The organism is Methylocystis sp. NC52PC (assembly GCF_055698645.1).
Genome location: NZ_CP170127.1, coordinates 1,343,268 through 1,566,834, shown reverse-complemented (window position 1 = coordinate 1,566,834; position 223,567 = coordinate 1,343,268). Strand labels below are relative to the sequence as shown.

Genomic DNA, 223,567 nt, shown 5'->3' with positions numbered 1-223,567 from the left:
GCCTTCGAACTCGCCCGCAAGCGCCGCAACAAGGTGACCTCGTCCGAGAAGGCGAACGTCATGAAATCGGGCTATCTGTGGCGCGAGGTCATTACCGCGCTGCACAAGCGCGAATATGCGGACGTGCAGCTCGAGCACATGCTCGCCGACGCGCTCGCCATGCAGCTCGTGCGCTGGCCCAAGCAGTTCGACGTCGTCGTCACCGACAATCTGTTCGGCGACATGCTGTCGGACGAAGCCGCCATGCTCACCGGCTCGCTCGGCATGCTGCCCTCGGCCTCGCTCGGCGCGGCCGACGCCAATGGCAAGCGCAAGGCGATGTACGAGCCCTGCCACGGCTCGGCGCCCGATATCGCCGGCAAGGGCGTCGCCAATCCGATCGCCATGATCGGCTCGCTCGGCATGGCGATGCGCTATTCCTTCGACAGTCCCAAGGCCGCCGACGCCATCGACGCGGCCATCTCCGGCGTGCTGGGCAAGGGCCTGCGCACCGCCGACATCAAGGGCGACGCGCCCGCCTCCATCTCGACGCGCGAGATGGGCGACGCCATCGTCGCGGAATTGAAGACGATTCTGGCGTAAGCGGCTCCCGCTCACGTCATGTCGGGCTCGTCCCGGCCATCCGCCAATTCAGGCGCTCGCGGCGAGACCGGCGAGCGCCTGTTCTATTTTCGGCCCCCAGGTCTTCTCGCGAAAGCCGAAAAAATCGCGCGCCTTGTCGATAAGGCCATTGCGCCCGGCGACGACGCAGTCGACGCGCGTTTGCGCCCCTTCCGGGGCGAGCGCGATGGTCGCATGGCTTTCCGCGCCGCCGCCGTTCACGAGCCTCAGAACCACGCGCGCATTCGGCTCCGTCTCAACGACGGAGACGGCGCCGAGCGGCGCCCAGGAGGCCGGATCGGCGGCCAGCGCGAAAACCCGGCTGGCCTTGCCGGCGATAGCGGCCGTGCGCCTCACGGCGTAGCGGTCCGATTGCATGATGAGCGCCGCAGCGAGCAGCGCCAGCAGGAAATAGAGAAGAACGAGCGCGACGCCGACCATGAACGCCTCCTCTGAAACGCCTTCAGGCGTCAACGTAGCGCGCTCGTGGCCGCTGGCCACCGCCGCGCCGAGGAACCCCTGTCCGCGAGCGTCGAACACGCTAGGATGAGGGCATGACCAAAGCGGCCAAAAGCGTCGATCTCAACGCCGATCTCGGCGAAGGCTATGGCCCCTGGCGCATGGGCGACGACGACGCCATGCTCGGCATTGTCACGAGCGCCAATGTCGCCTGCGGCTTTCATGCCGGCGATCCCGACATCATGGCGAGGACGTTCGCGCGCGCGCGGGAGAAGGGCGTCGCCGTGGGCGCCCATGTCGCGTTTCCCGATCTCATCGGCTTCGGACGCCGGCCCCTGCCCCTGACGGCGATCGAAATCGAGCGCGCGGTCGCCTATCAGATCGGCGCAGCGCAGGGGCTCGCGGCGCTCGCCGGCCATCGCGTCGCCTATGTGAAGGCGCACGGGGCGCTCGCCAATCTCGCCGAGAAGGATGTGGAGGTCGCCGACGCGCTGGCGCGGGCGACGCGCGCCGTCGACGCGTCGCTGACATTGCTCGCCATTGCGCGTTCGGAACAGGTTCGGGCCGGCGAACGCGCCGAGCTGAAGGTGGCGCATGAGATTTTCGCCGACCGCGCCTATGTCGACGACGGACGGCTGCAGCCGCGTGGCCAGCCGGGCGCGGTTTTGGTCGACGCCGACGCAGCGCTGGCCCGGGTCCGCGCGATGCTCGCCGAGGGCGCGCTCGTGACCATTTCCGGGAAGCGCCTGCCGACGCCGATCGACTCGATCTGCGTGCATGGCGACTCCGCCCACGCCGTCGAGATGGCGCGGCGCTTGCGCGCGGGCCTCGAGGCGGAGGGCTTTGCGCTGCGGGCCTTCGTCGAGGCGTGACATGTACGACGCCGGACCGCGCTTTCTCGATCAGGGCGAAACGGCGCTCACGGTCGAATTCGGCGACGTCGTCGATCCCCGCGTCAACGCGCGCGTGCTGGCCCTCGACGAGGCCTTTCGCGCCGCCCCGCCCCCCGGCGTGAAAGAGACGACGCCGACCTATCGCTCGCTGCTTGTTCATTACGAGCCGCTGGCGATCTCCCGCGCTGCGCTGATCGCGTGGATCAATGACCGCCTCGCGCGCCCTGCGGCCGGAGAGAAACCGTCCAACCCGAGCGCCGCTCACGCCGACGGCGCAAACTGGGCCGTCCCTTGCTGCTACGATCCGGCGCTCGCCGAAGACATCGTCGAGGCGGGGGCTCTGCTGGGCCTGTCGCCGGCGGCGCTCGCCGCGCAACATGCTGGCGCCCTCTATCGCGTCTATATGTATGGCTTCGCGCCGGGGTGGTGCTATCTCGGCGGCCTGCCGGAGGCGCTCGCATTGCCGCGACGCCTGGCCCCGCGCGGGCCGACCCCGCAAGGCGCCGTGCTGATCGGCGGCGGCCTGTCCCTCATCGGCGCCAATCCCATGCCGACCGGCTGGTATGTCATCGGCCGCACGCCGGAGCGGCTCTTCTCCCCGCAGCGGAACCCGCCCTTTTTCGTCGCGCCCGGCGACGCATTACGCTTCGAGCCCGTTGACGCCGCGACGTTCGCGGCGCTGGAATCCCGTGCGGCGGCGGGCGAGACGGTCGCCCGGCGCGAGACGGGGGCATGAGCGCGCGGCTCCTCGTCCATGCCGCCGGGCCGGGCGTCACATTGCAGGACGTCGGCCGCTTCGGCTATTCGCGCGTCGGCGTGACGCCCGCGGGGCCGATGGACTGGCCGGCCTTTCTGACAGCGACGCGGGCCGTGGGCGCGACCGTGGCGCTGGAAGTCTCGCTCGGCGGCGTCGAGCTTGCGGCGGAGGGCGCGACCCTCGCCGTCGCCATCGCAGGCGGAGCCTTCGATATCCGGCTCGACGCGACGTCGCTCCCCCACGCCGCCGTTGCGCCACTTGCGCCCGGCGCAAGGCTCGCCATCCGCGCCGGGCCGACGGGAGCCTGGTGCTACGTCGCGGTCGGCGGCCGCATCGACGTCGCGCCGACGCTCGGATCGCTTGCGACCCATTCGCGCTCCGGGATCGGTCCCCCGCCGCTTCGCTCCGGCGACGCCCTGCCCGTCGTCGACGTCGCCCCCGCGCCAGCCGAGCCGCAGAAATTGGATGCGCCCTGGCTCGTGGACGACGACGCGCCCATCCGCGTCATGCTCGGGCCGCAGGACGATTATTTTGCGCCCGAGTCGATCGCGGCGCTGCTCGCGGCCGAATGGCGGGTCGGGGCGCGCAGCGACCGCATGGCCTATGCGCTGGAGGGGCCGCGGCTGACCCATGCGCGCGGCCATGACGTCGTCTCGGACGGCGCCGCCATGGGAGCCATCCAGATTCCCGGCTCCGGCGCGCCCTTCGTGCTGATGGCCGATCGCCAGCCGACCGGCGGCTACCCCAAGATCGCGACCGTCATCGGCGCCGACCTCGGCCGCATGGCCCAGCGTCGCCCCGGCGCGGCGCTGCGGTTCACGGCGGTCGATTGGGACGCGGCGGTCGCGGCGCGCGCCGCGCTGAAAGCGCAAGTCGCGGCCGGCCCTGTTTTGAGGCCCCTCGCCGCCGAACTCTCCACTGAGGCGCTGTTGGCGGTCAATCTCATCGGCGGCGTGGTGAACGCGCGAGATTAGCAGCTCGCCCGCCGTCATGGCCCGGCCAGGACAGCGGGAGCGGCGGCGATCGGATAAAGCGCCGAGACGCCGAGGCGGCGGCCCTTTACTCCGCCGGCTCCTCGATCTTCACCAGCACTGGCGTCTCGTCGACCGGCGCGGGCGCCTCGACGGCGCGGCGGCGTTTCCACCACTTCCAGACCATCATCCACCAAGGATCACCGACATGCAGGTGATAGCGCAGCGGCGTCTTGATGATGGCGAGCACCAGGCCGATTGAGAACAGGCACCAGACGGCCGGCCATTCATTGATGTTGCTGGTCGTCAGCCCCGCGAGGAACGGGCCGGCCAACCAGGAGAAAAGAATGAAGCGCCAGCTGCCGTAGAGCGTCGGGATGAAGAAGGACATCAGCGGATAGCCGAGATAGCCGCGCCCGAGCCAGGCGTTGTCCGCCATGCTGTTGCCGATGCCGTTGGTCGGCAGCAGCCAGGCGATGTGCCATTCGCCGCGCACCGTGCACAAAACGTCGCCGCAGAGCGGCCGGCCGATGGCGCAGTGGCCCGCCCAGCTGAACGGATAAAGCTGGATCAGCATGGCGATGGCCGCGACGAAACAGCCGAAATAGGCCCAGGGCGCGACGATGCGCGCGCTGTCCTTGGGCATGAAGTAAAGCGCAACGGCGTTGATGAAGAAGGGCTGAAACGTAATGTGAAGATAACCGAACATGGTCATCATCTGATTTAAGGGCGAGTCGCATTGGTTGAGGACCGAATAGGCGACCGCCTGAAGCGACTCCATGCTGGCGAAATACAGAAGGCAGATCCAGAGCGCCATCGGCTCCGGGTTCTTTTTCAGAGCGGAATAGGCCGCGCCGGCAATGCCCGTGGCCGCCAATACAGTCGAAGCTTCCCCGCTCCAGCACATGGGTGTCGTTTCCTCTGATTTTCTTTTACGCGCCCCGATACACCATCCCGGGAAAAGCAAAAAGCCCCCGCTCTTGAAAACGGGAGCGCTCGCTCCAGGCGGTTTTCGGGTCCTAGGGAATTTCCCCCGGCGCGGCGAGCTCGAAATGGGCGAATTCGAAGCCCGGCGCGACCGTACAGCCGACGAGCGTCCAGGCGCCGAGGCTTTTCGCCGATTGCCAGACCCCCGCCGGCACGATCCCCTGGGGTCGCTCGCCGCCCAAGAGATCAGCGCCAAGCCGCAAGACTGTGCGGCGACCCTCGTCGTATAGCGACAGTTCCAGCGGCGCGCCAGCGTGCCAGTGCCAGATTTCCGCGGCGTCGACCCGGTGCCAGGCGGAGATCTGGCCGGCCGGCAGGAGGTAGTAGATCGCGGTCGAGGCCGCGCGCCCGCCGCCGCCCTCGGGGTCGCGGAAGGTCTCGCGATAATAGCCGCCCTCGGGATGGGGCGCGAGGTCGAGGAGGCGCGCAACCTCCTGCGCAGAGAGACCGGACAGAGCGCTCATCCGGCGAAGCGGTTCTTGCGTTCGCGCATTTCGGCGAAGACGGCGAAGGGGTTGGCGTCCGCCATGCCCATCGCCTTCTTCACCTCCGGGTCCTCCACGCGCAGGAAGGGGTTGGTGGCGTTTTCGAGCGCAATCGTGGTGGGGAGGGTGAACTTGCCGGCGGCGCGCAGTTCGGCGACGCGTTGCACCCGGTCGCGCAGCACGGGGTTTTCCGGGTCGACCGTGAGGGCGAAGCGGCCGTTCGCCTGCGTATATTCGTGGCCGCAATAGATCAGCGTCTCGCGCGGCAGATTGGCGAGCGTTTCGAGCGACAGCCGCATCTCGTCGGTCGTCCCCTCGAAGACGCGGCCGCAGCCGAGCGAGAACAGCGTGTCGCCGACAAAGACGGCCTCGTCCTCGGGAAAATAATAGGCGACGTGGCCGGTCGTGTGGCCCGGCGTGGCGATGACCCTGGCGCGGGCGGCGCCGATCGCCACCTCGTCGCCGTCGGACACCGCCTGATCGAGCGGCGGCAGGCGGTGGGCGTCCGCCGCGGCTCCGACGATCTTCATCTGAGGAAAGCGCTTCTTGAGCGTTTCCGCTCCCTCGATGTGGTCGAGATGATGATGGGTGATGAGGAGATGCGTGACCGGCCAGCCCCGCCGCTCCGCCTCGGCGGCGATCGCCGCGCCGTCGGGGGCGTCCACGGTCGCCGTCGCGCCCGTCCGCGCATCGTGAACCAACAGCCCGAAATTATCGTTCAGGCAAATAAACTGCGCCACCTCTATGGACATGCCGATCTCCGCATTATTGATCCGCATCATAGCGGAGGCGCGCAAAAATGCGACCAGGTCAAGCCTTGCCACGCTGAGAGAATAAGAAGATGATCCGGCCCATGGCCCCCGACGTGGTGGAACTGAGAGCCTTTTACGAAACCGCCCTGGGCGAGGTGGCGCGCCGCGTGGTCGGGCGCCTGCTGCGGACCCGCTGGGATGACCATGCCGGCATGCGGGTGCTCGGGCTCGGCTATCCGACGCCCTATCTGGACGGGTTTCGCGAGAAGGCTCAGCGGGTTCTGGCCTTTATGCCGGCGACGCAGGGGGTCGTGCACTGGCCGCTCGACGGCCGCTCGGCCACGGCGCTGGTCGAAGCCTCGATGATGCCCTTGCCCGACGCCAGCATCGACCGCCTGCTGCTGGTGCATGCGCTCGAGGTCGAGGAGCATCCGCAGGATTTGCTCGAGGAGGTCTGGCGCATCCTCGCCCCGGGCGGGCGGGTGGTGATCATTGCGCCGAGCCGCACCGGCCTTTGGGCGCGCCTCGACACCACGCCTTTCGGCCATGGCCACCCCTATTCGCGCGGCCAGCTGCAGACGCTGCTCCAGGAAGCGCAGTTCCTGCCGGTTTTCTGGGGCGAGGCGCTGTACGTGCCGCCCTTCCAGCGCGTGACGCTGCTGCGCTCGGCGCCCGCCTTCGAGCGCATCGCCGGGCGCTTTTCACTGCCCGGCGGCGGCGTCCATGTCGTCGAGGCGATGAAGCAGCTCTACCGGCCGGCGCTGCGCCGGGCCGTGCGGCGCGCGCCCGTCATCGCCGAGCCGGAGCTCGAGCCGGCGCTCGAGCCCGAGGGCGCCGAGCCGGCGTGAGGCGCGCGGCCTTAGCGCCGACCATAGTCGACCTTGATCCCGAACGACTGCGCCAGAAACAGCGCCCCATGGATCAGCCCCGCGTTGTCGATGCCATGGCCGAGGCCGGCTGACATGTGCCACTGCGTCGGCACGCCGATGTCGGCGAGCGAACCGGCGGAGAGCAGCAGGGCCTCGGCGGGGATCAGTTCATCCTCCTCGCCATGAACGAGCAGCACCGCGGGCGGGGGATTTTGCGGCGCCGGTTCGGAGCCGGGCGTCGCCGCGCCGAGCACATGGATGCCGGAATAGCCGAGAATGGCGCGGGGCGGGATGCGACGGCGCAGGCCGGCGTGCAGGGCCATCATCGTGCCCTGGCTGAAGCCGACGAGCGCGAGCGCACGCTCGTCGAAGCCGCGCTTGGCGAGCTCCTTGTCGAGAAAAGCGTCGAGCGTGGGGCGGGCGGCGTTGACCCCGCGCCAGCGCTCGTCCGGATCGCGGGTGAACAGCGGGAACCACTGCCGCCCCATGGGCGACATGGCGCACCGCTCGGGCGCATGCGGCGCGACGAAATCGGCGTCGGGGAGAAAGCCGCGCCATTGGCGGCCGATCTCGATGAGATCCTGGCCGTCCGCGCCGAATCCATGGAGAAAAACGACGAGTTGCCGGGCCTTGCCGGATTTGGCCGCGACCCTCGGACCGTCGATCTCAACCGTCATGACATGCTCCCCTTACGCCGGTCCGGGACGGGCCGCGGACCCGGGCGTTTTCTGTCTTGAAGCATCCCCGGCGCGACGAGAGTCGCGACGTCTAGGAACGCTAAAGCTCTCGGGGGTTGTCGCTCGAAGGTCAAGAGGGCTCGTCAGGAGCCGGGCATGCGGCGTCTCAACGGCCGCAGCTTCAAAACGACGTGTTCACAACGAAGCGAAGAATTTTGAAGGCGAAGATGAAGGCGCCAGCCAGCGTGCCGTGCTTCACCATGGTCATTGCGAGAAAAATATGGTCCGGCCTCATCATGTTTCGTAACCCTTCCAAATACGCTCACGGCGCCGCGCGCGGCTTCCTGCATTCCCGCGGAGGAGAAGAGACGTTTTAAGGTTCGGGGCGTCTGCGTCTCGATCAGGCCCTTGCGAAAGGCGCGCCATTACGCCTTCTTTCGACTGAGCAATTTCGTCGCACCCTTGGCGACGCGCTCCATCTCGAAAACCTTGCGTCGAGGTAGCTTTCGACAGGCGCTTTTGCAAGCGATAGCCTTCGTAATCGGGCGTTTCGCGACAATATGTCACTTCGGGAACGCAGCGTGCGTGGAAGCTCCAATGACAGGCGTTTCGATATGCCGAGACTGTTGATCTTCGTGGGCGTTGCGCTGATCGCGCTCGGCCTCCTGTGGTCGCTCGGGGAGCGGTTCGGACTGGGCCGACTGCCCGGCGACATCGTTTTCGAGCGCGGCAATATCCGGGTTTATTTCCCGCTCGCGACGTCGCTCTTCCTCAGCCTCGCATTGAGCGTCGTCTTCTGGCTCCTCAACCGCTGAGATGGGCGCGCGGCATGGCCGTGGCGCTTCGTCTTTTGACGCGGGCGTCAGGAACAACCCTTGGCGCCTCTGGTTGATCGATTACGCAAAACGATGGGGGCGGCAAAGGCCGAGGGTGTCGACATGCAGATCTTCAAACGAAATCGTGAACGTGACGCCCGCGACATCGGCGGCGTCGTAGCCCGGCAGGCCTCGGCCGCGGCCGATCAGGCGCAGCGCATGATGGAAGAGGGCGTCGACCAGGCCAATCGCGCGATCGCGACTGCGCGGGAGCAAGGCGCGCAGGTTGCAGAAAACGCGGGCGAAGCCATGGAGGAATGGCGCTCGAGTCTCGAGACGGCGGTGCGCGCTCAACCGATTGCGGCGCTGGCGATCGCAGCCGTCGCAGGCCTCGCCATCGGCGCGCTGTGGCGCAGCGGCGAAAGATGAGTTGACAGGCGAGGCGTCGCACCCGCCTCGCCTCTCACGCAACTGGCCTGTGGGCGGCGGCTCTGCTATGAGCCCCGCCATGGAGCCGCAACAGACACTCGAGGCGCTTCGGCGCGGCGACCTCGCGGGCGCGCGCGAATTGCGCCTCCCGGGCCTCGCCGAGTTCCCACGCGAAGTTTTCGGATTAGCCGAGACGCTGGAAGCGCTCGATCTCGGCGGCGGGGAATTGCGCGAACTGCCCGACGACATGGGCCGCCTGCGCAAATTGCAGGTGCTGTTTTGCTCCAATAACAACTTCGCGATTTTGCCGCCGTCGCTCGGCGACTGCGCCGCGCTGCGCATGATCGGCTTTCGCCGCACGGGACTGCGCGAAGTTCCGGGCGAAGCGCTGCCGCCGCTCCTGCGCTGGCTCACGCTGACCGACAACCACATCGAACGCCTCCCGGACGCGCTCGGCGAAAGGCCGCATTTGCAGAAGCTGATGCTTGCCGGCAACCGGCTCGATTCCCTGCCCGCCACATTGCGTTACGCGGAAAGGCTCGAACTGGTTCGGCTGAGCTCGAACCGTTTCGACGCGCTGCCGTCGTGGCTTCGGACGCTGCCGGTCCTCGCCTGGATTTCATGGGGCGGCAATCCTTTCGAGCGCGAGATCGAGACGGCGGCGGCCGCGCCCGCCGCCTGGGCGCATCTCGAGGTCGACGCGCTGTTGGGCGAAGGCGCCTCGGGACGCGTGCACCGCGCCACCTGGCGCCGGAACGGCGACGCAGGGCGACCCGTCGCGCTGAAGATTTTCAAGGCGGCGATGACGAGCGACGGCCTGCCCGCGCGCGAAATGGCCGCTTGTCTCGCCGCCGGAGACCACCCCAATCTGACGGCCGCGCTCGGCCGGCTGACCGATCATCCCGACGGCGCGCAGGCGCTGCTCATGCCGCTGCTGCCGCCGCACTGGCGCCGGCTCGCCGATCCGCCGAGCTTCGAAACCTGCAGCCGCGACGTTTACGACGCCGGAATGCGCATGTCGGCCGACGCCGGGCGCGCCCTTGTGCGCGGCGTCGCGGCGGCGGTCGCGCATCTGCACGCGCGCGGCCTGATGCATGGCGATCTCTACGCCCATAACATTCTGTGGGACGAGGCGAGCGGAGAGGCGACTCTGGGCGATTTCGGCGCCGCCTGCGCCCTGCCCTCGGGCGATGAAGGCGACGCCTGGCGCCAAATCGAGGTCCGCGCGTTCGGATTGCTGCTCGACGAAATTTTGGATCGTTGCGCGCCCGCACCCGACGGCGGCGAAAAACTGCGCGGTCTGGCGCGCGCCTGTGTCCAGAAGAATGTGCGCGCCCGACCGCTTATGGCGGAAGCGCTGAAGGAAATCTGACCGCCTCGCGAAGCAATGGCGAGCGCCTCTCCGCCTCGCATCTGCGGCAAAATGCGGAATTGCCCTGCTTTGCTTTTGTTCTAAGCTTTGCGGGTCGCCGTCGCATGTAGAGGCGGCGACCCTTGAAAAAGGGGGAGAGCCATGACGAGGCAAGACTTCATCGTCACGGACCAGTCGAGCGTATGGTTGTTCGAGCCCCTGACCGAAGCTGCGCAACGCTTCGTCCGCGAGAGTGTGAACGTGGACGAGTGGCTGTGGCAGGGCCAGCGCTTCGTCGTCGACTATCTGTCCGCGGGGGCGCTCGCCGAAGACCTTCAGGACGAGGGCTTCTCCGTCGTTACAAAGCACTGACGAAACACCCTCACCCGGCGCCTTCTTGGCCTCTCCCGCGAGGGAAAGGCGCATGACGGCGCCGCTTTTTGGGTTCCCCTTTCTCCCCTTGCGGGAAAAGGCGTTCCGCCGAAGCAAGACGGGGCGCGCTCCCTCAGAGCGGAAGCCGGCCCTGCGCCTCGGTCTCCGAGCCGCCGGGCGTCGGGGCCATCTCCGGACCTTTCAGAAAAGACGCGGCGTCTCGTACGATTTCCGCCTTGCGCTCGGCGCTCATGGCGTCGAGCGCCTTCAGCGGCATGGCGAGGCGCGGGGTCTTGGCGAGACGTTCGCGGTTTTCTAGAAAGAAATTCCAGTAAAGATAATTAAAGGGACAGGCTCTCGCGCCGCTTTTCGCCTGCGGCTCGTAGAAACAGCTTTTGCAATAGTTGGACATGCGGTCGATATAGGCGCCCGAGGCCGCATAAGGCTTGGAGGCGAGGAGGCCGCCGTCGGCGAAAATCGCCATGCCATGCACATTGGGGAGTTCCACCCATTCGAAGGCGTCGGCGTAAACGATGAGAAACCATTCTTCGATCGCTTCCGGCGCGACGCCGGCGAGCAGCGCGAAATTGCCGGCGACCATCAGTCGCTGAATATGATGCGCATAGGCGTTTTGGCGCGTGTCGGCGACCGTCTGCGCGAGACAGTTCATCCGCGTTTCGCCGGACCAGTAGAACCATGGCAAGGGGCGCGCGGCGCGCAAGGCGTTGCTCTCGCGATAGTCGGGCATGCACAGCCAATAGACTCCGCGCACATATTCGCGCCAGCCGAGGATCTGACGGATGAAGCCCTCGACCGCATTGAGCGGCGCGCGCCCCGCCAGGAAGGCGCGCTCGGCCGCGACGCAGACCTCATGCGGCGTCAACAGGCCAATGTTGAGCGACGTCGACAGCAGCCCATGGTAAAGGAAAGGCGCGCCCGTGCGCATGGCGTCCTGATAATCGCCGAAGGAAGGCAGGGACGTCGCGAGAAAATCGTCGAGCGCGGCCAGCGCCTGCGCCCGCGTGACCGGCCAGCCGAAAGAGTCGAGATCGCCAAAATGATCGGCGCAGCGCGTCTCGACGAGCGCCATGACCTCCTGCGTGAGCGCGTCTGGCGCGAAGCGCCGCCGCGTCGGCGCGCGAAACTTGTCCGGCAGCGACCGGCGATTTTCCACATCGAAATTCCAGCGCCCGCCGACCGGCGCGTCGTCCCTCATCAGAAAGCCGGTGCGCCGCCGCATGTCGCGGTAGAAAAACTCCATGCGCAGCGCCGCGCGCCCCTCGGCCCAGCGCGCGAAATCGGCGCGGGAGCAGAAAAAGCGGTCATCGTCGCGAATCTCGACGGGAACTCCGAGCGCCGCGGACCACTCGCTCATCATCTCCCGCACCCGCCACTCGCCGGGCTCGGTGACGACGACGCGCGACGGCCGATGGCGGGCGACGGCGCGCGCGAGTTCTCCGGTGAAGGAGCCCGTATTGGCGGGATCGTCAAGGCGCACATAGTCGACCGCGACACCCTCGGCGGCGAGCTCCAGCGCGAAATGGCGCATGGCCGAGAGGATGAGGACGATTTTCTGCTTGTGATGGCGAACGTAGCGGGTCTCGTCGGCGACCTCGGCCATCAGCGCCACGTCGCCGGGCGCGAGCCCGTCGAGGGCCGAGATGGCGCGCGTGAGCTGGTCGCCGAGGAGGAAGCGCAGCGTTTTGGTCATGCGGCTTTGAGTTAGCGCCGCGCCCGCCGATTGCAACGAGCAACGACTGCCGCGTTCCGCTTAGTGCTCGCCGATGAAGTGACGATGGTTGTGGATCGGAGCGACGCGGCGCGGCTCGCGATGGGGGCGAGGTCGCGCAAAGCGATCCAGGCGCCGGCCGGTTATTGGAGGCTCGACGATCACCCCGCCCTGCGGCAAGGCGCGACGCGCCGAGGGGGCGAGAACAGTGGGATTGATGACCTGCTGCGCCGAGGCGGCCTGCGCCCAGATCAGGCAGCAAGCCGCGCAAAATGCTGATATCCGCATTGGAGAACCTTGGTGTTTTTTTGAAGCGTAGCCCGTCGCTAGCAGATGGCGCCCCGCCTCGTAAAGCGGCGCCGTCGCAAAGCCGTTGGACTCCCTTACGGCTCGAGCTTTCGCGGCGCGCCAAAGAACGTCCGCACCTCGGGCGGCACGCGCGCCAGCTTTTCGTTCACCATCGTCACGGCGAGCGAGACGCCGCCCTTGATGCTGAGCCCGGCGAGCTCCGCCCAGCCGGGGCCGAGGCAGGCGGACAGAGCGTCGAGCTCGTCGCGCTCGGCGCGATGATTGGCCAGGGCCGCCAGGATCTCCTCGCGCGGAAGGTCGAGTGCGCGCGCGAGCGCGTCGAGGGGCGACTCGCCCACCCGCCAGGCGCCGACGTGATAGGCAAGGATGGCGTGTTTCGCCGCGCGCCATTGCCGATCGATCCGTGCGCAATTGCCTGCATGTTCTGTTGTGAGTGCCGCATCCATCGTTGTCGAACTTTTTTTATTTGTTAACGCTCGAAGCTGAAAAAATCTCCTCATCTAGCGCCCAGAATCCATTTCCCTCGCGCGCCAGGAGGAGGACGGCATTGTGATTTTGCCGCCAGGAACGATTTTGATGATTGTCCCGTGTCGATTATATGGCGTCGCGACGGGAACGCCGTTGACGGTCGCGCGCACGACGCCGTTGACGTCGGTGACGCTAATCGATTGCGCGCCAGTCGTCGTGGCGATCAGCACGTCGCCAAAGGCGATGTTCGGCCCCGCGAGCAGAATCAAAAGAAAAAGGGCGACGCCGCGCTTTTGATTTTGCATCGAAACCTCCTGAAGCCTTCGAAAATCCCTTGCGGCCGGCGCGCAAACGCCAGCCGCGGCGTTTTCAAAGGACGTTCGCGTCAGCTTTCATCAGGGATGACCCGCCGGCAGAAGCGGCAAGGTCTCGATGGCCTGACCAAGGCCCGTATAACTTTGAGCTCCTGTTTGGCCGACTGTCGCCGTATTGGAAAGCGAGCTTCCCGGCTTGCCGACGGCGACCTGCTGAACGGCGAAATAATTGGCGAGGCTGTTCTGCTGGGTCGCGATCGTATTGTTATGTCCAAATTGCGCGCCGGCGGTGGCGCTCACCAGTGGATTGCTGAATTGGACGCCGACGAAGCTCGGATTGACGCTCAGGAAATTTTGCGCCTGCGCTCCACCGGCCCCGATCGAGACGAGAACCGCAATGATGAAATATCGCATTTCTTGTGCTCCTCGTTTTTCGGCCGATGCGCCGATGGCGACTGGCAGGGGCGCCGCGCCCGAAGAGAAGATCGCGGCCTCGGGCCGCGATCCGATCTAATCAGGAGGGTCTCAAGACGGCTCTCACCAATTGCCGAAGTTCAGCGGAACCTGCGCCTGAATCACGGTCGCTTTGTTGATGGCGGCGCCGCCCTTCGAGGTGTTGCCGATTGACTGATTGACGGTCGCCGATTGCGACAGATCGCCATGCCACTGGTTGACCGGGACCTGGGCCTGCACCACCCACGCCTTGTTGAGCGCGAAGCCGCCCTTCGAGGTGTTGCCGATCGCCTGGGTGACGTTCGCGGTCTGGCTGAGATCAAGAGCAAATGCGAAGCTGGTCGAAAGAGCCAGAACGACAGGAATCAAAAGAAGCTTCTTCATGATGAGTCCTTCCACTTTTGCAACGCGAAGCTGTCTTCAGGAGCTTCGATGAAGGACGTAACGCGCGCCAGACAGGCCGACAGGCGCCCATTCGGATAGGCGCCCGAACGGATTAGGTAGTTTCACCGAAACAAGCGTTTCCTTGATCGTTGCGACCCGTGCTAATGCAATTATGAGCGAGCGGCGGCGTTGCGCCCCTCTCCCGACTCTAGACGCGAGGGCGACCGCAGCGGCATGGCGTTCACGCGCCGTCCTGCGGCGGGCGCGCAATCCAGTAGAGCAGGCAGAAGGCCGCTGTGATGAGCCCGCTGCCGTAAAGCGTCCCGGCGAGATCTTCACTGGGGATCCAATAGCTCGCAACGGAGAGCGTGAGGCCCGCCGCCGCGACATAGATCGGGCGCGGATCGCGCTCGTGCGGCTCTTTTTCGAGCCTCTTGCGCCAGCCCATATTCATCCTCCCGCCGCGGCGAAACCCTCACCAGGCGACGATCTTGCCAGGGTTCATGATATTGTCCGGATCGAGCGCATGTTTGATCGTGCGCATCGTCTCGATGGCGCCGGCGCCCGCCTCGCTGATCAGAAAGCCCATCTTATGCAGGCCGACGCCATGCTCGCCGGTGCAGGTGCCGCCCATGCTGAGCGCGCGCGCGACGAGCCGCTGATTGAGTCCCTCGGCGGTCGCGCGCTCCTGCGCGTCGTGGGGATCGATGAGATAGCCGAAGTGAAAATTGCCGTCGCCGACATGGCCGAGGAGAAAATAGGGAATGCCGCTGGCGTCGGCTTCGGCCTTCGACTCGAGGAGGCAATCGGCGAGCCGGCTGATCGGCACGCAAGCGTCGGTGACGATCGCGCGGCAACCCGGCCGGCTCTGCACGGCGGCGAAATAGGCGTGATGCCGTGCGGTCCACAATCGCGTGCGCGCCTCGGGGGTCGCGGCCCATTCGAAAGCGCGGCCCCGATGCGCGCACGCGATCTCCTGCACGGTCTCGGCCTGCTCCTTCACGCCGGCGGGAGACCCATGAAACTCCATCAGCAGCATCGGCTCCTCGATGAGCGCGAGCTTTGAGTGTCGGTTGACCATGGCGACGGACGGGCCGTCGAGCAGTTCGACGCGCGCAATGGGAACGCCGAGCTGAATGATCTCGATCACCGTCTGCACGGCGTCGGCGATGTCGGCGAAAGAGCAGATCGCCGCCGAGATCGCCTCCGGCAGCGGATAGACGCGCAGTGTGATTTTCGTCATCACGCCGAGCGTGCCCTCGCTGCCGATGAAGAGGCGCGTCAGGTCGTAGCCGGCGCTCGATTTGCGCGCCTGGGTTCCGGTGCGAATGAGGTCGCCCTTCGCGGTCACCACGTCGAGCGCCAGCACATTTTCACGCATCGTGCCATAGCGTACGGCGTTGGTGCCGCTGGCGCGGGTCGCACACATGCCGCCGATGCTAGCGTCGGCGCCGGGATCGATTGGAAAGAACAGGCCGTAGGACTTCAGCGCGCGATTGAGCGCTTCGCGCGTGACGCCGGGCTCGACGGCGACGGTGAGGTCTTCGGGCTGAACGGCGAGCACGCGGTTCATGCGCGACACGTCGAGACTGACGCCGCCCTCGACCGCGAGCAGATGGCCTTCGAGCGACGAGCCGACGCCAAAGGGGATGATCGGCGTCTTATGTTGCGCGCAGAGCCGCACCGCGTCAGCGACATCCTCCGCGCTTTCGGCAAAGACGACCGCCGCCGGCGGCGGCACATGAGTATAGGCGGATTCGTCGCGGCCATGCTGTTCGCGCAGCGCCGGCGCCGTGGAGAAGGCGGCGCCGAAGCGCGCGGCGAGCGCGCGCGAGAGTTCAGGCGGCGTCGGCCGCTGTGCGACTTTCGGCGCGGGCGCCGGGGTCACGGTCTCGTCGTCGGGCAGGCGCGGGTTTGCGAGAGAGGACATGAGGGCTCCTGACATTCGACGAAACGACTCACGGCGCGACGGGGCCGATCTGGGCGAGCGCCATTTGCAAGGGCGCGCTCGACATCTGGATAAGCCCGCGATTGGGCGTATCGAGATCGAGCGTTAAATGGATCGCCATGGCCATGGACAGAGCGACGATCGTCAGGGTCGCAACCGACATGGCGTTATGGGGCGCGACCACGCCATAGCTCGCAAAGACGCCGCAAAGCCAAAAAATAAGAATGGCCAGGAACGGCCATTGGATGGAGCCGTCCGAGCCGGCGTATTTGAGCCATCTGAAGGCGCCGAGTTCATTCGTCAGCGTCAGCGCATTGGCGCGCAGCCAGCTTTCACGCTCGTTCTGCGGCGCGAGCTCCAGCAGCTTCAATTGCAGCTTGTTGACGCCGATGCCCCTGCGCGTCTTCTCCGTGTTGAAGCCGTCATGGGCGGCGATCTCGATCCGCTCGACGCCGCGCAGGACGATGCCGCGCAGCATTTCGCGGCTCTCGTGCGCCTGCGGCCCATATTTTGAGAGCGCCGCGTCGAGCGCAATGATCTTGGCGGCGCTCGCCTCGACTTCCGTGTTGCGCTGCTCGAAGGAGGTCGAGGCCGAGGCGATGATGAGGCCGAGCGTCAGGGACGCCAGCGCCACGAGCATGCGCCGCGCCTCCTTGACGAGATCGCGGTTGCGGTCCGTGAGCTGCGTTTCGGGAAGCGCGCGGCCAAGCCACAGTCCGACAAGCGACGCGGCCATGAAAGTAGCGAAGGACAGAACGCTAATGAGCAGCGGGTTCACGACAAAGCTTCCGGATGTCTCGGCGGCGGGACGATAACGCAGGCCCGGTCGCTTCTCAACGCGTCACACATATTGCAAGCTTGCGAACATTCCCGCCTGCGCGTGATAGAGCAAATGACAATGAAAGGCCCAGCGCCCGGGGTTATCGGCGTCGAAGGCGATGACGACGCGTTTGCCGGGCGGAACGAGCACAGTGTCGCGCAACGCTCCCGCAAACCGCGTTCCGTCGATCTCGATCACCTGAAATCTGTGGCCGTGCAGATGCATCGGGTGGGACATCATCGTCTTGTTGGTCAAAGCGAGCTCGACGCGCTCCCCGGCCTTGACATCGTAGGGCGGGGTCCTGTCGTTCCAGACGCGATTGTCGATCGACCAGACATAGCGCGCCATGTCTCCGGTAAGATCAATCGGGATCGTGCGATCGGCTTTTCGCGCGGCTAGCGGAGAGGCGGCCCGCAATTGTGACTCCAAAGCGAGATCGAGCGCCGCCGCGGGCGTGGCGGCCGCCTGCGGCAACTTCTCGATGGGCGCGCCCGGCGCCGAGAGGATGACGGCCGCCTGCCTCCTCTCTCCCTCGAGCACGAAGCAGATTGGAAAAGCGCGGGCGCCTTTGGGGAGATCGACGAGAATATCGAGCCGCTGCGCCACGGCGATGGGGAAGCTCCGCCCGGTTACCGGAACGACGTCCTGACCGTCCACCGCGACGAGGCTGCCGTCGAGGGCGCCAAGATCCACCCTGAAATTGCTCATCGAGGCGCTGTTGACGAGGCGCAGAAGAATCCGCCCGCCGGCTTCGACCGGGATGACGTCGGGCGCGTCGATCGTGCGCTCATTGGCGAGGAAGGCGTCATAGGCGACGTCATTGAGGTCGGGCGCGGCGGTTTTGCGCGCCGCCGCTTCCTTGCCCATGCGCATTTTCATGCGGCTCGCGCCGTGGCGCGATCCCGTCGCGACGAGCCCCGCATAGATTTCCTGCGGCGAGGCGAAACTGAAGTCGGCGAGCATGACGACGATCTCTTGCCGCTGCGCAAACCGCCTTGGATCTTTAACGATCAGCGGCGCGGCGAAGAGCAGTTGCTCCTGCAAGCCGAAATGCGAATGCATGTAATAGGTGCCGCCGAAGCCGAGCGGAAAATCATAATCCGCCGCGCCGCCGGGCGGGATGGCGGGGCCGGAAATCTCTGGCACGCCGTCCTGGCGCCAGGGCGGCGCGAGTCCGTGCCAATGCACGAGGCTCGGCTCATCGAGCGCATTTTCGACCCGAACGCGAAAGCGGTCGCCGACGTTTGCCGTGAAACCCTGTTCGCCATCCGCCCCGGCGATCGCATAGACCGAGGCGGGGCGACCCGCGACCTCGATCGTCCTGCGCCGCAGCTTCAAGACGCGAACGGGCGCCTCCGCCCGCGCGGGACATGCATTTGCAGCGGCGAGCGCCGCTGCGTTCCTCAGCAAGGCGCGTCTCGACAGCATGGGCTCCGGTCCTTCTTATCAGAGAGAACGCAGTGCGGCCTTCAAGAGCGCGCCTGATCCGCGCGTCTAAAGGCGGACCCGAGCGCCGGCGCAACAGGCGTCTCGACGCGAGAGGCGCGTCAGCGCAATTTCACCGTCAGATCGGTTCCATCCGCGCCGGTCTCGCTGCTCGGCGGCTGATCCGAAACAATGATCGACGCGCCGGTCCACAGGCGCTCGCCGATGCGGGCGCGAATCTCGGGCGCCATGTCGATGCGGTCGAGCGCTTCCGAGGCGTCAAAAACGCCGGGCACGGAGAGGACCGACCATTTCAGCCCCGTGGCGTCCTCATTGGCGGCGCTTGCAATGAAGAGATGGGAGCCGAGCGGCCTCTCCGGGTCTCGCACGCTGATCGGCGCGTCGAACAAAGGCGTGAGCCCCTGCCGCACATAGAGGCGCTGATCCTTTTTGCTGATCAGCACCGAGAGCGGGGCGAGACGTCGCCTCGCCTCCGCATCGGCTTTCGAGGCGGCCGCCGACGCGGCCGTCGCCTGGGTTAATCGCCCCGCCGCGTCCGAGAGCGCCGCCTCTTTGGCGGCGAGCGACGCTCTTGCCGCCGAAAGCGCCGTCTTCGCCTCGATCGAGGCCGTCGCGAAGGCGACCTTTGCGGCGGCCGCGGCGGCGCGCGCCGTCGCCGCCGCCTCCATGGAGCTCGCATATTTGGTTCTGCGCAGGCTGTCGTCCGTATCGCCGAGCGAGGCCTCCTTCTGCAGCGCATGGGCCTTTGCCGTCGTAGCGAGATAGGCCTCGTCAGCGGCGTCGGCCTTCCCCTGCGCCGTCGACGAGGCGGCCTCCGCCGCGGCGAGCGCGCGGGCGGCCGACGCGGCCTCGTCCTGCGCCGCGCGCTCGAGCGCTGCGGCGGCCTTCAAGGCCTTGGACGCCGAAATCGCCTCGCCGGCGGCGCGCGCCTTGAGCCGCTCGGCGTATTGCCGCGGGTTCAGCCGCGGGCTGGGTCCGGGCTCGTCGCCGGACTCGGGCGGGCCGTAGACGAAAGCCTCGCGGCCCGGCTCCGCCGCCACATAGATTTTCGGCTCCGGCAACGCGGCATGCGAAATGACCGCCGGAGGGACGTCGTCCGGCGCAATGACGATGCGCTCGCCGATCTTGGTCATGCCCCAGAGCTTCTCGGCAAAGTCGGCCGGCAGCCGCACGCAGCCATGCGAGGCCGGATGGCCCGGGACCACGCCGACATGCATGGCGATCCCCGACCAGGTGATGCGCTGCATGAAGGGCATGGGCGCGCCCGAATAGATATTCGACTTATGGAAGCGCTCGCGGCCGATGATAGTGAAAATGCCTTTCGGCGTCGTATGCCCCTCCATTCCCGTCGAGACGGGCGAGCGCGTCACCAGGCCGTTGTGATTGTAGATCGAGATCTGCTGGTCGGCGATCGACACCACGCCGAAGAGCGGCAGGCCGGGAGCCGCCTCGGGATACGGCTTCGCGTCTCGCTGGGGGGCGGCGACCACAGGGCGCGCGGGCTTCGGCGGCTCGCGGCGGACGGCCTTCGCCGGCGGCGGCGCGGGGGTCGCTTTCTGCAGATGAGTCGGCGCGGCGGGCGCCGACTCGCCGCGCGGCGGTTCGCGGTCGAATAAAGCGAAGAAATCCAGGGCCAAAGCCGGATGGGTCAAAAGTACAAAGGACGAAACGCTCGCTGCGAGCAGCGAGCCGACGATGCGGCGTGGGGGAGGGCGCATTGGTTTTCGTCCGAGAATGAAAGAATCAATCAAGCAGCCACTGTGACGCAGCTTCGCAAGGCGGGCTATTGCGGCGGCGCAACACCCGGTTGAAAATCGTGCAGCTTTTCGCCCGGCCGCCGCTGTGGCATGAGCGCATGGTTATCGGAGGGTGAACAGTGATACGACTTTGCGACGGCGGGCCGCGCGCGCGCCTGAGAATTCTCTACAAGGTGCTGGCCGGCGTCGCCGTGATCGTCGCTCTGATCTCGCTCGCGCCCGAGCTCGGGCGGCTCGGATAAGCGCCGCGCTGGTCGCGGGCGAGAAAACTTGTCAATTGAAAATCAGGATCGATCAGGTCTAGAGTCTGGCGCGGCGAAAAAATGTACACGGTGGAACGCCACTCATGCAGACGGCATACGATGCGGTGCTTCTTTTCGGCGTCACGGCGTTCGTCGCCTCGGGCCTGCTTCTCGGCCGCTCGACCTACAAGGTCGCCAAGGACCAAGACTGGACGGCTGCGGCCATTGGCTTGCTCCTGACCGGCGTCTGCGCGCTTGCGGCGGGTCTTATTTGCCTTCTCTTGTTTTATGCGCCGAGGGCGCGGGCGTCCGCGGCCCCGCCCCGGACGCCCGTCCTTCGGATCGTCGCCTATCAGGCGCGGTAGGCGCTACGCAACGCCGTCCCGCGCGGGGGCCTGGACGAAGCGCGCGCGGTCAGCGTCGCTGCATCGCGCCGAAGAGCGTCGCCGTCAACGCGCCCCCGGTGACGACGAGCGTCACGCCCAACTGCAACAGCGCCACGAGAATGAGGGTCGGTTGATTGAGGCCGGCGAGCGCGAGAATCCCGAGCACGATCGCCGCGAGGCCGGCGAGCGATTGAGCCACGGACGAGCCGGACGCGATCTGCGAGACGAGAACCTCGCGCGCGGCGAAGCGGCTCTCGGCGAGGCCGGGGTGCGCGGCATGGCGCATCGCATGGAGTTGCGGAACCAGGCTGCTGCCCAAAACCATGGCGACGCCGAAGGCGATCACCGCCGACGGAACGAGAAGGCCCGCGTTGAATCCCACGAGGGCGAGAACGCCGAGCACGATCCCGGCCGCCCCGATAAGCAGAACGGCGGCGACATTGCCACCCGGCTCCATCTCGATGGCGTCGCGATCCGATCTTGCGATCTGCGCGAATTCGGCGACGCAGGCGCTCCCTTCCAGGAGCAAAGCCACGCCGAAAATGATGGTCGCCGCCGCGATCATGACCGGCGGATTGATGTCCGCCAGGCCGCAAATCGCAAGAACGGCCGTGGCGACGCCGCCGATGGCGTCGACCAGGCCGCCGAAGGCGGCCGGCGCATTCTGGCGCATAGGGCTTTCAGGTGCGACTGACATGGCTTTGTCCTTCTACTTGGCCACGATCCGAAGCGCAGCTTTGGTCGATGAGAGAAACTCAGCCCGCCTTGCGCGGCTCGCGCACGGCATGGCGCGTCAGAGAGAACGGACGAACGATCCGCGCCGTCACGGCCGTGGCGCTGGCGCTCGACAGGACAAGGGCGGACGCCGCAACGATCAGGGCGGCAAGATTGAGCGTAAGATCATTTGGCCCCCCTGCGGCGGCAATGGCCCCGAGAGCGCCCGACGTAAAACCGGCGAGAGACAGGAACGCCGGGCTGCCCCCCGTCGCGGCGCCTTCGCTTTGACCCGCGCCGATCTCATGGACAGACTGAAGTTCCCACAGAACGTTGCTTTTGAGCACGAGGCCGGCGCCGAAAACCATGCTTGCGACAGGCGTCAGCACCGCGGGATCGGCCCCCGCCAGCGCGATGACCGCAAGCGCTGCGCCGGCCATCCCGGCGACGACGATCGAATAACGCAGCGGGCCGCTCGCGTCGCGACGCGCGTAACAGCGCAAGAGACGCGCGCCGTTCGCGGCCAAAGCGACACCGAACACAATTGTCGCCGCTACGGCCATGATGGGCGCAACGACGCCGGCGAGGCCACACGCCGCAAGCGCGATTGCGCTTAAGCTCGCGACCACGTCAAAGGCTTCATAGGTCCAGCCGGCGCGGGTTTCCGCCGCAGTCGCCATGGCGCGTCTCCCGTTCAGGCGCGACGCAGCGTCACCGCCTGCATCATCAGGGCGAGGCCGCCGCCGGAGATCAGGACCCCGGCGCCGAGAATGAGCAGCGCCGACAGCACGAGCGGGAAGCCCCCGGTCTGCGCCAGCGCCAGAACGCCGAGCACGAGCGCGACGAGACCCGCGATCGCGGGCGCGATTTCCGAAGCCTGCGCTCCATCCGGGACGTTGCGCATGAGCGCGCCGGCGCCATTGCTCAATAGAAGCGCTCCCCCGAAGCCGATCACGGCCACGGCCGTCAAGGCGAGCGGCGCGACGTCGAGAAGCGCGAGAATCCCAAGCGCAAGCCCGCCGACTCCGGCCAGGAACAGCGCCGTGAGCGCGCCGCCGAAATCCCCGATCATTGCAAGACCGGCCGAGGCGTCCGCGGCGGACAGGGCGGAAGCGATCATTCCAGCGCGGGCGAGCAGCGCGCCGCTCACGACGAGCGCCGCGATCGCCGCCAACATCGGCGGCTCGACGCCCGCGAGGCCGCAGATCGCGAGGATGATCGCGGCGGCGCCTCCCGCCGCATCGACGACGCCGGCGCCGACGACGCCGCCCACTGGCCTGGCTTCCTTTCGAAAGGCGACAGACATGAGCTTCACTCCCTGCATGAATGAAGGCGCGAGGGCGAGGACGTCCGACCCAACGCTCGAGGAAAAGGTCTGGAGCCCGCGAGCTTGCCGACTGTCTAGAGTGGGATCGGGACGGGCGCTGACAAGCGCGGCTGGCCGCAGGAACGATCATTGTCGACGCCTGACCCGAACCTGCAGGCAGGCGAGCGCAAGCCCCTCGACGCGCAGGGTTTTCTGGGAGGAACGGCCAGGGCGCCGACGCGTTGAGGGCGGGGGGATTCAAAGGAGTCTCACATGAAACTGGCTCTCGCATCCAGCGCCGTCCTCGCGATCGCTCTCATGACGCCGCTGCAGGCCCAGACGATGCGCCAGCAGACCCAGCAAAATCCCGCAACGAACGCGCCGCTCACACAGGCCGAGCGGCTCACGACCGACCAGTTCCTCACCAAGGCCTGGAACATCAACCAGTTCGAGATCCAGGCGGGACAGGAGGCCGAGAACAAGGCGATGGGATCGGAGTTCAAGAACTTCGCCCGGATGATCGTCGACGATCACACCCAGATGAACGACCAGCTGCGATCGCTCGTTCAGCGCGGGCGCGGCATGCAGCTCCCCACCGCGCTCGACAATGAGCATCAAACCAACCTCAGCCAGCTGAAGTCCGCTTCCGAGCGCAATTTCGACCGGCAGTTCAGAACGCAGCAGATCAAGGGCCATCAGGAGGCGCTGCGAATCTTCCAGGCCTACGCCTCGAACGGCGACAATGCGCAGCTGAGAGACTGGGCGCAGAATTCGGTCGCCATGCTGCAACGTCATCTCGACCGGGCCGAAAAACTGCAGGAGCCCTCGGGCGTCATGTAACGGTTGCGCATCGCGCGCAATGGCGGGCATGCTCCCCGTCATTGGGGGCGCGGCCGACGCCAGGCCCCTGGGCTGTCACCGCTTTTCCCCTGCACCCTCTCTCCGCACGCGGGGAGAGGGATTCCTCACGCGAGGAGAACTACGATGGCCCGCACGGACGTTCTCATCGCGGGCGCTGGACCGACGGGCCTGGTTTTGGCCCTGTGGCTCGCGAAATTCGGCGTCTCCGTCAGGATCGTCGACAAGAGCGAAGGACCAGGCGAAACCTCGCGGGCGCTCGCGATCCACGCGCGCACATTGGAGCTCTATCGCCAGCTCGATCTCGCCGACGCCGTAATCGCGCGAGGCCGCCGCGTCGCGGCGGCCAATCTCTGGGCGCGCGGCGAGAAGGTTGCGCGCATCCCGTTCGAATTCGTCGGCGAGCGGCTGACGGCCTATCCGTTTCTGGAAGTCTTTCCGCAGGACGCGCATGAGCGCCTGCTGATCGAGCGCCTCGAAAAATCCGGCCTCGCCGTTGCGCGCCGGACAGAGCTCGTGCAGGTCGCCGACGCGGACGGCCATATTCGGGCGACGTTGTGCGGCCCCGACGGACGCGAGGAGGTCTGCGAGGCGGCGTTTCTCGCCGGCTGCGACGGCGCGCATTCGACGGTGCGGAGTCTCATGCGCGCCGGCTTTCCGGGCGGCGCCTACCAGCGGGTCTTCTACGTCGCCGATGTCGCGGCGTCGGGGCCGGCGCTTAACGGCGAATTGCACGTCGATCTCGACGAGGCCGACTTTCTGGCCGTTTTTCCCATGCCGGGCGAAGGACGGGCGCGGCTTGTCGGCACGGTGCGCGACGCGCGAGCCGATCGGGCTCGGACGCTGACATTCGACGACGTCGGCGCGCGCGCAATCGACCATATGAAGGTCAAGGTCGAGAGGCTCAACTGGTTCTCGACCTATCATGTGCATCATCGGGTCGCGGCGCGCTTCCGCTTCGGGCGCGTCTTTCTCCTGGGCGACGCCGGGCATATTCACAGCCCCGCCGGCGGACAGGGGATGAACACCGGCATCGGCGACGCCGTCAATCTCGCCTGGAAACTCGCCGCGGTCGTCGGCGGCTTCGCGCCGGAGGGCCTGCTCGACAGTTACGAGGCCGAGCGCATCGGCTTCGCGCGGCGGCTGGTGGCGACGACGGACCGCGTCTTCAGCTTCGCGACGGCGGAGGGACGCCTCGCAGATTTTCTGCGCACGCGCGCAACCCCTTTGCTGCTGCCGAGGCTCATGCGCCTTGCGCCGGTGCGCGACTATATTTTCCGCAACGTCTCGCAAATCGCGCTGAACTACCGCGGCGGTCCGCTCAGCGCGGGCGAGGCCGGGGCGGTCGCCGGCGGCGACCGCCTGCCATGGGCGCCGATGGAAGCCTCCGACAATTTCGCGCCGCTTTCCGAACTCAGTTGGCAGGCGCATGTCTATGGCGCGGCCGGACCGGCGCTTGCGGCCTGGTGCGCCGATCACGGCTTGCCCCTCCATGTCTTCGACTGGGGGCCGACGCATGTCGCGGCGGGCCTGAAACGCGACGCGCTGTATCTGGTCCGGCCAGACGGCTATGTCGGGCTCGCCGATCCCGCGGCGGCGCCTGCCGCGCTCGAGCGCTATTTCGCGCAGCGCGGGATTCGTCTGGCGGCGCGGCAAGACAGGCGGTCGGCGGCGGAATAGCGACGTCGGCGAAAACCGCGCGACACCGCTTCAGACCGCGCCGCCCTATATGCCCTTCCTGCCCGATCGTCGCCGGGACGGCGCCCAAAGGAGACGTGGCATGGTTGCAGCCGCACTGGCCCCTGGCAGGCCGCTCGCAGACGCGCGTCCCCTCGGCGCGCGCCTCTTCGAAACGCGCAGGCTCTCCTTGAACATCGCCGCCCCGCTCAGCGCCGAAGATATGACGGTTCAGGCGATGGACGACGCGAGCCCGACGAAATGGCATCTCGCCCACACGAGCTGGTTCTTCGAGACCTTCATCCTCGCCGCGCACGACCCGCGCTATACGCCGTTCGACGAGGCCTTTGCCTATTGCTTCAACTCCTATTACGAGCGGCTGGGCGCCCGCCAGCCGCGGCCCAAGCGCGGCTTGCTGACGCGGCCGCCGCTCGATCGCGTCCTCGCCTATCGCGACCATGTCGACCGCGCGCTCGATAAGCTCCTCGCCGAGCAAGACCCGACGCCCTGGCGCCGTCTGATCGAGGTCGGGATCAACCACGAGCAGCAGCACCAGGAGCTGATGCTTACCGACATCCTCGCCCTCTTCGCCGCGAACCCTTTGCGGCCGGCCTATCGCGAGGCGCCGCCCCGCGCGCGTCGGGAGGCGCGCGAGCCGATGCGCTGGATCGATTTTCCCGGCGGCGTCTTTCCAGTCGGCCATGCCGGCGATGGGTTTGCCTTCGACAACGAGGGGCCGCGCCACGACGCGCTCATTCACCCCTTCCGGCTCGCTGATCGCTTGGTCACGAACGGGGAGTGGTTGGCGTTCGTGGCCGACGGCGGCTATGAGACGCCGACGCTGTGGCTCTCGGACGGCTGGGCGACCGTCGAGCGCGAAAACTGGCGCGCGCCGCTCTATTGGGAGCGGCGCGACGGCGCTTGGCTCCAAATGTCGCTTCACGGGCTGCAGCCGCTCGACGACGACGCGCCGGTCGCGCATGTCAGCTATTACGAAGCCGACGCCTTCGCGCGCTGGGCCGGCAAGCGCCTGCCGACGGAGTTCGAATGGGAGGTCGCGGCGGCGACGGCGCCGCAGGAGGGCAATTCGCTCGCGACGGGCGCCTTGCGTCCGCTGCCGGCCGGACCCTCGAACGGCGCGCCGCGCCAGATGTTCGGCGACGTCTGGGAATGGACCCAGAGCGCCTATCTGCCCTACCCCGGCTATCGTCCGCCCAAGGGCGCGCTCGGCGAATATAACGGCAAGTTCATGGTCTCTCAGCATGTGCTGCGCGGCGGCTCCTGCGCGACGCCGCGCGGCCATGCGCGCGCGACGTATCGTAACTTCTTCTACCCGCATCAGCGCTGGCAGTTCCTCGGCCTGCGCCTCGCCTCGGAGGCGGCGTAATGGCGGAAGCAAGGGAACGCGCCGCGCCGTTTCAGGCTCCAGGCGACGACTTCGCCGCCGCCGTGCTGAGCGGCCTGTCGCGGCCGCACAAGAGCCTTCCCTGTCGCTTTCTCTATGACGCGGTCGGCAGCGCGCTCTTCGAAGAGATCACCGGCCTGCCGGAATATTATCCAACGCGAACCGAAATCGGCATTCTCGAAGCTCACGCCCCTGAGATGCTGCAAGGCGTCGGCGAGGAGACCGTCCTCGTGGAATTCGGCTCCGGCTCCAGCGTCAAGACCGAGATTCTGCTCGGAGCGGTCGGCGGGCTTGGCGCCTATATCCCGATCGACATTTCTCAAAGCGCGCTCGCCGACGCGCAGGCGCGGCTGCGCGTGAGATTTCCCAAGCTCGACGTGCGGCTGATCGCGGCGGATTTCTCGGCGCCGATCGCGCTTCCCGCCGATGTGGCGCAACGCAGGAAGCTCGGATTTTTCCCCGGCTCGACGATCGGCAATTTCCCGCCCATGGAGGCGACGCGCTTGCTCGCCGCGATGCGCGAGACGCTCTCGCCCGACGCAAGGCTCGTCATTGGCGTCGATCTGAAGAAAGACCCCCGCCGGCTTGTTCGCGCCTATGACGACGCAGCGGGGGTGACCGCAGCCTTCAATCTCAACCTGCTGGCGCGCATCAACCGCGAACTCGCCGGCGGCTTCGATCTCGACGCCTTCCGCCACGCCGCGATCTACAACCCCCTCGACGGGCGCGTCGAGATGCACCTCGTCAGCCTGAGAGATCAGCTTGTCAGCGTCGGAAAGGCGCAGTTTCGCTTCCGCGCCGGCGAAACGATCCACACGGAAAACGCCTATAAATATTCCATCCCGCAGTTTCGTGAGATGGCGCAATCGGCCGGCTGGACGTCGCGCCGCGTGTGGAGCGACGCGTCGGGCTTGTTCAGCGTCCATGAACTGGTTGCGCCCTGATGGCCCCGGCGCACAACGATCGCGATCTCTGGCCCGCGCTGCCCTATGACGACTGGCGGGACACCTGCGCGACGCTGCATCTTTGGACTCAGATCGTCGGCAAGATCCGCCTGTCGCTGACGCCCTGGCTCAACCACTCCTGGCATGTGGCGCTTTATGTGACGGCCCGCGGGCTCACCACCTCTCCCATGGCGGTTGGGGGCGGTCTGTTGCAGATCGATTTCGATTTCGTTGACCACATGCTGCGCCTCGAGGCAAGCAACGGTCGTCGAGAGACGCCTCTCGAAGCCCAGTCCGTCGCGGCGTTTCATTCCAGGGTTTTCGTAAAACTCGCGGAGCTCGGCGTTTCGGTGCGCATCGATGAGCGCCCCAACGAAGTCGCCGATCCGATCGCGTTCAGCGCGGATCGCGTTCATTGCGCCTATGATCCGCACTCGGCGCACCGGTTCTGGAGAGCGCTGGCTCAGGCCGACCGCGTGCTCAAGCTGTTTCGCACCGGCTTCATCGGCAAGGCGAGCCCGGTGCATTTCTTCTGGGGGAGCTTCGATCTGGCCGCCACACGATTTTCAGGCCGGCGCGCGCCGCGCCATCCGGGCGGCGCTCCCCACCTCCCCGACGCGGTCGTGCGCGAAGCCTATTCGCATGAAGTCAGCAGCGCGGGCTTTTGGCCCGGCGGCGCCGGCGTCGATTTCCCGGCTTTCTATTCCTACGCCTATCCCGCGCCGGCGGGCTTCGCGAGCGCAGCGATAAAGCCGCCGGGCGTCTTCTTCCACGAGGCGCTGCAGGAATTCATCCTGCCTTACGATATCGTGCGCAAAGCTGACGATCCGGACGCGACGCTGCTCGCCTTTCTGCAAAGCGCCTATGCTGCCGCCGCGAACGCCGCCGGCTGGGACCGCGCCGCGCTCGAGCGTCCGCTCGGACAGATCGGCGTCCCGCCCGCGTCCGCGTGACAGGGGTCACAGCAAACGAGGCCTTCGGCGCACGCCAAAGACCTCGTTTCACCACTCGCGCCCTTCAGTAACCGCCGCGTCCGTAGCCGCCGCCGTCACGCCCGGGCCCGCAATAGACCCGATATCCCCGCCGTTGCATCCCCCGGTGTCAAAATCGCGTGGCGGCTGCACATCTAAGGTTGTGCAACGTGCATTTTTCAGAACGCGCAGACGATGCGAGCAGACCCGAAAGTTCCGGTTTTGACTAATCGAAGCCAATTCAACGCTTACGCTTTGCAGCGGCGTGGCGGCTGAATTACCCTCCGAACTCGCGCCGAGGACGCCGGATCTCATTGGATGGAAAAGCAGAAGCATTGGGCGGCCAGTTTCGAGGCGGACGACATAGGACAGTTCAGCCATGTCGACGCCGCCTGGGGCCGCGTCACGGGACAAACGGTCGGCGCGACGCTCGGTTTCGGCTGGCTCGACGTCGTACACGACGACGATCGCGCGTCGCTGCGCGCCGCTTTCGATTCCGCTTTGCGTCAAGGGGCGCCTTTTCAGGCGGAATGTCGGCTGCGCCATAGCGACGGGGCTTATCGCTGGGTCCTCTTGATCGGCGCGCCGCGTTTCGATGAAGGCGGCGCATTTCGCCAGTTCACCGGCTTTATCCTCGACATCGACGCCCGCCGCGCCGCCGAAGCCGCGCTGCGCAAAACCGAGGAGCGTGAAGCCTTTCTGCTGCGGCTTGCCGACGCTTTGCGGCCGCTCGGCGATCCCGTTCAAATTCAGGACGAGGCGGCCCGCCTCCTAGGCGAACAGCTCGGCGCGGACCGGACCTATTACGCCGAAATCGACGAGACGCGCGGGAAGATCATCATCGAGCGCGCCTATGCCCGCAACGCCGCGCCGAGCGTCATCGGCGAGCACGACTTCGCCCCATTCCAGATTGTCCTCGACGTCCTGCGCGCCGGACGCGCCTTCGTCGCGGACGACGTTGCGGGCGATCCATCGATAACCCCCGCAGATGTCGCGGCCTACCACGCCTTCTCGATTCGCGGCGTCTTTTGTGCGCCGCTCCTAAAGGACGGCAGGCTGCGCGCCACGATGACGGCGCTGAGCGCCGCCCCCCGTCATTGGACCAGCGACGACGTCTTCCTGATCACGGAAACCGCCGAGCGCACCTGGGCCGCGGTCGAACGCGCGCAGGCCGAAGCGAATCTGCGCAAAAGCCAACGCCAGATGGCCCGCGACCTGGCCGACGCGAAGCGACTGCAGGCGATCAGCAGCGCCTTGGTCAAGCAAGACGACGCCGCGTTGCTTCATCAGGAGATCATGCAGGCGGCGATGACGTTGATGCAGTCCGACGCAGCCAGTCTGCAAATGTACGATTCTGAACAGGACGAATTGCATCTCCTGGCCTGGAAAGGCTTTCATCCGGACTCGGCGGCCTTCTGGGAGCGAACTTCTTTGTCGAGCGGCTCGAGTTGCAGCCATGCGCTGAGACAAGGTCGGCGCCTGATCACGACGGACGTCGAAGAGGCGGAATTCGCCAAGGGGACGCAATCACTGGGGCATTGGCGGCTGAGCGGGATCAGATCCGTCCAGTCGACGCCCCTCTTCGCGCGCGACGGCCGTCTCATTGGCGCCATTTCCACGCACTGGCGCGCGCCTCATGAACCGAGCGAGCATGAATTGGCGCTCTTCGACGCGCTCGCCCGCCAGGCCGCGGACATGCTCGAACGCCAGTTCGCGCTCGACGCCCAGCGCGAAAGCGCGCTGCGCTATCAGGCGCTGTTCGAGCGGACACCGGACGGCGTCGTCACGGTCGATATGGCCGGCCGCATCATCGACGCCAATCCGGCCTATCAGGCGATGCTCGGCTACTCACTGGAGGAGCTGAAGCAACTCACCTATCGCGATCTCACGCCTGAGCGCTGGCACGCGATGGAGGACGCGATCGTGCGGGAACAAATCCTGCCCTATGGACGGTCGGCGGAATACGACAAGGAATACCGGCGCGAGAATGGCGTCGTCTTTCCAGTGAGCATGCGGACGTGGACTGTCCTCGATGCGAGGGGAAACGTCTGCGGCATGCAGGCCTTCGTGCGCGACATCACCGAACGCAAGGCGGCGGAATTGGCGCTCAAGGAGGCGGATCGCCGCAAGGACGACTTTCTCGCGACGCTCGCCCACGAATTGCGCAATCCGCTGGCGCCGATCCGCAACGCCGTGCACGTCATGCGGATGAAGCATGGGCCGAACGACGCCGACGCCGCGACGCTCGATATGGTTCAGCGTCAGGTCGACCATCTCGTGCGTCTCGTCGACGAGCTTCTCGAAATCTCGCGCATCAACCAGGGCAAGATCGATTTGCGCCAGGAAAGCGTTCCCTTGTCGACCTTCTTGCGCGACGCCTTGGAGAGCTGTCAGCCGCTCATCGACAAGAAGGGCCATCGCGTCACGACGAAAATCGTCGATGAGCTGTGGGTGTCGGGCGATTCTTTGCGGCTCGCGCAGATTGCGACGAACCTCGTCAACAACGCCGCGAAATATACGCCGCCGGGCGGCGTCATCGTCGTCGAAGGCGCGCGCGACGGCGACGAAGCCGTCTTGCGCATTCGCGACAATGGCGTCGGCATCGCGGCCGATATGCTGCCGCGGGTCTTCGATCTCTTCGCGCAGATCGACCGTCACGCGCGCCTTTCGGAAGGCGGGCTCGGCATCGGCCTGGCGCTGGTTCGCAAGCTCGTCGAATTGCATGGCGGCCGCATCGCGGCGCGAAGCGATGGGCCTGGAAGCGGCAGCGAATTCATCGTCTGGCTGCCGCTTGCCCCGGCGCCCGCGCCGGCGGAGCCTGGATCGGACCGGCTGGTCGCCGACGGCGCGTCCTCGCCACGGGCGCTCGTTATCGACGACGATCGCGATGTCGGCGACAGCGTCGGCCTGCTTCTCGAAAGCCTGGGCGCGACGGTCCGCGTCGTTTACGACGGCCTCTCCGGCGTCGACCTCGTCAACGAGTTCGACCCCGACCTGATCTTCCTCGACGTCGGCATGCCCCGCCTCGATGGTTATGAGACCGCGCGCCGCATTCGCAAGACGTCTGCCGGCAAACGTCCTCTTCTCGTCGCATTGACCGGCTGGGGCCAGGTGGAAGACAGGCGCCGCACACAGGAAGCCGGCTTCGACGCACATCTGACCAAGCCGGCGTCTGTCGAGGCGATTCAGGCGCTGCTACGCAGCGTTCGCTGAGCCAAGTGGCGCGACAACACATCCCCGGACTCTGGGGCTCTCGACCTCAGACTCCCGCAAGGCCGACGAAAGTCGTCGAAGCAGGAGCGGCTTTCCGCATGGCCTGCCGACCACGCAGGCGCAAACGACGAAAGCGGACATTCCAACATTCCTGAAGGCTCGATCGACAGGCGGCGCGAATGCGCTCGCTCATGCTCGGCCGATCAGGAAATAGGTTTCCATCAGGCCCTTGCCCTTGACTTCGAGGCCGCCGCGCGCTTCGCATAAATAGCGCCCGCGCAAGCGCTCATGCGTCGATCTGGAAATCTGAATGCGGCTCGGCAGGCTGTGCGACTCGAGCCGGCTCGCCACATTCACCGTATCGCCCCAGATATCGTAAACGAATTTGTGCGTGCCGATCACGCCCGCGACCACGTCGCCGGAGTTGACGCCGATCCTGATCTCGAGCGGCGCCGGCAAATCCGCATTGAGGCGGTTCAGCGCGTCCATCATCGCCATGGCCATGTCGGCGACGGCCTCCGCGTGATCCTCTCTCGTTCCGAAGAGCCCACAGGCGGCCATATAAGCGTCGCCGATCGTCTTGATTTTCTCGACCCCGAAGTCGAGCGCGAGCGCGTCGAAGCTCGAGAAAACGCGGCTCAGAACCCCGACCAGTTCCGGCGCCGGCAGTTTCGACGACAACTCGGTGAAGCCGACGAAATCAGCGAAGAGAATGGTGACATTCGCAAGATGATCGGCGATGACCGTCTCGCCGCCCTTCAGACGCGAGACGATCGGCGCGGGGAGAATATTGAGGAGGAGCTGTTCCGAGCGCTCTTTTTCCACATGCAGCGCCGCCAAGGCCTCACGCTCGCGGTCGCGCAGGCGTTTCTTTTCCAGCGACGAGCCCACACGTGCGCGCAGCAACACCGGATCGAAGGGCTTCGTCAAATAATCTTCCGCGCCGGCCTCGATACATCTCACGATCGAGTCGATCTCCTGCAAGGCGGAGATCATGATCACCGGAATATCACGCAGCGACAGGCTCGATTTGAGCGCAACGAGGACGTCGAAGCCGTTGACGTCCGGCATCAGCAGATCGAGCAGCACGAGATCGAAGTTCTGGCTCTCGACGATCGCCAAAGCGGCGGATCCACCCTCCGCGAGAACAACGGAGTGGCCCTGGCGTTCGAGGCGCCTTTTGAGAAGGTCGCGGTTCGACGCATTGTCGTCGACGACAAGGATTTTGCTCGGCAGCAGCGCAGCGGAGTCGGCCTCTCCCGCGGCGATCGGCTGCACTGATTTCAAAAACCGATCCACGACCTTGGCCGAGACCGGCCCCTCGCCGGCGTTCGCGGCTTCGCTTTGGGGCAGCGAGAAATCCACGAGGCCGTCGATGCGAATGAGCAGGCGGGACGCCTCCGCGAGGAGCTGGTCCAGATCCGCGACGAATGCGCCGGCGTCCTCCAGCTCCGTTGCGTCTTCGCGCAGCATCTCGCCGTAGCCTTTGATGGCGTTGATCGGCGTGCGCAAATCATGCCGCAGCCGACGCCGATATTCTTCCGCGTCGTGAGCGTCCGGCCCATGCCGGGACCGCGCGGGATCGACGAGCGAGGCGATCAGCCCGTTGAGCGCACGGCTGGCGCTTTGAATGCGCGCCAGATCGTCGCGAAAATCGTCGCTGCCGCTCCTTTCGGCTTCCTCGAGCAGCATTTCGGCATAGCCCGCGATGGCTTGCGCCGGCGCGCTCAGCTCCTGCCGAATATAGGTGATCAGCGCCCGATCGGTCCTCCCCGAGGGGACGTCGCCCTGCGTCGTCATCTGGGCTTACTGTAAATAAGCGCGCATCAGGCGGCTCCAGGGGTGAGCAGAGCCGTGATCTTCCCCAACAGCCGCGTGATTTCAACGGGCTTGGTGTCATAGTCCTCACAGCCCGCTTCAATGGCTTTCTCGCGATCCCCCGCCATGGCGTGCGCCGTCAGGGCGATCACCGGAATGGCGCGCGTCGCCTCATTGGCCTTTACGCGCCGCGTCGCTTCCCATCCGTCGATCACCGGCAGGCTCATATCCATCAGGATGAGGTCCGGCGATTCAGACGCGGCCATCTCGACGCCCTGCTGTCCGTCGACGGCGATCACCACCGCGTAACCGTTCCGCTTGAGACGCCGCGACAGCATGTCCCGGTTCATTTCATTGTCTTCGACAAGCAGAATCTTCACCACGTCTTCGGTCTCCGCAATCAATGAAAATGCACGCCGCCGCTCGACTCGAGCGATTGACGCATAATGGAAACGAGCTCTCCAAGATAGTCGTGATCCTTGGTGACGATGTCGGCGTGCAGCGCCGCCAGGTCGCGCATGTCTTCGGGGCTCAGCTCTTTCGCAGTGACGATGACGACCGGGAGGCGGTCGTAGGCCGGACGTTTGCGCAATTCCCGCAGAAAGCCGAAGCCGTCCAGTTTCGGCATCATCAGATCGAGCAGGATAAGGTCGGGCGCGGGGTTTCTGGCGATCCAGTCGAGTCCGTCCTGGCCATTGACGGCGGCTGCGGCCTGATAGCCGGCGCCCGATACGGACCGGCACAAAAGCTCGCGCGTCGCCGCATCGTCTTCGATGATCAACACCCGGTTTTCAGCGGGCGCGCTGCAATATTGCGCCAGCAGAGTGGTCAGACGCTGCCGGTCGATCGGCTTTGTCAAAAGCTCCGCCGCGCCAAGTGGGATCGCCAATCCGCGCTCGTTGAGGATTGTCACCATGATGACGGGAATGGCTCGAAGCTCTGGATCTTCCTTCAATTGCTTCAGAACGCTCCAGCCGTCGAGTTGCGGCAGCATGACGTCGAGCGTAATGGCTTGCGGCTTGTGCTGTCGCGCCAAGGCGAGCGCCTCGAGCCCGTTGCGCGCAGCGATGACCCGATAACCCTTGCTCTCCAGCGTCCGCGTCAGCAGGTCACGCGCCGTCGCGTCGTCGTCGACGACAAGGATCGTCGCATGAGACGCCTCGGCCTGCGGCTCGACCTTTTCCTTCTCGGGGCTTTTCTGCTGATCGGGAAGCGTCATCGTAAAAGTCGATCCGGCGCCGAGCGCGCTTTCGACGAAGATGTCGCCGCCCAGGGCGGTGCAGAAATGCTTGGTGATCGCGAGGCCCAGACCCGTTCCGCCAAAGCGCTTGGTGGTCGAGGCGTCGGCTTGCGTAAAGGCCTGGAAGAGCCGGCCGAGTTGTTCGTCGGTCATGCCGAGGCCCGTGTCGGAAACGCGAAACAGCACGACCGCGTTTTCGTCCCGCTCCACGCTCAGCGTCACTTTGCCGTTGCTCGTGAACTTATTGGCGTTGCTCATCAGATTGAGCAGGCATTGCTTGACTTTCGTCTCATCCGACGAGAAGCCGCCGATGTCGTGCGGACAGTGGAGCTCGAGCGCATTGCCGTTCTTCTCCGCCAGGGGCGCGACGATCGACATCACTTCCTTCACGAGCCGGCCGATCTCGACGCGCTCGACAAAGACCTCCATTTTTCCGGCCTCGATCTTCGAGAGATCGAGAATGTCGTTGATGAGGCCGAGCAGATGGCGGCCGGCGCTCTCGATTTTCTTCAAATCTTCGACAGGCTCGTCGTCGCCTTTGTCGAGCGCGTCTTCCTGAAGCATTTCGCTGTAGCCGATGATGGCGTTAAGCGGCGTGCGCAGCTCGTGGCTCATATTGGCGAGAAAGGCGCTTTTCGTCTTGCTGGCCTCCTCGGCCGCCACTCGCGCGACCAGCAGCTCCTCATTGGCGCGCTGGAGCTCGCGCGTGCGCGCTTTGATCTTGTCCTCCATCGAACTGTAAAGCTCGCGCAATTCGCCGGTCATCGATTGGATGGCGGCGAGAAGATGGCCGGTTTCGTCGCGGCTGGTGATTTCGAACTTGGCGTCGAGATTGCCGCCCGCGACCTGCTCGGCGACGCGAACCGCCGTCTTGATCGGCCGGGTGATGGTGCGCGCAACCGCGAGCGCCAGGACGATGATCGGCGGCATCATGAACAGCAGCAGCGTCAGCGTCGCGCTTCGCTCGGCCCGCGTGAGGGCGAAGGCCTCCTCGGCCCGCTGCTGCACGACCATGCCCCAGCGAAACGACGGGACATAGGTCCATGAAGCGACGACGGGCTTCTCCTCGACATCGTCGAAGAGGCCCGAGCCGTGAACGCCGGCCAGCGCCCGCGCCAGCGCCGGATAAGCGCCCCCCGTCAGCGGCGCGCGAATGCTGAAGGCCTTGGAGGCGTCGCGACGCAGCGGATTGACGATGACCATCTGGTCCCGATCGAGATGGGCGGCGACGAGCACCTCTCCCGTCTCGCCAAGGCCGGTGTAATCGTTGACCGCGCTGTAGAGCTCGCGATTGTCGAGCTGAAAGACGACGACGGCGATGACGACGCCATCGTCGAGAATGGGCCCCGCGATAAAGGCGGCCGGTTCGGTCATCCCCGGATAGATCTGAAAGGCCGAGATCTCGGCTTGCAGCAAGGTTCGCGCGCGATCGATCGCGTCGGCGAGTTCCGTGTCGCCGCGCAGATTTCCCTTGAAGACGTCGGCGCCGGATTGGTTGAACAGAATGTCGCCGGCGGGCGAAAGAAGCGCGCAATCCACATAGTTGAATCGATCTGCGAGGCGGCTGAGCGGCGGGCCATGCTTCGCCACGGCCTGCCGATAGGCCTCCGAGTCCGCGCCGCCCGCCTGCAACGCCTGGGAAAATTCGCGCGCCGCTTCACTGATCGAGGGCGTATGCATCAACGCTTCGACGCTTCGGATTTTTTCGAGCGTCAGATTCTCGAGTTGTTCGACTTTCTTCTTGGCGACGACCTGCAGCGAGGTTTGCACGGCCTGCTCGAGCGACTCGCGCGAGATGTCGTAGGTGCGCCAGGCGAGCAATCCGCAGGACACGAGATTGATGACGAGAAACCAGAAAATGATTTTGGCGCCGATCGAGCTGCGCAGCAGGCTGAGAGGCTTCATCGATCAGTTCGCCTCTATGGGATTGGCCCAGCGGCCCCCCCATCGGTTGTACATGGCCGTTAGAAATGCGTCCCACTCCGCCTTTGTGCGCGAGGGCGGATAGGGCACGGGACGGATCGGGCGGTTCACCGTCCAGACAACCTCGATCCGGCCGTCGGGCCTGATTTTGCCGACGGAAAAAGATCGCCAGCTGTGCTGGGTGTAAGGGTCGACGGAAACCAGGCCCTCGGGGGCGTCGAGCGTCTCTGTCAGCATGGTGCGTCGCACGCGTTCGACGTCGAGCGACTGCTCCTCCTGAACCGCCTTGGCCCAGAGTCTGACGCTGAAATAAGAGGTCGCAATCACGTCGCTGGTGACGCGGTTCTCACCGTATTTCTTGCGGAAATTCGCAAGAAAGCGTTCGTTTTCGGGCGTCTTGATCGCTTCGAAATAATTCCAGGCGCTGTAATGGCCCTGGAGGCTTGCAATCGGCAGGCTGCGCAGCTCCTCCTCGCCGATGCTAACGGACACGACGGGCAACCTGTCGGCGGAAAGTCCGGCGTCGGTGAGCGCTTGATAAAAGGCCTTATTGGAATCGCCGACGACCGAGCTCAACACCACGTCCGGCTGCGCCGCCTTTATTCTATCGACCGCCTTGGCGACATTGGAGCTTCCGAAAAAGATATAATCCTCGCCGACGAGATCCGCCCCCAGCGCGCGGATTGTGTCTTTCATGATCTCGTTGATGCTGCGCGGCCAGACATAGTCGGAGCCGATCAGATAGAATTTCTTGCCCAGATGATCGAGGCTCCATTTGATGGCGGGAATGACCTGCTGATTGGGCGCGGCGCCGGTGTAAATAATATTCGGAGACTGTTCGAGGCCTTCATAGGCCATGGGATAGACCATCAGCTGACCGTATTTTTCGATCACCGGCGCAACGGTTTTTCGGCTCGCCGAGGTCCAGCATCCAAAAATAATCGAGACATTTTCTTCAACGATCAGGCGTTCGGCCTCTTTCGCGAAAGTCGGCCAGTCGGATTTTCCGTCGGCGATGACGGGCAAAATCTTGCGGCCCAGAAGTCCGCCCTTGGCGTTGATCTCTTCAATCGCCAGCAGTTCCGCATCGACCATGGAATTTTCGCTGATCGCCATGGGGCCGGAGCGCGAATGTAAGACGCCGACCTTGATGGGCGCGGCCTTATTGAATTGCGCAAGCCCCCAAAAAGACGCCGCGCCGACAACGGCGAGCGCCGCAGCCAAAGGCAGGAACGCTGTCGGCGCGCGAAAAGAACCCTTGAGGGCCATGCGGGAATTCCTGTTATTTCGAGAACGCAATCGGCGGGACGTTAATATAGCTTGATTGTCCTGCATGCTAGGCGATCGCACCGCCGCAGGCCAGACGAGAGGCGCGTCGTCGCAGCGGGAAATTTTCGTATCGTTATTATCGGCGCGGTCGGCGCGCGCGTGCGCCAGACATTGCGCTGCCCCGGCCCGCGCCCCAAACTATCCACGTTGATTTTTCATGAGGAGCGTGAGCGTGACAGAGCAACCGCAGGGGCGTTATCGGACGCCGGGCGAAGCGGGAAAACCCAACATGGCGTTCGTCGAGGTGGGTCGCATTGGATTGGAAATTTCCGAGCAGGACTACCGCGACCGCGGCTACGAGCCGGCCTTCGAGGCGCTTCCCTGGAAAAAGGATTATTGCCCGGTCGATGAAAAAGGCGACGAAGGCTAGGGGGCTCGCCTTTAACGGCGTCCACGCATCCGGCGGGCGTGACCCCGCGCGCGACAAGGGCCTTCGAATTGTTGCCGCGCCGGCGGAACGAAAGCGACGCAGCGTGCGGCGCCCGGCACGTAGATTCCACAACTGGCGTCCCTCGGGCCGGCGCGTATCGTGCCGTCTGCGCGGGAAAAAGGCCGGCAAGAGCCTGCATGCGCGGTCTGCGGGTGGGCAGACGGGGCTGACGGCCCGTCTTCGCGTGAGAGACGGGCCGTCAATCCAAAGTCCGGACCGCGGCGGCGGTCGCGGAAGGCTCGCGGCTCCGCCGCCTTCAGTGCAAACGACCCGTCCGACGCATCCGCCCGGGGCGCGCATGACGGTGAGGCCGACAGTCTCGGCGCGGGAGACCAAATTCTCGTGGCGGTCCCGACAGGATTCGAACCTGTGACCTTCGGTTTAGGAAACCGCTGCTCTATCCTGCTGAGCTACGGGACCCGCGACTCAAACATCTACCACAGCGGGCCTGTTTGAAAAGTTAGATTGCAGGAAGCCGCCATGTTCGAATCCGCCTCCTTGCCGCATGTCATGACCAAGACCGAGTTCGAGGACGCGGAAGCGCGGCTGCGGGAAAAGCTGCTCGATGCGCAATTCGAGGTCGCGGATCGGAAAAACGCCGCCGTCATGGTGCTCGTGAACGGCGCCGACGGCGTCGGCAAGGGCGAGATCGTCAACAGGCTGTATGACTGGCTCGACGACCATTTCGTCGAGACCCTCTCCTACGGGCGGCCGACCGACGAGGAGCGGGCGCGGCCCGGCGCCTGGCGCTACTGGCGCGACGTCCCCGCCAAGGGACGCATCGGCCTCGTGCTGGGCTCCTGGCACCACCGCCTTTTGCGCAACCGCGCCCTCGGCCGGCTCGGCAGGAGCGCCTATGAAAAGGCGCTGGAGGAATCGATCCGGGCGGAGGAGATGTTGCGCCACGAGGGCGTGCATCTCTTGAAGATCTGGCTGCATATGGATTTCGCCGAATCACGGCGGCGCCTGAAGAAGCTGCGGCAGGGGAATGGCGCGCTGCGCCGGCCGGCGGTCGTCGAGTGGGACGAATTCGACAGCGCGAGAGACATCGCCAAGCTTGCCGAGGCGGCGCTCGAGATGATCGAACGCACCTCGACCGGCGACGCGCCCTGGGCCGTCGTGCCGGCCGCCGATCCGCTCTATCGCGACGCCGCCGTCGGCGATCTGCTGCTTCAAACCTTGAGCCGCGCGGCGACCGACGCGCCGCCCTCGCCCCGCACGCTGGCGATCGCCGCGCCGGCCAACGATCTGCCCAAGCCCAGCCTCGTCGGGGCGCTCGACCTGACGCAAGCCGCTGACCCGGCGAGCTATTCACAGGAGCTGCGGGCGCTGCAGCAGCGCCTCACCGAGGCGACGACCGCGAAGAGCTTCGACAGTCGCGGCCTCGTCATCGTCTTCGAGGGCAATGACGCCGCCGGAAAGGGCGGCGCCATCCGGCGCGTGCGGGAGGCGCTCGACCCGCGCCGCTTCCGCGTGCATGGCGTCTCCGCCCCGACAGACGAGGAGCGCGCGCGCCCCTATCTGTGGCGGTTCTGGCGCAACGTCCCGCGGCGCGGCGACGTCGCGATTTTCGACCGCAGCTGGTATGGGCGCGTGCTCGTCGAACGCGTCGAGGGCTTCGCCGCGACGGAAGACTGGATGCGCGCCTATCAGGAGATCAACGACTTCGAGCGCGAGCTCCATGACAACGCTTATGTCGTCATCAAATTCTGGCTCGCCATCTCCGCCGACGAACAGCTGCGCCGGTTCCAGGACCGCGAGGCCAAGCCCTTCAAGCGCTACAAGCTGACGCCGGAGGATTGGCGCAACCGCGAGAAATGGGCGCTGTACGAAGCGGCGATGACCGACATGGTCGACCGCACCAGCTCGCGCCACGCGCCCTGGACGCTGGTCGAAGCCAATGACAAGAAATTCGCCCGGCTGAAGACTTTGAAAACCATCGTCGACAGGCTGGAGACGAATGGCAAAGCATAAGCTTCGCGCCAGAGCTGCGCCGTAATCTTCGATTCGTGCGTCATGTTCATGATGGCCCTCCCATTTGGGAAGGAGAGACGCCATGCGAGGATTGTCATGCGGGCAAAAGACATTTTGTCCCAGTTGGGATTCGCCGACCGCGAATTTCTCGAGGCCGCCGGGCCGGCGGTGCTCCGTCTCAAGCTGCTCGAAGCGAGCTATCTGTCGGAAAACCGGCGGCTTCCCGAGGAGATGCGCGAGGCTGCGCGGCAGGTGGCCGAGGAGCTGAGGCGGCTGATCCTGGAGCGCCCCTCGGTGTCGCTGATCGACCGCGCCGCCAAGGAAGAGGTCGACGCGCGGCGCGCGGCGAGGCCTGTCCCAATCCTCAGACGCGCCTGAGGCTCACGCGGACGTTCCGCTCAGCCGCTTCTCCCAGTCGAGCGCCTGCCGGACGATCTCGTCGAGATTGTCGTGTTGGGGCGTCCAGCCGAGGATGTCGCGGGCGCGGGCGTTGGAGGCGACAATGGCCGCCGGATCGCCGGGGCGGCGCGGCGCGTAGTCGACCGTAAAATCCACGCCCGACACGCGCTTGACCGCCTCGATGACTTCGAGCACCGAGAAGCCGTGCGCATAGCCGCAATTGGCGATGAGGCTTTCGCCGCCGCCGCGCAGATGCCTGAGCGCGTCGAGATGCGCGCGGGCGAGGTCGGTGACCTGAATATAATCGCGAACGCAGGTGCCGTCGGGCGTCGGATAATCCGTCCCGAACACCTGCATTCGGTCGCGCTTGCCGAGCGCGGTCTGCGCCGCGACCTTGATGAGATGGGTGGCGTTCGGCGTCGACTGGCCGGAGCGGCCCTTCGGATCGGCGCCCGCGACGTTGAAATAGCGCAGCACGACATAAGCGAGGTCATGGGCGCGCGCCACGTCCTCCAGCATCCACTCGACCATGAGCTTGGAGCGGCCATAGGGCGAGACGGGCTTGAGCGTGGCGTCCTCCGTCACCGGCAATTCGTCGGGATCGCCATAGACCGCCGCGGTCGAGGAGAAGATGAAATGCTTGACCTTGGAGGCGACCGCCGTCGCAATGAGATTGCGCGCCTTGGCGGTATTGTTGAGATAATAGCCTAAGGGGTCGGCGACCGATTCCGGCACCACGATCTTCGCCGCGAAATGGATGATGGCTTTAATGTCGTGGCGGGCGATGATGTCGGCGATGAGCGCCTCGTCGCCGTCGTCGCCGATGAAGATCGGCACGCCCTCCGGCACGGCCCAGCGGAAGCCGGTCGAGAGATCGTCGAGAACGACCGGCTGTTCGCCCGCATCGATGAGTTCGAGCACCGTGTGGCTGCCGATATAGCCGGCGCCGCCGGTCACCAAAATCGCCATTTGAACCCTTTCCCGCCCGAAGGCGCGCCAAATTAACGCCGCACTCGCCAAATTTAGGTCTAAAGTCGCGCCCGCCGGCCCAGGCCGGGTAAGGCTCGTTGAAACGTCACTTGAAACGGACCCTCATGACCAAGCGCATTCGCAAGGCTGTCTTTCCTGTCGCCGGACTCGGCACGCGATTCCTTCCGGCGACCAAGGCTGTGCCCAAGGAGATGCTCACGGTCGTGGACCGCCCCGTCGTGCAGCATGTCGTCGACGAAGCGCGCGAGGCCGGCATCGAGCATTTTGTCTTTGTGACCGGGCGTGGCAAGGGGATGATCGAAGATCATTTCGACATGGCCTATGAGCTCGAGGACACGCTCAAGCGCCGCAACAAGACCAAGGAATATGAAGCGCTGATGGCGGACCTGCCGAAGGCCGGCGCCACGAGCTTCACCCGCCAGCAGGCGCCGCTCGGCCTCGGCCACGCCGTCTGGTGCGCGCGCGAGATCATCGGCGACGAGCCTTTCGCCGTGCTGCTCCCCGACATGATCACCCTCCCCGCCCCTGGTCAGACGGCGCGCTGCCTCGCCCAGGCCGTCGAGGCCTATGAAAAGCATGGCGGCAACATCATCGCCGTCGAGGAAGTGAAGCCCGAGGAGACGCATCAATACGGCATCGTCGCCAAGGGCAAGGACTATGGCGCGACCTTTGAAATCACCGGCATGGTCGAGAAGCCCCCGCAGGGGACGGCGCCGAGCAATTTCATCATTTCGGGGCGCTATATTCTGGAGCCCGAGATTTTCGCGCTGCTCGAAAAGGGCGAGAAGGGCGCGGGCGGCGAAATCCAATTGACCGACGCCATGATCCACCTCGCCAAAGAGCGCCCCTTCCATGGCGTGCGCTTCGACGGCCGCACCTATGACACGGGCTCCAAGCTCGGCTTCCTCGCCGCCAACGTCGCCTTCGGGCTGGCGCGGCCGGATGTGGCCGAGGGCCTCAAGGCGGAATTGAAGAAGCTTCTGGCGTGAGGGGGAAAGGGCGGAGCGTTCGCCGCCGCCGCCCTCAGCTTGTTGACACGCCTGCGAGGCGGCCTCGTCCTTCGAGACGCCGCCTTCGGCGGCTCCTCAGGATGAGGCCTTCGAGACGCCGCCTTCGGCGGCTCCTCACGATGAGGCCTTCGAGACGCGCCTTCGGCGGCTCCTCACGATGAGGCCTGAGTTTTTGGCCCGTCGTAAAGGAGACCCCCATGCTAGAGGAGCTTGCGCAGCAGGCGTCTCGAAGCGTGACGCAGACCGGGCGTCTTCCATCAGGAGGTCGGCCGAGTTTCCGGACGCTGCCGCCAACGCCGCCCGATCGCCAACCGCAGCAAGACGATCTGCGCCGCCAGCGCCACGAACAGCGTCTGCCAGATGACGAAAATTGCGCAGGGCTCGTTGTCGTCGCCGCAGCCAAAGGCGCCGCTGAGCGGGCCCGCCGCCAGCGCGCCCGCGGGCAGTGAAATCGGAAAGGACAGAATCAGCATGGCGCGGCGCGTGAAACGCCCGAGGCCGCGAAGTCGCTCGCCCACATCGTAGTCGTCATAGGCGTTGACGTAGATGGCCAGCAAAACGAGCGCGGCCGTGATTGTCGCGATGGCGTAGAGAAGCCAGATCTTCCGGGCGAGGCGCTCCGCCTTGCCGCTGGCCTCCGCGTCGCCGCTCACCCCTTCTTCGGGCGGATGCGGATGATCACGTCGCAGCCGACGATTTCCATGCCCTCGGGCGGGGCCGGGAGGCGGGCGAATTCGACCGAGCCGTCGGCGGCGTCGAACATGCGGCCCGTCGCTTCGTCCATGAAGTGATGGTGCGGCGAGGTGCGGGTGTGAAAATAGGTGCGCGGGCCCTGCACCGCGATCTCGCGCAGAAGTCCCGCCTCGGCGAACTGGTTCAGCGTATTATAGACGGTCGAGAGCGACATGGTGAGGCCGGCTTCGCGCGCCTCGGCGTGCAGCGCCTCGGCGCTGACATGGCGGTCGCCCTTGCCGAACAGCAGCTTGCTGAGCGCCAGCCGCTGCACCGTCGGACGCAGGCCGGCGTTGCGCAGCCGCGTCTTGGGATCGACCGGCACGCCTGCGGGCTGTTCGCGCAAACGACGGGAATGATCGAAGCTTCTGCCAGTGGGCTGATGCGTCATAGAAGGTCCAATGCGAGAGGTCTCGCCCCTTGAAAAACTCTTGAAGTTCAGTAGACGGCAGCGCAGCGGCGCTGTCAAATGCCGCAAAGTGAAAGATTTCCAAACAAGAGCGTCGTTAAGGCCATGACAAAAAACAGCTCTACGGGCCTTCTCACGGATCGACGCGCCGCCTTGCGGGGCCTCTCGCTGGCTCTCCTGACCGCCGCCTGGCCGGCGCGCGGCGCAGATTTCAGCGCATTCGTTGAAGGATTATGGCCGTCGGCGCAGGCGGCCGGCGTCTCGCGGGAGACCTTCGAGTCGGCGGTCTCGGGCCTCGCGCCGGAGCCCGGCGTCCTCGCCAAACCAAAGGCGCAGGCGGAATTCACGATTTCCATTCCCGCCTATCTCGCCGCCTCAGTGACAAATGGTCGCGTCGCGCGCGGCCAGTCGGTCGCCGCCGAACTTGCGGGCCCGCTGCGGCGAGCGACGGACCGCCACGGCGTCCCGGGCGAGATCATCGTCGCCATCCTCGGCGTCGAGAGCAATTTCGGCGTCGCGACGGGCGGGGCCGACGCGCTGAAGGTGCTGGCGACGCTCGCCTGGAAAGGCCACCGCGCCGAGACCTTCATCGAGGAATTCGTCGCCGCGCTCGTCATGCTCGAAAAGGGCTATGCGACGCGCAGCCAGTTGCGGGGCTCCTGGGCGGGCGCCATGGGCCAGCCGCAGTTCATGCCTTCGGCCTATCTCAAATACGCCGAGAGCGACGCGGGGACGGGCGCGCCGGACATTTGGCGCTCGCACGCGGATTCCGTCGCGAGCATCGCCAATTTCTTGGCCAAATCAGGCTGGGCCGCGGGGCTGCCGGCGGTGACGGAGGTGCGGCTGCCGGACGCCTTCGACTACGCCGCTTTCGATCTCGACTTCCCGCGCTGGCGCGCGCTCGGCGTCATGCGCGCCGACGGCGCCGCGCTGCCGGCGAGCGGCGCGGCGAGCCTCTATCTCCCCGCCGGGGCGCACGGGCCGGCCTTCTTGATTTCGGATAATTTCGAGGTCATCCGCCAGTACAACACCTCCGACGCCTACGCCATGTCGGTCGCGGTCCTCGCCGAGCGCATCGCGGGCCACGACATTCCGCTCGCCCCCTGGCCGCGGGTCGCCCCGCTCTCGACCGCAGACGTCAAGGCCATGCAACAATTGCTCACCGAGAAGGGCCATTACCACGGGACGATCGACGGGAAGCTCGGCCGAACCAGCCGCAACGCCGTGCACGCCTTTCAGCTTGCGGAAGGCATTCAGCCGGCAGACGGCTTTGCGACCAAGGAGATTCTCGTGCGGCTGCGCGGCGGCTAAGGCGGCCGGTTACCGCACGGGCGCCGAGACGAAGCCGAAGGCGACGCGGGTCAGCATGTCGGAGCCGAAGCGCTCCTCCGCCCGCCGCACGGTCTGGCCGCCGAGGCTGCGATAGAAGGCGAGCGCCTTCTCATTGTCGGCGAGCGCCCAGACGATGGTCGACAGATAACCGTGCTCGGCGAGTTCACGCCGCGCGGCGCCGAACAATCGGCGGCCCAGGCCGAGGCCCTGATATTCGGGCGCAAGATAAAGTTCGAAAATCTCGCCCGAATAGGGCATGGAGGGCACGCGATTGCGCCCATAGGTCGAATAGCCGCCGATCCGCTTGTCACAGTCGAGGACCAGCAGTCCCGTGCCGCGCACGATCGCCGAATGCCACCACCTCGGTCCCCGCCGCGCAATCATGCGCTCGAGTTCGACGCCCGGGATGACGCCACGATAGGCGTCGCGCCAGGAGGCGTCGTGGACGCGCGCGATTTCCTCGGCGTCGCCGGGTCGAGCGTGGCGAATGGAGAAAGCGGTTTTAACCATAGGGATGATGTTAGGGCTCATTCGGCGCTTTGGGCAAGAGCCCCAAACCGACGAAAATGTAAAAAAACGAATGCAAGTCCGGCTTAACTTTCGTTAACCTTGCGGCGCTCGGGGATGCACCCGTTGCGCCGCCGGCCTTGGCTTGCGCGCGGCCACGCGTTTGCTTATCCTGAAGCGATTTCGGCCATTGGCCGTTAAGCGAGGACTGTGAATCGTGGCTGTTGCTTACGCCACATATAGAGCCGTAGAGGCGCGTGGACAGCGCGGCGCTTGCGCCGCCGTGACGCCCGACCTGCGTCCGCTCGCCGGCCTGCTGCTGCTTCGTCGCCCCTGATCGCCCGCAGGGCTCTCGCCCAGGCCTTCAGGGGATTTAAAGACGAGAAACCATCAGGCCCTTCGAGGGCGAGCAGCTTTCAGAAAGTTTCCGACATGACCAATCCCGCACACGGCTCCACGGACAGCGCGCGCGTCGTCATTTTCGACACCACCTTGCGCGACGGCGAGCAATCGCCCGGCGCCTCGATGACGCTGGAAGAGAAACTGGAGGTCGCCGATCTCCTGGATCAGATGGGCGTCGACATTATCGAGGCGGGCTTTCCCATCGCCAGTCCCGGCGATTTCGAAAGCGTCGCCGAGGTCGCGCGCCGGGTGAAGAACGCCTCCGTGGCCGGCCTCGCCCGCGCCTCGGAGAAGGACATCGACCGTTGCGCCGAGGCCTTGCGCGAGGCCAAGCGTCCGCGCATCCACACCTTCATCTCCACTTCCCCGGTGCACATGAAATACAAGCTCCAGATGGAGCCCGAGCGGGTGCTGGAGCTGGTCGCGTCCTCGGTGAGCCGCGCCCGCAATCATGTCGCGGACGTGGAATGGTCGGCGGAAGACGGCACCCGCACGGAGATCGATTTCCTGTGCCGCTGCGTGGAGACCGCGATCAACGCGGGCGCGACGACGATCAATATTCCCGACACGGTCGGTTATACGACCCCGCAGGAATATGAGCAGCTGTTCCGCACGGTGCGCGAGCGCGTGCCCAACGCCGACAAGGCCATCTTCTCGGTGCATTGCCATGACGATCTGGGACTCGCCGTCGCCAATTCCCTGGCCGGCGTGCGCGGCGGCGCGCGTCAGGTCGAATGCACGGTCAACGGACTCGGCGAGCGCGCCGGCAACGCCGCGATGGAGGAAGTCGTGATGGCGCTGAAGACGCGCCACGACATTCTGCCCTATCACACCAATATCGACGCGAAGCTGCTGACGCGCGCCTCGAAGCTGGTGTCGGCCGTGACCTCCTTCCCGGTGCAATACAATAAGGCGATCGTCGGGCGGAACGCCTTTGCGCATGAGAGCGGCATCCATCAGGACGGCATGCTGAAGAATGCGCACACTTACGAGATCATGACGCCGGAAAGCGTCGGCGTCTCCAAGACGTCGCTCGTCATGGGCAAGCATTCCGGCCGCCACGCCTTCCGCGAGAAGCTCAAGGAGCTGGGCTATGATCTGGGCGAAAACCAGCTCAACGACGCCTTCAACCGCTTCAAGGATCTCGCCGACCGCAAGAAGTTCGTCTACGACGAAGATCTGATCGCGCTCGTCGACGACGAGATCGTCACCGCCCATGACCACATCAAGGTGCTGGCCTTGATGGTGATGGCCGGCACGCATGGGCCGCAGTCGGCGGCGCTGACGCTCGACATCGACGGCGACAAGGTCACCCATCAGGCGACCGGCAATGGTCCCGTGGACGCCATCTTCAACGCCATCAAGGCGCTGGCCCCGCATGAGGCGACGCTGGAGCTCTATCAGGTCCACGCCGTCACCGAAGGCACCGACGCGCAGGCGGAGGTCTCCGTGCGCCTCTCCGAGGACGGCAAGTCCGTCACCGGCCGCGGCGCCGACCCGGACACGCTCGTCGCCTCGGCGCGCGCCTATGTCTCGGCGCTCAACAAGCTGTTGGTGAAGCGCGGCCGCGCCAAGCCGGAGGCGATGCAGGCTGTTTGACGCGGCCCATTGTCATCTCTGCGTTCGAGCCCCTCCCCTCGCGGGGAGGGAGTCGGCGCGACGCGGCGACGGGGCGGGCACCGCGCCCTGGAACTAAAACCGCGTCTGCAGCCGCAGCGCCATAAAGGTTGCGCGCGGCCGTAGCGCATTCCACGGCTCCACCACTTGTAGATCGCCCGAAAGGCGCACCCACGGCGTGATCGCCCAGTTGTAGAAGGCCTCGATCCCGCCTTCGCTGCGCCGATAGATGCGCCGCTCGGCGAGGCCGGCGAGCAGTGGCGTCGTCAGCCCATAATGGAAGAAGCCGACGCCCCATTGATCGTCGGCTCGGCCCGGCAGCAGATTATTGCCGGCGAGCCCGGCGAGCGCGCTCCAGCGCACGGGGTTCGGATTGCCGTCCGAGAGAGTCGCCAGGCCGAAGAGGCCCCAGCCGACCGAGGGGTTGTCGGGGCTCGCCACGAGATATTGCTGGACCGCGTAGGACGCGAGCCAGAACCCTTTCTTGGTCACGGGCTGACGCGCGATCAGCCGCGCCCTGAGATCGTCCGTTTCCTCGAGGTCGAAGCCGCGCGCATTGCTGTAACCGCCGCGAATCGTATGAAAGCCGCGCAGCCCGCCGATCTCGATCGGCACGGTGACGCCCCCGACGACGCCGACGCCGCGCTCGAAGGGGCGCTGGAGGACGCGCGGATTCGCGGCGTTGCGCGGATCGGCGAAGACGAGCGTCGCGGTCGCAAAATCCGTCTTCAGCGTCGCGATTCCACCGAGAATGTAAGGTGGCGACACGATCAGCCGGTCGGCGACCGTGCCTGGCGACGCGACGCCGATGCCGGTCGACGGCAGGGCGAAGGCGCGGTTCATGAACGTGTCGAGACCGCCGCCGCCGATCAGCGGCGTCTGCGCGGCGAGGGTCATGGTGTTGAACTTGCCGACGCTGAGCGAGAGTTGCTGACTCAACTGCTGCGTCACGACGAGCGACAGCGCCGAATGGTAATTGTCGTTCGCGATGAATGCCTGCGCGGCGTTCACCGGGACGAGGGCGAAGTCCTTGTTGTTGATGTTGAGCCCGAAGTAATGCTCGTATTGCGCGCTGATCCGCAGACCCCGCCACAGGCCGAGCTTTTCCGCGTCGATCTTCAGGAAGCCGTCGACTTTGCCGCCGTAGCGCGAGACGCCGTTATTGCCTCCCGCCGCGATCCCCTGGAAAAATTGCGTGACCCAGACGTCGGCGTCGACCCCGTACCGGCGCAGCAGCGCCTTGGGACCGTCGGGCGCGTCGGCGAAGGATTTTCGCTTGAGCAGAGAGGCCGCCTCGGGCGCAGGACCGTCTTTGCCGGGCGCGCGGTCCTCGGCGTTCGCGGCGCCGGCGAGGAGTTGCCCCGCCATCACGAAGACGAAAATCTTTCGAGTCTGCTGCAAATCGCCGTTCCGCCTGCGCCGATGACCACAGGCGAGAGTGCATATTTTATGCGTGCGCGGCTATGACAGCCTCGCAACAGCCACGAATTGTTTAATGGTTTTGCGCGCCGGACGGCTCACCTTGCAGCGGCCGGATCCGCGCCTATCTCTTGGATGAGCCGGCGGCCCGTTCCGCCGGAGAAAAACGGCCCGAGCGCGGATGTACCGCCGGGCCGTTTTTCACATGGGGTCAGCGCCAATGATGGCCACGCCACCCCCAATGGCGGTGCGGCCGCCAGCCGTAGCGGCGCCAGCCGTGGCGATGACCAGCGGTCGTCAAGAAACAGCCGCGCGGGCCACACACCCGCACTGCGTGGACCGGCTCCGTCGCGGGCGTTGCGTCGACCCCGACCCTGGCGACGGGCAGCGCCGCCGCGGGTGCTGAAACGAGGACGGCGAAGCCGCAGGCAAAGGCGGCCGAGGCGATGACGTTGACAGAGTTATCCATGCGGATTGTCCCTTTTTCTCGGGTCCTGGGCGCAAGCGCGCAGCAAGTCAGAGGTCTCTCGAAGGAAAAGAAGCCGTCGCCTTGCCGCGCCGCGCCAGAGACGATGAAGGGAACCTGTCGCTGGTCGCCTCTGTGTCAACCCCGCGATTGCGCGCCTGCTATCGACGTGCGCGGCCGAGATTCTTCTCCAGTTCGACGAGGCGCGTCGTCGTGTGCAGCACCGTATCAGGGTTGAGGCTGATCGAATCGATCCCGAGTCGCACGAGGAACTCCGCCATTTCCGGATAATCCGACGGCGCTTGGCCGCAGATTCCAATATGGCGCCCGTTGCGCTTCGCGCCCTCGATCGCCAAGCGGATGATCGTCTTCACGCCCGCGTCGCGCTCGTCGAAATCGAAGGCGACGATTTCGGAATCGCGGTCGACCCCCAGGGTCAGCTGGGTGAGATCGTTCGAGCCGATCGAGAATCCGTCAAAATGCTTGGAGAATTCGTCGATCAGCAACACGTTGTTGGGGATCTCGCACATCACATAGATTTCGAGGCCGTTCTTGCCGCGTTCGAGGCCGAGTTCGCGCATCAGCGCGATCACGCGCTCCGCTTCCTCGACGCGTCGGCAGAAGGGGATCATCAGTTTGACGTTCGCAAGACCGAGTTCGTCGCGAACGCGCTTCATCGCCGCGCATTCGAGTGCGAAGCCTTCGCGGTAGTTGGGGTGCGCGTAACGAGAGGCCCCGCGAAAGCCGATCATCGGATTCTCTTCCCTGCCCTCGAAGGCGCGGCCGCCGAGCAGCGTAGCATATTCATTGCTCTTGAAGTCGGACATGCGCACGATGACGGGCTTGGGATAGAAGGCCGCCGCAATCGTTCCGACGCCCTCGGAGAGGCGCTCGACGAAGAAATCGCGCGGGCTCGGATAATGCGCCGTGAGTCGCGCGATCTCGGCGCGCTCCTTGTCGTCGAGCTTTTCCGGATGAATGAGCGCCATCGGATGCGCCTTGATCGACTCCGAAATGATGAACTCCATGCGCGCGAGGCCAACGCCGTCGTTCGGCAGCGCGGACAGGCCAAGGGCGACTTCCGGGTTGCCGACGTTCATCATGAGATGCGTCGCCGGCCGCTCGAGGCTCGTAAGGTCCGTCTTGACGACGTCGAAGTCGATCTCGCCCTCATAGACCTTGCCGACGTCGCCCTCGGCGCAGCTCACCGCGATGAGATCGCCGGTGCGAATGACATGCGTCGCCTGATCGGTTCCGACAATCGCCGGAATGCCGAGTTCGCGCGCGACGATGGCCGCATGGCACGTGCGTCCGCCGCGATTGGTGACAATGCCGGCGGCCGACTTCATCACCGTGCCCCAGTCGGGAGAGGTCGTGTCGGCGACGAGGATTTCACCGGGGACGAATTTCGAGAGCTCGCTTGCATGCTCGATGACGCGCGCCTTGCCGAAGGCGATCTTGGCGCCGACGGCGCGGCCCTCGACCTTCACCGGTCCATGCTTCTTGACGCGATATTCCTCGACGACGTTGCGATTTTTTCGCGAGGCGACGGTTTCGGGCCGCGCCTGGACGATATAGAGCTCGCCGTCGACGCCGTCCTTGGCCCATTCGATATCCATGGGACGACGCGCGCCGGCCTTGGCGCTGTAATGTTCTTCGATGGCGATCGCCTGCCCTGCGAGCGCCAGCGCCTCTGCGTCGGTGATGCAGAATTTCTCGCGCTCCTTGCGGTCGGTCGGAATGTTGCGCGTCGTTGCGCGGCCGCGGCTGGAGAAGATCATCTTGATCTTCTTCGGCCCGAGCGACCGCTTCAACACGGCGCGCTTGCCGGCCTTGTAGGTCGGCTTGAAGACATAGAACTCATCTGGGTCGACCGCGCCCTGCACGACGTTCTCGCCGAGCCCATAGGCGCCGGTGATGAAGACGACGTCCTCGAAGCCGGTTTCGGTGTCGATCGTGAAGATGACGCCCGAGGCCGCGAGGTCCGAGCGCACCATTTTCATGACGGCGACGGAATTGAACACTTTGAAGTGGTCGAAGCCATTGTCGATGCGGTAGCGGATGGCGCGATCGGTGAAGAGGCTGGCGAAACAATGGCGGACGGCGTCGAGCACGGCCGCCGGACCCTGCACGTTGAGATAGGTGTCGTGCTGTCCGGCGAAACTGGCGCTCGGCAGATCTTCAGCCGTCGCCGACGAGCGGACGGCGACCGAGAGGTCCGGCCCATATTCGTCGGTAAGCCGCGCGAGCCCGGCGCGGATGTCGGCCTCGACCTCTGGAGGGAGGCCCGCGCCATAGACGATGTCGCGCGCGCGGGCGGCGCGGCGGGCGAGGTCGTCCACATCGTCCGGATTGAGCCCCTCGAGCGCCGCTTTCAGCGCATCCCACGCGCCCGCGGCGTCCAATAGGCGACGATAGGCCTCGGCCGTGACCGCGAAGCCGTTCGGAACGCGAAGGCCCTTCGCCGTCAACTCGCGATACATTTCACCGAGGGAAGCGTTCTTGCCGCCCACGAGCGGAACGTCCTCTATGCCAACCTCGGAAAAGAAGCGGACATAGCGGCCGTCGCCACGGACGGAGGAAGGGGCCGGCTGGTTTTTGTCGTGCATGTATCGAACCACTTCTCGGTTGGGGCGTCGCGACCTTATCGAAAACCGATACGAAGGAAAATTAACAGGCTGACGGGCGCGCGGGGCCTTGAGGCATTTAGCCGCGCGCCGCGCCCGTCCCGTACTGATCGAGCAGCTCGATCACTTCGTCATCGGAGACCTGACGGAAATCGGCGTAATAGCCGCCGACGCCATAAAAATACTCATGCGCCTCGAGGCAGACGATCTCGTCCGCTTCGGCGCGCAGCGCGTCGAGGGCTTCGGTCGACGCCACCGGAACGGCGAGGATCAGCAGCTTCGGAGCCTGCGCCCGCACCGCCCGCAGCGCGGCGCGCGTCGTCGCGCCGGTGGCGACGCCGTCGTCAACGACGACGGCGACCCGGCCCCTTGCGTCGGCGCGGCGCCGGGCGCCGAAGTAGAGTTTGCGTCGCCGTTCGATCTCGGCGCATTCGTGCGCGCAGGCCTCGTTGAAACGAGCGTCGCTGACGCCGATGAGCTCGATCACGTCCTCGTTGCGCACCACGACAGGCGTTCCGCTGTCGGCGACGGCGCCCATGGCGAGTTCGGGCTGATAGGGCGAGCCGATCTTTCGCACCAGCGCCAGATCGAGCGGCGCCTTCAGCGCTCGGGCGATCGGCGCCGCCACTGGCGCGCCGCCGCGGGGCAGCGCGAAAACCACGACCTCCGCGCCCGAAAGGCGGGGAGCCAGTTCTTCGGCGAGCCGTCGGCCCGCTTCTTCACGGTCTAGAAACGGCACGTTCGTTCCCTTCATTCAGAAGTCCTGCGCCAGAAGGCGCTCTGCTATTGAAAGATAGCGGCGCGCGAGCGGCGTCCATTTCTGTGGATGGCGCGGCGCGGGCTCAAGAAGATGCGCGAAGGACAGCCGCGCGCGCAGCGCCGCCCGCCAGGCCCCGTAAAGCGCCACGAGATCGTAAGGCGGCGGCGCGCCAAGTCGTTCCGCAAGCGCCTCCGTGAAGCGCCGCAACAGCGCCGGCGCGCCGAGCTGCGCACATTCGACGCCGAGAAGCGCGATTTCGTCGAAAGGGTCGACCTGCCTGAGCGCCGCATTGAACTCGAGACAGTCGAATATGACCACGGGGTGATTGAGACAAATATGCTCGGGCCGCAAATCGCCGTGGCCGTCGACGACATGCCCCTCCAGCAGGCGCGCCTCCAACCGCCCCCGCGCCACGGCGAGGCGCGCGTCCAAGGCGTCGAGCAGGCGGGCCGCCTGGTCACGGCTGGCGAAGTCTGGCCGCGTCAAGACCGCGCGGTTGAGGCGCTGTTCGGCGACGAAGCGCGCGACATAGTCCGAGGCAGTGAGGAATGTGCGATCGGCGCCGCGGTAGAAGCGCGCCAGAGCGTCGCAGATTTCACCGAGCTGCGCGTCGCTCGGGCCGCCCTGCGCAATGAGCCTGTCGAGCATCAGGTCGCGCGGCAGCCGACGCATTTCGACGAGCCAGTCGACCACGGCGCCGCCGCCGCCAAGGGCCAGTCGTCCCTCTTCCGTCGTGAGCGCCACGACGCCGCGATAGACGTCCGGCGCCAGACGCCGGTTGAGCTGCGCCTCCGCGCGGCAATCCTCTTCGCGCGCCTCGAGCGTCGAGAAATCGAGGAAGGGATAGCGCACGGGCTTCTTGAGCTTATAGGCGCGCGCGCCGGCGAGAAAGACATAGGACATGTGCGTCTCGACCGTCTCGACCGACGCCGGGCCAAAGGCGTAGGACGCGGGCGCGCTCAGGAATCTGAGCTTCTCCGCCAAAGAAGGCTCAAGCATGTCGCCGCTTCCGATGAGGCTGCTCACGTCGGCTGTCTCGTTCACGCTTGCGCGCCGTCGCCATTCTCGTCTCCCCTCACATATGATAGCCCGCTCACGAGCAGGACGGAAAAGGCGATGGCCTGGGAAGACTGGACGCGACATCTCTGGGACTGGCCGCTGGCCTCGCTCGAGATGTGGCGTCGCGCGCTCGAGCCCGGCGATGAGGCGACGGCGGAGCGGCCGCCGCCGCCATGGACGACGCCCGCCCGTCTTACGCTCGAGCTCGCCTCCATGCGCCTGTGGGATTTCTCCACCGCAAGGAAGCAGCGGCCGGCTGTGATTCTCTCGCCCTTCGCCCTGCATGACGCGCAGATCGCCGATCTCGCGCCCGGCCACAGCATTGTGGCGACGCTGCTGCGCCATGGCTGCCGGCGTCTCTATCTGATCGAGTGGAAATCGGCGACGCCGGCGACGCGGCTCGAAACGATCGACGATCTCCTCGCCGCGCTCAATGTCGCAATCGACGATCTGGGCGCGCCGGTCGACCTCGTCGGCCTTTGCCAGGGCGGGTGGCTCTCGCTCCTTTATGCGGCGCGTTTTCCGGCGAAGGTCAGCCGCATCGTCCTCGCCGGCGCGCCGGTCGACGTGGCCGCCGAGGCCTCGGCGCTATCGGAGCCGGTGAAATCAACCTGCGACGACGAAATCCGACGACTCATCGACCTCGGCGGCGGATGCGTTAAGGGCGAGCGGATGGCGCCGCTCTGGCCGCGCGAAGACGACTCTGAAAAGCGCCTGATCGACGCGCTCGAGATCGAGCCGCCCTTCAGCGCGCCGCGCGCGGCGCGGGCGGCGGCGGCCTTTCGGGAATGGGACCGCCGCACGCTCGATCTGCCGGGCCCCTATTTCCATGAAGTCTTCCGACATCTCTTTCGTGACAATCTTCTCGCGAAAGGCGGCTTCCCGGCCCTCGGCCGCCCCGTCGATCTTGCCGTCCTTCGTCACCCTTTGTTCCTGCTCATCGGCGAGAAGGACGCCATTGCCCCGCCAGCGCAGGCGCTCGCCGTCACGCGCCTTACGCAAGGAGCGGCGGAGACGGCGCAGGCGCCTTGCGGTCACCTCGCGTTGTTCATGGGACGAAAGACGATTGCACGAGAATGGCCGCGCGTCGCGGCCTGGCTCACAAAGGCGGAGGCGCATCCATGACCACGGAGCCCATGATCTTCGCGCTCGGCGCCAGCCGCTCCTTCGGCGCGGCGGTCGCCGCCTCCGTCGGACTCGACCTTGCGCCGCTCGAAGAGCGCGCTTTCGAAGACGGCGAATATAAGCTGCGGCCGCTCACGAGCGTGCGCGGCCGCGACGTCTATGCGGTGTCGAGCCTTTACGCCGAAGCTGGCGCGAGCGGCGCCGACAAGCTCCTCAAGCTTCTTTTCTTCATTGGCGCGCTCAAGGACAACGGCGCCGCTCGCGTCACGGCGGTCGCGCCCTATCTCGCCTTTTCGCGCAAGGATCGCCGCACCAAGCCGCGCGACCCCATCGCCACGCGTTACGTCGCGCAGCTTTTCGACGCCATGCGCGCAGATGCGGTGATGACGGTGGACGTCCATAATATTGCGGCGTTCGAAAACGCCTTCCGCTGTGAAACCCTGCCGCTCGACGCTCATGCGCTGTTTGCAAAACATGTCGCGCCGCTCGTCGCCCAGGCCCCGGTCGCCGTCGTGTCGCCGGACCTCGGCGGCGAGAAACGCGCCGAACTTTTCCGCCAAAGGCTGGAGCGTCTGTTGCAGCGGCCGGCCGCCAAGGCCTTCATGGACAAGGTGCGCAGCGAAGGGCGCGTCAGCGGCGAGATTTTCGCCGGCGACGTCGCCGGCCGCACGGCGCTCATCCTCGACGATCTGATCGCCGGCGGCGGCACGGTCGCGCGCACGGCGGCCGCTTGTCGGGCGCAGGGGGCCGCACAGGTGTTCGCCCTCGCGACGCATGGCGTCTTCGCCAAGGCGGCGGGGCAAGTCCTGGGCGCCGCCCCGATCGACAGGCTGATCCTGACCGACTCCGTTCCTGTCCCCGAGGAGAGCCCGGTCGCCCAGGCGCTCGGCGCGCGGCTGTCCGTTCTCCCATTGGCGCCGCTCATCGGGCAAGCCATCAGGCGCCGCCACGAGAACGGCTCGATTGTCGATCTGCTGGCGGAAGGCCCATAGCGCCTTCACGGAAGCGCTACAATTGACCGCCATTGTTGCGATCCAGTTCATCCTCCAGGAGCCTCATGACCTCCCCGCCGACACGCCGCGACGCCGCGCCGCGCCCCCTCCATCGCGCCACGCCGCCGCTCATGCCGCTGCTCCGGCCGCAGTCCTTCGAGACGGTGGACCGCGTCGCTCAGGCGACCGCCGCCCGCTTTACGCAAGGCATCTCGCCGCATGCGCAAATGTCGGCCTGGATCGATTGGGCGTCGCATCTCGCGCAAGCGCCCGGCCGACAATTGGAGCTTGCCCTGGAGGGCTGGTCCTCCGCGGCGCGGCTCGCGCATTTCGGCCTGCACAATCTGTTCAGCGACAAGGCCGAGCGGCCGTTCCCGCCGGAACCCGACGACCGGCGCTTCGACGATCCGGCGTGGCGGACCTTCCCCTATCTCTTCATCGAACAGGCGCACCTCGCCCAGCGGCAATGGTGGCGAAAGGCCACGCGCGAGGTGCGCGGCATGCGCCCGAACAACGCTTCGCGCGTCTCCTTTCTGGCGCTCAAATATTTAGACGCCTTCTCGCCTTCCAATCTGCCTTGGCTCAATCCCGTCGTCGCCGATCGCACGCAACGCGAAGGCGGCGCCAATCTGTTGCGCGGCTTCGATTATTTCCTCGAAGATTTTCTCGACGTCGCGACGCAGAGCGAAAACGGCAATGGCTATGTCGTCGGCGAGGACGTCGCGGCGACGCCCGGCGAGGTGATCTATCGCAATCATCTGATGGAGCTGATCCAATACAAGCCCGCGACCGACAGCGTCCATGCCGAGCCGCTGCTCATCGTTCCGGCCTGGATAATGAAATATTACGTGCTCGATCTCGCCGCGCATCATTCGCTCGTGCGCTATCTGGTCGAGCGCGGCTTCACCGTGTTCATGATCTCCTGGCGCAACCCGACCGCCGAAGACCGCGACGTCACGCTCGACGATTACCGTACGCAGGGGATCATGGAGGCGCTCGACGTCGTCGAAGCGGTTCTGCCCGGACGCAGGATTCACGCGGCCGGCTATTGTCTCGGCGGCACGTTGCTGTCCATCGCCGCGGCGACCATGGCGCGCGACGGCGACAATCGTCTCGCGTCGGTGACCCTGCTCGCCTCGCAAACCGATTTCAGCGAGCCCGGCGACCTGATGCTCTTCGTCGACGCGGCGCAGGTCGCCTTTCTCGAAGACATGATGTGGGATCAGGGCTATCTCGACACCCATCAGATGGCGGGCGTGTTCATGGCGCTGCGCTCGAATGAATTATTCTGGGCGCGCGCGATCAAGGAATATCTGCTCGGGGACCGCGAACATGCAACCGACCTCATGGCCTGGAGCGCCGATCAGACGCGCATGCCCTATCTCATGCATTCGCAATATCTGCGCGGGCTCTTTCTGGAGAATCGGCTGACCGCCGGGCGCTTCGCGGTCAATGACGAAGTGATCGCGTTGAAGGACATCAGCGCGCCCATGTTCGTCGTCGGGACGGAGACGGACCATATCTCGCCCTGGCGCTCGGTCTACAAGGTCCATCTCTTCACCGACACTGACATGACCTTCGTACTCACCAATGGCGGGCACAACGCCGGCATTGTCTCGGAGCCCGGACATCCGGGCCGACGCCACCATATTGCCGTGCGGGCGCGAAACGACCGCTATGTCGGCCCCGATCATTGGCGCGAGCGCGCGAAACTCATCGAAGGCTCCTGGTGGCCGGCCTGGGCGGCGTGGCTCGAGCGCCATAGCGCGGCGGAGCCGGTCGCGCGGCCGCCGATTGGGGCGCCGCGAGAAGGCCGCGTTCCGCTCGAGCCCGCGCCGGGAAGCTATGTCCGCCAGCGCTGATGATCGGAAACTTCCCCGCTCGCGCGGGAAAGGGTTTAACCTTATGCCCGCGTTACGATTCGCGAGGGGAAAGACATGGCGACGTTCAGGCCTGACCAGGAAAATTCCGTCTACATTGGACAGGGCGCGCAGCTCGGCGGCGAGCTTCGGGCGGATGACATTATCGTCGTCGACGGCGCCTTCGACGGCGAGATTTTCTGTAATCACCTCATCGTCGGTCCGACGGGCGTGGTGAAGGGCAAAATCATCGTGTCGAGCGCCGAGATTTCCGGCCAGGTGAGCGCGGAGATCACCGCCAAGCAGTTGATGAGCGTGCGCGCCACTGGCCGCGTCGAGGGCAGCTGGGATTGCGGCGCGATCGAGGTCGCGCGCGGCGCCGTGTTGAACGGCTCGGCCAATGTGGCCGAAACCACTGGCGCCAAGCCGCGCGAGGTCCCGGCGCCGCGTCGCATCGAGCCCGCCCTGATCGAGGAGGAGCACGATGAGCGCGACGCGGTCGCCGCCATTGCGGCGCCTCTCGGCGCGCGGCGGCTGACCAAGTTGAACCTGCGCGTCCCCCGCCGTTCGGTGGGGTGACTGTAAGGGTTCATGGATTTGACGCCGTCATTGCGAGTGGAGCGAAGCAATCGGGGAGCAAATGAGGCTCTGGCGCTTGCGCGCTTCTCTCCTGCGATGATGGCGGTCAAACCTTCCAGATCTCCTGCGCATATTCGCGGATGGTGCGGTCGGACGAGAACCAGGCGACCCGCGCCGTATTGAGAATCGCCGCGCGCCGCCACGCCTTCTCATCGCGCCAGCGCGCGTCGACCTGCCGCTGCGCGGCGCAATAGGCGTCGAAATCCTTCGTCACCAAAAAGTGATCGTAATAGGTGAGCGTGTCGACGAGCTGCGCGTAGCGATGCTTATCATCGGGCGAGAACAGTCCGCTGGCGACGGCGTTGAGCGCCCCGGCGAGGCGCGGGCTTGCGGCGATGGCCTCGCGCGCGTCGATGCCCCGCGCCCGGCTCGCCTCGACCTCATGCGCGGTGAGCCCGAAAATGAAGATGTTCTCGTCGCCGACGCGCTCCCTGATTTCGACATTGGCGCCGTCGAGCGTGCCGATCGTCAACGCGCCGTTCAACGCGAATTTCATATTGCCTGTGCCTGACGCCTCCATGCCGGCGGTCGAAATCTGCTCCGAGAGGTCGGCCGCGGGAATGATCTTTTCGGCGAGGCTCACATTGTAATTGGGCAGGAAGACGATCTTTAGAAGTCCGCGCGCCGCCGGATCGGCGTTGACGATCTGCGCCACGTCGTTCGCGAGCTTGATGATGAGCTTCGCCTGATGATAGCTCGCCGCCGCCTTGCCCGCGAAAATCTTGACGCGAGGCGCGAAATCTCGGTTCGGCTGCGCGGCGATGTCGAGATAGAGCGCCGCCGCCTCCAGCACATTGAGCAGTTGCCGCTTATATTCGTGGATGCGCTTGATCTGCACGTCGAAGAGCGCCTGCGGATCGACCCGCACGCCGACGCGGTCCAAGATCGTCGACGCGAGCCGCTCCTTGTTCTCGCGCTTCGCCGCCGCGAAGCGCTCCTGAAACGCGGGATCGCCGGCGAAGGCTTCAAGGCCTGAAAGTTTCGTGGGGTCGTCGAAGACCGCCGGCCCGATCGTCTCGGCGAGCAGGCGCGAGAGCGGCGGATTGGCCTCCAGCAGCCAGCGCCGGAAGGTGACGCCATTCGTCTTGTTGACGACGCGGTCGGGATAGAGACGGTGGAATTCCTTGAACACCGTCTCTTTGACGAGCTCGCTGTGCAAGGCGGAGACGCCATTGATCTTGTGCGAGCCGAGAAAGGCCAGATGCCCCATGCGCACATGACGGCCATTATGCTCGTCGATGAGCGAAACAGACGCCAGCACGCCCGCATCGCTCACGCCCTCGGCGCGCAGCCCGTCGAGATGCATGGCGTTGATGAGGTAGATGATCTGCATGTGGCGCGGCAGCAGCTTCTCCATCAGCCACACCGGCCAGGTCTCCAACGCTTCGGGCAACAGCGTGTGATTGGTGTAGGAGAAGGTCGCCTGGGTGATGCGCCAGGCCTCGCTCCACTCGAGGCCATAGACGTCGACGAGCAGCCGCATCAGCTCGGCGACGCCGATCGCCGGATGGGTGTCGTTGAGCTGAATGGCGACCTTGTCGGCGAGCTTCCGGATGTCGCCCGTCTGCTTCAAGTGCCGGCGGACGAGGTCCTGCAACGAGGCGGAAGCGAAGAAATATTCCTGCCGCAGCCGCAGTTCCTGGCCGGCGGGCGTCGAGTCGCTCGGATAGAGCACCTTCGAGATCGCCTCGGCGCGCACCTGCTCCGAAAGCGCGCCGACATGGTCGCCCTGATTGAAGGCGTCGAGACGCAAGGGGTCGGGCGCGCGGGCCGACCAGAGGCGCAGCGTGTTGACGTGGCGGCCGCGCCAGCCGACGACCGGCGTGTCATAGGCGACGGCGACGATCGTCTCGGCCGGGCGCCAGACATGCGCGAGCAGATTGTCCGAAAGCCGCGTGCTTTCGACATGGCCGCCGAAGCCGATGTCATAGGTGATCTCCGGGCGGGGAAACTGCCAGGCGTTGCCGAAGGAGAGCCAGTCTTCCGGATATTCGTGCTGCCAGCCGTCCTTGATGGTCTGGCGGAAAAGCCCGTGATCATATCGGATGCCATAGCCCATGGCGGCGATTTCCAGCGTCGCCATGCTGTCCATGAAACAGGCGGCGAGCCGGCCAAGGCCGCCATTGCCGAGGGCGGCGTCGGGCTCCACCTCGCGCAGCCGATCGAGATCGACGCCGAGTTCGGAGAGCGCGTCGCGCATGGCGCCGGTGAGGCCGAGATTGGTGAGCGTGTCGACGAGCAGCCGGCCGACCAGAAACTCAAGCGAAAGGTAATAGACCCGGCGTCGATCCTCCCGGTAATTGCGCTTGGTCGAGGCGAGCCAGGATTCGACGAGACGATCGCGCGTTGCGAGCGCCGTCGCCACGAACCAGTCGCGCGGGCTCGCCGCCTCATTGTCCTTGCCGACCGTATAGGTGAGGCGGCGCTGCACTTCGCTCTTCAGGGCGGCGACGGTCTCGGCGTGGGAATGCTGATTCATCGCGACGACGTTCAACGGGATCTCTTTCTTACCTAGGGACGCAATTCCATGCGGGCGGGCGCGACTTTATGAGGCGCGGGCCTTTAGGCAATCCAAGCTTAAACAAGGGGATCGGCCAGGTAAACCAAGGCGCGGCGCGGCGACGCCGAATTGGTCAGAAGAAGAGCGGTCAGCGCAAAATATAGTCGACGGCGCCCGAGCCGCGGCGGGGCTCCTGCGCGCCGGCGCAGCAGCCGACCGCCACAAGCCGGCGGCCGGCCACGCCCTCGCGGCGCAGATAACGCTCGGCCGCGAGCGCGCGGCGGCGCGCCAGCCCCTCGTTCGACGCGCCCGCGTCGGCATGGCCCCTGACTTCGATCGTCGCCTGCGGACAGCGGCGGATCACCTCCACCGCCTTGTCGAGCGCGAGCGCCGCGCGGCGGTCGATGGTCGTGCGCGCCGGGCGGAAAGCGACGGGCTCCGACGCCGCGGTCTCGTCGAGGGCGCGCTGGCACGCCGTCGCGTCGAGTTCACCGGCGTGCAGAGCGGCGGGGGTGGGCTCGGGGTCGCTGTCGGGCGGCGGCGGCGCGATAGTCGCCGTCCGATCCGGCGTCGTCTCGGGCGCGGCGGGCGCAGCGGTTTGCGCGACGATCACCCGCCGCACGCCCGGCGTCGCGGCGATCTCGGCCATGAGCGCCGGCTTGTCGGCGGCGGCGCTGGGCGCGGTGACGTCCCGGCCAGAGACGCCAAAGCCTGCCGGATCGACCCCTGCGCCTTGCGCGAGGGCGGCGATACGCTTTTGCACATAAGCTTCATAGGCCGGCGCGCCGATTTCGACGGCGCCCCACCACACTAGCGCGACGGGAAGCAAGCCCACGGCCCAGCGTTCGTGATCGTCGAGCGTTTCGCGCTTCAGCGCCGCGAGCGCGGCCCCGAGCAGGAAGGCGGCGAAACAGGCGAGCGCGATTTCGATCGCCGTCGAAACCACGCCCTCGACGGCGCCGACGGCGACCGCCGTCACGCCCGCGACAAAGGCCGCGCCGAACCAGGAGAGCCAGCGCGCCGGCCGGGACCGAAGCGTCCCGCCGTGGAGGAACGTGGCCGCCGCCGCGCCGATCGCGAGACAGGCGACGAGCCAGGGCCATAGGTGAGCGAGAAAATCCAGCATGGCGGCCTTTGTCGCGGAAAAAAGCCGCGCAGTCGCGACAATGCGGCGCCCAAACAGGGATCGCAAGCCCAACCGTGCGCGCGTGAATCCGACCGCGTTGACTTTCGCGCTCGCGAGCGCGCATCCTCCCGGACGTCTTTTCCCGCCCGGTATCGGAATGGATTTTCAGACCATCCTCGCCGTCAATCTGATGGCGCTTTCGGCCCTTTCCCTCCTCCTCGACCTTATGCAGCGCCGGGGCGGGCCGCACAGCTTTGCGTTCGTCAACGCCCTGGTGCTTTTCATCGGCGCCTTCGCCCTGTGGTTCTTTCCGCAGGAGGCGGGCAAACTCGTTTCCCTGGCGTTCTTCCCGCTCGTCGCGGCGCCGATGACGCTCGCCGCGCTGCAGTCGCGCCACACCCGCGCCGGACGGCTCGAACAGGCGGCGCGCTGCGCCGATCTCGCCGCCTTGTTTCATCCCACCAGGGCGATGCGCCTTTCCGCCGCCTACGCCCGCGCCGCCGCCATCGACGACCCGCGCGAAAAGGCGCGCGCCTTCGCCGCCCTCGCCGCCGAGGCGCCGCCCGAACAGGCGGCCGCCATCGAGACGCGGCTTCTCGCCGAGCGCGGCGACTGGGCGAAGGCGTTGGCCCTCTCGCAAAATCCCGAAAACGCCCGCCAGCTTTCCGCCTATCGGTTCCGCGCGCTCGGCGAAACCGGCCGCATCGAGGAGCTCATGCGCGATTACGCGCGCTCGGCGGACTCGACCCCCTTGGAGCAGATCGCCTTTTCCTGGCTCTTCGTCCTCGCCTTCGGCGGGCGCCCGCGCGAGGTCGACGCGCTCGTCGCGCATCTTTTGCGCCTCGACCCGGACTCCGCCGCTTATTGGATCGCCGTGGCGCAGAAGCGCGCCGGGGAAGAAGCGCCGGCGCGGGCGACCTTCGAGCGGCTCGCCGTCAGCCTCAAGGAGACGCCGGCGGCGATCGCCGCGCGCCGCCAGCTCGCGGCGCCCTGGGGAGAGCCCGCGCCGCTCTCGCCGCGCGCGCAGGAGATCGTCGAGGGCGTCGCCGCGCGCGTCGATCTGGAATGCGCGCGGGCGACGCGGGGCTGGCGGCTGCCGCCGGTCACTTTGACGCTCCTCGTCGTCAATTCAGCCATGTTCGCGGCCGAGACGGCGTTCGGCGGGTCGCAGGATTTGCAGACGCTGATTAGGCTCGGCGCGCTCTGGGCGCCCCTGGCCCTGCATGGCGAAAGCTGGCGTCTCATCACCGCGACGCTGCTGCATTACGGCCCGCTGCATTTTGCCCTCAACATGGTCATGCTGGCCCTCATCGGGCGCGAACTCGAAGATGAAATCGGCGGCTGGCGCCTGCTCGCGGCCTATCTGGGCGCGGCGCTGATTTCATCGGTCGTCGTGCTGGCTGTGATGATCATGGGCGCCGGCTATGGGCTCTATGTCGGGGCCTCGGGCGCGATCTTCGGTCTTTTCGGCGTCGTCGGCGCGTTGCGAATGAAGGACTGGCTGCGCCATCGCGCCAGTCTCGACGCCTTCCGCGCCACGGCGCTCGGCCTCGCCATGCTGGTGCAGATCGCCGCCGATTTCATCCTGCCGATGTCGAGCCTCGCCGCGCATCTCTCGGGCTTCGGCTTCGGGCTGCTGGTCGGGATCATCGTCGAACCGAAGCGCCGATAGGGGCCGGCGCTACACCCGCATGGGCATCAGCACATAGAGCGCGTTGGCGCCGTCGCGGTCCTGGATCAGCGTCGGCGAGCCGGGGTCGGCGAGCTTGAAGAGCGCCGTGTCGCTGTCGAGCTGCTGGGTGATGTCGAGCAGATAGCGGGCGTTGAAGCCGACGTCGAGCGGCGCGCCGTCGTAGTCCGCCTCGATCTCCTCGACGGCCGATCCCTGGTCGGGATTGGTGACCGAGAGCACGAGCTTGCCCTCGGTCAAAGCGAGCTTCACCGCGCGGCCGCGCTCTGAGGAAATGGTCGAGACGCGGTCCACGGCCTTGGCGAAAACGTCGCGCTCGACCGTGAGGCGCTTGTCGTTGCCGGTCGGTATGACGCGGGCGTAATCGGGGAAGGTGCCGTCGATGAGCTTCGTCGTCAGCAGCGCGTCGCCGAAGGAAAAGCGCATCTTGTTGGTCGAGAGTTCGATGAGGACGTCGGCCTGCGCGTCCTCGATGAGGCGCAGCACTTCCTGCACCGCCTTGCGCGGCAAGATCACGCCCGGCATGCCCGCGCAACCCTCCGGCGCCGGCAGTTCGAGACGGGCGAGGCGATGGCCGTCGGTCGCGACCGCGCGCAGCATCAGCCGGCCCTCGACCTCCATGGCGTGGAAATAAATGCCGTTGAGGTAATAGCGCGTCTCCTCGCTCGAGATGGCGAACTGAGTCTTCTCGATCAAGCGCTTGAGGTCCGCCGGCGCGAGCGTGAAGCGATGGCTGAACTCCCCCGAGGTGACGTCCGGGAAATCGCTCTCCGGCAACGTCGACAGATTGAAGCGGGAGCGGCCGGAGCGCAAGGTGAGCTGGCCGGTCTCGCCGCTTTCGTCGAGCGACACCTGCGCGCCTTCTGGAAGCTTGCGCACGATGTCGTAGAGCGTATGCGCGGGCAGCGTCGTCGCGCCGGGCTGTCCCACCTCGGCGGGCGCCTTTTCGGTGATCTCGAGGTCGAGATCGGTCGCCTTGAGGGTGAGCGCGCCGTCGCGGGCCGCGATCAGGACATTGGCCAGAATCGGAATGGTCGTGCGGCGCTCCACCACCCTGTGAACGTGGCCGAGCGCCCGCAACAGCGCCGCTCTCTCGATCGTGACCTTCATCGCAGGAATACCAGCATTTCATCGGGCGCCGCGCGCCGGGGGCGCAGACTTTGGCAAGCCGGGCGTTGAAGCGCAAGTGCCGACCCCGCAGGGATTGTGGAGAAAATCCGCCCTCCCAGGCGGCGTTCCGGGCTTGGGCGCCGGAAGCCATCGCTTAACCTGCCCTTAAACGGCCTTTCTTAGGGTGAATCGACTACTTGGGGAGGCTGCGGCGGAGCCTCGGGGCGGGTGCAACATGGCGCGTAACGGCAGACGCCGGGAACCCAGGTTCGACGACGAGGCCGAAGACGACGAGCTTCGGGCGGAGCCGAGGCCTCGCGCGCGCAAGTCAGAACGTCCGAAACGGCGCCGCTCGGGCTCGCTCATCGGCGGCCTGATCTATTGGAGCCTGACCCTCTCCGTCTGGGGCGCGATCGGCGGCGGGGCGCTCGCGGTCTATTACGGTTCGCAACTCCCGCCCATCGATCAGCTCTCGGTCCCCAAACGGCCGCCCAATATCGCTATCCTGGGCGCCGACGGGGAGCTTCTCGCCAATCGCGGCGACACCGGCGGGGCGACGGTCAGGATCTCCGAACTGCCGCCTTATCTGCCCAAGGCTTTCGTCGCGATCGAGGACCGCCGCTTCTATTCGCATTGGGGCGTCGATCCGCAGGGCGTCGCCCGCGCGCTGGTGCGCAATGTCGCCGGTCGCGGCGGCATGCAGGGCGGCTCGACCTTGACCCAGCAGCTCGCCAAGAATCTGTTCCTGACGCAGGAGCGCACGATCTCCCGCAAGATTCAGGAGGCGATCCTCGCCGTCTGGCTGGAGCATAAATATACAAAGGACCAGATTCTCGAACTGTATCTCAACCGGGTCTATTTCGGCTCGGGCGCCTATGGCGTGGAAGCCGCGTGCCAGCGCTATTTCGGCCATGGCGCCAAGACGGCGACGCTCTCCGAGGCGGCGGTTCTCGCCGGGCTGATGAAGGCCCCGAGCAAGCTCGCGCCCGACCGCAACCCCGAAGGCGCGACGGAGCGCGCGGCGCAGGTCGTGACCGCCATGGCGCAGGAAGGGTTCATCAACGACAGCGCGGCCAAGGCGGCGCTCGCCAATCCTGCGCAGGTGCAGAAGGCCATCGGCGCCGGCTCGATCAACTACGCCGCCGATTATGTCATGGACATGCTCGACGACACCGTCGGCGCGATCGACCAGGACATTGTCGTCACCACCACCATCGATCCGCGGCTTCAGACCGTCGCCGAAGGCGCGCTGAAGGAAGAGCTCGACAAGAAGGGCGCGAAGTTCAACGTGTCGCAGGGCGCCGTCGTCTCGCTCGATCCAACGGGCGCGATCCGCGCATTGGTTGGCGGGCGCGACTATTCGGAGAGCCAGTTCAATCGCGCCGTTTCCGCCAGGCGCCAGCCGGGCTCCGCCTTCAAGCCGTTCGTCTATCTCGCCGGCCTGGAGCATGGCCTCACGCCCGATACGGTGCGCGAGGACGCCCCGCTCAATATCAAAGGCTGGACGCCCGAAAATTACAGCCACGAATATTTCGGCCCGGTCACGCTCACCAAGGCGCTGGCGCTGTCGCTCAATACGGTCGCGGTGCGCGTCGGCATGGAGGTCGGCCCGAAGACGGTGGTGAAGACGGCGCGCCGGCTCGGCGTGCAATCAGAGCTTCAAACCAACGCCTCGCTCGCGCTCGGCACGTCGGAGGTGACGCCGCTCGAACTCGTCGCAGCCTACGCGCCCTTCGCCAACGGCGGCTTCGGCGTGCAGCCCTATATCATCGCGCGCGTGAAAACCGCCGCCGGCAAGACCCTCTATCAGCGCAAGACGCCCGCGCCGTCCCGAGTGGTCGACGCCGACGATGTGGCGATGATGAACGTCATGATGCAGGAGACCCTGCTCACCGGCACGGCGCGCAAGGCGGAGCTGCCCGGCTGGCAGGCGGCGGGCAAGACCGGCACCAGCCAGGATTTTCGCGACGCCTGGTTCATCGGCTACACGAGCCGGCTGGTCACCGGCGTGTGGCTCGGCAATGACGACAGTTCGCCCACGAAAAAGGCCTCGGGCGGCAATCTTCCTGTCGAAATCTGGAGCCGCTACATGGGCATCGCCCATCGTGGGCTGCAGGTCGCCGGCCTGCCCGCGGGCAATTGGCGCTCCGACGGTTCGCTCGACGACGTCGTGGCGCGGCCGCTCGACGAGCTCATCGGGATGTTCACCGGCGGCGGGGGCGCGCCGGCTCCGGCGCCGCCGCCACACCCGCGGCAACCGGCGCCGCTTCCGCCGCCCGAGCCATCGGCCGGCCGACGCGCGCCAGACGACGCCACTGCGACCATCCCCATTGCGCCGGAGGCCACGCGCGCTACCCGCGCGGCGCCGCGCAGCGTCGACGAACTGCTGCCGCCGGAGGACATTCCCGACGCCGGCGCCCCCCCGCCAGCGCCCCGCGGACGACGGCCCGCCGCTCAGCGAAACATATTCGAGGAGCTGTTTGGCGGCGGCTAGAGCATCGGCGCGCGCTGTGGCGCGGGCTTCCCTCAGGGCGCCGCGCGCTCTTGCTCCTCGGGGGGAACTTGTCCGGAGCCCTCCGTTTCAGCCGCCATCTTCGCCTCCCCCACATAGCGTTGCACGGCGCCGAGCGCGCCTTGCGCCAGTCCGGCAAGGGCAAGCTCAGGGGAGCGGAGCGCGAGCCCGACCGCAAGCTTCGTCCGCCCTACCGCTTCATTCGCATAGCCGCGCAATTGGTCGCTTGGGCCCGACTGAACGACGCCGTCAAACGCCTGCGTCAGCGTCTGATTGAGCCGCTCGGCGGCGCTGCGCTCGCACTCCGGCTCCGGCTCCGCCGCCGCCGGCGCGACGACCGCGATGCGCGGCGGCGTCTCTTCCGGCTCGATTTCGCTTATCGGGTTAGACATTTTCCTGTCGCCTTGTGGTAAGTCTCGCTGAGCCGAAGGTTTAGGCGGCGCTCCCGACCGCGCGGCCGCGATCGCCGACGCCCTCGGCGACGTCTTTCCATTCGCGCATCCAGAAGTCGGCGACGCTGAAGCGCGCGATTTCAGCGCCACGCGGGTCGACGACGACGATAGCGTCGAAGTCAACTGTCTGAAGCGCCTTGGGGCTGCTCAATTCAATCTCGAAGAAACGTCTCACCTGTTCAATGACCTCTGCCTTGTCAGCCGAGGGTCGCTCATACTCGCGCAAAATTTTCGTCTCGGACGGAGCGTCGCCCCTCTGCGCTATGCTGATTTCCCTGACGCGATACGGTTCCATCTTGTCGCCACAACTTTCTCCAGCGCTATGAAGTGAAATTGGCGGCGCGTCGGATGCGTCAAGACCGCCGAACCAACCATGGCTGCAGGGACCGTCCAAGCAGCTCACACGCTCGCCTTCTCATCGTCGCGACCTAGTAATGATTCACGAGGCCAGGCGGTTCAGCTTGGATCGCCGGCGCCAAACTGCTGCGGAGAGTCGCATGACTGAGAACTGGCAATATCAGATCCGCTTCAGGCTGAGCGAGGAACAGGCGGAAGCGGCTCGAAGCCGCACCGACGGTCCGGCCTTCAAGCCGATCGCCGACGTCCTCGCACTACAGAATGCGATGGCGCGGAGCCAATACGACGCCTTTGCCGGCTATGTTTCCGAAGCGGAACGCAACGGCGTCGAGCAGTATCCGCTTTACAAATGGACGAAAGCGACGATCGAAGACCCAATCAAGAGAGCGAAGCACGCCTGCTCTTTCGCCGTTCTGGTCGGCGGCGCCGAAGTCTATGACAAACCCGTCGCGGACGCGCTCGAAGCGGCGTTGCGTCCGCTTCTCGAGCAGGGCGTGATCACGGGCCTATCCCGGCACGATACGAACCCCGCCAATAATCCGCAGCCGCCAGCAAAGTTTCGCTGACGATCGCGGGCCGTCAAAAGCGTAATCGTTGTTTTTTTGAGAGGCTTGATAGCGCCCGCACGGGCGCTAGCTCACGCCCTGTCGAGGGTGGCTGTTCGTAAAAATGTTTATGAGGGCTTAGCCATGAGACACAAATCATTCGTTGCAGTCGTTTGGGTTGGATTCCTTGTCGGAGCGTCGACCGCGCTTGCGTCGGACATCTGCGTGCAACTTGGCGGCGGCGGCGGCTACGCCGTTTTCAAATCGCCCAAAATCCAGCTCAATTGTTGCCCGCCAGACCCGGCTGAGTTGAACAATTGCGCGCCGCTCAATGGCGTCGAAGCGATCAGTCCGCCACCGCCGAATCCCCCATCTCCCGGTCTCGGCGGCGCGCTGACCGGCACGCTTTGCGTGGATCAACAAGGGAACGGGGTGATTTATCATTATGTTTACCATAACGCCGTCGGGTTGAGAGAAAGCTTGAAGGCGTATTTCGAGTCCGGCTATTGCCGCTTCAAGTTCGGCCCGGTTGGCAAGGACCCCAACTCCGGCATCACAGGAACATGCCGCGGCACCGTGATAACAAACCCGACGCCGCCAGGAGGCTCGGGGACTTTCTTCCAAAGCGCGACGCTTTGGAAATGCGACGTGCCGGTCTTCTCCGCAAATCCAAACTAACGCCGTAGACAGCCATCGGCGACAGGGGAAGGCCCGGTTCTCACCGCGGCCTTCCTGCATTCGTCGTCTTCACGACCGACGGCGTCCCTTTATTTTAAAAAAGATCATTTTGACGACTTGCTGGGTCTTATCCCGTTATTGTGATCCCCCCTCATGCGGCGGCGTCCGCTGCTCCCCGGGCGCGCGGCCCCTCGTCGCCCAAAGTGCGCGCTTGATGCGTCGACCGGCGCGTTATAACGCCGTGGGCTCAACGCGTCGGCGAATCCGCTTCTTGGCTTCGCCGGAATGGGTAAGACGCGATCGACCTCCGGAGCGTGCAATGGACACGAGATTTGAGCGCCCCGAAGGCGTCGCGGGCGAGGAGGAGCGAACGGGCGGCGAAGCGGCCAAGGACGGCGTCGGCACAGCTTTAATCGCCGTGGTTTTGGCGGCCGCGGGGGCGTCGCTCGCTGGTCTGGCGCTGTTCGCCGCGGGCGCAGCCCTGGACCTGCTTTTTGGCCCGGGATTTACGCTGAACTGGCGCAACGGGACGGCGCTTCTCGCCATCCTGGTCTTCGCCGGAACCTATTTCGTCATCGCGATCGGAAAGTTGCCGGGCTTCCAGCTCGATCGGGCCGGGGCGGCGCTGCTCGGGGCGAGCCTGATGGTCGGGCTCGGGGTCCTTTCCCTCGACGACGCCTACCGCGCCATCGACCTGGATACGATCACGCTCCTTCTCGGCATGATGATCGTGGTCGCGAACCTTCGCCTCTCCGGTTTCTTCCGGGTGACGAGCGATTTTGTCGTGGCGCGCGCGACGCGCCCCCTGCTGGTGCTGATCGCAATTGTGATGGTCTCTGGCCTGCTCTCCGCCTTCCTTGTCAATGACGCAGTCTGCCTCGTCCTGACGCCGCTCGTTCTCGATCTCGTGAGGCGTCTCCAGCGCGATCCCGTCCCCTATCTGATGGCGATTCCGCTGGCTTCGAACATCGGCGGCGCGGCGACGATCACCGGCAACCCGCAGAACATGATGATCGGCGCCTTTTCACGCATCCCCTATCGCGCCTTTGCGGGCGCTCTTTGGCCTGTCGCCCTTTTTGGGCTGCTCTCGACAATCCTGCTCATTGCGCTCGTCTATCGCCATGAATTCCTCACGCGAGAAAGGCTGCCTGAAATCACGCCGCCGCAGACGCGCTATCGCTCCGCTTTGATGCTCAAGTCTGTCGCCGTCACGGCGGTCATGATGGTCCTGTTTTTCGCGGGACAACCCGTCGCCAAGGTCGCGATCGTCGGCGGCGCGTTCCTGCTTTTGACGCGCAAGGTAAAGTCCGAAAAGGTTTATCGGGAGATCGACTGGCCCTTGCTGCTCATGTTCGTCGGACTCTTCGTGGTTGTGGCGGGTCTCGAGAAGGCGGTGATCACGCCGGACGTCGTCGCCGCCGTTGGGCGCCTCGATCTCGACGCGCCCGCGACCCTTTCGCTCATCACCGCCGGCTTGTCCAACGTCGTCAGCAATGTTCCGGCGGTTCTGGTGCTGAAGCCCTTCGTCTCGAGCGCGGCCGATCCGCAAAAGTCTTGGCTCGTCGTCGCCATGGCGTCCACGCTCGCCGGCAATTTCACCCTCGTCGGTTCGGTCGCCAATCTGATCGTCGCGCAGAAGGCGAAAGCGGGCGGCGTCGACCTCGGTTTCTGGCCTCATTTCAAGCTTGGCGCCCCATTGACGCTCGCGACGATTTGTTTCGGCGTCTGGTGGCTGTAAGGCTTGTGTGAGACTCTTCTGGGCGGATCGCTTGCGTCTCTCGCCGCAAGCGGGTCGATTATTGGAGGCCGATCTTTGACATTCTGTTTCGTGGTCGGCGCAGTCGCAGCGGCGTCGCTCTGCCTCGGGGTTTTTCTTCTCTCGGACGGCGCCGTTCGCAAAGCGGTGCAATTTTCCATGGCGCGTCGCGTCGGCGGCCTGTTTTCTCCAAGACTCATCGTCGTCGGCGACAGCCTCGCGGCGTCCTGCCCCTGGAGGAGATTGGCCGCGCATCCTTTCGGCGTTCTCAACCTGGCGACGGGAGGCGCGACGCTGAAGGAAATCGCCGGGCAAATCTACCAATCCCGCGACATTGCGGCGGACTTCCTCCTGGTGAACGGCGGTCTCAACGACCTCTTGTTCGACCAAGCGGAGGCGCGCCAGATCGAAGCGGATTTCCTTGCGCTTTCGCGTCGGATCGAGGGGAGGACGGTGATCGTGACCCTCATGCCCTTCACCAGCGATCCGGCCAGGACAGCGCATATCGTCAAAGCCAATGAGCTGTTGTCGCGACTGTGTCGCCAGCTCGGATATTGCACCGTGGACCTGAACGCGTCAGTTTCGGTCGATGGCGTGCGCCGACCGGACATGACGGAAGACGGGCTGCATTTTACCGGCGCCGCGGACCGCATATGGCTCGCCGCAATCCGCGATGCGCTTTCGCTTGCGCGAATCTAACCCGGCCGAAAATTCATTCAACTCCCGCCGCCCGCTTCAATTCGGCGATCAACGCAAACGCTTCGGGCAAAGCAAGAACAGCGGAAGGGGCGCCCTCGAGCGTCACGGCGAGATTGTCGCCGATCAGGCGCGCCTCCAGATCATAATCGCTCGCAACCGGGCTCATATAAATCTGCGGCTCCCGACTTGCCCCTGTCGCCAGCGCCTGGAGGCCGCGCGCGACAATCGCCGCCTCCTGCCGCGTGAAGCGGCGCTCGGGCTGGCCGGCCAGGCGCAATGTTATCAAGGCGCCAAAGGCGACATGTCTCTCGCTTGACAAGGTGAAGGCCGCAGCTCGGTCTGGAGACGACATCTATTTGATTCCTCGTGGCTTTCGCTGACCGTTGCGAAGGGCGCCGTTCTTGAATGGGCTTTGGGGCCCCTCATCGCATGAGAAAAAGCAATGCCTAACAATTTTTGTGCCCGGCGCCGCCGATCATGAACGACAGCGCAGACCGGTTTCCGTCTGACATCCGCGGCTATCATCAGCGCACCAAGCATGCGCCGCATCGTTATGCGCTGGGTCCCGCCTTCCTCGACTGGACGTCGCAGCCGTCGCCCTATCGCCGCTTCGCCGGCGCAGGGCTTATCGACTTGCCGCTGAGCGCAGAGGCGCCGGCCGTTTTTCCCGGCCCTGCCGAGGAGGCGCGGCCAATCGACCGCAATTCTCTGGGCCTCTTCTTCGAATTGGCTTTCGGTCTCAGCGCGTGGAAAAGCGTCGAGGGGTCGACATGGGCCGTGCGCAACAACCCCTCTTCCGGCAATCTCCATCCAACTGAAGCCTATGCGCTGCTCGACTCAGTCGAAGGCCTTGGCGACGCCGCCGCGCTCTATCATTACGCGCCGCTCGAGCACGCCCTCGAAGAACGCGCCCTCTACACAGCGGCGCGCCTGCTTCCCTCTGGCGGCTTTCTTGTCGCGCTGACCCAGATTCCGTGGCGCGAGGCCTGGAAATATGGCGAGCGCGCCTTTCGCTACTGCCAGCTCGACGCCGGCCATGCAATTGGCGCGGCGGCGCAGGCCGGCGCCGCGCTCGGCTGGCGCGCGCATGTTCTGGCGTCGCCCGCCGATACGGAGATCGCCGCGCTGATCGGGCTCGATCGACCGGACGCCTTCCACCGGCGCGAGGAAGAACATCCCGATACGCTGCTCTGGGTCGCCGTGGACGGCGGTCCGCCGCCAGCGCTCGATCTTGCGCGCCTCGCGGCGGCCGAGAGGCGTTTTATAGGGTCAGCCAATCGCCTGAGCGAGGATCACGACGCCTGGCCCGTCGTCGACCTCGCCGTGCGGTTTTGTCACAAGGAGGCGACCGCTCGGACGCCCGCCTTCGCGCCGAGGCCGACCCCGCAGGGAGACGGGCCGCCCATCGCGGACGTCGTGCGTGGCCGCCGCAGCGTCCAGCGCATGGACGGCGTTGCGACCCTCTCGCTCGACGCCTTCCAGCGCATGCTTGCGGCGACTCTGCCGGGCGCCGAGCCGATAATGAGCGCCTTCCCGTTCGAGCCGCGCCTCTCTCTCGTTCTCTATGTGCATCGCGTCGCCGGACTCGCGCCGGGCCTTTATCTCCTCGAGCGGGACGAGACCTGCGCGACCCGCCTTCGCGCGGCTTTCTCCGCCGACTTCGACTGGTCGCCTGTCGAGCTTTCCGGCGTCCGGCTGTTTCGTCTGAAGGACGGGCCGCAGGAGCGGGAAGCCACGCGCGCCGCCTGCCTGCAGCCGATCGCCGGCAAGGGCTGTTTCGCCGTCGCGATGATCGCCGATTTCGAGCGCACGCTCGCCGACGAGGGGCCTTTCGCCTATCGGCGCCTGCACTGGGAGGCCGGCCTCATCGGCCAGGTTCTCTATCTCTGGACGACGGCCATTGGACTCGCCGGCACGGGAATCGGGTGCTTCTTCGACGACGAGGTCCACGCCCTGCTCGGCCTCGCGGCCGGCGATATGCAGTTCCAGGACGTTTATCACTTTACGGTCGGCGGAGCCGTGGAGGATGCGCGCATCCTCACGCTTCCTCCCTATCCGCGCGAGCGGCGGCGTTAGCTCGGGTGGGGACCGCCGCGAGATCGGCCACCACTTCTTCGAGGCGATCCAGAGCGAAATCGAGATCCTCGCGCGAGATGACGAGCGGCGGGGCGAGACGGACCACGGTTTGATGCGTCGCCGTCGACAGCACGCCCTTCTCGAGCAGGCGCAGGCACGCCTCGCGCGCGCTTGCGTAGCGTGGCTCGATCTCGGCGCCCGCCCACAAGCCGCGTCCGCGCACCGCGCGCAGTGCGGGCGCGCGTATCTTTCGCAACCGCTCGAGCATATGTTCTCCAAGGACGCGGCTTTTCTCGACGAGGCCCTCGTCGCGGATCACCTGCAGCGTCTCCAGGCCAATGGCGGCGGCGAGCGGATTGCCGCCAAAGGTCGAGCCATGAGACCCAGGCGTCAGCACGTCCATCACCTCTCGGCGCGCGACAAAGGCTGAAACGGGCAAGACGCCGCCGCCCAGCGCCTTCCCGAGCATGACGCCGTCCGGGCGGATATTTTCGTGCTGGTAAGCGAACCAGGCGCCGGTGCGACCCAGGCCCGACTGAATTTCGTCGACGAGGAGAAGGATTCCGCGTTCGTCGCAGAGCTGGCGCAAGCCGGCGAGCCATCCCGCCGGCGGCACGATGATGCCGGCTTCGCCCTGAATGGGCTCGACCAGAATGGCGACCGTCTCGGACGTGACGGCGGCCTCCATCGCCGCCAGGTCTCCGAAGCGCGCCGCGCGAAAGCCAGGCGTGAACGGCCCGAAACCGTCACGATAGTCCGGCTCGGATGAGAAGCTGATGATGGTCGTCGTGCGGCCGTGAAAATTTCCCTCCGCCACAATGATTTCCGGATTGGTCGCACCTTTGACCCAATGCCCCCATCGTCGCGCGGCTTTGATCGCCGTCTCCACCGCTTCGGCGCCGCTGTTCATCGGCAGCGCCACATCGAGGCCGGTGAGCCTGCAGAGCTCCGCGAGAAACGGGGCGAGCCGATCGTTGAAATAGGCGCGGGAAGGAACCGCGAGGCGGCCCGCCTGTTCGGCAAGCGCTGCGACGATGCGCGGATGCGCGTGGCCGAGGCTGACCGCGGAATAGGCGCTCATCATGTCGATGTAGCGCCGGCCCTCGACGTCCCAGAGATAGGCGCCTTGACCGCGCGTCAGCACGACAGGAAGCGGATCATAGTTTTGCGCACAGTGCGGATTGTTGAAGCTTGGGCCCATGTTCTCAGGCGTTTCGCGGCGCCATCTGCACCAGCGAGAGGCGCGCCATAGATAGTTAGGCAAGGGACGCCGCGGCGCCAGCGGCGGCGGCTATGGAGACCTTGGATGGCGGCGCAGACGCTGGCCGGCGACATCGCGCGCGATACGCAAGACATCCTCGCAAGGCTCGGCGTTGCGCCGAACCGGCGTCTCGACGGCGCGCTCGAGGCGCGGTCGCCGATCACCGGCGAGGCCATCGGCAGGGTCGACGCAGGCGGCGCCGCCTCCACCAAGGCCGCCATCGCATGCGCCGACGCGGCTTTCCTTGTCTGGCGCAACGTCCCGGCGCCGCGGCGCGGCGAGCTGGTTCGTCTCTTTGGCGAAGAATTGCGGCGCGCGAAGAGCGAACTGGCTGCGCTCGTGACGATCGAAGCGGGCAAGATCCGCTCGGAAGGCCTCGGCGAAGTTCAGGAAATGATCGACATCTGCGATTTCGCCGTCGGCCTCTCTCGCCAGCTTTACGGTCTCACGCTGGCCACCGAGCGCCCAGGCCACCGGATGATGGAGACGTGGCATCCGCTCGGCGTCGCCGGCGTCATCACGAGCTTCAACTTCCCTGTCGCCGTCTGGGCCTGGAACGCCGCGATCGCGCTCGTCTGCGGCAATTCGCTTGTCTGGAAGCCCTCAGAAAAGACGCCGCTGACCGCCCTTGCGACGGAAACTCTGTTCGAGCGCGCGGTTGCGCGTTTTGGCTCCGCGCCTGACGGCCTTTCGATCGTCGTTCAGGGCGGCCGTGAGGTTGGCGGCGCGCTCGTCGAGGACCCGCGCGTAAGGCTCGTCTCCGCGACCGGATCGACGGCCATGGGCAGAGCGATCGCGCCGCGTCTCGCGCAGCGTTTTGCGCGCACGATCTTCGAGCTCGGCGGCAACAACGCCGCCGTCGTCTGTCCCTCGGCGTCGCTCGATCTCGCCGTGCGCGCGATTGCTTTCGCCGCTATGGGAACAGCGGGACAACGCTGCACGACGCTCAGACGCCTGTTCGTGCATGAGACGGTTTACGACGACCTCATGGCGCGCCTGCGCGCCGCCTTTACGTCGGTCTCAGTGGGCGACCCGCGGGAAGACGCGACGCTCGTCGGCCCGCTGATCGATGAAGACGCCTATGGGGCCATGCGCCGCGCGCTGGATGACGCGCGCATGGCTGGCGGCGTCGTTGTCGGCGGCGAGCGCGCGCTGGCGGATCGCTTTCCCGCGGCCTTTTATGCGCGGCCGGCGCTGGTCGCGATGCCCGAGCAAACGGCTATTGTAAAGCAGGAGACCTTCGCGCCGATCCTATATGTGATGAAATATCGGGACTTCGACGAAGCCATGCGGCTTCAAAACGAGGTCGCTCACGGCCTTTCGTCGTCGATTTTCACGAACGACATGCGGGAGGCGGAGCGCTTCCTGTCGGCGGAAGGCTCCGACTGCGGAATCGCCAACGTCAATATCGGCCCCTCCGGCGCGGAGATCGGCGGGGCCTTCGGCGGCGAAAAAGACAGTGGCGGCGGCCGCGAAGCGGGGTCCGACAGTTGGAAGGCCTATATGCGGCGCGCCACCAACACCATCAACTATTCGCAAGAGCTGCCGCTGGCGCAGGGCGTCGCCTTCGACGTGCCGCAAAACGGAACCTAGCATGAAACCGTTACAAGTCTCACCCGACGTCCTTCGCGCAAAATTCGCGCAGGCGCTCTCGACGATGTACAAGGCCGAGATGCCGCGCTATCGCGAGATGAGCGATCTCGTCGCCGCCGTGAACGCCGAGACGCGTCGCACGCATCCGGAACTCGGGCGCGAACGCGCCGACGCCGGAGAGCCAACCCGGCTCAATCTCGAACGGCATGGCGCAATCCGCGTCGGGACCGCGCAAGAGCTCGCCTGCGTCCGCCGCCTCTTTGCAGCCATGGGCATGTTTCCCGTCGGCTATTACAATCTCTCGACCGCCGGCATTCCGGTGCATTCGACGGCGTTTCGGCCGATCGACGACGACGCTTTGCGACGCAGTCCGTTTCGCGTCTTCACCTCGCTTCTGCGGCTCGACCTGATCAACGACGCGGACTTGCGCGAGCAGGCGGCGAAAATCATGAGCCGGCGCGATATATTGACGCCGCGCTGTCGCGCCCTGCTCGACATTCGCGATCGTGACGACGGCCTCGCCGAAACGCTTGCGGATGAATTTGTGTCGGAAGCGATCGAAACCTTCCGATGGCGTAGCGCGGCCGCCACATCCGCCGAAACCTATGCGCGGCTTCAGTCAGCGCATCCGCTTCTGGCCGACATCGTCTGCTTCAAGGGTCCTCATATCAACCATCTGACCCTGACGGCCCTCGACATCGACGCCGCCCAAGGCGCCATGGTCGCCCGGGACCTGGCGCCGAAGCCGATCATCGAGGGACCGCCGCGGCGGCGCTGTCCCATCCTGCTGCGGCAAACAAGCTTCAAGGCGCTCGCCGAACCGATTTCCTTTGCGGATGGGGCGAGCGGCCTGCACATGGCGCGGTTCGGCGAGATCGAACAGCGCGGCGCCGCGCTCACCCCATCCGGCCGCGCCTTGTACGATCGTCTTCTGCGCGACGTCTATGCGCGCGTCCCGCTCCCGGCCAGCGACCCGGTTGGCTTTCAACATGCGCTCGATCGCGCCTTCGAGGCGTTCCCCGACGACATGGACAGACTGCGCCGCGAAAAGCTCGCTTATTTTAGATTCGTTCCCGCCGGAGGAGACAGAGCGTCGACCCACGCGCCATCGCCGCCCTCCTCGCTCGAGGACCTCGTCGCCTGCGGTTTTCTCCGCGCGGAGCCCATTCTCTACGAAGACTTCCTGCCGGTCAGCGCGGCGGGGATCTTCCGTTCGAACCTCGCGGAGACGGAGCCGGGTCGGGCGGTGGAAGACGACGATCGGGCAGGCTTCGAAGCGGCGCTCGGGGCCCCGGTGATCGATGCGCAGGCGCTCTACCAGGAAGCCGAGCGCCGGTCGCGCGCGAGCGCGCTGCAAGCGCTCGGCGTCCACGAGATCGACCCTCCCGCAACCCAAATGTAAGTCTCGATCGCTGGCCTTGCGCCGCAGGCGCGAGTCGCGCATTTTTTGGTCATCAACCCCCGGCTCTCGGAGGCTTCGTGGCTCGACGGTCCGGCAGCGCCGATCTGCCTCTTCACACTGGTCGCGTGCCCGCCTGGCTCGGTCAGCGCATGTCGCGGCTCGGCGCAGTGATCGCCGAGGCCATCGTGCACCATTACGGGCGCGAGGAATTCCTGCGCCGCCTCGCGCATCCCTTCTGGTTCCAGTCCTTCGGCGCCGTCATGGGGATGGACTGGCATTCGTCCGGGATCACGACGAGCGTCGTCGGCGCGCTGAAGCGCGGTCTTGCGCCGCTCTCGGGGGAGCTCGGCCTTCACGTCTGCGGCGGCCGCGGCCGCCATTCCCGCCAGACGCCGCTGGAGCTCGCGGCGATCGGCGCGCGCGTCGGCTTCGACGGAGAAGCGCTGGCGCAGGCGAGCCGCCTCGTCGCCAAGGTCGACAGCGCCGCCGTACAGGATGGTTTCGACCTTTATCTGCATGGCTTCATCGTCGCGGATGACGGCCAGTGGGTCGTCGTTCAGCAGGGGATGAACGGCGACGCCCGGCTCGCCCGCCGCTATCACTGGCTTTCGGAGGGCTTGAAAAGCTTCGTCGAGGCGCCGCACGCCGCGATCGAGGGCGAAAACCAAGGCAATATCGTCAATCTCACGGACCGGCGCGCGGAGGCGTCAAGGCTGCGCCAGCTCGATCTCCTGCGCGATCTCGGTCCCGACGGCGTCGCCCGCGAGGCGGCCGCGATCGAGGGAAAAACGCAACCGCCGTCCACGCAGCCCTTGCTTCCACATCTGGTCATGCCCGCCCATCACGACGTCCGCCCCAAGGACGTCATGCTGCGCCGGCTGCATGGCGCGCTCGCCGCCGCGGCCGACAGCGGCCCCAAAGATTTTGCCGATCTCCTGCTCGTGCCGGGCGTGGGCGCCCGCACTGTGCGCTCTCTCGCCATGGTGGCCGAGGTCGTGCATGGCGCGCCCTGCCGCTTCGCCGATCCGGCTCGCTTCTCGCTCGCGCATGGCGGCAAGGACCGGCATCCCTATCCCGTCCCTCTCGCGGTTTACGACAAGACGATCGACGTGCTCAAAAGCGCGGTCACGCGCGCCAGGCTCGGCGACGACGACAGGCTGGAGGCCTTGCGCCGGCTCGATGCGCAAGCGCGGCGCCTCGAGCGAACCGCCGTCGGTCCCTCTCTGCCAGAGTTCATCGACGAGGAGAGAACCCGCTCGCCCGATTACGCGGGCCGCAGCGTCTTCGGCTGGGAGCCCGCGCCAGACGGCGATGCGGGGAAGGCCGCGGACAGGCGGACAGGCGGCGCCATGGCCAAGCGATAATCCACGCCAGACGGCGCTTTCGGCCTCGCCGCGATTGCGTTACCTTTGCCCCTTGTCGGCAGGAGCAACCGCGCGCGCGCATGACCATCGTCCCCATCCGCTATGTCGAACCCGTTTACCGGCCGCCGAGCGAAGCGGAGTCGCTGATCGTGCCTGTGACGAACGGCTGCTCCTGGAACAAATGCACCTTCTGCGAAATGTATACGGCGCCGCAGAAGCGGTTTCGTCCGCGCGACGAGGACGACATCCGCGAGAGCCTGCGGCGCTGCGGCGAGACTTTCGGCGATGGCGTCAAGCGCGTGTTTCTCGCGGACGGCGACGCCATGACGCTGTCCACGCGCCGCCTGGCGAATGTGCTCGAAACGATCCGCCGCGAGCTGCCCGGCGTCCGGCGCGTCTCGAGTTATTGTCTGCCGCGCAATCTGCGAAAGAAATCAGTCGCTGAGCTGCAAGAATTGGCGGCGCTGGGATTGTCGCTCGTCTATGTCGGAGCGGAATCCGGCGACGACGAAGTGCTGGCCCGCGTGAACAAGGGCGAGACCTTCGCGTCGTCCGCCGAGGCCCTCGACAAGCTGGGCGAAGCGGGAATCAAGCGCTCCGTCATGATCCTGAACGGCCTCGGCGGCGAGACGCTCACGCGTCAGCACGCGTTGAATTCCGCGGCGCTGATGAACGCCGCGCAACCAGAGTATCTCGCCACCCTCGTCGTGAGTTTTCCACTGGGCGAGACGCGTTTTCGCGAGAACTTTCCTGGCTGGGAGCCGTTGAGCGTCCTGGGCTTGATGCAGGAGATGGCGCTGTTTCTTTCCGCGCTGGAGCTCAAGCGCACCGTCTTTCGCAGCGACCATGCGTCGAACTGGCTGATCTTGAAAGGAACGCTCGGCGCGGACAAAGCGCGGCTCCTGCAACAGCTGCACGCCGCCATCGCCGCGCCGGAAGCCGCGCCGCTGCGGCCGGCCTGGGCGCGCGGCTTGTAACGCCGCTGTCTTAACTCGATTCCGGAGCCGTCATGGCCACGCTCTTCGATGCCGTTAAGCTCGGCGATCTCGAATTGCCCAATCGCATCGTCATGGCGCCGTTGACGCGTTGCCGCGCTAGCGAAGGCCGCACGCCCAATGCGCTCATGCGGGAGTACTATGCGCAGCGCGCCTCCGCCGGCCTCATTCTCTCGGAAGCGACCTCCATCACGCCAATGGGGGTGGGCTATCCCTCTACGCCCGGCGTCTGGTCGGAGGCGCAGGTCGAGGGCTGGCGCGAGATCACGCGGGCGGTTCACGCGGGGGGAGGCCTGATCATGCTGCAATTATGGCATGTCGGGCGCATCTCTCACCCGATCTACCTCGACGGCGCCAAGCCGGTCGCGCCGAGCGCGATCGCCGCGGCGGGTCATGTGAGCCTGCTGCGCCCGTTCCAGCCCTACCCCGAGCCCCGGTCGCTCAACATCGACGAAATTCCCGGCGTGATCGAGGCCTATCGCCGCGGAGCGGCCAACGCCAAGCGCGCGGGTTTCGACGGCGTCGAACTGCATGGCGCGAATGGCTATCTGCTCGACCAGTTCCTGCAGGACAACGCCAACAAGCGCGCCGATCGCTATGGCGGATCGATCGAGAATCGCGCGCGGCTCATGCTGGAGGCGACGGACGCCGTCATCGAGGTGTGGGGGCCGGGTCGCGTCGGCATGCATCTCGCGCCGCGCGGCGACGCGCACTCGATGGGCGACTCCGATCCAAAGGCGACCTTCAGTTATGTCGCGCGCGAACTTGGCCGGCGCGGCCTCGCCTTCATCTGCGCACGGGAGCATCAGGGCCCGGACGCCCTCGGCCCTCTTTTGAAAAAAGAATTCGGCGGGCCCTATATCGCCAACGAAGGCTTCACCTTCGAGACAGCGGAAGCGGCGGTTGCGGCGGGCGAGGCGGACGCCGTCGCCTTCGGCAAGTTATTCATCGCCAATCCGGACCTTCCGGACCGTTTTCGTCGCCGCGCCACATTGAATGCGCTCCGACCGGAAACCTTCTACACGCACGGACCGGAAGGATACGTTGATTATCCCGCGCTCCGCGGCGACTGAAACCACCCTGGCTTTGTGCGCGGCGCACCGCATACTCTCCCCGCGGCGCGGAATTAAAGGGTCGCCTGATTGGGAGGATTGCCTAGAGGGAACTACTTAGATCGTTCGGAAGTTGACTGTGTAGGCGCGTTGCACGGGAGGGACGGATGTCGAGGACCCGAGCAGAGCAACAAGAATTAATGCAGGATGAAGCGCGGGCCACGCTGGCGACGATGCAGCAGCTGGGCGCGTCAATGCGTCTTTCCCTGGAAGCGGTGACCTACGAGTCCCTTCCCGACGAAATTGGGTTGCTCCTTCTGCGTCTGGCCCTGGCCGAGCTGCTCAAGCGCGCCGCCGAGGAAGAGGCGCGGGAGGGAAATCCCCAGTCTGGCCCTGAGGAGTGGATCGGACTCGAACGCTGGGCCTGGGCCAACGCGACGATCGCTTGGAGCGGCCGGATGACCGGCCGCTGACCTCGAGCGCCTCTGGAGATCGCGCGCGCCGCGTCGAATTTGCCGTGCTTGCCCCATGAAGTCGACTTGCTAGCTAAGGGCGCGGGGCGTGAGGCGGAGTATGCGCGATGTCTCTCACCAGAGATGCCATAACGGCTGAAAATGCGGCGGCGTACGGCGGGCTCATCGACGCGGTTGGCGGCGTGGCCACCGTTGTCCTCGCGATTTGCGGGCTCGTCAACATTGCGCCCGGGCCTCTGAGCGCGGTCGCGACAATTGTCTTCGGGGTCGCGCTTCTCATTCAGGGCGGGGCGATGGTTTCCGAATACGCTCAGGTGACGTTTCCGGCGGAGATGGACGAGGCTTCCGCCGACTCCTTCGGCGGCAACAGCCTCGTCACGGTATTCCTGGTGGGCGCAGCGGGAATCGTTCTGGGTATCCTCGCCTTGCTCGGCATTCAGTCCGGCACGCTGACGCCCGTCGCCGTGATCGCCTACGGGACGGCCCTGCTCCTGAGCAGTAACGCCGTCTGGCGGCTCTATGCGATGCGCCGGGCGTCGAGACGGCAACCGGGCGCCGCCACCCACGGCGGCGGCGAGATCATCGCCAGCGAAATGGCCTCCGGATCCGCTGGGCTGCAGGCCGTCGCGGGTCTGACGGCGATTGTCCTGGGCGTCATCGCTCTCGCCGGCGCGCCGAATGACTTGACGCTCAACCTCGCCGCCCTGCTGGTTCTCGGCGCCACGATCATATTGACCGGCGGCACGCTGAGCGCCACGGTCATCAGCTTTATGCGCAAGTAGGCTGCCTCAGGTAACGTCGTCTTGGAGGCCGCCCGACAAGGCGGCCTCCTGCGCGTCAGTCGCGCTGTGAGCGATCGAGAGCCTGTTTGAGGACTGGCCGCAGCAGTTCGGCGAATTTTTCGGCGCCCTTCGGCGTGGGATGGATGGAATCGAAGAAATAAGAACCGCCCTGCGGCCCGTCGGCGACGGGAGCCATGGCCGAGGCGAGATCGAAGGTTTCCGCGCCCGCCATACGCGCTGCGTCGAGATAGAGACGGGCGCGCGCGCGTTCGGAGGCGGCCGCATCCTTCAGATCGATGGCCCGAACCCCTTCCGCGGTCTTACAGGTCAGAAAGACTCGCAGATCGCTTCCATAGAAGCTTTCGCTCGGCGCCGAGAATGCGCCCGGCTCGCTCACAACCAGCAAATCCGCGCCGAGGAGATCTTTGACCTCCTGCCGGAACTTCGGAAAAATTTCCTTCCATTCCTCGTATAGTCTGGCGGAAATCCGGTCCGGCGCATCGGCGCCGTCGCAGTCTTTCAAGGGAACGCGCGGGAGGAGCTGCGTGCCGTTCTGGCTGAGGCGCAGTCCGTCGACGACGATCGAATGCGGCGACAACGCGCCGGCGTCCTGCGCTGTCGACGCATTGCTGAGTCTTGCGACGCGGATCAAATGACGCAGCCACGCCACGGTGCGCAACGAGGTCGTCTCCGGTCTGAGCGCCTGTTCGAATTCCCGCTTGAAGATTTCAACGGAGCCCGCGGGGAACTGGGCCGGATCATATCGAAAACCAATTTCCGCCAAGCGCCGCGACCAGCTCGCGTCATTGTGATTTGTCGCCAGGACCACGAGGTCGAACCGATCGCCGCGCTCGGCGAGATATCTCACCGTCGGAAAATGCGACAGCACCCCGGCCTGCGACATGGACGCGTTATAGGTCGCGATTTGTCCGTCGTCGTTCAGGCGCGCCGGCCATCGTTGCTCGGGCGACAGAAAGATGCCTTCCGTGACGCTGCCTCCCAGGAACAGCACCTTATGCTTTGCGCCCTCGGCGGGATCTGGCGGGATGAAACGGCTCGGTCCGATCTTGAAATCGACCTTATTGGCGTCCGGGTACAGACCTCTGATGTCGAAAACGGCTGTGTAGCCCGCTGGAAACAGGCGCGGCGCACCGGGATTTCGCTGCGCGGTCGCAATATATTCGGCGACGGAACCCTCGCTGCCGGGGACCGGCGGCAAGATGTAGCGAAAAGCCGCCTCGGCGAGCGCGAGACCAACTGCCGTCGAGAGAAGGACGGCGAGAACAGCCATAAGCCTGTTTTTCATCGATGGGCACAAAATCCAGGGAAAGAGACCGGCAATCCGCGCGCGCGGCCAAAGCCTTGCCGGAATTTACAGATGCGGCGAGCGATTGCAAGCAACGCCCCGAGGCGTTCGCCGGGCGGTCGTCGCGGTCTCCCTTGCAAGAAGGCTACGCCTCTTGCGACCCCTTCTCCAGGCTGCGGCGCGTGAACAGGATCTCGGGCAGTTCCCCGATTTCCTGCGCCATCCGGCGGAAGGCGAGATAGGGAAGCAGCACCAGAAAAAGCAGCAGGCCGCTGGCGAAGAGCTGCCAGAGCGAGCCGCCGGCGATCTCGCTCATAGCCTCATGAACGCCGCGCCCGTGAAAATGGCCGACGACGATCTCCTCGACAAAGCTCAAGATCACCAACGCGACCGTAAAGATGAGCGCCTTGCTCACGATCTGGGTCAGCAGGATCGCGTGGCTTCCTTGCTTCTCCCCGAGTTTCACGGCCTCGAGAACCAAGATGAACTTGCCGAGAATCAGCGCCTTGACGACGGCGACCCCAACCGGCGCGAATTCAACGCCAACAGTGCGCAGGACCGCCGATTTGTAGAACAACAGCGCAAAAAACCAGACCATCAGATAGGTCGACACGGAGATATAGGCGACGAGTTCATGCCGCGCGCGCTGCATGAGCTTTCGTTTTCTGGAGCCAGGGGCGGTCGTAGAGGGGGCGTCGGCGCCCGCGCGCGCGGCGCTGGAGCGCGCGAGCAAGGCGGCGGCAGGCGGGGCGGGATCGGGCGCGAATTGCGGCAAGCTGCGGCCGTCGACCCATTCCGGCATGCCGGGCGCCCAGACGAAATGGGGCTCGTCCTGGGCCAGGGCAATCCGCCGCGCCAGCGCTTCCGCCGACACCGGCCCGACCGTTTCGCCGGCCTCCGCGTAAAACCATTGGTCCGTCATGGGCGACCCATCGTGTTAAATCGTCGTCTGCACAAGATAGCACAGCTCGGGCTCCGTACGCCGCCAGGCGACGTTCGACTAGCCCCCGCCCGCTGGCGCGACGGCAAAGTTGAGAATTTCATTCGTGTAGTGCTCATGCACTTCGGAAAACGGCTTCTGCTCGGCCGTGTAGAGCACCGCCTTGTGCTCGAAGAGCTCATGCGGGAGGGCGAGCGCGCCCGACATCTGGGTAGGCGCCGCCGGGGCCGCGAGCTCCCACCCTGCGGGCAAGGGCGACCAGCGCGTCGTCGCTTCGATCGTGCGCCGGAAGGGCTGGAGAGCCGCCACCGCCTTTCCGAAGGGCGTCTCGGTCGTCTCCAGCGTTCGGTTCATGTCCTCGGTGAGCCGGCCGGGCGCATACCAGTTCTCGGCCTCGGAAAGCACATGGTCGCCGCACATCAGCGCGACGCGCCGATATTTGACCGGCTCGCCGGCCTCCAAGCGCAGGCGCTGGCGAATTTCCGCGCTTGCAGACACTTCGGGACCGGCGACCCGCCGCGCCACAATCTTCGGCTCGGGCGCCATTTTGTGAGCCGCGCACCAGCTTTCGAGGGTTGCGGTTGCGCTGCGCGCCGTCAAAAGCTCAGCGTTCAGCGTCTGGATCAGCGCAAGAATTTCGACGCGCGACAGAAAGCTGTCCGGCCAGGACTGAGGCTGCGCCGTCGCGGCGGAAACGAACACAAGCGTCGATATCGTTATGACTGAAAAAAACGATCTTGAGCTCATCGCGCTCCCGCCCCATGGCTTCCGGGCGGGACTTTAACCTCAAAGGGTCACATCGACATCCAGGAATTATAGGAGGCCGCATGCTGCAGGGCCGTGAAGGTCACGACGACGTTCATCACCTCCGTCATCACCGCAATGGCGACAGCTCCAAAAAGGCCCGTGGCGAGGATCGCTTTCATCTGCTCTCTCCTTCTCGTTAACCTCTTATTAACGAGTCGGGCGCGCCCCCGATGTGAGCGGGCGCACGTCTCACAGCGACTGCGCGCGGCGGCGCACGCAAGTACAACTGTTTTTCCTCGGAGTGATTGCAAGCGGCGCCATGCGGTCAAAGCCGCCGCGGCGCTCGCCAGCCCGATCGTGTCAGGCGGCGGGCGCGTCCAGACCGAGCGTCTGAGTGATTTCCGCGAGCGTCGCCTTTTCCGTCTCGCTCATGCGTATGCCGCCGAAGCCCAGAAACGTGTCTTCGAGTCCGGCTTCGGCGACCTTGCGGGCGATGTCGAGAAGCCATGACTTGAACGGGGCGGCATGCTCGCCGGCCTTCGCGTCGAGGACGGCGGCGACTTGATGAAGGGCGTCGAGCGCACGAGGCTTGATCTCGTCGAGACCGGCGCCCTGAACGATCGTGCGCACGCCTTCCCGCGCATCGGCGCGGCCGCTCGACGTGAGCAGCTCTTCGGCCACGCTCTTGATCAGCGCGTCGCCCGCCCCGGCGCGCGCCTCAGCGAGCATGCGCGCGGCCGCGAAGGCCTCCTGCAGCAAGCCGATGAAGCCGCTCGGATCGGCGGCGCTCACCGCATAGCCCGCGAGCAAGGGCGACTGGACCAGCTTCTTCCATTCGGACGGGCTAAAATCTGACTTGCTCGACATGGCCTTGCTCCGCTGTGCGCCTCCTCCAGATAGATCGCCATGGTTGGCTCGGAAAGGCCAGCTCCGTGACCGAGGAAGGCGTACCGCCTCGCCTCGAAGGAGGCCGTCATGCACAAGATCATGATCATCGCCGCCGTCGCGCCTTTCCTTCTCGCCGCGCCGGTCCAGGCGGACGAAAGCGAAAGGCAGCTCGGCAACGTTCAGCGCTACGGCGGGCATTGGCGGCACATGCGCCGCGACTGGAGCGGCGTCTATGGCTACGCCACTCCGGGAATTTGCTGGCAATTCGACTATCCGCGGGCGCAGTGGGTGTGGACCTGCTGACAGGCGCCGCGTGCGTTCAAGGGACGCCGGACGTGCGCGGGGGCTGCGCCGGTCGGCGGCCGCCCGCTTTAGGAGAAACGCCCATGCTCTCGACGGTTCTGGTTGTTCTGCTGATCCTGCTGCTCATCGGCTCACTGCCGACCTGGCCTTATAGCGCCGAGTGGGGCTATGGCCCCGGCGGCGTCGTGGGCGCGGTTCTCGCCATCGTTCTCGTCCTCGCGCTGCTCGGCCGCCTGTAGCCTGCGGTCATCTCGGGATTACGCGACAGGCGCAGGCAGCCATGCGGCCGTTTGTCGCCGGCGCGTTTCGCCTGCGCGGCTATCGGCCGAAAACGGCTGCGCAATCTGGCACGAGATAAGCAAGGTTGTCGTGCGGCGCGACGTTGCGCCGGGAGAGGACGACGCAATGCTCGACAAGCCCAGGACGGCCGACTCCATCACGCGCACGTCGATCATGCGCCTCAGCGCCAATCCCTCCAGACCCAAGAAGACGTTGCAACCTCTTGCCCTTCCGCCCTTCGGCGACGGCGACCGGACGGCCTGGGGCGACGCGCGTCGCGCGCTGCGGCCGATCAATCTGGAGCGGCGGGCGCGTTTCGCGCGGATCGACGCGTGATCCAGGACGACAGGCGCGGCGGCGCGCCGCGCGGCGTTTCGCCAGCAAACTGTGCAGCCTATTTCTCATCGAGGCGCCAGGCGCCGTCCCAGGCGTCTGCGGGCGCCGCCGCCGACATCTGCTCGAGCCTGCGCAGAAAGAGATGCGACGGGCCGTCTGCTGGCGCGGCGCAGAGACCGGCTGTAAAGGCGGAGCGCGCCGCGTCCCAGTCTCCGGCGCGATAGGCGACGAGCCCCTCGGCAAAGCGCGTCCGCAGCGCCGATTGCTCCGCCGAGAGCGCGCCCTTGCGTCCCATGATTTCGAAGATGCGTTCCGGCTTCTCCTGACCGGCCAGGGCGACGAGGTCGATCTCCCGCGTTTCGACGACGGCGTCGGCCGCGCGCGCCGTTCTCTCGCAGACGAGCGCGCGCACGCCATAATGTTTGCAGGCGCCTTCCAGACGCGACGCGAAATTCACCGTGTCGCCGACGACGGTGTAATTCATCATGTGCTCGGAGCCGATGCTGCCGACGAGCGCCTCCCCCGTCGCGACGCCGATGCGTATGTCGAAGGAGATGGGGGCGCTGCGCATGCCGAGGAGCTCCGGAAAGCTCGCCCGCAGGCTTTCAAGCCGCTCGAGCATCGCGGCGGCGGCGACGCAGGCGAGCTGCGTCTGGTCGCCATCCGCATGGAAGGGCGGGCCCCAATAGGCCATGATCGCGTCGCCGATATATTTGTCGATGACGCCGTCGTTCTCGCGGATCGGCGCCGACATCGTCGAAAAATAGCTGTTGAGAATTTTGACGAGGCCCTGCGGCGTCATGCGTTCGCTCGTGCCGGTGAAGCCCGCGACGTCGCAGAACAGCACGGTCATGACGCGGCGCTGGCCGTCGGCGCCGAGCGCAGACCTGTCGATCAGCCCCTGCACCACGCGCGGATCGACGTAATGGCCGAAAGTGTCGAGAATGCGCGCCTTCTGGCGCAGCTGCTCGACCATCTGGTTGAAGGCGTGGGTAAGATGGCCGATCTCGTCATGGGTCGTGACCGCCACCTCGTGGTCGAGCCGCCCGGCTTCGACCGCGCGCGCGCCTTCCAGCAGACGCCGCACCGGGCCCGTGACGCCGTCGCTCACCAGCGTCGAGAAGACCACGCCGAGCGCCGCCGCGAGCAGGGTGACGACGGCCGCGACCCACATGACGTGCTGCTGCGTCTCCAGCGTCGCCCTGCCGTCGGCGCGCAGAAGCACGAGCATCTCGGCGCGAATGGCCTCGAACTGAGCGTTCACCTCGTCGCGCAGATGATCGACGCGCGCGAGGCCGTCGGCGACGGCGCGCTGGTCTTTGGCCTCTATCGCGGCGAGGAGCCGGGCGATTTCCTCGTTGAGAAAGCGACGCGGCCCAGTCATCAGCGCCTCGAGGCGGCTGTCGAGCCGCACGAAGGCCTTTTGATCTTCGAAGCTGCCGCCCTCGCCGATCAGAGCCGCCATTGACGCGCGGGCCGCAGCGACCTCGCGCTCGACCTCGAGTCCCTTGGCGAGGAAGGTCTTCTTCGTCTCCTCGAAATTGGTCGCGTCCAGCGTGGGCGCCAGCGTTTCGATGACTAAGCGACGCAGCGCCAGCGCCCGCTCCAGCGATCTGATATGCGCCCGCGCCAGACTGCCATAAGCCGGGACATGGACCGCCGTGAGCTCATCGAAGCGGTCGCCGACGCGGCGCACCATGACGAGAGACAGGACCGAGGTCAGCGCCATCAGCACGATCAACGCCAGGGCGATGCCCATGATTTTTCGTCTGATGGAATTTGTGAACATGTGGCCCCCGTTTTTCGAGGCGGCCAACTTAAACCAAGCTGAACGCTCGAGGGAACCCAGCCGAAAATAAACGGACGGCGCCGCGTTTCAGCGAGGTCAAATATCGAGGTCGCGGTAGACGGCGATTTCCCGCTCGCGCGCCAGCCGCGCGTCCTCGCCCGCGCGAACGCCGCGCCAAACGTCGAAGATCATCACGAGCGTCGTGAACAGGCCTGTGGTCTTGGCGATGAGGAAACCGAAGGGAAAAATGATGCGCTCCGGCGGCACGATGAACTGAGCGCCAATGAAGATGGATGCGGCGTTGAGAAAATAGGCGGGCCGATAAAGCGATTTCTCCTTCCAGGCGCTGCGCGCATAGTGGCGCGAGTTCTTTTTGACCGCCCGGTTATAGTCGGGATTGGGGAAGAGCCCGAAGAAGCGCCGCTTGGGCGGCAAGGCGTTGGGCCCGGCGATCAGCGCGCGCAAAAGCTGCTTGATCTCGAAATGGGCGACGAGCGCAAGCAGCGCATTGGCCGCGAAAAGGCCGAGCTTGAGCTGCGGCAGAGACACATAGAGCTGTGCGGCCACGTCCACGAAGAGGAGCTGCGTCGCCGCATTGAGCGCGAAGGCGGAACGGTGAAACGCCGCGCGGTTGATGCTTTGGATCTTTTCATCGAAGAAGGCGACGCCCGGCTTGTCGCGCACGAGGATATGCAGCGTCAGCCGCTCCTCTTCGTCAAGCGTCCATCGCCGCCCCAGTTCGTCGATCGTCTCGCCGGGCGTCGCGCCCTTCGGGATCTTGAAGGTGACGCGCGCGACGAAGGACGACAGGCGCGAGAGAAACCCGCGCGCCGCCGCATAATGAGACGTAACAGTGCCCAGAAGGTTTTCGGGTTCCGCCATTTTTCTCTTTCCGACGCCGCTTCGCCGCCACGAGGGGCGACAAAGCGACTCGGCGGAAACTTATGCGGCTTTGCAAGGCCTCCGCAAGTCGGCCTCAGTGCCCGCCAGCGTCGGCGGCGCGCGCCGCCTCGAAGAGGAACCAGGTGCGCTTTTCGGTTTCGTCGAGATATTGCTCGATCAGGCTCGCTGTTGCGATATCGTCCCAATCGTCGCAGATCCCGTGCGCCTCGCGCATCGACTTGGCGATGGCGATGTTGTCGTTCATCAGCTCGACCAGCATCTCATAAGGCGAGACGAAGTCTTTCTCGTTTTCGCTGAGCGACGCCAGCTGCAGGATCTGATTGAGCGAGCGCAGCGTCGGCTGGCCGAGCTTGCGCACCCGCTCGGCGAGAGGATCGATCGACTCCAGGATCTGCTCGCTCTGCTCGTCGAGCATCTCGTGGAAGTCCCGGAAATTCGGCCCGCTCACGTGCCAGTGGAAATTCTTTGTCTTGACGTAAAGCACGTAGGCGTCGGCGACCAGCCGGTTGATCCGTTCCGCGACCACGGCCGTCGCTTCCTCGGACAGATCGCTCGGCGTATTTAGCGACACGCGTTCGGTGTCGCTGCTCTCTGAGACATTCAAGGGCATCTCGCGCCTCCTCGGGGCTTGCCTCCAGCGTTACGGGAGAACGCGCGCTCGCCGACGATGTTCCAGCCCAAAAAAGCGTCAACGCCGCCGGCCCGCGTTCGGCCGCTCATTTCAGGCGACGCGCGTCGCCTTGCGTTCGAAAAACAGCGCCTGGCTGATCGTGGCCTTCACCGTATCGACCTTGTAAGGCTTGCTGATGAGAAAGGCCGGCTCGGGCCGCTCTCCGGTGAGCAGCCGCTCGGGGAAGGCCGTGATGAAGATGACCGGGCAGTCGAAGGTCTCGAGCATCTCATTGACCGCATTGAGGCCCGAGCTGCCGTCCGCGAGTTGAATGTCGGCGAGGATGAGGCCTGGACGATGGCCGCGGGCAAGGTCCACCGCCTCCCTGTGGGTGCGGGCGACGCCGATGACGTTGTGGCCGAGATCGCGGGCGATGAATTCGATGTCCTGGGCAATGAGCGCTTCGTCCTCGATGATGAGCACGTCGGTCGCGACGCGCTCGGCGATCTCGCGTCCCGCCTGCGCGATCAGAGTCTCCACCTCCTGAGGCGTGACGGAGAGAATGTCGGCGACGTCCTCGATTGAAAAGCCTTCGACGGTGCGCAGCAAGAACGCCTGACGCGAGCGCGGCGTCAGCAGGCTCACATTCCGCTCGGCGGGCGTCACCTCGTCGTCGGGCCTATCCTCGACATTGAGCGTGATGGACGACCAGCAGCGCATGAAAAGATGGTAGAGGCCGACCTTGGCCGACATATTCGGCGGGAAGGCGTCAATATCCGCGATGAGCGCCTCGAGCGTCGCGACGACATAAGCGTCGCCGCTCTTCTGCGAACCGCAGAGCGCGCGCGCGAAACGGCGAAGATAGGGGAGATGCGGAGCGATCTCTCGGGAGATATTCATGACGGCACCCTGCGATCTTGTGAGAGTCTGCTGGCGCGGTTGAGCAATACGCCGCGCCGGGTTAGAAATCCACTTTTTCGAACTGGAACGATCCAGCCTTCCCGGTGTTGCCTATTTAGGCGCCTGGAGCGAGGGCGCTTAGCTAGGACACCGTCAAATAAGGCGCGGGTTCTTGGGGCTGTAGATGACGCAGGAAAACGAGCAGGAAGAAAGAAAGGTTTCACCGCCGCGGGAAGCGGGCGACGCGCATGGCGACGATCAAGTCGACGGCGTCGATGTGGCCTTTCTGGAGCCCCACATTCAGGAGCAATTGGGGCGGGTTCTGCGCTCATTCTGCGACGACCTCATTCAACAGCCAATCCCGGACAAATTCGTCGTGCTGCTCGCCCAGCTCGAAGCCAAACAGCGTGAGAAGAAATGACTGACGCTGCATTCGGAGAGCAGATGGTGGCGCAGATTCCCTACCTGCGCGCCTTCGCCATCTCTCTTTCGGGGTCATATAGCGTGGCCGACGACCTCGTCCAAGATACGCTCGTGAAGGCGTGGTCGCACGCCGACAGCTTCGAGCCCGGCACGAATTTTCGCGCCTGGCTGGTCACCATCCTGCGCAACACCTATTTCTCTCAATATCGCAAGCGGTCGCGCGAGGTGCAGGACAGCGACAATGTCCTCGCCGAGCAGATCCCGGTGAAGGGGGGGCAGGAATCCAACGTCACGATGCAGGACGTCCAGAAGGCGCTCAATAAACTGGCGCCCGAGCACCGGGAAATCTTGCTGATGATCGGCATCACCGAATTGTCCTACGAGGAGGCGGCGCAGGTCTGCAACATCGCCGTGGGCACGGTGAAAAGCCGACTGAACCGCGCCCGGGCCAAGCTCGCCGAACATCTGGGGCTCAAGGGCGTGCATGAGATCGACTACGATCCGACGATGACGGGCCTTGCCGCTCGCAAGAGCACCAAGGCGCTTTAGAGCCGTTAAAAAAAAATTCTCCCACTTTCGCCTTGCTGTGGAACTTGGCGAAGGCGTGGCTGGTTTCAGCCTAAGATTTAGCCCCTGGGATTCGTGGCGGCGGCGATCCTGGCGTCTGTCGCGCGCGCGGAGGAAGTGAGTGGACACACAGGTCCTGCGGCGAATTTCTGGCGTCGCCGTTTTGCTGGACGCATTTTTCGTTTTTGGCGCGCGAGCGGCGCTCGCGGCGCAACTTTCGTCAGTTTCCGCAGATTCTTGGTTCTCCGACGCGGCGGCGCTCGGGCTGGCGATCGTCTTCGCCGGCTCCGTCTATGCGCTTTTTCGCCTCGACCAGGATCGCCGCCGTACCGCCGCCGCCACGCACAGGCTTGCGGAGATGGCGCACCGCCTCAAGGCGGGCGCCCAGCCCGGCTGGGTCGCGACGGGAGTCGCCGACGTCGACGACATCGCCCGCACGCTCGACGAGTTCGAGCAGCGGTTGCGCCGCAAGCGCGCGCTGCTGACGCAGCTCAACGCAGAGGTCATCCGCGGCGGCGGCGCGAACGGATTCAACAACCAGCTGCGGGCGATCATCGACGCGCTTCCGGTGGGCGTCCTTTTGGCGGAAGCGCCGAGCGGCCGCATTCTGGAAGGCAACAAGGCGCTCGAGGCGATCCGCCGCGGCCCGGTCATCTATTCTGAAACCGTCGGCCAATATCGGCATTGGGTCGCCGTGCATGAAAACGGCGAGCCGGTCACGCCGGATGAATATCCGCTCGCCCGCGCCCTCGCCGGCGAGGAAAAGCCCGTCCTCGAGTGCCGTCATCAGCGCGGCGACGGCAGCTGGGGCTGGATCAACATTGTCGGATCGCCGATCCGCAACGAACGCGGCGCCATCATCGCCGCGATCATCGCCGTCACCGACATCGACGAGATCAAGAGCGCCGAGGAGCATCGGCGCAGCATGAACATGGAGTTGCACCACCGCGTGAACAATTCGCTGGCGATGATCCAGGGCATCGCCAACATCACCGCGCGCACGGCGACCGACTTCTCCTGTTTCAGGAACAGTTTTTCAGACCGCATCCAGTGCCTGAGCCGCCTCTCCACGCTGCTCGTCAAGAAATCCTGGACCGAGACGCCGATGCGCGAATTGGTGACGACGGCGCTCGCCGCCGACAGCCCCGGTCTGCGCGACCGCGTCGCGCTCTCGGGCGACGACGTGGAGTTGCGTTCCGAGGTCGCGCTGGCGCTGGGCATGGCCCTGCACGAGCTTCTGTCCAACGCCGAACGCCACGGCGCGCTCTCCGCCGAGGCCGGACGAATTTCCGTCGACTGGCGCGTCGCGGACAGCGAAGGGCGTCGGCTCCGGGTCGAGTGGAAAGAGCGTGGCGGCCCTCCCGTCTCCGAGCCTCAGCGCACGGGCGTCGGACAGTATCTCATGAAGTCGGTGCTGGCGCGCCAGTTTGGCGGCGACATTGACTTCGCCTACGAGTCCGACGGCCTGCGCGCGACCCTCACAGCGGAAATCTGAGCGGGGTTCAGTCGTCGCCAGGCTCATGCGGGGTCACGCGCAGCGCGGTGACGCGGTTTCTGATCTTGCGCATCACTTCGAAGCGGAAGCCGTGGAAGGTGAACACCTGTCCCGCGTCCGGAATGGCGCCGGCTTCGTGGATGACGAGGCCGGCGATGGTCGTCGCCTCCTCGTCCGGCAGGCTCCAGGCCATGACGCGGTTGAGGTCCCTTACCGGCACCGCGCCGTCGACGAGCACCGAGCCGTCCGGCTGCGGGCGCACGCCCTGCACCGCGAGATCGTGCTCGTCACGGATGTCCCCGACGATCTCCTCGAGAATGTCCTCGAGCGTGACGAGGCCCATCACCTCGCCATATTCGTCGACGACGAGCGCGAAATGCGTCTTGCGCTTGAGGAAGGCCTCGAGCTGGTCCTCGAGCGTCGTCGCCTCGGGCACGAACCAGGGGGCGAACATCACCTCGTCGATCTTGATCTTGGAGGCGTCGCCGCCCGCGGCGTCGAGGGCGCGCAGCAGATCCTTCGAATGCAGCACGCCGACGAAATTATCCGGCCGCTCGCGCCACAAAGGCATGCGGGTGAAGGGCGAGGATAAGACTTCCCGCACGATCTGAACGGGCGGCAGATCGGCGTCGATCGTGCGCATCTTGGTGCGGTGAATCATCACGTCCGCGACATGCAGGACCTGCAGGTCGAGCACGCCGCCGAACATGTCGCGCGCCGCCCGCTCGACATTGCCCTCTTCATGCAGAATGTCGACCGCGCCCTTGAGCTCTTCATAGGGGGAGAGCATGGTGCGGCCGTGGCCGAGCTCGACGCCCGCAAGGCTCAAGACCCAGCGCACGATCCATTCGACCGCGGCCAGCAGCGGCCCGAAGATCGAGACGAAGGGCGTGATGAAGCGCACGACCTTGAGCGACATCGCGTCGGGGTAGTTGATCGCGAGGGTCTTTGGCAGCACTTCGGCGAAAACGAGCAGCAGCACGGTCATCAGGATCGTGGCGTAGACCGCGCCATTTTCCCCTGCGATGGCGGTGAGCACGCTCGTCGTGAAGGCGGAGCCGCCGATATTGACGAGCGTGCTGCCGAGCAGCAGCGCGGCGATCATGCGGTTTCGTTGGCGCAGCAGGCGGTTGACGGCGCCGGCCCGCCGGTCGCCCTCCTTCTCCAGCGTATGCATCCGGGCATGGGAGGCGGCCGTCAGCGCCGTCTCCGACCCCGAAAAAAAGGCGGAGAGCAAAACGCAGAGAATGACGATCAGCACATCGGACCACTCGAACGCCGCGCCGCCGGTTCCAAGCCCATGCATGTTCGTTACCGCGCGAGTTCGTCTTTCAGGAAGCCCAGCGCCTCTGCGGGCTCGACGGATTTGGCGATGAACGCCTCGCCGACGCCGCGCATCAGGATGAAGGTCAGCGCGCCGCCCTCGACTTTCTTGTCCTGATACATGGCGGCGAGAACGGCCTGCGCGTCGTCGCGCCAGCCGGGAATCTGGCGAATCTCCGTCGGCAGGCCGACGCTTGCGAGATGGCGCGCGACGCGCTCGGCGTCCTGCGGCGCGCACAGCCCGAGACGCGCCGAAAAACGTGCGGCGCAGGCCATGCCGATGGCGACGCCCTCGCCATGCACGAGGCGCTCGCTGTCATAGCCCGCAAGAAGCTCGAAGGCGTGGCCGAATGTGTGGCCGAGATTGAGCAGCGCGCGGTCGCCCTGCTCCGTCTCGTCGCGTCCGACGATGGCGGCCTTGGTCTCGCAGCTCACCGCGACGGCGCAAATCTGCTCGGCGCGGCTGTGGAACACCGCCTCGGCGTCCGCCTCGAGCCATTCGAAGAAGCGCTTGTCGCCGATCAGTCCGTATTTCACGACCTCGGCGTATCCGGCGCGAAATTCGCGCAGCGGCAGGGTGCGCAGCACGTCGACGTCGGCGAGCACCAGCGCGGGCTGGTGAAAGGCGCCGATGAGATTCTTGCCGTGAACGGAGTTGATCCCCGTCTTGCCGCCGACCGACGAATCGACCTGCGAAAGCAGCGTCGTCGGGATCTGCACGAAGCGCGAGCCACGCCTGACGCTCGCTGCGACAAAGCCCGCAAGGTCGCCGACGACGCCGCCCCCGAAGGCGACAATGAGATCGCGCCGCTCGATCTTCGCCGCCAGGACCTCGTCGCAGACGCGTCCGAAGGTTGCGAGCGACTTCGAGCCCTCGCCGGGCTTGACGATGATCGTCTTATGGCGAACGCCCGCCTTCGACAGGCTTTCTTCCAGCGTGGGCAAATGCAGCCGCGCGACGTTTTCGTCCGTCACGATCGCGCAGGCGGCCCCCGGCGCGACAGTGGAAATATGATCGCCCGCCTCCTCCAGAAGGCCCGCGCCGATGAGAATGTCGTAAGAGCGCCCGCCGAGCGCGACATGGACGCTCTCGCGATGGGTCGCGCCCTGGTCCGCCTGAATGCGCTCGAGATTGAGGTGGGTCATGGCCTTGGCGAAATCCTTCTTGTGGGCGGCGCGGCGCGTGGCGTTGAGACGCGGCAATTCGGCGATCAAGGCGTCGAGCGTCGCCTCCACCATGACGTCTTGCGGCTCGTCGTGCGATTCGACGCGAATGTCGGCGAGTTCATAAAGCGGCCGGCGGGTTTCGAGCAGGCGGCGCAAGGTCTCCTCGGGATCGTCCGTATGCAGGAGCGGCCTGTCGTTCTTGCGACGCACGCGCTTCATCAGCGTCTTCAAGTCGGCGTCGAGCCAGATCGAGACGCCGCGCTCGCCGATCCGCTCGCGGGTGCGGGGGTCCATGAAGGCGCCGCCGCCGGTGGCGAGCACGATCTGGCCGCTGTTGAGGAGGCGCATGATGACGCGGCGTTCGCCGTCGCGGAAATAGCGCTCGCCATATTTGGCGAAAATTTCGGGAATGGTCATGCCCGCGGCCGCCGCGACGATCTCGGCGTCGGCGTCGACGAAGGGGAGGCCGAGGCGGGCGGCGAGGCGCTGGCCGATGGCGCTCTTGCCCGAGCCCATCATGCCGACGAAGACGAGGGCGCGGCCAGCCAGAGCCGCCCGAACGGCGACAATGCGCTCGTCGGCGCCGCCGGGCGTCGGCGCCGGCGTCGGGCCAAGAGGTTGCGGTCGTGTCATGGACGGCAATTTACACTAAAGCGCGCGGAAAATTCAGCCCGTCTCGGCGGCGCGCGCGAGAAAGGCCGACATGAAGGTCGGCAGGCGGGGATCGTCGTAGCGCCCCGGCGCCAAAAGATGGGCGTCGCAAAGCTCCGGCGCGGCCTCGGCGGCGAGATGAGCGCGGACGCGGGCGCGGAGCGCTTCGGCCGGCTCCGGCCAGTCGATGCGCTTGATGCAGGCGACGCGCTGGCGATCGAAAATGACCGTCCAGCCCTCTGCGGCGACCCCCTCGGCGGCGGGCAGGCCGGTCTCCTCGGCAAGCTCGCGCCAGAGGCTCCCCGGCAGATCCACGACGCCGCCCGGGAGCACGTCGTCGAGATCGGGGGTGCCGGCGGGGAAGTAACGCTGTCCCGCGGCGGAATGGCCCGGGCCCATTTCGCCCAGAAGATAGGCGCCGTCGCTCGAGCGCACCGCCGGCATGGCGAAGCAATTATGCACGGTGGCGTCTGGCCAGCCGAAATCCCGCCAGGCGAGGAAATGCGAAAAGCGCGTCTCGAAGGCGTCGAGTTTCAACGCGCTCGAACCCGCCTCGGTCTCGACGGCGACGCGACAAGCGAGCAGCACCGGCCCGTCATAGAGCGTGGGGTTGACGGCGCATCGCGCGGCCCAGTGACGCGCAATCGGCTCCGCCGCCTCTCGGGCGAAGGCCCAGTCGTGCGAGACCAGGCGGCAATCCAGGCGGTCGATCGCCAGGAAGCTCGGCTCATCCGTCAAAGACGCAGCCTCCCCTCGCCGACGCGCATGACCTGGCCGCCGATCGCAACGCCCGCCAACGCGCCGTTTTCAACCCGCATGCGCAGGGTGATGCGCGAGGGCCGCCCCATGGCGTAGCCCTGTTCGATGAACACTTCATGCTCGCCATCCCTGGGGCGTTCGAAGGCGAGCGCCACGGCGGCGAAGGCGGCGGCGGCCGACCCCGTCGCCGGGTCTTCCTCGAAGCCGAGCCCCTGCGCCAGCATGCGCGCGTGCACGGCGGCGGCCGGATCGACGGTCTCCCGCGTGTAGAGGAAGACCCCGGCGGCGTCGCCGAGCGCGGCCGCAAAGGCGGCGGGCGCGCGGCGGGCGCGGTCGAGCGCGGCGCGGGAGCCTATGGGCGCGAAGACGAAGGCGGGCCCCGCCGCGAAGGCGCTCGGGACATGGGCGTCGAAGCCGATGTCAGCGGGCTGGAGCGATAAAGCGGCGGCGAGGGCCGCCGCCGTAGGGGCCGGCCCGGCCTGGCGGGGCGTCATGGGCAGCGCGCATTCGGCGTAAGCGACGCCGCTGCGCCCGCGCAAGGCCTCGCAGCGCAAGAGGCCGACGTCGGCCTCCAGCGCGACGACGACGCCATGGCGGGCCAGAGCGTCGCCGGCGCGGGTCTCGGCGAGCAGCGCAGCCGTCCCGATCGTCGGATGGCCCGCGAAGGGCAGCTCCCGCTCGGGCGTGAAAATGCGCAGGCGGGCGCTGTGGACGGGGTCGCGCGGTTCGCACAGGAACACCGTCTCGCTTAAATTGAACTCCCGCGCGACGGCGCGCATCGCTTCCGCCGACAGCCTGTCGGCGCCCTCGACGATCGCGAGCGGATTGCCGCTAAATCGGCGATCGGTGAAGACGTCGACGAGATGGTAGGCGAGGCCGGTCATGTCCCTGCGGTCAGCCCTGCAGCTGCAGGACGGCGACGCTGTCGCGGAATTCGACCAGTTCGACGATCCGCCCATTCTCGAAGCGCACGAAGTCGGCGAGTTCGACAATGCCGCGCCGGCCCGTGCCGCGATGACGCCATTCCACCGCGCGGCGCGCGGCGACGGCCCGGCCGTCGACGATCATGCGCGGCGTCGCCGCGCCCACCTGCTCGAAGTCGACGTTGATCGCGCCGATGATGCGCGTCAGCGCGTCGACGCCGCCGTGCCGACCCGCGTAGAAGATGGTCGCCGGATCGCCGACGAATTCGCACACGACGTCAGCGGCGCAATAGACGCGAAACAGATCGATGTCCGGCCCCTCGCGCGAGAAATTGCCGAGCTCCATCAGGCGGCGCGCCATTTCCTCGCGGCTGAGACAGGGCGGCGGGGGCTCGAGCATCTCCGCGAAGCTTCTCAACCGCGCGCCCGTCTCGCGTTCGGGCGCATGATCGTCGATGAACTCGTCCATCTCGGCGACGCGGCCGTTCCGCCAGCGCAGAAAATGCGCCAGATCCTTGCAAAGCACCCCGCCCGAGCCGCGGCGACGCCAGCTCCCCCGCCAGCGCACGGCCGTGCGGTCGCCCTCGACCAGCACGTCCAGAATCTCGGCGTCGAGCGGCTCGAATTCGATGTCCGCGCGCCTCATATCCTCCCGGAGCGCGTCGCGCCCCGACCACGCGCCGGCGGGATAAGGCGTGACCTTGGCGCAGTTATGCCGCAGCTCCACATCCTCGACAAAAAATTTCAGGAACGCCTCGGCGTCGCCCGACATGCGCGCGTGGATCAGCTCGTGAACGCGCCGGCGCGTCTCCTTCTCGACAGCACGATCAGCCGGCCCGCCCAAGTCATACATCGCCACTCTGCCCCCTCCTCACGCGCCGCCAGGCAGCGCTTCAGGATTGTTTTTGGGAGCATTAGAGCCCCTGCATCCCGGGTTGTCGACACTTTGTTTCCCAACCGGCGCGCGATCCGCGCGGCTGTCTGTCAGTCCTGCATCCGCACCAGCGAGACCGTATCGCGAAATTCGGTCAGTTCGGCGATCAGTCCGTTGTCGAACCGCACGAAATCCGCGAGCTCGCAGACGCCGGTCCGGCCGGTGCCGCGGTGACGCCACTCGACCTGTCGCCAACAGGCGGCGCGCGCGTCCTCGATCAGGATCTTCGACAGCCCAAGCGCCCGCTGCTCGAAATCCACATGAACCGCCCGTATGATTCCCAAAAGCGCGTCGAGGCCCTTATGGCTCCCGGCGTAAGGCAGTCGGGCTCGATCGCCTGCAAAAACGCAGGCAATATCGGGCGAGCACCATTTGCGGACGAGGTCCGGTTCGGGGCGCCCCGTCTCCAGTTGCAGCAGGCGGCGCGCGCAGCGCTCCATTTCCTCGCGCCGCACGCCGGGCTGCCGCGGCGTCAGCAGCGCTTCGAAAGAGGGGAGACCGACGGAGGCGGGCGCCGGCTGGCAATAAGCGTCGAAAAACTCGTGCATTTCGACGACGCGGCCGTTGCTCCACCGGAGAAAATGCGCGGCGTCATTGGTATAGACCCGCCCGTTTTCATGCCGACGCCAGTCGGCGCGCCAGCGCACCGCCGCCTGATCGCCATCCACCAGAATGTCGATGATCTCATGATCGCCGGGCAGGTAATTTTCGTCCGTGCGACGGAAAAGGTCGCGCAGACCCTCGACGCCGTTCCAAACGCCGGGACCGATCATGCCCTCGCGCCAGCTGTGGCAGGACAGCACGACGGCCGGGTCGACGAAGGAGACGAAACGGTCATAGTGCCGGCGCATCCGGCAATCGAGCATTTCCGCGATGATGAAGCGTATGTCGGTCGCGCTCAGCGCGACAGCTCGGTTCCCCTCAACCGGCATGTCGCCATCCCCCGCCCTGAAAACAATTCGCCAAATCGGCGGCGCGCGCGCCCTGCCCGCTGCGCGCCGCATAGTCTTATGATGGGATCAGTTACGCTCTTTGTCGACAAGCTTGTTCTTGCCGATCCAGGGCATCATCGCGCGCAGGCGCGCGCCGACGTCCTCGATCGGATGCGCGGCGTTGCGGGCGCGGGTCGCCTTGAAGGAGGTCTGGTTGACCTTGTTCTCGAGCATCCAGTCGCGGGTGAATTTGCCGGACTGAATGTCCTCGAGAACGCGCTTCATCTCGGCCTTGGTCTCGGGCGTGATGATGCGCGGGCCGGTGACGTACTCGCCATACTCAGCCGTGTTGGAGACCGAATAATTCATGTTGGCGATGCCGCCCTCATAGATGAGGTCGACGATGAGCTTCACCTCGTGCAGGCACTCGAAATAGGCCATCTCCGGCGCATAGCCGGCCTCGACCAGCGTCTCGAAGCCGTTGCGGATCAGTTCCACGAGGCCGCCGCAGAGCACGACCTGCTCGCCGAAGAGATCGGTCTCGCATTCCTCGCGGAAGGTCGTCTCGATGATGCCGGCCTTGCCGCCGCCGATGGCGGACGCATAGGAGAGCGCGATGTCCTTGGCGTTGCCGGAGGCGTCCTGATGCACGGCGACGAGGCAGGGCACGCCGCCGCCCTTCAAATATTCGCCGCGCACCGTATGGCCGGGGCCCTTGGGAGCGACCATCAGCACGTCGAGATCCTTGCGCGGCTCGATGAGATTGAAGTGGATGTTGAGGCCATGCGCGAAGAAGAGCGCCGCGCCCTGCTTGAGATTGGGGGCCAGCTCATTGGCGTAGATCTCGCCCTGCAGTTCGTCGGGCGTCAGCATCATGACGACGTCGGCCCATTTGGCGGCCTCCGGCACCGACATCACTTTGAGGCCGGCGGCTTCGGCCTTGGCGGCGGAGGCGGAGCCGGAACGCAGGCCGACCGCGACCTCGGGAACGCCGCTTTCCTTGAGATTGAGGGCGTGAGCGAAGCCCTGGCTGCCGTAGCCGATGATGGCGACCTTCTTGCCCTTGATCAAATTGATGTCGGCGTCCCGATCGTAGTAAACGCGCATTTCCTGTCGTTCCCCTGGGTCTCTGGTGGCGTGGCGGATGACGGGACCGCCCTTGCGTGACGTCATGAATATCGCGGCCCTTTTACGCGGGGGCGCCCCGAAGGTCAAAGCCCCCTGTCCCTCCTCCGCCTGCGCGCCAAAGGGAAAGCGCGCAACGCCGCACCCGCATTGGAGGGCGGCTTCGGCTCTTTCCGCCGCACGGCCGGGATGGGAAGGGCAAGCTTTAGATCGGCTCGGGCCCGCGCGAAATCGCCGCGACGCCCGTGCGCGAGACCTCCACGAGGCCGATAGGACGCATCAGATCGACGAATTCGTCGATCTTGTCGGGCCGGCCGGTCAATTCGAAAATGAAGCTCTCGGTCGTGGCGTCGACGACGCGGGCGCGGAAGGCTTCGGCGAGTTGCAGCGCATCGGTGCGATCCTCGCCGCGGCCGCGCACTTTGACCATCGCCAGTTCGCGCTCGAGCGAGCGCTTGGAGACGGTGAGATCGGTGACCTGCCGCACCGGGACGATGCGCTCGAGCTGGTGATGGATCTGGTCGATGGTTTCGGGCGCGCCGGAGGTCACGATGGTGATGCGCGAGCGATGCTCGGCATGGGCGACCTCGGCGACGGTAAGGCTCTCGATGTTGTAGCCCCGCCCCGAAAACAGGCCGACGACGCGCGCGAGCACGCCGGGCTCATTGTCGACGAGCACGGAAAGCGTATGCGACTCGACTTTCGAATTGCTCGTCGAGGCGGAATAGGGAGAAGGCGGCGTGGCGGGAGCGTTCATGATCGACCTGTCTTTACGCCGTCATGGCGGGCGGAGCGAAGCAATCCAGCGTTTCCGCCCGCGGCCCGCATGACGGCCAGAATTTCCACGTGACGCGGCCGCGTCACACCAGCATCTTGCCCTTTTCGTCGATGATCGCCCCGATGTCGACGCCGGCGTCGTCGGAGAGATCGGCGAGCAGCATGTCGTTGTGCGCCTTGCCGGAGGGGATCATCGGGAAGCAGTTTTCGACCTTGTCGACGAGGCAGTCGAAGATCACCGGCCCGTCGTAGTCGAGCATCTCCTGGATCGCCGCGTCGAGAAGCTTCGGGTCCGAGCAGCGAACGCCCTTGCCGCCGAAGGCTTCCGCGAGCTTCACGAAATCCGGCAGCGCCTCCGAATAGCTGTGCGAATAGCGGCCGCCGTGCAGAAGCTCCTGCCATTGGCGGACCATGCCCATATATTCGTTGTTCAAGATGAAGATCTTCACCGGCAGACGATACTGGATCGCCGTCGACATCTCCTGGATGTTCATCAGGATCGAGGCTTCGCCGGCGATGTCGATGACGAGCGCATTGGGATGCGCGAGCTGCGCGCCGATCGCCGCGGGCAGGCCGTAGCCCATCGTGCCGAGGCCGCCGGACGTCATCCAGCGGTTGGGCTCGTCGAAATGATAATGCTGGGCGGCCCACATCTGGTGCTGGCCGACCTCGGTCGTAATATAGACGTCGCGATCCCTGGTCAGCGCATAGAGGCGCTGCACGGCGTATTGCGGCTTGATCGTCGTATCGGAATTGCGGAAGGCGAGCGACTTCTTGCCGCGCCAGTCGTCGATCTGCGCCCACCAATGATCGAGCGGCTGCTTCTCGGCGTGCATCGCCTCGGCGCGCCAGGTGCGCACCAGCGCTTCCAGCACGTGGGCGCAATCGCCGACGATGGCGAGATCGACCTTGACGTTCTTGTTGATCGACGAGCGGTCGATGTCGATGTGGATCTTCTTCGAGCCCGGCGAGAAAGCGTCGAGGCGGCCGGTGATGCGGTCGTCGAAACGCGCGCCGACCGCGATCATCAGATCGCAGTCATGCATGGCGTTATTGGCTTCATAGGTGCCGTGCATGCCGAGCATGCCGAGCCAGTTCTGGCCCGAACCCGGATAGGCGCCGAGCCCCATCAGCGTCGAGGTGATCGGAAAGCCTGTGAGGCTCACGAGCTCGCGCAGCAGCGTCGAGGCCGAGGGGCCGGAATTGATGACGCCGCCGCCCGTATAGAAGATCGGACGCTTGGCGGCGGCCATCAGCTTCACGGCCTCGCGGATCTGCTCCATGTCGGCGTCGAGCTTGGGCTGATAGGTCTTGTGCTGCGCCCCGCGCGGCGGCGTATAGACCCCCCGGGCGAACTGCACGTCCTTGGGAATGTCGATCACCACCGGGCCGGGACGACCGGAACGCGCGACATAAAACGCCTCGTGCAGAATGCGCGGCAGATCCGCGACGTTCTTGACGAGATAATTGTGCTTGGTGCAGTGGCGCGTGATGCCGACCGTGTCGCATTCCTGGAATGCGTCGGAGCCGATGAGATGCGTCGGCACCTGTCCGGTGATGCAGACCACGGGGATCGAGTCCATCAACGCGTCGGTGAGGCCCGTCACCGTATTGGTGGCGCCGGGGCCGGAGGTGACGAGCAGCACGCCGACCTTGCCGGAAGAGCGCGCATAGCCTTCGGCCGCATGCGCCGCGCCCTGTTCGTGGCGCACGAGAATGTGCTTCACCCGCTCCTGATGGAAGAGCACGTCATAGATCGGAAGCACCGCGCCGCCCGGATAGCCGAAAATAATCTCGACGCCCTGATCCTTCAGGGCTTCGACAACCATTTCTGCGCCGGTCATTTCCTTCGACATTGCTTCGTTCCGATCTATTCATCTCACGGGGTCGAGACCCGCTGCGGGCAAGAAAAAAGGCCCTCTCGGGGCCTTGGGTCAAGCGCCGTCGACGGAAGGCGGGCCCTACCCCCGCTCCGACACCGGCGCCAATTCTACGACGAGAAGACCGCGCATCGCGCCCCACTATCTTGACGCGCAGACGTTACGGGAGGCGGGCGCCAGAATCAAGCGGCGAGTTGGCGCGCTTCCGCCGGTTCTATCGCGCGATCCAGCCGCCGTCGACGACGAGCAGGTGGCCGATAATGAAGCGCGCCTGTTCGGAGGAAAGGAACAGCGCCGCCTCCGTCAGCTCCTCGGCGCGGCCCATGCGGCCGATCGGGAAGAGCCTGCCGGCGGCTTCGGGCGTAATCCCCTCCTTCTCCATCCATTGGTGAAACACGTCGCCCGGCGCGTCGATGCCGCAGGCGCAGATGGCGTTGACGCTGATATTGTCCTTGGCGACCTCGAGCGCGACGGTCTTGGTGAGCCCGTCGACCCCGCCCTTGCTCGCCGCATAGGCGCCCTCGCCCGGATTGCCGGTGAGGCTTCCCGTGATCGACGACTGATTGACGATGGCGCCGCCGCCGTTTTTGCGCATCTGCCGGATCTCGTGCTTCATGCAGAAGAAGACGCCGCGCAGATTGACGTCGAGATGGAAGTCGAAGCCCTCCGCCGTCTCGTCGACGATCGGCTGAAAGCGCACCACGCCGGCGTTGTTCACGGCGCAGTCGAGGCGGCCGAAGGCGCGGGCCGTCTCCGCCACCATCGCCTCGACCTCCCGCTCGATGCGCACGTCGGCGCGGATGAAGACGCCCGCGCCGCCGACGGCGCGGATCATGGAAAGCGTCTCCGCCCCGCCGGCTTCGTCGATATCGGCCACCGCGACTTTGGCGCCCTCTCGCGCAAAAGCCAGCGCGGTGACGCGGCCGAGCCCCCGCGCCGCGCCCGTGACCAGCGCGACCTTATTGTCGAACCGCCCCACGTCCCCCTCCCCGAAAAGTTCGTCAGGGCGCGATGTTAACCGACCGCGCGGGGGCGCCAAACCGCTTTAGGCGCCTTCGGCGGCGAGAACCCGCTGCACCGCCGGGTCGGCCGCCATCATGTCGTGATGGGCGCGCACGGCCGGAAAGGCGGAAAGCCCGTCGTCGAGCAGCGTCTGCGCCCAGCGCTCCATCGGGAAGACATAGGCGTCGAGATAGCTGCGCTTGTCGCCCAGGAAAAAGCGCTTCCCGGTCAACTGCGCGTCGACGAGCAGGAATTTCTTGTGCGCAAGCGCCTTCGCCGCCTCGCGGATATCGTCGAAGGCCTCCTTCTCCCGCGCCCGCGTATAGCGATTCGGCACGAAGAGCGGGAAGAAGGCCGGGTGCAGGTCGCCGGTGATGAAAAAGCTCCAGCGGTCGGCTTCCGCCTGCTCCTTGTCGCCGCCCTCGACTGCAAGCCTTGCCTGGCGGTGGCGATGGGCGAGGTAACGCAGGATCGCGGCGTCCTGGGTCAGGATCCAGCCCGACCCGTCGTCGAGCGCGGGCACGGCCCCGGCGGGGTTGATCTTCAGATATTCCTTGTCGCCGAATTCGACTTCCTTCGTGGCGTAGGGCGCGCCGATCCATTCGAGGGCGATGTGGGCGGCGAGCGAGCAGGCGCCGGGGTGATAGTAGAGCGTGAGCATGGCGGAGGCTCCCAATGAGGAACCCTGCGACAAGTAGAGGGCGCCCGCAGCCGTTCCGCCGAAAGCGCCGCCTTGGCGCCCCGAAAGACAAGCTGATCGTCCTCTACTGCTGGGACGGCTGGCGCAGCCTCGACGCCACCGCTGCGCTGGCGCTTCTCCAGCATGGCTATCGCGTCAAGGAGCTCCATGGCGGCGTAGCGGCCTGGCAGAGCCCCGATCTGCCCCAACAGAGTGAACGCCTCTCGCCGGAGCGACGCGCCTCGGGGCATGGCCAATTTTCGACGAGAACTATCGCGTCCCCGCGGTTCTCCCGACCGCCGCCGCCATCACCCCCTCGACCGCGCCCTCCAGCACCATCATGGGGTCGGCCGTCTTCGCAGCATCGAAATGCCCGGAGATCGTCAACATGGCGACGCCATGGGCGAGCGCCCAGATCTGCAGCGCCACATGGCGCGCCCCCTGCGCCGGGGCGCCGGCCTGCTGCAGCCAGGCGACAACCGCGCGCCACAGGATTTCCAGCGCATGATCGGCGGCGCCGCCGGCCTGCGGATCGGCGAGCGTCGCCGCTTGGCCGAACATGGCGGCGTAAAGCCCGGTCTCCTCGCGGGCGAAGGCCAGATAGGCGGCGCACATGGCGCGCATCGCCGTTCGCGCGTCGGGACGGCCCTCGTTCCAGGCGGCCTCGATCTTGTCTCCGAAGGTTTCGAAGCCCTGCCGGGCGATTTCGGCGAGCAGCGCGTCGCGGCCGGAGAAATGGCGATAGGGGGCCGCGGGCGTGACGCCGGCGCGCCGCGCGGCTTCGGTGAGGGTCAAGGCCGCGGGGCCGCCTTCCGCGAGAAGCTCGACGCCCGCGTCGACCAGCGCCTGCTTGAGCGAACCGTGATGATAGCCGCGTTTCACCTGCATCGATTCGCTCGGGCCGTCGTCAGGCGAGGTCGGGCGAGGTCAAAGCCCCTGTCGCAACACAAGCGGCGCGGACCCCACCCCGCGGCCTGCGGCCGCCGACCTCCCCGTAAAGGGGAGGTATGGGACCCAGCCTCGTAAGACGGCGCCTGAAACCTCACCCCGCGAGCTTGGCCATCAGCGCGTCCGAGATTTCGAAATTGGCGTAGACGTTCTGCACGTCGTCATTGTCCTCGAGCGTGCCGACGAGCTTCAAGATCTTTTCGCCCGACTCGTCGTCGACCTTGATCGTGTTCTGCGGACGCCAGACCAGCGCCGCCTTCTTCGGCTCGCCGAATTTCTCCTCGAGCGCCTTGGCGACCTCGCGCAGCGTCTCCACCGAGGTGATGATCTCATGCGCCTCCTCCGTCGCCGAGACGTCGTCGGCGCCGGCGTCGATCGCGGCCTCCATCATGGCGTCCTCGGAGGCGACCTTCTTGTCGAACTCGATCATCCCGACACGGTCGAACATGAAGGAAACCGCGCCCGTCTCCGCGAGCGCGCCGCCCGCCTTGGTGAAATAGGAGCGCACCTCGCCGGCGGTGCGGTTGCGGTTGTCGGTCAAGGCCTCGATGATGACGGCGACGCCGCCCGGCGCATAGCCCTCGTAGCGCACTTCGTCGTAGGTCTCGGCGTCGGCGCCGGAGGCCTTCTTGATCGCGCGCTCGATATTGTCCTTGGGCATGTTCTCCGCCTTGGCCGCGAGAACCGCGGCGCGCAGGCGGGCGTTCATGTTGGGATCGGGCAGGCCCGTCTTGGCGGCGACGGTGATTTCGCGGGCGAGCTTGGAGAAGAGCTTGGAGCGGATCGCGTCCTGCTTGCCCTTCTTGTGCATAATGTTCTTGAACTGACTATGCCCGGCCATCGTCTTTTGCCCTTTGGTCCTCTTAAAAACCGCCGCGACTGGCGTTCAGGCCGTCTATAACCCTCGCGGCGCGGGAAATAAAGAAAGGCGCCTGGATGAGTCTCAAAGACGAAAAGAAGGGTCCTGCGAAGCGCCCGGCCGATCCGCTGCGCCGCCGCGAGCCTTTGCCCGATCAGCGCCCCAAGCCGGTTTACGAGGATCCTCAGGCCGCCGCGCGCGTGGCGACGCTGCTCGCCAGCCCCGCTTACCGCGTAGCGGATTCGGACATTGACTTCCTCACGAGCGACGACGCCCGCGGCCCGCGACTGGAGCTCGACTATCTCAAAGCCGAGCTGCTGTTGCGCCAGCACGGCGTCACCGACGCCATTGTCGTCTTCGGATCGACCCGGATCGTGGAGCCCAAGGCGGCGCAGGCCCGGCTCGACGCGGCGCGCAGCCTCGCGGCCGCCGCCCCCGACGATCCGGAAGCGGCGCGGCGCCTGAAGATCGCCGAGCGCATCGCCGGCAAGGCGCATTATTACGACGTCGCCCGCGAATTCGGGCGGATCGTCGGCGCCTCCGGCCAATTGCCGGACGGCGGCCGGCTCGCGGTGGTCACCGGCGGCGGGCCCGGCATCATGGAGGCGGCGAATCGGGGCGCCTACGACGTCGGCGCGGAGACGGCGGGCTTCAACATTACGCTGCCGCACGAGCAGTTCCCCAACCCCTATCTGACGCCGGAGCTTTGTTTTCGCTTTCACTACTTCGCCATGCGCAAGCTGCATTTCGTGCTGCGGGCGCGGGCGCTGGTCGCTTTTCCCGGCGGTTTCGGGACGCTCGACGAATTGTTCGAGACCCTCACCCTCGCCCAGACCCGGGTGATGAAGCCCCTGCCGATTATCCTCGTCGGCGAAGCCTATTGGCGCGCCGTCTTCGATCCCGACTTTCTCGTCGAGGAAGGCGTCATCGCGCCGGAAGACCGCGATCTGTTCTGGTACGCCGAGACGGCCCGGGAGATCTGGGAGGGAATTTTGCGCTGGCGGCAAGAGGCCGGCGATCCGCTTTTCTGAAAAGCCTGCGAAGCGAAAAAAGCGCCGCCGGGCTTATTGTAGGGGCACAGCCTGCCCCCTATCTGTGTTTCTGCGGCGGAGCGCCGTCTCTGTTAGAGTCTGGAGGATTTCGCATGAGCTGGTTCAAGGGAATCGTGGGCGGCGTCATTGGCGCAGAAGCGTTGAACCTCATCAAGGATTACGTCGAGAAGGAAGGCGGCCTCGACGCCGTCGTCAAGAAATTCAGGGACGGCGGCTACAAGCAGCAGGTTGAGTCGTGGATTTCGACCGGCCAGAACCAGGCCATCAGCAGCATCGAGGTCGGCCAGGCCGTCGGCGTCGAAAAGCTCAAGAAACTGGCCGAGGCGACCGGGATCGACTTCAACAAGGCCCGCGATCTTCTCGCCGAATATCTCCCCGTCGCCATCGACAAGGCGACGCCGGAGGGCAAGTTGCCCGCACCCGAGAAAGAAGTGAAGAAATCTCTTTACTGACTGTGCCTTAGTTATTAAGACGAGCAGCCGCCGGAGTTTCCGGCGGCTTTTCTTTTGCCGCTTGAGCTTGACCATGCCCCGCCCTGGCTTGCCTCGGGGGGACCTTTTCAGTAGAGCCTTCGATCACACCATTGGACAAGGACGATTGATGACCAAGCGCGCGCTTGTAACTGGCGTTACCGGGCAGGATGGCGCCTATCTTTCGCAATTTCTGCTCGAAAAGGGCTATGAAGTGCATGGCGTGGTCCGCCGCTCGTCGCATCGCGGCGTCGAGGACCACCGTCTGCGCTGGCTCGGGATCAGCGGCAAGCTGCATCTGCACGACGCCGACCTCATCGACCTGTCGAGTCTCCTGCGCACCATCGAGGACGTCCGTCCCGATGAAATCTACAATCTCGCCGCGCAGTCCTATGTCGCCTCCTCCTGGCGCCAGCCGATCCTGACCGCCAATGTCACCGCCGTGGGCGTGACCAACATGCTCGAGGCCATGCGGCTCGGCGCGCCGGGCGCGCGCTTCTATCAGGCCTCCTCTTCGGAGATGTATGGGCTCATTCAGGAGCCGATGCAGAACGAGAAGACGCCCTTCTATCCGCGCTCGCCCTACGCCGTCGCCAAGGTTTACGGCCACTGGATCACGGTGAATTATCGCGAGAGCTTCGGCCTGCACGCCTCTTCCGGCATTCTCTTCAATCATGAGAGCCCGCTGCGCGGCGTCGAATTCGTCACCCGCAAGGTCACGCGCGGCGTGGCGCAGATCAAGCTCGGCCAGGCGAGCGAGCTGCGGCTCGGCAACATCGACGCCAAGCGCGACTGGGGCCACGCCAAGGACTATGTCCGCGCCATGTGGATGATGTTGCAGCAGGAGAAGCCCGACGACTATGTGGTGGCGACGGGCGTGACGACGACGGTGCGCGACATGTGCCGCATCGCCTTCGATCACGCCGGCCTCGACATGGAAAAGCATCTCGTCATCGATCCCGCCTTCTTCCGCCCGGCGGAGGTCGACGTGCTGCTCGGCGACTCGAGCAAGGCGCGCAAGGTTCTGGGCTGGGCCCCGGAAATCACCCTCGATCAGATGATCCGCGAGATGGTGGACGCCGATCTCGAGCGGCTGCGGCGCGAATCCTAAATCTTGGGAGCGCCCGGCATGGCGGCCTATGAGCGCATTCTGCTGACGGGCGGCTCCGGCTTCGTCGGCGCGCATCTCGCCGCCCGACTGGCGGACGCCTATCCCGACGCCCGCCGCGTCATGCTGATGCGGCCGGGCGAAAGCGGCGCGCGTCCCGACTTTTCCGTCGCCGTCGCCGATCTTCTCGACGAGGACGCGATCGACCGCCTCATCGCCGATCTCGCGCCCGATCTCGTGCTCCATCTCGCCGGACAGGCCTCGATCGGACAGGCGGCCGGGGCCCCCGAACAGACCTGGCGGGTCAATTTCCATGGGGCCTTCGGCCTTGCGGCGGCCGTCGCCCGCCATGCGCCGCAGGCGGTCGTGCTGTTTTGCTCGACGGCCATGGCCTACGGTTCGAGCTTCCGCGACGGCGTTCTCAACGAAGACGCGCCGCTGCGCCCGATGGACGTCTACAGCCGCTCCAAGGCCGCGGCGGAAAGCGCCATGGCCGATGTGCTGGGGCCGCGGGCGCGGCTCGTGATCGCGCGCCCGGTCAATCATTCCGGACCCGGTCAGCGCAGCCGCAGTTTCGTCCTCGCTTCCTTCGCCGCGCAGATCGCCGCTATTGAAGCGGGGGTCGCGGAACCGCGCATGAAGGTCGGCGACCTTTCGAAGGCGCGCGACTTTCTCGACGTGCGCGACGTCGTGGACGCCTATATGCGGCTCGTCGCCGAGGCCCGCGAACTCCCCGACCGCGTGTCGGTGTTCAACATCGGCAGCGGCGAGGCGCGGACCATCGCCGCGCTTCTGGAGATGCTGCGCCTGATGGCGCGGCGGCCCTTCGAGGTCGAGGTCGATCCTGCGCTGCTGCGCCCCTCGTCGACGGATATCGCCCGCGTCGCCTGCGACGCCTCGCGCATCGCCGCGGCCACCGGCTGGCGGCCGACCTACTCCATCGAACAGACTTTGGGCGCCCTTCTCGACGAATGGCGCGCCGAATTCGCACGGCCGGGGACGCCTTCGTGAACGATCCCGGCGCTACGCCCGAAGACGACAGGCGCGCGCGCATCCGGCTGCTCGAATTCCAGCTCGAGCATTTGCGCCGCGAGGCCCTGCACCTCACCCATGAACGGCAGCGGCTGATCTACTCGGTCGCCGGTCGCCTCTATGATGTCCTGCTGCCGATCGAACGCAAGATCGCCCAAGCGGGCGCGCGGTTCCTCGCGCCGTTTCGAAAGAAGCAGCCGCAGGCCGCCGCCCCCGCAGCCCCGGCCCCGGCGTCGACCCCCGTCGCCGCAACGGCCCCGCTGCCGGCGCGCCGCCTGCTGCTCGACGTCACCACCACGGCGAAATTCGACGGCGGGACGGGAATTCAGCGCGTCGTCAAGGAAGTGGCCCGGGCCTGCCATAGCGGAGGCGGGTTCGACATTCCCGCCCGCGCCGTGCGCTGCGAGGGCGGCCGCCTCTATTCGGCGAACGCCTTCACGGCCAAGCTCGGCGGCGCCGAGACCGGACCCGACGTCGAAATCGCGATCGAACCCGGCGACCGTTTCCTCACCCTCGCCGACAGCTGGAACGCCTTCGACGAGCTTGCGCCCATCTTCGACCGAATACGGGGCGAGGGCGGCGAAATCGTCACCTGCATCTTCGACCTCATCCCGGAATTGCACCCTTACGCCTGTCACGAGGTGACGCCGCCGCGCTATCGAGCCTGGCTGCGCCGCGCGCTTGTCGAAAGCGACGCCTTCCTCGCGATTTCGCGCACCGTCGCGGAGGAGCTTGCGGCTTTCGTCGCCGAGAAGCGGCTGCCGCATCGCCCGGGGCTCAAGATCGGCTGGTTCCAGTGCGGCGCCGATCTCGCCGCGCCTTCAGCCGAGAACCCGCGTCCGAAGATCGCTCAGGCCGTCTGCGGCGAGACGCCGGTGTTTCTGATGGTCGGCACGATCGAGCCGCGCAAGGGCCACCGGGTCGCGCTCAAAGCTTTCGAGGCGCTGTGGGCGCGGGGCGTCGAGGCGCGGCTGGTCATCGTCGGCCGGCGCGGATGGCTGGAGGAGGCGGTCGTCGCCGAGATTCTGGGCCACCCCGAGCGGGGCGGCCGGCTGTTCTGGTTCGACGACGTCGGCGACGGAGAGCTCTCCTACCTCTACGACCACAGCCGCGCGCTGATCCTGCCCTCCTATGCGGAGGGCTTCGGCCTGCCGATCGTGGAGGCGGCGCTGCGCGGACGCGCGGTCATCTGCAGCGACATCCCGGTGTTTCGCGAGGTGGGGCGCGACGGCGCGCTGTATTTTCGGGTCAACGACCCGATGGCGCTCGCGGCGGCGATCGAAGACTTTCTCTCCGGCGCGCGGCGGGCCGATCCGGCGCAGGCGCTCAGGGTTTCCTGGGCGGAAGCGGCCCGCAAAATCGTCGAGACCATCGCCCGCGACGACTGGCTGACGCGGCTCGCCTGAGCGGCGGCCTTCCCCGCAGCCGACAACGAGCCGTTTCCGCCCCGCGCCAAAGCATGTTAGAGAGGCGACAATCGGTCGCGCTTTCCGGGCGCTCTATCCCGGAGGCTGCGGCTTTTCGCTTGTTTTGCGGCCGCCGACGGCGGGCCGGCACCAGAGGACGCTCTCGAAATGGCGCTCAATATCCCGCTCGTAAAAGATCAGACGGCCCAGACGGTCTTCAAGATGCTCAATCTCGAGGCGTCGCAACTATCGTTGCCGGAGTCGCAGCAACTCATGAAAGGGGCGCTCGCGGCCTATGTCGTGCTGCAGACGGGGGCGCAGTTTTTCTCGCACTCCCTTCTCGCCAGCATCTTCTACGGCGTCGCCACCGCGGCCGTTCTCTATGGCGCGACCTTCTATCTCCTGCGCTACCTCAAGCAGGAGGAAAAATTCGTCAAGACGCTCACCGCAATGGCGATCATGGGCGCCATCGCTGCGCTCGCCTACATCATCCTGCACGTCATCGTCGGCGTCGCCCTGCCGCCGCCGCTGCCGACCGATCGTCTGGCCCGCTTCCTGCTGTTTCCGATCATCGTCTGGATCGTGTTCATGTACGCCTTCCTGCTGCGCCATGTGTCGCTGCGGCCGATTCCGGCCTTCGTGACGGCGTCGCTCTATGTGCTGGCGATTGAGATCGTGCTCTCGGCGGTGAAGTTCTAAAGAACGAAATCACCCGATCGGACTTGAACTTAGCCGGCGTCCGAGAGCGGGCGTCGGCGACGAACGCTAACCATTTCAGCATGTTAAGCGCGCATTAAGCATAATCGCTCATTCTTCCTTCATCGCCGCGCCACGTGGCCGCGCGAGCCGGCGTCAGCAAGGAAGAGACCATGTTCCCCCAGTTTTTGCGCGCCCGCGCGACGCTCCTCGCCGCGCTCCTCAGCGTCTTCGCGCCCGAAAGCCAGGCCGCCGATCTCTTCGCCCTCCCCGAGGCGCCGGAGCTGCCGGAGGAGGCGGTCGAATGGGGCTCGAACTGGTATCTGCGCGGCGACGTCGGCATCCAGCAGGTTCATGTTCCCTCGCTTTCCGCCTATTTCGCGCCGCTCGCCAATCAGACCCTGGTCTCGGGCGGTCTCGGCGGCGGCTATCAATTCAACGACTGGCTGCGCGCCGACGTCACCATCGACCGCAGCGTCTTTCGCAAGGCCGCTGTGACCGGCCAATACTGGTGCCCCTATCAGATGGTTGGCCTCAACGACCCGGTGAGCGGAGCTCCCGTCGGCGTCCTTGCCAATCCAAACGACACCTGTTCGCAATACAGCCAGGCCACCCTCAGCCGCACGAGCGTTCTCGCCAACGCTTATCTGGACCTCGGCCATTTGTGGGGCTTCACGCCCTATGTCGGCGCCGGCGTCGGCATGACCTATGGCTCCGCCTCGTCGAGCGTGGGCTATTTCAGAAACGCCGACGGAGGTCTGTGGGGGCCAGACCTCACCCTCCCAGCGGGCTACCCTGCCGTTTGGCTCTACCCGAATGGCGCGTCCTACCCCATCCAGCTTCCCTTCAACCTGACGAACTGGAACACCTGGGAGACCAGAACCTCCTGGCAGTTCGCCTGGAACGTCATGGCCGGCGTGAGCTACGACGTCACCCAGAATTTCAAGGTCGACGTCGGCTACCGCTACCTCAACGCCGGGAAATATACGGGCCTTCCGGCCTATACGCCCCAGGGCGTCTATGTCCCCCCCATGACCAGGGACATCACGTCGCAGGAAGTGCGGGTCGGGTTCCGTGTGACGACGAACTGACGCCTGCAGCCCGGGAAGCGTTCGAGGAGGCGCGGCCAGCGGCGCCTCTGTTTATTTGTGGGGAGGGATGTTAGGAAGCCCGCGCTTCATTTTTTTGGCCGTTCGACCGATTGCGGCGCGGCTTCCAGCGCGGGTGTGTTTTCTCATGTCAGCTTCCCTCGACGTCCTCGGCATTGGCAACGCCATCGTCGACACGATTTCCCGCGCCGAGGACGACCTCCTTGTCTCCGCCGGGCTCATCAAGGGCTCCATGGCGCTCGTGGACGAGGCGCGCGCGGACCAGCTCTATGAACTGATGGGGCCGACGACGGTTATCTCCGGCGGCTCGGCGGCGAATACGATGGCGGGGATCGCCAGCCTCGGCGGGCGCGCCGGCTTTGTCGGCAAAGTCAAGGCGGACGCGGCCGGCCAGGAATTCACCCATGACATTCGCAAGGCGGGCGTCGCCTTCGACACGCCGCCGGCGACGGACGGCGCGGCGACGGCGCGCTGCCTGATCTTCGTGACGCCCGACGGCCAGCGCACCATGAACACCTTCCTCGGCGCCTGTCAGGCGCTGGGGCCCGACGACATCGACGAAAAGGCGGTCGCGGCGGCAAGCGTCCTCTACATGGAGGGCTATCTCTGGGATCCGCCGGGGGCCAAGGAAGCGTTTCTGCGCGCGGCGAAGGTCTCGCGGGCCAATGGGCGCAAGGTGGCGCTGACTCTTTCCGACTCATTCTGCGTCGGCCGCTATCGGGCCGAGTTTCTGTCGCTCGTCCGGGAGCGCGTGGTCGACATTCTCTTCGCCAATGAGAGCGAATTGCACGCGCTTTACGAAACCGCCGATTTCGACACGGCCGTCGCGGCGCTGCGCGCCGAACCGGGGCTGCTCGGCGTGGTGACGCGCTCCGAGAAAGGCTGCGTCGTCGCCAATGGCGACAGGCTCATCGCGGCGCCGGCCTTTCCGGTCGATGAAGTCGTCGACACGACCGGCGCCGGCGATCTTTTCGCCGCAGGGTTCCTCACCGGCTACGCGAGGGGACTGCCGCATCAGACGAGCGCCGCGCTCGGCGCGATGGCGGCGGCGGAAATCATCTCTCATGTCGGCGCGCGGCCGCAGAAAAATCTGCTGCAGCTCGCCCGCGACAACGGCATTTTCGCCTGAATGAACGGGAGGAAGAATATGCGCATGGTCAAAAAGACGTTCGCCGCCGCTTTTGTCGCCGCCGCCGCGGGCCTCGCCCTCGCGCCGACGGCGCTGCGCGCCGAGCCCGAAACGACGCTGACCGCAGACGGTCTGAAATATATCGACGTAAAGCCGGGCTCCGGCGCTTCGCCGAAAGTCGGCCAGACGGTCACCGTGCATTACACCGGCTGGCTCTATGTGAACGGCGCGAAGGGCAAGAAATTCGACAGTTCCCGCGACCGCGGCGAGCCCTTCGAATTCCCGCTCGGCATGGGCCAGGTCATCAAGGGCTGGGACGAAGGCGTCGAAACCATGAAAGTCGGCGGCAAGCGCACGCTCATCATTCCCCCCGAGCTCGGCTATGGCGCCCGCGCCATGGGCAACGCCATCCCCGCCAACTCCTGGCTCATTTTCGACGTCGAACTGCTCGGCGTGAAGTAAGCGCCGCCGCTGGTCGCGCGCCCTTCCCTCCCCCGCGCGGGAAGGGCCGGGGCGGGCGAAGGCCGCGGCGGACGACGTCCGCTAGACCCGGCAAGGAGCACACCCGCCATGACTTCGATCTGGGCGCAGGCGGCGTTTGTTTTCGGGCTCGCGCTCCTCGCGGGCCTGATCGCGCATCGCTTTCGCCTGTCGACGGCGCTCGTCGAGATTAGTGTCGGACTTTGCGCGCAGGCCCTTCTCGGCCTCATCGGCTATGAATGGATTTTCGCCGTTCAGGAGCCCTGGGTGAAGACGCTGGCGGGCGTCGGCGCGATTCTCCTGACCTTTCTCGCCGGCGCGGAGCTCGATCCAAACGTCTTCAGACGCAAATGGAAGGAGGCGGCCGCCATCGGCGGCGCGAGCTTCCTCGTCCCTTCCGTCGCCTGCTTCGCGGCGGCGCATTTTCTGCTCGGCTGGGACTCGTCGCCCGCTTTGCTCGCCGGGATCGCGCTCGCCGCCACGTCCGTCGCCGTCGTCTACACGGTGATGATGGAATATGGCTTCAACCGCACGGATTATGGCAAGACGATTCTCGCCGCCTGTTTCATCACCGATCTCGGCACGGTGGTGACGCTCGGCCTCGTCTTTGCGCCCTTCACCTGGAAGACGTTGCTGTTCGTCGCCGCTCTGGCGGGGGCCTTTATCTGTCTGCCGAAAATCACGCCCATCGCTTTCGCGCGATTCGGCGGCCGACCCTCCGAGTTCGAAGCAAAATTCCTGCTTTTCGCGCTGTTGGGCCTCGGGGCGCTGGCGAAATGGGCGGGGAGCGAAGCGGTGCTGCCGGCCTATCTCATCGGCATGGCGCTCGCCGGCAGCGTCGGCCGCGACAGCGCCCTCGTCCGACGCTTGCGGACCATCACGATCGGCCTGCTGACGCCTTTCTATTTCATTCGCGCCGGCTATTTCGTGTCGCTGCCCGCCGTGATCGCCGCGCCGGTCGGCGTGGTGATCTTTCTTGCCGTGGAGATCGGCGCCAAGGTCGCAAGCGTCTATCCGGTGGCGCGGCGCTTCGACGCGCCGCATAAGGATGCGATGTATACGACGCTGCTCATGGCGTCGGGCCTCACCTTCGGGACAATTTCGGCGCTGTTCGGGCTCTCCAACAACATCATCGACCAGGCGCAATATTCGACCCTCGTCGCCGCCATCATCGGCACCGCGGTCGTTCCCACGCTCATCGCCAACCGCTATTTCCTGCCCCGACACCTGCTGCCGCAAGACGACAGCGCCGTGGCGCGGGAAGAACAGGTCGAGAAAGCGCTCGAGACCTCCGACGTGCGGTCGTGACGCGCGCGCGCGCGGCGCGCGGCGAGACGGAAGCAGCGACGCGATTCACGGCTGCTCCATCAACTCCTCGGCTTCGAGCTCGGTGAGGGTGGGCTTTTTCGCAGGCTTGTCGAGATGCGTGGGCCGCGCGAACCAGATGATGGCGGCAAGGCAGACGAAAATGAAGGCGCCGAAATAGAAGGCGTCATCGAGGGCGAGCAGCAGCGACTGCTGCCGCATCAACCGCGAAACCTGCAGCCGCGACACCGCTTCGCTCATGCCGAGATCCTGCAGCTTGCTCATGAGCGCGCCCAGAACGTCGAGCGACGGGAAACGGCGGCCGCCCAACTGATCCGCCATGCCCAGCTGATGAAACGGCGCGCGACGAAATTGCACGACGGCCTGCGAGGTGATGCCATAGGCGCCGAAAGCCGTGCGCAGCATGGCGAGCTCCTCCGCCGCGCGAATGAGCTTTTTGCCGGGGAGCCCCTGCACGGCGATCGCGGCGGGCGGCGCGAAGAAGGTGGCGAGGAAAAAGCCGAAGAACAGCATCGGCGCCGTGATCTGGTCGAAGGAGGCGACCTTGTCATATTCGCCGAGCCAGGTCAGCGTCACCGCGAAGCCGATGAAATTGAGGCTCGCGAGATAGCGCAGCTCGATGTGCTTCGTGAGCAGGTGCACGACCGAGACGACGGGCGCGGCGAAGACGGCCATGGTGAGATAGACGAGGCCGGCGAGCGAGGAGGTATAGCCGAGCAGCGTCTGCAATTGCCCGACGAAGACCGACAATGTGCCCTGAATGACGAGAAAGCCGGCGACTGAGCAGAAGGTCGCGACCGCGTAATTGCGGTGGCGAAACAGCCTGACGTCGAGCGCCGGATTGCGCTCGCCGAGCTCCCACAGAATGAAGGCCGGAAAGGCGATGACCACGACGACCATGACCGCGCCGAGAACGGCCGAGCCGAACCAGTCGAAATCGTTGCCCTGATTGAGAATGGTCTGCACGCCGACGAGGGTGACGGCGATCAGCGCAAAGCCGACCGCGTCGAAGCGCACGATTCTGCGCTTGACAGGGCGGCCGTAGAACAGCGCGAAAACCAGACCGGCGATGGGCAAGCCCAGAATGATGTTCGAGTAAAACAGCATCCGCCAGTCGACATACTCCGCCCAGAAACCGCCCATGAAGACGCCCAGCGTGAAGGGCGCCATGCTGAGCACCCCCCACCAGGCGACCCCGTAAACGCGATATTTCTCGGGAAGCTCGGTCAAGACGAGCGTCTGCCCGAGCGGCAGGATGATCCCGCCCGCCAGCCCGAGCAGGAAGCGCATCGGCACGAAGAACCAGATGGTTTCGCTCGTGGCGCAGGCGAAGGAAAAGACCGCATAGGCGACGAAGGCCCAGCAGTAGACCCGGTAGTCGCCATAGCGCCCCGCGAGCCAGCGCGCGAGCGGCAGGCCCAGGACGACGCCCATCATGTGGTCGGTGGTGCCCCAGGTGCCGAAGCTCGGATTGACGCCCTGCAGGCTCCCGGCCGCATAGGGCACGAGCACCGTGTAACCCGGCACATTCGAAAGGGCGATGACGTTGCCGACGGCGACGGCGACGTTGAACAGCAGGAAGCGCCAGCCCGTGAGCTTCTCGTCGACGGTAAGCATCAGGGGCCCCTCCGGCGCCCGGCGGCGGAGAGGCGGATCGTATTTGCGTTGATTGCGTTTTGCACGACAGACTCCGACTGGCGGCTGGCCAAACAGGAGTCATCGGCCCCGAGGGCGGTTACAAGGCGAACCCCATCGCCTGCGGCGAGTTTAGCGCCGCAAGGCGGGGGCCTGTCAACCGGCGCCTCGGCGCTCAGCCGAAATTACAAGCCGTAGATCTTGGCGAAATCGGCGTCCTTGGCGGCGACCTGCTTGGCGAGGTCGACGACGACCTTGCACTGCTTCCAGGTGGCGTCGTCCTGCATGCGGCCGTCGATCATCACCGCGCCGGTGCCGTCGGGCATGGCGTCGAGCACGCGCTTGGCGAAAGCGACTTCCTTCGGATCGGGCGAGAAGACGCGCTTGGCGATGTCGATCTGCGTCGGATGCAGCGACCAGGCGCCCGCGCAGCCGAGCAGGAAGGCGTTGCGGAACTGGGCCTCGCAGGCCGGCGCGTCGGAGAAATCGCCGAAGGGGCCATAGAAGGCCTTGATGCCGGCGGAGGCGCAGGCGTCGACCATTTTGGCGATGGTGTAGTGCCACAGATCCTGCTGGAAGCTCGCCCGCAGGCCCGCGCCCGGATCGGCGTCGGCGATCACCTTATATTCCGGGTGGCCGCCGCCGACGCGCGTGGTCTTCATGGCGCGCGAGGCCGCGAGATCGGCCGGGCCGAGGCTGATGCCATGCATGCGGGGCGAGGCCGCGGCGATGGCGTCGACGTTCTTCACGCCCTCCGCCGTCTCCAGAATGGCGTGGATCAGAATGGGCTTCTGGACGCTGTTTCTCGCTTCGAGCTGGGCCAGAAGCTGGTCGAGATAGGCGATGTCCCAGGGGCCTTCGACCTTGGGGAGCATGACGACGTCGAGCTTGTCGCCGACGGCGCCGACGATCTCAATCATGTCGTCGAGCGCCCAGGGGCTGTTCAAGGCGTTCATGCGGGTCCACAGGCCCGTGGAGCCGAAATCCGTGGACTTGGCCATGTCGATGAAGCCGGCGCGCGCGGCTTCCTTGGCGTCGGCGGGGATGGCGTCCTCGAGATTGCCGAGCACCACGTCGACCTGCTTGGCGATGTCCGGAACCTTCGCCCGCATTTTCTCGACATGCGGCGGCACGAAATGGATCATCCGCTCGACCTTGACCGGAAGCTCGCGATAGGGCGCGGGCGCGCCAATGGCCAGCGGACGATAGAACTGATTGGGCAGTTTCATGCGGGAGAGCTCCGGATCGCGCGTTCCTTGGGGGACGAAAAACGGCCGACGGGCCATGAGGACGCGTTTCAAATGACGCGTCGAGCTAGCGCAGACCGGGCCGAATGGCAATGGCGGGGGCGACTGGCCCCGACTTCGCATCTCTTGAGCCGATCCGGCCAACCAGACAAGACGAAAGCGACACTATGCCGAGCGACGCGCTGCGCGACTTTCTCGCCGAACACGGCTTCGGGCCGGACGAGGTCAATGGCCGCAACGGCGACGGCGCGACGCCGCTGATGGTCGCGGCGCGGCGCGCGACGGCGGCGCTGGCGCAGGAGCTGATCGACGCGGGCGCCGATCTCGACGCCGAGAACGCAGACGGCAATCAGGCGCTGTGGCTCGCCTGCGTCACCGAAAACATCGAGACCATCGAGCTGCTCATCGCCGCCGGGATCGACGTGCAGCATGTCAACGCCACGGGCGCGACGCCGCTGATGTTCGCCGCCTCTTCGGGCCGGGCGCGCGCGGTCGCGCGGCTCTTGGCGGCGGGGGCCGACCCGCTGTTCGAGACCGGGCTCGGCCTGACCGCCCTCGACATGGCGTCGACCTTCGAATGCCTCAGCCTGATGCGCGCAGCGGCCAAGCGCCCGGCCGCGGGGGGCTAGGGGCAAGCGGTCTTCACGATGATTCCGTCGCGATGCAGGTAATATTCGACGCAGCTGCGGTCGTTGACCAGCACCGGCCGCTTGCCGATTTCGGCGGCCTTGAGAAAGTCGAGGACGGTCGTATGCCCCTTGCCGTCCCAGTCCATCTCCTCCCAGCCATAGCCCGCCCGCCAGGCGGCGAAGGCGCGCACCGACAGGAAAAAGACCGGGATGACGAGCAGCGCGAGAAGACTGGTCACAATGAGGCGGCGCTTGCCGAAGGGCTCGGACATGTCTGGCTCCAAATGGCTTTAGATGAAAGGTTACCCCGCGCGGCGTGAATGAGAAACCTTATCGGACGCTTTAGCGGCGCGGTCGCGGGGGCGCCCCGTTTTGGGAGCCGGGAGAAGAAAAGGCGCACAAAACGGGGTCGAATCGGGCCCCCTTGATTCGCGCCCGCCGAAGGTGAACAAAGCCTTATGACCGAGAAAGACCTTTCCCCGCGCGCCGCAGCCTCGGCGCCCCTGACGCTGTGGCGCGGCGCGTCGATGAAATGCCCCCGCTGCGGCGAAGGGCGCATTTTTCAAGGCTACCTGAAACGTCGGGACCGCTGCGCGCACTGCGGCGAGACCTTCGAGGGATTGGACGCCGACGACGGCCCGGCGTGGCTCACCATCGGCCTCGTCGCCCATATCGTCGTGCCGTTGCTCATCGTCCTCGAGCGCGGCGAACTCATGCCCTATTGGCAGGAGGCGGCGATTCTCGTGGTCGTGACGATCGTCGCCACGCTGCTCTTTCTGCCGATCTCAAAGGGGTTTTTCGTCGCGGCGCTGTGGCTGATCGACCGCAAGAATTAGATTTTCCGGAGCTTGGCCTCGGTCAGCGCCCAGTCGGCCGACTTCTCTCGGCAGGCGGCGCCTTGCAATTTCTCGTCGGTCTCGCCCGCCTCTATGTCGGCGACAAAGGCGCGGCAGATTTTGCCGTCGAGCGGATAGGCCTGTCCAAGCGGCGTGAAGGAGCCCTTGGCGCCCGTCTGCGGATTGTCCCAATGAACGCTCGCGCCGGAGCCTTGCGGATCGAGCGCGGTGCTCATCGCCGCCATGGCGCGGCGCAGGTCTTCGGCGTCGAGATGGCGGGAGAGCTTCGGCGCAGGCTTGGCGATGGAGCCGGTCGCGTCGTCGGGCGGGCCCCGCCACAGCGCTGAATTGGGAGAAGACGCCATCGGAATGGCGATCGAGCACCCAGAGGCGGCGCAGGCGAGCATGATGGCGCCAACGGCCCCGAGGCGCGGGAATTGAGCAATGAGGCTGTCGGTTATATGTCTGATACTCAAGAACTGCAAAGGGCTGCCTTCCAACGCGCCGCGCCCGGATCAGGCGCCTCCCATGAGAGGATTTTCCCGTGAACGCGTTAACGTCGGGTGACTTTGTCGAAGCCGTAGAGCCGTTTGATCTTTTCGGAAGATGGTTTGAGGATGCGCAGGCCAAGGAAGTTAACGACCCCGAGGCCATGGCGGTGGCGACGGCCGACGCCGACGGCCTGCCGGACGCGCGCATGGTGCTGATGAAGGAGTGGAGCCCGGAGGGCTTCGTCTTCTACACCAACGCGGAGAGCGCCAAGGGGCGACAGCTCGCCGCCAATATGAAGGCGGCGGCCCTCTTCCACTGGAAATCGCTGCGCCGTCAGGTGCGCCTGCGCGGCCCGGTCGAGGCGGTGAGCGAGGCGGAATCCGACGCCTATTACGCCAGCCGCCCGCGCGACTCGCGCATCGGGGCGTGGGCCAGCCAGCAGTCGCGCCCGCTCGAGAGCCGCTTCGCGCTGGAGAAGTCGGTGGCGTCATATGCGGCGAAATATGCGATTGGCGACATTCCGCGGCCGCCCTATTGGCGCGGCTTCCGCATCAAGCCGATCGCCATGGAGTTTTGGCAGGACCGACCCTTCCGTCTGCACGACCGCCTGCGCTTCTTCCGTGAGGCTCCTGGCCAGGACTGGCGCAAGGAGCGCCTCTATCCATGAGACGCAGCGTCGCCCCATTGGCGCTCGCCTGCGCCTCTCTCTTGAGCTTCGAAGCCGGGGCGCAGGGGATCTTCGACAATCTCTTCGGCCCCGACCGGCCCGAACGCGCGGCGCCGCGCTCGGCCCCGGCGCGCGACGTTCCCCAGAAAGAGAAAAAACGTCCCGACGCCGCGGCCGCCAAAGCAAAAAAAAAGGGCGAGCCCGCCAAGGGGCAGCCGGAGACCGCCGCCAAGCCCGGCGCTCCGGGCGGCGAGGCCCCGCCCCCGCCCTATGAGGGGCAGCTTATGCGGCTGTCCGAAGTGCTTGGCGCGCTCGCCTTTCTGCGCGATCTCTGCCAGGCGAAGGACGGCGGCGACTGGCGCGACAAGATGTCCGCGCTGCTCGAGGCGGAAGCGCCGAGCGGGCCGCGGCGCGACAAATATGTCGCGGCGTTTAATCGCGGCTTCCGCGGCTATGAGCTGACCTATCGGGTCTGCACGCAGAACGCCAAAGACGCGACCGCGCGTTATCTCGACGAGGCCGCCAAAATCTCGCGCGACGTGAGTTATCGATTCGGCAGTCCTTAAGATTATCTGCAAGCTGGAATTAACCTTTTGGAAAGAGGCCGGTCGCGCCCGGCGGGCGCCTTGTCTAAAGTGCATCGCATGATGCAGCTGAACCTAGCGACTTTCGACGACACCGGCGGCGAGCAGCAGCGCGCCGCTTTGGCCTATGTGACCGAAGCCTTCGCCGAGGCGATTTTGGCGGGAATTGAAAGCGAGTCCTTCGCCCAGGCGGCGTTGTCGGCGGCGCTGCGCGAGCTCGTCGCGACCTATGGCGAAGAGGCGGTCGCGCGCTTCGTCGAGACGCTGCCCGGCCACATTCGCGCCGGCGAGTTCACCTACGCCGCGCGGCATTGACGCAAGTCAAGGGCAGGCGTTTTCGCCAAAAGGCGACTGACTTTTTCGGCGGGATAGGGCAGAACAGCCGTCGCGTAACGGCGCGGCGGGCGAATTTTGCGCGAGAGCCCGCGCGCGAGCGGCCCGTGCGCCGCGCCAAGACGAGCGATGACCCGAACGATCATCTGTCTCGCCCGCCACGGCGAGACAAATTGGAATATTGAACGTCGTTTCCAGGGCCAGTTCGACATTGCCCTCAATGCGCGCGGCCGCGCCCAGGCGCAGGCGCTCGCGCATGAGCTGGACGGCGCCCATTTCGACCGCGTCTACGCGAGCGATCTCCGCCGCGCCCTCGCCACCGCCGCGCCCATCGCCGCGTCGCGTGGGCTGGAGGTGCGCGCCACGCAGCGGCTGCGCGAGAAGGACGACGGCGCCTGGCAAGGCCACACCCACGCCGAGGTGCAGGTCAAATATGCCGACGACTATCCGCATTATCTCTCGCGCAAGCCCGACTTCGCGGCGCCCGAAGGCGAGACGCTCGAAGAATTCGCCCGCCGCGTCCGCCTGGTGCTGACCGACATCGCCCGCGAGAGCGCCGGCCTCACCGTGCTCGTCGTCGCCCATGCGGGCGTGCTCGACATCGCCTGGCGGATCGCCACCGGCAAGGCGCTTTCCGAGAAGCGCGAGCATCCGGTGCTGAACGCGACGCCGAACTGGATCGCCTATGACGACGGCGAATGGTCGCTCGTCGATTGGGCGCGGCCGGAGGGGCGGGCGGAAATCGCAGCGCCCTGGGACGGGGTGGCGCTGCCGCGGCGCGAGGCCGCCCGGGCGCTGATCGTCGAGCCGGCCGGCCGTGCGCTGCTCATGCAATACGCCGGCGGCCTGTCGCCGCATTTTCTGGCGCTGGGGCATCACCACTTCTGGGCGACCCCGGGCGGCGCGCTCAAGGAGGGCGAGACGTTCGAGGCGGCGCTGCGGCGGGAAGTCGCCGAGGAGACCGGTCTCCTCCTGCGCGGCGACGTCGGCCCCGTCGTCGCGACGCGGGAGTTCCCGATGGAGCTCGGCGAAGATTGGCACCAGGCGATCGAGCGCTATTTCCTGATCAGAACGGAAGAGTTCGCGCCTGCGCCGCAAAGCCTTACGCCGGAAGAAAAGGTGCACCTGCTCGGTTGGCGCTGGTGGTCGGCGGACGAGATCGCGGCGTCTCAGGAGCTCATCTTCCCCGAGGGCCTTGAAGCGTTGCTGCGCAAGGTCAATCCATAACGCCCCCGCCTCCGCCAACGGGCGCGCGTCTGGGGAGGTTCTATGCTGACGTCCGCGCCTGCGGGTTCGATGCGCGGCGAATTGCGCCGCTCCGTGGCGGTCCCCGATGGCGGGAAGCTCCTCAGACGCATCTTTGTCTTTCTCGGCCCCGGCTATCTCGTCGCGACCGGCTATATGGACCCTGGCAATTGGGCGACGGCCCTGGCGGGCGGCTCGAAGTTCGGGACGGCCCTGCTGTTCGTGGCCGTGCTGTCGAGCCTCATGGCCGTCGTGCTGCAATCGCTCTCGGCGCGGCTCGGCGTCGGCGCCGGGCTCGATCTCGCCCAGGCCTGCCGGGCCCATACGCCCTTTCCCGTCGCGGTCGGGCTGTGGATCCTCGCCGAGGCCGGGATTTTTGCAACGGACCTCGCCGAAGTCATCGGCACGGCGATCGGGCTTCAGCTTCTCTTCGGCCTGCCGCTGGCGATCGGAATCGTCGTGACGACGCTCGATGCGTTTCTCGTGCTCGCTTTCGAGCGTCTCGGCTTTCGCAAGATCGAGCTGTTCGTCGTCGCGATGCTCGCCTTGATCGGTCTCTGCTTCGCAGCGCAGCTGGTGATGGCCCGACCCGACATGGCCGAGGTCGCGCGGGGGCTCGTCCCCACGTCGCGCTTCGTCACCGACCCCGAGATGCTCTATCTCGGCCTCGGCATCCTGGGCGCGACGGTGATGCCGCATAATCTCTTTCTCCATTCCTTCGTGGTGCAGACGCGCGCCGTGGGCGTCTCGACGCGCCAGAAGCGTGAGGCGATCCGCTTCGCCGTGATCGACAGCGCGCTCGCTCTGTTCTTCGCATTGCTCGTCAATGGCGCGATCCTCGTCCTGGCGGCGGCGGTCTTTCACACGCGGGGCCTAACTGACGTCGCCGAGCTCGGCGAGGCGCATCGGCTCATCGCGCCGCTCCTCGGCGAGCCTGTGGCGGCGACGCTGTTCGCCGTGGCGCTCATTGCGTGCGGGCTCAATTCGACGGTCACCGCCACCCTCGCCGGGCAGATCGTCATGGAAGGCTTCGTCCATCTTCGCCTCGCCCCCGCGACGCGCCGGCTCGTGACGCGGGCGATCGCGATTGCGCCCGCCATTGCGGTGACGCTTTATGCCGGTGAGAGCGCGACGGCGCGGCTTCTCGTGCTCAGCCAGGTGGTGCTGAGCGTGACCCTGCCCTTCGCCGTCGTTCCGCTGGTTCTCTTCACGGCCCGCCGCAAGGTGATGGGCGATCTTGTCGCCCCGAAGCGCACGACGCTCGTCGCCGCCGTCATCGCCGTCGGAGTTATCGGGCTCAATCTGAAGCTTCTGTGGGACGCCCTCGCCGGCGCCGCGCTATGAGAAGCGCTCCCAAGCCGTTTGCCGCGAAACCCCGAAGCTCTTGGCGATTTCCGACCAGCTCACGCCCTGTTCCCGCAGGGTCTCCACCATGACCTGGAGCTGATCCCGGTAGCCGTCCGCGGCGGCGTTGATCGGCGCGAGAAGCGCGAGCAATCGCTCCCGCGGCCAGGCCCTGGGGTCGAAGGAGCGGTCGGCCCCGGGGCCGTCTCCGTCCATAATCGCTTGGCAGACCCCGACGCATTCGTTGCAGATATGCACGCCGGCGGGGCCGGCGGCGAGTTTCTCGATCTCGTCCTGCGACTTGCCGCAGAAGGAACAGTGCAGTTTCTTCGCCAAGACCGCCTCCGTCAGGTCCGACATGACTGTCAGGTCAAGCCTGATGAAATCCGTGTCACGCCAAAACGCGAACAGGCGTCCAGCCGCCGGAACATGGGCGGGAGCTTGCGCGTTCAAAAACGCAACAATTTCAAAACAGGAAAGACCCCATGAAAGTCCCTGCGCTCGGTCACGCCGAGATAGAAAAGGCTTTGATTTCCCCGGCGTCGGTTTTCGACGCGCCTCATGAAGTGGTCGATACGCCGGCCCTCGCCAAAATCATGAAGATCGAAATCCTCAAGCGCTGGGAGCTCGACGCCCGCGCCCTTTTGCGGGCGACGGAGGAAAATATGGCCGGCGGCGAACCGAGCGAGATCGACGCCGTGAACGAGGCGCTCGCGCGCCTCGACCCCGAGGGCAGGGCGCTCGACGACTTTGCGCGCGCGCCGACGAAGCTTTGATTCGGCCCTGCTCGCGCTTGCGTTAGCTCCGCGCTTCTCCCACATAGTAATTCAGACATTTGCGCCCGCGCCGCTTCGGGCGGGCGCTTCCATGGGCTGATTGGACCAAAATGCGCGACCCATACGACGTACTCGGCGTTTCCAAATCGGCGAGCGCGGCCGACATCAAGAAGGCCTACCGCCAGCTCGCCAAGAAATACCACCCCGACCGCAACAGGGACGACGCGAAGGCCAAGGAGCGCTTCGCGGAGATCAACACGGCCTACGAGATCGTCGGCGACGAGAAAAAGAAGGCCCAGTTCGACCGCGGCGAGATCGGGCCGGACGGCAAGCCCAAGGGCTTCGAAGGCTTTGGGGCCGGACCGGGCGGCTTCTCGCGCGCCTGGCGCTCGAGCAGCGGGCCCGGGGCGAACCAGCATTACGAATTCAATTTTGGCGGCGGCGGCGGTCAGGGGGGCGCCGGCGGTTTCGATCCCAGCGATCTCTTCGCCGATCTCTTCGGCGGCCGCCGGCGCGCCCAGCAGACGCCCGAGCGCGGCGAGGACGTGGCGGCGACGGCGACCGTGCCGCTCGAAACCGCCGCGAAGGGCGGCTCGGCCCGCGTCATTCTGCCCTCCGGCCGCACGCTGGAAGTCAAAGTTCCCGCCGGCGTCGAGGACAGTCAGCAAATCCGCCTGCGCGGCCAGGGCCAGCCGGGCCTGCGCGGCGGCGAGTCGGGCGACGCCCTGGTGACCGTGAAGATCGCGGCGCATCCCTATTTCAGGCTCGAGGGGCGCGATCTGCGCCTCGATCTGCCGGTGACGATCTACGAGGCGGCGCTGGGGGCGAAGGTCCAGACGCCGACGCTCGACGGCAAGGTCGAGCTCGCGGTCCCGGCCGGCTCCAACGGCGGCCGCGTGCTGCGCCTGCGCGGCAAGGGCCTGCCGGCGACCGAGAGCAAGCCCGCGGGCGACCTCTATGTGGCGCTGAAAATCATGCTGCCGGAGGAGCCCGACGCCGAATTCGAGGCGCGACTGCGTGAGCTGCGGGAGCGCCACCATTACGATCCGCGCCGGAAGATGGGTTAGTCGAGCGCCGCGCGGAGGTCGGCAAGCGTCGTCATGAGCGTCGTAACATCGAGCGGCGAGGGCTCGAAGCCGACTGCTTCGTAGAAGGCGGCGGCTTCTGGAGAGAGGGCGTGAACGAGCATGCCACGCACCCCGATCGCGTCCGCCGCGTGACGAACGCGCAGCAGCGCATCCTTCACGAGAACGCGTCCGAGGCCGTTTTTCTGCCACGCCTTATCGATGGCGAGCCGCCCCAAGACGATGACCGGCGTGGGGTCGGGCATGTTCCGGCGCAGACGGCCGGTCGCTGCGTCGAGGTCGACGGCCCCTGCCGCCAACGCGTAATAGGCAACGACCCGATTTCCTTCGCAGACCAAATAGGTCCGGGACGAGCCGCTCGCCTGATTGGCGCGCGCGCGGCGTCGAAGCCAGTCATTCAGCGCCGGTTCGCCGCAGTCGAAGTCGGCCACATCGTCCGAATCCTCGATGAGACGCGGCGCTTGAATCCTCACTCCCAGGGCGCCCGGGTCCGCATGGTGCGCCGCAGCCGATCATTGGGCCGCGGCGGCGCGTCCAGACGTGCGGCGAAGGCGTCAAAGGCTTCCGCTCCGACGCGCCAAAGCGCGCGATCGAGCAAAGCCTCCTGGGCCGCCCGCCGTCCGGCCTCCAGCAGGAAATCTGTCCGGCTCTTGCCCTGCAGCGCGGCGGCGCGGTCGATCAGAGCCCGGTCGTCGGGCTTGACCCTGAGGTTCAAGGTTTCGCGCTTGGCAGGCTGGATTTTTGGTTGCATGCCGTCCTTGTAGCACTGTGTAACGCCAATGTCATTACAGCTGCATCGCCGCGCGCTTGACCCGCGGCGATTTCCGCGCGACCTAGGGCGAAAGCTATTCACCGGAGCCGCGACGAGATGACCGACGCAACAGAGTCCCGCCTGCCCGATCCCGTTTCCGCCGAGCCGGCGCCGCGCAAAAAGACCTGCGCCGTGCGGATCGGCGCGGGCGCGGGCGCCGTGACGGTTGGCGGCGGCGCGCCCATCGTCGTCCAGTCGATGACCAACACCGACACCGCCGACGTCGACTCGACCGTCGCGCAGGTGACGGCGCTCGCCCAGGCGGGATCGGAGATCGTCCGCATCACCGTCGACCGCGACGAGGCGGCGGCGGCCGTGCCGCACATTCGCGAGAAGCTCGACGCGAAGGGGATCAACGTCCCGCTCGTCGGCGATTTTCACTACATCGGCCACAAGCTCCTCGCCGATCATCCGGCCTGCGCCGAGGCGCTCGCCAAATATCGCATCAATCCCGGCAACGTCGGCTTCAAGGACAAGAGGGACCGCCAGTTCGGCGCAATCGTCGAACTCGCCGCCAGACACGACAAGGCGGTGCGCATCGGCGCCAATTGGGGCTCGCTGGATCAGGAGCTCTTGACGCATCTGATGGACATCAACGCCGCCTCGGACCGGCCGATCGACGCCCGCGCCGTGACGCGCGAGGCGCTGGCGCGCTCGGCGCTGATGTCGGCGGCGCGCGCCGAGGAGATCGGCCTGCCGAAGAACCGCATCGTGATTTCGGCGAAGGTCTCGGCGGTGCAGGACTTGATCGCCGTCTATCGCATGCTCGCGCAACGCAGCGACTACGCCCTGCATCTGGGGCTGACCGAAGCCGGCATGGGCTCCAAGGGCGTCGTCGCGTCGGCCGCGGCGCTGGGCGTGCTGCTGCAGGACGGCATCGGCGACACGATCCGCGTCTCGCTCACCCCCGAACCCGGCGGCGACCGCTCGCTCGAAGTGCGCGTCGCACAGGAAATCCTGCAGACCATGGGCTTTCGCACCTTCGTGCCGCTCGTCGCGGCCTGCCCCGGCTGCGGCCGCACGACTTCGACCGTCTTCCAGGAGCTCGCCCGCGACATTCAGGAGCATATCCGCGAACGCATGCCCATCTGGCGCGCGCAATATCCCGGCGTCGAGACGCTCAACGTCGCGGTGATGGGCTGCATCGTGAACGGCCCCGGCGAGTCGAAACACGCCGACATCGGCATTTCTCTCCCCGGCACCGGCGAGACGCCGGCGGCGCCCGTCTTCATCGACGGCAAGAAGGCCATGACCTTGCGCGGCGAGGGCATCGCCGAGGAATTCACCCGCATCGTCGACGATTATATCGCCCGCCGCTATGGCGGCGCGAAGGAAGGCGCGGCGGCGGAGTAAGGGGCCGCCGCCTCACTCCCGCAGATTATCTGCCGCCGCGCGCAGGTCCCGCCACGCCGCCCGCTTGAGCGTCGGGCTTTTCAGCATGGCGTCGAGGCTGTTGAACACGTAGGCCCGGGCCCCGCCTGTAAGGTCGAAGGGCTTGCCGCGCAGCTTCGCGACCGGTTCATGCGTCGCGAGCGTCACCCGCGCCGGCGCTTCGCCGAAGAGGAGTACGACCCGCGGCCGCGCAAGTTCGACGTGACGGCGGGCGAACGGAGCAAGAATCGTTATTTCCTGCGGCGTGAGCGCCCTGTCGCCCGGCGGCCGCCAGGGCGCGACGTAAGCCAGATAGGCGCTCTTCCGGTCGAGGCCGATTGCGGCGAGCATATTGTCGAGAAGCCGCGCCTGCAGGCCGCTGAACGCCTCGCCGGTCGTTTCCTCCGTCACGCCCGGCGCGGCGTCGAGCGCCATGAGCGGCGCCCCCGGCGCTCCGGCGCCAAACAGGAAATGCTCCGCCATGTCGCGGAAGGGCGCGTGCGGAAATTCGGCGAGCCGCAGGGCGAGCGCATCGAGATCCGTCGCCGCGGCGGCGGCCGCCTCCGCGGCGCGCGCGGCGTCCTCCGGCGCGGCGACGACGGACGCCGGCCGGCGGGGTTGCAGCGGAAGGGGGGCCGGCGGCTCGCGTGGCGCGACGATCGGCGCGGCGTCGACGGCGGGCGCCGGCGCGCGCGCGCTTTCGGCGTAGCGATCATGCGGCGCGTCGTCGAGCGCAAGATCGACACCGCTCTCGACATGCCAGTCGAGCAGGGCGAGGAGCGCGTCGCGGAGGTCGGGCGGCGGGGCGATGGCCATAGGGCACATTACCTCGCACGGCCGATGAAGCGGGAGAAAAAAGCGGCGGGCGGGTCTTGCCCCACGCGCCCGCGGCTTTCCCCGACGCGCCGCCAGCCTCAGCTGCAAGGCGGCCTCGTGCTTCGAGGCGCCCGCTTCGCGGGCTCCTCAGCATGAGGCCTAAGTAGTCATGACAAGAGTAAAAAGCCCCTCACGCTGGGGAGCCGCCGCTGGCGGCGTCTCGAAGCGCAAGGGGCATCGTCGCCGGATCTTACTTCTTTTTGCTATATGCCTCGACCACGTCCTCGACCGTATGCAGGCCGGGCTCGGGCGCATTCACGAGCACGGCCATATTGCCGGGGGCATGCTCGTTCTTCCACATTTTCGTATGCGCCAGCGGGATCTTGTCCCAGGCGAAGACCTCCGACATGCAGGGGTCGAGGCGGCGGTCGATGACGAACTGGTTCGCCGCCGCAGCCTGTTTCAAATGCGCGAAATGCGAGCCCTGTACGCGCTTCTGGCGCATCCAGACATAGCGGGCGTCGAAGGTGAGATTGAAGCCCGTCGTGCCGGCGCAGAAGACCACCATGCCGCCGCGCTTGGCGACGAGGCAGGAAACCGGGAAGGTCTGTTCGCCGGGATGTTCGAAGACGATGTCCACATCCTTCTTGCCGGTGATGTCCCAGATCGCCTTGCCGAACTTGCGCGCTTCCTTGGTCCATTCGTGGAATTCCGGCGAATTGACCTTGGGGAGCTGGCCCCAGCACTTGAAGTCCTTGCGGTTGATGACGCCCTTCGCGCCGAGCGACATGACGTAGTCGCGCTTGGACTCGTCCGAGATCACGCCGATGGCGTTGGCGCCCGAGGCGGCGCAGAGCTGCACGGCGAAAACGCCGAGGCCGCCCGAAGCGCCCCAGACCAGCACATTATGGCCGGGCTTCAACTCATGCGGCTCATGGCCGAAGAGCATGCGATAGGCGGTGGCGAGGGTCAAGGTGTAGCAGGCCGACTCTTCCCAGGTGAGGTGCTTGGGGCGCTCCATGAGCTGGCGGTCCTGCGCCCGGCAGAACTGGGCGAAGGAGCCGTCGGGCGTCTCATAGCCCCAGATGCGCTGCGACGGCGAGAACATCGGGTCGCCGCCGTTGCACTCCTCGTCGTCCCCGTCGTCCTGGTTGCAGTGGATGATGACTTCGTCGCCGACCTTCCAGCGCTTCACCTTGGAGCCGACGGCCCAGACGATGCCCGAGGCGTCGGAGCCCGCGATGTGATACGGCATTTTATGCCCGTCGAGCGGGGAGATGGGTTCGCCGAGCGAGGCCCAGACGCCGTTGTAGTTGACGCCGGCGGCCATTACGAGGACGAGCACGTCATGGCTGTCGAGCTCCCAGGTGGGGAGAACCTCGAGCTGCATCGCCGTCTCCGGCGGCCCATGGCGCTCTTTCCGGATCGCCCAGGCGTACATGTTCTTGGGAACATGCCCGAGCGGCGGGATTTCGCCCAACTCGTAAAGGTCTTTCTTCTCGCTCAAGGTAAAGCTCCCTCCATTCCGGTCGCCGGATGCTGCTTTTAGAATATCGGGCGAGCTTATAATGGTCCGGCGCCGCCTGGCATAGGGTGAAAATAGCGATGCGCCCGGCAGGTTTTGCCTATGCCCGGCGGGAAACCGATCGTCGGGGGAGCGTTCTGCGGACCGACGCGCGATAGATATCGTGCTGCAAACAGGCGCTCGCGTGGGGTGCGAACCCCTCGCGACTCCCGCCGGCGGCGCGGTTCTTTCCTGGAGACGGAAAGCCATGAGCGAAACACAAGTCTCGGCCCTCGACCACACGATCCAGCAGACCAACGCCTGGCTGAAGGCGCTGGCGGAAGAGCATCGTCTCGGCAACCGGCCGCACGCCTATAGCGCGCTGCGCGCCGTGCTCCACGCCTTGCGCGACCGGCTGACGCCCGAGCAGGCGGTTCACCTCGGCGCCCAGCTTCCGCTGCTCGTGCGCGGAATTTATTACGCCGGCTGGCGCCCCGCCGGGACGCCGGACGTCTCGCGGCGGCTCGACGACTTCGAAGCGCGGATCGCCCAGGAATTACCGTACAATTTTCCGGTCGACACCGCGACCGCCGCGCGCGCCGTCTTCGCGGTGATCTGGCGGGAGATCGACTTCAACGAAACCGCCAAGGTCGTCTCCGACCTGCCGACGCCGCTGCGGGAGCTGTGGCCCGAGGAAGCGCGCAGCCTCGCAGCGGCGCGGACGGGAGAGTGACGCCGAAACGCGGCGCTCGCTTGGCCTAGCGTCAGCTTTGCCTCGTCGCTCTGGCGCTAAGTCGCGACGGCGCCTCGCGGCGTCTCGCCCGCTTCCGCCTGCGCCGCGCCCATGCTATCGCAGCGGCGAGGAGGACAAAAATGAACGACACGTCTGCGCCGCGCCGCGATAAGCCCTGGATGTTTCGCACCTACGCCGGTCACTCGACCGCCGAGGCGTCGAACCGGCTTTATCGCTCCAATCTCGCCAAGGGCCAGACGGGTCTCTCGATCGCTTTCGACCTGCCCACGCAAACGGGCTACGACAGCGACCACATCCTCTCGCGCGGCGAAGTCGGCAAGGTCGGCGTGCCGGTCTCGCATCTTGGGGACATGCGCACGCTCTTCGACGGCATTCCGCTCGCCGACATGAACACGTCGATGACCATCAACGCCACCGCCGTGTGGCTGATGGCGCTCTATATCGCCGCCGCCGAGGAGCAGGGCGCGCCCCGCGCCAAGCTGCAGGGCACGACGCAAAACGACATCATCAAGGAATATCTCTCGCGCGGCTCCTATGTCTTCCCGCCGGCGCAGTCGCTGCGCCTGACGCAGGACCTCATTCTCTTCACCACGAAGGAATGCCCCAAGTTCAATCCGATGAACGTCTGCTCCTATCATCTGCAGGAGGCGGGCGCGACGCCGGCGCAGGAACTCGCCTATGCGCTCGCCACCGCCGTCGCCATTCTCGACGGGGTGAAGAAAGCCGGCATGTCGGATGAGGACTTCGCGCAGGTCGTCGGGCGCATTTCCTTCTTCGTCAACGCCGGCATGCGCTTCGTCACCGAACTCTGCAAGATGCGGGCGTTCACCGAATTGTGGGAGGAGATCACCCGCGACCGCTATGGCGTCAAGGACGAGAAGCTGCGCCGCTTCCGCTACGGCGTGCAGGTCAATTCGCTCGGCTTGACCGAGCAGCAGCCGGAAAACAACGTCTATCGCATCCTCATCGAAATGCTGGCGGTGGTGCTCTCCAAGAACGCCCGCGCCCGCGCCGTGCAGCTTCCCGCCTGGAACGAGGCGCTCGGCCTGCCGCGGCCCTTCGATCAGCAATGGTCGCTGCGCATGCAGCAGATCATGGCCTATGAGACCGACCTCCTCGAATATGGCGACATCTTCGACGGCAATCCGGAGATCGCCCGCAAGGTCGCGGCGCTGAAGGACGAAGCCAGGGCGGAACTCAAAAAGATCGACGAGCTCGGCGGCGCCGCGGCGGCGGTCGAGATCGGCTATATGAAGTCGAAGCTCGTCGAAGCGAATACGGCGCGTCTCGAGGCGATCGAAGCGGGCGAGCAGATCGTCGTCGGCGTCAATAAATTCACCTCGACCGAGCCGTCGCCGCTCGCGTCCGGCAGCGACGCCATCATGGTCGTCCCGGAGGGCGTCGAGGCCGACCAGATCGCGCGGCTGAACGCCTGGCGCGAGCGCCGCGACGCCAAGGCCGCGAAAGCCGCCATCGAGGAGCTGGCGCGCGCGGCGAAAGAAGGCCGCAATATGGTCGAGCCCTCGATCGCCGCCGCCAAGGCCGGCGTCACGACGGGCGAATGGGGCGGCGTGCTGCGCGGCGTCTTCGGCGAATATCGCGCGCCGACGGGCGTCTCCTCGACGGCGCGCCAGGTCGGCGGCCAGCTCGACAAGGTGCGCGGCGAGGTCGAGCGCGTCTCGCAGAAGATCGGCAAGCGCGCCAAGTTCCTTGTCGGCAAGCCGGGCCTCGACGGCCATTCCAACGGCGCCGAACAGATCGCCGTGCGCGCCCGCGACGCCGGCTTCGACGTGATCTACGCCGGCATTCGCTCGACGCCCGCGGAACTCGTCGAGACCGCGAAGAAGGAGGGCGTGCATTGCATCGGGCTCTCCATCCTCTCCGGCTCGCATGTGACGCTCGCCCATGAGGTCATGCGGCTGATGAAGGAAGAGGGAGTGTCCGCCCCGCTCGTCGTCGGCGGCATCATTCCGCCAGCGGACGAGAAGCTCCTGCTCGAGTCGGGCGTTGCGGCGGTCTATACGCCGAAGAATTACGACCTCAACGTCATCATGACCGACCTCGCGCAGATCATCGAGCGAAGCGTGAACTAAGGGTTCGCAGACTCTCGAAGCGACGTTATCAGGCGCTTGCCGGCCACGTTCTCGCCTCCCTCCCCCCACGAAGCGGCGGGGAGGGATGAAGGGTGGGGGGGCGGGGCCGCACTCGCGCGCAGCCTTATGGAGATGCGCGCGTCGCCTTCAATTGAACAATCTTTCGCAGCGCGATATGCAGTAAGGCAGCCAGCCGCTGCAATCTTTGCATAAGCGTCAATCGGCGTCTTGCGCGCCGGGAAGGGTTTTGAAGGATGGACGTCGCCGTCGGGCCGCAGCCGAGTTTTTTCTCCCGCGAACGGTCCATCGCTGCGCCCGGATTCAATCGCTGGCTCGTGCCCCCGGCGGCGCTCGCGATCCATCTCTGCATTGGCATGGCCTATGGCTTCTCGGTCTTCTGGCTGCCGCTGTCGCGCGTCGTTGGCGGCGCCGCGCCAAAGGAATGCCCGGCCGACATGGGGCTCTTTTCGACCCTAGTCGCGACAGACTGCGACTGGAAGATCAGCATGCTCGGCTGGACCTTCACGCTGTTTTTCGTGCTACTCGGCTCCTCGGCGGCGATTTTTGGGCATTGGCTCGAGACCGCCGGTCCGCGCAAGGCGGGCCTCGCCGCGGCTTTCTGCTGGTGCGGTGGCCTGCTGATCTCGGCGCTGGGCGTGTATCTGCACCAGATCTGGATGCTGTGGCTCGGCTCCGGGGTGATCGGCGGCGTCGGGCTGGGGCTCGGCTATATCTCGCCCGTCTCGACGCTCATCAAATGGTTTCCCGACCGGCGCGGGCTCGCGACAGGCCTCGCCATCATGGGCTTTGGCGGCGGCGCCATGATCGGCGCGCCGCTCGCCGACAGGCTCATGGGCTATTTCGCGACGCCGGCCTCGCCCGGCGTCTGGCAGACCTTCGTGGCCCTCGCCGGCATCTATTTTCTTTTCATGGTGTCCGGGGCGCTCGGCTATCGCGTGCCGCCGGACGGCTGGTCGCCGCAGGGCTTTGCGCCGCCGGCGCCGGCCGCCAACGCCATGGTCACGCACCGCCATGTGCATCTCGACGTCGCCTGGAAGACCCCGCAGTTCTGGCTGCTGTGGGGCGTGCTCTGCCTCAATGTGTCCGCCGGCATCGGCGTCTTGGGCATGGCGTCGCCCATGCTGCAGGAGGTGTTCGGCGGCAAGCTCATTGGCCTCGACATCGGCTATGACAGCCTTACGGCCGACCAGAAGAAGCAGATCGCCGCCATCGCGGCGGGCTTCACCGGTCTCTTGAGCCTGTGCAACATCGGCGGCCGCATTGGCTGGGCGTCGGCCTCCGACAAATTCGGGCGCAAGGCCACTTACGCCATCTTCTTCGTGTTGGGCCTCGTTCTCTACGCCGCCGTTCCCTTCGCGGCGAAGGGCGGCGTGGTCTTCCTCTTCGTGCTGCTCTTCGCCGTCATCATCACCATGTATGGCGGCGGCTTCTCGACCATTCCCGCCTATCTCGCGGATATTTTCGGCACGCATTACGTCGGCGCCATTCATGGACGCCTGCTCACCGCCTGGTCGACCGCGGGCGTGCTCGGCCCGGTGCTGGTGAACTATATTCGCGAATATCAGCTCTCGATCGGCGTGCCGCGCGAGGCGGCCTATAATCAGACCATGTATGTCCTCGCGGGCCTGCTGCTTTTCGGCCTCGTCTGCAATCTTCTCGTCCGCCCCGTCGCCGAAAAATATTACATGACGGACGAAGAGGTCGCCGCCGCCAAGAAGACGACTGTCGCCGCTGTTCGGGAAGAGGAGAAAGAGCCGCACGCGGATTTCGAGGATTATATCGAGGACGCGCTCGAACCCGCCGACGCGCCGGTCGCCGCCGTGCGCCTGCGCGCCCTGCCCAACGGCTTCTCCCCGGTGCTGCTGCTCGCCTGGGCCGCGGTCGGCGTTCCCCTGGCGTGGGGCGTCTCCATCACCCTTCTGAAGGCGCTGGCGCTCTTCCATTAGGCGCTTGCGGGCGAAGCCAACCGTGCGGGGCGGCGTGCATTTTTTCCCGGCGAGAGCCTCGCCCCGCCATGTTTTCTCTCCATTAACCAAATATCGGCACAGTGAAAATTCCGTAATGCCCCGGCCCGCTTAAAAAAAGCGGCCGCTTCCGGCGGGAGAGAAAATGGCGACGGCTTGCACCAATGGGCTCGACACGGGCTTCGTCGACCTCGGCTATATGAAAGTGGCGGCGCTCGGCGTCGTGCAGGGGATCACCGAACTTCTGCCGATCTCCTCCACCGCGCATATGCGCATCGTCCCCGCGCTGCTCGGCTGGAAGGACCCCGGCTCGGCCTTTTCGGCGGCCATGCAGCTCGCGGCTCTGGCCGCGGTGGTCAGCTATTTCTGGGACGACATTCGATCCCTCGCCGTCGGCTCCCTCGACGCGCTCAAACGGCGCGACTTCAACGACTGGACGTTCCGCTTCGTCATGTGGGTCGGCTTCGCCACGATCCCCATCGGCGTCGCCGGCCTTCTGCTGTCGCACACGCTCAATACCTGCGGCTCGCCGCTGCGCACGCTGCCGGTGATCGGCATTTCGTGCATCGTGATGGCGGCGCTGCTCGCGCTCGCGGAGCTTTATTGCAACCACAAGCGCACGCTCGATCACGTGACGCTGAAGGACGCGATGATCGTCGGCTTCGCCCAGGTCGGCGCGCTCATTCCCGGCGTGTCGCGTTCGGGCTCGACGCTCACGGCGGCGCTGTTTCTCGATTTGAAACGCGAGGAGGCGGCACGCTTCTCCTTCCTCCTCGGCCTGCCCGCCATCGCGCTTGCGGGATTGAAGGAGCTTTGGGAGCTGCACAAGGCGCACCTCGATCTGCACGGCTGGTCGGTGCTCACGCTCGGCCTTATCGTCGCCTCGATCTCCGCCTTCGTCGCGATCTGGGGCCTTCTGCGCATTCTCGAGCGTTTCTCCGCCTGGCCCTTCGTCGCCTATCGCGGAATCATCGGCGTCGTGCTGCTCGTCGGCTTCTACGCCGGCTGGCTCGTTTAAGAGCGCAAACGAAGCGCCTGAGGCGGCCTCGTCCTTCGAGACGCCGCCTTCGGCGGCTCCTCATCAGGATGAGGCCTTAAGTCCTGGCTCAAAAATCACACGGATCGCGCTCTTATTCCGCAGCCGCCCGCAGGCTCTGTCGGATTTGCGTGCGCAGTTCGTCGATGGGCGCCAAGCGGCCCTCCTCCTCATAATGCCAGAAGGTCCAGCCGTTGCAGGCCGGCAGGCCCTGCGCCAGCGCGCCTGTCTTGTGAATCGAGCCGACGAAGCCCGATAGCGACAACGCGCCGTCCGCGCGCACGACCGCGGCGTGGCGCTTCTTCGCGTCGCGCAGCACGGCGCCGGGCGCAATGAGCCCCGCCTCGACGAGGCTCGCGAATGCAATACGCGGTTCGCTGCGTTTCGAGGGCGCGGTCGCGACGGCCTCCTCGGGCAGCGGCTCGACTGCGGCGATGCGCGCGACGGCGGCGTTGGCGTAAGACGCATCGCGTTCGAGACCGATGTAATCGCGGCGCAGCCGCTTGGCGACGGCGCCCGTTGTGCCGGAGCCAAAGAACGGATCGAGCACCAGATCGCCCGCCTTAGAGGCCGAGAGAATCACACGCGCCAGCAGCGTCTCGGGCTTTTGCGTCGGATGCGTCTTGCGGCCCGTTGCGTCCTTCAAGCGCTCGGCGCCGGTGCAGATCGGCAGGAGCCAGTCCGAGCGCATCTGGCAGTCTTCATTGCCGGCCTTCAGCCCCTCGTAATTGAACGTGTAATTTTTTGCGCCGGCGTCGCGCGCGGCCCAGATCATCGTTTCATGGGCGTTGGTGAAGCGGCGGCCGCGGAAATTCGGCATGGGGTTGTTCTTGCGCCAGACGATGTCGTTCAAGATCCAGAACCCGAGATCCTGCATGATCGCGCCGACGCGGAATATATTGTGATAGGAGCCAATGACGAAGATTGTCGCCTGGGGCTTCATCACCTGCCGCGCGGCCGAGAGCCATTCGCGGGTGAAAGTGTCATAGGCGGCGAAATCGGCGAATTTGTCCCAGTCGTCGTCAACCGCGTCGACGAGGCTCTGATCGGGCCGCGTGAGCTTGCTCGCGAGTTGGAGATTATAGGGCGGATCCGCGAAGACGAGGTCGACGCTTTCGGCGTCGAGACCCTTCATCAGCGACACGCAATCGCCTTGCAGGATCATGTTGCGCGCCGGCCGCGCGCGGCGCGGCCCATCCTTTAAATCCCCGGTACGCGTGACCTTTATCCGGGTTGTGAGGCGGGCCGCCCCGACGCGCGCGCTACTCATTTACGCAAACACCACAAACGCTACGAACACGCAGGATGATGCCCAAACGAGGTAAAGGCCGCGTATAGAGAGCCAGCGCCGGACCGTCCCTTTTTCGAACGATTCTGTTAATGAAATAACAAGCTTAGCAATAAGCTAACGGCGACGCTCAGCCCTCGCGCAGCGGCGAGAAACTCATGCGGTGGAGAGGCGTTGGGCCGATCTCGCGCAGCGCGTCGAGATGGCGTGGCGCGGCGTAGCCGACATTCGTCTCGAAACCGTAAGGGGGGAAATGCGCGCCGAGCCGCCGCATCATGGCGTCGCGCGCGACCTTCGCGACAATGGAGGCGGCGGCGATGGAGAGCGCCGCCGCGTCGCCTTTGACGATGGCGCGACAGGGGCAGGAGAGGCGCGGCGGATCGGACCCGTCGACGAGGACATAGGCCGGCGCGCGGGAGAGCCCGGCGATGGCCCGGGTCATGGCGGCGAGCGAGGCTTGCCGGATGTTCATGGCGTCGATTTCCGCCGGCGTGACGAAGGAGACGCTGACCGCAAGGGCCTTCTTCATAATGCGCTCGAAGGCGTCTTCGCGCTCTTTCTGGGTGAGCGCCTTGGAATCGTCGAGGCCGCGCGGCAGGCGCTTCGGGTCGAGAATGACGGCGGCGGCCGCGACAGGCCCGGCGAGCGGCCCGCGGCCCACTTCGTCGACGCCGGCGACCGGCCACACCCCCTGTCGGAACAGACGGCCCTCGATGCGGAAATCCGGACCCGCGCTCATCGCTCCGCCGCTCCAGAGCGGCGCGACCGGAGGGCGGGGTCTTTCGCATTGGCGCGCATTTGCTTAGCAAAGCGCCTGCGCCGTCGAAGCGCAACAGAAAGCTTGCCCTTTTCCCCTTAAAAAAGCGCGAGTTGCTGGGGCCCTTTGCGCGGCGGTTCGAAGAGATCGGCGCGCAGCCGCGTCGTCGTCGAGGAGAAGCCGAGCCGCTTGGCGGCGAGCTCGAAGCGCCGGCCGATCATCCAGGCATAGGGCCCCTCTCCCGTCATGCGCTTGCCGAAGGTCGCATCATAAGTCTTGCCGCCGCGCGTCGAGCGCACCAGCGAGAGCGCCCGGCGCGCCTTGTCCGGGAAATTGGCGACGAGCCATTCGCTGAACAAATCGCGAAGTTCGAGCGGCAGGCGCAGCATGACATAGCCCGCCTCGCGCGCGCCCGCGGCGTAAGCCCTCGACAGGATGGCCTCGATTTCATCGTCGTTGATCGCCGGAATAATCGGCGCCGTCATCACCGCGACCGGCACGCCCGCCGCCGCGAGTTTCGCCATCGCGTCGAGCCGTCGTTCGGGCGTCGCGGCGCGGGGCTCCATCACCCGCGCCAGGCTGGGATCGAGCGTCGTGACCGAAAGAGCGACCTTGACGAGGCCCTCTTGCGCCATGGGGGCCAGCAGATCGAGGTCGCGCAGCACCAGCGCGGATTTTGTGACGATGGCCACCGGATGTTTCGCCCGCGCCAGCACTTCGAGAACGCTGCGCATCACCCGATGGCGCCGCTCGGCGGGCTGATAGGGGTCGGTGTTGGCGCCGATGGCGATGACCTTCGGCGTGTAATTTTGAGCGGACAATTCCCGTTCGAGGAGCTGGGCCGCGCCTTCCTTGACGAAAATCTCCGTCTCGAAATCGAGACCGGGCGAGAAGCCCATATAGGCGTGGGTCGGTCGCGCGAAGCAATAGACGCAGCCATGCTCGCAGCCGCGATAGGGGTTGATCGAGCGATCGAAGGAGATGTCCGGCGAATCATTCTTGGTGATGATCGTCCGGGGCTTCTCGACGTGGAAATTGGTCTTGAGCGCCTGGAGGCCCTCCATCGAGCCCCAGCCGTCGTCGACCTCCTCGCGGACTTCCGTCTCATAACGCCCGCTGCGCTTGGAGAGCGCGCCGCGCCCGCGCCGGCGCTCCGATCCGACGTGCGCGCCGACGCCAGCGGAGCCCTCCGCGTCGGGCGAAATTTCCGCGAGCCGAGCCATGACGAACTCCCGCCGTCGACCGGGAGGCCGGTCCCCCGGCCTCCCATAATCGCGCTCTGGGGAGGCCGGTCGCCCGGCCTCCCATAATCGCGCTTCGGGGACTTACGCGCCGCCCCGGCTCGACCTGCCAGTGCGGAACATAGCGCGAATAAGGAACAGATATAGAACAAATCGGGCCGTGGCAAGGGGTCGGAACAAGCGGCTGCGTGCGCCGTGAAGCTCAAAAAAAATAACCCCTCCGGCTTGGCGGAGGCCTCCTTTGGGAGGCCCTCGAAGCAGGAGGGGTCGTGCGTCGGCCTGTTTACATTTCCGCGCCCGCGCGCCCGCGCGGCGCGCCCGCCGTGGAGCCTTCAGCGCACCAGAATATTCTTGAACTGCCAGGGGTCGGTTTCGTCGATGTCCTCAGGGAAGAGGCCGGGGCGTCCCTCGAGCGGCGTCCAGTCCGTGTAATAGCCCTTCACAGGGCCGAGATAGGGGAGCTGGACCTCGAGGCAGCGCTTGTAGTCGACCTCGTCGGCCTCGACGATGCCGGCCTCCGGATTTTCGAGCGCCCAGACCATGCCGGCGAGCGCCGCCGAGGAGACTTGAAGGCCGGTGGCGTTCTGATAGGGCGCGAGGTCGCGCGTCTCCTCGATCGAGAGCTGCGAGCCGTACCAATAGGCGTTCTTGGCGTGGCCATAGAGCAGCACGCCGAGTTCGTCGATCCCGTCGACGATCTCGTGCTCGTCGAGGATCTTCCATTCGGGCTGCATCCTGCCGGCGGCGCCGAAGATTTCGTGGAGCGACAGCACCGCGTCATTGGCCGGGTGATAGGCGTAATGGCAGGTCGGCCGGTAGACCGCCTTGCCGCTGTCGTCACGCACGGTGAAGTAATCCGCAATCGAGATCGATTCATTATGCGTGACGAGGAAGCCATATTGCGCCCCGGGCGTCGGGCACCAGCTGCGCACGCGCGTATTGGCGCCGGGCGAGAGCAGGTAAATCGCCGCCCCGCAGCCCGTCGGGTGGGTGCGGCCGATCTCCGGCAACGCCTTCTCATGCGTTCCCCAGCCGAGCTCGGCGGGTTGCATGCCCTCCGAGACGAAGCCCTCCACCGACCAGGTGTTGACGAAGACATTGAGCGGCTTGGGGTCGCGGGCGCGCTGCGTGTCCCGCTCGGCGATATGAACGCCCTTGACGCCGAGCTTCTGGGCGAGCGCGCCCCATTCCGCGCGGGTCGTCGGCTCCTTGTCGAAAACGCCCGTATCTTTCGCGATATTCACGAGCGCCTGTTTCACGAACCAGGACACCATGCCCGGATTGGCGCCGACGCAGGAGACGGCCGTCGTCCCGCCGGGGTTCTTGCGGCGCTCGTCGAGAATGGTCTCGCGCAGCGCGTAATTGGTGCGCGCCTCATTGCCCATGGACGTGTCGAAATAAAAGCCCGGCCAGGGCTCGACCACCGTGTCGACGTAAAGCGCCTTCAGCTCGCGCGCGAGTTTCATGATGGCGAGCGAGGAGACGTCGACCGACAGATTGACGATAAAGCCCTGTCCGCCGCCCTTGGCGAGGAGCGGCGTCAGCACCTCGCGGTAATTTTCGGGCGTGAGCTTCTCCTTGAGAAAAGCAATGCCGCGCTCGTCGAGCAGGCGGCGGTGCGTATCGACGGGGTCGATGACCGTGAAGCGCTGCTTGTCGAAGTCGAAATGGCGTTCGATCAGGGGCAGGATGCCGCGCCCGATGGAGCCGAAGCCGATCAAGACGATCGGGCCGGTGATTTTGCCATAGACGGGCCAGACGGACATAGGTGCGGTCTCCTGCGCTTCTTAACGAATGTTGCGCCGCGATAAAGCAAGAGCGGGCGTCTTAATCAAGTGCGGGCGTTCTCGCGCTCTTGACCCCCGCCGGCCGGCCGCCAGAATCAACGGGCCAAGGGAGACGAGCGCGATGGAACCCGCGAAGCACGGCGGCGTCGAGGGCGGAGCAGGCCGCGGGGCGACGCTACGCCTCGTGCCGGCCGCCGCCGAGGAGCCCCAAAAGGCCCGGTCGGTGAAGCTTCTTGCGAGCGATTCGGTCGAGGACGCCGCGGTCTGCGTCTTCTCGGCGTCGCTCGACCACTTCGAAGCCAATCTGCCGGCCTTCAAGGGGGACCAGTCGGCGGAAGCCGTTCATCAAATGCGGGTCGCTTTGCGGCGGCTGCGGGCGGCGATGGGTCTCTTCAAGGACGCGCTGTTCGGCGAGGCGCTGGAGGCGGCGCGGGCGCGGGCCAAGGACCTCGGCTCCGTCCTCGGCGCGGCGCGCAATTTCGACGTTTTTCACGAGATGCTCACGGCGGGGCCGGGCGAGGCCTTGAGCGACGATCCGGGCTTTTACGCGCTGCTCGACGCGCTCGAGTTGCGGCGCGCCAAGGCCTATCGCGCGGCCCGGGCGGAGCTCGAGGGGCCGCGGCTCGAAGATTTCCTGGGCGACTTCCGTAAAGCTATCGCCGAGCGGGACTGGCGCGCGGCGCCCGGCATGTCGGATGAAGGATCGGCGCGCGCTTTCGCGCGTGAGACGCTCTCGCGGCTGCGCAAGCGCGTCCTGAAGAAAACCAGGGGCCTCGCCAAGCGCTCGCCGGAAGAGCGCCACGCCGCCCGTATCGCCTTAAAGAAAGCCCGCTATGGCGCGGAGTTCTTTGAAAGCCTGTTCGACGCGGACGCGGCCGCAGAGTTCTCGGCGGCGCTCGCCAAGAGTCAGGACGGGCTCGGCGCCTTCAACGACATCGCGATGGCGGGCCGGCTGCTGGACGACGTCGACGCCGAAAGCGCCACGAGCCTGCGCCCCTCCGGCTTCGTGCGCGGCTGGTTCGCCCATGCGGCGCAAGAGGGCGCGGCGCATGCGCGTAAGACCGAAAAGAAACTCAAAAAGCTCAAGCCGTTCTGGAGTTGACTCCCCCGCCCTCTTTCGGCGCCACGGCGAGGGCCAGGGCGGCGCGCCTCACCCTGAAACCGATGACGCGGCGTCGCCGTCGATGCGGCCGAGCACGCCGTTCGGCAGCCGCGGACCGCCGCCGAGATAGCGGTTGCGCTCGCGCACCATTTTCGTCACGCCGGCGAAGTCGATCTTGCCGGAGCCGAGCAGCGGCACGCGCTCGACGCAGACGACCTCGGCCGGGATCGAGAGATCCGAGGCGCCTTTCGATTTGGCGTAGGCCATGAATTCGGCGCGGCTCGCCTCCTTCTCCTGCGTGACGAGCACGACGCGCTCGCCCTTGCGCGCGTCAATCTCCGTCGCGGCGGCGGAAATCGCCTTGGGCCAGAGTTCGGCCGCGAGCTGCTCGACGGCGGCGAGCGACACCATCTCGCCGCCGACCTTGGCGAAGCGCTTGGCGCGGCCCTTGATCGTCACAAAGCCCTGGGCGTCGATCGTGACGATGTCGCCCGTGTCGTACCAGCCGCCCTGCGGCGGCAGCAGTTCGCCGGGACGCTCGGCCTTGAGATAGCCCATCATGACATTGGGGCCGCGCACCAGGAGACGGCCGCCCTCCTCGACGCCCGGCACGGCCTCGAGCCGGGCCTCGACGCCGGGCATGAGCCGGCCCACCGTGCCGAATTTGTTGAACATCGGCGTATTGAGCGCGAGCACGGGGGCCGTTTCGGTGACGCCGTATCCCTCGAGGATGCGAATGCCGAATTTTTCGCACCAGACGTCGCGGGTCGATTGCTTCACGGGCTCGGCGCCCGCGACGACATAGCGGATCGAACGGAAGTCGTAAGGATGCGCCGAGCGCGCATAGCCCGCCAGAAACGTGTCCGTGCCGAAAAAGATCGTGGCGTTGGTGCCGTAGATCATCTCCGGCACGATGCGGTAATGCAGCGGCGACGGATAGAAATAGACCGGCACGCCGGAGATGAGCGGCAGCATGAAGCCGATCGTCAGGCCGAAGCAGTGGAACACCGGCAGCACGTTGAAGACCTTGTCCTTGCGGCCGAAGTCGATGCGCGCCGCCGCCTGCGCCGCGTTGACCAGCATGTTTCTGTGCGAGAGCGCCACGCCTTTCGGCGCGCCCTCCGAGCCCGACGTGAACAGCACGGCGGCCATGTCGTTGGACTTGCGGGGGAGGACCGGCTTTCTGTAGCGCAGGAGCGCGCCGAGCCTGTCGACGGCGCCGATGCTTGCGCGCATGTCTTCGAGATAGACGAGCGTTACTTTTTCACAGAGAGCGGCCGCGAGCCTGTCGAGCTTGCCTTTCTCGATGAAGTTTTTCGAGGTGAGAATAGTCGTCACCCGCGCCGCTTCGCAGCCCGAGAGGATATTGCTCGCGCCCGCGGTAAAATTGATCATGGCGGGAACGCGCCCGGCCGAGATCGTCGCGAGAAACGCGACGCCGGCCGCATTGGCGTTCGGCAGCATGACGCCGACGACGTCGCCCGGCGCGCCGATCCTGGCGATCCGCTCGGCGAGCGCGCGCGTGCTGACGAGGATTTTTCGATAGGTGAGCTGGCCGGCGAGCGGATCTTCGAGCGCGACGCGCGACAAGCCGTGCGTGTCGCCGGCGCGCACGACCGCCTCGAAGATCGTCTCGTCGACCTTCGTCGTGCGAAACACGAGGTCCGACATGATCTGATAAAGCGCCGCGCCCGCCGCCATGCGGCGCGCCTTGCCCTTGAGCGCCTCGTCGACCGTGAGGCGAACCGGCTCCAAAACCGTGAGCGTGAATTTGGGAAACCAGCGCCGCCGCGCCTGCTCGCGGGTCAGGCGCGAAAACATCGTCGCCTCGGGGCCGTCGATCTTCACCGGCACGACGAGGGCGCCGGATTTCTCGGCGATGAGGCCGGCGCCGTCGTAGACCTTCATCAGGCTGCCAGTGACGGTGAGGCGTCCTTCCGGAAAGATCACCAGCGGATCGCCCGCCTTCACGGCGTTGACGAGCGTGCGCGTGCCCATCGGCTTCGTCGGATCGAGCGGAATGGCGCGGGTGAAGTGAAGAAAAGGCCTCACCCACCAGCGTTTGGAAATGCCCGAGTCGATCGCGAAGACGGGATCCCTTGGCATGACCGAGAGAATCGCCGCCGCGTCGAGAAAACTGACATGATTGAGCGCGACGATCGGGTTCGGGCCCGCCTTGTCGAAATTGTCGATCCCCTTCACGTCGAGCCGGTAGAAGGCGCGAAAGAAGATCGACAGCGCGTCAAGAAAAGGGTTGGTGACGACTTTCCTCCTGATCCAGATCGCGGAGAGAAAGGCGACCGCGCCCATGCCGAGGAAAAGCTCGGCAAGCGTCACGCCCTTGCTTTGCAGAAAGGCGACCCCGGCCCCGCCCAGCGCCATGAAGGCGGCGTTGTGGACATTGACCGCCGCGACGGTGCGGGCGCGCTGATCGGCCGGGCTTTGCGCCTGAATGGCCGCGAAGGACGGAACGATCATCAGCCCGCCGGCGAGCGCCAGCAGCGCAAGGTCGATCGAGGCGCGCAGCGAGCCGGTTTGCTCGAAATAGGCGGCGATGTCGAGATTGGAAACCGAGCCCTCGGCGGCGCGGCGCAGCTCCATGACGCCGAGATCGATAGAAGCCGCGGCGATGATGGCCGCGCCGACGACGGCGGGCAGCAACACGATGCGCCCCTTGAGCAGAAAGGCGGCGAGGCCGGAGCCCACGCCGATGGCGATCGCAAAGATGGCGAGATGCAGCGTCACGACGCTTTCGGCGCCATGCAGCGACTGGGTGACGAGCGGCGGCATCAGCGACATGGCGATCGAGCCGTAGAGCCAGAACAGGCTCGTCACCGTGGTGAGGCGCTTGAGTTGCGGCGCGGCGCGCAGCGCCTTGAGCAGCCGGAAGGTCGAGCGCACGATATTGGCGTCGATCTTGAGATCGGCGGCGCCCCGCGGCGTCGAGGGGATGAACCAGGCGGCGGCGTAGGCCGCGAGCGCCACGCCCATGACCCCGCCGACGAAGCCCAAGGCCCCGAGCCGCTCGTCATGGGTCTGCATGGCGAGGCCGCCGGCGATCGTGCCCGTGAGAATCGCGAAGAAGGTCGCGCTTTCCACGAGCGCATTGCCGGCGGGAAGCTCCTCCCGCGTCAGATGGTCGGGCAGAATGCCATATTTCACCGGCCCGAACAGCGCGCCGGTGACGCCGAAGAGCAGCAGCGCGGCGAAGAGCGTCGGCACATTCTCGAAATAAAAGCCCGCGGCCGAAAGGCTCGCGACCCCTATTTCCGCCAGGCTCAGCGCTCTCGCGATTCGCGCCTTGTCGAATTTATCCGCCATCTCGCCGGCAAGCCCGGAGAGCAGAAAGAAGGGCGCGATGAAGATGGCGCCGGCGAGCGTCACCAGCGACGCGCCCTCCGAACCGCCGAATTTCGCCAAGATAAGCAGGACGAGCGCGTTCTTGAGGAAATTGTCGTTGAACGCCGCGAAGAACTGGCGCCAGAAAAGCGGCGCGAAACGGCGCGTGGCCAGAAGCGATTGCGACATGAGCTTTGTTCCAACAGGCGGGCCGGCGACATTTGACCAATGTTGACCAATGATCAAGACGCCGGCCCCTTTCAACATGATCGGTTTTCAGCCGCCAACCTTGGCGACGTCCATCAGCAGGCGCTCGGCCTTGGCGTCCTCGATCCGGTTCAAGAGCTTCTCCGCCTCGACATTGTCGCGGATCGTCTTGGCGAGGACGATGCAGGACTGCACCAGCATCACCATGCCCATGAGCAGAAAGCCCTTCATCCAGTAATCGATGGGCATGACAAACACGCCGCCGGCCATCATGGCCGCGGCGAGGCCGAAGGCGGCGTAGGAGAAGGTCACGAAAGCGGCGGAGTGCTTGATCGGCTGTGCGGTCATTGTCGTTTCTCCTTGTTGCATGCGAAGTCCCCAGCCCATGGCGGGCTTTGATCACGCGGGCGCGCTCGGCGCCGCAGCCCTCCGTCTGAGGCGGGCGAGAACATCCGCGGCGCGGGGCGCGGCTGGCGGACCGAAGCCGGCCGCCGCGAGGGTCTCCTGAAGCGTCTCGGCGGGGGCCGCGACGTCGAGAGAATCGAGCGCGGCCTCTGCGGCGCTCGCCTCCAGCTGACGCTCGCGCAGCCGCGCGAGCGTCGCCTCGGCTTCCGAAAGGGTGGCGCGATGACAGGGGGCCTCCTCCAGTCGTCCCTGACGGGCGATTCGCACCGCCTCGGCCGCCCGGGCGATCCGGCGTCCCCGGTCGAGTTCCGCGAGCCGCGCGGTCTGGCGCTGAAGAGCGCGTTCGAGCTTGCCGATCTCGACCGCAAAAGTCTGGCGCGCCGTGTCGGCGGCGGCCGCGTCGGCTTCGAGCGCCCCAATGGCGGCCGCGGCCTTTTCGGCGAGATCCTCGCGGCCGCCCCTCAGGGCCTCGACCGCGCGGCTTTCGAGCGCCTCGATCTCGGCCCGCACCGCAGAAAGTTTTTTCGCTTCGACCCCATCCTGGGCGGTCGCGAGGGCGAGCGCCTTTTTGGCGCGCGCGAGGGCTGAGGCGGCATCTCGAATCTGCTGGTCCAGAATGACCAGCGCATGGCGGTCCGCGAAGCGCTCATCGGCCTCGAACGCCCGCCCCCTCAGCAAGGTGATCACGGTCTTCAGCATGACCTGCTCCGTTTTGAACTTCGTTCAAAAAGAGGTAGCGCAACTTTGAACTTTGTTCAAGAGAAATGTTGAACTGCGTTCGAAGGCGTGCTTAACGGTTGAGCCATGCTGGAACCGCGCGCCCGCTTTGGCGGTTTGAACAAATGTCCGTGTCCGGCGCCGCCGCCGGCCCTCGCCGACTGCGCGCGGAACCCGAAAGGATGCCTTGGGTGAGCGAGACCAGGACCGAGGCCGGCGCGCAGCGCCGCTCGAAATTGCGCGAGCGTCTTCTGGACGTCGCCCGCCAATCGATCGCCGCGCGGGGGCTTGCGGGACTGAAGGCCCGCGACCTCGCCTCGGAGGCGGGGTGCGCCCTGGGCGCGATCTACACGGCCTTCGACGATCTCGACGAGCTGATCCTGCGGGTCAATCTGTCGACGCTGCAGCGTCTGGGAGAAGCGCTCGACGGCGCCCTGCGGGACGCAGAGCCGGCCGGCTCCCTGCGCGCGATGGCCCGCGCCTATCTCGATTTCGCCCGCGCCGAGGAGCCGAGTTGGCGGGCGTTGTTCGAGCATCGCCTCTCCGGCGGCGCGCCCGTGCCCGACTGGTATGTGGACGCCCGCAACCAGCTTTTCTCACGCCTCGAGACGCCGCTCGGCCAGTTGCTTCCCGGTCAGGACCAGGAGTCCCGCGCCCGCCTCGCCCGCACCCTGTTTTCCGCCGTGCACGGCGTGGTGGCGCTGGGCCTCGAACAGAAGCTCGCGGCGACCCCGCCGCAGACGCTGGACGCCCAGCTCGACGCGCTGGTCCGCCTCATCGCCGCCGGCCTCGAAAAAGAAGCGCAGGCATAACGCGCCCGGATCGCTTGCCAGGCGCGGCGCGACCTGACATAGGCGCGCATGGCTTTCCTTCTGCTCTTCGTCGTCGCGATTTGGGCCGGCGCGCAAAATGCGCTGGCCGGCGGCGGGTCGTTCCTCATTCTGCCGACGTTGATGTTCACCGGGATGGATGCGCTCGCCGCGAACATCACCTCCTGCGTCGCGCTTTTTCCCGCTCAGGTCGCCACCGGATGGACCGGACGAACGCATGCGAGAGGCGTGGGGACCGTGTCGCTCCTCTGGCTCTTCGCCATCAGCATCGTCGGCGGCGCCATCGGCGCGGTGATCCTGCTGGCGACGCCCCGCGGCCTCTTCGCCCACCTCGTGCCCTGGCTCGTGCTGTTTGCGACGGGCCTTTTCGCCTGGGGCAGCTTTTTCAGGAAGCCAGGGGAGGCCCATGGCCATCTGAGCCCGGGGGGCGCGGGGTTCGTCCAATTTCTGATTGCGACCTACGGCGGCTATTTCGGCGGCGGCGCCGGCTTTCTCATGGTCGCCGCGCTGACCATGGCGGGACAGGCCGTGCGCATCGCCAGCGCCACCAAGAACGTGCTGGCCGGGGTGATGAACGCCTCCGCCGTCGCAATTTTCCTGTTTTCGCCGGATCTGCACTGGACGCAGGCGCTGGTCACCGCGGCGGGCGCAACCATCGGGGGCGTCTCCGGCGCGCGGCTCATCCATGTGATCGACGAGCGGGTCTTGCGCCTCTTCATCATCGGCGTCGGCTCGGCGCTCACGGTCGGCCTGTTCCTCAAAGCGCCGTGAAAATTCCTTGAAACACAACGCTCGCGGGTGACGAATTGTCAAGCTTTAGGCGCGACGATCTTGTCGACGAGCCGCCGTGATTGAACCGCCATGCGTCTTTCAACCGCTGACCGACTGCGACAAAAAATTGCCCCCACGGAGGAAAAGCGCGTCGCCGCGCGCCTGAAATCCTATGTCGAGGCCTGGGCCGATCCCGGCGGGGTCAAGCCGGCGATCCCCTGCGTGGTGATCGACATTTCGACGACGGGCGCCCGGATCGACTGCAAGGCCGAATTACCCGATCAGTTCATTCTGGTCTTCGGCCAAGCGCGGCATTTGGCCAAGGTCGTCTGGCGCCGTCAGACGCTCGTCGGCGTCGCCTTCCGCAAGGGCGTTCGTCGGCCGCGCGCGGGCGCGGCCCCGAAGCTCATGGCGGAGGCCTAATTCGCCATCGCTTTTTCAATTTCCGGGATGAGAACCGTCGCCGCGGCGGAGGGCGTCAGCGGACCGATGAATTTATAGGCGATGGTTCCGTCGCCCTTGATTACGAAGGTCTCCGGCACGCCATAGACGCCGAAGTCGATGGCCGTGCGGCCGGCGGGATCGACGCCGACGCGCTGGAAAGGATTACCCGCCTCCTGAAGGAAGCCCAGGGCGTTGGCGGCTTCGTCCTTGTAGGAGAGGCCGTAGAGCTCGACGCCTTTGCCCTTCAGCTTCTCGTCGCGGGCGATCGACATCAGCGTCACATGCTCCTGGCGGCAGGGCGCGCACCAGCTCGCGAAGACATTCACGAGGCTGACATGGCCCTTACGCAAATCCGCGGTGGCGAGGCCGGGAGCGTCCAGCCCCGCGAGCGCCGGCAGATCGAACTGCGGCGCGGGTTTGCCGATCAGCGCTGAAGGGATGCGCGAGGCGTCGCCGGAGAACAGCCGAACGAGAAACAGCGCCGCGAGCAGCGCAAAGAGAACGAGCGGCAGGAAGCGCAGCGGCGAACGCTGCGACGCGGTCAGCGGCTCGCTCACGCAGCGCCTCCGTCCTGGTCGCGCGCCGTAAAGCGCGCGAGCTCCGCCTTGAGGCGCCGATAATCGAGGATGATACGCGCCGCCATGCCGCCGATGGTGAGAAAGGCGATCGCATAGGCAGCCGCGACGTAGCTTGCGTGGTCGCTCATTGCGCGGCCTCCAGCGAGGGCGAACCGCCTTCGTCCCGCGCGCCCTCCTGCAGCGCCTGAAGCGACAGTCGCGCCAGGCGGCGGCGCAGGATTTCGTTGCGGATCGCCATGAAATAAAGGGTGAGGAACAGGAGCGTCGCCGCGAGCGCCATGACCAGAAGCGGCCACAGCATCGCGCCCGAGATCGTCGGCCCGCCGATGCGGAAGACGGAGGCCGGCTGATGCAGCGTATTCCACCAGTCGACCGAATATTTGATGATCGGAATGTCGATCGCGCCGACCAGCGTCATGATCGAGGCGACGCGCGCGCCGCGCGGCGTGTCGTCCATCGTCTGGCGCACGGCGATGAGGCCGAGATAGAGCAGGAACAGCACCAGCATCGAGGTGAGCCGCGCGTCCCATACCCAGTAGGTCCCCCACATCGGCTTGCCCCACAACGACCCGGTGACGAGGCAGACGAAGGTGAAGGCGGCGCCGAGCGAGGCGGCGGTCTTTTGCGCGGCGTCGGCGAGCGGATGCTTCCACACGAGCACGCCGAGCGAGGCGGACGTCATCGCCACATAGGCGAAAAGCGCCAGCCAGGCCGCGGGCACGTGAATATACATGATGCGCACGGTTTCGCCCTGCTGATAATCGGGCGGCGCGGTGAAGGCGCCGTAGAGCCCGATTGCAAGGAGGACCAGCGTGACGCCGGCGAGCCACGGCAGGACGATGCGCGCGAAATTCAGAAAGCGCGTCGGATTGGCGTAGTCGAGAATATTCGGCATCTTCCGACCTGATAAACGAAAGCGGACGCCGCTGCACGGCGCCCGCTGTCTGGAGCCTTTGGTCCGCCGCGCTTAATTGGCCTTGGTCGCGGCCTTTGTCGAGTCCTTGGCGACGTCCTTGGACTGTTCCGCCAGGATCTGAGCCTTGGACTTGCCATGGAGCAGGTCGATGGCGGCGATGAGCTGCTTGTCCTTCTTCTCGTCCGGCGGCACATAGGCCTGCGAGCCCGTCTTCTCGTCCTCGCCGTTCTTCAGATGGCCCTTGAGCGAGGCTTCGCCCTTGGTGTCGTCCTTGCCCTTCAGCTCGTCCGGGACTTCCTGCAGGATCACCATGTCGGGATCGATGCCCTTGGCCTGGATCGAGCGGCCGGACGGCGTGTAATAGCGCGCCGTGGTGAGGCGCAGCGCGCCGCTGGCGCCGCCGAGCGGGATGATGGTCTGCACCGAGCCCTTGCCGAAGGAGCGCGTGCCGATCAGCGTGGCGCGCTTGTGGTCCTGCAGCGCGCCGGCGACGATCTCGGACGCCGAGGCCGAGCCGCCGTTGATCAGCACCACGACCGGCTTGCCCTTGGAGAGATCGCCGGGACGGGCGTTGTAGCGCTGGGTCTCGTCGGCGTTGCGGCCGCGCGTCGACACAATCTCGCCCTTGTCGATGAAGGCGTTGACGACCTGGATCGACTGGTCGAGCAGGCCGCCCGGATTGTTGCGCAGGTCGATGATATAGCCCTTGAATTTGTCGGCCGGGATTTCCTGCGCATATTTGGCCATGGCGTTGCGCAGGCCGTCCGCGGTCTCCTCGTTGAACTGCGAGATGCGGACATAGGCGATGTCGTCGTCCTGTTTGCGCGCGCGCACGGATTTGATGTGGATCTCGGCGCGGGTCAGCTTGACGTCGAGCTTGTCCTTGTCCTTGCCGCGGTAGATCGTCAACTTCACCGGCGTGTTGATGGCGCCGCGCATCTTGTCCACGGCCTGATTGAGCGTCATGCCTTGCACGCTCTCGTCGTCGATGGCGCCGATCAGGTCGCCCGACATGATGCCCGCGCGCGACGCGGGCGTGTCGTCGATCGGCGTCACGACCTTCACGAGGCCGTCTTCCTGCGTCACTTCGATGCCGAGCCCGCCGAATTTGCCCTCGGTCTGGGTCCGCATGTCCTTGAAGCCCTTGGCGTCGAGGTAGCTCGAATGCGGATCGAGCGAGGTCAGCATGCCGTTGATGGCGTTTTCGACAAGCTTCTGCTCGTCGGGCTTCTCGACATAGTCGGCGCGAACCTTGTCGAAAACGTCGCCGAACAGACTCAGGAATTTATAGGTGTCGGCGGTGGCCGCCACCGCCGGCGTGCCAATCAACGCCCGCGCTTGCTGGCCAAGCGTCGCGCAACCGGCGCCGATGGCGATTCCGGTAGCGAGTAGAGCAGTTTTGCGAATCATCCGCCGACCTTCCGACTGTCTGACCTGGCCCACCATGGGCTCGAGTCGATCGAGGTTCCGTCCTTGCGGAACTCGACATACAAAATGGGTTGTTTCGCGCCGATCGCGATGGTCGCCGCCGTCTGCGCGGCTCCGTCTCCCATGCTGGCCACCGGCTCTCCCGCCAGGACGAATTGTCCGACGTTCACATTCGAGCGACTCATGCCGGCCAGGACCACATAATAGCCGCCGCCCGCGTTAATGATCAAGAGTTGTCCATAAGTTCTGTAAGGACCTGAAAAGGCGACCCATCCGTCGCAGGGCGCGACCACCACGCCATTGTCGCGCGCGCCGATGAAATAGGCTTTTTCCTTGCCGCCGAAACCGTCGGGCGCGCCGTAGCGCTTGAGCACCGACCCCGCGACCGGAAAATTCAGCTTCCCCTTGAGATCGGCGAAGGAAACGGCGGGCGCGAGCCGCGCCGGGTCCTTGAAGGGGGCGGCCAGCGCTTTCTGGCGCTGCTCTTCGTCGAGCTTCGCCTGCGCGGCGGCCCGCTCGGCGTCGGCCTTGCGCGCGGCCTCGGCGGCCTGGCGCGCGGCCTCGCTTTCGGCCTCCATGCGCGTGATGAGCTCTTTCAGGCTCGTCGCCTGGCGCGCCAGTTTCTCGACGCGCGCGCTTTCGCTCTGCAGCGCCGACTGCGCCGCGGAGAGGGCTTCCTGGCGCATGTCGATGAGCGCGCCGAGTTTTTCGCGCTGCTCGGCGAGCGCCGTCTTTTCTTTCGTCAGGCGCGCCTGCTCCTGCCGCACGCCGTCGCGCAGCCGCACGAGCTCGGTTAGATCCGTTTGCAGCGCCTGCGCTTCCGCGCGCATCTGCGGCAACAGATCGCCGAGCGCCAGCGCGGCGCGCAACGCGTCGAGCACGTCCTGCGGCCGAGCGAGCAGCGCGGGCGGCGGACGCCGGCCCATGCGCTGCAGAACCATCAGCACTTCGACGATCGTGGCGCGGCGGCCTTCAAGTGAATCGACGATGGCCTTTTCCTGCAGCCCGAGCCTTTCGAGCCGCGTCTCGATCTCGGCGGCGCGGGCCTCGGTCTCCTGGAGCCGGCCCGTCGCCTCGATCAGCGTCTTGTTGAGATTTTCGCGGATCGCCGCATGGGCGGCCACGTCCTGTTCGAGCTTGCGCGCGCGCTCCTTGCTTTCGCCGATGACGTCCTCGACGCCGCGCAGCTCGAGCCGCCGGATGGTGAGATCAGAACCGTCTGCGGGCGTCGCCGCCTTCTCCTCGGCGCGCGCGGCGAGCGAGGCGACGGCGACCGCGGAGGCGAAAGCGAGGCCGCCGACCGCGCGCCTGCGCATGTCGCCAACCCGAAACCGCTCCGCCGATGCCGTCATGCGCGCCGCAGATCCTTCGTCTTTGAAAAAAACTGGCCCGAACTATGGCCCGGCAATCTGGTCCACATTGCGGCGGAGGGCGGAAACAACCGCGCCCGCCCGCGGCAAGGTAAATAGCGCTTCGATTGCGGGTTGCAGCTTGCGTCGCCAGTTCGGCCGCTCGCGGTCGGTTCCGGGCAGATTGACGGCGACGCCTTCGCCGGCGAGATCGTCGAGCTGCGCCACGGCGAGAAGCGCGGGCGTGCGCGCTGCGAACGCATGCAGCGCCTGCGCCAGCGCGTCGTCGAACGGCGTCTCTACGTCGCGCGGCGCGATAAGTCTCTCGGCCTGCAAGGCGCCGATGAGGGCGCGCCTGTCTCTCGCCCGCGCCTTCCGCTCCTCCGCGGCGGCTTGCGGCGAAAGCAGCGCGAGACGCTCTTTCTCGTCGATGTCGGCTTCTTCCCACCAGCCTCGTAACGTCGGCAGATCATGCGTCGAGACGCAGGCCATGGCCTTTTCCGGATAGTCGCGCGGCGCCACGAAGCCTGCGCCGGCGCGCTCGAACCAGAGCACCCGATAGCTCAGGACATGCGCAGCGTCGAGACGCTCCCTGAAGCCCCAGGGCAGCGTGCCGAGGTCTTCGCCAATAACGGCGCAGCGCGTCCGGACGCTTTCGAGCGACAGCTGCGCGAGCAGCGCGTCGAGCGGATAGGAGACATAGGCGCCCTCGCCGGCCTTTGCGCCCTCCGGCACGAGGAAGAGCCGCGCGAGCCCCATCACATGGTCGATGCGCAGCGCGCCGGCGTGGCGCATGTTGGCGCTGAGCAGCTCGGCGAAGTCGGCGCCGCCGTCAGCTTCGATCGCCAGCGGATTGGGCGCGGGCAAGCCCCAATTCTGGCCGTCGCGGCTGAAGGGATCGGGCGGCGCGCCGATCGAAAAGCCCGCGATGAGATGCGCGGCCTTGCGCCAGCTTTCCGCGCCGTCGGGAGCGGCGCCGATGGCGAGGTCGCGGCAAAAGCCGAGCGAAAGACCCGCTTGCTGCGCAGCCGCGGCGGCCCCAAAGAATTGACTATCGGCGACCCACTGCAGGAATGCGTGAAATCGAAGACGCGGCGCATGTTGATCCGCGATAGCGGCGAGCGCGGCCGCTTGCGCGTCGCGCAAGGCCTGCGGCCAGCGCCGCCAATCTTCGCCGCGCCTCGTCTCGCTGATCGTCTCGAAAAGCGCAAAGCGCGTCAGCGCCTCGCCGCCATCGGCGCAAAAACGGGCGAAGCCTGCGACGGGCGCCGCGCCCGGCTGGCGTCGCGCCAGATCGTCGAATTGCGCAAAGGCCGTTTCGAGCGCGCGCTGCTTGAGCGCCTGAACGGCCGGATACTCGACCATGTCGCGCGAGGACAATGCGCGGGCGCTTTCAGGGTCAGATGCGGCGCCGGGGCAATCGGCGAGGTCGATGTAAAGCGGATCGAGAAAGCGCCGGTCGGAAGGGTAATACGGGCTCGCCCGCGTGCGGTCCTGCGAAAACAGCGCATGCAGGGGATTGAGGGCGACGAGCGCCGCGCCGGCCTTGGCGCTTTCCTCGCCGAGCCGACGCAGCGTCGTGAAATCGCCCATGCCCTGATCGCCGTCGCGGCGCAAAGAATAGAGCTGCGCCGAAAAGCCGAACGCGCGGCCTTCGGGAAGATGACAATGCCCCGGCGCGACGATGAGACGGCAGGTTGCGCCATCCTCGGCGCGGAGGTCGTAACGACCTGCCGGAAGCGGCGGCAATGACGCCCGGCGGCCGTGGCTCCGGACGCCGTCCGCGCCAAGCCAGGCGCAGGGCGCCACGTTCGACAGGACCAGCGGCTCTTCGTGTCCGTCTTCATGCGCGAGCGTCAGACGCGCGGGAATCTGCGCGCCGAGGCGCAGCGTCACAGGCGCATGTTCGCGACCGACGAGATGTTGCGGCAAGGCGCGGCGATCGCGCATTTGCGCCAGACGCAGCAGACTGTCGCGCGCGTCAGTCCGGCTTCGCGCGGGCAGGCCGAGCCGGGTGAGCAGCGCAAGCAGCGTGTCGCGCGGGACCTGATGGTCGACGCCGTCGACGTCGCGCCAGTGAGTGGCGACGCCCGCCGCCTCTGCGAGCCGCGCCATCAGCGCGTCGTCGGGCGCGGGCAAGCGAGCCGGCGCAGCGCTCTTTTCTTCGACGAGCAAGACCGCGGTCCGCGCCGGAGCCGTCACATCGCCCGCTTCAACTCTCGCCTCGCCCTCAGAGGCGTCGAAGGCCAGGCGCCAGCAATAGCCGTCGCGCGCCTTTGGCGCCGTCACGCCACAGGGCGCGGCGTCTCTGTGAAGAATGACGAGAACGCGGTCGCCCTGCGCATAAAGCGTTGCGATCAGAGTCGGCGCGTCGCCTCGGCGCCAATCTTCCTCGCGCATCGGCGCGCCGTCGGGCCGTCGCCAGTCTACATCCGGGATGAGGGAATCGTCCTGGGCGGCGCCGTCGAGGAAGCGATCGTCCCTCAGCGCGGGATGCGCCTTGCGCAGCGCAATGAGTTTCGCCGTCGCCTCGATCAGCCCGGCGTCCGCCAGCGTCCAGTCGATCCAGCTCGTTTCGTTGTCCTGCGCATAGGCGTTGTTGTTGCCGTTCTGCGTATGGCCGAGCTCGGCGCCCATGGCGAGCATGGGCGTTCCCCGCGAGAAGAAGAGCGTCGCCAGCAGATTGCGTTGGTCCCGCTCGCGCGCCGCGATGATGTCAGGCTCATCGCTCTCGCCTTCCACGCCATTGTTCCAGGAGAGATTGTCGGTTGTCCCGTCGCGATTGTCCTCGCCATTCCCCTCATTGCCCTTACGTTCATAGGTGACGAGGTCGCGCAGCGTGAAGCCGTCATGGGCCGTCACGAAATTGACGCTGCTGGACGGACGTCGGCGCGCAAACAGGTCCTCCGAGCCCGCGAACCGCGTCGCCAATTCTCCAACGCCCGCGGCGTCTTTGCGCCAGAAACGCCGGACGCTGTCGCGATAGCGGTCGTTCCATTCGGCGAAGGGCGCCGGGAATTGCCCGAGACGATAGCCGCCCGGACCAAGATCCCAGGGCTCGGCGATGAGCGTGAGCTCGCGCAGCAGCGGATCCTGCCGCAACGCCGTCAGGAAAGGCGCGTCGGGATCGAAGCCCGAAGGGAAGCGCCCCAGCGTGGTCGCGAGATCGAAGCGGAAACCGTCGACGCCGCCAAAGGTCGCCCAGGCGCGCAGCGCGTCCATGGCGAGCCGCACGACGGCTGCGCGCTCGAAGGCGAGAATATTGCCGCAGCCGGCGTCATTGACATAGCGCGACTTCTCCTCGGCAAGCCGGTAATAGGTAGCGTTGTCGAGACCGCGCAGGGAAAGCGTCGGCCCGAATGCGTCGCTTTCTCCGGTATGATTGAAGACGACGTCGACGATCACGTCGAGGCCTGCTTCGTGAAGCGCCTCGACGGCCGCGCGCACCTCGTCCCACCCGCCGGGCGCCAGGCGCGGATCGGGCGCCATCCAGGCGATCGGATTGTAGCCCCAGTAGTTGGCGAGGCCCAACGGCGGCAGATGGCGTTCGTCGATCCAGGCCGCGCAGGGAAGCAGCTCGATCGTCGTGACGCCCAGTCTTTTCAAATGCGCGATCGCCGCCTCATGCGCGAGGCCGGCGAACCGTCCGCGCAATTGCTGCGGAATATCGGGATGCGCGGCGGTGAAGCCCTTGACGTGAAGTTCATAGATAATCGCATTTCGCGGCGCCTGGCGCGCAAGCTTCTGCGCCGCAGGCCGCGGCCGGCTCATCACCGCTTTGGCGACGAAGGGCGCGCTGTCGTCTGCGGCGGTCTCGCCGAATGCGAACTGGCTGGGATGCAGCCGCGGCGCCCGGTCGAGCGCGAGCGCGTAAGGGTCGATGAGAAGCTTCGCGCCGTTGAAGCGATGCCCCTCCGCCGGCGCGTCAGGGCCATAAGCTCGAAAGCCATAGCGCTGTCCGTCGTCGAGCCCGGCGACATGGCCGTGAAAGACGTCGCCGGTGCGGGCGGGAAGCCTGATGCGCGCCGTCTCGCGGTCGTCGGCGTCGAACAGGCAAAGCTCGATCTCGTCGGCGTGGGCGGAAAAAACGGCGACATTGGCGCCCGTCTCGTCGAGCGTGACGCCGAGCGGCTCGGGTGCGCCTGTCGTGATCTGCATTCAGGCTCCCTCGCGAACCCTCCCCCGCCTTGCGGGAGAGGAAATCAGACCGTCGACTTCAAAGAGGATGAGCACGCCCGCTTCAGCGGGGGAGGGACAGGGAGGGGACGGCGTCCCCCGAGACCGCCTCACGGTAAAGCGCCGCATAACGCCGCGCGGGATGGCGCCAGGACACGTCTGTCTTCATGCCGTTGACCTGCAAGCTGCGCCACGTCTCTTTATCCCTGAAAACCCTCTCGGCCTGGCGCAGCGCAAGGGCGAGCGCCTCCGCCGAGGGCGGCGAGAATTGAAAGCCTGTCGCGACGCCGGCCTGCAGCGCCATCTCATTGGCGTCGACAATCGTGTCTTTCAGGCCGCCGAGGCGCGAAACGATTGGGACTGCGCCATAGCGCAGCGCGTAAAGCTGCGTCAGGCCGCAGGGCTCGAATCGCGAGGGAACGAGAAAAGCGTCGGCCCCCGCCTGAATGAGATGCGCCATGTCCTCGCTGTAGCCGATGGTGACGGCGACGCGGCCAGGATAGGCGTCCTGCGCCGCGAGAAAGCTCTCCTCGAGATGTTTGTCGCCCGTCCCGATCAAAGCAAGCTGCACGCGGCGCGCCATCAGCGCGGGCAGCGTGGCGAGCAGCATGTCATGGCCCTTTTGCCAAGACAGCCGGCTCACCACGCCCAGCAGAAAAGCCTCGGGGTCCGCATCGAGATGCAAGCGGCGCTGAAGCGTCGCCTTGTTTTTCGCGCGGCGGTCGAGGCGCCCCGCGTCATAGCGGGCGGCGATGCGGGAATCTGTCGCGGGGCTCCATACCGCTTCGTCGACGCCATTGAGGATGCCGCTAACCACATTCGCGCGCGCGCGCAACAGGCCGTCGAGCCCCATGCCGAATTCGGGGGTTTCGATCTCGAGCGCGTAACTCGGCGACACCGTCGTGATGCGGTCGCAAAGCTGGAGGCCAGCCTTCAAGAAGCCGATCGCGCCGTAATATTCGACGCCTTCCATCTGGAACGATTGCGGCGGCAGGCGCAGATCGTCGAGCAATTCCTTGGCGAATTGTCCCTGAAAGGCGATGTTATGCACCGTGACGACTGTCGCGGGCCGCGGCCGGCCGCTGTAATGGAGATAGGCGGGCGCGAGCGCCGCCTGCCAGTCATGCGCGTGCAGAACGTCGGGAAGGAAATCCGCAAGCGCCCCTTGCGCGATCTCGGCGCCGACCCAGGCGAGCGCGGCGAAGCGGAAGGCGTTGTCGGAATAGTCGACGCTCTTCGCGTCGGTATAGAGTCCGCCCGCGCGCGCATAGAGATGCGGCGCGACGAGCGTGTAGATAACATCTTCGCCCAGGCGTCCCTCATGCAGCCAGGCCGGGCCGCCGAAGAGATCGTCGAAGGCAAGCGACGTCTCGCCCGCCCCGAGCGCGGCGATAACGTCCGGATAGCCGGGAAGCAACGTGCGCGTCTCGACGCCCTCGGCGCGCAACGCCGCCGGCAGCGCGCCCACGACGTCGGCGAGCCCCCCCGTTTTGACGAGCGGGCTCATCTCCGAGGCGACGGCGAGAACCTCGAGCGGCTTCATGTCGCAAGCCTGTCGAGCATCGGCTGGGTGATGAGGCAGACGCCCTGTTCGGTGCGGCGGAAGCGCTGCGCGTCGAAATCCGGGTCTTCGCCGACCACGAGACCCTGCGGGATGCGCACGCCGCGATCAACCACCACATTGGTGAGGCGCGACGAGCGGCCGATGTCGACATAGGGCAGGATCACCGCGTTCTCGACCGTGGCGTAAGAATTCACGCGCACGCCGGTAAAGAGCAACGAGCGGCGCAGCGTTGAGCCCGAGACGATGCAGCCGCCGGAGACGAGAGAGGACAGCGCCTGTCCGCGCCGGCCCACCTGGTCGTGGACGAATTTGGCCGGCGGCGTGATTTCGGCGTAGGTCCAGATCGGCCAGTTGCGGTCATAAAGATCGAGCTGCGGCGTGAAGTCGGTGAGATCGATATTCGCCGCCCAATAGGCGTCGACCGTGCCGACGTCGCGCCAATAGGCGTGCTGCTCGCTCGCCGCGCGCACGCAGGAGCGCGAGAAGTGATGCGCGACGGCTTTGCCGTGCTTCACGATATAGGGAATGATGTCCTTGCCGAAGTCATGCGTCGAATGGGCGTCGTCGGCGTCGCGGCGCAACTGGTCATAGAGGAATTTCGCCTCGAAGACATAGATGCCCATGCTCACGAGCGATCGGTCCGGACGATCCGGCATGGCCGGCGGATCGGCGGGTTTTTCGTAGAAGGCGACGATGCGGTCGTCGTGATCGACCTGCATGACGCCAAAGCCCGAGGCCTCGCTGCGCGGCGCCTCGAGACAGCCGACCGTCACGTCAGCCCCTTGCTCGACATGCTGCTGCAGCATGTATTCGTAATCCATCTTGTAAACATGGTCGCCGGCGAGCAGCACGATGTATTTGGGGTCGTAGCTCTCGACGATGTCGAGGTTTTGAAAGACGGCGTCGGCCGTGCCGAGATACCAGTGATCCTCCGAGACGCGCTGGCTCGCGGGCAGAATGTCGAAGCTCTCGTTGCGCTCGGTGCGGAAGAAACTCCAGCCGCGCTGCAGATGGCGAATGAGGCTATGCGCCTTGTACTGGGTCGCGACGCAGATGCGGCGAATGCCGGAATTGAGCGCATTGGAGAGCGCGAAGTCGATGATGCGGGATTTGCCCCCGAAATAGACGGCGGGCTTGGCGCGCCGATCGGTCAATTCCATCAGCCGCGAGCCGCGGCCGCCAGCGAGCACATAGGCCATGGCGTAGCGCGCGAGCGGCGCATTGTCATAGGCGGCCATGCGGTGCGTCCTGTTTAAGTGAGAGCGTCATTCCAGGCCATCGTCGGGTTCGAAGAACATTGTGGAAAGCGGCGGGATTTCGAGATCGGCGCAGGCCGGAAAACCCGCGAAGCCTTCCGCCCGCGCTGTAATTGCGCCGAGATTGCCCATGCCGGAGCCGCCATAAGCGGCGGCGTCGGAATTGAGGATCTCCCGCCAGCGTCCCGCGCGCGGCAGGCCGAGCCGATAGGCGTGGCGCGGCACGGGCGTGAAATTCGAGACGACGAGAACGGGCCGCGCGCGATCGTCGCCGTAGCGCAGAAAGGCGAAAACCGAACTCTCCGCGTCGTCGACGACGACCCATTCGAATCCCTCGCTCTCGCAGTCGCGCGCATGGAGCGCCGCGCGGCTGCGATAGAGGCGATTGAGGTCGCGCACATAGTCCTGCAAGCCCCGGTGCGGCGCATATTGAAGCAGGCCCCAATCGAGCTCACCCGCATAATCCCATTCGCGCGTCTGGCCGAACTCCTGGCCCATGAACAGGAGCTTCTTGCCCGGATGCCCCCACATGAAGCCGTAATAAGCGCGCGCGCCGGCGAAACGGCGCCAGTCGTCGCCGGGCATTTTGGAAAGGATCGAGCCTTTGCCGTGCACGACTTCGTCATGGGAGAGCGGCAGCACGAAATTCTCCGCGAAGGCGTAGAGCAGGCCGAAGGTCAGCTCATTGTGGCGCCATTTTCGATAGACAGGATCGGACGACATGTAGCGCAGCGTGTCGTTCATCCAGCCCATGTTCCATTTGAAGCCGAAGCCGAGCCCGCCGGAAGAGGTCGGCAGCGTGACCCCGCCCCAGGCGGTCGATTCCTCGGCCGCCGTCACGACGCCGGGGTAAAGCCCGTAGACGAGTTCGTTGAACCTTTGAAGAAAGCGCACGGCGTCGCGGTTGTCGTTGGAGCCGTCGGGATTGGGCGCCCATTCCCCCGCCTTGCGCGAATAATCGAGGTAGAGCATGGAGGCGACGGCGTCGACGCGCAATCCGTCGATATGGAAACGATCGAGCCAGTAGAGCGCGTTGGCGATGAGAAAATTGGCGACCTCCCGCCGCCCATAGTCATAGATCGCCGTGTTCCAGTCGGGATGGAAGCCGCGGCGCGGGTCGGGGTGTTCGTAGAGCGGCCCGCCGTCGAACTGCGCCAGCCCGTGTTCATCCGTCGGGAAATGCGCCGGCACCCAGTCGAGGATCACGGAAAGGCCGGCCTGATGGGCGCGGTCGACGAAGCGGCGGAAGCCCTGCGGATCGCCGTGCCGGCGCGTCGGCGCGAACAGGCCGATCGGCTGATAGCCCCAGGACGCGTCGAGCGGATGCTCGTTGACCGGCAGAAGCTCGATATGGGTGAAGCCCATGTCGGCGACATAGGGCACGAGCGCGTCGGCGAGTTCGTCATAGGTGAGGAAGCGCCAGCCTTCCGCCTTGCGCCAGGACGGCAGATGAACCTCGTAGATCGACATGGGCGCGCGGCGCGGATCGTTGTTGGCGCGCGCGCGCATATGAACGTCGTCGCCCCATTCGTAAGGCGCGTTGGCGGCCACGACCGAAGCGGTCGAGGGTCTAAGTTCAGATTCGAAGCCGAACGGATCGGCCTTGAGCGGCAGCAATTCGCCATGTCTTCCGATAATCTCGTATTTGTAGACGGCGCCTGCGCCGACGCCGGGGATGAAAATCTCCCAAACGCCGCTGTCGACGCGCTTGCGCATTTGCGCGCGGCGCCCGTCCCACTGGTTGAAGTCTCCGACCACTGATACGCGTTGCGCGTTGGGCGCCCAGACGGCGAAATTGGTCCCCTCGACGCCTTCATGAACGACAAGCTGCGCGCCGAGCCGCTCATAGAGTTTCTGATGTTCGCCCGCGACGAGCAGATAGTCGTCCAGTGGGCCGAGGAACGGCGGGAAGGCGTAAGGGTCGGCGAAGCGCCAGGCGCCCGTCTCGTTTTCGGCGGCCAGGAGATAGGGGCCCCGCTTGTCGAGCGTCGTCAGCGCTTCGAAGAAGCCCGCGTCGTGGACGCGGTCGAGAACGGCGATTTCCCGCCCGTCCGGCGTTTCGGCCGTGAGCCTTTGCGCGCCGGGCGCGAAGGCGCGGATTACGAAGCCCTCGGGGGTCTCGTGCAGGCCCAGCAGCGCGAAAGGATCGCCGTGGCGGGCGGCGAGGATGGCCGCGATCTCGTCGGGTTTGGCCCGCCAGCTCTGTGTGCGCATAAGAAGCCGATGATCCGCGAAGGCCGAGAGGCTCGCAAGGAGCGCCTGTCGGATTTTCAACAGATGATGGCCCGACAGGCGCCGCCGGGGAAGCCCCCGCGCGACGCCAGACTGTCGCATCTGTCGTCGCTTTCGCCGCGGGGCGCGGACGGCCCGGCTCGACAGCATTGACAGAGCGGCCCCGCCGCCCCTAAAAAGCGGGTCAATCTCGGTAAGAGAAAACTGTTCAACAGCCCAGCCGTCCGGTAGAGGCGGCAGGCCAACGCCCGGCAGCGCGATGCGCCCCCGGGCGCGTTTTGCTTTGGAGCGGCGGTTGGCGACAAGCCCGCGCCGCAGGAGAGACAACATGTTCGAGAGCCTTTCCGACAAGCTCTCCGCCGTATTCGACAGGCTGACGCGGCGCGGGTCGCTGACCGAGGCCGACGTCAACGAGGCCCTCAAGGAAATTCGCCGGGCGCTGCTCGAGGCCGACGTCGCGCTCGACGTCGTGCGCTCCTTCGCCGACAAGGTGCGCGACCGCGCCGTCGGCGCCGGCGTCGTCAAATCGGTCTCGCCCGGCCAGATGGTCGTCAAGATCGTCAACGACGTGCTGATCGAGACCCTGGGCGAAACGACGGAAGCGATCGACCTCGCCGCCAAGCCGCCGGTCGCGATCATGATGGTCGGCCTGCAGGGCGCCGGCAAGACCACGACCACCGCCAAGATCGCCAAGCGCCTCAAGGAGCGCCACGGCAAGCGCGTGCTCATGGCCTCGCTCGACGTGAAGCGTCCGGCCGCGCAGGAGCAGCTCGCCGTGCTCGGCCGCCAGGTCGAGGTCGACACGCTGCCGATCGTCGCAGGGCAGACGCCGATCCAGATCGCCCGCCGCGCCATGGAGGCGGCGCGTCTGGAAGGCTACGACGTCGTGCTGCTCGACACGGCCGGCCGCACCCATATCGACGAACCGCTCATGCAGGAGATGGCGGACATCAAGTCCTACGCCAGCCCGCATGAAATCCTGCTCGTCGCCGACGCGCTCACCGGCCAGGACGCCGTCAATCTCGCCAAGAGCTTCGACGAGCGGGTCGGCATCACCGGCATCGTCCTGACGCGCATGGACGGCGACGGCCGCGGCGGCGCGGCGCTCTCCATGCGCCACGTCACCGGCAAGCCGATCAAGCTCATCGGCGCCGGCGAGAAGATGGACGCGCTCGACGAATTCTCGCCGCAGCGCATCGCCAACCGCATTCTCGGCATGGGCGACATCGTCGCCCTCGTCGAAAAGGCGGCGGCCGCGATCGACGCCGAGGAGGCCCGCAAGGCCGCGGCGCGCATCGCCAAAGGCAAATTCGACCTTCAGGACCTTTGCGACCAGCTCGCGCAGGTCGAAAAGCTCGGCGGCTTCGGCGGCATCATGGGGCTTCTCCCCGGCGTCGCAAAGATGAAGGACCAGATCGCCAAGGCCAATCTCGACGAAAGCCTGATCAAGCGCCAGCGGGCGATCATCCTCTCCATGACGCCGCAGGAGCGGCGCAACCCCGACCTTCTCAAGGCCTCGCGCAAGAAGCGCATCGCGGCCGGCGCCGGCGCGAAGGTCGAGGAGATCAACAAGCTTCTCAAGCAGCATCGCCAGATGGCCGATCTCATGAAGTCCTTCGGCGCCGGCAAGCGCGGCGGGCTCATGGGCAAGGCCGCCCAGATGATGGGGCTCGGCCCCGGCGGCATGGCGATGCCGTCACAGGAAGAATTGCAGAAGATGCAGGAGAAGCTCGGGGGGCCGCCTGCCGGCGCTCCCGGCCTTCCGGCCGCTCCCCCGGCCGATCTCCTTGCGCAGAAGCCGAGCCTGCCCGGGCTCGGCGGCGGACTGCTGAGCGGGCTCAACCCGTTCGGAAAGAAAAAGTAACCGATAAACTCACAAGGAAACTGACATGTCTCTCAAGATCCGTCTCGCCCGCGGCGGCGCCAAGAAGCGCCCCTTCTATCGCGTCGTCGTCGCCGACTCGCGCTCGCCCCGCGACGGCCGCTACATCGAGAAGCTCGGCACCTTCGACCCGCTCAAGGCCAAGGACGCCGCCGACCGCGTCGTTCTCGACGCCGAAAAAGCCAAGGAATGGCTCGTCAAGGGCGCCCAGCCGACCGACCGCGTCGCCCGCTTGCTCGACGCCGCTGGCCTGCTGAAGCGCGAGGCCCGCAACAACCCCGAGAAGGCCAAGCCGAAGAAGAAGGCCCAGGAACGCGCCGCCGCCGCGGCCGAAGCCGCCGGCGCCGCTGCGGACGCGGCGGAGTAAGGTTTCCACGTCCATTTCGGAGCCGCCGCTCGCAGGACTCCATCCCTCCCCCTTGCGGGGAGGGTGGCCCCGCGAAGCGGGGTCGGGTGGGGCTTAGCCCGCTCGAGAAATGCCTTCTGCAGCCGCGCGTTCCGCGCGGTCCCCGCCCGGCGCGCTATGCGCGCGCCTCCCCGCGAGGAGGGGATTTTTGGCCCCATGGTTTCGGCTGCTGCATAATCCATGAAAGCCGGAAAGAGCCTCGTCCTCCTCGGCCGCTTCGGCGCGCCCCATGGCGTGCGCGGCGAAATTCGACTGCAGAGTTTCACGGCCGACCCTCTGGCGATCGCCGATTACGGCCCGCTCAGCGACAAGAGCGGCGCGAGAAGCTTCACCCTTCTCTCCGTCCGCCCCCAGGGCAAGGACATGCTGGTCGCCCGCGTCGAGGGCGTCGGCGACCGCGCGGGCGCCGAACGGCTCACCGGCGCCGAACTCTTTATCGCGCGCGAAAAGCTGCCCGCCCCCGAGGACGAGGACGAATTCTATCTCGCCGATCTCGTCGGCCTGCGCGCCGAGACGCGCTCGGGCGAGGAACTCGGCGTGATTGTCGCGGTGCGCAATTTCGGCGCGGGCGACATTCTCGAAGTCGCGCCCAAGGCCGGCGGCGAGACGCTGCTCTTCCCCTTCACCAAGGCGATTGCGCCGATCGTCAGCGTCGCCGAAGGCCGCGTCGTGATCGAGCCGCCGGCGGAGGTCGAAGGCGAAACGCAGGAGCCGTAAGGGCTAGCGGCGCGCAGCGGCCGCATGCCATAAGCGCCCCATGTGGCGCGCGACGATCCTTACGCTTTTTCCCGAAATGTTTCCGGGGCCACTCGGCCTGTCGCTCGCCGGCGACGCGCTGGCGCGCGGCGTCTGGGCGCTGGAGACGCGCCAGATTCGCGAACACGGGATCGGCCGCCATCGCGCCGTCGACGATACGCCGGCGGGCGGCGGCCCCGGCATGGTGATGCGCGCCGACGTGCTGGCGGCGGCGATCGACGCGGCGGCCGATGAAAACGACCCCCGCCCGCGCCTGCTGATGAGCCCGCGCGGCCGCCCCCTCACCCAGGCGCGCGTGCGCGAGCTCGCGCAGGGGCCGGGCGCGGTCATTCTCTGCGCGCGGTTCGAGGGCGTCGACGAGCGCATCATCGCCGCGCGTGGGCTCGAGGAAATCTCGATTGGCGATTACATCCTCTCGGGGGGCGAAGTCGCGGCGTTCGCCTTGATGGACGCCTGCGTGCGGCTGCTGCCGGGCGTCATGGGCGAGGAGCTGTCGGGGGAAGAGGAAAGTTTCGAGACGGGCCTGCTCGAATATCCGCATTACACGCGCCCGCGCGACTTCGAGGGGCGACCCATCCCGGAAATCCTGCTGTCGGGAGATCACGCCAAAATCGCCAAATGGCGCCATGAGCAGGCGCTGGCGCTGACCCGCGCGAGGCGGCCGGACCTTCTGGCGCGCGGGAAAGAATAATGACTTTCCCGCAGATGGCCGCGACATGCGCGGCCATGACGTCGCGGGAGTTTTAACCCGCGGGCTTCAGCGCCAGCGCCTTCTCGATCTCGGGAAGGGGATGCTTGGTCAGATCCTTGTCGAGCTCGCCGGCGACTTTGCCCTGCGCCTTCACGGAGAGATCCTTGCGGATTTCGCCGAGCGTCTTGGGCGGCGCGACGATGACGATTTCCTTCAGCTCGCCGCTTTCCGCCGCGGCGTTGATGCGGTCGGCCATGGCGCGGGCGAAGCGCTCTTCCTCGAGCTCGTGCCAGTCGACATTGCCCATGGCGCTGCGGGCGTGCGAACCGGCCGATGCGAAGGCGCGGCCCGGCGCGTCCGACCCCTGGTCGCGCGTCGCGGGATTCTGGTCGATCCGGGTCTCGAGGACGCGCAGGTCGAGGAGTTGAGCGTCGCCGTGATTTTGAAAGAACAACGCCCGCCGACCGTCGCCGACGAGCACCCACGCCCCATTGTGCACTGCAATCGCGCTCATACCGTCCCTCGTGAAGATAACTGACGCCTGTGCATTTGGCCGTTGGACGAGGGGAGAGCAAGCTTGGCCGGGCGCGTCGCATCGACGCGCGTCCGACAGGAAGGCCCGCGGTCAGGCCGCGAGCTTTTCGCGATTCGCGCGGCTCTGCTGCATCTGTTCGACGACGCCGATGAGTTCGCTCGCGGCGCCGGCGACGGCAGACGTCGCATGCACGCGTCGGCTGATGCGCGCCTCGTTGAAGGCGTAAACGAGGTAGCACACGGCGGCGATGAAGAAGAGCGCCGTGAACGGCTCGCCATTGCCGAGGACGGACAGGTCGGGCGCACATTCATTGGCGTATTCACAGGCGTCCGACCAGTCCTGGAGATACTGTCTGACCGATTCCATCATGGTGACCTCCTTGCCCGTCCAACATAGGGCCGGAAAAAGCTTTCCGGTTCGTGGACGGGCTTTTAGCGCATGTCCGCCGCGCTGTTTGTGCGCTGCAACATATACTGCGCTTCAAAGCTTTCGCCAGTCTAAAATCAATCTTGGCCTCTGAAACTATCCCAATGATTACAACGGTCCGCGCTATATTGACGCACTGCAAAAGCATTGAGCAGACCGCGCAAAAATCAGTCGGAAGTCTGTCGGTTTTCAAACAGAAATGGGGGCCTCGCGAGGGCCCCCTTCTCCGCCTCGCCTTCGGCGAGACGCGAAATCCTCTCCCTCCCCCCTTGCGGGGAAGGGGCTCTGGACGCGCCGGGTGAAGCGGCGTGGCGTCGTTAGCCCTCCAGCAGTCGCCGTGCGATGACCTGCGCCTGGATTTCCGCCGCGCCCTCGAAAATATTGAGGATGCGGGCGTCGCAGAGGACGCGGGAGACCGGATATTCGAGCGCGAAGCCGTTGCCGCCGTGAATCTGCAGGGCGTTGTCGGCCGCCGCCCAGGCGACGCGGGCGCCCAGAAGCTTCGCCATGCCGGCCTCGAGGTCGCAGCGCTTGCCTTCGTCCTTCTCGCGGGCGGCGAAATAGGTGATCTGGCGGGCGACGTGGATCTCGACCGCCATGGCGACGATCTTGTTGAAGACGCGCGGGAAGGCGAACAGCGGCTTGCCGAACTGAATGCGCTCCTTGGCGTATTTCAGGCCGAGATCGAGCGCGCATTGGGCGACGCCGAGCGCGCGCGCCGCGGTCTGGATGCGGGCCGACTCGAAGGTCTCCATGAGCTGCTTGAAGCCCTTGCCCTCCTCGCCGCCGAGCAGGTTTTCGGCCGGCACTTCGAAATTGTCGAAGCCGATCTCGAACTCCTTCATGCCGCGATAGCCCAGAACCTCGATCTCGCCGCCGGTCATGCCCTGGGCCGGGAAGGGATTCTCATCCGTGCCGCGCGGCTTTTCCGCGATGAACATGGACAGGCCCTTGTAGCCCTTCTCGTTCGGATTGGTGCGCGTCAGCAGCGTCATGACGTCGGCGCGGACCGGATGGGTGATCCAGGTCTTGTTGCCGGTGACCTTGTAGACGTCGCCTTCGCGCACCGCGCGGGTGCGCAGGCCGGCGAGATCGGAGCCGTTGTTCGGCTCGGTGAAGACCGCCGTGGGGAGAATTTCGCCGCTGGCGATCTTGGGCAGATATTTGTTCTTCTGCGCCTCGGTGCCGCCGACGAGGATGAGCTCCCCGGCGATCTCCGAGCGGGTGCCGAGCGAGCCGACGCCGATATAGGCGCGCGACAGCTCCTCGGAGACGACGCACATGGCGATCTTGCCCATGCCCGAGCCGCCGTATTCCTCCGGAATGGTGAGGCCGAAGACGCCCAGTTCGGCGAGGCCGGAGATGACGTCGAGCGGAATATAGGCGTTCCTGGCGTGCCACTCCTGCGCATACGGCACGACATGGTCGGCGGCGAATTTGCGCATCTCGCTGCGAATCGCCTCGAGCGTCTCGTCGAGGCCGGACGCGCCGATGGTCTCGGCGGCCGCGTGATGGTCGATCAGCTCGGCGAGGCGCGCGCGGTTCGCGGGCGTATTGCCGGAGAGGATCAGTCGGTCGACCGAGGCCGGCCGCTTGGCGGCGATCTGCTGGGCGGAAAGGCCGAAATCCGAGAGGCGGACGAATTCGCCCTGGCTCATCGGAATGCCGCCATAGACCTGGGCGAGCAGTTCGGCGAAGCCGATCTGGTTCAAGAGCTCCTCGGTCTCGCCATAGGCGCCTTCGGCCTGGAGGCGCTCGGCGTAATGGATCAACTCTTTCAGACCCTGCACATAGGTCGCGAGCCAGGCGAGGCCGTGGGCGGCGTGCTGGTCGGCCTCGAAAAGATCGTTGGCGATCTTGCCGTCGCGCGAGACCCGGGCGCGGACGCTCGCGAGCCCCTCATTGTAGAGCGCCTCGACGGCCCCCTGCGCCTCCTTGGCGTCGGCGAGCCAGGTGGCGGGTTCGATTTTCAACGCGACGGCTGCGGTCATGGACTTTCCTACCCGTGAAAGAGGCCCGTTGCAGGGCTGTCAGCAAATTTGCGCCTTTCATGCCGTCATTTCGCCTGCGACGCAACAGCGCCGCCCTGCGCCCCAAGAGCGCGGGCGCGACGGGGTCGCGTCACCCGGCTTCAGGGCGCGACGCGCCGGAAACCGCGCCAGGCGAAGAGGGCGAGAAGCAAGGTCGGAAGCCCCATGCCGAGAAGCGCCGCCGTGACGCCCCCCTCAGCCTCGCCGTCCGCCGCGAAGCGCGGCAAGGAATCGTAATCCTGAGCCGTCATCGCCTGCCCAGCCTTGGCGCGGGAGAGGAAGAAGGCCCGCCAATCGAGGTGGAAGGCGCCCAAGCGATCCTGAAAATCCCGGTAGCGCGCTTCGCCCGTTCCGGCGACGTCGGCAAGCGCCGCATAGGCGAGCATTGTCGGGGAAAGGTAGCTCAGGCGGTCCACGAGAGCGCGTTGGCGACCGAGCGCCGCGTCATGGGCGGCGATGACGCCTTCGACGCGTTCGAAGGCGGCTTCCTGGGTCGCGATCCGGCGCAACGTCCCCTCCCGCGGCCCGCCGCGCGGCGCGCTTCCATGCTCCTCGACATAGCGGGCGAGCATGGCGTCGCGGTTCTTGTCGGCGTCGGTCGCGGCGGCGCGGGCGGCGAGCGTCATGTCGATGCGCGAGGGCGCGGGATAGGCGTAGGCCGCCACGCTGTTGATTGCGGCCGGCGCCAGCAGGGCGAGCACGACCCAGGCGCCGACGAGCGTCAGCGCATTGGAGGCGGAGCTTTGGCCGAGCCCATCGACCGCCGCCGCCAGCGCCGCCCAGAACAGCCCATAGACCAGAATGACCGCGGCGAGCCGCATGAAGCCTGTGGACGCGAGCGCGTCCCATCCCGCGAAAAGACCGACCCCCAGCGCGCTCGCCAGAAACATGACGGCGATGGGGGCGACGAGGCGCGCCGCCAATTTTCCGGCAAGGGCCGCGCCGGGGCGACGCGCCGCGGCGAGCGTCATGACGAGCGTGCCCTGTTCGCGCTCGCCCGAGAGCAAATTGAAGGCGAGCGCCAGAATGACGAGCGGATAGACAAGGACGACGATGAAAGCGAGATCCGTCGCGCCGCTCGACAGAAGCGCCGGGTTCTCGATCTCGTCGGCGAAAAGAAAAGCGTCTTTCGAACCGCTCGTCACCTTGATCGCCGACGACATGAGATCGCTCTGGCCGACGGCGACGAGCGCGAGCGGCTGCGGGGCGAGCGCCGCGACGCTCGCGGCCGGCCCGGCGCCCATGAAGGCGGCGTTGCGCGGGTCGCGATAGGGCGGCGGCTCCTGCTGCGCGGCGCCGCTTTCGAGCGTGAGGAGCGTCTTCTTCAGGCCGTCGATCCGCTGCGCCTCATCGGCGCGCGCGGCGGCGACGATCTCCTGCTGCGTAGCGACGCGCGTCGCGCCGGCGTAAAGCGCAAAAAGCGCGGCGGCGGCGAGCGCGACGAGCGCCACCCCTACGGCGCGCGCGCGGCTGAGGATCAGCGCCTCGGCGCGCAGCCCGGCGAGAAAGCTCGTCATAGCGGCCTCAGGCGGCGAACCGCGACGCGTGCGAAAACCGCGGTGAGCGCCAGCCAGCCGAGCAGCCCCGCGATGGCCTCGCGCGCGCCGGCAAGCGCAAAGCCGGCCTTGGGCGACGAATAGGAAAAGGCGGCGATGCGCCGCCACAGCTCCGGACCCGCGACGTAGCTCTCGTCGCGCTGGAAGTGGATGATGTTGTCGCTGACCTCGTTCTGGATCAGCCGGCGATGCGCCTCGGCGGCGGTCGCGAAATCGAATTGCGCGAGGCTGTCCGCGCCGGCGAGCGCCATGGAGAACGGCTGCATCGCCAGAAGCGGGAAGACGAAGCCCGCCGCCGTCCGCAGCGCGTCCTGGCGGTCGAACGCCGCCTGCAGCGCGCCGAAATGCTTGTCGTAGATCGCGTAGCCGTTTTCGTCGTCGCGGCGCAGCGTCAGGCCGCGAAAGCTTACCGGCAGATCCTCGACGCGCGAGACGCCGTATTTCTTGAGCGTCTCGTCGCGAAAGGCGACGAAGGCGGGATGCGTCTCGTCATGGCCGAAGGTTTTCGCCTTGTCCCTGGCGATGGCTGCGCGGAATTCCTGCGCGCTCGGCGTCGGCGCCAGAGCGCGCGCGAGATCGGCCGAAAGGCGCGGCGCGACGAAGGCGTTGACGAGCCAGAAAGCGAGCAGCGCGACGAGCGCCGCGCGGCTGTCGCGGGCGAGCGCCGAGACCCCGAGCGCGAGAAAGGCGAAACCCGCCAGATAGACGCCATAGCCGAGCGTCAATACGGCGAGGCGCAGGAACTGGTCGGCGAGAGAGAGTTTCGACGGATCGGTGAGCAGCGCGACCGCGACAAAGGCGCAGATAAACGCCGGGGCGAGCAGCGCGGCCGCCGCGCCGAAGAGCGCCAGCGCCTTGCCGGCGAGAAGATCGCCCGGCCGCGCGCCGAGGCTCAGAAGCTGTTTCAGCGCGCCGCTTTCGCGCTCGCCGGCAAAGCTCGCGAAGCCCGTCAGCAACACGACGAGCGGCGCGATGACCTGCAGGATGAAGGCAAGCGACAAGCCGCCGAGCCGGGCGGCCGTCCCGCCGTCGCGCGCCGGGCGGAACTGCGCCTCGTTCTGCTTATGCGCCTCGAGCCACACCGCCGTCCCGACATAAGGATCGACGCCGGGGTCGGCGAGCGCGAGCGGGCTTTCCGGCTTGAACGCGTATTGGCCGAAATGGGCGGCCGCGTGCGGGTTCTTGGCGCCCTGGCTGGTCCAGAGCTCGCGATCGGCTTCGGCCGCGGCCGCGCGCTCGCGGGAAAGACGCGCATTCTCCGCCGCCCCGAAGCCGAGCGCCGCGAGCATCAAGAGCGCGGCGAAAGCGAACAGCGCGACCAGCCGGCGGTCACGCCGCATCTCCAGCCATTCCTTGGCGGCGACGGCGCGGATGACCTTGAAGCGCCCGGGCGCACGGGCCGAGGCGGCGGCGGGAGAGAGCGCCACATCGCTCACGCCGCGCCTCCCGAAGCGACAATGTCGAGATAGGCGCGTTCGAGCCCGAGATGATCGACGTCCTCGGCCCCGAACACGCGCGCGAGCCGCCCCTGCGCCATGACGCCGATGCGCCCGCCGCATTGCTTGGCGAGGAAGAGATCGTGGGTGACCATCAGCACCGCGAGCCCCTCGCGGCGCAGCCGCTCGATCAGCTTGGCGAATTCATTCGCCGCCAGAGGGTCGAGCCCCGAGGTCGGTTCGTCCAGCACCAGCGCCTGCGCGCGCCGCGCCAGCGCGATGGCGACGCCGACCTTCTGGCGCATGCCCTTGGAATAGGCGCGCACCGGCCGCGTCGCGGCCTCCTCGGGGAGGCCGGCGGCGAGCAGCAGCGGGAGAAACTCGGAACGCGGCGTCGCGGCGCCCGAGACCTCGACGAAGTAGCCAAGATTTTCGAGCCCCGTGAGCGCGCCATAGAGCGTGACCGTCTCGGGGATATAGGCGAGCCGCGCCCGCGCGCCGAGCGGGTCTTTCGCGGCGTCGACGCCACAGACCAGCGCCTGCCCCTCCGTCGGGGCGAGAAAACCGAGGAAGAGATTGACCGTCGTCGTTTTCCCGGCCCCATTGGGGCCGAGCAGGCAAAAGACCTCCCCGGCCGGAACGGTCAGATCGAGCCGATCGAGCGCCAGCGCCCCGGCGCCCTCATATCGCTTGGTGAGACCCCGCGCTTCGAGCATGCGTCTTCCTCATTCAGCGGCCGGCGTGGCGGCGGGCGCGAGTTCGGCCGTGCGCGCGGGAGGCGCGAGGAAGGCGGACGGGTTATTGGGCCGCCCTTCTCCGGCGACCGGCGACGCGGAATGGGGCGGGGTTTTCCATTCGAAGGCGTCGAGACGTCCGGTCGTCGGCGAAATGGGCAGCCAGTGTCGGGAGACGACGCCATCGGCGATCCAGGCCGGATCGCGCGGGGCGCGCGAGCCGCGGGCGAGCCACTCGCGCACCGGCCCGCTCGGGCCGTTTTCGGCGTCCTCGATTTCCGCCATCAGCAGACAGGTATGGGCCGTCGGATGCCGGCCCTCGGCGATGAGCGGTTTAAGCGCCTCGCGCGCCTTGGCGAAGTCCCGGCCCGCCAGCGCCGCCTGGGCGAGCGCATGCCGTCCTTCGGGCGCCTGCGGCGCGAGTTTGACGAGCTTCTCCACCCGTGCGGCGCGCTGACTGTTCGACTCGCCCGGCAGCGCCTCGGCGTAGACTTCGGCGAGATCGGGATGGGGCGCGCTCGCAAAGACGCCTTCGACGAGCTTGATCGCCTGCTTCTGATCGCCATGGCGGATCAGGACGCGCGCGGCGGTGACCGCGGCGGGAACAAACCCCGGCCGGCGCTTGAGGGCCTGGCGGGCGAGATGGAGGGCGTCATGCGGATGCTCGCCCTCGCGCGCCATGGCCATGGCGGTCTCGATCACGGCGCGGTAGCGCTGCGCCGTGGGAAGGTCGATCGCCTTGGCCGTGACGCTTTTTTCGAGCGCCTCGCGCGCCTTTTCCCAGTCTCCGGTCGCCGCGAGATGTTCGAGAACGGCGGCGCCGGCCCAGGGCAGCGGCGCGATCGCCTGCGCCGCGGCGGCGAAATGATGCGCGGCGTCGGCGTCCTCGCGGCGCTTCGCCTCCACATGCAGCCCGCGCAGGCCGAGAAGCTTGGTCTCGGGCTTCAGGGTCATCTTGTGAAAGGCCTTGGCCGAGGCGTTGGGGTCGCCCGAAAGCTGCGCCGCCTGCGCGACCAGAAGCTGCGTCAGCGGCTCCTCGGGGAGAAGCTTCTCGGCGAGCTGCGCGGCCTTGCGGGCGCGCGCCACGTCGCCCGCGCCGACCGCGACGAGCCCCTGCGAGAGCACGTCGAGCCCGCGCGCCTTGCGCCGCTCACGCGAGCCGCCGCTGATGCGGCCCGGCAGGCGCACGAGGGCGACGAGGATCGCCCAGACCAGGATGGTCGCGGCGATCAGCAGCAGCAGGCCGGCCACGGCGACGGGGATCGACGTTTCGATATGGCGGCCGGCGAACTCCAGCGTCAGCGAGCCCGGCTGCTCGATCAGCCATTCGACGCCATAGGCGGCGACGGCGAGCGCGATCAGGAAAAAGAACAGGAAAAGCATCAGGGCGGCTCCCGCTTATTTCTTGCCGAGCGCGGCGATCGCGCCGTGCAGCAGTTCATCCGCGGCGCGCGCCGCCTCGGCCCTCTGGCGCAGCGTCGCGCCGAATTCTTTCGATTCGGCCCGCGCCGCCTCGGGCAGACTGTCATAGAGGCTCAAGGCCGCGGCGAAATCATTGTGGGTGAGCGCGGCTTCGATGCGATGGAGCTTGCCGTCCAGGCTTTCCGGCTCCGCCTCGCCCGTCGGGCGAACTTTCACGAGCTTGCTGGCGCCCTGCAGAAGATGATCGGTCAGCGCGCCGCTGTCCTGGCCGTGGCTTTCATGCGCCCTGAGAGCCTTGGCGACCGGCAGGAAGGCCTCGCGCAGCTGTGCGCCGGTCGGCGCGCCTTTCTCGGCCAGGTCGATCAGGGCGGGCGACGGGGCCGGCTCTGCGCCCAGGCGCGAAAAGGCGGCGATCTCGTCGGCGAACGGCCGGCCGGCCTCGAGGTCGCGTTGCAGCGCAAAGGCCAGAACCACCGACGCGCCAGACGTATCGGCGGCGGCGGGCGCGGGAGCGGGCGCAGGAGCGGGCTTGGGCGCCTCGGCCTCGGGCGCGGCGCGGGTCTCGTTCTTCGGCGCGTCGAGCCTGTCGCGCAGCGCCTTCACCTCGTCGCTCAAGGCGTCGATGCGGCCTTCGAGGGCGGATATGAGATCGCGGTCCGAAAAGCCGTCGGCGTCCACGCCCGCGGCTTTGGCGACGGGCGCCGCCGCGGCGACGGGCGCAGGCTCCATGGGCTTCGCCTCCGCCGACCGGGATTCGATCGGCGCGGCCTCGATCGGCTTTGGCTCCAGCGGCTTGGCCTCGGGAGGACGGGCGTCGATCTTTTTGGCGTCGGCAGCCGCGCTTTCCGCCGGCTTCTCGACGGGCTTGACGTCGGCCGGGGGGGCCTCGATCGGCTTGGCGGCTTCAGGAGCGACCGCGTCCGGGCGCGGCTCGGCGGCGGGGAGCGCGGCTTCGGGGGCCTTTTCCGGCGCCGCCGCGGCGGGACCGGGCGGCTCCGGGGCGGCGAGCGGGGCCTTGTCGAGACGCGCCCGCGCGCCGCTCTGCTCGGCGTCGGGCTTCGCCGTCTCGCCGGTCAATTCGGCGACGAGCGCCTGCCCCTTGTCGAGGAGGGCGCGGGCCTCGCTCACGCCCTCGTCCACATAAGCGGCGGCGACGCCGAGGCGCGGGTCCGCGTCCCTGAACGTCAGCGCCGCATAGCCGGCGGCGCCGGCGAGGGCGAGGAGGGCGAGGGCGGCGACGACGAGCTTGGAGACGAGCCCCCCCTTGCGCGGCGCGGGCTTCGCGGGAGCCACGGCGGCGGCCGCTTTGGGCGCCGGCGCGCTTGGGGCTTTCGGGCCCTCCGGCTTGGACGCTTGATCGGTCTTCTCGTTTCCAGGGGCCGCCATGCTTGCCCTCCTCGCTATCTCATCCGCTCGCAGCGCAGGTATAAAGGAGGCGGCCTGCTCGCGAAACAGGCTTTCCGCCGTTTCGCTAGCCGGCGGCTTCCATGAGCGCGAGCGTGCGGCGGGCGATGTCGAGATGGAGCCGTTCGACCATCTTGCCGTCGATCTGCGCCACGCCCTTTTCGAGATTTTCGGGCTCCTCGAAGATGGCGAGAATTCGGCGGGCGAACTCCACTTCCTCGGCGGAGGGCGCGAAGATCTCGTTGACCGGGGCGATCTGGTTCGGGTGGATGAGCATCTTGCCGTCGAAGCCCATGTCGCGGCCCTGTTCCGCCTCGCGGCGCAGGCAGGCCTCGTCGTTGAAGTCGTTGTAGATGCCGTCGATGATCTCGATGTCGTGCACGCGCGCGGCGAGCACGCCGGCCGAGAGCCAGGGAAGGAGCGCCGGACGGCCGGGCGTGAGGCGCGCGCGGGTCGATTTGGCGATGTCGTTAGGCCCCAGCACCAGCGCTTCGAGGCGCGAGGCCGGATCGTCGGCGGCGCTCGCGATCTTCTCGATGTCGAAGATCGCCCGGGGCGTCTCGATCATCGCCCAGAGCTTTGTCTTGAAGGGCGCCCCCGCCGCGACGATGTCGGCCGCGGCCTTGAGGATGTCGTCGCGGGAGTTCACCTTGGGGATGACGATGGCGTCCGGTCCGGTGGGCGCGATCGCGGCGATATCGGGCTTGTACCATTCGGAGCCGCGCGCATTGACGCGCACGACGATCTGGCGGTCGCCGTAGCCGCCGCCCTTCACCGCCTCGGCGACCTGCGCCCGCGCCGTCTCCTTGGCCGCCTCGGCCACCCCGTCTTCGAGCTCGAACATCAGAACGTCGGCCTTGAGGGTCTTGCCCTTTTCCAGCGCGCGGGCGTTGGAGCCCGGCATGGCCAGCACGCTACGCTTCAGTTTGGAAATCATGTTTTGCTCGCTCGAAGGTATCGAAAGGGTGATCTTTCTCTTGCCGCGCCGGCTCTCCTACACAATAAGAGGCGTCTACGCCATCCGCCTCCGGGCGCGGCGGCCCCGGTGACCCCCTTTCCGGAACGGCACGAGATGCAACCCGACGACAAAGCGGCGCTCGATAGCAGCTTCCCGCCACACCTTGTGGAGGGCTACGAGGTGTTTCTGGCCGGGCGATTCCGCGCCGAGCAGGCCCGCTTCCGGACGCTCGCGATCAGGGGCCAGAAGCCGACGACCATGGTGATCGGCTGCTGCGACTCGCGCGTCGCGCCCGAGGCGATCTTCGACGCCGGACCCGGCGAGCTCTTCGTGCTGCGCAATGTGGCGGCGCTCGTGCCGCCCTATGAGCCGGACGACCATTTCCACGGCGCCTCCGCCGCGCTCGAATACGCCATCATGGCGCTCGAGGTTCACCACATCGTCGTGCTCGGCCACGGGCAATGCGGCGGCGTGCGCGCCTTCGCCGAGATTTCGGTCAATCCCGACGCCCCGCGTTTGAGCCACAGCGACTTCATCGGCGACTGGATCAAGATGCTGGCGCCGGCGGTCGAGCGTCTCGGCCGCACGCCGGACCCGCACGACCCCGCCTATCTGCAGAAACTCGAATTCGAATCGATCAAGCAGACGCTCGTCCATCTGCGCAGCTTCCCCATGGTGCAAATTCTCGAGCGGCGCGGCTATCTGCATCTTCACGCGGCTTATTTCAGCGTGATGGACGGCCGCCTGCTCGCGCTCCACGAACCCTCGGGCGAATTTCGGCCCGTGGCCGCGAAAGCCCATGCCGCGGCCCTCGAGGAGGCGCGATTTTGATGCAGGCGGCAGCCGCCGCGCGGGCGGCCGGCATTCCGGAAATAAGCGGACTGCGTGACATCGCCGGACGCTACGACGCGATCCTCTGCGACGTCTGGGGCGTCCTCATCGACGGCAAGAAGCATTTTCCCGCCGCCGCCGACGCGCTGCGGCGCTTTCGCGCCGCGGGCGGGCGCGTCCTGCTCGTCACCAACGCTTCGCGCCCCGACGCCGAGGTGCGCCGGCAGCTGCTGGGGCTTGGCCTGCCGGAAGACGCCTTCGACGATCTCGTCTCCGCGGGCGAGCTGACGCTGCGCGAAATGGTCTCACGCAAGGGGCAGGCCTGCTATCACCTGGGGCCGCCGCGCGACAACGGGCTCTTCGAGGAGGCGGGCCGCCGCCTCGGCGCGCCGGTGCGGAAGGTTTCTCCGGAGGAGGCCGATTACGTCGTCTGCACCGGACTCCTGGAGGAGCGCGCCGAAACGCCGCAAGATTACGACGAGCGCCTCGCCGCTTTCAAAGCGCACGATCTCGTCATGCTCTGCGCCAATCCGGACATTGTCGTCGCCATTGGCGACGACCTCGTCTATTGCGCGGGGGCGCTCGCCGAGCGCTACGCCGCGATGGGCGGCAAGGTGCTGATGTTCGGCAAGCCGCATCCGCCGGTCTACGCCGCCGCCCGCGAGCGGCTGGCGCGTCTCGCCGGCCGGCCGGTCGCGGATTCGCGCATTGTCGCCATCGGCGACGGCGCGCTGACCGACCTCGCCGGCGCGGGGCGGGCCGGGCTCGACTGCGTCTTCATCACCGACGGCGTGCATGGCGAGGAGCTGCGCCCGAGCGGAGAGCAGGTCGACCCGTCGGCGCTCGAACGCCTCATCGCGGCGGCGGGCGCGCGTCCCGTCGCTTTGGCCCGCGCGGTTTTCTGGTAAAAGGGGGCGTCGGGCCCTCTGTCCGTCCAACTCTACAACGATCCGGTGAAACGAAGATGTCGACGCCCTTCAAAATCTATTATTTCGAAGATCTGAGCGTCGGCATGCGCGAAACGCTGATGAAGGCGGTGATGGACGACGACGTGATCGCCTTCGCCGATCTCTCGGGCGACCGCAATCCGATCCATCTCTCCGACCATTTCGCCTCCAAGACGCGCTTCGGCGAGCGCATCGTCCACGGCCTTTACACCGCCTCGCTGATTTCGACGGTCATCGGCATGTATCTGCCCGGTCCGGGCGCCGTCTATTTGTCGCAAACCCTGAATTTCCGCGCGCCGGTCAAGATCGGCGACGTCATCACCGTGGTCGTCGAAGTCGTGGAGCTCGTCGAGAAGGGCCGCCGCGCCAAGCTCAAATGCGAGTGTCTCGTCGACGGCAAGGTCGTGCTCGACGGCGAGGCGCTGGTCATGGTCCCCTCGCGCGAACAGGCCGCCCGCACGGCGCCGCCGGCGGAGAAGCCGGCGACGGCGTGAGGCGGCTTTACTGGGTCAAATGCGCTTCGATGAACCAGAGCGACTTGTCGAGCGCGCGCGAATAATTCGTCAAAATGTCGGCGCTGTCGGCGTCGCCCGCGCCCTCCGCCGTCTCTATTCCCGCGCGCACTGAGTTTGCCGCCCTTCCGTAGCGGTCGGCGAGCGCGCCGAGATGATCTTCCACCGCCACGAGGTCGAGCGGATAGGGGTCGAGATCCGTCGCGTGAGCGACGGCCTGGGTCGAGCCCATTGCGACGCCGCCGAGTTGGACCACGCGCTCGGCCATTGTGTCGACATGGGCGTCGAGCTCGGTGCGGAAGCCGTCGAGCATTTCATGAACGGCGATGAATTGCGGACCGCGCAGATTCCAGTGCGCCTGTTTGGTGGCGAGCGACAGATCGATCGCGTCGGCGAGACGGGCGTTGAGCATGGCGACCACGGCCGTTTTCGAATTCGACGGCAGATCGTTGCGGGTGTTGCGAAGCTTCATGATCTTCCTCGCTGCTCCGGGCTCGTCCCCTAAGCTATGGCGCCCCCCGGGGCGCGCGAGTCCAGGCGGGCGAATTTTTCGGTCCCCTTGCGCTCAGGCCCGCCGCACGGCAGTTTGACGCCCCGCGCCGCCGATCGGATCAGCTCGTGACAAAACCTTCCTTCATTGTCGCCTCCGACCCCGAACGCCCGCCCGAGGGGCTCGAGGGCGCCGTCGTCGCCATCGGCAATTTCGATGGGCTGCATCGCGGCCATCGCGGCGTCGTGGCGCATGCCCAGGCGCTCGCGAAAAAACTCGGCAAGCCCTGCGCGCTGTTGACCTTCGAGCCGCATCCGGCCGACGTCTTCGCCGGCCGGCCGGTGATCTTCCGCCTCACCCCGCCCGCCGCGAAGGCGGCGCAGGCCGCCCGGCTCGGCCTCGACGGCATGATCGTGCTCAGCTTCACGCGCAGCTTCGCCGCGCGGCCGGCGCGGGAGTTCACAGAGGAGATCTTGAAGAAGAAGCTCGGCGTTTCGGCCGCCGTCGCGGGCTACGACTTTCGTTTCGGGGCCGGCCGCGCCGGCGACGCCGACTTCCTGCGCGCCGAGGGCGCGCGGCTCGGCTTCGCGGTCGAGATCGTCGACCGGATCACCCAGGACGAGGAGGGCAGCCTGGAGGCGGTGTCCTCGACCGCAACGCGCGAGGCGCTGGAGGCCGGCGACGTCGCGGCCGCCCGCCGGCTCCTGGGCCACCCCTTTTTCGTGCGCGGCGTCGTGCGCCATGGCGACAAGCGCGGGCGGCTCTTGGGCTTCCCCACCGCCAATCTCGCGCTCGACCCCTCGAACCGCCTGCGTCACGGCGTCTACGCCGTGACGATCGAGATCGACGGGGTCGTGCGCAACGGCGTCGCGAGCTTCGGACGCCGTCCAACCTTCGACAATGGCGCGCCCCTTCTCGAAGTCTTCGTCTTCGATTTCTCCGGCGACCTCTATGGCGAAGAAGTCGAGGTCGCGTTCTACGCTTTCCTCAGGGGCGAGCAGAAATTCGACAGCGTGGAGGCGCTGATCGCCCAGATGGACGCGGACAGCGCCCTGGCGCGCGCGCTCCTCGCGAAACGATAGTCCCTCCCGGAGCTAAAATTCCCCGCCAAACAGCGCAAGCCTCGTAACGAAAGTTGCTCCCGCTTCGCTTGGTCCGCGCTGAGCCGGCCCTAGCCTCCTTGCAGGGCTGACTGCTTCCGGCATGGAGGATGATCATGCGCGGCGCCGAGCGGCTCCTGGCCGCTTTACTTTCTCTCTTCCTTTTCGCCTGCTTGGACGCGGCGCAGGCGCGCCCTCTCAAGCGCGTGCTCATCTTCGGTGACAGTCTGGCCTCTGGCTTCGATCTGCCGGAAGGAACCGGCTTCGCCTGGTCGCTGCGTCGGCAGCTCTATCGCCGCGGACACGGCGACGTGCAAGTCATGAACAGCTCGCGCGCCGGCGACGATACGGCCGTCGGCGTGGATCGCATTCCGCTGGCCTTCAGCCGCGGGGCGGATCTCGTGATCGTCGAGCTCGGCGGCAACGACATGAGAAGCGACGTCGAACCCGGCGTCGTCTACCGCAATCTGCAAACCATCATCGCGCATAGCAAGGCGCAAGGCGCGCGAGTCATCCTCGCCGGCATGCTGTCGCTGCCGAAGCGCGATCCGACCTACAAGCAGCGCTTCGATTCGCTCTACCCTGCGCTCGCCGCACGCGAGAAGGTGCCGCTCTATCCGTTTTTCCTCGACGGCGCGTTCGGCAATTCGGGTCTGATGCAAAGGGACGGAGCGCATCCCAACGCCGCCGGGTCCGAGGTGATCGCCGCGCGCATGGCGCCGCTTGTCGACCGCGAGCTTCGGGCGCTCGACGGCGCCGGGAACGGCTTCGGCGCCTATGGACGCTACGGCTACGCGGGTCGGCGCGCCCGCTAGACGCCGCGGCGGCCGGCGCGGCGTTGCGGGCCGGCCGCCCAGCCCCTATCTTTGCGCCAGCAAGAGGGAGTTATAGCGTCATGAGCGACGAGCCGAGAGGCGAGATCGAGATCATCCCGCCCGGAAAAAAGCCGGAGGACGATTTCGCGACCTCGCGCATCTGGATTTCCTCGGGCTCCGGCGAAGTGAAATTCGTCAAGCTGGGCCCGTTCCAGAGCCTGCTCCTCGGCGTCGCCCTGCTCGTTTTCATCGGTCTCGGCCTGTTCTTCCTCTCGAGCCTCTTCCTCATCCTCGCGCCCGCGGTCGTTCTGCTCGGGGCCGGGGCGTGGATCGCCCACAAGCTCGGCTTCGGCCCGTTCCGGCGCCTCCGCTAGGCGAGATTTCATCGGGTTTTTGAGCTTTTCCGCAGGGGCGCCGCTTGCTAAAGAGAGGCATGCGGTTCCCCTGGCGCAGACGAATTACCGGCCCGGCCCACGCTTGAGGCCTTTGTCTCGCGTCGGGTCCGGGTTTTGGCGCGATTGGCGCTCCTTACGCAAATCCTTTATGTGACGCGGACCTTGCCGGCCCACCCGGCGCCGCCCGACCCCGGTTTAGCGAACCCATGAACGACGAGACGCCCAAGGGGCCCGACTATTCCAAGAGCCTCTATCTGCCGGCAACCGAGTTTCCGATGCGCGCCGGCCTGCCGCAGCGCGAGCCCGAACTTCTGAAGCGCTGGCGGGAGATCGGCCTCAACGAGAAGATGCGCGACGCGGCGAAGGGCCGGCCGAAATTCACCCTGCACGACGGGCCGCCCTACGCCAATGGCGCCATTCACATCGGCCACGCGCTCAATAAAATCCTCAAGGACGTCGTCACGCGCAGCCAGCGCATGACCGGCAAGGACTGCGTCTATGTGCCGGGCTGGGACTGCCACGGCCTGCCGATCGAATGGAAGATCGAGGAAGAGAATTACCGCGCCAAAGGCAAGAAGAAGCCAGACTTCTCGCGCCCCGACGAAATGATCGCCTTTCGCCGCGAGTGCCGCGCCTATGCCGAGCATTGGCTCTCGGTGCAGCGCGAGGAGTTCAAGCGCCTCGGCGTCGCCGGGGAATGGGATCGCCCCTACGCCACCATGGCCTATCCGGCCGAGGCGATCATCGCGCGCGAGATCTTGAAATTCGCCGAGAACGGCCTGCTCTATCGCGGCTCCAAGCCGGTGATGTGGTCGGTCGTCGAAAAGACCGCGCTCGCCGAGGCCGAAGTCGAATATGAGGATCATACGAGCGACACGGTGTGGGTCGCTTTCCCGATCCCGCGCGGCGCCGGCGCCGATCTCTCCGATGCGCGCGTGGTGATCTGGACCACCACGCCCTGGACGCTGCCGGGCAATCGCGCGATCTCCTTTTCGTCGAAGATCGCCTATGGCCTCTACCGCGTGACGGAGGCGCCCGAGAACAACTGGGCTTTTCCGGGCGCCAAATTCATTTTGGCCGACAAGCTTGCTCCCGAAGTCTTCAAAGCGGCGAAGGTCGAAGGCTTCGAGCGTCTGCGCGACGTCGCCGCCTCGGAGCTCTCCGACCTCGTCTGCGCCCATCCGCTCGCGCATCTCGGCTACGCCTTCGACGTGCCGCTGTTCGACGGCGACCATGTGACCGACGACGCCGGCACGGGCTTCGTGCATACCGCGCCCGGCCACGGCCGCGAGGACTTCGACATCTGGATGGCGAACGGCCGCCGTCTCGCCGAAAGCGGCGTCGAGACGCGCATTCCCTATACCGTCGACGCGGACGGCTTCTATACGCCAGAGGCGCCGGGCTTCGCGGGCAAGCGCGTGCTCACCGAAAAGGGAGAAAAGGGCGACGCCAACGACGCCGTGATGGCGGAGTTGGCAAAAGCCGGCAATCTGATCGCGCGGGGCAAACTCAAGCACCAATACCCGCACAGCTGGCGCTCCAAGAAGCCGGTCATCTTCCGCAATACGCCGCAGTGGTTCATTGCGATGGATCGGCCCTTCGCTCAATCCAACCCTCATCTTGAGGAAGCCCAAGGGGCTGTCCCGAACCCTCATCTTGAGGAAGCCCAAGGGGCCGTCCCGAACCCTCATCCTGAGGAGGCCCGAAGGGCCGTCTCGAACCCTCATCCTGAGGAGGCCCGAAGGGCCGTCTCGAACCCTCATCCTGAGGAGGCCCGAAGGGCCGTCTCGAGCCCTCATCCTGAGGAGGCCCGAAGGGCCGTCTCGAAGGACGAGGGCCGCGGAAATCGACCAACGCTACGCGAGATCGCCCTCGAAGAAATCGCGCGCACGCAATGGACGCCGGCGGCCGGCGAGAACCGCATTCGCGGCATGATCGCGAATCGACCCGACTGGGTCGTCTCGCGCCAGCGCGCCTGGGGCGTGCCGATCGCCGTCTTCGTCAAGAAAGGCACGCATGAGATTCTCGTCGACGCCCGCGTGAACGCGCGCATCGTCGCGGCCTTCGAGCAGGAAGGCGCCGACGCCTGGTACGAGACGCGCGCCGCGGAACGCTTCCTTGCGCCCGACTATGATCCCGACGATTACGAGAAAGTCGCCGACGTTCTCGACGTGTGGTTCGATTCAGGGTCGACCCACGCCTTCGTGCTCGATGATCCCGAGAACTTCCCCGCGCTCGCCGGCATTCACAGAAAGCGCGACGGCGGGGAAGACGAGGTGATGTATCTCGAAGGCTCGGACCAGCATCGCGGCTGGTTCCATTCCTCCCTTCTCGAAAGCTGCGGCACGCGCGGCCGCGCGCCCTATGACGCCGTGCTGACGCATGGCTTCGTGCTCGACGAGAAGGGCCGCAAGATGTCGAAGTCGCTCGGCAATGTGGTCGCGCCGCAAAAGGTCATCGCCGATTCGGGGGCCGACATTCTGCGCCTGTGGGTCGCGGCCTCGGATTACGCCGACGATCTGCGCGTCGGCCCAGAGATTTTGAAAACCTTTGTCGATCTCTATCGCAAATTGCGCAATACGCTGCGCTGGATGATCGGCGCGCTCGCCCATTACGGCGCCGACGACGAAGCCGCGCTCGCGCATGCGAGCGAACTCGAAAGGCTGATGCTGCATCGCCTTGTCGAGATGGACGCCCACATCCGCTCGGCCTATGCGGCCTATGACTACAAGCGCGTCGTGGCGCTGCTCACGCCCTTCATGACGACGGATCTCTCCGCCTTCTATTTCGACATTCGCAAGGACGCGCTCTATTGCGAGCCGCCGTCGAGCGTGAAGCGCAAGGCGGCGCTCGCCGTGATCGAGCATATCTTCCGCTGCGTGACGACCTGGCTCGCGCCGATCCTCGTCTTCACGGCGGAGGAAGCGTGGCTCTCGCGCTATCCGGACGCCCTGTCCGTGCATGTCGAGACCTTCCCCGACGTTCCGTCCCATTGGCGCGACGAGGCGCTGGCGAGGAAATGGGAGGGCGTGCGCGCCATCCGCTCGGTCGTGACCGGAGCGCTCGAGATCGAGCGCGCGCAAAAGCGCATCGGATCGTCGCTCGAGGCCGCGCCGCTCGTCTATATCGCCGACGGCAAGCTGCGCATGGAGCTGGACGGGGTCGATTTCGCGGAGATCTGCATCGTCTCCGACATCGAGATCGTCGCCGGCGACGGGCCGGCGGAGGCCTTCCGGCTGCCCGAGGTCGGCGGCGTCGCCGTGGTCCCGAGACGGGCGCCGGGCGTCAAATGCGCCCGCTCCTGGAAATATTTCGACCCCGCGACGGCCGAGCCGGACTTTCCGGACGTCACGCCGCGCGACGCCCAGGCGCTGCGCGAACTGAAGGCGCTCGGGCGCTGGAGCGGCTGAGCGGCGACCATGGACTCACCCATGCGCCGAATGAAGGGGTTCCCATCCCTCCCCCTTGCCGGGACGGATGGCAAGGCGGCGACATTCGCATCTCCCATCGGGCGAGCAACGATCTTTTCCCCAGACCGCCGGTTCGGGGAGGGGGGCCCGGCTTGACGTGAAAGTCCTCCTCGCCTTCCTCGCCAACACCATCACCAATTTCATTATCGGCCTGGTGGTCGCGAAATTTCTCGGCCCCGAGGAATACGGGCGGTTCGCGCTCGCCTTCTCCATCGCCGTCGTGGTGCAGACGGCGCTCTATGACTGGCTGCGGCTTTCCGCGACGCGCTTCTACTCCCAGCGCACGCGCGAGAACGACCCGATCATCCGCTCGACGCTCGGCACGTCGTTTCTCGCCGTCACGCTGTTTCTGTTCGTCACGACGGTTCTGTATTCGCTCATCGGTCCGCGGCTCGACTTCGACAATGAACTCATCCTGCTCGCGCTCCTCACGGCGACGGCCAATGGACTGTTCGACTATTCGACGGCGCTCGCCCGCGCGCGCTTCGAGGACGCCGCCTATGGGCGGCTGGTTCTCGTCAAGAACCTGTTGGCCTTCGTCCTCATCGGCGCCGGCGCCTGGCTCTTCCGTTCGGCGGGCGTGGCGCTTGCGGGCGGCGTCGTCAGCCTGCTCGGCACGGTGTTTTTCGCCCGCGAGGCGTTGCGCGATCCGGGCGTCCGCTGTCGCGACGCGCAAATCGAGACCGTGAAGCTGCTCATGGCCTATAGCGCGCCGATTGTCGCGGCGCATCTGCTCTATCAGGTCATGCCGCTCGCGGCGCGCTCGATCGTCGCGAGCGTGTACGACTTCGCCGAAACCGGCCAGTTCGCCCTCGCCTATGACCTCGGCCTGCGCGCCGTCATGGCCTTTGGCTCGGCGCTCGACGTCCTGTTGTTTCAGATCGCCGTCGCCGCCCATGAGGAGCACGGCGAACGCCGGGCGCGGGAGCAGGTCGCGCACAACATGGGCGTCGTCTTCGCCTTTCTGCTGCCGGCCTGCGTGGGGCTTTGGCTCGTGATGCCCTCGGTCGAGGCGCTGATCGTGCCGGGGCAATTCCGCGGCCCCTTCGGCCATTATCTCGGCCTGCTGCTGCCCGGTCTCTTCGCCATGGGCATGATCAATTTCGGGGTGAACCCTGTTTTCCAGATCAGCAAGCGCACGGCGCCGCTGGTCGTCGCGGCCGTCGCGGCCGCCCTTGTCTCGACTCTCTTCCTGTTCGTTCTGCCCTGGGGAAAAGACGCCTCCAATCTCGCCGTCGCCCAGGCGGCGGGCTATGTCGCCGCCCTGGCGGCGACGATTTATTTCGCGCTGAGGGCCCAGCCGGTCTGGCCGTCCTTTTGGGATCTTTCCGCGGCCATCGTCGGGACGGCCGTGATGTTCCTCGCTTTGACGCCGATGCGCGGCATGGCGCCGGGCTTTCCGACGCTGATCCTCCAGATCGCCGCCGGCGTCGCCATTTACGGGGCGATGGTTCTCATCTTCGACATCGTCGGGCTGCGCGCTTACGTCCTCGCCTGGGTGCGGGCGCGCCGCGTAAGAGCGTGACATGGGCGCGGGCGCGCTTATGTTAGGCATTGGGTTGTTCGGGAACAGGACGAGGTGTCAGCGATGGTCATGCCGCTTTACGACGACGCGCCGCTGCGCCATCTGAAGCGGCCCATCGTCAATCATGCGCTGATCGCCATCAATGTGGTCATTTTCCTCCTGGTCCACAACGAGGCGCTGGGCGATCCGCTGACCATCATGCGCGGATTCGCAATCATTCCGAGAGTGCTGTTCGGCGAGGCCAATCTCGCCGACTGGGTGGTGGGGCCGCCCGCGCCGGCGACTCTGGTCACCGCGCTCTTCTTCCACTCCTCGCTCCTGCATCTCGGCAGCAACATGCTCTTCCTCTACGTCTTCGGCGACAATGTCGAGGACGCCATGGGCTCGCTGCATTATCTGCTGTTTTATCTCTCCTGCGGGATCATGGCCGGCGTCTTCTATATCTATGCGACGCCTCAATCGATCACGCCGCTCGTTGGCGCGTCGAGCGCCATTTCGGGGGTCTGCGCCGCCTTTCTGCTGCTCTATCCGCGCGCGACGGTCACGGGCTTTTTCCCGCCGCTGACCTTTGTCATGTTCCCCTATTGGCTCATCACCCTCGCCGACGGGTCGAGGTCGCCGACGCGGCCGCTCTTCGGCTTGAAGCCGCCGCTCTTCGCCTTTCACGCCTCGGGCTTTCTGTTCATTGGCGCCTGGGCGGCGCTGCAGCTCGTGAACGCCAGCTGGGGCGGCGGCGAGAGCCATGTCGCCTGGATGGCGCATGTCGGCGGCATCGTCGCCGGGCTGGCGCTGACGCCGATCTTCAAAAGGCGCAGCCATCCGCTGTTCGACCGCGGCCCCAACCGCGCGCCGCCCGCGCCGCCGCGCGAGAAAACGGCTCCGCCCGAGGAAACCGGACTCGAGGGCTAAAAAATTTAAGGCCGGACGAGGGCTCGGGCCCGGCTCGAGCCTCTTCGTTTGACTTGCGCGCGGACGCCCGTTACCAGACCGCCACAGTTTTACAAGGTCAGGGGCGCGATAGCGTCCGCCGTCATCTCCAGGGGTCGCGCGATGAAGATTCTCGTGCCCGTTAAACGGGTCGTCGACTACAACGTTAAAATCCGGGTCAAGCCCGACGGCTCCGGCGTCGATCTCGCCAACGTCAAAATGTCCATGAATCCCTTCGACGAAATCGCCGTCGAAGAGGCGCTGCGCCTCAAGGAAGCCGGCAAGGCGACAGAAATCGTCGTCGTCTCCATCGGCCCGGCCAAGGCGGACGAGACGCTGCGCACCGCGCTCGCCATGGGCGCCGACCGTGGCGTTCTGGTCAAGACCGACGAGACGGTGGAGCCGCTGGCGGTCGCCAAGATCCTAGCGAAAATCGCCGCGGAGGAGCAGCCCGGCCTCATCATTCTCGGCAAGCAGGCGATCGACGACGACTCCAACCAGACCGGCCAGATGCTCGCGGCCCTGCTCGGCTGGGGCCAGGGCACCTTCGCCTCCAAGGTGAACGTCGCCGACGGCTCGGTCGACGTCACGCGCGAGATCGACGGCGGCCTGCAGACGGTCAGCCTGAAGCTCCCCGCCGTCGTCACCACCGACCTGCGCCTCAACGAGCCGCGCTACGCCAGCCTTCCCAACATCATCAAGGCGAAGAAGAAGGAAGTCGCCGTCAAGGCGCCGTCCGACTTTGGCGTCGACATCGCGCCGCGCCTCGAAGTGCTGAAGACCGCAGAGCCTGCGTCCCGCTCGGCGGGCGTGAAGGTCGGCTCGGTCGCCGAACTCGTCTCGAAGCTCAAGGAAGCGGGAGTTCTCTAAAAAATGGCCATTCTGCTTCTCGCCGAAACCGCCAATGGCGCGCTCGCGCCCGCGACCGCCAAGGCGCTTGCCGCCGCTCAGGAGATCGGCGGCCCCGTCCATATTCTCGTCGTCGGCCCCGGCCTGAAGGGCGCCGCCGACCAGGCCGCGAAGCTGACGGGCGTCGAAAAAGTGCTCTACGCCGAGGACGCCGCCCTCGACCACGTGCTCGCTGAGCCGGTCGCGGCGCTGATCGTCAGCCTTGCGCCGTCCTATGACGTGATCCTCGCCCCCTCGACCAGCGCGACCAAGAACGTGCTGCCGCGCGTTGCGGCGCTGCTCGACGTCGCCCAGGTCTCCGACATCATCAAGGTCGTTTCGCCCGACACTTTCGAGCGGCCGATCTACGCCGGCAACGCCGTCCAGACGGTCCGCGCCAAGGACGCCAAGAAGGTGATCACCGTGCGCACCACGGCCTTTGCGGCGGCGCCCGAGGGCGGCTCGGCCCCGGTCGAGACCCTTGGCGGCGCCGCCAATCCCGGCGTCTCCGCCTTCAAGAGCGAGGAGCTCGCCAAGTCCGAGCGTCCGGAGCTCACCTCGGCCCGCATCATCATCTCGGGCGGCCGCGCGCTCGCCTCGGCCGAGAACTTCCACAAGGTTCTCGATCCGGTGGCCAACCGTCTCAACGCCGCGATCGGCGCCTCCCGCGCCGCGGTCGACGCCGGCTATGCGCCCAACGACCTGCAGGTCGGCCAGACCGGCAAGGCCGTCGCGCCGGAGCTCTATATCGCCGTCGGCATTTCCGGCGCGATCCAGCATCTCGCCGGCATGAAGGACTCGAAGATCATCGTCGCGATCAACAAGGACGAAGAGGCGCCGATCTTCCAGGTCGCCGATTACGGTCTCGTGGCGGATCTGTTCCAGGCCGTGCCCGAGCTCGACGCCGAGCTCGCCAAGCTCGGCAAGTAAGTCTCGATCCATCCGCCGCCCGGGACTTTACCCGGGCGGCGGAGAGCGCCACTTCTCGATTTTTCAAGCTTGCCAGTTTTCATTCGGCCTCGCGCCGCGTTATATTGCACTGCAACGTGGCCGCATTGCATCGCAGCCGTCCCGCTCTTTCCGGCGGTCCTCTCGCGTGGGTGTTCGAATTATGAGCTTCGAAATTCGCAAAGTCGGCGTTATCGGCGCAGGCCAGATGGGCAAGGGCATCGCGCATGTCTGCGCGCTCTCCGGCCTGGACGTCGCCCTCAATGACGTCACGGCGGACCGAATCGAAAACGGCGTCAAGGACATCGGCGTTCAGATGAAAAAGGCGGTCGAGCGCGGCTTCCTCGCGCGCGAGGCCGTCGAGGCCGCTTTGCCGCATATTTCCGCCGCGCCGGCTCTCCAGGATTTCCGCGAATGCGACATCGTCATCGAGGCCGCCACGGAGAATGAAGAGGTCAAGCGCAAGATCCTTTCCGACGTCGCCCAGGTCGTGAAGCCGGACGGCATCATCGCCTCCAACACCTCCTCGATCTCGATCACCCGGCTCGCCGCCATCACCGGCCGCCCCGAGCGCTTCATCGGCATTCATTTCATGAATCCCGTGCCGCGCATGCAGCTCGTGGAGCTCATCCGCGGCATCGCCACGGACGACGTCACTTTCGAAGAGGCCAAGGCCTTCTGCGCCAAGCTCGGCAAGACGGTGACCGTGGCCGAGGACTTCCCGGCCTTCATCGTCAACCGCATCCTGCTGCCGATGATCAATGAGGCGATCTACACGCTTTATGAAGGCGTGGGCTCGGTCGAGGCGATCGACACCGCGATGCGGCTCGGGGCCAATCACCCGATGGGACCGCTGCAACTCGCCGATTTCATCGGCCTCGACACCTGCCTCTCGGTGATGCAGGTGCTGCACGAGGGCCTCGCCGACACGAAGTATCGGCCCTGCCCGCTGCTGGTGAAATATGTCGAGGCCGGCTGGCTCGGCAAGAAGACCCAGCGCGGCTTCTACGACTACCGCAGCGGCACCCCGACCCCAACGCGTTGACGCGGCTTCTGAGACAGGCTGCGGGGCCGCAACGGCCCCGATGCGCCGCCTTGCTCGGCGCCGGATCATTCCTAAAGCCTCACCCCCGCCGCTCTCTGCGCGTGCGGGCCTTCGTCGGCCACGCGTTCGCACGCCGCATTCCCTCTCCCGCTTGGCCCGGGGGTTAGGGCGAAGGCAGTCCCGATCCCTCTAAGCGCGCCTGCTCTTGCGGCTTTTCTCGGGCCCCACTTCGCACTAGCTTCGCATCAACTGCGAAGGATCTGATTCCATGGCCAGCATCGACGCCATCCTGAATACGATCGACGCCAATCTCCCCGCGTCGACGAAGCGTCTCTTCGACCTCTTGAGCATCCCGTCGGTCTCGACCGATCCCGCCTATACGCAGCACTGCCTGCGGGCCGCCAACTGGCTCGCGGACGAACTCAAGGGCCTGGGCTATTCCGCGGAGGTGCGCGAAACGCCGGGGCATCCGATCGTCGTCGGCCACGCCAGGGCCAAGCGCAAGGACGCGCCGCATGTGCTGTTCTACGGCCATTACGACGTGCAGCCGGCGGACCCGCTGGAACTGTGGCGGAGCGATCCCTTCGCGCCGCGCCTGGCCGACGGCAAGGACGGCAAGGAAATCGTCGCGCGCGGCGCTTCCGACGACAAGGGGCAGCTCATGACCTTCGTCGAGGCCTGCCGGGCTTTCGAGGCGAATGGCGGCCTGCCCTGCAGTGTGACTTTTCTCTTCGAAGGCGAAGAGGAGACGGGCTCGCCCTCGCTTCCGGATTTCCTCGCGGCGCATAAGGCCGAGCTGTCGGAGCCGGCCATTGCGCTCGTTTGCGACACCGGCATGTGGAACGCTTCGACGCCCGCGATCACCGTCATGCTGCGCGGCCTCGCGCAGGAGGAAGTGATCATCACGGGGCCAAGCCACGACCTCCATTCCGGCATGTTCGGCGGGCCGGTGCTCAATCCCATCCACGTGCTCGCCAGGATCGTCGCCGATCTGCACGACGCGGAGGGCAAGGTGACGCTGCCGGGCTTCTACGCCGGCGTGCCGGAGCTCCCCGAAGACATCGCCGAGCAGTGGCGCAACCTCGACTTCGACGAGCGAGCTTTTCTCGCCGGCCTCGGCCTCACCCATGTCGGCGGCGAAGCGGGCCGCGGCGTCATCGAGCAGATCTGGGCGCGGCCGACCTGCGACGTCAACGGCATTGTCGGCGGCTATACCGGCAAGGGCTCCAAGACCGTGCTGCCCGCGCAGGCGTCGGCGAAGTTCTCGTTCCGCCTCGTCGGGTCGCAGGACCCCAAGGCGGTCATGGAGAGCTTCCGCGCCTTCGTGCGCGAGCGCCTGCCCGCCGACGCCAAGGCCGAATTCATCTCGCACGGGGCGTCCGGCGCCCTGCAATTGCCCTTCGGCTCGGAGGCGTTGAGCCGCGCCCGCCGCGCGCTCGCCGAGGAATGGGGCAAGGACGCCGCCCTCGTCGGCTGCGGCGGCTCGATCCCCATCGTCGGCGCCTTCAAGCGCGACCTCGGCATGGACGCGCTGATGATCGGTTTCGCGCTCGAAGACGACCGCATCCACTCACCCAACGAAAAATACAGCTACACGTCGTTCCACAAGGGGACGCGGAGCTGGGCGCGGGTCTTGGATGCGCTGGCCGGGTGAGGCCGCGCCGGGCCTTCGGGCGCCCTCGTGAATGGAGCTGGTAACCAGCGATCGAAACGCGGGCGCGGCGATCAAGCCCGGCGCAAATGACGACGCGCCAAGCGACCGACCAGTCGCCGGCGCGGCCGCGGCCGCGTAGATCGTTGACGCGCGAAGAGATAGCGGCTGTGGCGCCACGCCACGCGCGGCCGGCGGCTATTGGCCAAAGGCGCAAAACCCTGCAAATACGCGGCAATCCGCCGCTCGCAATCCGGCCGAGGATCGGCTATGTAAGAAATCGTCCAAACTGGCTTGCAGGCGGGACGGGGCCGATGCCGGTGCGATGGGCGTGAGAAGATCGAGGGTTCGTTACATGGTGTATCGGCGATATTTCGAGGCGGCCGTCTCCCGTCTGAAGACCGAACGTCGTTACCGCGTCTTCGCTCACCTTGAGCGGGACGTCGATAGTTTCCCTCTCGCGAAATGGCATCGCGACGACGGCTCGATCGAGGACGTCACCGTCTGGTGCTCCAACGACTACCTCGGCATGGGGCAGCATCCCGAAGTGATCGCCGCCATGGTCGAGACGGCCAGCAAGGTTGGCGCCGGCGCGGGCGGCACGCGCAACATCTCCGGCACGAGCCACGCCATTGTCGAGCTGGAGCGCGAGCTCGCCGACCTGCATGGCAAGGAGGCGGCGCTCGTCTTCACCTCCGGCTGGATCTCCAATCTGGCCGCGATCTCGACCATCGCCGATCTGCTGCCGAACTGCCTCATCCTCTCCGACGCCTCGAATCACAATTCGATGATCGAGGGCGTGAAGCGGTCGCGCGCGGAGAGGAAGATCTTTAGACACAACGACCTCGCGCATCTCGAAGAGCTGTTGATCGAAGCCGGCGACCGCCCCAAGCTCGTCGTCTTCGAGAGCCTCTATTCCATGAACGGCAATGTCGCGCCGGTCGCCGAGATCGCCGCGCTCGCCGAGCGCTATGGCGCCATGACCTACGTCGACGAAGTGCACGCCGTCGGCATGTATGGCGCGCGCGGCGGCGGCGTCTGCGAACAGGCCGGCGTCATGGACCGCATCGACGTGATCGAGGGCACGCTCGCCAAGGGCTTCGGCACCATGGGCGGCTATGTCGCCGGCGACGCCGTGGTCATTGACGCGATCCGGTCCTATGCGGGCGCCTTCATCTTCACCACGGCGCTGCCGCCGTCGGTCGCCGCCGCCGCCTGCGCGGCCGTGCGTCTGCTCAAGCGCCGGCCCGATCTGCGCACCGCGCATCAGCGCGCCGCCCATATCGCCAAGCATGCGCTTTCGGCGGCCGGCCTCCCTGTGCTGGAGAACGGTTCGCATATCGTGCCGGTGATGGTGCGCGACGCGGAGCTCTGCAAGGCCGCGAGCGATCTGCTGCTCACGCGCCACCACATTTATATCCAGCCGATCAACTATCCGACCGTCGCAAAGGGCTCGGAGCGCCTGCGCATCACGCCGACGCCGCGCCACACGCATGAGCACATCGCCCATCTCGTCGAGGCGGTGGTCGACGTCTGGCATACGCTCGGCATTCCCTTCGTGGAGCCGCCGTCGCATCTGCATGTCGACGAGAAGAGCGCCGAGCGTTGCAGCTATCCCGAGATCAAGCTCGCGGCGCAGTAAGTTTACGTCCTCATGCCCGGCCTTGAGCCGGGCGTCCGCCGGCGTGGATGGCCGGGCCAAGCCCCGGCCATGACGAAAGGCCGGCTCTATCCCCCGATTCCGAAGGCGGCGATGGCCGCCATATTGACGATCTCCGTGTCGGTCGCGCCGAGCTGGACGATCTGGATCGGCTTGTCGAGGCCGACGATCAGCGGGCCGAGCACGGTGGCGTCGCCAAGCTCCTGCAGCATCTTCGTCGAGATCGCCGCCGAGTGGAAGGCCGGCATGATGAGCACATTCGCCGTATCGGTGAGCCTCGAGAAGGGATAGGCGCTCATCAGCTCGCGGTTGAGCGCGATGTCGGCGCCCATCTCGCCCTCATATTCGAAATCGACGCGGCGCTGGTCGAGCACGCGCACCGCCTGATGGACGCGCGCCGTGCGTTCGCCCGGCGGATAGCCGAAGGTCGAGAAGGCGAGCATGGCGACGCGCGGCGTCAAGCCGATGCGACGCGCGACGCCCGCCGCCTCCACGGCGATTTCCGCAAGCTCCTCCGCCTCGGGCAATTCGGTGATCGCCGTGTCCGCGACCACGACGACGCGGCCCTTGGCGAGGATCAGCGACACGCCGATGACGCGGTGGCCGGGTTTGTGATCGACGACGCGGCGCACTTCTTCGAGCGCATTGGAGAAATTGCGCGTCACGCCGGTGACCATCGCGTCGGCGTCGCCGCGCGCCACCATGGCGGCGGCGAAGTGATTGCGGTCCTGATTGATCAGGCGCTGGCAGTCGCGCAGCAGAAAGCCCTTGCGCTGCAGCCGCTCGAACAGGAATTGCGCATAGACCGCGTTGCGGCTCGAGAGCTTGGCGTTGTGAATTTCGATGCCGTCGATGAGCTCCACGCCGGCGTTGGCGGCGTTTTGGCGGACGCGGTCCTCGCGGCCGACGAGCACCGCCGTTCCGAGCCCCTGATTGACGAAAGCGACGGCGGCGCGAATGACCTGTTGCTCCTCGCCCTCCGCGAAGACGACGCGCTTGGGCTCGCGGCGCACGCGCTCGTAGATCGTCTGCATGAGCCCGGCGATCGGATCGCGCCGCGCCGACAGCTCATGGCGATAGGCTTTCATGTCGACGATCGGCCGGCGCGCCACGCCGGAATCCATCGCCGCGCGCGCGACCGCCGGCGGCACGACCGAGATCAGGCGCGGATCGAAGGGCGCCGGGATGAGATAATCGCGGCCAAAGCGCGGACGCGCGCCGCGGTAAGCGTTGGCGACTTCGTCCGGCACGTCCTCGCGCGCGAGATCGGCGAGCGCCTGCACCGCGGCGATCTTCATCTCCATATTGATGGTCTTGGCGCGCACGTCGAGCGCGCCGCGGAAGATGTAGGGAAAGCCCAGGACGTTGTTGATCTGGTTCGGGTAGTCCGAGCGCCCCGTCGCAATGATCGCGTCGGGCCGCGCCGCGCGCGCTTCTTCCGGGGTGATCTCGGGGTCCGGATTGGCCATGGCGAAAATGATCGGATCGGCCGCCATGGAGTTCAGCATTTCCGGCGTCAGCGCGCCCTTAACCGAAAGCCCGTAGAATATATCCGCGCCCTCGAGCGCTTCGGCGAGCGTGCGCGCCTTGGTGTCGACGGCGTGGGCGCTCTTCCACTGATTCATGCCCTCCTGGCGGCCGCGATAGACGACGCCCTTGGTGTCGCAAAGGATCACATTGCGCGGATCGAAGCCCAAGGCCTTGGCGAGATCGAGACAGGCGATGCCGGCGGCGCCGGCGCCGTTGCACACGAGCTTCGCCGTCTTGATGTCGCGCCCCGTGAGCCGCAGCGCATTGATGAGACCGGCGGCGGAAATGATCGCCGTGCCATGCTGGTCGTCGTGAAAGACCGGAATGTCCATCAGATCGCGCAGGCGTTCCTCGATCACGAAGCACTCGGGCGCCTTGATGTCCTCGAGATTAATGCCCCCGAAGGAGGGGCCGAGATAGCGCACGGCGTTGACGAAATCGTCGATGTTCTTGGCGTCGACCTCGAGGTCGATCGAATCGATGTCGGCGAAGCGCTTGAACAACGCCGCCTTGCCTTCCATGACGGGCTTCGCCGCGAGCGGGCCGAGGTCGCCCAGCCCCAGAATGGCGGTGCCATTGGTGATGACCGCGACCATATTGCCGCGCGTGGTGTAATCGAAGGCGAGCGACGGGTCCTGGGCGATGGCGAGCACGGGCGCGGCGACGCCCGGCGAATAGGCGAGCGAGAGATCGCGCTGCGTCGCCATGGGCTTGGTCGCGACGACGGCGAGCTTGCCCGGGCGGCCGCGGGAGTGAAAAAGCAGCGCCTCCTTGTCGGAGAAAATCGGGCGCTCCTGCCCCGTCGTCTTGTCTGTCGCCATTCTCTTCGAACCCTTCCCGCGCGTCGGCCTTTTCGCGGCGCAACATAGCGCCGAAGCAAGAAGCTTCACAAGGCTGCGGCCGGCCCCTCCCTGCCGCGCCGCGGAACATTCGCGCCCGTCTCTGGTTCCAGCATCTCTCGCGCGCGCCGCGAGGTTCCGCGCGCCCAAAGGAGGCGACGATGAACAGCATCATTTATCTCGTTGGAATGGTCGTGGTCGTCATGGCGATCCTGTCCCTGCTCGGATTGCGCTAGGAGGCGATCATGACGGACGTCATTCGGCCGGGCGTAACGCCCGCGCCCGTCGAGAGCGCGGCGCTCTCGCGCATCACCGCCGTCGATTGGGGCGCCATTCTCGCGGGCGTCGCGGTCGCCACGGCGATCACCTTTGTTCTGGCGGCCTTCGGCTCGGGCATCGGCCTCTCCCTGGCCTCTCCCTACGAAGGCGCCTCGCCGCTCACCCACGCCATCGCGCTGGCCCTGTGGGTGCTCTGGGTCACGGTCGCGAGCTACGCCGCCGGCGGATATGTCTGCGGACGGCTGCGCGCGCGCAATCCAAGCGTCCCGCGCGAGGAGGCGGAAGTCCGCGACGGCGCGCATGGCCTCGTCGTCTGGGGCGTCAGCATGCTCATCATCGCCTTCGCGGCCGGGTCGTCGCTCTATGACCTCGGCAAGGCCGGCGTGGATGCGGCGAGCCAGCAGGCGCAGAAAGCGGGACTGTCAACGAGCCCCGTGGATTACCGGGTCGATACGCTGATGCGCGGCGACGGCGGCGCCGCGCCAATGGCCCCCGCCGCGCGGGGCGGCGCGCCAGCCGGCGCGACGGCCGCAACTGGCGCCGCTATGGCGGACACCCGGCAGATCATCTCGCGGGTCGTCGCGCGTGGCCAGGCCACGGGCGAGATCAGCAACGAAGACCGCACATTTCTGCAAAACATGCTGGCTTCGACCGGCGTGAGCCCGACTGACGCCCGGGCCCGCGTCGACATGCTCGCGCAGCAGGTGCGCGACGACAACGCCCGCGCCAAGGAGCTTGCCGACAAGGCGCGCAAGGCCGGCATATTGGCGAGCTTCATCGCCGCGGCGGCCATGCTGCTCGCCGCAGCCTCGGCCTGGGGCGGCGCGGCGCTCGGCGGACGCCACCGTGACGAGAATGTCGGGCTCGCAGAACTGACGCGCTGGTAGGAGGGAAAGATGGGACGTTCTGTATTACTCTGGCTGCTCGGCGTGCCGATCCCGATCATCATCCTTCTGGCCTTGTGGCGCTAGGCGCCGCGGACCTCAGGTCGATCAAGAAGGCCCCGGAATCCGGGGCTTTTTTGCGGCGTTCCACATGCGGTCGCTTCGCCCGCATGGCGCCTTCGGGCGGGCGCCGCTAGACTACCCGGATGACGCAGAAAGCTTTGGATCAGACCCGCGCGGGCGAGGCCGTGCGCGCGACGCCGATGATCGCGCAATATATCGAGATCAAGGCCGCCAACAGCGATTGCCTGCTCTTCTACCGCATGGGCGATTTCTACGAACTGTTTTTCGAAGACGCCGAAGTCGCGGCGCGCGCCCTCGGCATCATGCTGACCAAGCGCGGCAAACATCTGGGCCAGGACATTCCGATGTGCGGCGTGCCCGTCGAACGCGCCAATGATTATCTGCAAAAGCTCATCGCGCTCGGCCATCGCGTCGCCGTCTGCGAGCAGATCGAGGACCCGGCCGAAGCCAGGAAGCGCGGCGCCAAATCCGTCGTGCGTCGCGACGTCGTGCGCCTCGTCACGCCGGGCACCATCACGGAAGACGCGCTCCTCGATCCGACGCGCGCGAATGCTTTCGCCGCGGTCGCGCGCGCGCGTCGCTCTGACGGCGGCTGGCGCTATGGCGTGGCCAGCCTCGATATCTCGACCGGCGCTTTCACGGTCTGCGACTGTGACGCCGCCGAGCTTGCTTCGGTCCTCGCGCGCCTCGAGCCGCGCGAGATCGTCGCCGCGGAAACGCTGTGCCGCGAGGAAGCTGTGGCCGACGCTTTCGCCAATGTCGCCGCGCCGGCCGCGCCACTCGGCCGCGACGCCGGCGATCCCGAGCGGCGATTGATCGATTTCTACGGTGTGTCGACGCTCGACGGCTTCGGCGCGTTGAGCGAGGCGGAACTCGAGGCGGCCGCGACAGCGATCCTTTATGTCGAACGCACGCAGAAGGGCGGCCGCCCGGCGCTTTCGCGACCCGTGAGTTTGCGCGACAGCGCCACGCTCGACATGGACGCGGCGACGCGCGCCAATCTCGAAGTGGCGCGCACGCTGTCCGGCTCCCGCGAGGGGGCGCTGCTGTCGGTCGTCGATCTGACGGCGACGTCGGCCGGCGCCCGGCTTCTCGCCGAACGCCTCGCCGCGCCCTCGACCGACCCGGCCCTGATCGGCGCAAGGCTCAACGCCGTCGCCTTCTTTCTCGACACGCCCGACATTCGCTTCGCGCTGCGCGGGCGGCTGGCGCGCGCGCCCGACCTTGCGCGCGCCGTCTCGCGCCTCTCTTTACAGCGCGCCGGCCCGCGCGATCTCGCGGCTGTCGGCGCCGCGCTCGTGACGGCGCGGGACATTGCGGCGCTCTTCGCTGACGCCGGGACGCCCGAGAAGATCGCGCGCGAAGCCGAGACCCTTGCGCAGGCGGACATTGCCCTCGCCTCGGAGATTATGGCGAGCCTCGCCGACAATCCGCCGCTCGACAGGCGCAACGGCGATTTCGTGCGTGCGGGGTATGACGCGGCGCTCGACGAGGCGCGCGCGCTGCGCGACGAAAGCCGCACGGTCATCGCCTCGCTGCAGGCGCGCTACGCCGAGGCGACGGGAACGCGGCTCAGGATCAAGCACAATAATTTTCTGGGCTTCTTTCTCGAACTGCCGGCGGCGCAGGGCGAGAAGCTCTTGCGTCCGCCGTTCGACGCGACCTTTACGCACCGCCAGACCATGGCCGACGCGATGCGCTTCTCGACTCGCGAGCTCGTCGAGCTGCAAAGCAAAATCGCTTCCGCCGCCGACCAGGCGCTTTCGCGCGAAATTGCGATCTTCGAACGGCTGGCGAGCGCCGTCCTCGCGCGCGCCGAGCCCTTGCAGACGCTGGCGCAGGCCTTTGCGCGGCTCGATCTCTTCAGCGCGCTCGCGGAGGTCGCCGAAAAGCGCAATTGGACGCGGCCGCATGTCGATCACTCGCTCGACTTCGCCATCGTCGGCGGGCGGCACCCCGTCGTCGAAGCGTCGCTCGAAGCGCAGGGCAAAGCCTTCGCGGCGAACGACTGCGATCTCTCCGGCGACAAGGCCGGGCGCATCGCCGTCGTCACCGGCCCGAACATGGCGGGTAAATCAACCTTTTTGCGGCAAAATGCGCTGATCGCGCTGCTCGCGCAGGCGGGCTCCTATGTGCCGGCGGCGCAAGCGCGCATCGGCGTCGTCGATCGTCTGTTTTCGCGCGTCGGCGCCTCGGACGATCTCGCCCGCGGCCGCTCGACCTTCATGGTCGAGATGGTGGAGACGGCCGCGATCCTGAATTGCGCGACGCCGCGCTCGCTCGTCATTCTCGACGAGATCGGGCGCGGCACGGCGACTTTCGACGGCCTGTCGATCGCCTGGGCGACGATCGAGCATCTGCACGACGTCAATCGCGCCCGGGCGATCTTCGCGACGCACTTCCATGAACTGACCCAGCTCGCCAAGCGCATGAAGCGGCTCGTCAATCTCACCATGAAAGTCACCGATCACGCCGGCGAGGTGGTGTTTCTGCACGAGGTCGTAGAAGGCGCGGCCGATCGCTCTTACGGCGTGCATGTGGCGCAGCTCGCGGGATTGCCGGCGAGCGTCGTGGCGCGCGCCCACGCCATCCTCGCGGAACTCGAAGCCGCCGACCGCCGCGCGCCGGTCGAGGCGCTGATCGACGACCTGCCCCTCTTCAAGCGCGTCGCCGAGATCGCGCCTCAAAAAGACGCGCTGCGCGAGGCGCTTCTCCGAATCGACCCGGACCAGATGAGCCCGCGCGAGGCGCTCGCGGCGCTCTATGAGTTGAAGGGCAAGGCCTGATCCGAGCGGGCCTCTGTAAAGTCGGCTTCGGGCAAGGTTCCGGAGTCAACGCTGACGCGCGAAAGCATGGAAGGGCTCGCTCCGTCCCTCCCCCGCCCTCCCCCTTTGTCGGGGGAGGGATCGGGGCCGCGCGCCTCAGCCAGCCGCGAATCGCGCGAACAGAAATTGCGTGTCGCCGTAGCGCCGCGCATCTTCCTGTTCCAGCCCCGCAGGCAGGGCGATCTCGGCGTCCGCGGCGTCCTCGATCACGACGAGCGCGTCTTTCCTGAGCCACCCCCCCGCCAGCAGCGCCGCGAGCGCCGGCGCCGCGAGGCCCTTGCCATAGGGCGGGTCGAGAAAGGCAAGGGAAAACGCCTCGCCCGGCGGCGCGAGACCGAGCTTCGTCGCGTCGCGGCGAAAGACGCGGGTGACGCCGCCCAACCCCAGCGTCTCGATATTGGCGCGCAGCAGCGCGCGCGCCTCGGCGCCGTCGTCGACGAACAGCGCCCGAGCGGCGCCGCGCGACAGGGCCTCGAGCCCCAGCGCGCCCGTGCCGGCGAAGAGATCGACGACCGCCGCGCCGCTGACGGGATCGTCGAAGCGGTGCGCGAGAATGTCGAATACGGACTCGCGCAGCCGGTCCGAGGTCGGACGGATCGCCTGCGACTTCGGCCCCGCAAGCGCGCGCCCGCGCAGCGCGCCGCCGACGATGCGCATGCGCTACGCCCCGCGCGGCTTGCGGGGTCCGCCGCCCGGACCCTTTCCCGGTCCCTTGTTCGATCCCTTGTTCGATCCCCTGGGCGCGCCGCCGGGACCGCCCCGGCCCTTCGGCGGCCCTTTTGGCGACGCCGATCGGGACGGGCCGCGACGGGAGCCGTCGGGCGTTCCGGCGTCGCGCGCACGGGGACGCGCGGCCCTTTCGCCACCGCGATCCGCGTCGAATTTCCGTCCGCCGCCAGACCGCTCGAAGCGTTCTGGACGCTCGCCCGCGTCGCGGGCTTGCCGGGGCGGGCGCGGCGCGCGCCCCTCGGACGCGAAACCGCGCGTTCCCCTGCCCTCGCCCCCCTCCTGCCGGGGCCGCCGCTCGAACCGACCACGCTCCTCGCCGCCCGGCGGCCGCGCGCGGGGGCGTGGGGCTCTTTCGCCGCCGCTACGGTTTTCATCGGAGCGGCCGACGCCGGTCCGCTCGAAGCGTTCAGGACGCTCGCCCGCGTCGCGTCCTTGCCGGGGCGGGCGCGGCGCGCGCCCCTCGGACGCGAAACCGCGCGTTCCCCTGCCCTCGGCCCCCTCCTGCCGCGGCCGCCGCTCGAACCGACCACGCTCCGCGCCGCTCGGCGGCCGCGCGCGGGCGTGACCGGGGGCGGCTTTCGCGTCGCCATGGGCGCGCCGCTCCGCGCCGCCGCGCGCGGGACGCTCGGCCCTTTCGCCTTCGAAACGGGGCGGGCGCCGCTTTTCGGTCTGGCCGCGTTCAGGCCGCGCCGCGCCTTCGTCGCGGGGACGGCGGAACGGCCGTTCGGCGGTTTCGGCCGCGTCGCGACGCGGGCGGCCGGCGCCGCGAAGCGCCTCGAACCGTCTGGCGTTGCGCGAGGCGGGCGCTTCTTCTTCCGTCGCCCTCTTCGTACGCGTCGGCGTCACCCGCTCGACCGCGACGGCGCGTCCCTTGCGGTCGGCGGTGGCGCCGCGCTCGATGCGCGCGCGCGGTCCTTTCTCGGCCTGTTCGTCGCGCTGCTTGCGCAGCACGGAGACATGTTTGCGCGCCCGCTTGTCGACGCGTTCGCGCTGTTCCTGCTGCTCGGCGGCGGTCGGCTCGCGCAAGGGCGACGCGAAATCGACGCCCGCGAGCGCGGCGAGGCTCTTGCCGAGCTGGTCGCGCAGGACTTTGAGCTTCACTTCCTCGACGGCGCCCTCGGCGAGCTCGCCGAGCTGGAACGGTCCGTAAGAAACGCGGATGAGGCGCGTGACGTCGAGCCCGAGATGCTCCATCACGCGTTTCACTTCGCGATTCTTGCCCTCTGTGAGCGCCATGGCGATCCAGGCGTTGGAGCCCTGTTCGCGCTCGAGCCGCGCCTCGATGGGCGCATAGGCGACGTCCTCGACCGTCACGCCCTTGCGCAAGTCGTCGAGCTGCGCCTGATCGGTCTCGCCATGAACGCGCACGCGGTAGCGCCGCGTCCAGCCGGTGGCGGGAAGCTCCAGCGTCCGCGCCAGGCCGCCGTCGTTCGTCAGCAGAAGCAGCCCTTCCGTATTGATGTCGAGTCGTCCGACGCTGACGAGGCGGGGCAGCTCAGGATGGCGCTCTTCCAGATAGGAAAAGACGGTGGGGCGGCCCTCTGGATCGTGCGCGGTGGTGACGTAGCCTTGCGGCTTGTGAAACAGAAACAGCCGCGTGCGCTCGCGCGCCTGCATCGGCGCGCCGTCGATCTCGATCTTGTCCGCCTCGGTCACATTGACGGCGGGCGAAGTCAGCACCCTTCCATTGACGGCGACGCGCCCCTGCTCAATCCAGTCCTCGGCGTCGCGTCGCGAGCAGACGCCCGCGCGCGCCATCGCCTTGGCGATGCGCTCGCCGGCGAAGCTGCTGGTCTTTTCGACCGGCGCCGGCGCGGGCTTCGCGCGCTTGGCCGCGCCAGGCTTCGCGTCCTTGCCTGTCTTGGGCGCCCCGGCTCTGGGCTTGCCGAAGGGCGCGCCGCCGGCTTTCCTGTCGGGGGCGTCGTTTGCGGAAGGGCGGCGTCGCATCGGGCGATCGCCGCCGGGCGCGCCGGAGCGCTTGTCGGATTTCTTGTCGGCCATGATCTTTGATAGCAGGCGGGTCGACGGCTTTGAAGCGCGCTGACGCAGGGATGATGAAAATGACGCGGGGCCCATGAAGCGCATCGACCCTTTCGCTGTCGCTTTCGAAGCGGCGCGCGCCGCGGCGGCCGCCGAAGAGGTGCCGGTCGGAGCCGCGATCGTCCGCGCGGGCGACGTGCTCTCGGCCGCCGGCAATCGCACGCTGCGCGACCGTGACCCGACGGCGCATGCGGAAATGCTGGCGATTCGCGCGGCCTGCCGAATCATCGGCAGCGAACGTCTCGTCGACTGCGATCTTTACGTCACGCTCGAACCCTGCGCCATGTGCGCGGCGGCCATTTCCTTCGCGCGCGTCCGGCGGCTCTATTTTTCAGCGCAAGACCCCAAGGGCGGCGCGGTCGAGCATGGGCCGCGTTTCTTCTCGCAGACGACGTGCCATCATGCGCCGGAGGTCTATGGCGGCATTCGCGAGAGCGAATCGGCGCAGCTGCTGAGGGAATTCTTTGCTCAGAGACGGTAAGCGCGACCCCCGGCGGCGGCTACGCTCCCAATTTCGCGGCCGCCCGCGTGAGGCCCTCGCGCAGCGTCTCGCGGCAGGCGTCGCCGGCGGAAAAAATGCGCTCCGCCTTGAAGAGATCGAGCGCGAGATATTGGTGCACGGCTGGCGCGACGAGCACGTCGGGCGGATTTTCCTCGATCATGCGGGCGCTGATCGAATTGGTGAGAATTTGCGTCGCCACCATCATGGTCTGGAAGGCCGTGGGCGTGCGAATTTCCGTTTCGGGGCCCGAATTGCCCGAGACGTTCACGGCGACGATGATGTCGGCCTTGCCGGCCAGATGGTCGTAAGGCAGCGGATTGACGAGGCCGCCGTCAACGAGATAGCCGACCTCGGTTTTCGTCGCGCGCACGACGCCCGGGACCGACATGGAGCCGGCGACGGCGGGACGCAGCGGCCCTTTTGAGAAGGCGACTTCGCAGCGACGGCGGAAATCGGTCGCAACCACCGTCAACGGAATTTCGAGATCCTCGAACCGCTCCGGCACGCCCTCGGGCCAGAAGGCGTCGAGAAACCTCTCGCCGTCGATAAGGAAGGGATGGCCGACGCCCTTGAACAGCCGCTTGCGCCCCCGCGCCCGCGCATAGAGCAGCCGGCGCGCGAGCTTGAGGCGGTTGCTGAGCATGGCCTCGGTGTGGTGGCGCAACTCTTCGCCGGAAAAGCCCGCCGCATAGGCCGCGCCGATGATGGCGCCGATCGAGGCGCCCGCGAGCGCGACAGGGCGGACGCCCAGTTCGTCGAGCGCCTGCAGCACGCTGATATGGGCGAGACCGCGCGCGCCGCCGCCGCCGAGCGCCACGGCGACCGTCCGGCGGCCGAGGGCGCCGCGCCGGGGCATCAGAGGAAGCGGTCCAGCGCGTCGCGCGTCGCCTCGGGCGCTTCTTCCATCAGATAGAGCCCGCTGTCGACGCTCTCGGTGACGACGCCGTCGCCCCAGTCGCGCCAGGCGTCGGCGAGCGATGGACCCCCTGCCGGGAAGCTCGTCTCGCCATAAAGGACGAGCGTGGGGACGTTGAGCTTCTTCCCCGCCGCCTTGTCGGCGAGCGTCAGCTCGCGATCAATCGTCGCGCCGGCGCGAAAATCCTCGCAAAAGGCGTGGATGCGCGACGGCTCGTTGAAGGCCGATCGATAATGCGCGAGCGCCGCCGCGCCGAAGACGTCGAGCGACTTCTCCTTCGTGGAGCTTTGCAGCGCGTCGTCGAGGAACCCTTGTGGATCGAGGCTGATCAATTCTTCGGGTCGGGGCGCGTCCATGGACAAGAGCTTGGCGCGGCCCATGCGCTGAAGATCGCCGGCGCCAAAAGCGTCGTCGACCGGCGCGATGTTGAGCAGCGCGAGTTTCGTCAGCCTGCCGGGGTGGTCGAGCGCCAAGCGAAAGCCGACACGCGCGCCCCGGTCGTGGCCGGCGAGCGCGAATTGCACATGGCCGAGCGCCGCCATGACCTTCACCACGTCGTCGGCCATTTCCCGCTTCGCATAGGCTTCGCCCTTCTCGCTGTCGGGCGCCGCCGACCAGCCATAGCCGCGCAGATCCATGACGACGACGGAAAAGCGGTCGACGAGGGCCGGCGCGATCCTGCGCCAAGCCACATGCGTCTCGCCGAAACCGTGCAGCAAGAGCAGGGCCGGCCCGGCGCCATGGGCGCGTGCGAAAATTTTTCCCGCCTGCGTGTCGATCCAATGCGCGGCGAAACCGGGGTAGAGATCGGGAAGCTCGGACATTCCTGTAAAGACCATGTTGACGCTGAGGGCCATGCGCCCCCGACAGCGCTGTTATATAGTAACGCTTGCGCGCGTCGTCACGACATTTCTGTTCTCGCAGGGTCAAGCGACTTTGTCACGAAAGTGAAATTCTTACCTTGCTTGAAAAGCCTTTCGAAGCATTGGAGACTTGCTTCATGGAAAGCGAGAATGAATCGATGCTTCCAGGGGAGGAAAAAATGAGCAAGATCGTCGATGAGGTCATGGCGGCGAACCGCGCCTATGTTTCGAGCTTCGGCGCCAAGGGCGAACTCGCTTTACCGCCCGCGCGCGGCTTTGCGATTCTCACCTGCATGGATGCGCGTCTCGATCCCGCCAAATACGCGGGCCTTTCGGAAGGCGATGCGCATGTCATTCGCAACGCCGGCGGCCGCGCCTCGGACGACGCCATCCGTTCGCTCGTGATTTCGCACAAGCTGCTCGGCACCAAGGAGTGGTTCGTGATTCACCACACCAATTGCGGCATGGAGCTGTTCTGCGACGAGGTCATGGGCGATCTTCTCGAAGACAGCCTCGCGACGGCGTCGCTCGACATGTCGACGCTGAAATGGTCGAACCCGCAACATGGCGGCGGCTGCGCGGCGGGCCATTTCATCAAATGGCACACGATCAAGAATCAGGAAGACAGCGTCGCGCAGGATGTGGCGCGCATCCGCTCGCATCCGCTGACGCCGAAGAACGTCCCGATCTACGGCTATATTTACGACGTGAAGACGGGCCAGCTCATCCACGTGCCGAAGGCGACGGAGATCGGCAAGGCGGCGTGAGATGTCGTGACGGATTTCCTCGTCCTTCGAGACGCCGCCTTCGGCGGCTCCTTAAGGATGAGGAAATCCTCCTGCTGGCTGTCTATAAATTTCAAACCCTCATCCTGAGGAGGCGCCGCAGCGCCGTCTCGAAGGATGCGCCGCAGCGACCCTCGCCCTTCGAGACGTCTGCTTACGCAGGCTCCTAAAGGGTGAGGGCGCATTTTCAAGATTTACGCCGACACTGCGCCGCCGCGCGCGCGCCAGCCGCCGGTGCCGGGCGCATAGTGGCGCACGTCCTTGCGGCCTGCCGCCATCGCCTGAGTCAGCGCCTTGGCGGAGCGGCCGCCCGCCTGGCAGATGATGACGCACTGGCCCTGCGGCAGCTGTGAGGGATTGAACTGCGACAGCGGCAGATTGCGCGCGCCGGGCACATGGCCCGCCGCATATTCATGCGGCTCGCGCACGTCGACGATGGCGCAGGAGCCTTCCTTCACCACCCGCGCGAAGTCTTCATGCTCGATCGTCGGCAGCGACGCGCCGCCGCCCGTGAGTTTCGACATCAGACCTGAAAACATTGCTTCTTCCTTTCTTGGGCCTCAAGCGCTCTGCGCCGGGGCCGTCTTTTCGGCGTCGAACTGCGTGAAGGCGGCGAGCGCATGGCTCGCATACATCACGGAAGGTCCTGCGCCCATGTAGATCGCCATGCCGAGCGTCTCCATCACTTCCTCGCGGGTCGCGCCGCGTCCGGCGGCGGCTTTGGCGTGGAAGGCGATGCAATCGTCGCAGCGTATGGCGACGCTCACCGCAAGAGCGATCAATTCCTTTGTCTTGGCGTCGAGCGCGCCGGTGGCGCCGGCGGACGTCGCCATGGCGCTGAAGGCCTTCATCACCTCGGGCGCGCCGCTGCGCAGATTGCGCAGGTCGGCGGTCAGCGTCTTGGCGAGCTCGGGCCAATCATTTGTCATGCGAGCCTCCTTAAGTCGGGCGCCGTCGGCGCCTCCGGACGTTCGTCGTCGCGCAGGACGACATAGATCGCAGGGATCACGAGCAGCGTCAGCGCGGTCGACGAAGCGAGGCCGAAGACGAGCGAAATGGCGAGGCCCTGGAAGATCGGATCGGTGAGAATGAACGCCGCGCCGATGATCGCCGCCGCCGCCGTGAGGAAGATCGGCTTGAAGCGCACCGCGCCGGCTTCAACGAGCGCCGCGCGCAAAGGCATGCCCTTCTCGCGCAGATGGCGAATGAAGTCGACGAGCAGGATGGAGTTGCGCACGACGATGCCGGCCAGCGCGATGAAGCCGATCATCGAGGTCGCCGTGAAGGCGGCGTTGAACAGGAGATGCCCCAGGACAATGCCCGGCAATGTCAGCGGCACCGGCGCGAGAATGACGAGCGGCAGCTTGAAAGAGCCGAATTGCGCGACGACCAGAAGATAGATGCCGAGCAAGGCCACCATGAAGGCCGCCCCCATGTCGCGGAAGGTGACATAGGTGACCTCCCACTCGCCGTCCCACAAAATCGTCGGCTGCGCGTCGTCGAGCGGCTGCCCGTGATATTTGATCGTCGGCGGACCATTGGGACCCCAGTCGACGCTCTTGATCGCGTCCTCGACCGCGAACATGCCATAGATCGGCGCCTCGAAGCGTCCGGCGACTTCGGCGCTGACCATTTCGGCAAAGCGGCCGTTGTGGCGGAAGATCGGATAGGAGCCCAATTCCCGCGTCGCCTTCACGACGTCGCCGAGTTCGACATTGGCGCCCTGGCGCACCGTTCCGCCGGCGGGCAGAGGCGTCGACAAAAGGCGCTCGCTCGGCGTCATATGCGCATGCGGCAGGGCGACGGTGACGTCGATCGGCTTCGCGCCGCCGCCTCTTTGCGAGAAGCCGATCTTCACGCCGCCGACGAGCGCTCCGATCGTGTCATAGACCGCGCGCTCCTCGACGCCGTGATATTCGAGCGCGTCCTGATCGATCGCGAAGCGCAGCCGTTCGGCGCGCTGGCCGAAGCTGTCGTCCGAGTCGACGACGAAATCGACGGCGTCGAACGCCTGGCGCAGCTTCGTCGCGAGATCGCGCCGCGTCTGCGCGTCCGGCCCATAGACCTCGGCGAGCAGCGTCGACAAGACCGGCGGGCCGGGCGGCACTTCCACGACCTTGATCGCCGTATGCGGCGGCAGGGGGAGGCCTTTGAGCTTTTCGCGGATGTCGAGCGCGATGGCGTGGCTCGCCCGCTTGCGCTCGTCCTTGGGCAGAAGATTGACCGCAAGCTCGCCCATCTCCGGCGCCATGCGCATATAGTAATGGCGCACCAGCCCGTTGAAGTTGAAGGGCGCCGCCGTGCCGGCGTAGGATTGAATGGAGGTGAGCTCCGGAATATCCTTCAGGCGCTCGGCGGCCTCGGTGAGCACGCGGTCCGTTTCTTCGAGAGAGGCGCCGCGCGGCAGATCGACGACGACGGCGACCTCGGATTTATTGTCGAACGGCAGCAATTTCACGCGCACGGTCTTGGTGGCGAAAAGCGCCATGCTGAGCAACGTTGCGACGCCCACCGCCGTCAAGAAACGCTGCGAGCGGCTGCGGCCCTGCAGCAAGGGCTTTGCGACGCGGGCATAAAAGTCCCCCATCGCGCCGCGCTCATGAGCGTGATCGTGACCCGAGCCGCCTTCCTGCGCGAAGCGTTTGCCGGCGATCTTGAGGAGAAGCCAGGGGGTGATGGTCATGGCGACGAAGAAGGAGAACACCATGGCCAGCGAGGCGTTGGCCGGTATGGGGCTCATATAGGGCCCCATCAGCCCCGAGACGAACATCATCGGCAGGAGCGCCGCAATGATCGTCATGGTGGCGACGATGGTCGGGTTGCCGACTTCCGCCACGGCCTCGACCGCCGTGTCGATCAGGCCGCGATCGCCGCGCATCTGCCAATGGCGCACGATGTTCTCGACGACGACGATGGCGTCGTCGACGAGAATGCCGATCGAGAAAATAAGCGCGAACAGGCTGACCCGGTTGATCGTGTAGCCCATCAGCCAGGAGGCGAAGAGCGTGAGCAGAATCGTCGTCGGGATGATCACGAAGACGACGACGCCCTCGCGCCAGCCGACCATCACGACAATGAGCAGCACGATGGAGACGGTCGCGAGCGCCAGATGGAAGAGCAGCTCATTGGCTTTCTCGGTAGCCGTCTCCCCGTAATTGCGCGTAACCGTGATCTCGAGGTCTTCCGGCACAATGCGGCCACGCACCGATTCAAGCCGCTTCAGAACCTCCTCGGCGACGATCACCGCATTGGCGCCCTTGCGCTTGGCGATGGCGATGTTGACGGCGGGACGCTTCACGAGCGCCCCGTCCTTCTCTTTGGTCATCGTCCAGCTGCGCTTGTCGGGTTCGGCCGCGCCGACGACGACGTCGGCGACGTCCTTTACATAGACCGGGCGGCCGTCGCGCGTCGTGAGCAGCAACAGGCCGATGTCGGGCACGCCCTGCAAGGTCTGGCCGGCGACGACCGGCACCGAGCGATTGCCCTCGCGAAAGGCCCCGACCTGGAACGAACGGTTGGCGTTCGTCAACTTGTCGATCAGCTGATTGAGGGTCACGCCATATTGGGACAGGCGCTCCGGATCGGGCTCCACGCGAATCTGGTTGGGGCTGCCGCCGACAATATAGCTCGTGCCGACGTTCTCGACCTTGGTGAGATCGTGCTGGAGCTCCTCGGCGACCTGATAGAGTCCATTGTCGGTCCAACCCTTCGCCTTGTCCGGCTTGGCGGAGAGCGTGAGGACGACGATCGCCACATCGTCGATGCCGCGCCCGACAATCAAGGGCTCGGGAATGCCCTTGGGCAGGCCGCCGATATTGGCGCGGATCTTGTCGTGCACACGCAGCACGGCGTTGTCCTGCGGCGTGCCGACGAAGAAGCGCGCCGTCACCATCACGCTGTCGTCGCGCGTCTGCGAATAGACATGCTCGACGCCATTGACGCCCTTGATGATGTCTTCGAGCGGCCGCGTGATGAGCTCGATCGCGTCTTCGGCTTTATAGCCGTTGGCCTGAACGATGATGTCGACCATCGGCACGGAGATTTGCGGCTCCTCTTCGCGCGGCAGCGCCTGAAGCGCGATGAGCCCGACGAGAATGGAGGCGAGCAGAAGAAGCGGCGTCAGCGGCGAATTGATGAAGGTTCGCGTGAGCGTTCGGGATATGCCGGGATGAAACTCGGTCTTTTCGGCGCTCATGGCGTCTGCACCGCATCACCGTCGTGCAGGCCCGACAGAATCTCGATTGCGTCGCCATGGACGTCTCCGGTCTGGACGACCACCTCGGCGTCATTGGCGAGCTTCACAAAATCGACGCCCGCGCGCCGATAGACGGCGGATTTCGGGGCCAATATCGCGTTGCGCTTGCCCGTCGTCACATAGACGCGCGCCCGTTCGCCGACGAAATAATTATCGAGCCCCTTCACGTCGACGTCGGCGATCACGCGGCCGCCCTGAATCTCGGGATAGACGATGCGCACGCGCCCTTCCTTGCGGGCGCCCGCGCCCGTATTGACGCCGCGTTCCCCGATCTCGACGCGGTCACCCGCGCGCATGAAGCGCGCATGGCGCTCGGGGAGCTGTAGCCGCAGGATGTAATTATCCTCGGCGAGCGTCGCGATCGTCTCGCCGGGCATCACCACGCGCCCGATGGAGACGGGAATGGTCAGAATGCGGCCCGGCCCCGGCGACTTCACGGATCCTTCCGCCGCCTGCTGCTCGATGACGCTCTTGTCGGACTGCAGCGCCGAGAGATTGCGCTCGGCGACGTCGAGAGCGGTCTTCGCCTGGTCGAACATCACCTTGGTCGACACGCCGCGGCGCAGCAGCTCCTGCGCGCGCTCGAAGTCGGTCTTCGCCTTGTCGCGTTGCGCCTGCTGGGCGCGAATGCGCTGGTCGAGCGATTGCATTTGCAAAAAGAGCTTCTGATCGGCGACGACGGCGACCTCGGCACCCGCGGCGACCGTGTCGCCCTCCTTGATTTTCAGCGACGTGACCGTGCCGCCAATGCGCGCGCGCGCCACGAGTTGATGAGCGGGCTCGACCGAGGCGACCACCGCCTTCATGTCGTCGAGGGGCGCGACATGCACGGTCGTTTCGCCCGCGACCGCGCGGGAAGCGCCCGCCAGGGCGGCGAGGATCAAAAGCAGACGGAAGTCCATGAAAACTCCAGGGCCGAGCAGCTTCGCCTTACTTGCGATGGTCGTCGTCGTCGTCGAGTTCGAGCCACATGGCGTTCAAAATGCCGAAGGCGCAGGCGAGGCCGAGGCCGAGAATCCAGGAAAAATACCACATGAGGCGTCGCCCCCCTTTTGGTCAGTAATAGTGGTCGTCGCCCTTTTCGATCGCCGCCTCCGTCACCGGGCCGCGCAACACGTAATAGACCCAGGAGGTGTAGGCGAGGACGATGGGCAGGAAGACGATCACGGCGACGAGCATGAGGCCGAGGGTTCTCTCGCTCGAGGAGGCGTCCCAGACCGTCAGGCTCTGCCCCGGATGCGAGGAAGAAGGCAACAGGAAGGGAAACATGCTGAATCCCGCCGTCGTCACCACGCCCGCCGTCGCGACGCTGGACGCCAGAAGCGCGCCGCGGTTCACGCCCGCGGCGAGCAGCACTGCGGCGACGAGCGCGCCGATCAATCCGGCCGCGGGCGCGAGCGCGGTGAGCGGAAAGCGGGCGTAGTTCAGGAGCCAGTCGCCCGTTCCGCGCATCACCTCCTTGCCGAACGGATTGGAGGGGCCGGCGGGGTCGACTGGCGACTCGATGCGGTAGCCCTCGACGCCCACCGCGATCCACAGGCCCGCCGCGAGAAACATCGCCACGAGGGCCAGCGCCGAGAGCGCGCCGATCCGTCGCGCGCGCGCGGCGAGCGCGCCTTGGCTTTTTCCGGCGAGCCAGGCCGCGCCCTGCATCGCGATCATCACGACGCTGATCACGCCGCAGAGCAGCGGGAAGGGGCGCAGAAGGCCCAGGAGCGAGCCTTCAAAGATGAAGCGTAAGGACGCGTCGAAATGGAACGGCGCGCCGAGGAGAAGATTGCCGAAGGCGACGCCGAAGAGAAGCGACGGCAGAAAGCCGGAGACGAAGAACAGCCAGTCCCAGACCTTCCGCCACAGGAGGCCGTCGCGCTTGCCGCGAAACACGATGGCGACCGGCCGCAGGATGAAGCCGAGGAGCACCAGCAGCATCGCGAGATAAAAGCCCGAGAAGGAGGCGGCGTAGAGCGGCGGCCAAGCGGCGAAGGCGGCGCCGCCGCCGAGGATGAACCAGACCTGATTGCCTTCCCACACCGGCCCGATGGCGTTGATCGAGACGCGCCGCTCGACATCCGTCTTCGCCACGAAGGGATGCAGCATGGCGACGCCGAGATCGAAGCCGTCCATGACCGCGAAGCCGACGAGCAGCAGTCCCAGGATCCCCCACCAGATCAGGCGCAGCGTCATATAATCGAACATCGCCGCTCTCCTTTTAGCGTGAGGCGTCGTAGGCAGGCTGCGCCTCGGGCAGCGCGCCGGCCTCGAGCTCGGGCTCATGCGGCCCTTGCGGCCCCTTGCGCACATATTTGATCAGCAGCCCGACGTCGACGACGGCGAGCGCCGTATAGAAGACGACGAAGGCCAGGAGGCTCGCCGCGACATTGGCCGCCGGCACGCTGGAGACGCCGAGAAAGGTCGGCATCACGCCGTCGATGATCCACGGCTGGCGGCCATATTCGGCGACGATCCAGCCGAGCTCCGCCGCGATCCAGGGCAGCGGCAGGCTCAACATGCAGAGGCGCAGGAACCACGGCCGGCCGCAGCGGCGCCGGCTCGACAGGTAAAAGGCGACGGCGAAGAGCGCGATGAAATAGAAGCCGAGCGCCACCATGATGCGGAAGCTCCAGAACAGCACCGGCACGTCGGGAATGGTGGAAAGCGCGGCCTCATGGATTTCCTGGGGCGTCGCATTCTCGATGTCGGGACGGATGCGCTTCAGGAGCAGCGCATAGCCGGCGTCGCGCATCGAGCCTTCCAATTCGTCCGGCAGGCGGGCGTTCGGGCGGCCGCCCTGCTCGGTCAGCCAGTGATAAGCCGGCAGGCCATTGCGGATACGCGCTTCGTTGCGCAGCACGAGCGGCTTGATTCCCTCGACCGGCTTGTCGAAGGAGCGCGTGGCGATGAGGCCGAGGACGTAAGGGATCGTGACCTCATATTTGGTCGTCTCGCTCTTGAGATCGGGAAGCCCGAAGAGCGTGAAGGAAGCCGGCGCGGGCTCGGTCTCCCACATCGCTTCGATGGCGGCGATCTTCATCTTCTGGCTTTCGCCGGCCGTATAGCCGCTCTCATCGCCGAGCACGACGACCGAGAGCGCAGAGGCGAGGCCAAAGCTTGCCGCCACGGTGAGCGAGCGCCGGGCGATCTGCACGTGTCGTTGGCGAAGAATGTAATAGGCGCCAATCGACATCATGAAGACGGCCCCCGTCACATAGCCGGCGCTGACCGTGTGAACGAATTTGGACTGGGCGACGGGATTGAACATCACCTCCGTGAAGGAGGAGAGCTCCATGCGCATGGTCTGCGGATTGAATTTCGCCCCGACGGGATTGCTCATCCAGGCGTTGGCGATGAGAATCCACAGCGCCGAGAAATTGGAGCCGAGCGCCACGCACCAGGTGACGATCAGATGCTGCACCTTGGTGAGGCGGTTCCAGCCGAAGAAGAACAAGCCGACGAAGGTCGCCTCGAGGAAGAAGGCCATGAGGCCTTCGATCGCGAGCGGCGCGCCGAAGATGTCGCCGACATAATGGGAATAATAGGCCCAGTTGGTGCCAAACTGGAATTCCATCGTCACGCCGGTGGCGACGCCCATCACGAAATTGATGCCGAACAGCGTGCCCCAGAACTTCACCGCGTCGCGCCAGACCTCGCGGCCGGTCATCACATAGACGCTCTCCATAATGGCGATGAGCAGCGAGAGCCCGAGCGTCAACGGCACGAAGAGAAAGTGATAGAGCGCCGTCAGCGCGAATTGCAGGCGGGAGAGCGTGACGACGTCGAGATGTTCGAGCATTTTAATGTCGCTTTCAAGCGTTAGCGCGGCGGCGGCCCCCCGGCGAGGGCCGCCGCCATATCCGCCGGCGTGACGTGGACGCGCTGCGCCGGGCTGAAGAACCAGAACCACAGCAAGAAGATTGCCGCGACCTTGAAGACGATCGCCAGAGTGAGTTCCCGCCTCAGCGTTCTTCGCGCCATGCCTCGACCGTCCCCGCCCGCTCGCCCCTAGAGCGCGTTTCGCAGCCGCTCGATGCCGAGAAGCTTCATGATGTAGCGCTCATAAACAGGCTCGCTCTGGCCCTTGCGCACCTTGCGCAGGAAGTATTTCTCGTAAGCGATTTTTGCGAGATGCACCCAGCGTCCCTCGCTCGACCAGTTGACGTTGCGCGGCGGGATCTGCGGCTGCGCGACGAAGGCGACGCCGCGATCGCCGAAATCGGCGAGGCAAACCGCGTTCCAGGTGCCCTCCTCCTTGGCCTCCTTGCCGTTGAGGAGCGCCGCAATGTTGTGGGCGGTCGCCGTCACCATGGATTCGATCATGTAGCCCGTCTTCGGCATGCCGGTCGCGACCGGGGTGGGCTCGGCCGGCGGGATCGCGACGCAGACGCCGACGCCGAACACATTCGGGAAGGTCGGGTTGCGCTGATTCTTGTCGATGATGACGAAGCCGCGGGGATTGACCAGGCCCTCGACTCCCATCAGCGCGTCGATGCCCGTGAAGGCCGGCATCATCATCGCGAATTTGAAGGGCAGCTCATGCGCCTTCTTCACGGAGCCGTCGTCGTTGAGCTCGTCGCATTTCAACAGGCCGGGCTCGACCGACGTGGTCTTGGCGTTGGTGATCCATTTGATGTCGCGGTCGCGGAAGGCCGATTCGAGCATGCCTTTGGTGTCGCCAACGCCGCCGAGGCCGAGATGGCCGATATAGGGCTCGGCGGTGACGAAGGTCATCGGCACCTTGTGGCGTATGCCGCGGCGGCGCAGGTCCGTCGAGACGATCATGGCGTATTCATACGCCGGGCCGAAGCAGGACACCGCCGGCGCGGCCCCGATGACGATCGGGCCGGGGTCCTTGCAGAAGTCGTCCCAGGCCTTGGAGGCGATTTCGGCGTGCTGCAACGTGCAGATCGAATGGGTGTGGCCGCCATGGGGCCCGAGCCCCGGGATCTCGCCAAAAGCCAGCTTCGGCCCCGTCGCGATGACGAGATAGTCGTAAGCGAGGCTTTCCCCATTGTTGAGTTCAATGCGGTTTTCGGTCGGGTGCACGCGCTTCGCGCCGACGTCGGTAAAGCCGATGTTCTTCTTGCGGAAGACCGGCGCCAGCGCAACCTTCAGTTCATCGGGCTTGCGCCAGTTGACGGCAAGCCAGGGATTGGACGGCGTGAACTGGAAGTTCGGCAGATCGGAGACGACGGTCACGCGATGTTCTTTTTTCACGCCGTCGCGCACCTCGATCGCCGCCGCGACGCCGCCGATCCCGGCGCCGAGAATCACAATATGAGCCATGCAGATTTCCTCCCGGAAACGCGCGGGCCGGCCGCGGCGCTTCTTATATATTCGAATTATCTAAATTAGAAGATTCTAACAGCGACTTAGTCACGCTCGGCGTCGCATAGCGCGCGTAAAGCCTTGGGATCAGTGATTTCTGCGCCGCCCCGCGACAATTTGACCCATCCCGAGCGCTCGAAGATCTTGAGCGTGCGTCCCACCACCTCGCGCGCGGTGCCGAGGTCGGCGGCGAGCGCCTGCTGAGTGACGTTGATGCGGTTGTCGGCGCCTTTGAGCGCAAGCAGGCGCTCGGCCAGCCGCACGTTGATTCGCGTGCAGACGATTTCCTCGATGCGCGACATCAGCGTGGCGATGCGCTTGGAGTAGCCGTCGAAGACGAGCGCGCGAAACGACGCCGAAGCGTTCATCAGCGCGGCGAAGCGCTCGGCAGGCAGGATGTAGGCGAGGACGTCGGTCTCGGCGACGCCTTCGGCCGAATAGGCGTCGTCGGAAAGCAGAGACGCCGTGGTGAGAATGCAGGTCTCGTTGTTGGCGACGCGATAGAGCACGATTTCACGACCCGACTCGGTCACGCGCTGCACGCGCACCGTGCCGGCGACGATCAAAGGGAAGTGCGCGCAAGGGTCGCCGGGGCGAAACAGCACGGCGCCGCGGGGGATCTGCTTGCGGACGGCGCCGTCGCGCAATTGTCCGCGCGTCGACTCGTCGAGCCCGCGCAGCAGCGGAACGTCTGCGGTCCAGTCCGACGCCATGGAGCCCCGTCAGAACGCCGCGCCCGGCCGGACGCCGAAGCGCTTGAGGATCATGGCCAAGGGACAAAACCCTGTAAAGGCCGCCTGAAACAGATTCAGGCCGACGAAGCCCGTGAGCAGCAGCCACCAGGGCGAAACGAAATGCGCCAGCGTCACGCTGACGAGCACGACTGCGCCCGCGAAAGCCATGACAATTCGGTCAATGCTCATGCCGCCACCCCATTCTTAGGCTTTGCCCCCGTCGCGCGCGTCTTCTTTGCGGGCGGCGGCTCGCCGCATTCGCCCGCGCAGAAGAGCTCGTAGAGCAGGCCGATGACCCGAGACACATTCTCATTGGCGAGAGAATAATAGATCGTCTGCGATTCGCGGCGGGTCTTGACGAGCCTGTCTTCGCGCAGCCGCGCAAGATGCTGGGAGAGCGAGGACTGGCTCAGTCCAACCGCCTCCTGCAACCGCGTCACCGAATATTCGCCCTTGTGCAACTCGCACAGCACCATGAGGCGGTGCCGGTTGGCGAGCGCCTTGAGGAAGCTCTCCGCCTCGGCGGCCTTCGGCGCGAGTTCGGCCAGACGTATATTCATAGCGACTAAATTATGTTTTGCGAATATAGAAGTCAAGCAGCTCCCCGAGCGCGCCTTGGGCCCTTTTGTCGCATTCTTGGTCAGGCGCGGCCGCCTTACATTAGAAACATCGAATGTAAAGCGCCGGCGCGGGTCGGCGGGGAAAGGAGCGGCTCATGGGCGTAAATCAACGCAGGCGCCAGTTCTTGACGCTCGTCGCCGCCACGGGGATTCTTTCGGGCCTGCAGGCCTTTTTCGCGCCGGCGCGGGCAAAGACCAGCCAGTCCGCCGCCGCCTATCGCAATTCTCCCAACGGGCGCCAGCGCTGCGCCAATTGCTCCTGGTTCGAGGCGCCCTCCGGCTGTGGCGTCGTCAAGGGGGCGGTGAGCGCGCGCGGCTGGTGCGCGCTCTGGGGGTGACAAAGTCATTGAGCCCGCGAGGCGGCGGGCGCATCTCTTCGCAAGGGTCACGCCTCAAAGGAGAATTCAATGGAACCCAATGTTGGAGACACCGACCGGATGATCCGCATCGTCGCGGGCGTTCTTCTCTTGAGCCTGATTTTCGTCGGGCCGCAGAGCTGGTGGGGGCTCGTCGGCCTCGCGCCGCTCGCGACAGCCTTCATTAATTTCTGCCCGGCATATAAACTCCTCGGCGTGAATACGCTCGGCAAATAAACCCTCGACCGAAGCGGCGGCGGCGAGATCGTGAACGGCGAGACAATCACGTTTCGCGCCCATGGCATGCATTGCCATGGGTGCGAACATGTCATCGAGGCGCGCTTGCGCAAGCTTGCGGGCGTGCGCCGGGTAACGGCGTCCTATCCGACAGAGCAGGTTGTCGTCGATCACGATCCTGCCCGCGTCGAGTTTGCCGCGTTGCGCGCGACCGTCGAGGAACTCGGCTATCGCGTCGAGGAAGGGGAGCGCGCGCAAAGGCCGCTCGCCCGGCGTCTCTTGCTCGCCGCCGGCGCGCTTTTGGGCCTTGCGGCGCTCATTCTCGTCGACACGCGCTGGATCAGCGCCGGCGGCGCGCCGGACATCGCCCAGCATATGAGCCTATGGCTCATCTTCGTGCTCGGCCTCGTCACCGGTTTCCATTGCATCGGCATGTGCGGCGCTTTCGTCGTCAGCTATACGGCCGCCGACGCGGGGGCCGGCCGATCGTCCGCGCTGTCGCACCTCGCCTTCGCGACGGGCAAGACGCTCTCCTACACGGCGATCGGGGCGCTGTTCGGCGCGCTCGGGGCGTTCATCGCCTTCACGCCGCTGTTGCGCGGCGCGGCCGGGGTCGCGGCCGGCGTCTTTCTCATCGTCTTCGGCCTCAACATGCTGGGGCTGTTCGCCCCGCTGCGGCGCTTCCGGCTCGGTCTGCCGGCGCCGCTTCAACGCTGGGTCTACCGCGAAGCTGGGGGACGCCACCGTCCCTTCGTCATCGGCCTCCTCAACGGCTTGATGATCGCCTGCGGGCCGCTGCAGGCGATGTATGTCATGGCGGCCGGCACAGGCAGCGCCGTCGAGGGCGCCAAAATGCTGTTCGCCTTCGGGCTCGGCACGCTGCCGGTCATGCTCGCTTTCGGCGCGGTCGCCTCCCTGCTGTCGAGCGCGGCGACCCACCGGCTGCTGCGCGCCTCGGGCGTCATCGTCGTGGCGCTCGGCGCGGTGATGATCAATCGCGGCCTCATTCTGACCGGCTGGGGCGTGGACCTCGCCTCGATCGTCGCCCGCATGCGGCAGACCGACGCGCCGATCGCAAGCTTAGCGCCGGCGCCTGCCGTGCAGATCATCGAAATGGAGGCGAACGGGCTCGGCTATCAGCCGTCGCGCTTCACGCTCACCAAGGGCGTTCCCGTCAAATGGGTCATCAACGCCACGACGATCACGAGCTGCAACAATCGCATCGTAGTTCCGGCCTTCGGCCTGGAATTCGATTTGAAGCCCGGGCTGCAGACGATCGAGTTCACGCCGACCCAGAGCGGCGTCGTCCCGTGGAGCTGCTGGATGGGCATGATCCGCGGCGAATTCGTGGTGACGGAGCCGGGCGCCGCGCCGCCCCCCGCCGCGCCGGAGACCGCGCAGGAAGCGCCTTCCCCGCCGCAGGAGACGGCGCAGCCGGCCCCGGCCGAGGCGCCCCGCCGTTACGTCGTGCGGCGCGGCGATACGCTAAAGGCGATCGCGCGCCGCCTCTACGGCGACGCCGGGCGCTGGCGCGACATCGCGCGCGCCAATCCCGGCCTGCGCAAGGGCCGGCTCAAGCCGGGGCAGGTTCTGACGCTGCCGTCGCCGTGACGATTCGCCGTGGCGCAATCCGAAGCGCCGCGCATTAGTCTTCGTTTGTGGGGAAAGGAGTCGGGGATGAAAAAGATCATGTACGCCGCCGCAGCTTTGGCGCTCGCGGCCGCCGGCGCCGCCGTCGCGGAGGACCATCACGACCACATGGAAATGATGTCGAAGATGGTTAAGGACGCGCGCGTCGAGGTCGACGTTCCCGGCCCGATGAAGGCGAAAATGCTCGCCAATATGCGGGGCCATCAGGAGGCGATCGCCGAGATTCTCGCGGCGCTCGGAAAGGGCGATGGCGCGGCGGCGGCGAAAATCGCCGACGCCCGGCTCGGCGCGAATTCGCCGGGCGCCGCCGCCTGCCGGCCGGACGCCAAATCCGGCGCGCAGGGCGACATGCCCATGATGATGGCGAGCCATATGCCGGACGAGATGCGCGCGCTCGGCATGACCATGCATATGCAGGCGACGAAATTCGCCGAGGAAGCCGCGAAAGTGAAACAGGGCGGCGATCTTCGGCCCGCGCTTGCCGAGCTCGGCCAAGTCGTGCAAGCCTGCAACGCCTGTCACGCCGCCTATCGGCTCGACTGATTGAACGGG

General features: G+C 66.4%; 214 protein-coding genes, 1 tRNA gene, 1 pseudogene and 1 riboswitch (1 of these 217 running past the window's edge). Of the genes and pseudogenes, 102 read left to right on the top strand and 114 right to left on the bottom strand.

Annotated elements, in window-relative coordinates; all coding sequences use genetic code 11:
* Positions 1-582, top strand: partial view of a 3-isopropylmalate dehydrogenase gene (leuB, locus tag ACETII_RS09475; protein WP_472787869.1) — the 3' portion only. 528 nt of this gene lie to the left of the window's left edge; 582 of the gene's 1,110 nt are visible here — the last part of the coding sequence; the start codon falls outside the window, past its left edge; its stop codon occupies positions 580-582.
* Between the two features lie 48 nt (positions 583-630).
* Here leuB and ACETII_RS09470 read toward each other — a convergent pair whose 3' ends face one another.
* Positions 631-1,041 (bottom strand): SRPBCC family protein, encoded by a 411-nt coding sequence (locus ACETII_RS09470; protein ID WP_363350950.1) that lies wholly within the window; start codon positions 1,039-1,041, stop codon positions 631-633.
* A 113-nt stretch (positions 1,042-1,154) separates the two neighbouring features.
* Between ACETII_RS09470 and ACETII_RS09465 the strand changes: the two genes are divergently transcribed.
* Genes ACETII_RS09465 through ACETII_RS09455 form a run of 3 tightly spaced genes read left to right on the top strand, consistent with a single transcriptional unit; the run spans position 1,155 to position 3,683 of the window.
* On the top strand, positions 1,155-1,931 hold the full coding sequence (locus tag ACETII_RS09465) for a LamB/YcsF family protein (protein ID WP_363350948.1): 777 nt from the start codon (positions 1,155-1,157) through the stop codon (positions 1,929-1,931).
* A gap of 1 nt (position 1,932) precedes the next feature.
* The gene (locus tag ACETII_RS09460) at positions 1,933-2,688 is read left to right on the top strand and encodes a 5-oxoprolinase subunit B family protein (protein ID WP_472787868.1); all 756 of its coding nucleotides are present in this window, start codon (positions 1,933-1,935) and stop codon (positions 2,686-2,688) included.
* Positions 2,685-3,683, top strand: coding sequence for a 5-oxoprolinase subunit C family protein (locus tag ACETII_RS09455; RefSeq protein ID WP_472787867.1), 999 nt, complete (start codon positions 2,685-2,687; stop codon positions 3,681-3,683). Before ACETII_RS09460 ends, ACETII_RS09455 begins: the two co-directional genes overlap by 4 nt.
* 85 nt (positions 3,684-3,768) lie before the next feature.
* Here ACETII_RS09455 and ACETII_RS09450 read toward each other — a convergent pair whose 3' ends face one another.
* The 3 genes from ACETII_RS09450 to gloB form a co-directional block, all read right to left on the bottom strand.
* The gene (locus tag ACETII_RS09450) at positions 3,769-4,587 is read right to left on the bottom strand and encodes a DUF5765 domain-containing protein (protein ID WP_472787866.1); all 819 of its coding nucleotides are present in this window, start codon (positions 4,585-4,587) and stop codon (positions 3,769-3,771) included.
* Between the two features lie 112 nt (positions 4,588-4,699).
* Positions 4,700-5,131, bottom strand: a complete 432-nt coding sequence (locus tag ACETII_RS09445; protein WP_472787865.1) for a cupin domain-containing protein — start codon at positions 5,129-5,131, stop codon at positions 4,700-4,702.
* Entirely contained in the window at positions 5,128-5,904 is a 777-nt protein-coding gene (gene gloB, locus ACETII_RS09440) for a hydroxyacylglutathione hydrolase (protein WP_363350938.1), read from the bottom strand. The genes ACETII_RS09445 and gloB overlap by 4 nt, the downstream gene beginning before the upstream one ends.
* Before the next feature lie 89 nt (positions 5,905-5,993).
* Between gloB and ACETII_RS09435 the strand changes: the two genes are divergently transcribed.
* Complete coding sequence (locus tag ACETII_RS09435; protein WP_405044868.1) at positions 5,994-6,752, top strand: class I SAM-dependent methyltransferase; 759 nt, start codon at positions 5,994-5,996, stop codon at positions 6,750-6,752.
* A gap of 11 nt (positions 6,753-6,763) precedes the next feature.
* Here the strand turns inward: ACETII_RS09435 and ACETII_RS09430 are convergent, their stop codons facing one another.
* Entirely contained in the window at positions 6,764-7,450 is a 687-nt protein-coding gene (locus ACETII_RS09430; RefSeq protein ID WP_363350936.1) for an alpha/beta hydrolase, read from the bottom strand.
* A 614-nt stretch (positions 7,451-8,064) separates the two neighbouring features.
* Here ACETII_RS09430 and ACETII_RS09425 point away from each other — a divergent pair.
* The 4 genes from ACETII_RS09425 (at position 8,065) to ACETII_RS09410 (ending at position 10,417) form a co-directional block, all read left to right on the top strand.
* The gene (locus tag ACETII_RS09425; protein ID WP_472787864.1) at positions 8,065-8,265 is read left to right on the top strand and encodes a DUF2905 domain-containing protein; all 201 of its coding nucleotides are present in this window, start codon (positions 8,065-8,067) and stop codon (positions 8,263-8,265) included.
* Between the two features lie 123 nt (positions 8,266-8,388).
* On the top strand, positions 8,389-8,694 hold the full coding sequence (locus tag ACETII_RS09420) for a hypothetical protein (protein ID WP_363350931.1): 306 nt from the start codon (positions 8,389-8,391) through the stop codon (positions 8,692-8,694).
* 79 nt (positions 8,695-8,773) lie between these two features.
* Entirely contained in the window at positions 8,774-10,066 is a 1,293-nt protein-coding gene (locus ACETII_RS09415; RefSeq protein WP_472787863.1) for a leucine-rich repeat-containing protein kinase family protein, read from the top strand.
* Between the two features lie 141 nt (positions 10,067-10,207).
* A complete protein-coding gene (locus ACETII_RS09410; RefSeq protein ID WP_363350927.1) occupies positions 10,208-10,417 on the top strand; it encodes a hypothetical protein in 210 nt (69 codons plus the stop codon).
* A 133-nt stretch (positions 10,418-10,550) separates the two neighbouring features.
* On the opposite strand, the gene ACETII_RS09405 is transcribed toward ACETII_RS09410, so the two are convergent.
* From ACETII_RS09405 to ACETII_RS09355, 11 genes are all read right to left on the bottom strand, one after another.
* On the bottom strand, positions 10,551-12,128 hold the full coding sequence (locus tag ACETII_RS09405) for a cryptochrome/photolyase family protein (protein WP_472787862.1): 1,578 nt from the start codon (positions 12,126-12,128) through the stop codon (positions 10,551-10,553).
* A gap of 60 nt (positions 12,129-12,188) precedes the next feature.
* On the bottom strand, positions 12,189-12,434 hold the full coding sequence (locus ACETII_RS09400; RefSeq protein WP_472787861.1) for a hypothetical protein: 246 nt from the start codon (positions 12,432-12,434) through the stop codon (positions 12,189-12,191).
* Between the two features lie 95 nt (positions 12,435-12,529).
* Positions 12,530-12,901: a hypothetical protein gene (locus tag ACETII_RS09395; RefSeq protein ID WP_363350921.1), complete on the bottom strand. Its 372-nt coding sequence runs from the start codon at positions 12,899-12,901 to the stop codon at positions 12,530-12,532.
* 54 nt (positions 12,902-12,955) lie between these two features.
* Entirely contained in the window at positions 12,956-13,228 is a 273-nt protein-coding gene (locus ACETII_RS09390; RefSeq protein WP_363350919.1) for a hypothetical protein, read from the bottom strand.
* 90 nt (positions 13,229-13,318) lie between these two features.
* Positions 13,319-13,651 (bottom strand): hypothetical protein, encoded by a 333-nt coding sequence (locus tag ACETII_RS09385; protein ID WP_472787860.1) that lies wholly within the window; start codon positions 13,649-13,651, stop codon positions 13,319-13,321.
* Between the two features lie 123 nt (positions 13,652-13,774).
* Positions 13,775-14,074, bottom strand: coding sequence for a hypothetical protein (locus tag ACETII_RS09380; RefSeq protein ID WP_363350915.1), 300 nt, complete (start codon positions 14,072-14,074; stop codon positions 13,775-13,777).
* A gap of 241 nt (positions 14,075-14,315) precedes the next feature.
* Positions 14,316-14,522: a hypothetical protein gene (locus ACETII_RS09375; protein ID WP_363350913.1), complete on the bottom strand. Its 207-nt coding sequence runs from the start codon at positions 14,520-14,522 to the stop codon at positions 14,316-14,318.
* Between the two features lie 27 nt (positions 14,523-14,549).
* Positions 14,550-16,004, bottom strand: coding sequence for an FAD-binding oxidoreductase (locus tag ACETII_RS09370; protein WP_472787859.1), 1,455 nt, complete (start codon positions 16,002-16,004; stop codon positions 14,550-14,552).
* A 28-nt stretch (positions 16,005-16,032) separates the two neighbouring features.
* The gene (locus tag ACETII_RS09365; RefSeq protein ID WP_363350909.1) at positions 16,033-16,800 is read right to left on the bottom strand and encodes a bestrophin-like domain; all 768 of its coding nucleotides are present in this window, start codon (positions 16,798-16,800) and stop codon (positions 16,033-16,035) included.
* Between the two features lie 63 nt (positions 16,801-16,863).
* A complete protein-coding gene (locus ACETII_RS09360; protein WP_472787858.1) occupies positions 16,864-18,270 on the bottom strand; it encodes a multicopper oxidase family protein in 1,407 nt (468 codons plus the stop codon).
* 119 nt (positions 18,271-18,389) lie between these two features.
* The gene (locus ACETII_RS09355; protein WP_472787857.1) at positions 18,390-20,006 is read right to left on the bottom strand and encodes a L,D-transpeptidase family protein; all 1,617 of its coding nucleotides are present in this window, start codon (positions 20,004-20,006) and stop codon (positions 18,390-18,392) included.
* 158 nt (positions 20,007-20,164) lie between these two features.
* Here ACETII_RS09355 and ACETII_RS09350 point away from each other — a divergent pair, with 158 nt between their 5' ends.
* The gene (locus tag ACETII_RS09350; RefSeq protein ID WP_363350903.1) at positions 20,165-20,287 is read left to right on the top strand and encodes a hypothetical protein; all 123 of its coding nucleotides are present in this window, start codon (positions 20,165-20,167) and stop codon (positions 20,285-20,287) included.
* Between the two features lie 104 nt (positions 20,288-20,391).
* Positions 20,392-20,652: a hypothetical protein gene (locus tag ACETII_RS09345; protein WP_363350901.1), complete on the top strand. Its 261-nt coding sequence runs from the start codon at positions 20,392-20,394 to the stop codon at positions 20,650-20,652.
* Between the two features lie 49 nt (positions 20,653-20,701).
* Here ACETII_RS09345 and ACETII_RS09340 read toward each other — a convergent pair whose 3' ends face one another.
* From ACETII_RS09340 to ACETII_RS09330, 3 genes are read right to left on the bottom strand one after another with little or no spacing between them, the layout of a single operon-like run.
* Complete coding sequence (locus tag ACETII_RS09340; protein WP_363350899.1) at positions 20,702-21,370, bottom strand: hypothetical protein; 669 nt, start codon at positions 21,368-21,370, stop codon at positions 20,702-20,704.
* Between the two features lie 58 nt (positions 21,371-21,428).
* Positions 21,429-22,067, bottom strand: a complete 639-nt coding sequence (locus ACETII_RS09335; RefSeq protein ID WP_472787856.1) for a hypothetical protein — start codon at positions 22,065-22,067, stop codon at positions 21,429-21,431.
* Between the two features lie 14 nt (positions 22,068-22,081).
* Positions 22,082-22,693, bottom strand: a complete 612-nt coding sequence (locus ACETII_RS09330; RefSeq protein WP_363350895.1) for a hypothetical protein — start codon at positions 22,691-22,693, stop codon at positions 22,082-22,084.
* 273 nt (positions 22,694-22,966) lie between these two features.
* On the opposite strand from ACETII_RS09330, the gene ACETII_RS09325 reads away from it, so the two are divergent.
* The 6 genes from ACETII_RS09325 (at position 22,967) to ACETII_RS09300 (ending at position 31,761) form a co-directional block, all read left to right on the top strand.
* On the top strand, positions 22,967-23,533 hold the full coding sequence (locus tag ACETII_RS09325; protein WP_363350893.1) for a DUF4142 domain-containing protein: 567 nt from the start codon (positions 22,967-22,969) through the stop codon (positions 23,531-23,533).
* A 144-nt stretch (positions 23,534-23,677) separates the two neighbouring features.
* The gene (locus tag ACETII_RS09320) at positions 23,678-25,231 is read left to right on the top strand and encodes an FAD-dependent monooxygenase (RefSeq protein WP_472787855.1); all 1,554 of its coding nucleotides are present in this window, start codon (positions 23,678-23,680) and stop codon (positions 25,229-25,231) included.
* A 100-nt stretch (positions 25,232-25,331) separates the two neighbouring features.
* Entirely contained in the window at positions 25,332-26,615 is a 1,284-nt protein-coding gene (gene egtB, locus ACETII_RS09315) for an ergothioneine biosynthesis protein EgtB (protein ID WP_472787854.1), read from the top strand.
* Complete coding sequence (gene egtD / locus ACETII_RS09310) at positions 26,615-27,577, top strand: L-histidine N(alpha)-methyltransferase (protein ID WP_472787853.1); 963 nt, start codon at positions 26,615-26,617, stop codon at positions 27,575-27,577. Before egtB ends, egtD begins: the two co-directional genes overlap by 1 nt.
* A complete protein-coding gene (locus tag ACETII_RS09305; protein WP_472787852.1) occupies positions 27,577-28,530 on the top strand; it encodes a DUF5996 family protein in 954 nt (317 codons plus the stop codon). The genes egtD and ACETII_RS09305 overlap by 1 nt, the downstream gene beginning before the upstream one ends.
* 336 nt (positions 28,531-28,866) lie before the next feature.
* Positions 28,867-31,761, top strand: coding sequence for a PAS domain S-box protein (locus ACETII_RS09300; RefSeq protein ID WP_472787851.1), 2,895 nt, complete (start codon positions 28,867-28,869; stop codon positions 31,759-31,761).
* A 189-nt stretch (positions 31,762-31,950) separates the two neighbouring features.
* On the opposite strand, the gene ACETII_RS09295 is transcribed toward ACETII_RS09300, so the two are convergent.
* Genes ACETII_RS09295 through ACETII_RS09280 form a run of 4 tightly spaced genes read right to left on the bottom strand, consistent with a single transcriptional unit; the run spans position 31,951 to position 38,011 of the window.
* Positions 31,951-33,561 (bottom strand): adenylate/guanylate cyclase domain-containing protein, encoded by a 1,611-nt coding sequence (locus tag ACETII_RS09295; RefSeq protein ID WP_472787850.1) that lies wholly within the window; start codon positions 33,559-33,561, stop codon positions 31,951-31,953.
* Positions 33,562-33,587: 26 nt separating this feature from the next.
* Positions 33,588-33,962, bottom strand: coding sequence for a response regulator (locus ACETII_RS09290; protein ID WP_363350879.1), 375 nt, complete (start codon positions 33,960-33,962; stop codon positions 33,588-33,590).
* 17 nt (positions 33,963-33,979) lie between these two features.
* The gene (locus tag ACETII_RS09285; protein WP_472787849.1) at positions 33,980-36,724 is read right to left on the bottom strand and encodes a response regulator; all 2,745 of its coding nucleotides are present in this window, start codon (positions 36,722-36,724) and stop codon (positions 33,980-33,982) included.
* A 3-nt stretch (positions 36,725-36,727) separates the two neighbouring features.
* Complete coding sequence (locus ACETII_RS09280) at positions 36,728-38,011, bottom strand: urea ABC transporter substrate-binding protein (RefSeq protein WP_472787848.1); 1,284 nt, start codon at positions 38,009-38,011, stop codon at positions 36,728-36,730.
* 232 nt (positions 38,012-38,243) lie between these two features.
* Between ACETII_RS09280 and ACETII_RS09275 the strand changes: the two genes are divergently transcribed.
* Entirely contained in the window at positions 38,244-38,441 is a 198-nt protein-coding gene (locus ACETII_RS09275; protein WP_363350875.1) for a hypothetical protein, read from the top strand.
* A gap of 403 nt (positions 38,442-38,844) precedes the next feature.
* Here the strand turns inward: ACETII_RS09275 and ACETII_RS09270 are convergent.
* Positions 38,845-38,921: transfer RNA gene (locus tag ACETII_RS09270), tRNA-Arg, on the bottom strand.
* Positions 38,922-38,981: 60 nt separating this feature from the next.
* Between ACETII_RS09270 and pap the strand changes: the two genes are divergently transcribed.
* Both pap and ACETII_RS09260 read left to right on the top strand, forming a co-directional pair.
* Positions 38,982-40,475, top strand: a complete 1,494-nt coding sequence (gene pap / locus ACETII_RS09265; RefSeq protein WP_472787847.1) for a polyphosphate:AMP phosphotransferase — start codon at positions 38,982-38,984, stop codon at positions 40,473-40,475.
* Positions 40,476-40,571: 96 nt separating this feature from the next.
* A complete protein-coding gene (locus ACETII_RS09260) occupies positions 40,572-40,853 on the top strand; it encodes a hypothetical protein (RefSeq protein WP_363350872.1) in 282 nt (93 codons plus the stop codon).
* 3 nt (positions 40,854-40,856) lie between these two features.
* Here the strand turns inward: ACETII_RS09260 and galE are convergent, their stop codons facing one another.
* Positions 40,857-41,843, bottom strand: a complete 987-nt coding sequence (gene galE, locus ACETII_RS09255; RefSeq protein WP_472787846.1) for a UDP-glucose 4-epimerase GalE — start codon at positions 41,841-41,843, stop codon at positions 40,857-40,859.
* A 125-nt stretch (positions 41,844-41,968) separates the two neighbouring features.
* Here galE and galU point away from each other — a divergent pair, with 125 nt between their 5' ends.
* Positions 41,969-42,853, top strand: a complete 885-nt coding sequence (galU, locus tag ACETII_RS09250; protein ID WP_472787845.1) for a UTP--glucose-1-phosphate uridylyltransferase GalU — start codon at positions 41,969-41,971, stop codon at positions 42,851-42,853.
* A 278-nt stretch (positions 42,854-43,131) separates the two neighbouring features.
* Here galU and ACETII_RS09245 read toward each other — a convergent pair whose 3' ends face one another.
* Both ACETII_RS09245 and irrA read right to left on the bottom strand, forming a co-directional pair.
* A complete protein-coding gene (locus ACETII_RS09245; protein ID WP_363350866.1) occupies positions 43,132-43,527 on the bottom strand; it encodes a hypothetical protein in 396 nt (131 codons plus the stop codon).
* Positions 43,524-43,997 (bottom strand): iron response transcriptional regulator IrrA, encoded by a 474-nt coding sequence (gene irrA, locus ACETII_RS09240; protein ID WP_472787844.1) that lies wholly within the window; start codon positions 43,995-43,997, stop codon positions 43,524-43,526. Before irrA ends, ACETII_RS09245 begins: the two co-directional genes overlap by 4 nt.
* 123 nt (positions 43,998-44,120) lie before the next feature.
* On the opposite strand from irrA, the gene ACETII_RS09235 reads away from it, so the two are divergent.
* Positions 44,121-45,326: a lytic murein transglycosylase gene (locus ACETII_RS09235; RefSeq protein ID WP_472787843.1), complete on the top strand. Its 1,206-nt coding sequence runs from the start codon at positions 44,121-44,123 to the stop codon at positions 45,324-45,326.
* Positions 45,327-45,335: 9 nt separating this feature from the next.
* Here ACETII_RS09235 and ACETII_RS09230 read toward each other — a convergent pair whose 3' ends face one another.
* Positions 45,336-45,857, bottom strand: coding sequence for a GNAT family N-acetyltransferase (locus tag ACETII_RS09230; RefSeq protein WP_363351276.1), 522 nt, complete (start codon positions 45,855-45,857; stop codon positions 45,336-45,338).
* Positions 45,858-46,286: 429 nt separating this feature from the next.
* On the opposite strand from ACETII_RS09230, the gene ACETII_RS09225 reads away from it, so the two are divergent.
* A complete protein-coding gene (locus tag ACETII_RS09225) occupies positions 46,287-47,855 on the top strand; it encodes a 2-isopropylmalate synthase (RefSeq protein ID WP_472787842.1) in 1,569 nt (522 codons plus the stop codon).
* A 93-nt stretch (positions 47,856-47,948) separates the two neighbouring features.
* Here ACETII_RS09225 and ACETII_RS09220 read toward each other — a convergent pair whose 3' ends face one another.
* The 5 genes from ACETII_RS09220 to ACETII_RS09200 form a co-directional block, all read right to left on the bottom strand.
* Positions 47,949-49,274, bottom strand: coding sequence for a carbohydrate porin (locus tag ACETII_RS09220; protein WP_363350857.1), 1,326 nt, complete (start codon positions 49,272-49,274; stop codon positions 47,949-47,951).
* Positions 49,275-49,503: 229 nt separating this feature from the next.
* Positions 49,504-49,761: a hypothetical protein gene (locus tag ACETII_RS09215; protein WP_363350855.1), complete on the bottom strand. Its 258-nt coding sequence runs from the start codon at positions 49,759-49,761 to the stop codon at positions 49,504-49,506.
* 158 nt (positions 49,762-49,919) lie between these two features.
* Positions 49,920-52,367: a phosphoenolpyruvate synthase gene (ppsA, locus tag ACETII_RS09210; RefSeq protein WP_472787841.1), complete on the bottom strand. Its 2,448-nt coding sequence runs from the start codon at positions 52,365-52,367 to the stop codon at positions 49,920-49,922.
* Between the two features lie 97 nt (positions 52,368-52,464).
* A complete protein-coding gene (locus ACETII_RS09205) occupies positions 52,465-53,124 on the bottom strand; it encodes a phosphoribosyltransferase (RefSeq protein ID WP_472788144.1) in 660 nt (219 codons plus the stop codon).
* Between the two features lie 15 nt (positions 53,125-53,139).
* A complete protein-coding gene (locus tag ACETII_RS09200; RefSeq protein ID WP_472787840.1) occupies positions 53,140-54,189 on the bottom strand; it encodes a hypothetical protein in 1,050 nt (349 codons plus the stop codon).
* A 72-nt stretch (positions 54,190-54,261) separates the two neighbouring features.
* Here ACETII_RS09200 and ACETII_RS09195 point away from each other — a divergent pair, with 72 nt between their 5' ends.
* From ACETII_RS09195 to ACETII_RS09180, 4 genes are all read left to right on the top strand, one after another.
* A complete protein-coding gene (locus tag ACETII_RS09195; RefSeq protein ID WP_472787839.1) occupies positions 54,262-55,329 on the top strand; it encodes an alpha/beta fold hydrolase in 1,068 nt (355 codons plus the stop codon).
* The gene (locus tag ACETII_RS09190; protein ID WP_472787838.1) at positions 55,326-56,321 is read left to right on the top strand and encodes a ribose-phosphate diphosphokinase; all 996 of its coding nucleotides are present in this window, start codon (positions 55,326-55,328) and stop codon (positions 56,319-56,321) included. Before ACETII_RS09195 ends, ACETII_RS09190 begins: the two co-directional genes overlap by 4 nt.
* 65 nt (positions 56,322-56,386) lie before the next feature.
* Positions 56,387-58,183, top strand: a complete 1,797-nt coding sequence (locus ACETII_RS09185) for a PHA/PHB synthase family protein (RefSeq protein WP_472787837.1) — start codon at positions 56,387-56,389, stop codon at positions 58,181-58,183.
* A gap of 75 nt (positions 58,184-58,258) precedes the next feature.
* A complete protein-coding gene (locus ACETII_RS09180) occupies positions 58,259-58,759 on the top strand; it encodes a bactofilin family protein (protein ID WP_472787836.1) in 501 nt (166 codons plus the stop codon).
* 106 nt (positions 58,760-58,865) lie between these two features.
* On the opposite strand, the gene ACETII_RS09175 is transcribed toward ACETII_RS09180, so the two are convergent.
* Both ACETII_RS09175 and ACETII_RS09170 read right to left on the bottom strand, forming a co-directional pair.
* On the bottom strand, positions 58,866-61,298 hold the full coding sequence (locus ACETII_RS09175) for a glycogen/starch/alpha-glucan phosphorylase (protein ID WP_472788143.1): 2,433 nt from the start codon (positions 61,296-61,298) through the stop codon (positions 58,866-58,868).
* Between the two features lie 169 nt (positions 61,299-61,467).
* A complete protein-coding gene (locus ACETII_RS09170; protein WP_472787835.1) occupies positions 61,468-62,445 on the bottom strand; it encodes an OmpA family protein in 978 nt (325 codons plus the stop codon).
* A 157-nt stretch (positions 62,446-62,602) separates the two neighbouring features.
* Here ACETII_RS09170 and ACETII_RS09165 point away from each other — a divergent pair, with 157 nt between their 5' ends.
* Positions 62,603-64,117 (top strand): rhomboid family intramembrane serine protease, encoded by a 1,515-nt coding sequence (locus ACETII_RS09165; RefSeq protein ID WP_472787834.1) that lies wholly within the window; start codon positions 62,603-62,605, stop codon positions 64,115-64,117.
* A 9-nt stretch (positions 64,118-64,126) separates the two neighbouring features.
* On the opposite strand, the gene dnaN is transcribed toward ACETII_RS09165, so the two are convergent.
* Positions 64,127-65,245 (bottom strand): DNA polymerase III subunit beta, encoded by a 1,119-nt coding sequence (dnaN, locus tag ACETII_RS09160; protein WP_363350837.1) that lies wholly within the window; start codon positions 65,243-65,245, stop codon positions 64,127-64,129.
* Between the two features lie 235 nt (positions 65,246-65,480).
* On the opposite strand from dnaN, the gene ACETII_RS09155 reads away from it, so the two are divergent.
* Positions 65,481-67,739 carry a transglycosylase domain-containing protein gene (locus ACETII_RS09155; protein WP_472787833.1) on the top strand — a complete coding sequence of 753 codons (2,259 nt, stop codon included), beginning with the start codon at positions 65,481-65,483 and terminating at the stop codon, positions 67,737-67,739.
* A gap of 32 nt (positions 67,740-67,771) precedes the next feature.
* Here ACETII_RS09155 and ACETII_RS09150 read toward each other — a convergent pair whose 3' ends face one another.
* Positions 67,772-68,149 carry a hypothetical protein gene (locus tag ACETII_RS09150; protein WP_472787832.1) on the bottom strand — a complete coding sequence of 126 codons (378 nt, stop codon included), beginning with the start codon at positions 68,147-68,149 and terminating at the stop codon, positions 67,772-67,774.
* 40 nt (positions 68,150-68,189) lie between these two features.
* Complete coding sequence (locus tag ACETII_RS09145; protein ID WP_472787831.1) at positions 68,190-68,504, bottom strand: hypothetical protein; 315 nt, start codon at positions 68,502-68,504, stop codon at positions 68,190-68,192.
* 202 nt (positions 68,505-68,706) lie between these two features.
* Here ACETII_RS09145 and ACETII_RS09140 point away from each other — a divergent pair, with 202 nt between their 5' ends.
* The 4 genes from ACETII_RS09140 (at position 68,707) to ACETII_RS09125 (ending at position 72,244) form a co-directional block, all read left to right on the top strand.
* Entirely contained in the window at positions 68,707-69,132 is a 426-nt protein-coding gene (locus tag ACETII_RS09140) for a hypothetical protein (RefSeq protein WP_363350829.1), read from the top strand.
* Positions 69,133-69,336: 204 nt separating this feature from the next.
* A complete protein-coding gene (locus tag ACETII_RS09135) occupies positions 69,337-69,789 on the top strand; it encodes a hypothetical protein (protein ID WP_472787830.1) in 453 nt (150 codons plus the stop codon).
* A gap of 319 nt (positions 69,790-70,108) precedes the next feature.
* Positions 70,109-71,527: an ArsB/NhaD family transporter gene (locus ACETII_RS09130; RefSeq protein ID WP_472787829.1), complete on the top strand. Its 1,419-nt coding sequence runs from the start codon at positions 70,109-70,111 to the stop codon at positions 71,525-71,527.
* A 75-nt stretch (positions 71,528-71,602) separates the two neighbouring features.
* Positions 71,603-72,244 carry an SGNH/GDSL hydrolase family protein gene (locus ACETII_RS09125; RefSeq protein ID WP_472787828.1) on the top strand — a complete coding sequence of 214 codons (642 nt, stop codon included), beginning with the start codon at positions 71,603-71,605 and terminating at the stop codon, positions 72,242-72,244.
* A 13-nt stretch (positions 72,245-72,257) separates the two neighbouring features.
* Here the strand turns inward: ACETII_RS09125 and ACETII_RS09120 are convergent, their stop codons facing one another.
* Positions 72,258-72,596: a hypothetical protein gene (locus tag ACETII_RS09120; RefSeq protein WP_472787827.1), complete on the bottom strand. Its 339-nt coding sequence runs from the start codon at positions 72,594-72,596 to the stop codon at positions 72,258-72,260.
* Positions 72,597-72,721: 125 nt separating this feature from the next.
* On the opposite strand from ACETII_RS09120, the gene ACETII_RS09115 reads away from it, so the two are divergent.
* On the top strand, positions 72,722-74,320 hold the full coding sequence (locus ACETII_RS09115) for a SagB/ThcOx family dehydrogenase (protein WP_472787826.1): 1,599 nt from the start codon (positions 72,722-72,724) through the stop codon (positions 74,318-74,320).
* Here the strand turns inward: ACETII_RS09115 and rocD are convergent.
* Entirely contained in the window at positions 74,283-75,521 is a 1,239-nt protein-coding gene (gene rocD, locus ACETII_RS09110; protein WP_472787825.1) for an ornithine--oxo-acid transaminase, read from the bottom strand. The genes ACETII_RS09115 and rocD overlap by 38 nt on opposite strands.
* Positions 75,522-75,626: 105 nt before the next feature.
* Between rocD and amaB the strand changes: the two genes are divergently transcribed.
* The 7 genes from amaB (at position 75,627) to ACETII_RS09075 (ending at position 83,242) form a co-directional block, all read left to right on the top strand.
* A complete protein-coding gene (gene amaB / locus ACETII_RS09105; protein WP_472787824.1) occupies positions 75,627-77,174 on the top strand; it encodes an L-piperidine-6-carboxylate dehydrogenase in 1,548 nt (515 codons plus the stop codon).
* A gap of 1 nt (position 77,175) precedes the next feature.
* Positions 77,176-78,576 carry a 2-oxoadipate dioxygenase/decarboxylase HglS gene (gene hglS, locus ACETII_RS09100; RefSeq protein WP_472787823.1) on the top strand — a complete coding sequence of 467 codons (1,401 nt, stop codon included), beginning with the start codon at positions 77,176-77,178 and terminating at the stop codon, positions 78,574-78,576.
* 77 nt (positions 78,577-78,653) lie between these two features.
* The gene (locus ACETII_RS09095; protein ID WP_472787822.1) at positions 78,654-79,940 is read left to right on the top strand and encodes a DUF763 domain-containing protein; all 1,287 of its coding nucleotides are present in this window, start codon (positions 78,654-78,656) and stop codon (positions 79,938-79,940) included.
* Between the two features lie 80 nt (positions 79,941-80,020).
* Positions 80,021-80,917, top strand: coding sequence for a radical SAM protein (locus tag ACETII_RS09090; protein ID WP_472787821.1), 897 nt, complete (start codon positions 80,021-80,023; stop codon positions 80,915-80,917).
* A 32-nt stretch (positions 80,918-80,949) separates the two neighbouring features.
* Positions 80,950-82,008, top strand: coding sequence for an alkene reductase (locus tag ACETII_RS09085; RefSeq protein WP_472787820.1), 1,059 nt, complete (start codon positions 80,950-80,952; stop codon positions 82,006-82,008).
* Between the two features lie 179 nt (positions 82,009-82,187).
* Positions 82,188-82,460: a hypothetical protein gene (locus ACETII_RS09080; RefSeq protein WP_363350807.1), complete on the top strand. Its 273-nt coding sequence runs from the start codon at positions 82,188-82,190 to the stop codon at positions 82,458-82,460.
* Between the two features lie 107 nt (positions 82,461-82,567).
* Positions 82,568-83,242: a hypothetical protein gene (locus tag ACETII_RS09075; RefSeq protein WP_363350805.1), complete on the top strand. Its 675-nt coding sequence runs from the start codon at positions 82,568-82,570 to the stop codon at positions 83,240-83,242.
* Positions 83,243-83,297: 55 nt separating this feature from the next.
* On the opposite strand, the gene ACETII_RS09070 is transcribed toward ACETII_RS09075, so the two are convergent.
* The 5 genes from ACETII_RS09070 to ACETII_RS09050 all read right to left on the bottom strand — a co-directional run bounded on the left by ACETII_RS09070 (position 83,298) and on the right by ACETII_RS09050 (position 87,102).
* Positions 83,298-84,548 (bottom strand): hypothetical protein, encoded by a 1,251-nt coding sequence (locus ACETII_RS09070; protein ID WP_472787819.1) that lies wholly within the window; start codon positions 84,546-84,548, stop codon positions 83,298-83,300.
* A gap of 145 nt (positions 84,549-84,693) precedes the next feature.
* Complete coding sequence (locus ACETII_RS09065; RefSeq protein WP_472787818.1) at positions 84,694-85,470, bottom strand: DUF4339 domain-containing protein; 777 nt, start codon at positions 85,468-85,470, stop codon at positions 84,694-84,696.
* Between the two features lie 78 nt (positions 85,471-85,548).
* Complete coding sequence (locus ACETII_RS09060) at positions 85,549-86,235, bottom strand: hypothetical protein (RefSeq protein WP_472787817.1); 687 nt, start codon at positions 86,233-86,235, stop codon at positions 85,549-85,551.
* 47 nt (positions 86,236-86,282) lie between these two features.
* Positions 86,283-86,414: a hypothetical protein gene (locus tag ACETII_RS09055; protein WP_363350797.1), complete on the bottom strand. Its 132-nt coding sequence runs from the start codon at positions 86,412-86,414 to the stop codon at positions 86,283-86,285.
* 181 nt (positions 86,415-86,595) lie between these two features.
* Positions 86,596-87,102, bottom strand: a complete 507-nt coding sequence (locus ACETII_RS09050; RefSeq protein ID WP_363350795.1) for a hypothetical protein — start codon at positions 87,100-87,102, stop codon at positions 86,596-86,598.
* 108 nt (positions 87,103-87,210) lie between these two features.
* On the opposite strand from ACETII_RS09050, the gene ACETII_RS09045 reads away from it, so the two are divergent.
* The 3 genes from ACETII_RS09045 (at position 87,211) to ACETII_RS09035 (ending at position 88,041) form a co-directional block, all read left to right on the top strand.
* Positions 87,211-87,426: a hypothetical protein gene (locus tag ACETII_RS09045; RefSeq protein ID WP_363350793.1), complete on the top strand. Its 216-nt coding sequence runs from the start codon at positions 87,211-87,213 to the stop codon at positions 87,424-87,426.
* A gap of 83 nt (positions 87,427-87,509) precedes the next feature.
* Positions 87,510-87,665, top strand: a complete 156-nt coding sequence (locus ACETII_RS09040) for a DUF3309 family protein (RefSeq protein ID WP_363350791.1) — start codon at positions 87,510-87,512, stop codon at positions 87,663-87,665.
* Positions 87,666-87,831: 166 nt separating this feature from the next.
* Positions 87,832-88,041: a hypothetical protein gene (locus ACETII_RS09035; RefSeq protein ID WP_363350789.1), complete on the top strand. Its 210-nt coding sequence runs from the start codon at positions 87,832-87,834 to the stop codon at positions 88,039-88,041.
* 58 nt (positions 88,042-88,099) lie between these two features.
* Here the strand turns inward: ACETII_RS09035 and ACETII_RS09030 are convergent, their stop codons facing one another.
* From ACETII_RS09030 to ACETII_RS09015, 4 genes are all read right to left on the bottom strand, one after another.
* Entirely contained in the window at positions 88,100-89,830 is a 1,731-nt protein-coding gene (locus tag ACETII_RS09030) for an adenylate/guanylate cyclase domain-containing protein (RefSeq protein WP_472787816.1), read from the bottom strand.
* A gap of 96 nt (positions 89,831-89,926) precedes the next feature.
* On the bottom strand, positions 89,927-90,712 hold the full coding sequence (locus ACETII_RS09025) for a hypothetical protein (RefSeq protein WP_472787815.1): 786 nt from the start codon (positions 90,710-90,712) through the stop codon (positions 89,927-89,929).
* A gap of 94 nt (positions 90,713-90,806) precedes the next feature.
* Positions 90,807-91,343, bottom strand: coding sequence for a Dps family protein (locus ACETII_RS09020; RefSeq protein WP_363350783.1), 537 nt, complete (start codon positions 91,341-91,343; stop codon positions 90,807-90,809).
* Positions 91,344-91,454: 111 nt separating this feature from the next.
* Positions 91,455-92,243 carry a response regulator gene (locus ACETII_RS09015; protein WP_363350781.1) on the bottom strand — a complete coding sequence of 263 codons (789 nt, stop codon included), beginning with the start codon at positions 92,241-92,243 and terminating at the stop codon, positions 91,455-91,457.
* A 184-nt stretch (positions 92,244-92,427) separates the two neighbouring features.
* Between ACETII_RS09015 and ACETII_RS09010 the strand changes: the two genes are divergently transcribed.
* The 3 genes from ACETII_RS09010 to ACETII_RS09000 all read left to right on the top strand — a co-directional run bounded on the left by ACETII_RS09010 (position 92,428) and on the right by ACETII_RS09000 (position 94,728).
* Entirely contained in the window at positions 92,428-92,664 is a 237-nt protein-coding gene (locus ACETII_RS09010; protein WP_363350779.1) for a NepR family anti-sigma factor, read from the top strand.
* A complete protein-coding gene (locus tag ACETII_RS09005; protein ID WP_363350777.1) occupies positions 92,661-93,215 on the top strand; it encodes a sigma-70 family RNA polymerase sigma factor in 555 nt (184 codons plus the stop codon). The genes ACETII_RS09010 and ACETII_RS09005 overlap by 4 nt, the downstream gene beginning before the upstream one ends.
* Positions 93,216-93,354: 139 nt before the next feature.
* Complete coding sequence (locus ACETII_RS09000; RefSeq protein ID WP_363350775.1) at positions 93,355-94,728, top strand: HWE histidine kinase domain-containing protein; 1,374 nt, start codon at positions 93,355-93,357, stop codon at positions 94,726-94,728.
* A 7-nt stretch (positions 94,729-94,735) separates the two neighbouring features.
* Here ACETII_RS09000 and ACETII_RS08995 read toward each other — a convergent pair whose 3' ends face one another.
* The 11 genes from ACETII_RS08995 to ACETII_RS08945 form a co-directional block, all read right to left on the bottom strand.
* Positions 94,736-96,034 carry an HlyC/CorC family transporter gene (locus tag ACETII_RS08995; protein WP_363350773.1) on the bottom strand — a complete coding sequence of 433 codons (1,299 nt, stop codon included), beginning with the start codon at positions 96,032-96,034 and terminating at the stop codon, positions 94,736-94,738.
* A gap of 5 nt (positions 96,035-96,039) precedes the next feature.
* Complete coding sequence (gene aroB / locus ACETII_RS08990) at positions 96,040-97,851, bottom strand: 3-dehydroquinate synthase (RefSeq protein ID WP_472787814.1); 1,812 nt, start codon at positions 97,849-97,851, stop codon at positions 96,040-96,042.
* 33 nt (positions 97,852-97,884) lie between these two features.
* Positions 97,885-98,607 (bottom strand): NUDIX hydrolase, encoded by a 723-nt coding sequence (locus ACETII_RS08985; RefSeq protein WP_472787813.1) that lies wholly within the window; start codon positions 98,605-98,607, stop codon positions 97,885-97,887.
* Positions 98,604-99,512 carry a PhzF family phenazine biosynthesis protein gene (locus ACETII_RS08980; protein ID WP_472787812.1) on the bottom strand — a complete coding sequence of 303 codons (909 nt, stop codon included), beginning with the start codon at positions 99,510-99,512 and terminating at the stop codon, positions 98,604-98,606. Before ACETII_RS08980 ends, ACETII_RS08985 begins: the two co-directional genes overlap by 4 nt.
* A gap of 10 nt (positions 99,513-99,522) precedes the next feature.
* The gene (locus ACETII_RS08975) at positions 99,523-100,404 is read right to left on the bottom strand and encodes a nuclear transport factor 2 family protein (RefSeq protein ID WP_363351268.1); all 882 of its coding nucleotides are present in this window, start codon (positions 100,402-100,404) and stop codon (positions 99,523-99,525) included.
* Between the two features lie 131 nt (positions 100,405-100,535).
* Positions 100,536-101,417: a nuclear transport factor 2 family protein gene (locus ACETII_RS08970; RefSeq protein ID WP_472787811.1), complete on the bottom strand. Its 882-nt coding sequence runs from the start codon at positions 101,415-101,417 to the stop codon at positions 100,536-100,538.
* An 87-nt stretch (positions 101,418-101,504) separates the two neighbouring features.
* Positions 101,505-102,524: a ketol-acid reductoisomerase gene (ilvC, locus tag ACETII_RS08965; RefSeq protein ID WP_363350763.1), complete on the bottom strand. Its 1,020-nt coding sequence runs from the start codon at positions 102,522-102,524 to the stop codon at positions 101,505-101,507.
* Between the two features lie 223 nt (positions 102,525-102,747).
* On the bottom strand, positions 102,748-103,299 hold the full coding sequence (gene ilvN, locus ACETII_RS08960) for an acetolactate synthase small subunit (RefSeq protein ID WP_363350761.1): 552 nt from the start codon (positions 103,297-103,299) through the stop codon (positions 102,748-102,750).
* 103 nt (positions 103,300-103,402) lie between these two features.
* The gene (locus ACETII_RS08955) at positions 103,403-105,175 is read right to left on the bottom strand and encodes an acetolactate synthase 3 large subunit (protein WP_363350759.1); all 1,773 of its coding nucleotides are present in this window, start codon (positions 105,173-105,175) and stop codon (positions 103,403-103,405) included.
* A gap of 238 nt (positions 105,176-105,413) precedes the next feature.
* Positions 105,414-106,178, bottom strand: a complete 765-nt coding sequence (locus ACETII_RS08950; RefSeq protein WP_472787810.1) for an SDR family oxidoreductase — start codon at positions 106,176-106,178, stop codon at positions 105,414-105,416.
* A gap of 66 nt (positions 106,179-106,244) precedes the next feature.
* Positions 106,245-106,862 carry a glutathione S-transferase family protein gene (locus ACETII_RS08945; RefSeq protein WP_472787809.1) on the bottom strand — a complete coding sequence of 206 codons (618 nt, stop codon included), beginning with the start codon at positions 106,860-106,862 and terminating at the stop codon, positions 106,245-106,247.
* Between the two features lie 14 nt (positions 106,863-106,876).
* On the opposite strand from ACETII_RS08945, the pseudogene ACETII_RS08940 reads away from it, so the two are divergent.
* Positions 106,877-107,062 (top strand): annotated as a pseudogene (locus tag ACETII_RS08940) (rhodanese-like domain-containing protein); the annotation flags it as partial.
* An 88-nt stretch (positions 107,063-107,150) separates the two neighbouring features.
* Here ACETII_RS08940 and ACETII_RS08935 read toward each other — a convergent pair.
* Both ACETII_RS08935 and ACETII_RS08930 read right to left on the bottom strand, forming a co-directional pair.
* Positions 107,151-107,768, bottom strand: a complete 618-nt coding sequence (locus ACETII_RS08935; RefSeq protein ID WP_363350753.1) for a TetR/AcrR family transcriptional regulator — start codon at positions 107,766-107,768, stop codon at positions 107,151-107,153.
* A gap of 154 nt (positions 107,769-107,922) precedes the next feature.
* Positions 107,923-108,669, bottom strand: coding sequence for a YebC/PmpR family DNA-binding transcriptional regulator (locus ACETII_RS08930; RefSeq protein WP_472787808.1), 747 nt, complete (start codon positions 108,667-108,669; stop codon positions 107,923-107,925).
* 95 nt (positions 108,670-108,764) lie between these two features.
* Between ACETII_RS08930 and ACETII_RS08925 the strand changes: the two genes are divergently transcribed.
* The 10 genes from ACETII_RS08925 to ACETII_RS08880 all read left to right on the top strand — a co-directional run bounded on the left by ACETII_RS08925 (position 108,765) and on the right by ACETII_RS08880 (position 118,477).
* Positions 108,765-109,718 (top strand): LOG family protein, encoded by a 954-nt coding sequence (locus ACETII_RS08925; protein WP_472787807.1) that lies wholly within the window; start codon positions 108,765-108,767, stop codon positions 109,716-109,718.
* A complete protein-coding gene (locus tag ACETII_RS08920) occupies positions 109,640-110,191 on the top strand; it encodes a YidB family protein (protein WP_472788142.1) in 552 nt (183 codons plus the stop codon). The genes ACETII_RS08925 and ACETII_RS08920 overlap by 79 nt, the downstream gene beginning before the upstream one ends.
* Positions 110,192-110,339: 148 nt before the next feature.
* Complete coding sequence (gmd, locus tag ACETII_RS08915; RefSeq protein WP_363350745.1) at positions 110,340-111,320, top strand: GDP-mannose 4,6-dehydratase; 981 nt, start codon at positions 110,340-110,342, stop codon at positions 111,318-111,320.
* An 18-nt stretch (positions 111,321-111,338) separates the two neighbouring features.
* Complete coding sequence (locus tag ACETII_RS08910; protein ID WP_472787806.1) at positions 111,339-112,328, top strand: NAD-dependent epimerase/dehydratase family protein; 990 nt, start codon at positions 111,339-111,341, stop codon at positions 112,326-112,328.
* A complete protein-coding gene (locus tag ACETII_RS08905) occupies positions 112,325-113,755 on the top strand; it encodes a glycosyltransferase family 4 protein (protein ID WP_472787805.1) in 1,431 nt (476 codons plus the stop codon). The genes ACETII_RS08910 and ACETII_RS08905 overlap by 4 nt, the downstream gene beginning before the upstream one ends.
* Before the next feature lie 168 nt (positions 113,756-113,923).
* On the top strand, positions 113,924-114,454 hold the full coding sequence (locus ACETII_RS08900; protein WP_363350739.1) for a hypothetical protein: 531 nt from the start codon (positions 113,924-113,926) through the stop codon (positions 114,452-114,454).
* 170 nt (positions 114,455-114,624) lie between these two features.
* Entirely contained in the window at positions 114,625-115,542 is a 918-nt protein-coding gene (locus ACETII_RS08895) for an outer membrane protein (RefSeq protein WP_472787804.1), read from the top strand.
* Positions 115,543-115,687: 145 nt separating this feature from the next.
* Positions 115,688-116,689: an adenosine kinase gene (locus tag ACETII_RS08890; protein ID WP_472787803.1), complete on the top strand. Its 1,002-nt coding sequence runs from the start codon at positions 115,688-115,690 to the stop codon at positions 116,687-116,689.
* Positions 116,690-116,707: 18 nt separating this feature from the next.
* A complete protein-coding gene (locus tag ACETII_RS08885; RefSeq protein ID WP_472787802.1) occupies positions 116,708-117,151 on the top strand; it encodes an FKBP-type peptidyl-prolyl cis-trans isomerase in 444 nt (147 codons plus the stop codon).
* Positions 117,152-117,259: 108 nt separating this feature from the next.
* Positions 117,260-118,477 (top strand): cation:proton antiporter, encoded by a 1,218-nt coding sequence (locus ACETII_RS08880; RefSeq protein ID WP_472787801.1) that lies wholly within the window; start codon positions 117,260-117,262, stop codon positions 118,475-118,477.
* 45 nt (positions 118,478-118,522) lie between these two features.
* On the opposite strand, the gene ACETII_RS08875 is transcribed toward ACETII_RS08880, so the two are convergent.
* On the bottom strand, positions 118,523-120,112 hold the full coding sequence (locus ACETII_RS08875; RefSeq protein ID WP_472787800.1) for an MFS transporter: 1,590 nt from the start codon (positions 120,110-120,112) through the stop codon (positions 118,523-118,525).
* 86 nt (positions 120,113-120,198) lie between these two features.
* Positions 120,199-120,261, bottom strand: a riboswitch (Fluoride riboswitch).
* Positions 120,262-120,315: 54 nt separating this feature from the next.
* Entirely contained in the window at positions 120,316-121,359 is a 1,044-nt protein-coding gene (locus tag ACETII_RS08870) for an HpcH/HpaI aldolase/citrate lyase family protein (RefSeq protein WP_472787799.1), read from the bottom strand.
* 185 nt (positions 121,360-121,544) lie between these two features.
* Between ACETII_RS08870 and ACETII_RS08865 the strand changes: the two genes are divergently transcribed.
* Positions 121,545-122,006 (top strand): ankyrin repeat domain-containing protein, encoded by a 462-nt coding sequence (locus ACETII_RS08865; protein ID WP_472787798.1) that lies wholly within the window; start codon positions 121,545-121,547, stop codon positions 122,004-122,006.
* Here the strand turns inward: ACETII_RS08865 and ACETII_RS08860 are convergent.
* Entirely contained in the window at positions 122,003-122,278 is a 276-nt protein-coding gene (locus ACETII_RS08860; RefSeq protein WP_363350723.1) for a hypothetical protein, read from the bottom strand. The two genes, ACETII_RS08865 and ACETII_RS08860, sit on opposite strands and share 4 nt — an antisense overlap.
* A 186-nt stretch (positions 122,279-122,464) precedes the next feature.
* On the opposite strand from ACETII_RS08860, the gene ACETII_RS08855 reads away from it, so the two are divergent.
* On the top strand, positions 122,465-122,842 hold the full coding sequence (locus tag ACETII_RS08855) for a DUF983 domain-containing protein (RefSeq protein ID WP_363350721.1): 378 nt from the start codon (positions 122,465-122,467) through the stop codon (positions 122,840-122,842).
* Here the strand turns inward: ACETII_RS08855 and ACETII_RS08850 are convergent.
* On the bottom strand, positions 122,839-123,318 hold the full coding sequence (locus tag ACETII_RS08850; protein WP_472787797.1) for an RT0821/Lpp0805 family surface protein: 480 nt from the start codon (positions 123,316-123,318) through the stop codon (positions 122,839-122,841). The genes ACETII_RS08855 and ACETII_RS08850 overlap by 4 nt on opposite strands.
* A 68-nt stretch (positions 123,319-123,386) precedes the next feature.
* Here ACETII_RS08850 and pdxH point away from each other — a divergent pair, with 68 nt between their 5' ends.
* The 5 genes from pdxH (at position 123,387) to ACETII_RS08825 (ending at position 127,507) form a co-directional block, all read left to right on the top strand.
* The gene (gene pdxH / locus ACETII_RS08845; protein ID WP_363350717.1) at positions 123,387-124,001 is read left to right on the top strand and encodes a pyridoxamine 5'-phosphate oxidase; all 615 of its coding nucleotides are present in this window, start codon (positions 123,387-123,389) and stop codon (positions 123,999-124,001) included.
* Positions 123,998-124,567, top strand: coding sequence for a TIGR02301 family protein (locus ACETII_RS08840; protein ID WP_472787796.1), 570 nt, complete (start codon positions 123,998-124,000; stop codon positions 124,565-124,567). Before pdxH ends, ACETII_RS08840 begins: the two co-directional genes overlap by 4 nt.
* 78 nt (positions 124,568-124,645) lie before the next feature.
* Positions 124,646-124,900 carry a hypothetical protein gene (locus tag ACETII_RS08835; RefSeq protein WP_363351267.1) on the top strand — a complete coding sequence of 85 codons (255 nt, stop codon included), beginning with the start codon at positions 124,646-124,648 and terminating at the stop codon, positions 124,898-124,900.
* A 147-nt stretch (positions 124,901-125,047) separates the two neighbouring features.
* Complete coding sequence (locus ACETII_RS08830) at positions 125,048-126,145, top strand: histidine phosphatase family protein (RefSeq protein WP_363350713.1); 1,098 nt, start codon at positions 125,048-125,050, stop codon at positions 126,143-126,145.
* A gap of 42 nt (positions 126,146-126,187) precedes the next feature.
* Positions 126,188-127,507, top strand: a complete 1,320-nt coding sequence (locus ACETII_RS08825) for an Nramp family divalent metal transporter (RefSeq protein WP_472787795.1) — start codon at positions 126,188-126,190, stop codon at positions 127,505-127,507.
* Here ACETII_RS08825 and ACETII_RS08820 read toward each other — a convergent pair.
* Complete coding sequence (locus tag ACETII_RS08820) at positions 127,502-127,843, bottom strand: ClpX C4-type zinc finger protein (RefSeq protein ID WP_472787794.1); 342 nt, start codon at positions 127,841-127,843, stop codon at positions 127,502-127,504. The two genes, ACETII_RS08825 and ACETII_RS08820, sit on opposite strands and share 6 nt — an antisense overlap.
* 149 nt (positions 127,844-127,992) lie before the next feature.
* Between ACETII_RS08820 and ACETII_RS08815 the strand changes: the two genes are divergently transcribed.
* Positions 127,993-128,283, top strand: coding sequence for a hypothetical protein (locus ACETII_RS08815; protein WP_363350707.1), 291 nt, complete (start codon positions 127,993-127,995; stop codon positions 128,281-128,283).
* 110 nt (positions 128,284-128,393) lie between these two features.
* On the top strand, positions 128,394-129,350 hold the full coding sequence (locus ACETII_RS08810; protein WP_363350705.1) for a J domain-containing protein: 957 nt from the start codon (positions 128,394-128,396) through the stop codon (positions 129,348-129,350).
* Here the strand turns inward: ACETII_RS08810 and ACETII_RS08805 are convergent.
* Together ACETII_RS08805 and ACETII_RS08800 are read right to left on the bottom strand one after the other, a co-directional pair.
* Positions 129,347-129,841 carry a GNAT family N-acetyltransferase gene (locus ACETII_RS08805; protein WP_472787793.1) on the bottom strand — a complete coding sequence of 165 codons (495 nt, stop codon included), beginning with the start codon at positions 129,839-129,841 and terminating at the stop codon, positions 129,347-129,349. The two genes, ACETII_RS08810 and ACETII_RS08805, sit on opposite strands and share 4 nt — an antisense overlap.
* Complete coding sequence (locus ACETII_RS08800) at positions 129,838-130,119, bottom strand: type II toxin-antitoxin system TacA family antitoxin (RefSeq protein ID WP_472787792.1); 282 nt, start codon at positions 130,117-130,119, stop codon at positions 129,838-129,840. The genes ACETII_RS08805 and ACETII_RS08800 overlap by 4 nt, the downstream gene beginning before the upstream one ends.
* A 117-nt stretch (positions 130,120-130,236) precedes the next feature.
* On the opposite strand from ACETII_RS08800, the gene ispG reads away from it, so the two are divergent.
* The gene (gene ispG, locus ACETII_RS08795; protein WP_472787791.1) at positions 130,237-131,532 is read left to right on the top strand and encodes a flavodoxin-dependent (E)-4-hydroxy-3-methylbut-2-enyl-diphosphate synthase; all 1,296 of its coding nucleotides are present in this window, start codon (positions 130,237-130,239) and stop codon (positions 131,530-131,532) included.
* A gap of 12 nt (positions 131,533-131,544) precedes the next feature.
* On the opposite strand, the gene ACETII_RS08790 is transcribed toward ispG, so the two are convergent.
* Positions 131,545-132,366, bottom strand: coding sequence for a uracil-DNA glycosylase (locus tag ACETII_RS08790; protein WP_472787790.1), 822 nt, complete (start codon positions 132,364-132,366; stop codon positions 131,545-131,547).
* A 250-nt stretch (positions 132,367-132,616) separates the two neighbouring features.
* A complete protein-coding gene (gene ccrA, locus ACETII_RS08785; protein WP_472787789.1) occupies positions 132,617-133,873 on the bottom strand; it encodes a crotonyl-CoA carboxylase/reductase in 1,257 nt (418 codons plus the stop codon).
* A gap of 265 nt (positions 133,874-134,138) precedes the next feature.
* Between ccrA and ACETII_RS08780 the strand changes: the two genes are divergently transcribed.
* The 4 genes from ACETII_RS08780 (at position 134,139) to uppP (ending at position 139,720) form a co-directional block, all read left to right on the top strand.
* Positions 134,139-134,603: a DUF2267 domain-containing protein gene (locus ACETII_RS08780; protein WP_363350697.1), complete on the top strand. Its 465-nt coding sequence runs from the start codon at positions 134,139-134,141 to the stop codon at positions 134,601-134,603.
* A 140-nt stretch (positions 134,604-134,743) separates the two neighbouring features.
* On the top strand, positions 134,744-136,717 hold the full coding sequence (locus ACETII_RS08775) for a protein meaA (RefSeq protein WP_472787788.1): 1,974 nt from the start codon (positions 134,744-134,746) through the stop codon (positions 136,715-136,717).
* Between the two features lie 254 nt (positions 136,718-136,971).
* Entirely contained in the window at positions 136,972-138,684 is a 1,713-nt protein-coding gene (locus tag ACETII_RS08770) for an OFA family MFS transporter (RefSeq protein WP_472787787.1), read from the top strand.
* Positions 138,685-138,847: 163 nt separating this feature from the next.
* Positions 138,848-139,720 (top strand): undecaprenyl-diphosphatase UppP, encoded by an 873-nt coding sequence (gene uppP, locus ACETII_RS08765; RefSeq protein WP_472787786.1) that lies wholly within the window; start codon positions 138,848-138,850, stop codon positions 139,718-139,720.
* Between the two features lie 112 nt (positions 139,721-139,832).
* On the opposite strand, the gene ACETII_RS08760 is transcribed toward uppP, so the two are convergent.
* The 4 genes from ACETII_RS08760 to ACETII_RS08745 form a co-directional block, all read right to left on the bottom strand.
* A complete protein-coding gene (locus tag ACETII_RS08760) occupies positions 139,833-141,008 on the bottom strand; it encodes a DNA methyltransferase (RefSeq protein ID WP_472787785.1) in 1,176 nt (391 codons plus the stop codon).
* A 148-nt stretch (positions 141,009-141,156) separates the two neighbouring features.
* Positions 141,157-141,765: a ribonuclease HII gene (locus ACETII_RS08755; protein ID WP_363350687.1), complete on the bottom strand. Its 609-nt coding sequence runs from the start codon at positions 141,763-141,765 to the stop codon at positions 141,157-141,159.
* A gap of 116 nt (positions 141,766-141,881) precedes the next feature.
* Positions 141,882-143,006 (bottom strand): PA0069 family radical SAM protein, encoded by a 1,125-nt coding sequence (locus ACETII_RS08750; RefSeq protein ID WP_472787784.1) that lies wholly within the window; start codon positions 143,004-143,006, stop codon positions 141,882-141,884.
* 350 nt (positions 143,007-143,356) lie between these two features.
* Positions 143,357-144,790 carry a homospermidine synthase gene (locus ACETII_RS08745; RefSeq protein ID WP_472787783.1) on the bottom strand — a complete coding sequence of 478 codons (1,434 nt, stop codon included), beginning with the start codon at positions 144,788-144,790 and terminating at the stop codon, positions 143,357-143,359.
* 142 nt (positions 144,791-144,932) lie between these two features.
* Here ACETII_RS08745 and ACETII_RS08740 point away from each other — a divergent pair, with 142 nt between their 5' ends.
* A complete protein-coding gene (locus ACETII_RS08740) occupies positions 144,933-145,913 on the top strand; it encodes a CHAD domain-containing protein (protein ID WP_472787782.1) in 981 nt (326 codons plus the stop codon).
* A 48-nt stretch (positions 145,914-145,961) separates the two neighbouring features.
* Here the strand turns inward: ACETII_RS08740 and ACETII_RS08735 are convergent, their stop codons facing one another.
* The 3 genes from ACETII_RS08735 to ACETII_RS08725 form a co-directional block, all read right to left on the bottom strand.
* The gene (locus ACETII_RS08735; RefSeq protein WP_472787781.1) at positions 145,962-149,441 is read right to left on the bottom strand and encodes an acyl-[ACP]--phospholipid O-acyltransferase; all 3,480 of its coding nucleotides are present in this window, start codon (positions 149,439-149,441) and stop codon (positions 145,962-145,964) included.
* Positions 149,442-149,528: 87 nt separating this feature from the next.
* Positions 149,529-149,807 carry a YiaA/YiaB family inner membrane protein gene (locus ACETII_RS08730; protein WP_363350676.1) on the bottom strand — a complete coding sequence of 93 codons (279 nt, stop codon included), beginning with the start codon at positions 149,805-149,807 and terminating at the stop codon, positions 149,529-149,531.
* Positions 149,808-149,858: 51 nt separating this feature from the next.
* On the bottom strand, positions 149,859-150,563 hold the full coding sequence (locus ACETII_RS08725; RefSeq protein ID WP_472787780.1) for a PspA/IM30 family protein: 705 nt from the start codon (positions 150,561-150,563) through the stop codon (positions 149,859-149,861).
* Between the two features lie 200 nt (positions 150,564-150,763).
* On the opposite strand from ACETII_RS08725, the gene ACETII_RS08720 reads away from it, so the two are divergent.
* From ACETII_RS08720 to ACETII_RS08710, 3 genes are all read left to right on the top strand, one after another.
* Entirely contained in the window at positions 150,764-151,393 is a 630-nt protein-coding gene (locus ACETII_RS08720; RefSeq protein WP_363350672.1) for a TetR/AcrR family transcriptional regulator, read from the top strand.
* Positions 151,394-151,441: 48 nt separating this feature from the next.
* Positions 151,442-152,182, top strand: a complete 741-nt coding sequence (locus ACETII_RS08715; protein WP_363350670.1) for a sulfite exporter TauE/SafE family protein — start codon at positions 151,442-151,444, stop codon at positions 152,180-152,182.
* Positions 152,183-152,272: 90 nt separating this feature from the next.
* Positions 152,273-152,605 (top strand): PilZ domain-containing protein, encoded by a 333-nt coding sequence (locus ACETII_RS08710; protein WP_472787779.1) that lies wholly within the window; start codon positions 152,273-152,275, stop codon positions 152,603-152,605.
* Here the strand turns inward: ACETII_RS08710 and ACETII_RS08705 are convergent.
* The 9 genes from ACETII_RS08705 to glgB all read right to left on the bottom strand — a co-directional run bounded on the left by ACETII_RS08705 (position 152,602) and on the right by glgB (position 166,107).
* Positions 152,602-153,183, bottom strand: coding sequence for a DsbE family thiol:disulfide interchange protein (locus ACETII_RS08705; RefSeq protein WP_472787778.1), 582 nt, complete (start codon positions 153,181-153,183; stop codon positions 152,602-152,604). The genes ACETII_RS08710 and ACETII_RS08705 overlap by 4 nt on opposite strands.
* Complete coding sequence (ccmD, locus tag ACETII_RS08700) at positions 153,180-153,332, bottom strand: heme exporter protein CcmD (protein WP_363350664.1); 153 nt, start codon at positions 153,330-153,332, stop codon at positions 153,180-153,182. Before ccmD ends, ACETII_RS08705 begins: the two co-directional genes overlap by 4 nt.
* The gene (locus ACETII_RS08695; protein WP_363350662.1) at positions 153,329-154,099 is read right to left on the bottom strand and encodes a heme ABC transporter permease; all 771 of its coding nucleotides are present in this window, start codon (positions 154,097-154,099) and stop codon (positions 153,329-153,331) included. The genes ccmD and ACETII_RS08695 overlap by 4 nt, the downstream gene beginning before the upstream one ends.
* A gap of 72 nt (positions 154,100-154,171) precedes the next feature.
* Positions 154,172-155,530, bottom strand: coding sequence for a S41 family peptidase (locus tag ACETII_RS08690; RefSeq protein ID WP_363350660.1), 1,359 nt, complete (start codon positions 155,528-155,530; stop codon positions 154,172-154,174).
* The gene (locus ACETII_RS08685; RefSeq protein ID WP_472787777.1) at positions 155,527-156,900 is read right to left on the bottom strand and encodes a murein hydrolase activator EnvC family protein; all 1,374 of its coding nucleotides are present in this window, start codon (positions 156,898-156,900) and stop codon (positions 155,527-155,529) included. Before ACETII_RS08685 ends, ACETII_RS08690 begins: the two co-directional genes overlap by 4 nt.
* A 42-nt stretch (positions 156,901-156,942) precedes the next feature.
* Entirely contained in the window at positions 156,943-161,055 is a 4,113-nt protein-coding gene (glgX, locus tag ACETII_RS08680) for a glycogen debranching protein GlgX (protein WP_472787776.1), read from the bottom strand.
* 82 nt (positions 161,056-161,137) lie between these two features.
* Positions 161,138-162,616, bottom strand: a complete 1,479-nt coding sequence (gene glgA, locus ACETII_RS08675; protein ID WP_472787775.1) for a glycogen synthase GlgA — start codon at positions 162,614-162,616, stop codon at positions 161,138-161,140.
* Positions 162,613-163,875 carry a glucose-1-phosphate adenylyltransferase gene (gene glgC / locus ACETII_RS08670; protein WP_363350653.1) on the bottom strand — a complete coding sequence of 421 codons (1,263 nt, stop codon included), beginning with the start codon at positions 163,873-163,875 and terminating at the stop codon, positions 162,613-162,615. The genes glgA and glgC overlap by 4 nt, the downstream gene beginning before the upstream one ends.
* A 27-nt stretch (positions 163,876-163,902) precedes the next feature.
* Positions 163,903-166,107: a 1,4-alpha-glucan branching protein GlgB gene (gene glgB / locus ACETII_RS08665; RefSeq protein WP_472788141.1), complete on the bottom strand. Its 2,205-nt coding sequence runs from the start codon at positions 166,105-166,107 to the stop codon at positions 163,903-163,905.
* Between the two features lie 346 nt (positions 166,108-166,453).
* On the opposite strand from glgB, the gene ffh reads away from it, so the two are divergent.
* The 4 genes from ffh (at position 166,454) to trmD (ending at position 169,860) form a co-directional block, all read left to right on the top strand.
* Positions 166,454-167,989: a signal recognition particle protein gene (ffh, locus tag ACETII_RS08660; RefSeq protein WP_472787774.1), complete on the top strand. Its 1,536-nt coding sequence runs from the start codon at positions 166,454-166,456 to the stop codon at positions 167,987-167,989.
* Positions 167,990-168,014: 25 nt separating this feature from the next.
* Positions 168,015-168,374, top strand: coding sequence for a 30S ribosomal protein S16 (rpsP, locus tag ACETII_RS08655; protein ID WP_472787773.1), 360 nt, complete (start codon positions 168,015-168,017; stop codon positions 168,372-168,374).
* 219 nt (positions 168,375-168,593) lie between these two features.
* On the top strand, positions 168,594-169,130 hold the full coding sequence (gene rimM / locus ACETII_RS08650; protein WP_472787772.1) for a ribosome maturation factor RimM: 537 nt from the start codon (positions 168,594-168,596) through the stop codon (positions 169,128-169,130).
* A 40-nt stretch (positions 169,131-169,170) separates the two neighbouring features.
* Positions 169,171-169,860 carry a tRNA (guanosine(37)-N1)-methyltransferase TrmD gene (gene trmD, locus ACETII_RS08645; protein WP_472787771.1) on the top strand — a complete coding sequence of 230 codons (690 nt, stop codon included), beginning with the start codon at positions 169,171-169,173 and terminating at the stop codon, positions 169,858-169,860.
* 52 nt (positions 169,861-169,912) lie between these two features.
* Here trmD and ACETII_RS08640 read toward each other — a convergent pair whose 3' ends face one another.
* From ACETII_RS08640 to ACETII_RS08600, 9 genes are all read right to left on the bottom strand, one after another.
* Positions 169,913-170,374: a host attachment family protein gene (locus tag ACETII_RS08640; protein WP_363350643.1), complete on the bottom strand. Its 462-nt coding sequence runs from the start codon at positions 170,372-170,374 to the stop codon at positions 169,913-169,915.
* Between the two features lie 111 nt (positions 170,375-170,485).
* The gene (locus ACETII_RS08635) at positions 170,486-170,764 is read right to left on the bottom strand and encodes a hypothetical protein (protein WP_472787770.1); all 279 of its coding nucleotides are present in this window, start codon (positions 170,762-170,764) and stop codon (positions 170,486-170,488) included.
* Between the two features lie 374 nt (positions 170,765-171,138).
* Entirely contained in the window at positions 171,139-172,812 is a 1,674-nt protein-coding gene (locus ACETII_RS08630) for an acyl-CoA dehydrogenase family protein (RefSeq protein ID WP_472787769.1), read from the bottom strand.
* A gap of 140 nt (positions 172,813-172,952) precedes the next feature.
* Positions 172,953-174,368: a DUF3526 domain-containing protein gene (locus ACETII_RS08625; RefSeq protein WP_472787768.1), complete on the bottom strand. Its 1,416-nt coding sequence runs from the start codon at positions 174,366-174,368 to the stop codon at positions 172,953-172,955.
* Complete coding sequence (locus ACETII_RS08620; protein ID WP_472787767.1) at positions 174,365-175,843, bottom strand: ABC transporter permease subunit; 1,479 nt, start codon at positions 175,841-175,843, stop codon at positions 174,365-174,367. The genes ACETII_RS08625 and ACETII_RS08620 overlap by 4 nt, the downstream gene beginning before the upstream one ends.
* Complete coding sequence (locus ACETII_RS08615) at positions 175,840-176,559, bottom strand: ABC transporter ATP-binding protein (protein ID WP_472787766.1); 720 nt, start codon at positions 176,557-176,559, stop codon at positions 175,840-175,842. The genes ACETII_RS08620 and ACETII_RS08615 overlap by 4 nt, the downstream gene beginning before the upstream one ends.
* A gap of 9 nt (positions 176,560-176,568) precedes the next feature.
* On the bottom strand, positions 176,569-177,960 hold the full coding sequence (locus ACETII_RS08610; RefSeq protein WP_472787765.1) for a heme biosynthesis HemY N-terminal domain-containing protein: 1,392 nt from the start codon (positions 177,958-177,960) through the stop codon (positions 176,569-176,571).
* 15 nt (positions 177,961-177,975) lie between these two features.
* Positions 177,976-179,385, bottom strand: coding sequence for a COG4223 family protein (locus ACETII_RS08605; protein ID WP_472787764.1), 1,410 nt, complete (start codon positions 179,383-179,385; stop codon positions 177,976-177,978).
* A gap of 85 nt (positions 179,386-179,470) precedes the next feature.
* On the bottom strand, positions 179,471-180,340 hold the full coding sequence (locus ACETII_RS08600) for an HpcH/HpaI aldolase/citrate lyase family protein (protein WP_472787763.1): 870 nt from the start codon (positions 180,338-180,340) through the stop codon (positions 179,471-179,473).
* A gap of 135 nt (positions 180,341-180,475) precedes the next feature.
* On the opposite strand from ACETII_RS08600, the gene ACETII_RS08595 reads away from it, so the two are divergent.
* From ACETII_RS08595 to ACETII_RS08585, 3 genes are read left to right on the top strand one after another with little or no spacing between them, the layout of a single operon-like run.
* On the top strand, positions 180,476-181,192 hold the full coding sequence (locus ACETII_RS08595) for a carbonic anhydrase (protein WP_472787762.1): 717 nt from the start codon (positions 180,476-180,478) through the stop codon (positions 181,190-181,192).
* Entirely contained in the window at positions 181,192-182,100 is a 909-nt protein-coding gene (locus ACETII_RS08590) for a TIGR01459 family HAD-type hydrolase (protein ID WP_472787761.1), read from the top strand. Before ACETII_RS08595 ends, ACETII_RS08590 begins: the two co-directional genes overlap by 1 nt.
* A gap of 56 nt (positions 182,101-182,156) precedes the next feature.
* The gene (locus ACETII_RS08585) at positions 182,157-182,633 is read left to right on the top strand and encodes a MaoC family dehydratase (RefSeq protein ID WP_363350622.1); all 477 of its coding nucleotides are present in this window, start codon (positions 182,157-182,159) and stop codon (positions 182,631-182,633) included.
* A 7-nt stretch (positions 182,634-182,640) separates the two neighbouring features.
* Here the strand turns inward: ACETII_RS08585 and dps are convergent, their stop codons facing one another.
* Positions 182,641-183,123, bottom strand: a complete 483-nt coding sequence (gene dps, locus ACETII_RS08580; RefSeq protein ID WP_472787760.1) for a DNA starvation/stationary phase protection protein Dps — start codon at positions 183,121-183,123, stop codon at positions 182,641-182,643.
* Positions 183,124-183,269: 146 nt separating this feature from the next.
* On the opposite strand from dps, the gene ACETII_RS08575 reads away from it, so the two are divergent.
* The 11 genes from ACETII_RS08575 (at position 183,270) to hemA (ending at position 197,547) form a co-directional block, all read left to right on the top strand.
* Positions 183,270-184,223, top strand: coding sequence for a bifunctional riboflavin kinase/FAD synthetase (locus ACETII_RS08575; protein ID WP_472787759.1), 954 nt, complete (start codon positions 183,270-183,272; stop codon positions 184,221-184,223).
* A gap of 134 nt (positions 184,224-184,357) precedes the next feature.
* The gene (locus ACETII_RS08570) at positions 184,358-185,056 is read left to right on the top strand and encodes an arylesterase (RefSeq protein ID WP_472787758.1); all 699 of its coding nucleotides are present in this window, start codon (positions 184,358-184,360) and stop codon (positions 185,054-185,056) included.
* 80 nt (positions 185,057-185,136) lie between these two features.
* On the top strand, positions 185,137-185,430 hold the full coding sequence (locus ACETII_RS08565) for a hypothetical protein (RefSeq protein ID WP_363350614.1): 294 nt from the start codon (positions 185,137-185,139) through the stop codon (positions 185,428-185,430).
* A 227-nt stretch (positions 185,431-185,657) separates the two neighbouring features.
* On the top strand, positions 185,658-188,861 hold the full coding sequence (locus ACETII_RS08560) for an isoleucine--tRNA ligase (protein WP_472787757.1): 3,204 nt from the start codon (positions 185,658-185,660) through the stop codon (positions 188,859-188,861).
* Between the two features lie 157 nt (positions 188,862-189,018).
* Positions 189,019-190,446, top strand: coding sequence for a lipopolysaccharide biosynthesis protein (locus ACETII_RS08555; RefSeq protein WP_472787756.1), 1,428 nt, complete (start codon positions 189,019-189,021; stop codon positions 190,444-190,446).
* Positions 190,447-190,509: 63 nt separating this feature from the next.
* A complete protein-coding gene (locus ACETII_RS08550) occupies positions 190,510-191,355 on the top strand; it encodes a rhomboid family intramembrane serine protease (protein ID WP_472788140.1) in 846 nt (281 codons plus the stop codon).
* Positions 191,356-191,496: 141 nt separating this feature from the next.
* Positions 191,497-192,243 carry an electron transfer flavoprotein subunit beta/FixA family protein gene (locus ACETII_RS08545; protein WP_472787755.1) on the top strand — a complete coding sequence of 249 codons (747 nt, stop codon included), beginning with the start codon at positions 191,497-191,499 and terminating at the stop codon, positions 192,241-192,243.
* Between the two features lie 3 nt (positions 192,244-192,246).
* Positions 192,247-193,191: an electron transfer flavoprotein subunit alpha/FixB family protein gene (locus tag ACETII_RS08540; RefSeq protein ID WP_363350606.1), complete on the top strand. Its 945-nt coding sequence runs from the start codon at positions 192,247-192,249 to the stop codon at positions 193,189-193,191.
* A 181-nt stretch (positions 193,192-193,372) separates the two neighbouring features.
* Positions 193,373-194,254: a 3-hydroxybutyryl-CoA dehydrogenase gene (locus ACETII_RS08535; protein WP_472787754.1), complete on the top strand. Its 882-nt coding sequence runs from the start codon at positions 193,373-193,375 to the stop codon at positions 194,252-194,254.
* 268 nt (positions 194,255-194,522) lie between these two features.
* Positions 194,523-195,908 (top strand): M20/M25/M40 family metallo-hydrolase, encoded by a 1,386-nt coding sequence (locus ACETII_RS08530; protein WP_472787753.1) that lies wholly within the window; start codon positions 194,523-194,525, stop codon positions 195,906-195,908.
* 352 nt (positions 195,909-196,260) lie between these two features.
* Entirely contained in the window at positions 196,261-197,547 is a 1,287-nt protein-coding gene (gene hemA, locus ACETII_RS08525) for a 5-aminolevulinate synthase (protein ID WP_472787752.1), read from the top strand.
* Positions 197,548-197,633: 86 nt separating this feature from the next.
* Here the strand turns inward: hemA and ACETII_RS08520 are convergent, their stop codons facing one another.
* Positions 197,634-199,916, bottom strand: coding sequence for an NADP-dependent malic enzyme (locus tag ACETII_RS08520; protein WP_472787751.1), 2,283 nt, complete (start codon positions 199,914-199,916; stop codon positions 197,634-197,636).
* Between the two features lie 263 nt (positions 199,917-200,179).
* On the opposite strand from ACETII_RS08520, the gene ACETII_RS08515 reads away from it, so the two are divergent.
* Both ACETII_RS08515 and mutS read left to right on the top strand, forming a co-directional pair.
* Entirely contained in the window at positions 200,180-201,100 is a 921-nt protein-coding gene (locus tag ACETII_RS08515; RefSeq protein ID WP_472787750.1) for a hypothetical protein, read from the top strand.
* A gap of 203 nt (positions 201,101-201,303) precedes the next feature.
* Positions 201,304-203,967 (top strand): DNA mismatch repair protein MutS, encoded by a 2,664-nt coding sequence (mutS, locus tag ACETII_RS08510; RefSeq protein ID WP_472787749.1) that lies wholly within the window; start codon positions 201,304-201,306, stop codon positions 203,965-203,967.
* 135 nt (positions 203,968-204,102) lie between these two features.
* On the opposite strand, the gene rsmD is transcribed toward mutS, so the two are convergent.
* Positions 204,103-204,663 carry a 16S rRNA (guanine(966)-N(2))-methyltransferase RsmD gene (gene rsmD, locus ACETII_RS08505; RefSeq protein ID WP_472787748.1) on the bottom strand — a complete coding sequence of 187 codons (561 nt, stop codon included), beginning with the start codon at positions 204,661-204,663 and terminating at the stop codon, positions 204,103-204,105.
* 3 nt (positions 204,664-204,666) lie between these two features.
* Positions 204,667-206,736, bottom strand: a complete 2,070-nt coding sequence (locus ACETII_RS08500) for a pseudouridine synthase (protein WP_472787747.1) — start codon at positions 206,734-206,736, stop codon at positions 204,667-204,669.
* A gap of 73 nt (positions 206,737-206,809) precedes the next feature.
* On the opposite strand from ACETII_RS08500, the gene ACETII_RS08495 reads away from it, so the two are divergent.
* Complete coding sequence (locus ACETII_RS08495; protein WP_363350588.1) at positions 206,810-207,256, top strand: nucleoside deaminase; 447 nt, start codon at positions 206,810-206,812, stop codon at positions 207,254-207,256.
* A gap of 19 nt (positions 207,257-207,275) precedes the next feature.
* On the opposite strand, the gene ACETII_RS08490 is transcribed toward ACETII_RS08495, so the two are convergent.
* Both ACETII_RS08490 and ACETII_RS08485 read right to left on the bottom strand, forming a co-directional pair.
* Positions 207,276-208,133, bottom strand: a complete 858-nt coding sequence (locus ACETII_RS08490) for a patatin-like phospholipase family protein (protein ID WP_363350586.1) — start codon at positions 208,131-208,133, stop codon at positions 207,276-207,278.
* Positions 208,133-209,017 carry an alpha/beta fold hydrolase gene (locus tag ACETII_RS08485; protein WP_363351261.1) on the bottom strand — a complete coding sequence of 295 codons (885 nt, stop codon included), beginning with the start codon at positions 209,015-209,017 and terminating at the stop codon, positions 208,133-208,135. Before ACETII_RS08485 ends, ACETII_RS08490 begins: the two co-directional genes overlap by 1 nt.
* 218 nt (positions 209,018-209,235) lie before the next feature.
* Between ACETII_RS08485 and ACETII_RS08480 the strand changes: the two genes are divergently transcribed.
* Positions 209,236-209,823 carry a beta-class carbonic anhydrase gene (locus ACETII_RS08480; protein WP_363350584.1) on the top strand — a complete coding sequence of 196 codons (588 nt, stop codon included), beginning with the start codon at positions 209,236-209,238 and terminating at the stop codon, positions 209,821-209,823.
* A 212-nt stretch (positions 209,824-210,035) separates the two neighbouring features.
* Here the strand turns inward: ACETII_RS08480 and ACETII_RS08475 are convergent, their stop codons facing one another.
* The 12 genes from ACETII_RS08475 to ACETII_RS08420 form a co-directional block, all read right to left on the bottom strand.
* On the bottom strand, positions 210,036-210,380 hold the full coding sequence (locus ACETII_RS08475) for a rhodanese-like domain-containing protein (RefSeq protein WP_363350582.1): 345 nt from the start codon (positions 210,378-210,380) through the stop codon (positions 210,036-210,038).
* Positions 210,381-210,401: 21 nt separating this feature from the next.
* Positions 210,402-210,770 (bottom strand): carboxymuconolactone decarboxylase family protein, encoded by a 369-nt coding sequence (locus ACETII_RS08470; protein WP_363350580.1) that lies wholly within the window; start codon positions 210,768-210,770, stop codon positions 210,402-210,404.
* On the bottom strand, positions 210,767-214,036 hold the full coding sequence (locus ACETII_RS08465) for an efflux RND transporter permease subunit (RefSeq protein WP_472787746.1): 3,270 nt from the start codon (positions 214,034-214,036) through the stop codon (positions 210,767-210,769). Before ACETII_RS08465 ends, ACETII_RS08470 begins: the two co-directional genes overlap by 4 nt.
* Positions 214,033-214,998 carry an efflux RND transporter periplasmic adaptor subunit gene (locus ACETII_RS08460; RefSeq protein ID WP_472787745.1) on the bottom strand — a complete coding sequence of 322 codons (966 nt, stop codon included), beginning with the start codon at positions 214,996-214,998 and terminating at the stop codon, positions 214,033-214,035. Before ACETII_RS08460 ends, ACETII_RS08465 begins: the two co-directional genes overlap by 4 nt.
* A 28-nt stretch (positions 214,999-215,026) precedes the next feature.
* Positions 215,027-215,131 carry a cytochrome bd-I oxidase subunit CydX gene (cydX, locus tag ACETII_RS08455; RefSeq protein ID WP_363350574.1) on the bottom strand — a complete coding sequence of 35 codons (105 nt, stop codon included), beginning with the start codon at positions 215,129-215,131 and terminating at the stop codon, positions 215,027-215,029.
* Between the two features lie 21 nt (positions 215,132-215,152).
* Positions 215,153-216,292 carry a cytochrome d ubiquinol oxidase subunit II gene (gene cydB, locus ACETII_RS08450; RefSeq protein ID WP_363350572.1) on the bottom strand — a complete coding sequence of 380 codons (1,140 nt, stop codon included), beginning with the start codon at positions 216,290-216,292 and terminating at the stop codon, positions 215,153-215,155.
* Positions 216,293-216,305: 13 nt separating this feature from the next.
* On the bottom strand, positions 216,306-217,886 hold the full coding sequence (locus tag ACETII_RS08445; RefSeq protein ID WP_363350570.1) for a cytochrome ubiquinol oxidase subunit I: 1,581 nt from the start codon (positions 217,884-217,886) through the stop codon (positions 216,306-216,308).
* Positions 217,887-217,906: 20 nt separating this feature from the next.
* Positions 217,907-218,068, bottom strand: a complete 162-nt coding sequence (gene cydP, locus ACETII_RS08440) for a cytochrome oxidase putative small subunit CydP (RefSeq protein WP_363350568.1) — start codon at positions 218,066-218,068, stop codon at positions 217,907-217,909.
* Positions 218,069-218,095: 27 nt separating this feature from the next.
* Entirely contained in the window at positions 218,096-219,376 is a 1,281-nt protein-coding gene (locus ACETII_RS08435; protein WP_363350566.1) for an NAD(P)/FAD-dependent oxidoreductase, read from the bottom strand.
* 86 nt (positions 219,377-219,462) lie between these two features.
* Entirely contained in the window at positions 219,463-220,131 is a 669-nt protein-coding gene (locus ACETII_RS08430; RefSeq protein WP_363350564.1) for a Crp/Fnr family transcriptional regulator, read from the bottom strand.
* A gap of 9 nt (positions 220,132-220,140) precedes the next feature.
* Positions 220,141-220,341, bottom strand: coding sequence for a YgaP family membrane protein (locus ACETII_RS08425; protein ID WP_363350562.1), 201 nt, complete (start codon positions 220,339-220,341; stop codon positions 220,141-220,143).
* Positions 220,338-220,712 carry an ArsR/SmtB family transcription factor gene (locus ACETII_RS08420; protein ID WP_363350559.1) on the bottom strand — a complete coding sequence of 125 codons (375 nt, stop codon included), beginning with the start codon at positions 220,710-220,712 and terminating at the stop codon, positions 220,338-220,340. The genes ACETII_RS08425 and ACETII_RS08420 overlap by 4 nt, the downstream gene beginning before the upstream one ends.
* A gap of 155 nt (positions 220,713-220,867) precedes the next feature.
* Between ACETII_RS08420 and ACETII_RS08415 the strand changes: the two genes are divergently transcribed.
* The 4 genes from ACETII_RS08415 to ACETII_RS08400 all read left to right on the top strand — a co-directional run bounded on the left by ACETII_RS08415 (position 220,868) and on the right by ACETII_RS08400 (position 223,558).
* Entirely contained in the window at positions 220,868-221,110 is a 243-nt protein-coding gene (locus ACETII_RS08415) for a high-potential iron-sulfur protein (protein WP_363350557.1), read from the top strand.
* A 69-nt stretch (positions 221,111-221,179) separates the two neighbouring features.
* Positions 221,180-221,365 (top strand): YgaP family membrane protein, encoded by a 186-nt coding sequence (locus tag ACETII_RS08410; protein WP_472787744.1) that lies wholly within the window; start codon positions 221,180-221,182, stop codon positions 221,363-221,365.
* Positions 221,366-221,395: 30 nt separating this feature from the next.
* Positions 221,396-222,976, top strand: coding sequence for an urease accessory protein UreH domain-containing protein (locus tag ACETII_RS08405; protein WP_472787743.1), 1,581 nt, complete (start codon positions 221,396-221,398; stop codon positions 222,974-222,976).
* 66 nt (positions 222,977-223,042) lie between these two features.
* Complete coding sequence (locus tag ACETII_RS08400) at positions 223,043-223,558, top strand: hypothetical protein (protein WP_472787742.1); 516 nt, start codon at positions 223,043-223,045, stop codon at positions 223,556-223,558.
* Positions 223,559-223,567: the final 9 nt, after the last annotated feature.

Coding starts and splice junctions, on each gene's coding strand:
- ACETII_RS08545 (WP_472787755.1), top strand. CDS start 191,497: ATGAAGATTCTCGTGCCCGTTAAACGGGTCGTCGACTACAACGTTAAA.
- ACETII_RS09355 (WP_472787857.1), bottom strand. CDS start 20,006: ATGCGCCCTCCCCCACGCCGCATCGTCGGCTCGCTGCTCGCAGCGAGC.
- ACETII_RS08460 (WP_472787745.1), bottom strand. CDS start 214,998: ATGGACTTCCGTCTGCTTTTGATCCTCGCCGCCCTGGCGGGCGCTTCC.
- ACETII_RS09005 (WP_363350777.1), top strand. CDS start 92,661: ATGACTGACGCTGCATTCGGAGAGCAGATGGTGGCGCAGATTCCCTAC.
- ACETII_RS08470 (WP_363350580.1), bottom strand. CDS start 210,770: ATGACAAATGATTGGCCCGAGCTCGCCAAGACGCTGACCGCCGACCTG.
- ACETII_RS08835 (WP_363351267.1), top strand. CDS start 124,646: ATGATGCAGCTGAACCTAGCGACTTTCGACGACACCGGCGGCGAGCAG.
- ACETII_RS08995 (WP_363350773.1), bottom strand. CDS start 96,034: ATGCATGGGCTTGGAACCGGCGGCGCGGCGTTCGAGTGGTCCGATGTG.
- ACETII_RS08480 (WP_363350584.1), top strand. CDS start 209,236: ATGAGCAAGATCGTCGATGAGGTCATGGCGGCGAACCGCGCCTATGTT.
- ACETII_RS09280 (WP_472787848.1), bottom strand. CDS start 38,011: ATGGCCCTCAAGGGTTCTTTTCGCGCGCCGACAGCGTTCCTGCCTTTG.
- ACETII_RS08615 (WP_472787766.1), bottom strand. CDS start 176,559: ATGCTCGAAGCGCGGGGTCTCACCAAGCGATATGAGGGCGCCGGGGCG.
- ACETII_RS08530 (WP_472787753.1), top strand. CDS start 194,523: ATGGCCAGCATCGACGCCATCCTGAATACGATCGACGCCAATCTCCCC.
- ACETII_RS08630 (WP_472787769.1), bottom strand. CDS start 172,812: ATGACCGCAGCCGTCGCGTTGAAAATCGAACCCGCCACCTGGCTCGCC.
- ACETII_RS08885 (WP_472787802.1), top strand. CDS start 116,708: ATGCGCATGGTCAAAAAGACGTTCGCCGCCGCTTTTGTCGCCGCCGCC.
- ACETII_RS08775 (WP_472787788.1), top strand. CDS start 134,744: ATGAACGACACGTCTGCGCCGCGCCGCGATAAGCCCTGGATGTTTCGC.
- ACETII_RS08725 (WP_472787780.1), bottom strand. CDS start 150,563: ATGCTGAAGACCGTGATCACCTTGCTGAGGGGGCGGGCGTTCGAGGCC.
- ACETII_RS09190 (WP_472787838.1), top strand. CDS start 55,326: ATGACCACGGAGCCCATGATCTTCGCGCTCGGCGCCAGCCGCTCCTTC.
- ACETII_RS08970 (WP_472787811.1), bottom strand. CDS start 101,417: ATGCCGGTTGAGGGGAACCGAGCTGTCGCGCTGAGCGCGACCGACATA.
- ACETII_RS08565 (WP_363350614.1), top strand. CDS start 185,137: ATGAGCGACGAGCCGAGAGGCGAGATCGAGATCATCCCGCCCGGAAAA.
- egtB (WP_472787854.1), top strand. CDS start 25,332: ATGGTTGCAGCCGCACTGGCCCCTGGCAGGCCGCTCGCAGACGCGCGT.
- ACETII_RS09145 (WP_472787831.1), bottom strand. CDS start 68,504: ATGGAACCGTATCGCGTCAGGGAAATCAGCATAGCGCAGAGGGGCGAC.
- ACETII_RS09175 (WP_472788143.1), bottom strand. CDS start 61,298: ATGAATCAGCATTCCCACGCCGAGACCGTCGCCGCCCTGAAGAGCGAA.
- dps (WP_472787760.1), bottom strand. CDS start 183,123: ATGAAGCTTCGCAACACCCGCAACGATCTGCCGTCGAATTCGAAAACG.
- ACETII_RS08810 (WP_363350705.1), top strand. CDS start 128,394: ATGCGCGACCCATACGACGTACTCGGCGTTTCCAAATCGGCGAGCGCG.
- ACETII_RS09075 (WP_363350805.1), top strand. CDS start 82,568: ATGTCTCTCACCAGAGATGCCATAACGGCTGAAAATGCGGCGGCGTAC.
- ACETII_RS09120 (WP_472787827.1), bottom strand. CDS start 72,596: ATGTCGTCTCCAGACCGAGCTGCGGCCTTCACCTTGTCAAGCGAGAGA.
- ACETII_RS09085 (WP_472787820.1), top strand. CDS start 80,950: ATGGCCACGCTCTTCGATGCCGTTAAGCTCGGCGATCTCGAATTGCCC.
- glgX (WP_472787776.1), bottom strand. CDS start 161,055: ATGCAGATCACGACAGGCGCACCCGAGCCGCTCGGCGTCACGCTCGAC.
- ACETII_RS09395 (WP_363350921.1), bottom strand. CDS start 12,901: ATGGATGCGGCACTCACAACAGAACATGCAGGCAATTGCGCACGGATC.
- ACETII_RS09370 (WP_472787859.1), bottom strand. CDS start 16,004: ATGTCCTCTCTCGCAAACCCGCGCCTGCCCGACGACGAGACCGTGACC.
- ACETII_RS09295 (WP_472787850.1), bottom strand. CDS start 33,561: ATGACGACGCAGGGCGACGTCCCCTCGGGGAGGACCGATCGGGCGCTG.
- ACETII_RS09025 (WP_472787815.1), bottom strand. CDS start 90,712: ATGGCGGAACCCGAAAACCTTCTGGGCACTGTTACGTCTCATTATGCG.
- ACETII_RS08590 (WP_472787761.1), top strand. CDS start 181,192: ATGCAGGCGGCAGCCGCCGCGCGGGCGGCCGGCATTCCGGAAATAAGC.
- hglS (WP_472787823.1), top strand. CDS start 77,176: ATGAAACCGTTACAAGTCTCACCCGACGTCCTTCGCGCAAAATTCGCG.
- ACETII_RS09140 (WP_363350829.1), top strand. CDS start 68,707: ATGACTGAGAACTGGCAATATCAGATCCGCTTCAGGCTGAGCGAGGAA.
- ACETII_RS08745 (WP_472787783.1), bottom strand. CDS start 144,790: ATGTCCGTCTGGCCCGTCTATGGCAAAATCACCGGCCCGATCGTCTTG.
- ispG (WP_472787791.1), top strand. CDS start 130,237: ATGACCGACGCAACAGAGTCCCGCCTGCCCGATCCCGTTTCCGCCGAG.
- ACETII_RS08445 (WP_363350570.1), bottom strand. CDS start 217,886: ATGCTCGAACATCTCGACGTCGTCACGCTCTCCCGCCTGCAATTCGCG.
- ACETII_RS08895 (WP_472787804.1), top strand. CDS start 114,625: ATGTTCCCCCAGTTTTTGCGCGCCCGCGCGACGCTCCTCGCCGCGCTC.
- ACETII_RS08880 (WP_472787801.1), top strand. CDS start 117,260: ATGACTTCGATCTGGGCGCAGGCGGCGTTTGTTTTCGGGCTCGCGCTC.
- ACETII_RS08760 (WP_472787785.1), bottom strand. CDS start 141,008: ATGAGTAGCGCGCGCGTCGGGGCGGCCCGCCTCACAACCCGGATAAAG.
- ACETII_RS09065 (WP_472787818.1), bottom strand. CDS start 85,470: ATGACGGACCAATGGTTTTACGCGGAGGCCGGCGAAACGGTCGGGCCG.
- gmd (WP_363350745.1), top strand. CDS start 110,340: ATGACCAAGCGCGCGCTTGTAACTGGCGTTACCGGGCAGGATGGCGCC.
- ACETII_RS08925 (WP_472787807.1), top strand. CDS start 108,765: ATGAGTCTCAAAGACGAAAAGAAGGGTCCTGCGAAGCGCCCGGCCGAT.
- ACETII_RS08860 (WP_363350723.1), bottom strand. CDS start 122,278: ATGTCCGAGCCCTTCGGCAAGCGCCGCCTCATTGTGACCAGTCTTCTC.
- egtD (WP_472787853.1), top strand. CDS start 26,615: ATGGCGGAAGCAAGGGAACGCGCCGCGCCGTTTCAGGCTCCAGGCGAC.
- ACETII_RS08855 (WP_363350721.1), top strand. CDS start 122,465: ATGACCGAGAAAGACCTTTCCCCGCGCGCCGCAGCCTCGGCGCCCCTG.
- ACETII_RS08750 (WP_472787784.1), bottom strand. CDS start 143,006: ATGGCTCGGCTCGCGGAAATTTCGCCCGACGCGGAGGGCTCCGCTGGC.
- ACETII_RS09300 (WP_472787851.1), top strand. CDS start 28,867: ATGGAAAAGCAGAAGCATTGGGCGGCCAGTTTCGAGGCGGACGACATA.
- ACETII_RS08420 (WP_363350559.1), bottom strand. CDS start 220,712: ATGAATATACGTCTGGCCGAACTCGCGCCGAAGGCCGCCGAGGCGGAG.
- glgB (WP_472788141.1), bottom strand. CDS start 166,107: ATGCGCACACAGAGCTGGCGGGCCAAACCCGACGAGATCGCGGCCATC.
- ACETII_RS09455 (WP_472787867.1), top strand. CDS start 2,685: ATGAGCGCGCGGCTCCTCGTCCATGCCGCCGGGCCGGGCGTCACATTG.
- ACETII_RS09230 (WP_363351276.1), bottom strand. CDS start 45,857: ATGGTTAAAACCGCTTTCTCCATTCGCCACGCTCGACCCGGCGACGCC.
- ACETII_RS08840 (WP_472787796.1), top strand. CDS start 123,998: ATGAGACGCAGCGTCGCCCCATTGGCGCTCGCCTGCGCCTCTCTCTTG.
- glgC (WP_363350653.1), bottom strand. CDS start 163,875: ATGGCCGCCTATGACAATGCGCCGCTCGCGCGCTACGCCATGGCCTAT.
- ACETII_RS08490 (WP_363350586.1), bottom strand. CDS start 208,133: ATGCCCCGGCGCGGCGCCCTCGGCCGCCGGACGGTCGCCGTGGCGCTC.
- cydB (WP_363350572.1), bottom strand. CDS start 216,292: ATGTTCGATTATATGACGCTGCGCCTGATCTGGTGGGGGATCCTGGGA.
- ACETII_RS09320 (WP_472787855.1), top strand. CDS start 23,678: ATGGCCCGCACGGACGTTCTCATCGCGGGCGCTGGACCGACGGGCCTG.
- ACETII_RS08550 (WP_472788140.1), top strand. CDS start 190,510: ATGGTCATGCCGCTTTACGACGACGCGCCGCTGCGCCATCTGAAGCGG.
- ACETII_RS08495 (WP_363350588.1), top strand. CDS start 206,810: ATGAAGCGCATCGACCCTTTCGCTGTCGCTTTCGAAGCGGCGCGCGCC.
- ACETII_RS09225 (WP_472787842.1), top strand. CDS start 46,287: ATGACCAATCCCGCACACGGCTCCACGGACAGCGCGCGCGTCGTCATT.
- uppP (WP_472787786.1), top strand. CDS start 138,848: ATGGCGACGGCTTGCACCAATGGGCTCGACACGGGCTTCGTCGACCTC.
- ACETII_RS09425 (WP_472787864.1), top strand. CDS start 8,065: ATGCCGAGACTGTTGATCTTCGTGGGCGTTGCGCTGATCGCGCTCGGC.
- ACETII_RS09070 (WP_472787819.1), bottom strand. CDS start 84,548: ATGAAAAACAGGCTTATGGCTGTTCTCGCCGTCCTTCTCTCGACGGCA.
- ACETII_RS09030 (WP_472787816.1), bottom strand. CDS start 89,830: ATGTTCACAAATTCCATCAGACGAAAAATCATGGGCATCGCCCTGGCG.
- ACETII_RS09185 (WP_472787837.1), top strand. CDS start 56,387: ATGACCTCCCCGCCGACACGCCGCGACGCCGCGCCGCGCCCCCTCCAT.
- ACETII_RS09215 (WP_363350855.1), bottom strand. CDS start 49,761: ATGGATAACTCTGTCAACGTCATCGCCTCGGCCGCCTTTGCCTGCGGC.
- rocD (WP_472787825.1), bottom strand. CDS start 75,521: ATGGGCCCAAGCTTCAACAATCCGCACTGTGCGCAAAACTATGATCCG.
- ACETII_RS09020 (WP_363350783.1), bottom strand. CDS start 91,343: ATGCCCTTGAATGTCTCAGAGAGCAGCGACACCGAACGCGTGTCGCTA.
- pap (WP_472787847.1), top strand. CDS start 38,982: ATGTTCGAATCCGCCTCCTTGCCGCATGTCATGACCAAGACCGAGTTC.
- ACETII_RS08945 (WP_472787809.1), bottom strand. CDS start 106,862: ATGCTCACGCTCTACTATCACCCCGGCGCCTGCTCGCTCGCCGCCCAC.
- hemA (WP_472787752.1), top strand. CDS start 196,261: ATGGTGTATCGGCGATATTTCGAGGCGGCCGTCTCCCGTCTGAAGACC.
- ACETII_RS08520 (WP_472787751.1), bottom strand. CDS start 199,916: ATGGCGACAGACAAGACGACGGGGCAGGAGCGCCCGATTTTCTCCGAC.
- ACETII_RS08465 (WP_472787746.1), bottom strand. CDS start 214,036: ATGAGCGCCGAAAAGACCGAGTTTCATCCCGGCATATCCCGAACGCTC.
- ACETII_RS09285 (WP_472787849.1), bottom strand. CDS start 36,724: ATGAAGCCTCTCAGCCTGCTGCGCAGCTCGATCGGCGCCAAAATCATT.
- ACETII_RS09360 (WP_472787858.1), bottom strand. CDS start 18,270: ATGCTGTCGAGACGCGCCTTGCTGAGGAACGCAGCGGCGCTCGCCGCT.
- ACETII_RS09195 (WP_472787839.1), top strand. CDS start 54,262: ATGGCCTGGGAAGACTGGACGCGACATCTCTGGGACTGGCCGCTGGCC.
- amaB (WP_472787824.1), top strand. CDS start 75,627: ATGGCGGCGCAGACGCTGGCCGGCGACATCGCGCGCGATACGCAAGAC.
- ACETII_RS09015 (WP_363350781.1), bottom strand. CDS start 92,243: ATGAATATCTCCCGAGAGATCGCTCCGCATCTCCCCTATCTTCGCCGT.
- ACETII_RS09340 (WP_363350899.1), bottom strand. CDS start 21,370: ATGTCAGTCGCACCTGAAAGCCCTATGCGCCAGAATGCGCCGGCCGCC.
- ACETII_RS09090 (WP_472787821.1), top strand. CDS start 80,021: ATGACCATCGTCCCCATCCGCTATGTCGAACCCGTTTACCGGCCGCCG.
- ACETII_RS09045 (WP_363350793.1), top strand. CDS start 87,211: ATGCACAAGATCATGATCATCGCCGCCGTCGCGCCTTTCCTTCTCGCC.
- ACETII_RS08415 (WP_363350557.1), top strand. CDS start 220,868: ATGGGCGTAAATCAACGCAGGCGCCAGTTCTTGACGCTCGTCGCCGCC.
- ACETII_RS08540 (WP_363350606.1), top strand. CDS start 192,247: ATGGCCATTCTGCTTCTCGCCGAAACCGCCAATGGCGCGCTCGCGCCC.
- ACETII_RS09060 (WP_472787817.1), bottom strand. CDS start 86,235: ATGAGCTCAAGATCGTTTTTTTCAGTCATAACGATATCGACGCTTGTG.
- rimM (WP_472787772.1), top strand. CDS start 168,594: ATGAAAGCCGGAAAGAGCCTCGTCCTCCTCGGCCGCTTCGGCGCGCCC.
- ACETII_RS08585 (WP_363350622.1), top strand. CDS start 182,157: ATGTCGACGCCCTTCAAAATCTATTATTTCGAAGATCTGAGCGTCGGC.
- ACETII_RS08790 (WP_472787790.1), bottom strand. CDS start 132,366: ATGGCCATCGCCCCGCCGCCCGACCTCCGCGACGCGCTCCTCGCCCTG.
- ACETII_RS09055 (WP_363350797.1), bottom strand. CDS start 86,414: ATGAAAGCGATCCTCGCCACGGGCCTTTTTGGAGCTGTCGCCATTGCG.
- ACETII_RS09345 (WP_363350901.1), top strand. CDS start 20,392: ATGCAGACGGCATACGATGCGGTGCTTCTTTTCGGCGTCACGGCGTTC.
- ACETII_RS08560 (WP_472787757.1), top strand. CDS start 185,658: ATGAACGACGAGACGCCCAAGGGGCCCGACTATTCCAAGAGCCTCTAT.
- ACETII_RS09375 (WP_363350913.1), bottom strand. CDS start 14,522: ATGGGCTGGCGCAAGAGGCTCGAAAAAGAGCCGCACGAGCGCGATCCG.
- irrA (WP_472787844.1), bottom strand. CDS start 43,997: ATGACGCATCAGCCCACTGGCAGAAGCTTCGATCATTCCCGTCGTTTG.
- ACETII_RS08980 (WP_472787812.1), bottom strand. CDS start 99,512: ATGACCGGCCTCGCCTACCATCTCGTCGACGTCTTCACCGATCGCCGA.
- ACETII_RS08815 (WP_363350707.1), top strand. CDS start 127,993: ATGAAAGTCCCTGCGCTCGGTCACGCCGAGATAGAAAAGGCTTTGATT.
- ACETII_RS08890 (WP_472787803.1), top strand. CDS start 115,688: ATGTCAGCTTCCCTCGACGTCCTCGGCATTGGCAACGCCATCGTCGAC.
- ACETII_RS08610 (WP_472787765.1), bottom strand. CDS start 177,960: ATGCTTTTCCTGTTCTTTTTCCTGATCGCGCTCGCCGTCGCCGCCTAT.
- ACETII_RS09165 (WP_472787834.1), top strand. CDS start 62,603: ATGGATTTTCAGACCATCCTCGCCGTCAATCTGATGGCGCTTTCGGCC.
- cydP (WP_363350568.1), bottom strand. CDS start 218,068: ATGGCGCGAAGAACGCTGAGGCGGGAACTCACTCTGGCGATCGTCTTC.
- ACETII_RS09010 (WP_363350779.1), top strand. CDS start 92,428: ATGACGCAGGAAAACGAGCAGGAAGAAAGAAAGGTTTCACCGCCGCGG.
- ACETII_RS08875 (WP_472787800.1), bottom strand. CDS start 120,112: ATGCTTACCGTCGACGAGAAGCTCACGGGCTGGCGCTTCCTGCTGTTC.
- ppsA (WP_472787841.1), bottom strand. CDS start 52,367: ATGCACGACAAAAACCAGCCGGCCCCTTCCTCCGTCCGTGGCGACGGC.
- mutS (WP_472787749.1), top strand. CDS start 201,304: ATGACGCAGAAAGCTTTGGATCAGACCCGCGCGGGCGAGGCCGTGCGC.
- ACETII_RS08410 (WP_472787744.1), top strand. CDS start 221,180: ATGGAACCCAATGTTGGAGACACCGACCGGATGATCCGCATCGTCGCG.
- ACETII_RS08930 (WP_472787808.1), bottom strand. CDS start 108,669: ATGGCCGGGCATAGTCAGTTCAAGAACATTATGCACAAGAAGGGCAAG.
- ACETII_RS08435 (WP_363350566.1), bottom strand. CDS start 219,376: ATGGCTCATATTGTGATTCTCGGCGCCGGGATCGGCGGCGTCGCGGCG.
- galE (WP_472787846.1), bottom strand. CDS start 41,843: ATGGCGATTTTGGTGACCGGCGGCGCCGGCTATATCGGCAGCCACACG.
- ACETII_RS08910 (WP_472787806.1), top strand. CDS start 111,339: ATGGCGGCCTATGAGCGCATTCTGCTGACGGGCGGCTCCGGCTTCGTC.
- ACETII_RS08715 (WP_363350670.1), top strand. CDS start 151,442: ATGGCTTTCCTTCTGCTCTTCGTCGTCGCGATTTGGGCCGGCGCGCAA.
- ACETII_RS08955 (WP_363350759.1), bottom strand. CDS start 105,175: ATGTCGAAGGAAATGACCGGCGCAGAAATGGTTGTCGAAGCCCTGAAG.
- ACETII_RS08740 (WP_472787782.1), top strand. CDS start 144,933: ATGGAACCCGCGAAGCACGGCGGCGTCGAGGGCGGAGCAGGCCGCGGG.
- ACETII_RS08900 (WP_363350739.1), top strand. CDS start 113,924: ATGGCGCTCAATATCCCGCTCGTAAAAGATCAGACGGCCCAGACGGTC.
- ACETII_RS08515 (WP_472787750.1), top strand. CDS start 200,180: ATGACGGACGTCATTCGGCCGGGCGTAACGCCCGCGCCCGTCGAGAGC.
- ACETII_RS08625 (WP_472787768.1), bottom strand. CDS start 174,368: ATGACGAGCTTTCTCGCCGGGCTGCGCGCCGAGGCGCTGATCCTCAGC.
- ACETII_RS09035 (WP_363350789.1), top strand. CDS start 87,832: ATGCTCGACAAGCCCAGGACGGCCGACTCCATCACGCGCACGTCGATC.
- ACETII_RS08735 (WP_472787781.1), bottom strand. CDS start 149,441: ATGTCGCAATCGCTTCTGGCCACGCGCCGTTTCGCGCCGCTTTTCTGG.
- ACETII_RS08975 (WP_363351268.1), bottom strand. CDS start 100,404: ATGTATGACTTGGGCGGGCCGGCTGATCGTGCTGTCGAGAAGGAGACG.
- ACETII_RS09040 (WP_363350791.1), top strand. CDS start 87,510: ATGCTCTCGACGGTTCTGGTTGTTCTGCTGATCCTGCTGCTCATCGGC.
- ACETII_RS09335 (WP_472787856.1), bottom strand. CDS start 22,067: ATGGCGACTGCGGCGGAAACCCGCGCCGGCTGGACCTATGAAGCCTTT.
- rpsP (WP_472787773.1), top strand. CDS start 168,015: ATGTCTCTCAAGATCCGTCTCGCCCGCGGCGGCGCCAAGAAGCGCCCC.
- ACETII_RS08425 (WP_363350562.1), bottom strand. CDS start 220,341: ATGAGCATTGACCGAATTGTCATGGCTTTCGCGGGCGCAGTCGTGCTC.
- ACETII_RS08865 (WP_472787798.1), top strand. CDS start 121,545: ATGCCGAGCGACGCGCTGCGCGACTTTCTCGCCGAACACGGCTTCGGG.
- ccmD (WP_363350664.1), bottom strand. CDS start 153,332: ATGAGCGACCACGCAAGCTACGTCGCGGCTGCCTATGCGATCGCCTTT.
- cydX (WP_363350574.1), bottom strand. CDS start 215,131: ATGTGGTATTTTTCCTGGATTCTCGGCCTCGGCCTCGCCTGCGCCTTC.
- ACETII_RS09435 (WP_405044868.1), top strand. CDS start 5,994: ATGATCCGGCCCATGGCCCCCGACGTGGTGGAACTGAGAGCCTTTTAC.
- ACETII_RS09235 (WP_472787843.1), top strand. CDS start 44,121: ATGACAAAAAACAGCTCTACGGGCCTTCTCACGGATCGACGCGCCGCC.
- ACETII_RS08690 (WP_363350660.1), bottom strand. CDS start 155,530: ATGATTCGCAAAACTGCTCTACTCGCTACCGGAATCGCCATCGGCGCC.
- ACETII_RS08430 (WP_363350564.1), bottom strand. CDS start 220,131: ATGGCGTCGGACTGGACCGCAGACGTTCCGCTGCTGCGCGGGCTCGAC.
- ACETII_RS08755 (WP_363350687.1), bottom strand. CDS start 141,765: ATGAGCGCGGGTCCGGATTTCCGCATCGAGGGCCGTCTGTTCCGACAG.
- ACETII_RS09155 (WP_472787833.1), top strand. CDS start 65,481: ATGGCGCGTAACGGCAGACGCCGGGAACCCAGGTTCGACGACGAGGCC.
- ACETII_RS09420 (WP_363350931.1), top strand. CDS start 8,389: ATGCAGATCTTCAAACGAAATCGTGAACGTGACGCCCGCGACATCGGC.
- ACETII_RS08870 (WP_472787799.1), bottom strand. CDS start 121,359: ATGAAACTGCCCAATCAGTTCTATCGTCCGCTGGCCATTGGCGCGCCC.
- ACETII_RS09400 (WP_472787861.1), bottom strand. CDS start 12,434: ATGCGGATATCAGCATTTTGCGCGGCTTGCTGCCTGATCTGGGCGCAG.
- ACETII_RS08485 (WP_363351261.1), bottom strand. CDS start 209,017: ATGTCCGAGCTTCCCGATCTCTACCCCGGTTTCGCCGCGCATTGGATC.
- ACETII_RS08570 (WP_472787758.1), top strand. CDS start 184,358: ATGCGCGGCGCCGAGCGGCTCCTGGCCGCTTTACTTTCTCTCTTCCTT.
- ACETII_RS09115 (WP_472787826.1), top strand. CDS start 72,722: ATGAACGACAGCGCAGACCGGTTTCCGTCTGACATCCGCGGCTATCAT.
- galU (WP_472787845.1), top strand. CDS start 41,969: ATGACCAAGCGCATTCGCAAGGCTGTCTTTCCTGTCGCCGGACTCGGC.
- ACETII_RS08640 (WP_363350643.1), bottom strand. CDS start 170,374: ATGAGCGCGATTGCAGTGCACAATGGGGCGTGGGTGCTCGTCGGCGAC.
- ACETII_RS09390 (WP_363350919.1), bottom strand. CDS start 13,228: ATGCAAAATCAAAAGCGCGGCGTCGCCCTTTTTCTTTTGATTCTGCTC.
- ACETII_RS08710 (WP_472787779.1), top strand. CDS start 152,273: ATGCGTCTTTCAACCGCTGACCGACTGCGACAAAAAATTGCCCCCACG.
- ACETII_RS08535 (WP_472787754.1), top strand. CDS start 193,373: ATGAGCTTCGAAATTCGCAAAGTCGGCGTTATCGGCGCAGGCCAGATG.
- ACETII_RS08595 (WP_472787762.1), top strand. CDS start 180,476: ATGCAACCCGACGACAAAGCGGCGCTCGATAGCAGCTTCCCGCCACAC.
- ACETII_RS08695 (WP_363350662.1), bottom strand. CDS start 154,099: ATGCCGAATATTCTCGACTACGCCAATCCGACGCGCTTTCTGAATTTC.
- ACETII_RS08800 (WP_472787792.1), bottom strand. CDS start 130,119: ATGCAACCAAAAATCCAGCCTGCCAAGCGCGAAACCTTGAACCTCAGG.
- rsmD (WP_472787748.1), bottom strand. CDS start 204,663: ATGCGCATCGTCGGCGGCGCGCTGCGCGGGCGCGCGCTTGCGGGGCCG.
- ACETII_RS09405 (WP_472787862.1), bottom strand. CDS start 12,128: ATGACCAAAACGCTGCGCTTCCTCCTCGGCGACCAGCTCACGCGCGCC.
- ACETII_RS08935 (WP_363350753.1), bottom strand. CDS start 107,768: ATGCAGGTGAAACGCGGCTATCATCACGGTTCGCTCAAGCAGGCGCTG.
- ffh (WP_472787774.1), top strand. CDS start 166,454: ATGTTCGAGAGCCTTTCCGACAAGCTCTCCGCCGTATTCGACAGGCTG.
- ACETII_RS09260 (WP_363350872.1), top strand. CDS start 40,572: ATGCGGGCAAAAGACATTTTGTCCCAGTTGGGATTCGCCGACCGCGAA.
- ACETII_RS09330 (WP_363350895.1), bottom strand. CDS start 22,693: ATGTCTGTCGCCTTTCGAAAGGAAGCCAGGCCAGTGGGCGGCGTCGTC.
- ACETII_RS08780 (WP_363350697.1), top strand. CDS start 134,139: ATGAGCGAAACACAAGTCTCGGCCCTCGACCACACGATCCAGCAGACC.
- ACETII_RS09460 (WP_472787868.1), top strand. CDS start 1,933: ATGTACGACGCCGGACCGCGCTTTCTCGATCAGGGCGAAACGGCGCTC.
- ACETII_RS09415 (WP_472787863.1), top strand. CDS start 8,774: ATGGAGCCGCAACAGACACTCGAGGCGCTTCGGCGCGGCGACCTCGCG.
- ACETII_RS08500 (WP_472787747.1), bottom strand. CDS start 206,736: ATGGCCGACAAGAAATCCGACAAGCGCTCCGGCGCGCCCGGCGGCGAT.
- ACETII_RS09150 (WP_472787832.1), bottom strand. CDS start 68,149: ATGTCTAACCCGATAAGCGAAATCGAGCCGGAAGAGACGCCGCCGCGC.
- ACETII_RS09170 (WP_472787835.1), bottom strand. CDS start 62,445: ATGCTGGATTTTCTCGCTCACCTATGGCCCTGGCTCGTCGCCTGTCTC.
- ACETII_RS08635 (WP_472787770.1), bottom strand. CDS start 170,764: ATGATGGAATCGGTCAGACAGTATCTCCAGGACTGGTCGGACGCCTGT.
- ACETII_RS09080 (WP_363350807.1), top strand. CDS start 82,188: ATGCAGGATGAAGCGCGGGCCACGCTGGCGACGATGCAGCAGCTGGGC.
- ACETII_RS09450 (WP_472787866.1), bottom strand. CDS start 4,587: ATGTGCTGGAGCGGGGAAGCTTCGACTGTATTGGCGGCCACGGGCATT.
- trmD (WP_472787771.1), top strand. CDS start 169,171: ATGTGGCGCGCGACGATCCTTACGCTTTTTCCCGAAATGTTTCCGGGG.
- ACETII_RS08685 (WP_472787777.1), bottom strand. CDS start 156,900: ATGACGGCATCGGCGGAGCGGTTTCGGGTTGGCGACATGCGCAGGCGC.
- ACETII_RS08770 (WP_472787787.1), top strand. CDS start 136,972: ATGGACGTCGCCGTCGGGCCGCAGCCGAGTTTTTTCTCCCGCGAACGG.
- ilvC (WP_363350763.1), bottom strand. CDS start 102,524: ATGCGCGTTTACTACGATCGGGACGCCGACATCAATTTGATCAAGGGC.
- ACETII_RS09180 (WP_472787836.1), top strand. CDS start 58,259: ATGGCGACGTTCAGGCCTGACCAGGAAAATTCCGTCTACATTGGACAG.
- ACETII_RS08400 (WP_472787742.1), top strand. CDS start 223,043: ATGAAAAAGATCATGTACGCCGCCGCAGCTTTGGCGCTCGCGGCCGCC.
- ACETII_RS08720 (WP_363350672.1), top strand. CDS start 150,764: ATGCCTTGGGTGAGCGAGACCAGGACCGAGGCCGGCGCGCAGCGCCGC.
- ACETII_RS09130 (WP_472787829.1), top strand. CDS start 70,109: ATGGACACGAGATTTGAGCGCCCCGAAGGCGTCGCGGGCGAGGAGGAG.
- ACETII_RS08830 (WP_363350713.1), top strand. CDS start 125,048: ATGACCCGAACGATCATCTGTCTCGCCCGCCACGGCGAGACAAATTGG.
- ACETII_RS08825 (WP_472787795.1), top strand. CDS start 126,188: ATGCTGACGTCCGCGCCTGCGGGTTCGATGCGCGGCGAATTGCGCCGC.
- ACETII_RS09470 (WP_363350950.1), bottom strand. CDS start 1,041: ATGGTCGGCGTCGCGCTCGTTCTTCTCTATTTCCTGCTGGCGCTGCTC.
- ACETII_RS08475 (WP_363350582.1), bottom strand. CDS start 210,380: ATGTTTTCAGGTCTGATGTCGAAACTCACGGGCGGCGGCGCGTCGCTG.
- ACETII_RS09430 (WP_363350936.1), bottom strand. CDS start 7,450: ATGACGGTTGAGATCGACGGTCCGAGGGTCGCGGCCAAATCCGGCAAG.
- ACETII_RS09325 (WP_363350893.1), top strand. CDS start 22,967: ATGAAACTGGCTCTCGCATCCAGCGCCGTCCTCGCGATCGCTCTCATG.
- ACETII_RS08600 (WP_472787763.1), bottom strand. CDS start 180,340: ATGATTTCCAAACTGAAGCGTAGCGTGCTGGCCATGCCGGGCTCCAAC.
- ilvN (WP_363350761.1), bottom strand. CDS start 103,299: ATGAACGCTCCCGCCACGCCGCCTTCTCCCTATTCCGCCTCGACGAGC.
- glgA (WP_472787775.1), bottom strand. CDS start 162,616: ATGAAGCCGCTCGAGGTTCTCGCCGTCGCCTCGGAGATGAGCCCGCTC.
- aroB (WP_472787814.1), bottom strand. CDS start 97,851: ATGACACGACCGCAACCTCTTGGCCCGACGCCGGCGCCGACGCCCGGC.
- ACETII_RS09380 (WP_363350915.1), bottom strand. CDS start 14,074: ATGAAGAAGCTTCTTTTGATTCCTGTCGTTCTGGCTCTTTCGACCAGC.
- gloB (WP_363350938.1), bottom strand. CDS start 5,904: ATGTCCATAGAGGTGGCGCAGTTTATTTGCCTGAACGATAATTTCGGG.
- ACETII_RS08605 (WP_472787764.1), bottom strand. CDS start 179,385: ATGGCGGCCCCTGGAAACGAGAAGACCGATCAAGCGTCCAAGCCGGAG.
- ACETII_RS09305 (WP_472787852.1), top strand. CDS start 27,577: ATGGCCCCGGCGCACAACGATCGCGATCTCTGGCCCGCGCTGCCCTAT.
- ACETII_RS09410 (WP_363350927.1), top strand. CDS start 10,208: ATGACGAGGCAAGACTTCATCGTCACGGACCAGTCGAGCGTATGGTTG.
- ACETII_RS09385 (WP_472787860.1), bottom strand. CDS start 13,651: ATGCGATATTTCATCATTGCGGTTCTCGTCTCGATCGGGGCCGGTGGA.
- ACETII_RS09445 (WP_472787865.1), bottom strand. CDS start 5,131: ATGAGCGCTCTGTCCGGTCTCTCTGCGCAGGAGGTTGCGCGCCTCCTC.
- ACETII_RS08730 (WP_363350676.1), bottom strand. CDS start 149,807: ATGACCGCACAGCCGATCAAGCACTCCGCCGCTTTCGTGACCTTCTCC.
- ACETII_RS09050 (WP_363350795.1), bottom strand. CDS start 87,102: ATGTCGAGCAAGTCAGATTTTAGCCCGTCCGAATGGAAGAAGCTGGTC.
- ACETII_RS09465 (WP_363350948.1), top strand. CDS start 1,155: ATGACCAAAGCGGCCAAAAGCGTCGATCTCAACGCCGATCTCGGCGAA.
- dnaN (WP_363350837.1), bottom strand. CDS start 65,245: ATGAAGGTCACGATCGAGAGAGCGGCGCTGTTGCGGGCGCTCGGCCAC.